This window comes from Tessaracoccus sp. ZS01 (assembly GCF_022342445.1).
In the GTDB taxonomy this organism is placed as follows: Bacteria; Actinomycetota; Actinomycetes; order Propionibacteriales; family Propionibacteriaceae; genus Arachnia.
Window position 1 is genome coordinate 55,045 of sequence record NZ_PQFE01000001.1, and the last position, 230,686, is coordinate 285,730.

General features: G+C 68.5%; 212 protein-coding genes, 1 tRNA gene and 1 pseudogene (1 of these 214 cut by a window edge). 138 read left to right on the plus strand and 76 right to left on the minus strand.

Going from position 1 to position 230,686, the window contains the following annotated elements; all coding sequences use genetic code 11:
• The 5 genes from C3E87_RS00315 to C3E87_RS00335 form a co-directional block, all read right to left on the minus strand.
• Positions 1-866 carry the 5' portion of an MDR family oxidoreductase gene (locus tag C3E87_RS00315; RefSeq protein WP_076058112.1) on the minus strand. 103 nt of this gene lie to the left of the window's left edge, so 866 of the gene's 969 nt are visible here — the first part of the coding sequence; its start codon is at positions 864-866; its stop codon lies off the left edge, out of view.
• Positions 867-909: 43 nt separating this feature from the next.
• Positions 910-1,791 carry a siderophore-interacting protein gene (locus tag C3E87_RS00320; protein WP_076058114.1) on the minus strand — a complete coding sequence of 294 codons (882 nt, stop codon included), beginning with the start codon at positions 1,789-1,791 and terminating at the stop codon, positions 910-912.
• Positions 1,784-3,823: an iron ABC transporter permease gene (locus C3E87_RS00325; protein WP_158069015.1), complete on the minus strand. Its 2,040-nt coding sequence runs from the start codon at positions 3,821-3,823 to the stop codon at positions 1,784-1,786. The genes C3E87_RS00320 and C3E87_RS00325 overlap by 8 nt, the downstream gene beginning before the upstream one ends.
• Positions 3,820-4,851 (minus strand): iron-siderophore ABC transporter substrate-binding protein, encoded by a 1,032-nt coding sequence (locus C3E87_RS00330; RefSeq protein WP_076058116.1) that lies wholly within the window; start codon positions 4,849-4,851, stop codon positions 3,820-3,822. Before C3E87_RS00330 ends, C3E87_RS00325 begins: the two co-directional genes overlap by 4 nt.
• A gap of 62 nt (positions 4,852-4,913) precedes the next feature.
• A complete protein-coding gene (locus tag C3E87_RS00335; RefSeq protein WP_076058118.1) occupies positions 4,914-5,747 on the minus strand; it encodes an ABC transporter ATP-binding protein in 834 nt (277 codons plus the stop codon).
• Positions 5,748-5,952: 205 nt separating this feature from the next.
• Between C3E87_RS00335 and C3E87_RS00340 the strand changes: the two genes are divergently transcribed.
• Entirely contained in the window at positions 5,953-7,356 is a 1,404-nt protein-coding gene (locus C3E87_RS00340) for an MATE family efflux transporter (RefSeq protein WP_076058119.1), read from the plus strand.
• A 1-nt stretch (position 7,357) separates the two neighbouring features.
• On the opposite strand, the gene C3E87_RS00345 is transcribed toward C3E87_RS00340, so the two are convergent.
• The 3 genes from C3E87_RS00345 to C3E87_RS00355 all read right to left on the minus strand — a co-directional run bounded on the left by C3E87_RS00345 (position 7,358) and on the right by C3E87_RS00355 (position 12,574).
• The gene (locus C3E87_RS00345) at positions 7,358-9,481 is read right to left on the minus strand and encodes an MMPL family transporter (RefSeq protein WP_076058121.1); all 2,124 of its coding nucleotides are present in this window, start codon (positions 9,479-9,481) and stop codon (positions 7,358-7,360) included.
• Positions 9,482-9,629: 148 nt separating this feature from the next.
• Positions 9,630-11,051: a type I glutamate--ammonia ligase gene (glnA, locus tag C3E87_RS00350; protein ID WP_076058123.1), complete on the minus strand. Its 1,422-nt coding sequence runs from the start codon at positions 11,049-11,051 to the stop codon at positions 9,630-9,632.
• A 170-nt stretch (positions 11,052-11,221) separates the two neighbouring features.
• Complete coding sequence (locus tag C3E87_RS00355; protein ID WP_076058125.1) at positions 11,222-12,574, minus strand: dicarboxylate/amino acid:cation symporter; 1,353 nt, start codon at positions 12,572-12,574, stop codon at positions 11,222-11,224.
• A gap of 202 nt (positions 12,575-12,776) precedes the next feature.
• Between C3E87_RS00355 and C3E87_RS00360 the strand changes: the two genes are divergently transcribed.
• Together C3E87_RS00360 and C3E87_RS00365 are read left to right on the plus strand one after the other, a co-directional pair.
• Positions 12,777-13,196, plus strand: a complete 420-nt coding sequence (locus tag C3E87_RS00360; protein ID WP_076058127.1) for an RDD family protein — start codon at positions 12,777-12,779, stop codon at positions 13,194-13,196.
• Positions 13,197-13,222: 26 nt separating this feature from the next.
• A complete protein-coding gene (locus C3E87_RS00365) occupies positions 13,223-13,663 on the plus strand; it encodes a hypothetical protein (RefSeq protein ID WP_076058129.1) in 441 nt (146 codons plus the stop codon).
• Here C3E87_RS00365 and C3E87_RS00370 read toward each other — a convergent pair.
• The 3 genes from C3E87_RS00370 to C3E87_RS00380 all read right to left on the minus strand — a co-directional run bounded on the left by C3E87_RS00370 (position 13,641) and on the right by C3E87_RS00380 (position 17,501).
• On the minus strand, positions 13,641-15,764 hold the full coding sequence (locus C3E87_RS00370) for a heavy metal translocating P-type ATPase (protein WP_076058131.1): 2,124 nt from the start codon (positions 15,762-15,764) through the stop codon (positions 13,641-13,643). The genes C3E87_RS00365 and C3E87_RS00370 overlap by 23 nt on opposite strands.
• Positions 15,765-15,818: 54 nt before the next feature.
• Positions 15,819-16,961, minus strand: coding sequence for an AAA family ATPase (locus tag C3E87_RS00375; protein WP_076058132.1), 1,143 nt, complete (start codon positions 16,959-16,961; stop codon positions 15,819-15,821).
• A 66-nt stretch (positions 16,962-17,027) separates the two neighbouring features.
• Complete coding sequence (locus C3E87_RS00380; RefSeq protein WP_076058134.1) at positions 17,028-17,501, minus strand: FABP family protein; 474 nt, start codon at positions 17,499-17,501, stop codon at positions 17,028-17,030.
• 48 nt (positions 17,502-17,549) lie between these two features.
• Here C3E87_RS00380 and C3E87_RS00385 point away from each other — a divergent pair, with 48 nt between their 5' ends.
• Entirely contained in the window at positions 17,550-18,368 is an 819-nt protein-coding gene (locus tag C3E87_RS00385; RefSeq protein WP_076058136.1) for an aldo/keto reductase, read from the plus strand.
• Between the two features lie 20 nt (positions 18,369-18,388).
• Positions 18,389-20,086, plus strand: a complete 1,698-nt coding sequence (gene ilvD / locus C3E87_RS00390) for a dihydroxy-acid dehydratase (protein WP_076058138.1) — start codon at positions 18,389-18,391, stop codon at positions 20,084-20,086.
• A 65-nt stretch (positions 20,087-20,151) separates the two neighbouring features.
• Here ilvD (C3E87_RS00390) and C3E87_RS00395 read toward each other — a convergent pair whose 3' ends face one another.
• From C3E87_RS00395 to lipA, 3 genes are read right to left on the minus strand one after another with little or no spacing between them, the layout of a single operon-like run.
• Entirely contained in the window at positions 20,152-21,915 is a 1,764-nt protein-coding gene (locus C3E87_RS00395) for an ABC-F family ATP-binding cassette domain-containing protein (protein WP_076058141.1), read from the minus strand.
• A 3-nt stretch (positions 21,916-21,918) separates the two neighbouring features.
• Positions 21,919-22,677, minus strand: a complete 759-nt coding sequence (locus C3E87_RS00400; RefSeq protein ID WP_076058144.1) for a DUF4191 domain-containing protein — start codon at positions 22,675-22,677, stop codon at positions 21,919-21,921.
• Between the two features lie 14 nt (positions 22,678-22,691).
• Positions 22,692-23,624, minus strand: a complete 933-nt coding sequence (lipA, locus tag C3E87_RS00405; protein ID WP_076058146.1) for a lipoyl synthase — start codon at positions 23,622-23,624, stop codon at positions 22,692-22,694.
• A 47-nt stretch (positions 23,625-23,671) separates the two neighbouring features.
• Here lipA and C3E87_RS00410 point away from each other — a divergent pair, with 47 nt between their 5' ends.
• The gene (locus C3E87_RS00410; protein WP_076058149.1) at positions 23,672-24,595 is read left to right on the plus strand and encodes a DMT family transporter; all 924 of its coding nucleotides are present in this window, start codon (positions 23,672-23,674) and stop codon (positions 24,593-24,595) included.
• Between the two features lie 265 nt (positions 24,596-24,860).
• On the opposite strand, the pseudogene C3E87_RS14505 reads toward C3E87_RS00410, so the two are convergent.
• The 5 genes and pseudogenes from C3E87_RS14505 to C3E87_RS00435 all read right to left on the minus strand — a co-directional run.
• A pseudogene (locus C3E87_RS14505) lies at positions 24,861-25,916 on the minus strand (glycosyltransferase family 2 protein); the annotation flags it as partial.
• A 60-nt stretch (positions 25,917-25,976) separates the two neighbouring features.
• Entirely contained in the window at positions 25,977-26,621 is a 645-nt protein-coding gene (gene lipB, locus C3E87_RS00420) for a lipoyl(octanoyl) transferase LipB (protein WP_143570827.1), read from the minus strand.
• Between the two features lie 16 nt (positions 26,622-26,637).
• Entirely contained in the window at positions 26,638-27,378 is a 741-nt protein-coding gene (locus tag C3E87_RS00425; protein ID WP_076058154.1) for a DUF554 domain-containing protein, read from the minus strand.
• A 57-nt stretch (positions 27,379-27,435) separates the two neighbouring features.
• Complete coding sequence (sucB, locus tag C3E87_RS00430; RefSeq protein ID WP_076058156.1) at positions 27,436-29,220, minus strand: 2-oxoglutarate dehydrogenase, E2 component, dihydrolipoamide succinyltransferase; 1,785 nt, start codon at positions 29,218-29,220, stop codon at positions 27,436-27,438.
• A 51-nt stretch (positions 29,221-29,271) separates the two neighbouring features.
• Positions 29,272-30,669, minus strand: a complete 1,398-nt coding sequence (locus tag C3E87_RS00435) for a dihydrolipoyl dehydrogenase (protein ID WP_076058159.1) — start codon at positions 30,667-30,669, stop codon at positions 29,272-29,274.
• Positions 30,670-30,739: 70 nt separating this feature from the next.
• Here C3E87_RS00435 and C3E87_RS00440 point away from each other — a divergent pair, with 70 nt between their 5' ends.
• Positions 30,740-31,084: a hypothetical protein gene (locus C3E87_RS00440; RefSeq protein WP_076058160.1), complete on the plus strand. Its 345-nt coding sequence runs from the start codon at positions 30,740-30,742 to the stop codon at positions 31,082-31,084.
• Positions 31,085-31,116: 32 nt separating this feature from the next.
• Here C3E87_RS00440 and C3E87_RS00445 read toward each other — a convergent pair whose 3' ends face one another.
• Positions 31,117-32,631 carry a leucyl aminopeptidase gene (locus tag C3E87_RS00445; RefSeq protein ID WP_076059366.1) on the minus strand — a complete coding sequence of 505 codons (1,515 nt, stop codon included), beginning with the start codon at positions 32,629-32,631 and terminating at the stop codon, positions 31,117-31,119.
• A 47-nt stretch (positions 32,632-32,678) separates the two neighbouring features.
• Between C3E87_RS00445 and C3E87_RS00450 the strand changes: the two genes are divergently transcribed.
• Entirely contained in the window at positions 32,679-32,984 is a 306-nt protein-coding gene (locus tag C3E87_RS00450) for a hypothetical protein (RefSeq protein ID WP_076058162.1), read from the plus strand.
• On the opposite strand, the gene C3E87_RS00455 is transcribed toward C3E87_RS00450, so the two are convergent.
• Positions 32,974-33,180 carry a hypothetical protein gene (locus C3E87_RS00455; RefSeq protein WP_076058164.1) on the minus strand — a complete coding sequence of 69 codons (207 nt, stop codon included), beginning with the start codon at positions 33,178-33,180 and terminating at the stop codon, positions 32,974-32,976. The two genes, C3E87_RS00450 and C3E87_RS00455, sit on opposite strands and share 11 nt — an antisense overlap.
• 12 nt (positions 33,181-33,192) lie before the next feature.
• Positions 33,193-33,852: a DUF3043 domain-containing protein gene (locus C3E87_RS00460; RefSeq protein WP_076058167.1), complete on the minus strand. Its 660-nt coding sequence runs from the start codon at positions 33,850-33,852 to the stop codon at positions 33,193-33,195.
• A 154-nt stretch (positions 33,853-34,006) separates the two neighbouring features.
• Between C3E87_RS00460 and C3E87_RS00465 the strand changes: the two genes are divergently transcribed.
• The 7 genes from C3E87_RS00465 to C3E87_RS00495 all read left to right on the plus strand — a co-directional run bounded on the left by C3E87_RS00465 (position 34,007) and on the right by C3E87_RS00495 (position 39,634).
• The gene (locus tag C3E87_RS00465) at positions 34,007-34,810 is read left to right on the plus strand and encodes a PspA/IM30 family protein (protein WP_076059368.1); all 804 of its coding nucleotides are present in this window, start codon (positions 34,007-34,009) and stop codon (positions 34,808-34,810) included.
• Positions 34,807-35,142, plus strand: coding sequence for a hypothetical protein (locus C3E87_RS00470; protein ID WP_076058169.1), 336 nt, complete (start codon positions 34,807-34,809; stop codon positions 35,140-35,142). Before C3E87_RS00465 ends, C3E87_RS00470 begins: the two co-directional genes overlap by 4 nt.
• Positions 35,139-36,038, plus strand: coding sequence for a glycerate kinase (locus C3E87_RS14770; protein ID WP_158069016.1), 900 nt, complete (start codon positions 35,139-35,141; stop codon positions 36,036-36,038). The genes C3E87_RS00470 and C3E87_RS14770 overlap by 4 nt, the downstream gene beginning before the upstream one ends.
• Before the next feature lie 106 nt (positions 36,039-36,144).
• Entirely contained in the window at positions 36,145-36,489 is a 345-nt protein-coding gene (locus C3E87_RS00480; RefSeq protein WP_076058174.1) for an iron-sulfur cluster assembly accessory protein, read from the plus strand.
• Between the two features lie 279 nt (positions 36,490-36,768).
• The gene (gene coxB / locus C3E87_RS00485; RefSeq protein WP_076059373.1) at positions 36,769-37,506 is read left to right on the plus strand and encodes a cytochrome c oxidase subunit II; all 738 of its coding nucleotides are present in this window, start codon (positions 36,769-36,771) and stop codon (positions 37,504-37,506) included.
• Positions 37,507-37,595: 89 nt separating this feature from the next.
• Positions 37,596-39,239, plus strand: coding sequence for a cytochrome c oxidase subunit I (ctaD, locus tag C3E87_RS00490; protein ID WP_143570871.1), 1,644 nt, complete (start codon positions 37,596-37,598; stop codon positions 39,237-39,239).
• Positions 39,236-39,634: a cytochrome c oxidase subunit 4 gene (locus C3E87_RS00495; RefSeq protein WP_076058177.1), complete on the plus strand. Its 399-nt coding sequence runs from the start codon at positions 39,236-39,238 to the stop codon at positions 39,632-39,634. The genes ctaD and C3E87_RS00495 overlap by 4 nt, the downstream gene beginning before the upstream one ends.
• Before the next feature lie 78 nt (positions 39,635-39,712).
• On the opposite strand, the gene C3E87_RS00500 is transcribed toward C3E87_RS00495, so the two are convergent.
• The 4 genes from C3E87_RS00500 to C3E87_RS00515 all read right to left on the minus strand — a co-directional run bounded on the left by C3E87_RS00500 (position 39,713) and on the right by C3E87_RS00515 (position 43,744).
• Positions 39,713-40,879 (minus strand): ABC transporter permease, encoded by a 1,167-nt coding sequence (locus tag C3E87_RS00500; RefSeq protein ID WP_076058178.1) that lies wholly within the window; start codon positions 40,877-40,879, stop codon positions 39,713-39,715.
• Positions 40,876-41,757: an ABC transporter ATP-binding protein gene (locus C3E87_RS00505; protein WP_076058181.1), complete on the minus strand. Its 882-nt coding sequence runs from the start codon at positions 41,755-41,757 to the stop codon at positions 40,876-40,878. Before C3E87_RS00505 ends, C3E87_RS00500 begins: the two co-directional genes overlap by 4 nt.
• 68 nt (positions 41,758-41,825) lie before the next feature.
• Positions 41,826-42,482: a response regulator transcription factor gene (locus C3E87_RS00510; protein ID WP_198928186.1), complete on the minus strand. Its 657-nt coding sequence runs from the start codon at positions 42,480-42,482 to the stop codon at positions 41,826-41,828.
• A gap of 11 nt (positions 42,483-42,493) precedes the next feature.
• Positions 42,494-43,744, minus strand: a complete 1,251-nt coding sequence (locus C3E87_RS00515) for a sensor histidine kinase (protein ID WP_076058183.1) — start codon at positions 43,742-43,744, stop codon at positions 42,494-42,496.
• A gap of 49 nt (positions 43,745-43,793) precedes the next feature.
• Between C3E87_RS00515 and C3E87_RS00520 the strand changes: the two genes are divergently transcribed.
• Positions 43,794-44,777 carry a pirin family protein gene (locus C3E87_RS00520; protein WP_076058185.1) on the plus strand — a complete coding sequence of 328 codons (984 nt, stop codon included), beginning with the start codon at positions 43,794-43,796 and terminating at the stop codon, positions 44,775-44,777.
• Between the two features lie 13 nt (positions 44,778-44,790).
• Here the strand turns inward: C3E87_RS00520 and C3E87_RS00525 are convergent, their stop codons facing one another.
• The 5 genes from C3E87_RS00525 to C3E87_RS00545 all read right to left on the minus strand — a co-directional run bounded on the left by C3E87_RS00525 (position 44,791) and on the right by C3E87_RS00545 (position 50,567).
• Positions 44,791-46,251, minus strand: a complete 1,461-nt coding sequence (locus tag C3E87_RS00525; RefSeq protein ID WP_076058186.1) for a GuaB1 family IMP dehydrogenase-related protein — start codon at positions 46,249-46,251, stop codon at positions 44,791-44,793.
• A gap of 81 nt (positions 46,252-46,332) precedes the next feature.
• Positions 46,333-48,072, minus strand: a complete 1,740-nt coding sequence (locus C3E87_RS00530) for a ubiquinol-cytochrome c reductase cytochrome b subunit (protein ID WP_083665289.1) — start codon at positions 48,070-48,072, stop codon at positions 46,333-46,335.
• Positions 48,072-49,136 (minus strand): ubiquinol-cytochrome c reductase iron-sulfur subunit, encoded by a 1,065-nt coding sequence (locus C3E87_RS00535; protein WP_076058187.1) that lies wholly within the window; start codon positions 49,134-49,136, stop codon positions 48,072-48,074. Before C3E87_RS00535 ends, C3E87_RS00530 begins: the two co-directional genes overlap by 1 nt.
• Positions 49,133-49,951 (minus strand): c-type cytochrome, encoded by an 819-nt coding sequence (locus C3E87_RS00540; RefSeq protein ID WP_076058189.1) that lies wholly within the window; start codon positions 49,949-49,951, stop codon positions 49,133-49,135. Before C3E87_RS00540 ends, C3E87_RS00535 begins: the two co-directional genes overlap by 4 nt.
• Before the next feature lie 25 nt (positions 49,952-49,976).
• Complete coding sequence (locus C3E87_RS00545) at positions 49,977-50,567, minus strand: cytochrome c oxidase subunit 3 (protein ID WP_076059376.1); 591 nt, start codon at positions 50,565-50,567, stop codon at positions 49,977-49,979.
• A gap of 215 nt (positions 50,568-50,782) precedes the next feature.
• On the opposite strand from C3E87_RS00545, the gene C3E87_RS00550 reads away from it, so the two are divergent.
• Genes C3E87_RS00550 through trpD form a run of 3 tightly spaced genes read left to right on the plus strand, consistent with a single transcriptional unit; the run spans position 50,783 to position 53,228 of the window.
• On the plus strand, positions 50,783-51,781 hold the full coding sequence (locus tag C3E87_RS00550) for a cytochrome c oxidase assembly protein (RefSeq protein ID WP_083665366.1): 999 nt from the start codon (positions 50,783-50,785) through the stop codon (positions 51,779-51,781).
• Entirely contained in the window at positions 51,781-52,188 is a 408-nt protein-coding gene (locus tag C3E87_RS00555) for a response regulator (RefSeq protein ID WP_182763663.1), read from the plus strand. Before C3E87_RS00550 ends, C3E87_RS00555 begins: the two co-directional genes overlap by 1 nt.
• Entirely contained in the window at positions 52,188-53,228 is a 1,041-nt protein-coding gene (gene trpD, locus C3E87_RS00560; RefSeq protein WP_076058197.1) for an anthranilate phosphoribosyltransferase, read from the plus strand. Before C3E87_RS00555 ends, trpD begins: the two co-directional genes overlap by 1 nt.
• Here the strand turns inward: trpD and C3E87_RS00565 are convergent.
• The 3 genes from C3E87_RS00565 to C3E87_RS14775 all read right to left on the minus strand — a co-directional run bounded on the left by C3E87_RS00565 (position 53,215) and on the right by C3E87_RS14775 (position 56,069).
• Positions 53,215-53,862 (minus strand): prepilin peptidase, encoded by a 648-nt coding sequence (locus C3E87_RS00565; RefSeq protein WP_076058200.1) that lies wholly within the window; start codon positions 53,860-53,862, stop codon positions 53,215-53,217. The two genes, trpD and C3E87_RS00565, sit on opposite strands and share 14 nt — an antisense overlap.
• 52 nt (positions 53,863-53,914) lie before the next feature.
• A complete protein-coding gene (locus tag C3E87_RS00570; RefSeq protein ID WP_076058202.1) occupies positions 53,915-55,117 on the minus strand; it encodes a winged helix-turn-helix domain-containing protein in 1,203 nt (400 codons plus the stop codon).
• Between the two features lie 64 nt (positions 55,118-55,181).
• On the minus strand, positions 55,182-56,069 hold the full coding sequence (locus C3E87_RS14775) for a hypothetical protein (protein WP_143570828.1): 888 nt from the start codon (positions 56,067-56,069) through the stop codon (positions 55,182-55,184).
• A gap of 160 nt (positions 56,070-56,229) precedes the next feature.
• On the opposite strand from C3E87_RS14775, the gene C3E87_RS00580 reads away from it, so the two are divergent.
• A complete protein-coding gene (locus C3E87_RS00580; protein ID WP_143570829.1) occupies positions 56,230-56,739 on the plus strand; it encodes a peptidylprolyl isomerase in 510 nt (169 codons plus the stop codon).
• Positions 56,740-56,762: 23 nt separating this feature from the next.
• On the opposite strand, the gene C3E87_RS00585 is transcribed toward C3E87_RS00580, so the two are convergent.
• Positions 56,763-58,496, minus strand: coding sequence for a DEDD exonuclease domain-containing protein (locus tag C3E87_RS00585; RefSeq protein WP_076058210.1), 1,734 nt, complete (start codon positions 58,494-58,496; stop codon positions 56,763-56,765).
• Between the two features lie 132 nt (positions 58,497-58,628).
• Between C3E87_RS00585 and C3E87_RS00590 the strand changes: the two genes are divergently transcribed.
• The 15 genes from C3E87_RS00590 (at position 58,629) to C3E87_RS00660 (ending at position 73,534) form a co-directional block, all read left to right on the plus strand.
• Positions 58,629-59,735 carry a C40 family peptidase gene (locus C3E87_RS00590; RefSeq protein ID WP_076058212.1) on the plus strand — a complete coding sequence of 369 codons (1,107 nt, stop codon included), beginning with the start codon at positions 58,629-58,631 and terminating at the stop codon, positions 59,733-59,735.
• A gap of 165 nt (positions 59,736-59,900) precedes the next feature.
• Positions 59,901-61,112 carry an ethanolamine utilization protein EutH gene (locus C3E87_RS00595; protein WP_076058214.1) on the plus strand — a complete coding sequence of 404 codons (1,212 nt, stop codon included), beginning with the start codon at positions 59,901-59,903 and terminating at the stop codon, positions 61,110-61,112.
• Position 61,113: 1 nt separating this feature from the next.
• On the plus strand, positions 61,114-61,407 hold the full coding sequence (locus C3E87_RS00600; RefSeq protein WP_076058216.1) for a EutN/CcmL family microcompartment protein: 294 nt from the start codon (positions 61,114-61,116) through the stop codon (positions 61,405-61,407).
• Positions 61,408-61,442: 35 nt separating this feature from the next.
• On the plus strand, positions 61,443-62,951 hold the full coding sequence (locus C3E87_RS00605) for an ethanolamine ammonia-lyase reactivating factor EutA (protein WP_076058219.1): 1,509 nt from the start codon (positions 61,443-61,445) through the stop codon (positions 62,949-62,951).
• 31 nt (positions 62,952-62,982) lie between these two features.
• Complete coding sequence (locus C3E87_RS00610; protein WP_076058221.1) at positions 62,983-64,350, plus strand: ethanolamine ammonia-lyase subunit EutB; 1,368 nt, start codon at positions 62,983-62,985, stop codon at positions 64,348-64,350.
• Between the two features lie 4 nt (positions 64,351-64,354).
• Positions 64,355-65,260 (plus strand): ethanolamine ammonia-lyase subunit EutC, encoded by a 906-nt coding sequence (gene eutC / locus C3E87_RS00615; RefSeq protein ID WP_076058223.1) that lies wholly within the window; start codon positions 64,355-64,357, stop codon positions 65,258-65,260.
• A 15-nt stretch (positions 65,261-65,275) separates the two neighbouring features.
• Complete coding sequence (eutL, locus tag C3E87_RS00620; protein ID WP_182765460.1) at positions 65,276-65,932, plus strand: ethanolamine utilization microcompartment protein EutL; 657 nt, start codon at positions 65,276-65,278, stop codon at positions 65,930-65,932.
• A 12-nt stretch (positions 65,933-65,944) separates the two neighbouring features.
• Positions 65,945-67,468 carry an aldehyde dehydrogenase family protein gene (locus C3E87_RS00625; protein WP_076058225.1) on the plus strand — a complete coding sequence of 508 codons (1,524 nt, stop codon included), beginning with the start codon at positions 65,945-65,947 and terminating at the stop codon, positions 67,466-67,468.
• 212 nt (positions 67,469-67,680) lie between these two features.
• Complete coding sequence (eutM, locus tag C3E87_RS00630) at positions 67,681-67,968, plus strand: ethanolamine utilization microcompartment protein EutM (protein WP_076058227.1); 288 nt, start codon at positions 67,681-67,683, stop codon at positions 67,966-67,968.
• Between the two features lie 39 nt (positions 67,969-68,007).
• On the plus strand, positions 68,008-68,613 hold the full coding sequence (locus C3E87_RS00635) for a cupin domain-containing protein (protein ID WP_076058229.1): 606 nt from the start codon (positions 68,008-68,010) through the stop codon (positions 68,611-68,613).
• 2 nt (positions 68,614-68,615) lie between these two features.
• Positions 68,616-69,494, plus strand: coding sequence for an ethanolamine utilization protein EutJ (gene eutJ, locus C3E87_RS00640; protein WP_083665291.1), 879 nt, complete (start codon positions 68,616-68,618; stop codon positions 69,492-69,494).
• 1 nt (position 69,495) lies between these two features.
• Positions 69,496-70,122: a hypothetical protein gene (locus tag C3E87_RS00645; protein WP_076058231.1), complete on the plus strand. Its 627-nt coding sequence runs from the start codon at positions 69,496-69,498 to the stop codon at positions 70,120-70,122.
• A 10-nt stretch (positions 70,123-70,132) separates the two neighbouring features.
• Positions 70,133-70,441, plus strand: coding sequence for a hypothetical protein (locus C3E87_RS00650; RefSeq protein WP_076058234.1), 309 nt, complete (start codon positions 70,133-70,135; stop codon positions 70,439-70,441).
• A gap of 4 nt (positions 70,442-70,445) precedes the next feature.
• A complete protein-coding gene (gene pta / locus C3E87_RS00655; protein WP_233120651.1) occupies positions 70,446-72,515 on the plus strand; it encodes a phosphate acetyltransferase in 2,070 nt (689 codons plus the stop codon).
• Complete coding sequence (locus C3E87_RS00660) at positions 72,512-73,534, plus strand: zinc-dependent alcohol dehydrogenase (protein ID WP_076058236.1); 1,023 nt, start codon at positions 72,512-72,514, stop codon at positions 73,532-73,534. The genes pta and C3E87_RS00660 overlap by 4 nt, the downstream gene beginning before the upstream one ends.
• On the opposite strand, the gene C3E87_RS00665 is transcribed toward C3E87_RS00660, so the two are convergent.
• Complete coding sequence (locus C3E87_RS00665; protein ID WP_076058238.1) at positions 73,531-74,295, minus strand: carboxylesterase; 765 nt, start codon at positions 74,293-74,295, stop codon at positions 73,531-73,533. The genes C3E87_RS00660 and C3E87_RS00665 overlap by 4 nt on opposite strands.
• Positions 74,296-74,328: 33 nt before the next feature.
• On the opposite strand from C3E87_RS00665, the gene C3E87_RS00670 reads away from it, so the two are divergent.
• The 5 genes from C3E87_RS00670 (at position 74,329) to C3E87_RS00690 (ending at position 79,414) form a co-directional block, all read left to right on the plus strand.
• The gene (locus C3E87_RS00670; RefSeq protein ID WP_076058240.1) at positions 74,329-75,090 is read left to right on the plus strand and encodes a 1-acyl-sn-glycerol-3-phosphate acyltransferase; all 762 of its coding nucleotides are present in this window, start codon (positions 74,329-74,331) and stop codon (positions 75,088-75,090) included.
• Positions 75,083-76,282, plus strand: coding sequence for a sensor histidine kinase (locus tag C3E87_RS00675; RefSeq protein ID WP_076058242.1), 1,200 nt, complete (start codon positions 75,083-75,085; stop codon positions 76,280-76,282). Before C3E87_RS00670 ends, C3E87_RS00675 begins: the two co-directional genes overlap by 8 nt.
• 30 nt (positions 76,283-76,312) lie before the next feature.
• A complete protein-coding gene (locus C3E87_RS00680) occupies positions 76,313-76,954 on the plus strand; it encodes a response regulator transcription factor (protein ID WP_076059384.1) in 642 nt (213 codons plus the stop codon).
• A gap of 61 nt (positions 76,955-77,015) precedes the next feature.
• A complete protein-coding gene (locus C3E87_RS00685) occupies positions 77,016-78,401 on the plus strand; it encodes a class II 3-deoxy-7-phosphoheptulonate synthase (RefSeq protein WP_076058244.1) in 1,386 nt (461 codons plus the stop codon).
• Positions 78,398-79,414, plus strand: a complete 1,017-nt coding sequence (locus C3E87_RS00690) for a low specificity L-threonine aldolase (RefSeq protein WP_076058246.1) — start codon at positions 78,398-78,400, stop codon at positions 79,412-79,414. Before C3E87_RS00685 ends, C3E87_RS00690 begins: the two co-directional genes overlap by 4 nt.
• Positions 79,415-80,738: 1,324 nt before the next feature.
• On the opposite strand, the gene C3E87_RS00695 is transcribed toward C3E87_RS00690, so the two are convergent.
• The 3 genes from C3E87_RS00695 to pknB form a co-directional block, all read right to left on the minus strand.
• A complete protein-coding gene (locus C3E87_RS00695) occupies positions 80,739-81,569 on the minus strand; it encodes a hypothetical protein (protein WP_143570830.1) in 831 nt (276 codons plus the stop codon).
• A 239-nt stretch (positions 81,570-81,808) separates the two neighbouring features.
• Entirely contained in the window at positions 81,809-83,014 is a 1,206-nt protein-coding gene (locus tag C3E87_RS00700) for a hypothetical protein (protein WP_076058248.1), read from the minus strand.
• Between the two features lie 40 nt (positions 83,015-83,054).
• Positions 83,055-85,109, minus strand: a complete 2,055-nt coding sequence (gene pknB, locus C3E87_RS00705) for a Stk1 family PASTA domain-containing Ser/Thr kinase (protein ID WP_076058250.1) — start codon at positions 85,107-85,109, stop codon at positions 83,055-83,057.
• Positions 85,110-85,255: 146 nt separating this feature from the next.
• Between pknB and C3E87_RS00710 the strand changes: the two genes are divergently transcribed.
• Positions 85,256-85,933, plus strand: coding sequence for a thiamine phosphate synthase (locus tag C3E87_RS00710; RefSeq protein ID WP_158069017.1), 678 nt, complete (start codon positions 85,256-85,258; stop codon positions 85,931-85,933).
• Here C3E87_RS00710 and C3E87_RS00715 read toward each other — a convergent pair.
• Positions 85,909-88,284, minus strand: coding sequence for an HAD-IC family P-type ATPase (locus C3E87_RS00715; protein WP_076058255.1), 2,376 nt, complete (start codon positions 88,282-88,284; stop codon positions 85,909-85,911). The two genes, C3E87_RS00710 and C3E87_RS00715, sit on opposite strands and share 25 nt — an antisense overlap.
• Entirely contained in the window at positions 88,274-89,365 is a 1,092-nt protein-coding gene (locus tag C3E87_RS00720; RefSeq protein WP_076058257.1) for a polyprenyl synthetase family protein, read from the minus strand. The genes C3E87_RS00715 and C3E87_RS00720 overlap by 11 nt, the downstream gene beginning before the upstream one ends.
• A 46-nt stretch (positions 89,366-89,411) precedes the next feature.
• Here C3E87_RS00720 and C3E87_RS00725 point away from each other — a divergent pair, with 46 nt between their 5' ends.
• A complete protein-coding gene (locus C3E87_RS00725) occupies positions 89,412-90,302 on the plus strand; it encodes a methylenetetrahydrofolate reductase (RefSeq protein WP_076058259.1) in 891 nt (296 codons plus the stop codon).
• Between the two features lie 9 nt (positions 90,303-90,311).
• On the opposite strand, the gene C3E87_RS00730 is transcribed toward C3E87_RS00725, so the two are convergent.
• Positions 90,312-92,513, minus strand: a complete 2,202-nt coding sequence (locus tag C3E87_RS00730) for a UvrD-helicase domain-containing protein (RefSeq protein ID WP_076058261.1) — start codon at positions 92,511-92,513, stop codon at positions 90,312-90,314.
• Positions 92,514-92,716: 203 nt separating this feature from the next.
• Here C3E87_RS00730 and C3E87_RS00735 point away from each other — a divergent pair, with 203 nt between their 5' ends.
• Entirely contained in the window at positions 92,717-93,544 is an 828-nt protein-coding gene (locus tag C3E87_RS00735; RefSeq protein ID WP_158069018.1) for a thioredoxin domain-containing protein, read from the plus strand.
• Positions 93,541-94,347 (plus strand): cytochrome c biogenesis CcdA family protein, encoded by an 807-nt coding sequence (locus C3E87_RS00740; RefSeq protein WP_076058266.1) that lies wholly within the window; start codon positions 93,541-93,543, stop codon positions 94,345-94,347. The genes C3E87_RS00735 and C3E87_RS00740 overlap by 4 nt, the downstream gene beginning before the upstream one ends.
• Here C3E87_RS00740 and C3E87_RS00745 read toward each other — a convergent pair.
• On the minus strand, positions 94,344-95,270 hold the full coding sequence (locus C3E87_RS00745; RefSeq protein ID WP_076058267.1) for a hypothetical protein: 927 nt from the start codon (positions 95,268-95,270) through the stop codon (positions 94,344-94,346). The two genes, C3E87_RS00740 and C3E87_RS00745, sit on opposite strands and share 4 nt — an antisense overlap.
• 288 nt (positions 95,271-95,558) lie before the next feature.
• Between C3E87_RS00745 and C3E87_RS00750 the strand changes: the two genes are divergently transcribed.
• From C3E87_RS00750 to C3E87_RS00765, 4 genes are all read left to right on the plus strand, one after another.
• The gene (locus C3E87_RS00750) at positions 95,559-95,864 is read left to right on the plus strand and encodes a DUF6504 family protein (RefSeq protein ID WP_076058270.1); all 306 of its coding nucleotides are present in this window, start codon (positions 95,559-95,561) and stop codon (positions 95,862-95,864) included.
• Positions 95,864-99,604 carry a DNA polymerase III subunit alpha gene (locus C3E87_RS00755; protein WP_076058272.1) on the plus strand — a complete coding sequence of 1,247 codons (3,741 nt, stop codon included), beginning with the start codon at positions 95,864-95,866 and terminating at the stop codon, positions 99,602-99,604. Before C3E87_RS00750 ends, C3E87_RS00755 begins: the two co-directional genes overlap by 1 nt.
• 5 nt (positions 99,605-99,609) lie before the next feature.
• The gene (dinB, locus tag C3E87_RS00760; RefSeq protein ID WP_076058275.1) at positions 99,610-100,830 is read left to right on the plus strand and encodes a DNA polymerase IV; all 1,221 of its coding nucleotides are present in this window, start codon (positions 99,610-99,612) and stop codon (positions 100,828-100,830) included.
• Positions 100,831-100,924: 94 nt separating this feature from the next.
• Complete coding sequence (locus C3E87_RS00765; protein ID WP_076058277.1) at positions 100,925-101,506, plus strand: CueP family metal-binding protein; 582 nt, start codon at positions 100,925-100,927, stop codon at positions 101,504-101,506.
• 3 nt (positions 101,507-101,509) lie between these two features.
• Here the strand turns inward: C3E87_RS00765 and C3E87_RS00770 are convergent, their stop codons facing one another.
• From C3E87_RS00770 to C3E87_RS00785, 4 genes are all read right to left on the minus strand, one after another.
• Positions 101,510-101,902, minus strand: a complete 393-nt coding sequence (locus C3E87_RS00770) for a DUF3040 domain-containing protein (RefSeq protein ID WP_076058279.1) — start codon at positions 101,900-101,902, stop codon at positions 101,510-101,512.
• Between the two features lie 69 nt (positions 101,903-101,971).
• Positions 101,972-104,125: a transglutaminase family protein gene (locus C3E87_RS00775; protein ID WP_143570831.1), complete on the minus strand. Its 2,154-nt coding sequence runs from the start codon at positions 104,123-104,125 to the stop codon at positions 101,972-101,974.
• Positions 104,122-105,345, minus strand: a complete 1,224-nt coding sequence (locus tag C3E87_RS00780; protein WP_076058285.1) for a DUF58 domain-containing protein — start codon at positions 105,343-105,345, stop codon at positions 104,122-104,124. The genes C3E87_RS00775 and C3E87_RS00780 overlap by 4 nt, the downstream gene beginning before the upstream one ends.
• Before the next feature lie 3 nt (positions 105,346-105,348).
• On the minus strand, positions 105,349-106,314 hold the full coding sequence (locus C3E87_RS00785; protein ID WP_076058286.1) for a MoxR family ATPase: 966 nt from the start codon (positions 106,312-106,314) through the stop codon (positions 105,349-105,351).
• Positions 106,315-106,572: 258 nt separating this feature from the next.
• On the opposite strand from C3E87_RS00785, the gene mraZ reads away from it, so the two are divergent.
• From mraZ to pyk, 20 genes are all read left to right on the plus strand, one after another.
• Positions 106,573-107,010, plus strand: coding sequence for a division/cell wall cluster transcriptional repressor MraZ (gene mraZ, locus C3E87_RS00790; RefSeq protein ID WP_076058288.1), 438 nt, complete (start codon positions 106,573-106,575; stop codon positions 107,008-107,010).
• Between the two features lie 131 nt (positions 107,011-107,141).
• Positions 107,142-108,092, plus strand: a complete 951-nt coding sequence (gene rsmH / locus C3E87_RS00795; protein ID WP_076058291.1) for a 16S rRNA (cytosine(1402)-N(4))-methyltransferase RsmH — start codon at positions 107,142-107,144, stop codon at positions 108,090-108,092.
• Positions 108,089-108,622 (plus strand): hypothetical protein, encoded by a 534-nt coding sequence (locus C3E87_RS00800; RefSeq protein ID WP_076058293.1) that lies wholly within the window; start codon positions 108,089-108,091, stop codon positions 108,620-108,622. Before rsmH ends, C3E87_RS00800 begins: the two co-directional genes overlap by 4 nt.
• 272 nt (positions 108,623-108,894) lie before the next feature.
• Positions 108,895-110,652 (plus strand): penicillin-binding protein 2, encoded by a 1,758-nt coding sequence (locus tag C3E87_RS00805; RefSeq protein ID WP_076059386.1) that lies wholly within the window; start codon positions 108,895-108,897, stop codon positions 110,650-110,652.
• A 52-nt stretch (positions 110,653-110,704) separates the two neighbouring features.
• The gene (locus C3E87_RS00810) at positions 110,705-112,210 is read left to right on the plus strand and encodes a UDP-N-acetylmuramoyl-L-alanyl-D-glutamate--2,6-diaminopimelate ligase (protein ID WP_369819248.1); all 1,506 of its coding nucleotides are present in this window, start codon (positions 110,705-110,707) and stop codon (positions 112,208-112,210) included.
• A complete protein-coding gene (gene murF, locus C3E87_RS00815; protein WP_076058297.1) occupies positions 112,188-113,627 on the plus strand; it encodes a UDP-N-acetylmuramoyl-tripeptide--D-alanyl-D-alanine ligase in 1,440 nt (479 codons plus the stop codon). The genes C3E87_RS00810 and murF overlap by 23 nt, the downstream gene beginning before the upstream one ends.
• A complete protein-coding gene (gene mraY / locus C3E87_RS00820; RefSeq protein ID WP_076058299.1) occupies positions 113,624-114,703 on the plus strand; it encodes a phospho-N-acetylmuramoyl-pentapeptide-transferase in 1,080 nt (359 codons plus the stop codon). The genes murF and mraY overlap by 4 nt, the downstream gene beginning before the upstream one ends.
• Positions 114,685-116,151 carry a UDP-N-acetylmuramoyl-L-alanine--D-glutamate ligase gene (murD, locus tag C3E87_RS00825; protein ID WP_076058301.1) on the plus strand — a complete coding sequence of 489 codons (1,467 nt, stop codon included), beginning with the start codon at positions 114,685-114,687 and terminating at the stop codon, positions 116,149-116,151. Before mraY ends, murD begins: the two co-directional genes overlap by 19 nt.
• Positions 116,152-116,176: 25 nt before the next feature.
• Positions 116,177-117,421, plus strand: coding sequence for a putative lipid II flippase FtsW (ftsW, locus tag C3E87_RS00830; RefSeq protein ID WP_083665295.1), 1,245 nt, complete (start codon positions 116,177-116,179; stop codon positions 117,419-117,421).
• Positions 117,418-118,500, plus strand: a complete 1,083-nt coding sequence (gene murG, locus C3E87_RS00835) for an undecaprenyldiphospho-muramoylpentapeptide beta-N-acetylglucosaminyltransferase (protein WP_076058303.1) — start codon at positions 117,418-117,420, stop codon at positions 118,498-118,500. The genes ftsW and murG overlap by 4 nt, the downstream gene beginning before the upstream one ends.
• A gap of 19 nt (positions 118,501-118,519) precedes the next feature.
• Positions 118,520-119,962, plus strand: a complete 1,443-nt coding sequence (gene murC / locus C3E87_RS00840; protein WP_076058306.1) for a UDP-N-acetylmuramate--L-alanine ligase — start codon at positions 118,520-118,522, stop codon at positions 119,960-119,962.
• Positions 119,959-120,690, plus strand: a complete 732-nt coding sequence (locus C3E87_RS00845; protein ID WP_083665296.1) for a cell division protein FtsQ/DivIB — start codon at positions 119,959-119,961, stop codon at positions 120,688-120,690. The genes murC and C3E87_RS00845 overlap by 4 nt, the downstream gene beginning before the upstream one ends.
• A 109-nt stretch (positions 120,691-120,799) precedes the next feature.
• Positions 120,800-121,981: a cell division protein FtsZ gene (gene ftsZ / locus C3E87_RS00850; protein ID WP_076058308.1), complete on the plus strand. Its 1,182-nt coding sequence runs from the start codon at positions 120,800-120,802 to the stop codon at positions 121,979-121,981.
• 107 nt (positions 121,982-122,088) lie between these two features.
• A complete protein-coding gene (locus C3E87_RS00855; RefSeq protein ID WP_076058311.1) occupies positions 122,089-122,550 on the plus strand; it encodes a cell division protein SepF in 462 nt (153 codons plus the stop codon).
• Between the two features lie 5 nt (positions 122,551-122,555).
• Positions 122,556-122,843 (plus strand): YggT family protein, encoded by a 288-nt coding sequence (locus C3E87_RS00860; RefSeq protein ID WP_198928170.1) that lies wholly within the window; start codon positions 122,556-122,558, stop codon positions 122,841-122,843.
• Positions 122,844-122,951: 108 nt separating this feature from the next.
• Positions 122,952-123,905, plus strand: a complete 954-nt coding sequence (locus tag C3E87_RS00865; protein ID WP_076058316.1) for a DivIVA domain-containing protein — start codon at positions 122,952-122,954, stop codon at positions 123,903-123,905.
• A gap of 111 nt (positions 123,906-124,016) precedes the next feature.
• A complete protein-coding gene (locus C3E87_RS00870; protein ID WP_076059394.1) occupies positions 124,017-124,442 on the plus strand; it encodes a TraR/DksA family transcriptional regulator in 426 nt (141 codons plus the stop codon).
• Positions 124,406-124,942, plus strand: a complete 537-nt coding sequence (gene lspA / locus C3E87_RS00875; protein WP_143570832.1) for a signal peptidase II — start codon at positions 124,406-124,408, stop codon at positions 124,940-124,942. The genes C3E87_RS00870 and lspA overlap by 37 nt, the downstream gene beginning before the upstream one ends.
• Positions 124,939-125,871, plus strand: a complete 933-nt coding sequence (locus C3E87_RS00880) for an RluA family pseudouridine synthase (RefSeq protein WP_076058317.1) — start codon at positions 124,939-124,941, stop codon at positions 125,869-125,871. Before lspA ends, C3E87_RS00880 begins: the two co-directional genes overlap by 4 nt.
• 54 nt (positions 125,872-125,925) lie before the next feature.
• On the plus strand, positions 125,926-127,353 hold the full coding sequence (pyk, locus tag C3E87_RS00885; RefSeq protein WP_076058319.1) for a pyruvate kinase: 1,428 nt from the start codon (positions 125,926-125,928) through the stop codon (positions 127,351-127,353).
• Between the two features lie 70 nt (positions 127,354-127,423).
• Here the strand turns inward: pyk and C3E87_RS00890 are convergent.
• Positions 127,424-127,506, minus strand: a tRNA-Leu gene (locus tag C3E87_RS00890).
• Between the two features lie 141 nt (positions 127,507-127,647).
• On the opposite strand from C3E87_RS00890, the gene C3E87_RS00895 reads away from it, so the two are divergent.
• Positions 127,648-128,229: an ANTAR domain-containing response regulator gene (locus C3E87_RS00895; protein ID WP_076058321.1), complete on the plus strand. Its 582-nt coding sequence runs from the start codon at positions 127,648-127,650 to the stop codon at positions 128,227-128,229.
• Positions 128,230-128,269: 40 nt separating this feature from the next.
• On the opposite strand, the gene C3E87_RS00900 is transcribed toward C3E87_RS00895, so the two are convergent.
• Positions 128,270-128,671, minus strand: coding sequence for a PaaI family thioesterase (locus tag C3E87_RS00900; protein ID WP_083665299.1), 402 nt, complete (start codon positions 128,669-128,671; stop codon positions 128,270-128,272).
• Positions 128,672-128,714: 43 nt separating this feature from the next.
• Here C3E87_RS00900 and polA point away from each other — a divergent pair, with 43 nt between their 5' ends.
• Positions 128,715-131,384: a DNA polymerase I gene (gene polA, locus C3E87_RS00905; protein ID WP_076059398.1), complete on the plus strand. Its 2,670-nt coding sequence runs from the start codon at positions 128,715-128,717 to the stop codon at positions 131,382-131,384.
• 3 nt (positions 131,385-131,387) lie between these two features.
• Here the strand turns inward: polA and C3E87_RS00910 are convergent, their stop codons facing one another.
• Entirely contained in the window at positions 131,388-132,143 is a 756-nt protein-coding gene (locus tag C3E87_RS00910) for a class F sortase (protein WP_143570833.1), read from the minus strand.
• A gap of 210 nt (positions 132,144-132,353) precedes the next feature.
• Here C3E87_RS00910 and rpsA point away from each other — a divergent pair, with 210 nt between their 5' ends.
• Complete coding sequence (gene rpsA, locus C3E87_RS00915; protein WP_076058328.1) at positions 132,354-133,799, plus strand: 30S ribosomal protein S1; 1,446 nt, start codon at positions 132,354-132,356, stop codon at positions 133,797-133,799.
• Between the two features lie 84 nt (positions 133,800-133,883).
• Here the strand turns inward: rpsA and C3E87_RS00920 are convergent, their stop codons facing one another.
• Positions 133,884-134,039: a lmo0937 family membrane protein gene (locus C3E87_RS00920; RefSeq protein ID WP_143570834.1), complete on the minus strand. Its 156-nt coding sequence runs from the start codon at positions 134,037-134,039 to the stop codon at positions 133,884-133,886.
• 63 nt (positions 134,040-134,102) lie between these two features.
• On the opposite strand from C3E87_RS00920, the gene coaE reads away from it, so the two are divergent.
• Positions 134,103-134,699, plus strand: a complete 597-nt coding sequence (gene coaE, locus C3E87_RS00925; RefSeq protein WP_076058331.1) for a dephospho-CoA kinase — start codon at positions 134,103-134,105, stop codon at positions 134,697-134,699.
• A gap of 9 nt (positions 134,700-134,708) precedes the next feature.
• Here coaE and gcvP read toward each other — a convergent pair whose 3' ends face one another.
• From gcvP to C3E87_RS00950, 5 genes are all read right to left on the minus strand, one after another.
• Positions 134,709-137,531, minus strand: coding sequence for an aminomethyl-transferring glycine dehydrogenase (gene gcvP, locus C3E87_RS00930; protein ID WP_076058333.1), 2,823 nt, complete (start codon positions 137,529-137,531; stop codon positions 134,709-134,711).
• 8 nt (positions 137,532-137,539) lie between these two features.
• Positions 137,540-137,896 (minus strand): glycine cleavage system protein GcvH, encoded by a 357-nt coding sequence (gene gcvH / locus C3E87_RS00935; RefSeq protein WP_198928171.1) that lies wholly within the window; start codon positions 137,894-137,896, stop codon positions 137,540-137,542.
• A gap of 9 nt (positions 137,897-137,905) precedes the next feature.
• The gene (gene gcvT / locus C3E87_RS00940) at positions 137,906-139,024 is read right to left on the minus strand and encodes a glycine cleavage system aminomethyltransferase GcvT (protein ID WP_076058336.1); all 1,119 of its coding nucleotides are present in this window, start codon (positions 139,022-139,024) and stop codon (positions 137,906-137,908) included.
• Positions 139,025-139,129: 105 nt separating this feature from the next.
• Positions 139,130-141,193: an excinuclease ABC subunit UvrB gene (gene uvrB / locus C3E87_RS00945; protein WP_076058338.1), complete on the minus strand. Its 2,064-nt coding sequence runs from the start codon at positions 141,191-141,193 to the stop codon at positions 139,130-139,132.
• Positions 141,194-141,282: 89 nt separating this feature from the next.
• Complete coding sequence (locus C3E87_RS00950) at positions 141,283-141,972, minus strand: maleylpyruvate isomerase family mycothiol-dependent enzyme (protein ID WP_076058341.1); 690 nt, start codon at positions 141,970-141,972, stop codon at positions 141,283-141,285.
• A 26-nt stretch (positions 141,973-141,998) separates the two neighbouring features.
• Between C3E87_RS00950 and uvrA the strand changes: the two genes are divergently transcribed.
• Complete coding sequence (gene uvrA, locus C3E87_RS00955; protein ID WP_083665300.1) at positions 141,999-144,842, plus strand: excinuclease ABC subunit UvrA; 2,844 nt, start codon at positions 141,999-142,001, stop codon at positions 144,840-144,842.
• A gap of 37 nt (positions 144,843-144,879) precedes the next feature.
• Here uvrA and C3E87_RS00960 read toward each other — a convergent pair whose 3' ends face one another.
• Positions 144,880-145,470, minus strand: coding sequence for a hypothetical protein (locus tag C3E87_RS00960; RefSeq protein WP_143570835.1), 591 nt, complete (start codon positions 145,468-145,470; stop codon positions 144,880-144,882).
• A gap of 45 nt (positions 145,471-145,515) precedes the next feature.
• Here C3E87_RS00960 and uvrC point away from each other — a divergent pair, with 45 nt between their 5' ends.
• The 12 genes from uvrC to C3E87_RS01020 all read left to right on the plus strand — a co-directional run bounded on the left by uvrC (position 145,516) and on the right by C3E87_RS01020 (position 156,343).
• Positions 145,516-147,435 carry an excinuclease ABC subunit UvrC gene (uvrC, locus tag C3E87_RS00965; RefSeq protein ID WP_076058346.1) on the plus strand — a complete coding sequence of 640 codons (1,920 nt, stop codon included), beginning with the start codon at positions 145,516-145,518 and terminating at the stop codon, positions 147,433-147,435.
• Between the two features lie 73 nt (positions 147,436-147,508).
• The gene (locus C3E87_RS00970) at positions 147,509-148,102 is read left to right on the plus strand and encodes a biotin transporter BioY (RefSeq protein WP_076058348.1); all 594 of its coding nucleotides are present in this window, start codon (positions 147,509-147,511) and stop codon (positions 148,100-148,102) included.
• Positions 148,099-148,809, plus strand: coding sequence for an energy-coupling factor ABC transporter ATP-binding protein (locus C3E87_RS00975; protein WP_076058351.1), 711 nt, complete (start codon positions 148,099-148,101; stop codon positions 148,807-148,809). The genes C3E87_RS00970 and C3E87_RS00975 overlap by 4 nt, the downstream gene beginning before the upstream one ends.
• Complete coding sequence (locus tag C3E87_RS00980; protein WP_076058353.1) at positions 148,806-149,426, plus strand: CbiQ family ECF transporter T component; 621 nt, start codon at positions 148,806-148,808, stop codon at positions 149,424-149,426. The genes C3E87_RS00975 and C3E87_RS00980 overlap by 4 nt, the downstream gene beginning before the upstream one ends.
• A gap of 10 nt (positions 149,427-149,436) precedes the next feature.
• Positions 149,437-150,303 (plus strand): RNase adapter RapZ, encoded by an 867-nt coding sequence (gene rapZ, locus C3E87_RS00985; RefSeq protein ID WP_076058356.1) that lies wholly within the window; start codon positions 149,437-149,439, stop codon positions 150,301-150,303.
• Positions 150,300-151,247, plus strand: coding sequence for a uridine diphosphate-N-acetylglucosamine-binding protein YvcK (gene yvcK / locus C3E87_RS00990; protein WP_076058358.1), 948 nt, complete (start codon positions 150,300-150,302; stop codon positions 151,245-151,247). Before rapZ ends, yvcK begins: the two co-directional genes overlap by 4 nt.
• 49 nt (positions 151,248-151,296) lie before the next feature.
• Entirely contained in the window at positions 151,297-152,277 is a 981-nt protein-coding gene (whiA, locus tag C3E87_RS00995) for a DNA-binding protein WhiA (RefSeq protein WP_076058361.1), read from the plus strand.
• Between the two features lie 113 nt (positions 152,278-152,390).
• Positions 152,391-153,386 carry a type I glyceraldehyde-3-phosphate dehydrogenase gene (gene gap / locus C3E87_RS01000; RefSeq protein WP_076058364.1) on the plus strand — a complete coding sequence of 332 codons (996 nt, stop codon included), beginning with the start codon at positions 152,391-152,393 and terminating at the stop codon, positions 153,384-153,386.
• A gap of 105 nt (positions 153,387-153,491) precedes the next feature.
• On the plus strand, positions 153,492-154,706 hold the full coding sequence (gene pgk / locus C3E87_RS01005; RefSeq protein ID WP_076058366.1) for a phosphoglycerate kinase: 1,215 nt from the start codon (positions 153,492-153,494) through the stop codon (positions 154,704-154,706).
• On the plus strand, positions 154,706-155,485 hold the full coding sequence (tpiA, locus tag C3E87_RS01010) for a triose-phosphate isomerase (RefSeq protein WP_076058369.1): 780 nt from the start codon (positions 154,706-154,708) through the stop codon (positions 155,483-155,485). Before pgk ends, tpiA begins: the two co-directional genes overlap by 1 nt.
• Positions 155,486-155,599: 114 nt before the next feature.
• Positions 155,600-155,929 (plus strand): preprotein translocase subunit SecG, encoded by a 330-nt coding sequence (gene secG, locus C3E87_RS01015; protein WP_369819244.1) that lies wholly within the window; start codon positions 155,600-155,602, stop codon positions 155,927-155,929.
• Positions 155,930-155,986: 57 nt separating this feature from the next.
• Positions 155,987-156,343, plus strand: a complete 357-nt coding sequence (locus C3E87_RS01020; RefSeq protein ID WP_076058374.1) for an RNA polymerase-binding protein RbpA — start codon at positions 155,987-155,989, stop codon at positions 156,341-156,343.
• Positions 156,344-156,367: 24 nt separating this feature from the next.
• Here the strand turns inward: C3E87_RS01020 and pgl are convergent, their stop codons facing one another.
• From pgl to zwf, 3 genes are read right to left on the minus strand one after another with little or no spacing between them, the layout of a single operon-like run.
• Positions 156,368-157,102: a 6-phosphogluconolactonase gene (pgl, locus tag C3E87_RS01025; RefSeq protein ID WP_076058377.1), complete on the minus strand. Its 735-nt coding sequence runs from the start codon at positions 157,100-157,102 to the stop codon at positions 156,368-156,370.
• Positions 157,103-158,008, minus strand: coding sequence for a glucose-6-phosphate dehydrogenase assembly protein OpcA (locus C3E87_RS01030; protein WP_076058379.1), 906 nt, complete (start codon positions 158,006-158,008; stop codon positions 157,103-157,105).
• A 16-nt stretch (positions 158,009-158,024) separates the two neighbouring features.
• Positions 158,025-159,557: a glucose-6-phosphate dehydrogenase gene (zwf, locus tag C3E87_RS01035; protein WP_076059403.1), complete on the minus strand. Its 1,533-nt coding sequence runs from the start codon at positions 159,555-159,557 to the stop codon at positions 158,025-158,027.
• 131 nt (positions 159,558-159,688) lie between these two features.
• Between zwf and C3E87_RS01040 the strand changes: the two genes are divergently transcribed.
• Complete coding sequence (locus C3E87_RS01040; RefSeq protein ID WP_076058381.1) at positions 159,689-160,621, plus strand: heme o synthase; 933 nt, start codon at positions 159,689-159,691, stop codon at positions 160,619-160,621.
• An 18-nt stretch (positions 160,622-160,639) separates the two neighbouring features.
• Here the strand turns inward: C3E87_RS01040 and C3E87_RS01045 are convergent, their stop codons facing one another.
• Positions 160,640-162,688 (minus strand): prolyl oligopeptidase family serine peptidase, encoded by a 2,049-nt coding sequence (locus tag C3E87_RS01045; protein ID WP_076058384.1) that lies wholly within the window; start codon positions 162,686-162,688, stop codon positions 160,640-160,642.
• A 41-nt stretch (positions 162,689-162,729) separates the two neighbouring features.
• On the opposite strand from C3E87_RS01045, the gene C3E87_RS01050 reads away from it, so the two are divergent.
• A complete protein-coding gene (locus C3E87_RS01050) occupies positions 162,730-164,058 on the plus strand; it encodes a DUF4921 family protein (protein ID WP_076058385.1) in 1,329 nt (442 codons plus the stop codon).
• 147 nt (positions 164,059-164,205) lie between these two features.
• On the opposite strand, the gene C3E87_RS01055 is transcribed toward C3E87_RS01050, so the two are convergent.
• From C3E87_RS01055 to C3E87_RS01075, 5 genes are read right to left on the minus strand one after another with little or no spacing between them, the layout of a single operon-like run.
• A complete protein-coding gene (locus C3E87_RS01055; protein WP_076058387.1) occupies positions 164,206-164,781 on the minus strand; it encodes a DinB family protein in 576 nt (191 codons plus the stop codon).
• A gap of 11 nt (positions 164,782-164,792) precedes the next feature.
• Positions 164,793-166,784, minus strand: coding sequence for a M3 family metallopeptidase (locus tag C3E87_RS01060; protein ID WP_076058388.1), 1,992 nt, complete (start codon positions 166,782-166,784; stop codon positions 164,793-164,795).
• Positions 166,785-166,813: 29 nt separating this feature from the next.
• Positions 166,814-167,701 (minus strand): heme A synthase, encoded by an 888-nt coding sequence (locus tag C3E87_RS01065; protein ID WP_076058391.1) that lies wholly within the window; start codon positions 167,699-167,701, stop codon positions 166,814-166,816.
• Complete coding sequence (locus tag C3E87_RS01070; RefSeq protein ID WP_076058393.1) at positions 167,689-168,450, minus strand: ABC transporter permease; 762 nt, start codon at positions 168,448-168,450, stop codon at positions 167,689-167,691. The genes C3E87_RS01065 and C3E87_RS01070 overlap by 13 nt, the downstream gene beginning before the upstream one ends.
• The gene (locus C3E87_RS01075) at positions 168,447-169,157 is read right to left on the minus strand and encodes an ABC transporter ATP-binding protein (RefSeq protein ID WP_369819249.1); all 711 of its coding nucleotides are present in this window, start codon (positions 169,155-169,157) and stop codon (positions 168,447-168,449) included. The genes C3E87_RS01070 and C3E87_RS01075 overlap by 4 nt, the downstream gene beginning before the upstream one ends.
• 165 nt (positions 169,158-169,322) lie before the next feature.
• Here C3E87_RS01075 and C3E87_RS01080 point away from each other — a divergent pair, with 165 nt between their 5' ends.
• The 20 genes from C3E87_RS01080 (at position 169,323) to C3E87_RS01175 (ending at position 187,040) form a co-directional block, all read left to right on the plus strand.
• On the plus strand, positions 169,323-169,994 hold the full coding sequence (locus tag C3E87_RS01080) for a metalloregulator ArsR/SmtB family transcription factor (RefSeq protein ID WP_076059405.1): 672 nt from the start codon (positions 169,323-169,325) through the stop codon (positions 169,992-169,994).
• Positions 169,995-170,008: 14 nt separating this feature from the next.
• Complete coding sequence (gene sufB, locus C3E87_RS01085; RefSeq protein ID WP_076058398.1) at positions 170,009-171,451, plus strand: Fe-S cluster assembly protein SufB; 1,443 nt, start codon at positions 170,009-170,011, stop codon at positions 171,449-171,451.
• 44 nt (positions 171,452-171,495) lie between these two features.
• Positions 171,496-172,677 (plus strand): Fe-S cluster assembly protein SufD, encoded by a 1,182-nt coding sequence (gene sufD / locus C3E87_RS01090; RefSeq protein WP_076058401.1) that lies wholly within the window; start codon positions 171,496-171,498, stop codon positions 172,675-172,677.
• Positions 172,674-173,003 (plus strand): non-heme iron oxygenase ferredoxin subunit, encoded by a 330-nt coding sequence (locus tag C3E87_RS01095; protein WP_076058404.1) that lies wholly within the window; start codon positions 172,674-172,676, stop codon positions 173,001-173,003. Before sufD ends, C3E87_RS01095 begins: the two co-directional genes overlap by 4 nt.
• A gap of 61 nt (positions 173,004-173,064) precedes the next feature.
• Positions 173,065-173,829: a Fe-S cluster assembly ATPase SufC gene (gene sufC / locus C3E87_RS01100; protein WP_076058405.1), complete on the plus strand. Its 765-nt coding sequence runs from the start codon at positions 173,065-173,067 to the stop codon at positions 173,827-173,829.
• Positions 173,826-175,070 carry a cysteine desulfurase gene (locus tag C3E87_RS01105; protein ID WP_369819250.1) on the plus strand — a complete coding sequence of 415 codons (1,245 nt, stop codon included), beginning with the start codon at positions 173,826-173,828 and terminating at the stop codon, positions 175,068-175,070. The genes sufC and C3E87_RS01105 overlap by 4 nt, the downstream gene beginning before the upstream one ends.
• 3 nt (positions 175,071-175,073) lie before the next feature.
• The gene (gene sufU, locus C3E87_RS01110) at positions 175,074-175,508 is read left to right on the plus strand and encodes a Fe-S cluster assembly sulfur transfer protein SufU (protein ID WP_076058407.1); all 435 of its coding nucleotides are present in this window, start codon (positions 175,074-175,076) and stop codon (positions 175,506-175,508) included.
• Between the two features lie 26 nt (positions 175,509-175,534).
• Positions 175,535-175,924, plus strand: coding sequence for a metal-sulfur cluster assembly factor (locus C3E87_RS01115; protein ID WP_076058408.1), 390 nt, complete (start codon positions 175,535-175,537; stop codon positions 175,922-175,924).
• 58 nt (positions 175,925-175,982) lie between these two features.
• A complete protein-coding gene (locus C3E87_RS01120) occupies positions 175,983-176,477 on the plus strand; it encodes a bifunctional nuclease family protein (RefSeq protein ID WP_076058409.1) in 495 nt (164 codons plus the stop codon).
• Between the two features lie 67 nt (positions 176,478-176,544).
• Positions 176,545-177,375, plus strand: coding sequence for an alpha/beta fold hydrolase (locus tag C3E87_RS01125; RefSeq protein ID WP_076058410.1), 831 nt, complete (start codon positions 176,545-176,547; stop codon positions 177,373-177,375).
• Between the two features lie 64 nt (positions 177,376-177,439).
• Positions 177,440-178,327, plus strand: a complete 888-nt coding sequence (gene rarD, locus C3E87_RS01130) for an EamA family transporter RarD (protein WP_076058411.1) — start codon at positions 177,440-177,442, stop codon at positions 178,325-178,327.
• A 28-nt stretch (positions 178,328-178,355) separates the two neighbouring features.
• A complete protein-coding gene (locus tag C3E87_RS01135) occupies positions 178,356-178,667 on the plus strand; it encodes a hypothetical protein (RefSeq protein ID WP_158069019.1) in 312 nt (103 codons plus the stop codon).
• Positions 178,664-179,467 (plus strand): 1-acyl-sn-glycerol-3-phosphate acyltransferase, encoded by an 804-nt coding sequence (locus C3E87_RS01140; protein WP_158069020.1) that lies wholly within the window; start codon positions 178,664-178,666, stop codon positions 179,465-179,467. Before C3E87_RS01135 ends, C3E87_RS01140 begins: the two co-directional genes overlap by 4 nt.
• A gap of 8 nt (positions 179,468-179,475) precedes the next feature.
• Positions 179,476-180,588, plus strand: a complete 1,113-nt coding sequence (locus C3E87_RS01145; RefSeq protein WP_076058413.1) for a D-alanine--D-alanine ligase family protein — start codon at positions 179,476-179,478, stop codon at positions 180,586-180,588.
• Positions 180,585-181,508 (plus strand): thiamine-phosphate kinase, encoded by a 924-nt coding sequence (locus C3E87_RS01150; protein WP_076058414.1) that lies wholly within the window; start codon positions 180,585-180,587, stop codon positions 181,506-181,508. Before C3E87_RS01145 ends, C3E87_RS01150 begins: the two co-directional genes overlap by 4 nt.
• A 340-nt stretch (positions 181,509-181,848) precedes the next feature.
• Positions 181,849-184,140 (plus strand): DNA translocase FtsK, encoded by a 2,292-nt coding sequence (locus C3E87_RS01155; protein ID WP_076059411.1) that lies wholly within the window; start codon positions 181,849-181,851, stop codon positions 184,138-184,140.
• Positions 184,141-184,161: 21 nt separating this feature from the next.
• Entirely contained in the window at positions 184,162-185,547 is a 1,386-nt protein-coding gene (gene rimO, locus C3E87_RS01160) for a 30S ribosomal protein S12 methylthiotransferase RimO (RefSeq protein WP_076058415.1), read from the plus strand.
• Positions 185,544-186,161, plus strand: a complete 618-nt coding sequence (pgsA, locus tag C3E87_RS01165) for a CDP-diacylglycerol--glycerol-3-phosphate 3-phosphatidyltransferase (protein WP_233120656.1) — start codon at positions 185,544-185,546, stop codon at positions 186,159-186,161. The genes rimO and pgsA overlap by 4 nt, the downstream gene beginning before the upstream one ends.
• An 18-nt stretch (positions 186,162-186,179) precedes the next feature.
• Positions 186,180-186,659: a CinA family protein gene (locus C3E87_RS01170; protein WP_076058416.1), complete on the plus strand. Its 480-nt coding sequence runs from the start codon at positions 186,180-186,182 to the stop codon at positions 186,657-186,659.
• Positions 186,660-186,764: 105 nt separating this feature from the next.
• Positions 186,765-187,040: a helix-turn-helix domain-containing protein gene (locus C3E87_RS01175; protein WP_076058417.1), complete on the plus strand. Its 276-nt coding sequence runs from the start codon at positions 186,765-186,767 to the stop codon at positions 187,038-187,040.
• 4 nt (positions 187,041-187,044) lie between these two features.
• Here the strand turns inward: C3E87_RS01175 and C3E87_RS01180 are convergent, their stop codons facing one another.
• Positions 187,045-187,806 (minus strand): DeoR/GlpR family DNA-binding transcription regulator, encoded by a 762-nt coding sequence (locus tag C3E87_RS01180; protein WP_076058418.1) that lies wholly within the window; start codon positions 187,804-187,806, stop codon positions 187,045-187,047.
• Between the two features lie 202 nt (positions 187,807-188,008).
• Here C3E87_RS01180 and C3E87_RS01185 point away from each other — a divergent pair, with 202 nt between their 5' ends.
• The 4 genes from C3E87_RS01185 (at position 188,009) to rny (ending at position 191,719) form a co-directional block, all read left to right on the plus strand.
• Entirely contained in the window at positions 188,009-188,203 is a 195-nt protein-coding gene (locus C3E87_RS01185) for a DUF3046 domain-containing protein (RefSeq protein ID WP_076059415.1), read from the plus strand.
• Between the two features lie 159 nt (positions 188,204-188,362).
• Entirely contained in the window at positions 188,363-189,409 is a 1,047-nt protein-coding gene (gene recA / locus C3E87_RS01190) for a recombinase RecA (protein WP_076059417.1), read from the plus strand.
• On the plus strand, positions 189,399-189,932 hold the full coding sequence (locus tag C3E87_RS01195) for a regulatory protein RecX (protein ID WP_143570836.1): 534 nt from the start codon (positions 189,399-189,401) through the stop codon (positions 189,930-189,932). Before recA ends, C3E87_RS01195 begins: the two co-directional genes overlap by 11 nt.
• 212 nt (positions 189,933-190,144) lie before the next feature.
• On the plus strand, positions 190,145-191,719 hold the full coding sequence (gene rny / locus C3E87_RS01200) for a ribonuclease Y (protein WP_076058420.1): 1,575 nt from the start codon (positions 190,145-190,147) through the stop codon (positions 191,717-191,719).
• Here rny and C3E87_RS01205 read toward each other — a convergent pair whose 3' ends face one another.
• Positions 191,720-192,604, minus strand: coding sequence for an aldose 1-epimerase family protein (locus C3E87_RS01205; RefSeq protein ID WP_158069021.1), 885 nt, complete (start codon positions 192,602-192,604; stop codon positions 191,720-191,722).
• 33 nt (positions 192,605-192,637) lie between these two features.
• On the opposite strand from C3E87_RS01205, the gene miaB reads away from it, so the two are divergent.
• Positions 192,638-194,131, plus strand: a complete 1,494-nt coding sequence (gene miaB / locus C3E87_RS01210; protein WP_076058422.1) for a tRNA (N6-isopentenyl adenosine(37)-C2)-methylthiotransferase MiaB — start codon at positions 192,638-192,640, stop codon at positions 194,129-194,131.
• Here miaB and C3E87_RS01215 read toward each other — a convergent pair whose 3' ends face one another.
• Entirely contained in the window at positions 194,132-194,356 is a 225-nt protein-coding gene (locus C3E87_RS01215; RefSeq protein ID WP_076058423.1) for an antitoxin, read from the minus strand.
• An 84-nt stretch (positions 194,357-194,440) separates the two neighbouring features.
• Between C3E87_RS01215 and miaA the strand changes: the two genes are divergently transcribed.
• The 4 genes from miaA to C3E87_RS01235 all read left to right on the plus strand — a co-directional run bounded on the left by miaA (position 194,441) and on the right by C3E87_RS01235 (position 199,665).
• Positions 194,441-195,358 (plus strand): tRNA (adenosine(37)-N6)-dimethylallyltransferase MiaA, encoded by a 918-nt coding sequence (gene miaA / locus C3E87_RS01220; RefSeq protein ID WP_233120657.1) that lies wholly within the window; start codon positions 194,441-194,443, stop codon positions 195,356-195,358.
• Between the two features lie 16 nt (positions 195,359-195,374).
• Positions 195,375-196,190, plus strand: coding sequence for a diaminopimelate epimerase (gene dapF / locus C3E87_RS01225; RefSeq protein WP_076058424.1), 816 nt, complete (start codon positions 195,375-195,377; stop codon positions 196,188-196,190).
• A gap of 63 nt (positions 196,191-196,253) precedes the next feature.
• Positions 196,254-197,678, plus strand: coding sequence for a GTPase HflX (hflX, locus tag C3E87_RS01230; RefSeq protein WP_076058425.1), 1,425 nt, complete (start codon positions 196,254-196,256; stop codon positions 197,676-197,678).
• A 67-nt stretch (positions 197,679-197,745) separates the two neighbouring features.
• Positions 197,746-199,665, plus strand: coding sequence for an ATP-dependent DNA helicase (locus C3E87_RS01235; RefSeq protein ID WP_304442049.1), 1,920 nt, complete (start codon positions 197,746-197,748; stop codon positions 199,663-199,665).
• Positions 199,666-199,677: 12 nt separating this feature from the next.
• Here the strand turns inward: C3E87_RS01235 and lexA are convergent, their stop codons facing one another.
• A complete protein-coding gene (gene lexA / locus C3E87_RS01240; protein WP_083665371.1) occupies positions 199,678-200,415 on the minus strand; it encodes a transcriptional repressor LexA in 738 nt (245 codons plus the stop codon).
• 210 nt (positions 200,416-200,625) lie between these two features.
• On the opposite strand from lexA, the gene C3E87_RS01245 reads away from it, so the two are divergent.
• The 7 genes from C3E87_RS01245 to ilvD (C3E87_RS01275) all read left to right on the plus strand — a co-directional run bounded on the left by C3E87_RS01245 (position 200,626) and on the right by ilvD (C3E87_RS01275) (position 210,582).
• The gene (locus C3E87_RS01245; protein WP_076058427.1) at positions 200,626-200,964 is read left to right on the plus strand and encodes a hypothetical protein; all 339 of its coding nucleotides are present in this window, start codon (positions 200,626-200,628) and stop codon (positions 200,962-200,964) included.
• A gap of 206 nt (positions 200,965-201,170) precedes the next feature.
• Positions 201,171-201,689, plus strand: a complete 519-nt coding sequence (gene nrdR, locus C3E87_RS01250) for a transcriptional regulator NrdR (protein ID WP_076058428.1) — start codon at positions 201,171-201,173, stop codon at positions 201,687-201,689.
• A gap of 59 nt (positions 201,690-201,748) precedes the next feature.
• Positions 201,749-204,583, plus strand: coding sequence for a vitamin B12-dependent ribonucleotide reductase (locus C3E87_RS01255; RefSeq protein ID WP_076058429.1), 2,835 nt, complete (start codon positions 201,749-201,751; stop codon positions 204,581-204,583).
• A 199-nt stretch (positions 204,584-204,782) separates the two neighbouring features.
• Positions 204,783-205,448, plus strand: coding sequence for a response regulator transcription factor (locus C3E87_RS01260; RefSeq protein ID WP_076058430.1), 666 nt, complete (start codon positions 204,783-204,785; stop codon positions 205,446-205,448).
• The gene (locus C3E87_RS01265; protein ID WP_076058431.1) at positions 205,445-206,242 is read left to right on the plus strand and encodes a sulfurtransferase; all 798 of its coding nucleotides are present in this window, start codon (positions 205,445-205,447) and stop codon (positions 206,240-206,242) included. Before C3E87_RS01260 ends, C3E87_RS01265 begins: the two co-directional genes overlap by 4 nt.
• 115 nt (positions 206,243-206,357) lie before the next feature.
• Positions 206,358-208,565: a 1,3-beta-galactosyl-N-acetylhexosamine phosphorylase gene (gene gnpA / locus C3E87_RS01270; RefSeq protein WP_076058432.1), complete on the plus strand. Its 2,208-nt coding sequence runs from the start codon at positions 206,358-206,360 to the stop codon at positions 208,563-208,565.
• Between the two features lie 163 nt (positions 208,566-208,728).
• Positions 208,729-210,582, plus strand: coding sequence for a dihydroxy-acid dehydratase (gene ilvD / locus C3E87_RS01275; protein ID WP_076058433.1), 1,854 nt, complete (start codon positions 208,729-208,731; stop codon positions 210,580-210,582).
• Here the strand turns inward: ilvD (C3E87_RS01275) and C3E87_RS01280 are convergent.
• From C3E87_RS01280 to C3E87_RS01290, 3 genes are read right to left on the minus strand one after another with little or no spacing between them, the layout of a single operon-like run.
• A complete protein-coding gene (locus C3E87_RS01280; RefSeq protein WP_076058434.1) occupies positions 210,577-211,614 on the minus strand; it encodes a magnesium and cobalt transport protein CorA in 1,038 nt (345 codons plus the stop codon). The two genes, ilvD (C3E87_RS01275) and C3E87_RS01280, sit on opposite strands and share 6 nt — an antisense overlap.
• A gap of 5 nt (positions 211,615-211,619) precedes the next feature.
• Entirely contained in the window at positions 211,620-212,102 is a 483-nt protein-coding gene (locus tag C3E87_RS01285) for a DedA family protein (protein WP_233120658.1), read from the minus strand.
• A gap of 48 nt (positions 212,103-212,150) precedes the next feature.
• Entirely contained in the window at positions 212,151-213,062 is a 912-nt protein-coding gene (locus C3E87_RS01290) for an AEC family transporter (protein ID WP_076058435.1), read from the minus strand.
• Positions 213,063-213,131: 69 nt separating this feature from the next.
• On the opposite strand from C3E87_RS01290, the gene C3E87_RS01295 reads away from it, so the two are divergent.
• A complete protein-coding gene (locus C3E87_RS01295) occupies positions 213,132-214,169 on the plus strand; it encodes an FKBP-type peptidyl-prolyl cis-trans isomerase (protein ID WP_143570837.1) in 1,038 nt (345 codons plus the stop codon).
• Here C3E87_RS01295 and gluQRS read toward each other — a convergent pair.
• Positions 214,166-215,080: a tRNA glutamyl-Q(34) synthetase GluQRS gene (gluQRS, locus tag C3E87_RS01300; RefSeq protein ID WP_083665372.1), complete on the minus strand. Its 915-nt coding sequence runs from the start codon at positions 215,078-215,080 to the stop codon at positions 214,166-214,168. The two genes, C3E87_RS01295 and gluQRS, sit on opposite strands and share 4 nt — an antisense overlap.
• Before the next feature lie 42 nt (positions 215,081-215,122).
• Between gluQRS and C3E87_RS01305 the strand changes: the two genes are divergently transcribed.
• From C3E87_RS01305 to ilvC, 13 genes are all read left to right on the plus strand, one after another.
• Positions 215,123-216,055, plus strand: a complete 933-nt coding sequence (locus tag C3E87_RS01305) for a YafY family protein (RefSeq protein WP_076058438.1) — start codon at positions 215,123-215,125, stop codon at positions 216,053-216,055.
• Positions 216,052-216,984 (plus strand): YafY family protein, encoded by a 933-nt coding sequence (locus C3E87_RS14780; RefSeq protein WP_076058439.1) that lies wholly within the window; start codon positions 216,052-216,054, stop codon positions 216,982-216,984. Before C3E87_RS01305 ends, C3E87_RS14780 begins: the two co-directional genes overlap by 4 nt.
• A gap of 10 nt (positions 216,985-216,994) precedes the next feature.
• Positions 216,995-217,180, plus strand: a complete 186-nt coding sequence (locus tag C3E87_RS01315) for a hypothetical protein (protein WP_076058440.1) — start codon at positions 216,995-216,997, stop codon at positions 217,178-217,180.
• 67 nt (positions 217,181-217,247) lie between these two features.
• Entirely contained in the window at positions 217,248-217,472 is a 225-nt protein-coding gene (locus tag C3E87_RS01320; RefSeq protein ID WP_255362881.1) for a twin-arginine translocase TatA/TatE family subunit, read from the plus strand.
• Positions 217,473-217,474: 2 nt separating this feature from the next.
• Entirely contained in the window at positions 217,475-218,344 is an 870-nt protein-coding gene (gene tatC, locus C3E87_RS01325) for a twin-arginine translocase subunit TatC (protein ID WP_076058442.1), read from the plus strand.
• The gene (locus C3E87_RS01330) at positions 218,341-219,264 is read left to right on the plus strand and encodes a diacylglycerol kinase family protein (protein ID WP_076058443.1); all 924 of its coding nucleotides are present in this window, start codon (positions 218,341-218,343) and stop codon (positions 219,262-219,264) included. Before tatC ends, C3E87_RS01330 begins: the two co-directional genes overlap by 4 nt.
• 59 nt (positions 219,265-219,323) lie before the next feature.
• On the plus strand, positions 219,324-222,080 hold the full coding sequence (locus C3E87_RS01335) for an RNA helicase (protein WP_076058444.1): 2,757 nt from the start codon (positions 219,324-219,326) through the stop codon (positions 222,078-222,080).
• 63 nt (positions 222,081-222,143) lie between these two features.
• Positions 222,144-222,905: an imidazole glycerol phosphate synthase subunit HisF gene (gene hisF, locus C3E87_RS01340; RefSeq protein WP_076058445.1), complete on the plus strand. Its 762-nt coding sequence runs from the start codon at positions 222,144-222,146 to the stop codon at positions 222,903-222,905.
• A gap of 18 nt (positions 222,906-222,923) precedes the next feature.
• The gene (locus C3E87_RS01345; RefSeq protein ID WP_076058446.1) at positions 222,924-223,316 is read left to right on the plus strand and encodes an HIT family protein; all 393 of its coding nucleotides are present in this window, start codon (positions 222,924-222,926) and stop codon (positions 223,314-223,316) included.
• 159 nt (positions 223,317-223,475) lie between these two features.
• A complete protein-coding gene (locus tag C3E87_RS01350) occupies positions 223,476-223,961 on the plus strand; it encodes a hypothetical protein (protein ID WP_076058447.1) in 486 nt (161 codons plus the stop codon).
• A gap of 269 nt (positions 223,962-224,230) precedes the next feature.
• On the plus strand, positions 224,231-225,973 hold the full coding sequence (locus C3E87_RS01355; RefSeq protein ID WP_076058448.1) for an acetolactate synthase large subunit: 1,743 nt from the start codon (positions 224,231-224,233) through the stop codon (positions 225,971-225,973).
• Complete coding sequence (gene ilvN / locus C3E87_RS01360) at positions 225,970-226,476, plus strand: acetolactate synthase small subunit (protein WP_076058449.1); 507 nt, start codon at positions 225,970-225,972, stop codon at positions 226,474-226,476. The genes C3E87_RS01355 and ilvN overlap by 4 nt, the downstream gene beginning before the upstream one ends.
• A 44-nt stretch (positions 226,477-226,520) precedes the next feature.
• Positions 226,521-227,549, plus strand: coding sequence for a ketol-acid reductoisomerase (gene ilvC / locus C3E87_RS01365; RefSeq protein ID WP_076058450.1), 1,029 nt, complete (start codon positions 226,521-226,523; stop codon positions 227,547-227,549).
• Between the two features lie 58 nt (positions 227,550-227,607).
• Here the strand turns inward: ilvC and C3E87_RS01370 are convergent, their stop codons facing one another.
• Complete coding sequence (locus tag C3E87_RS01370) at positions 227,608-228,093, minus strand: hypothetical protein (RefSeq protein WP_198928172.1); 486 nt, start codon at positions 228,091-228,093, stop codon at positions 227,608-227,610.
• A 109-nt stretch (positions 228,094-228,202) separates the two neighbouring features.
• Here C3E87_RS01370 and mgtE point away from each other — a divergent pair, with 109 nt between their 5' ends.
• Positions 228,203-229,564 (plus strand): magnesium transporter, encoded by a 1,362-nt coding sequence (gene mgtE, locus C3E87_RS01375; protein ID WP_076058452.1) that lies wholly within the window; start codon positions 228,203-228,205, stop codon positions 229,562-229,564.
• Positions 229,565-229,625: 61 nt separating this feature from the next.
• Here the strand turns inward: mgtE and C3E87_RS01380 are convergent, their stop codons facing one another.
• Entirely contained in the window at positions 229,626-230,678 is a 1,053-nt protein-coding gene (locus C3E87_RS01380) for a 3-isopropylmalate dehydrogenase (protein WP_076058454.1), read from the minus strand.
• Between the last annotated feature and the right edge of the window lie 8 nt (positions 230,679-230,686).

Consider the following 230,686-nt stretch of genomic DNA (forward strand, 5'->3'; position numbering starts at 1 on the left):
ATGTCCAGGTGGAGCCCGCGGGCGAGGATGCGCCACGCGTCGGCCCGGTCGTCAAGGCTGGCCCACACGGAGTCGATGCCCGCGAGGGTGACGCCCCGCAGGATGAACGGCATCACGGTGGTGGGCAGGTCATGCGAACCCGCCAGGCCGCAGGCCGCCACCACGCCGCCCTTCTTGGTTTGGGCGATGGCGTTGGCCAGCGTCTGCCCGCCCACGGAGTCCACCACGGCGGAGTAGGTGGCCTTCTGGAGCGGGCGGCCCGGCTCGCTGAGGGTGGCGCGGTCGATGACCTCGTCGGCGCCGATGCTGCGCAGGTAGTCGCCCAGCTGCTCCGCCCTGCCGGTGGTCGCGTAGACGACATAGCCGGCGTTGGAGAGCAGTTGGGTGGCGATGGAGCCGACGCCGCCGGTTGCGCCGGTGACCAGCACCGGGCCGTCGTCGGGCATGATGTTCTCGCCCAGGATCCGCAGCACGGCCAGGGCGGCGGTGTAGCCGGCGGTGCCGAGCGCCGCAGCCCGTTCGGGGGAGAGGTCCTCGGGGAGGCCGACGGCGTACTCGCCGCTGATCCTCGCCCGCGTGGCGTAGCCACCGTGCTCGGTCTCGGAGAGGCCGGCGCCGTTGAGCATGATCCAGTCGCCAGGGGAGAACCGCTCGTCGTCTGACTCGGCGACGCGGCCGACCAGGTCGATACCGGCGACGAGCGGGTGCTTGCGCACCACCCCGGGGCGGCCGGTGACCGCGAGCGCATCCTTGTAGTTGAGATCCGAGAACTTCACGTCGACGACGATCCCGCCGCTCCCATCGAGGAACTCCTCGCCCACCTCTTCGATCGCAGAGCCTGATTCACGGACCACCATTGCACGCATGGGTCCCAGCCTACGGCCGGGGGGGTGGGTCCTTCAACGGGGGTCAGGACTCCGAGCGACCGCGGCGCCAGTACCCCATGAAGGCCACGCTGCGCTTGTCGAGGCCCTTTTCGCCCACCACGAACCGGCGCACGTCGCGGGCCACGGATGCCTCCGCCGCCACCCACGCGCAGGACACCTCGGCCTCCTGAACCTCCCAGAAGACGTCCGGGTTGTCGGCCTCGTGGTCGCCGCCGTCGGGGGTGGTCCCATCCCGTCCCCAGTCCTCGAGTTCAGCGATCACGGGGATGGAGCCCCGCGCACCGTGCAGCCAGCGAACCTCGATGCCTTCTGGACGCGGCAGTTCCAGACGGTCGGCTGGGGAGGGGCATTCGATCACCGCCACCCCTGTGGCGTGGGGCGGCAACTCGGCGAGGATCCTCTCCAGCGCGGGGAGGGCACAGTGGTCGGCCACGAGGAGGAGTTGCTCCCGGCCCACATGCGCCGCCTGGAACTCGCGGCCGCCCACTTCGCCGTCAAACGTGCGCACCGGCCCCACGAGCCGCATCGCTTGGCCGGGGCGGGCCTGTGCGGCCCACCGCGTGGCTGGCCCGGCGACGGCTTGGTCGTGCAGAGCGAAGTCCACTGCCACCTTGGCGCCGGTTGCGGTGGCGCGCCAGGCAGCCAACGTGTAGGTGCGCATCGTGAGACCGGCGGGCAGCGCGCGCAGCTGCGCCATCGACCCGGGGCCCGGATCCATGGAGCGGTAGGCCTCGGCCGACCTGTCGGCGTCCGCGGCGACCAGGAGCTTGATCCGCGTGTCAGTCCCGGGATCGGCCATGCCGCCGAGGTCGACCCCCTCGAACACCACCCGACGCAGGTTGGGCGTGCGGTGATGGACCTCCGCGACGGTGCAGTCGAACAACCGCCAGGGTGCGTCAGACATGTCTTCTCCGATGAGCGATGAGGAGGGCGAACACCGGCGTGCCCACGAGGGCCACCACCAGCCCCGCCGGAATCTGTGCCGGCGCGATGAGTGAGCGGCCGATGGTGTCGGCCAGGCCCAGCAGCACCGCGCCGAGGAGGATGGACGCCGGGATCACCCACTTGTGGGCGGCTCCGACGAGCCTGCGTGCCACGTGAGGCGCTACGAGGCCGACGAAGCCGACGGTGCCCGCCGCGGTGATTGCGGCGGCGGCCAACAGAGCGGCGGCCGCGAGGACGAGCCACCGCGCCTGGCCGGTTCGCACCCCCAGTACCGTGGGTTGGTCTTCACCCAGGGCGAGCAGGTCCAGGGTTCGGTGGTTGAGCCACAGCATCGCCACGGTGATGAGCAGGGTCACCGCCACGGGGGCAAGATCCTGGGCCGCCCGCCCGTAGGTGGAGCCGGCCAGCCAGGTCTGCGCCGCGGCCGTGTCCCACGGGTCGAGGGAGAGCACGACCACGGTGGTCACGGCTTGCAGGGCCGCAGCAGCACCGATACCCACCAGCACCACCCGCACCGGCGAAGCGCCGCCGGCGAGCGCCACCACCACGACGAAGGTCAGCAGCGCGCCGAGCGAAGCGGTCAGCTGAACGGCCACAGGCCCGGCGTCGGGGGCGAGCCACAGCATGAGGACGGCCGCCAGGCCACCACCCGCGGTGACGCCGAGCAGCCCGGGGTCCGCCAGGCCGTTGCGCGTGACCACCTGAACACAGGTCCCGGCCAGGCCCAGCGCCGCGCCGGCCAGGAGCGCGGCGGCCACCCGTACTGATCGTGATTCGAAGGCCGCTGCGATGGTTGGCTGCGCCTGCCCCTGCAGCCAGTAGCCGAGGTCGCCCAGCAGCAACGACAGGTCCCCGAACAGGAGGCCAACCGCAGCGGTACCGAAGACTGCTCCCACCGCAGCCGCGGTGACCCACCCGGCCCAGCGCCCGGAGCGGGGACGCCCCGACTCCAACTCGCCGGCCATCCCCACCGCCCGACGCCCCAGCAGCACGAGCAGTAGGCCGCCGACGATCGACGTCACGACGCCTGTGGGGACCTTCACGGTCTCCGCGGCCCCTCCCAGCGCGCGTAGCGCCACGTCGGCCCCGATGACCAGGGCGGCGCCCAACAGCATCGACGCAGCCAGGGAGAAACGTGGCTGACGGAGCACCGGCAACCCACGTGACGCGAGCGAGACTCCAACCGGTGCCACCAGACCGACGAATCCGATGGGCCCCGCAATGGTCACCGTCACAGCGCACATGGTCACAGCGAGCGTCAGCTGGATCAGCCGTTCCCGCGGCAGGTTCGCGCCGAGCGCCTGGGCCTGGTCGTCCTGCAGCGTCAGGATGCGTAACCGCCCGGCCAGCACGAACGCGGCCAGCACCGCAACGACGATGGCGGGGGCCAGCTGGCGCACGGAGTCGACATCGCTGAGCACCAGAGAGCCCGAACCCCATGCGTAGAGGCCCATGGTTTCCTGTTGCCGCACGAGGAGGAGGAAGGTGGCAAACGACGACATCCCCATCGCCAGCGCGGAACCCACGAGCACCACACGGAGGATCTCCCTGGTCCCGGCGATCGTCACGACCACGAGGGCGGCCAACGCCGCTCCCGCCAGGGCGACGGCGCCCGTGACGGGGACGGCCAGGTTGATCCCCAGCGCCGCCACCACAGTGACGGCCAGTTGGGCACCCGACGACACTGCCAACGTGTCGGGGGAAGCGAGCGGGTTCCTGGCCACGGCCTGCATGAGGGTGCCTGCGGCGCCCAGCAGGGCCCCGATGACGAGCCCGCCGACCAACCGGGGGAGCCGAGCTCCGTGAATGATGGCGCTCGTGGCCGGGTCAGCCGAACCGGTCAGCCACGCCCACACCGACGACAGCGGGAGGTTGGACGTGCCCTGGCCCAGATGGACGAGGGCCAGAAGCACCACACCGATACCCAGTGAGCCCAAGGCCGCTATCCCGGCACGGGTCGGCGCCGACGGCAGCCCTGGGGTCGAGGTCACTGCTCGGATTCGACGGCCGTGGCGAACTGCTCCGCGATCGACATGACCGATGCAGGGCCACCGAAGGTCCACGTGCCGGGTGTCAGCTTGTGGATCCGTCCCTTCTGGACGAAGGGGAGCGACTGCCAGATCGGGTTCTGGGCGAGGCCGTCGGCGAAGACGTCGTCCTCGGAGGCGCTGTAGAAGAGTCGCAGGTCCTCCGCGGTGAGACCGGCCATTCCCTCGACGTCGGTGACCCCGAGACCCCATGCCTCGTCCCCGGGTTCGGCCCACGCGTTGACCAGCCCGATGGAGGTGGCGATCTCGTCGACCATCGACCCCTTGGCGAACATGCGGATGCTCACCACTGAGCCCTCCTTCCAGCCGTCGGCCATGAGAAAGGGGGAGCCAGCGGCGCCCGCATCGCCCACCCTCGACTTGGCGGCCGACAGGGCGTCGTCCATCTGCGTGAGCAGTTCCTCACCGGCCGAGGCCCGGCCCAGCACCTGGGCGAACAGTTCCACGTCGCCCCGGAGCCGGTCGAGGTCCTCGCCTGCCTTGCTGCCGGTGGAGAACACGACGGGGACCTTTCCCTCGAGCTGACGATCCACCTGCGAGGTGTCGGCTCCGCTCAGCACGACCACGTCGGGGTCGAGAGCCAGGATCGACTCAATGCTGGGTTCCGACCGCATGCCGATGTCCTGAATGCCCTCGGGTAGTGCCACGGCCTTGTCCCAGGTGGAGAAGCCCGTCGGGTCGGCGATGCCCACCAGGTTCGCGCCCAGTGACAGGAGGGTCTCGGCCTCGCCCCATTCGAGCGCCACCACCGTGTCCGCAGTGGCAGGCAGTTCGACGGTGCGGCCCTTCCCGTCCACGACCGACACGGGGCCGGTTGAGTCCAGATCGCCGGGGACGCCGGACGGTGCAGCGACCGGGGACGAGGGTGGCACCGAGGTGTCCGGCGTGCTCACGGGCGGGGCAGTGGTGCCGCACGCAGCGAGCGCGAGGAGGGCGGTTGCGGCCGCTCCGCGGGTGAGATGGTTGAACATGGGTCCCTTTCGGATATGAGGAGAGCTCCGCCGGTCGGGGCGGAGTGTTCGGGTGCGTGGGATCAGGCGCTGGCGAGGCGGTTGCGGCAGTGCCTGCCGAGGATCCGCGTTGTCAGGGCCCCGGTGGCCTCGTCGCGTTGCACGGTGACCGGCACGCCGTATGCGGCCGAGATGTGCTGGACAGTGATGACGTCGTCGGGATGCCCCGACGCCACGACCCGGCCGTCGGCCATCAGGACGATCCTGTCCGCCACCGCGGCCGCATGGTTGAGGTCGTGCAGCACCGCTCCCACGGCCTGACCGTCGTCGGCGAGGTCGCGTAGGAGGTCGAGCACCTCGCCCTGGTAGCGGAGATCGAGGTGGTTGGTGGGCTCGTCCAGCAGGATGACGCCTGCCTGCTGGGCCAGACAGGTCGCGAGCCATACGCGTTGCACCTCGCCGCCGGAAAGCTCGTTGAGGGGACGGTGTGCGAGTGCAGCGACTCCTGCCCGGAGCAGTGCGTCGTCGATGGCGGACTGGCCGTGGACGTCTGGCCGCGTCAGCCTGCGATGCGGGTGCCGACCGAGCGCCACCACGTCGCGCACGGACATCCCGCTGGCGGCACCGTGGTGCTGCGTCAGGAGGGTGACGCGCCGCGCGAATTCCTTGGGGGACAGGCCGCTGATCGGTTGGGTGCCGTTCAGCAGCACCTCACCGGAGCTGACGGCGTGCAGCCGGGCCAGTGCACGGAGCACTGTCGACTTGCCCGAGCCGTTGGGTCCGACCAGGACGAGTACTTCACCCGGCGCCACGTCGATGCTGACGCCGTGCACCACAGGGGTGCGGTGGAAGGACAATCGGAGGTCTTTGCCGACGAGCCCATCGGTGGGCAGGGCGGCCGTTGCCTGTTCGGTCATGGCAATGAAGGTAAGGCATGCCTAAGTTCCTTGGCAAATAGGGCACTTCTTCGTTGCTTATTTGCTCCAGGCTTGCCGAGTTGAGTTATTTGGGGTATGGCAATACAATTCTCTGGCTGATCGCCGCAGGGTGTCGGACCCGCAGTCCCACGACCCGATGCGCCACGACGCGGTCCATTCATCCCAACTGCCCAGAAGGTCCTGCATGGCCAAAAACCTCACCGTCGGATCCCCCCTCCGCCTCATCGTGCTCTTCACGCTGCCGCTCCTGATCGGCAACCTGTTCCAGCAGGCCTATGCCGTCTCCGACGCCATCGTCGTCGGACGCCTGCTGGGTGTCGATGCCCTGGCTGCGGTCGGGGCGTCCGGCAGCCTCCAGTTCCTGCTGTTCGGTTTCGCGATCGGCTGTTCCGCGGGTCTGGCGATCCCGGTTGCCCGCGCCTTCGGGGCTCAGGACCTGCCGGGGATGCGCCGCGCGGTGGCCCGGGGTGTCCTGATCAGCGCCATGGTGGCGCTGGTGATCACATTGGTCGGCACGCTGGGGGCCCATACGCTGCTGACGTGGCTGGGCACGCCCGAGGAACTGATGCCGCAGTCGACCACGTTCCTCGTCGTGCTGTTCAGCGGCTCGTTCGCCACGGTGGCGTTCAACTACCTCAGCTCCGTCATCCGGGCCCTGGGCGACAGCCGGACCCCGCTGGTGTTCCTCATCATCTCCACCGTCCTCAACGTGGTGCTGGTGATCGTGTTCATCGCGGTGCTGGGCACGGGAGTGGGCGGCGCCGCGCTGGCCACGCTGATCGCCCAGACCGTGTCGGTGGTGCTGTGCCTCATCCTCATCTGGCGCCGGATGCCCGACCTGCACCTGCACCGGGCGGACTGGCGGCTGGAGATGCCCAAGCTGAGGGAGTCGACCAAGCTGGGCGTCACCCTCGGGTTCCAGATGTCGATCATCGCGATCGGCGCAGCGCTGCTGCAGTTCGGCATCAACGGGTTGGGCACCGACGCGGTGGCCGCCTTCACCGCGGCCATGCGCGTCGATCAGGTGGCCGTGATCCCGCTGGCCACCGTCGGAGTTGCGATGACCACTTATGTCGCGCAGAACGCCGGCGGTCGTCAGTGGCGCAGGATCCTCATCGGCGTGCGGCAGGCGCTCCTGCTTGCCATGGGCATGGCGCTGGTGCTCGGGGTGGCGATATTCTTCGGGGGCACGCTGATGGTGCGGATGTTCCTGGGTGAGGGGGAGCCGCAGGTGGTGGACATGGCCCACCGGTACCTGGTCATCAACGCCGCCCTGTACGCGATCCTTGCTGTCCTGTTCGTGATCCGCCACGTGATCCAGGGCCTCGGCTCGACGATGGCCCCGACGATGGCCGGCGTGCTGGAGCTCGTGGCCCGTGGCGTCATCGGCCTCTTCGTGGTCCCTCATGTCGGGTTCATCGCCGTGATCCTGGCGGCACCGGCTGCCTGGGTGGCCGCACTGATCCCGCTGCTCATCGCCTGGCGCTACCAGCACCGGCGCCTCGTCGTGGCAGAGCGGGAAGCTGCCGCCCGCGCCCTCCTGGACGCAGAGCAGGCAGATCCGCACCTGCAGGTGTGCCCCGCCTGAATCAGCCCTTCTTGCGGAGCTTCGACGGCCACCAGATGGCCGGGCCGATGTCGTAGGTGAGCGCCGGCACCAGCAGGGTGCGCACCAGGAACGTGTCGAGCAGAACGCCGAACGCGACGATGAAGGCCAGTTGCACCAGGAACAGGATGGGCAGCACCGCCAGGGCTGCGAAGGTCGCCGCGAGCACGAGGCCGGCAGAGGTGATCACACCACCGGTGACAGCCAGACCGCGCAGGATGCCCCGCCGGGTGCCGTGCTTCGCGGTCTCCTCGCGGACGCGGGTCATCAGGAAGATGTTGTAGTCGATGCCCAGCGCGACGAGGAAGACGAACCCGTAGAGCGGCACCGAGGGGTCCGCGCCCGGGAAGTCGAGGATGTGGTTGAACACGATTGCGGCGGTACCCATGGCCGTGCCGAAGCTGAGCGCTGTGGTGGCGATGAGGAGCACGGGCGCCAGGATGCTGCGTAGCAGGAAGATGAGGATCACCAGGATCACCACCAGGACGATGGGGATGATCAGGGCCAGGTCCTTCGCGGAGGTGTCGCGGGTGTCCATGTCGACAGCGGTCCGACCGCCTACTCCGGCAGTACCCCCGAATTCGCTGCGGAGGGAACGTACGACGTCGATGGCTGCGTCGCTGTCGGGAGCATCCGCCAGCGTGGCGAGCAGCATGACCTCGCCGTCGTTCACCGTGGGCGAGGGTGCCGGGGTGCCGGGAGGCCCGAACGCCTGGATGCCATCCTCCGTCACGAGCGCGGTGCCGGCCGGCGAATCGGCCGCGACCACGGACACCGAGTCGACGCCGTCCGCAGTGAGCAGCACGTCGGCCATGGAGTCGAAATTCGCCTCCTCGGTCAGCACACGCACCGGGGTGCCCGAGCCACCGGGGAAGTGCTCGCCCAGCTTCTCCTGGCCGGTGCGGGCATCGGAGGAGCCCAGTACGAAGTCGCTCGGCGGGACGCCGTCGGCCTTCAGGGTGGGCACGAAGGCCGCGCCTGCGGCCAGCAGGAGCACGCAGACGATCCACACCGTGCGCGGCTTGCGGGAGACGAACCGCGCCGTCTTGGCGTAGACGCCCTGGTTCATCTCGTCCTCGTCAGTGCGATCGGGGAGGAACCGTGGCCGGCGCGGCCAGTACGAGGCGCGGCCCATCAGGTAGAGGAGCGCGGGCAGCAGGGTGAGCGCGGCCAGCATGGCGAACAGGATGCCGATGGACGCGACGGGCCCCAATGAGCGGTTTGAACCCAGGTCGCTCAGCAACAGGCACAACAGGCCAGCGATGACTGTGCCGCCCGAGGCCAGGACAGGTTCCACGACGCCCCTGATGGCTTGCCATGTGGCTGTGGCCCTGGATTGATGGCGCTTGAGTTCCTCGGCGTACCTGGCGGTGTAGAGCAGCGAGTAGTCTGTGGCCGCGCCGATGACGAGGATGAACAGGATGCCCTGCGTCTGACCCGTGAGCACCAGAACGTCCGCCTTGGCCAACCACCAGTTCACGAGCAACGCCACGCACAGCGCGAAGAGGCTGGTGGAGAGCACGGCGAAAGGCAGGATCAGGGATCGGTAGACGATCAGCAGGATGACCAGCACGACCCCCAGCGCCACGAGCAACAGCAGGCCGTCGATGCCCGAGAATGCGTCGGCGATGTCCGCGGTGAAGCCGGCAGGACCCGTGACATGCTGCTCGACGCCCGCGGGCGTCTCTGCACTCAGGGTCTCGCGAAGCTCGGACACCGCCTCGCCCTGCTCAAGGTCCGGATCCACGCCTAGGAAGAGCTGTGCCGCCTGACCATCCTCAGAGGGCAGCAAGGGAGAGGTGCTCAGCACGCTCCGCTCTTCGCCGAGCTTCTGGGCCAGCGCGCCCAGATCGGCCAACTGGGCCTCTGTGAGGGGATCCTCTGCGGTGAAGATCACGATGGCGGGGAGAGTGTCGCTGTCGACGAAGTCGAGGTAGCGCTCGTCGACCCGTGTCGACTCAGCCCCTGCAGGGAGGAACTGTGCGGAATCGTTCTGCGCCACTTCGGAGATCCTGCCGAAGTAGGGTCCACCGATGCCGGCGCCCACCAGCCAGACGAGGGTGATGACAACGGCGATGAAGGCGCGCAGGCCACGGGAGGTTCTCACGGTTGCAGCCTAGATGTAACCATCGCGCTGTCGCGACGACCGAGGCTCTATCGAAGGATGGATCAGACAGTTCGAGGGAGATTCCCGCCACATCGCGCCCTGTGGCGTCGATGTGGCAGCAATCTCCCTCGAAATACCGGCGACCGGCTCAGAGTGCGTAGTACAGCTCGAACTCGTGGGGGTGCGGGCGCATCGCGATGGCCTGGATCTCTGCGCGCTTCAGCTCGACCCACGTCTCGATGAGGTCCGGAGTGAACACGTCACCGGCGTAGAGGAACTCGTGGTCAGCTTCGAGCTCCTCGAGCACCGCACCCAGCGAACCGGGCACCGTGGGCACCTGGTCATGCTCGTCCGGCGGCAGTTCGTAGAGGTCCTTGTCGATGGGGGCCAGCGGTTCGATCCGGTTCTGGATTCCATCGACGCCAGCCAGCAGCATCGCCGCGAACGCCAGGTACGGGTTCGACGACGGGTCCGGGCAGCGGAACTCGATGCGCTTGGCCTTCGGGTTCGAACCGGTGATCGGGATGCGGATGCACGCCGAGCGGTTGCGCTGCGAGTAGACCAGGTTGACCGGGGCCTCGAAGCCGGGCACCAGGCGGTGGAACGAGTTCACCGACGGGTTGGTGAAGGCCAGCAGGGCGGGCGCGTGCTTCAGCAGGCCACCGATGTACCAGCGGGCCATGTCGGACAGGCCGGCGTAACCGTTCTCGTCGTAGAACAGCGGCTTGCCGTTCTCCCAGATGGACTGGTGGACGTGCATGCCGGAGCCGTTGTCGCCGAAGATGGGCTTCGGCATGAACGTGGCGGTCTTACCCGCCTCCCACGCCGTGTTCTTCACGAGGTACTTGAACTTCATGACGTCGTCGGCGGCCTTGAGCAGCGTGTCGAAGCGCCAGTTGATCTCGGCCTGGCCGGCGGTGCCGACCTCGTGGTGCGCACGCTCGACCTCGAGGCCGGCGTTGCCCATGTGACGCACGATGTCGTCGCGCAGGTCCCCGAAGTGGTCCACGGGCGCGACGGGGAAGTAGCCGCCCTTGTAGCTCACCTTGTAGCCGCGGTTGCCGCCGTCCTCGATCCGTCCCGTGTTCCAGGCGCCCGCCTCGGAGTCGATGTGGTAGTACGACGAGTTCGCCGACGTCTCGAACCTGATGTCGTCGAAGACGTAGAACTCCGCTTCAGGGGCGAAGAAGGCGGTGTCGCCGATGCCGGTGGACCCCAGGAACGCCTCCGCCTTGCGCGCGATGTTGCGCGGGTCACGGGAGTAGGGCTCCTTGGTCAGCGGGTCGTGCACGAAGAAGTTGACGTTCATCGTCTTCGACTTGCGGAACGGGTCCAGGTAGGCCGTGGTGGGATCCGGCAGCAGGGCCATGTCGGACTCATGGATCTTCTGGAAGCCGGTGATGGAGGAACCATCGAACCCCAGGCCATCTTCGAAGACCTCGGGCCCGAAGGCGGTCGCTGGGACGGTGAAGTGCTGCATGACCCCGGGCAGGTCGCAGAAGCGCACGTCGATCGTCTCGACATTCTCTTCCTTGATGTAAGCCAGTAGGTCGTCTGCGCCTTGGAACATGTGGATAGCCTTTACGTCTCGGTTGACGAGTCCAAACGATATGAGCCTATCTTTGCCCGGCAGTTGCCGGTGGGTAACGGCCCTGTTACAGCTTTCCCGGTGTCGAAGGCCCCTCAGCGCAACGCCAGAGGGGCCCGGGCGTGGCCCGGACCCCTCTCAGCTTGCGTGTGTCAGGCAGCGAACTGCGGACGCGCGTCGTAGATCTCCTGATCCAGCACGCCTTCGCGTTTGCCCACGACCGCCGCGACCAGCGCCTGGCCGGTGACGTTGAGGGCCGTGCGGCCCATGTCGACGATGGGCTCAACCGCGAGCAGCAGGCCGACGCCCTCGAGCGGGAGGCCCAGCGTGGACAGCGTGAGGGTCAGCATGACGGTCGCGCCGGTGGTGCCGGCGGTGGCCGAGGAGCCGAGGACGGCGACGAACGCGATCAGCAGGTAGTGCGTGATGTTCAGGTCGATGCCGTAGAACTGGGCGATGAAGATCGCGGCGATGGCCGGGAAGACCGCGGCGCAACCGTCCATCTTCGTGGTCGCGCCCAGCGGCACGGCGAAGCTGGCGTACTGGCGCTGCACGCCCAGGTTGCGCTCGACGACCTGCTCGGTGACGGGCATGGTGCCCATCGAGGAGCGGGTCACGAAGCCCAGCGAGATGGCGGGCCACACGTTGCGGTAGAACTGCGCCACGTCGAGGCCGTTGAACTTCAGCACGGCGGGGTACACGACCACCCAGATCACGGCCAGGCCCACGTAGAGGGCCAGGACGAAGGAGCCGAGCGACGCCAGCGAGGTCCAGCCGTAGGTGGCAACGGCGCGGCCGACGAGGGCAGCGGTGCCGATGGGGGCAAGGCGGATGATCCACCACAGGACCTTCTGGATGACGGACAGCGCCGACTCCATGAAGCCGACGAAGGGCGCGGCCTTGTCGCCCACCTTGACCGCGGCGATACCGAAGAGGATCGAGATGAGGAGGACCTGCAGCACCGAGAAGCTCGGGGAAGCGGTCACGACGCCCTCGGCGGTGGTGCTGGCGTTGACGCCGAGGCCGAAGATGTTGCTGGGTACCAGACCGAGCAGGAACGCGGCCCAGTCGCCCTGGCGGCTGGGGAGTTCGGCGGCGTCGCCGGAGACGCCGGCGGTCAGCCACGGCTTGGACAGCAGGCCGACGACGATGCCGACGATGACGCTGGCAAGGGCGGTGATGGCGAACCACACGAGCGTCTGGACGGCGAGCCGGGCGGCGTTCCTGACCTGCTGCAGGCGGGCGATCGAGGAGATCACGGCGGTGACGACGAGCGGCACGACGAGCAGCATGAGGAGCTTGACGTAGGCCGAGCCCACTTCGTAGAGAAGGCCGGTGAGCCAGTTGCGCTCGCCTTCGGCGGGCGCACCGATGCCGAGTGCGATGAATCCCAGGATCAGGCCGACGACGAGGCCGACAGCGATCTGGAAGCCGAGGCCGGTGTAGAAGGGTTTGCGGGGTTCGCGGGTGGGTGCGTCAGAGCGCGCCTCGATGATGGTGGACATGAGGATTCCTTGAAAGCTGGGGTGGGATGAACGTCGGGAGGGGTCCGCGTCAGCGCAGACAGGTGCCCGCGGGAACGCGGCAGAGATCGACCCACAGTCGACCGACGAGCATCAGCATGGACAGATCATGGCACGTCCCTGAAGGCTCCGGGAAACCTGTTCACCGACGGCGTACCGGGGAGCCGCTGGTAGGCTGCGCCGCGTGACTGACATCACCACCTACCCGGGCCAGACCATCGGTCTGCCCGAGCGTGGCCGTGGCTCGCTCGCGTCGTGGCGCGCGCGTATCGCCGCCATGATCGGCGACTGGGCCGCCAGCATGCTGGTGGCGATAGCGGTCTTCGGCATCGAGGTGATGACGGGCACCGGGTGGAGGTCGTTCATGATCCTGGCGGTGTACTTCGTGGAGGCGAGCATCCTCACGGCGCTCACCGGCGGCTCCTTCGGCCAGCTCATCGCCCGGATCGGGATCGTGCGGCTCGACGGCCGGCACATCGGCTGGTGGCGCGCCATCGTGCGCACCGCACTGAAGTGCCTCGTCATCCCGGCGGTGGTGATCGGCGCCGAGCGGCGTGCCTTGACAGATCTGCTGCTCGGAACTGTTGTCATCAATCGTAAATAGCGTCCTCGGCGTGGCAGGATTTCGACATGGCCACCAAGAAACGCACCGACGCTGATGCAGACACCTTCTCCGCCGAGGAGAAGGCCGCCATGAAGGAACGGGCCTCTGAGCTGAAGCGGGCGCGCTCCACCAAGGACCCCGAAGCCGATGTGCTGGCGAAGATCGCTGAGATGGAGGGCGACGACAAGGCGATCGCCGAGTCCCTCCACGCGCTGGTGAAGAAGGTCGCGCCTGATATGGGGTGCAAGACCTGGTACGGGTTCCCCGCCTACATGGTGGGTAAGGAGATCGTCTTCTTCTTCCAACCGGCGAAGAAGTTCGGCACTCGCTACGGCACCCTCGGCTTCAACGACAGCGCGAAACTCGACGACGGCGACATCTGGCCCTCCGCGTTCGCGATCCCGGCGTGGACGGCGCAGGTGGAGACGAAGGTTGCCGACCTGATCAAGCGTGCTGTGGGCGCGTAACCGAGGCGGGGTCCAGTTCCAGGCGGCGCAGCAGTTGGGCGTTCACCGCCACCACCACCGTCGAGAGGGACATCAGGATGGCGCCCACCGACATCGGCAGGGTGACGCCTGCTGAGGCGAGCGCGCCCGCCGCGAGCGGCACCGCCACCAAGTTGTACCCTGCCGCCCACCACAGGTTCTGCTTCATCTTGCGGTAGGCGGCGCGCGACAACTCGATGACGGAGACGACCGCCCGAGGGTCGTCCCCCGCGAGGATCACGCCTGCGGACCCGATCGCGACGTCGGTGCCCGCGCCGATCGCGATGCCGACGTCGGCCTGGGCGAGGGCCGGTGCGTCGTTGACGCCGTCGCCGACCATCGCCACGGTTCGTCCCTCGCGCTGCAGCTCCTGCACCTTCCCCGCCTTGTCCTCTGGGCGGACTCCCGCGAAGACCCGCTCGATGCCGAGGTCTGCCGCGACAGATTCCGCCACCGCCCGAGCGTCGCCGGTGATCATCACGACGGTGACCCCGCGCTCGCGGAGCGCCTCGACGGCCGCCCGGGATTCGGGGCGGACCTCATCGGCGACCTGCAGTGCGCCGACGGGCTCGCCGTCGACCAGCACGTGCAGGATGGTGGCTCCGGAGGACGCCCAGGTCTCGCTGACCGGAAGTGCCGTTGCTGTCTCCTGGGACAGCAGGTGGGGGCCGCCCACCTGGACGCGTCGTCCCTCAACCAGGGCGCTGACGCCGACGGCGGGGGAGGACGAGAAGTCATGTGCCTGCTGCACCTGAACGCCGCGCTCTGCCGCGCGCCGGACGATCGCCTTGGCAAGGGGGTGCTCGGAGTCGGCCTCCGCGGCTGCGGCCAGGGCGAGCACCTCGTCGTCGGAGCGTCCGACGGCGTGGACCGCCGCGACAACCGGGGCGCCGACGGTCAACGTGCCGGTCTTGTCGAACAGGACGGTATCGACGGTGCGCATCGCCTCGAGCGCGAGCCGGTCCTTGACCAGGACGCCGGCCTTGGCGGCGCGCTCGGTGGCGATCGACACCACCAGCGGGATGGCCAGCCCCAAGGCGTGCGGGCAGGCGATCACGAGCACCGTGATGGTGCGGACGATCGCCTGGTCCGGCACGCCGAGCACGGTCCACGCGACGGCGGTGATGACGGCCGCGCCGAGGGCGAACCAGAACAGCCAGGCCGCCGCCCGGTCCGCGATCCGCTGTGCCCTCGACGAGGAGTTCTGGGCGTCGAGGACCATCTTCTGGATGCCGGCGAGGGCGGTGTCGTCACCGACGGCGGTGACCTCCACGCGGATGCCCGAATCCGTGGCGATTGTTCCGGCCACGACCTGGTCGCCCTCGCTACGGGCCACCGGCTTGGATTCGCCGGTGATCATCGACTCGTCCATGCTCGCTGAGCCCTGGGTGATCCTGCCATCGGCCGGCACCTGGCCGCCGGGCCGCACGATCACGATGTCGCCGGTTGCCAGGGCGGTGGGGGAGACCTTCTCCACGCCGCCGTCGACGACGCGTTCGGCCTCGTCCGGCAGCAGTGCGGCGAGCGAATCGAGCGCTGAGGTGGTCTGTGCCAGGGAGCGCATCTCCACCCAGTGGCCCAGCAGCATGATGACGATCAGCAGCGCCAGCTCCCACCAGAACTCCAGTTCGTGGTGGAGGATGCCCAGCGTCGCGCTCCAGGAGGCCAAGAAGGCGACGGTGATGGCGAGCCCGATCAGCAGCATCATGCCGGGCTTGCGCTGCCTGATCTCGTTGACGGCTCCCGTCAGGAACGGCTGGCCGCCCCAGACGTACATGACCGTGCCGAGAAGTGCCGCCACCCAGATGGCCCAGCCCGGGAGGGCGTAGCCGATCAGGTGGGCGAACATCGGCGAGAGTGCGACGACCGGGACACCCAGGGCGAGCATGATCCAGAAGAGGAGGCCGAAGCGGACCGCGTGGCCGGCATGACCGCCGTGGCCTCCATGGGTGGCGGGGCCTTCGTGGCCGGCGCTCTCCGGAGGCGCCCCATGGGTCATTCGGGAATGGTCCGTGTGGTCTTCGTGGCCTCGCGCCTCCGGCGCCGTGGGTGCCGGGTGCCCGTGATGTTGGTGAGCCGTCATGCCGCCGACGCTATCATACCCCTAGGGGGTATGGAATAGCCGCTGGGGCGAAGCTCACCGGCGGCCCCACTCCCAGCTAGGACGCGATAGCAGGCCTTGATCGGCGATCACCGTTTCCCCCGTGTCCTTGACCAGGTCAACCAACTCCAGGTCCTCCTCGGTCACCGCGCTGGTGAGCGCCTCGACGAGGGCTTGTGAATGGGTCACAACGACGATCTGCGTCTCCCTCGCCGAGCGCGCGATCAGGCGCCCGAGTGGTGCGATCAGGGAGGGGTGGAGGCTGTTCTCGGGTTCGTTCAAGGCCATCAGGGGAGGGCGGGCCGGGGCCAGGAGGGCGGCCAGCCACATGAGGTAGCGCAGGGTGCCGTCCGACAGTTCTGCGGCGCGCAGCGGGCGCAACATGCCGGGTTGGTGGAGCGCGAGCTCGAAGATCCCGTCCGTTACCGGAACCTCGAGGCTGCTGCCGGGGAAAGCGTCCTCGATGAACTGGCCGATGGGTTCGCGCCCGCGTTCGTGGATCGTCTGCAGTGCCGCAGCCAGATCCGCGCCGTCGCCGGCCAGCGCCCAGGTGCGGGTGCCCACCCGCGGTTGCCTGGCCGGGGCCCCGGCGTCCGTGCGCAGGGTGTCGTAGAACCGCCAGGCCGCGAGGTCGTCCCGCAGCGCCCGGAGTTCGGGGAGGTCGAGCAGCATGGACTGGTGGGGCGCCAGCTGGAAGGGCAGTTCCTCCCAGGGGCCCTCGTCGCGGACCTCCACCAGGCCGCGTTTCCGGCGGGCGGCGAGGGTGGAGGCGCGCATGAGCGGGCCACCCCAGACCACCTCGCGCTTGATCTCCGGGTCCCGGTCGAAGGCGCTCAGGCCCTGCTGGGGCAGGCCCAGATCGATGAGGTAGCTGAGCGCATCAGCGCCGATGCCCAACCTGAGCGACACCGGTCCGTTCCTCACGGTGCCCTGCACCGTACCGGTGCGCCGGGCGCCCTGGAGCGACTCGGGGCCGGCCCACAGCACCGACGACAACCCGCCCTCGCGCGCCAGCGAGGCCACCGCGTCGCCCAGCGCGCAACCGGCCAGGAGCCGCAGGGCCTTGTAGAGACTCGACTTTCCCGACCCGTTGGCCCCCGTCACGACGGTGACGCGGCCGAGCCGGACGGAGACGTCACGCAGCGACCGGTATCCGGAGACGGCCAGTGTCCTGTACATGTTGGCGAGCGTAAACCGAGGGTGCGACAGCGACGGAGGGGCCGGTCCCGGTTGGCCGGAGCGCCGCTACCTGGTGCGGGTCAGTTCAGAGGTCAGGTGACGCTGCAGGGGGTACTCCCCGGCGGCCATGTCGAAGCTGGTGGCCAGTTCGTCGTCGATGAGGGAGTAGCGGCGGGCGGACGCGTTGACGGTCTTCGCCGTCGAAGAGTTGAGGATCCTGCCCTCCAGGTAGAGCTGCACGACACCGTCCGCCACCGTGAGATGTCCTTCGGCGAGCTCCACCTGGCCGGTGGGCAGCGCCAACACGAACTCCACCCTGTCCGGGGAGGGGAGTCGCAGGTAGCCCGTCTCCACGTGCATCAGCGCGTTGTCCGAATTCCAGGTCCGCTGCCGGTACTCCAGGAACGGCTTGCCGATGTTGGTGAACGTGATCTCTTCGATGTAGCCGTAGGGCCGGATGCTCGGGTACTCCCCGTGCCCAGCGCCCTCCCAGGTGCCGACGAGCGTTGCCAGGGGCTGCAGTGCGGGATGGAGATCCATGCCCCGAGTCTAAGCCGGGTGCCGGCCGGCGGTGGCAGAATCGGGCCCATGACAGACGACCTGCAACTCCTCGACGGTTTCCGCATGCCTGCGCTCGGCTTCGGCCTCTACAAGGTTCCGCCGGAGCAGACGGAGGAGGTGGTGGTCGCCGGTGTCGACGCCGGCTACCGGCTGGTCGACGGCGCCGAGTTCTATGCCAACGAGGTCGAACTGGGCAACGCGCTTCGGCGCGTCGACATCGACCGCTCGCTCCTCACCGTCACCAGCAAGTTCTGGGGCGAGGAGAGCCAGGACGAGGACGCGGTGCTCGCCTCCTTCGAGGCGACCGAGAAGGCGCTGGGCACGGCCGTCGACGTCTACATGATCCACTGGCCCCGCCCCAACCGGAACCAGTACGTCGACGTGTGGCGCACCCTCATCGAGTTGCGCGAGGCGGGCCGCGTCCGCTCCATCGGGGTCTCCAACTTCACGGAGGAGCACATCGGCAGGATCATCGAGGAGACACGGGTCGCCCCCGTCGTGAATCAGGTGGAGCTCCACCCCTACCTCCAACAGGAAGGCCTCCGGAACTACCACCGGGAGCACGGCATCGTCACGCAGGCGTGGAGCCCGCTGGGCCGTGGGCAGGTGCTGGAAGACCCGCTGATCCGCGCCATCGCGGCCAGGCACGGCGTCACCCCGGCGCAGGCCATCATCCGGTGGCACCTGCAGTTGGGCAACGCGGTCATCCCGAAGTCGACGAACCCCGAGCGGTTGCGCAGCAACCTGGAGGTGGAGCACTTCACGCTGACCGACGACGACATGGCCGCCATCGCCACGTTGGACAGGGGCCAACGGTTCGGCACTTCGCCCGACGAACGGCAGTGACGGGGCCGTAGACTCCGGGAATGGAAGAGCATCCGGACATCAAGCCCCGCTCCCGCCAGGTCACCGACGGTTTGGAAGCCACCGCCGCCCGCGGCATGTTGCGTGCAGTCGGCCTCAGCGACGACGATTTCGCCAAGCCCCAGATCGGCGTGGGTTCCAGTTGGAACGAGATCACCCCCTGCAACCTCTCCCTCGACAGACTCGCGAAGAAGGCCAAGGAGGGGGTGTTCGCGGCCGGCGGTTTCCCGCTCGAATTCGGCACCATCTCCGTCTCCGACGGCATTTCGATGGGCCACGACGGCATGCACTACTCGCTCGTCTCCCGCGACACGATTGCGGACTCCGTCGAGATCGTGATGCAGGCGGAACGCCTCGACGGATCCGTGCTGCTGGCCGGTTGCGACAAGTCCGAGCCGGGCATGATGATGGCCGCCGCCCGCCTGGGTCTGGCCTCCGTCTACGTCTACGCCGGATCCATCCTGCCGGGCCTGGCGCGTCTCTCGTCGGGAGAGGAACGCGAGGTCACGATCATCGACGCCTATGAGGCGGTGGGAGCCTGCGCCAGGGGGCTGATGTCGCGCGAGGACGTGACCGCGATCGAGAAGGCGATCTGTCCTGGCGAGGGCGCCTGCGGCGGAATGTACACGGCCAACACGATGGCCTGCGTGGCAGAGGCCATGGGCCTGTCGATCCCCGGCTCCGCCGCGCCGCCGGCCGTCGACCCCAGGCGCGACATCGCGGCGTTCAAGGCCGGCGAGGCCGTCGTCGAGATGCTGCGCCAGGGCATCACCACCAGGGACATCATGACCAAGGAGGCGTTCGAGAACGCCATCGCCGTCGTGATGGCGTTCGGAGGGTCCACCAACGCCGTGCTTCACCTGCTGGCCATCGCCCACGAGGCCGACGTGGACCTCACGCTGGCAGACTTCACCCGCATGCAGGCCAAGGTGCCGCACCTGGGCGACCTCAAGCCCTACGGGCGCTACGTCATGAACGACGTCGACCGGGTGGGCGGCGTGCCCGTCATCATGCGGGTGCTCGACGAGGCGGGGCTCATCAACCGCGACTGCATGACCGTCACGGGCAAGACCATCGCTGAGAACCTTGAGGAGTCGGCGCCCGGCCGCCCCGACGGCAAGGTGCTGCGGTCCTTGGACAACGCCATCGCCCCGCGCGGCGGCATCACCATCCTGCACGGATCGCTCGCCCCGGAGGGCGCCGTGGTCAAGACCGCCGGCTTCCAGACCGATGTGTTCGAAGGCACCGCCAGGGTGTTCGAACGTGAGCGTGCCGCTCTCGATGCGCTGGAGAACGGCACCATCACGGATGGCGACGTGGTGGTCATCCGCTACGAGGGGCCCAAGGGTGGCCCGGGCATGCGCGAGATGCTGGCCATCACCGGGGCGATCAAGGGCGCCAACCTCGGCAAGACCGTCCTCCTGCTCACCGACGGCCGGTTCTCCGGCGGCACCACCGGGTTGTGCGTGGGCCACGTCGCGCCGGAAGCGGCCGACGGCGGGCCCATCGCGTTCGTCCGCGACGGGGACAAGATCCGTCTCGACGTCGGCACCATGACGCTCGACCTCGAGGTTGATGAGGAGGAACTCGCGCGCCGCAGGGAGGGCTGGAGCCCGATCAAGCCCAAGTTCACCACCGGCGTCCTGGGCAAATACCAGAAGCTCGTGGGTTCGGCCAGCAAGGGTGCGGTGCTGGGCTGAGGGCCGAGCCTGGAGCAGTTGCGGCCGTACCCGGGGGACACCCCAGGTCACGGCCCGCCTTGCGGTCACTCAGCGGCGGTAAGCCAGGCCTCTTCGAGGTCGTCCTTGCGGGCCTCGGCAGCCTGCAGGTCAGCCGTGAGCTTCGCCAGCCGCGGGTAGTCGCTGGCCGCCTCCGTCATCGCGGTGTGCAGCTTGACGATCTCCGACTCGACCTTGCCGAGCTGGCTCTCGAGCCGCGCCAGGTCCTTCTTCCGCTGACGCTCCGCAGCGGCGTCGGACTTGGTGGCGGGCCCGGTGGGGCCAGGCGCTGCAGCCGCGTCGGCGGCCTGGGCACGCCGTCGCCTGTCCAGGTACTCCTCGACGCCACCCGGCAGCAGCACGCAGGTGCCGTCGCCCAGCAGCGCGTAGGTCACGTCGGTGACGCGCTCCAGGAAGTACCGGTCGTGGCTGACCACGATCAGCGTGCCCGGCCAGGTGTCGAGGTAGTCCTCGATGACGGTCAGGGTGTCGATGTCCAGGTCGTTGGTGGGCTCGTCGAGCAGCAGCACGTTGGGTTCGGTCAGCAGCAGGCGCAGGAACTGCAGCCGCCTGCGCTCCCCGCCGGACAGGTCGCCGATCCGGGCCACGAGCTTGTCGCCGGTGAACCCGAACTCCTCCAGCAGCGACGATGCGGAGGCGTCGCGACCGGTGGCGAGCTTCGTCTCCTCGCGCAACCGTTTCACCGACGACAACACGCGGTCGTCCTCATCGAGCTCGGCCACGGCCTGCGACAGGTAAGCCAACCGGAGGGTCTTGCCGCGCTTGATCTTGCCGCTGTCCGGGTCACGTTCATCGGCCAGGAGGTCGAGGAGGGTGGTCTTGCCCGCGCCGTTGATGCCCACCAGACCGATCCGGTCTCCCGGACCGATCGACCAGGTCAACCTGTCGAGCAACGTGCGGTCCGGCACCGTGTAGTCGACGTTGATGAGGTCGAACACGTCCTTGCCCAGGCGGGTCACCGCGAACTGTTCGAGCGCCAGCTTGTCGCGTGGCGGCGGCTCGTCGGCGATCAGGACGTTAGCGGCCTCGATGCGGAACTTCGACTTCGACGTGCGGGCAGGGGCGCCGCGGCGCAGCCAGGCGAGTTCCTTGCGCGCGAGGTTCTTGCGACGCGCCTCGTTCGTCGCGGCCACCCGCTGGCGCTCCACACGGGCGAGCACGTACGCGGCGTAACCACCGTCGTAGGCGTCGATCACGCCGTCGTGCACCTCCCAGATGCGGGTGCACACGGCGTCGAGGAACCAGCGGTCGTGGCTGACCACCAGCATGGCCAGCCCGGCCTGCGTGCGGGCGCGGAGATACTCGGCCAGGAAGGCGATGGCCTCCACGTCGAGGTGGTTGGTGGGCTCGTCGAGCACGATGAGGTCGTGGTGGCCGAGCAGGACCGCGACGAGCTCGACCCGTCGTCGCTCACCACCCGACAACTTCTCCAGGGGCCGCTCCAGGCCGATGTCGGTCAGGAGTGCCTCGACGACGCCGCGTTTGCCGGCGTCAGCCGCCCAGACGTGGTCCGCTTCACCGCCGACGATGCGGTCGCGCACCGTTTCACCGGGACGGGGGTCGCTCTGCTGCTGCAGCACGCCGATGGAGGAGTTGGTGGCGCGGATGGCGCGCCCCGCATCTGGCTCCAGTTCCCCGGTCATGATCCGCAGCAGGGTGGTCTTGCCGTCGCCGTTGCGGCCGACGACGCCGATCACCTCGCGCTCCGAGATGCCGCAGGAGACGTTGTCGAGCAGGGTGCGGGTACCGAAGCCATGCGTGATGGCTTCGAGATTGACGATGTTGGCCACAGGTCAGCGGCCGCGCATGGCGGCTCGGGAGCCCTTCATCGAGATGGGGCCCTTCGGGATGGGTGCCTTGGGGCGCATGGCGTCCAGGGCGCGGAGGCGCTGGCGCACCTCGCCGATCTTCGCGGGGGTGAGCACCTTGGGCATCTTCTTGATGTGACTGGCTAGTTGGTCCAGCGGGATCTGGCCCGCGGCCTTGCCCATCTGGATGGTCTTGACCTCGACGCCGTAGGCGACCTGCTCATGCTTGCGCTTCTCACCCTGCAGCAGCGGCTTCAGACGGCCGGCTTCACCCTCACCGATCAGGATGAGGCCGCCGGGGCCGAGTGTGCGGTGCACGACGTCCATGTTCTTGGTCACGGCGATGACGGGATCAGACACCCACTGCTTCGGCAGCATCTGCAGCGCCACCTCACCTGAGCCGGCCTGGCCCTCGTAGCGGCTGTACACGGCGCGGCGGGCCCGCCAGGCGAAGATCGCCATGGCACCGAGGAAGCCGGCCGACACACCGACGAGGCCCCAGATGAGGGGCTGGTTCAGGATGAAGCCCACGACCAGGAGCAGCGCGAACGGCACGACGAACCCGGCGAGCATCAGCCAGGGCAGCGCCTTGTCGTACTTGGCGCTCATCTTGTAGGTCTCTACAAGCTGGCGCCAACGACCCCAGTCTGCGGGGTCTGTGGAACTGCGCTTGCGCTCCTTCTCGGCGCGGGCCTCAGCCTTCTGCTTCGCCTCGAAGGCTTTCGCGCGTTCGCTCTTCGCCATGACAGCCTCTCGTGTCAGTTCTTGTTACGTGCGTCCATCGCTGTGCGGTACAGCCTGCCTGCTCGGTACGAAGAACGAACGAGCGGCCCGGACAACACGCCAGAATATCCGATCTCGCGGGCCTCCTGATCCAGCTCCTCGAACTCCTCCGGCGTGACCCACCTGTCGATGGGGTGCAGCGTCGCGTTGGGGCGCAGGTACTGGGTGATGGTGATCAGCTCGGCGCCGGCGTCGTGCAGGTCCTGCAGCGCCTCCGAGATCTCCTCGCGGGTCTCGCCCATGCCCAGGATGAGGTTGGACTTGGTGACCAGCCCGCGATCGCGCGACATCCTCAGCACCTCGAGCGAGCGCTCGTAGCGGAAGCCCGGACGGATCCGCTTGAAGATGCGCGGCACGGTCTCGACGTTGTGGGCGAACACCTCCGGCTGTGCGTCGAAGAGTTGCGCGAGGAGTTCCTCCTTGCCGGAGAAGTCCGGCGCGAGCATCTCGACGCCGACGCCGGGGTTGACCCCGTGGACCTGCCGGATGGTCTCCGCGTACAACCAGGCGCCCTCGTCGGGCAGGTCATCGCGGCATACGCCGGTGATGGTGGCGTAGCGCAAGCCCATCTTCTTGACGGAAGCGGCGACGCGCAGCGGCTCGGCCGGGTCGTAACCCTCCGGCTTGGCGGATTCGATCTGGCAGAAGTCACAGCGACGGGTGCACTTGTCCCCACCGATGAGGAACGTGGATTCCCGGTCTTCCCAGCACTCGTAGATGTTGGGGCAACCCGCCTCCTGGCACACGGTGTGGAGATCACCCGAACGCACGATCTGCTGGAGATCCTGGTAGTTCGGGCCCATCTTGGCGGTGGTCTTGATCCACGCGGGCTTCCGCTCGATCGGTGTCTCGGCGTTCTTCGCTTCGACTCTGAGGAGTCTGCGTCCGTCTGGCTGCACTGCTGTCACCCCCCCAGAGTAATACCCCCGGGAGAGGGCGTGAGTAGAGTGTCACCGTGCTACGCCTCGTTGCCTCCCGATCCGGGATTGTGCTCCTGGTCCTTGCCGGGGTGGCATGGGGCACCTCCGGGACGCTCGGCACCCTGCTCCACGCGACGGCGGGGGTGGGCTTCCTGGCGATCGCCGGTTACCGCATCTTCATCGGCGGGCTGCTCCTGATGGGCGTGGCGCTGCGCACCGGCACCCTGCGGTGGCCGCGTAGCCGGTCCGGGTGGGGGCGGGTGGCGGCCATGGCGCTGTGTTCGGCGGTCTACCAACTCTGCTTCTTCAGCGCGGTCGGCGTGCTGGGCGTCTCCGTCGCCACGCTGATCGCTGTGGGCTCGGCACCCGTGCTGGTGCTCTCCGTCGACCTGCTCGCCGGCCGCCAGCGCCTCAGCCCACCGCTGGCGATTGCGCTCGCCTGCACCGCGGGCGGCCTGACGCTGTTCATGGGCGTCCCACCGTCCGACGTCTCGGTCGGCGATGCGCTGCTCGGTGCGGGCCTGGCCCTCATGGCGGGCGTGGCCTTCGCCGTGATCAGCGTCCTGGGCGCGCGTCCAGTGGCCGACTACCACGATGTGACGGGCACCGGTCTCGCCTTCCTCCTCGGCGGCGCCGCCGTCCTCGCAATGGCGTTCGTCGGGGGACAGCCCGTGGCCTTCGAGCCCACGGCGTCGGCCGTCGCGCTGGTGCTGCTGCTCGGCCTGATCCCCTCGGCCTTCGCGTACCTGGCCTATCTCAGAGGTCTGCGTTCCCAGACGTCGACGACTGGCGTGATGGTCGCGCTGCTCGAACCGGTCACCGGCTCCGCGCTGGCGTTCCTGGTTCTGGGGGAGCGACTGAGTCCGGCGGGGCTCCTCGGCGCGCTGCTGCTGCTCGCCGCGGTGCTGTTGTCGACTCGACGACCGGCGGTGGAAGGTTCGGAACTGGTGCTCCGCTGAAGACACCGGAGCGTTCCCAGCGCTGCCAGTCGAGCCCCTGTCGTTGCGAGATGCGCAGGAGACTGCGGGTGAGCGCCTGGAACTCGATCGCGTCGATGAAATAGATCAGCAGCCAGGCGATCGGCGCGACCAGGAGCAGGTTGAGGCTCTGCCGACGGCGCACGTCGGTCAGCACCTGGAAGACGATGACCACCGCGAGCAGGGCGGCGTAGACGATGATCGGCAGGAAGTCGTGGCTCACCCACGTGTACGCCACGATGAGCGCCAGCAGCAACGGCTCGAGGAGCAGCAGCAGATCGGCGATCACGGTCACCGGCATCACCAGCCAGGACAGCCACAGGTTGTGCCGAGGCGCGATGCTGAGGAACATCCAGCGGTAGCGCCAGAACGTGATGAGGCGGCCGTACTTCCAGCGCAGGCGCTGCCCGGCCAGGCCCGCCACGTCTGAGGCGCCCTCCGTCCAGATCACGGCCCTCGGGGTGTACTGCACCTTGCCGCCAGCGTCCTGGATCCTGGTGGACATCTCGATGTCCTCGGTGATGATCGTCTCGTCGAAGCCACCCAGCGTGTCGATGATGCTTCGCCGGTAGGAGGCCGCGGCCCCGCCGACGATGTATACGGCGTTGAGCAGGGAGTCGGCCTTCTTGAAGAAGAACGCGTAGAGGTACTCGAACTGCTGGAGGAGGCCGATGGCGGACTTGTGATTGCCGATCTTGACGTTGCCAGCCACCGACATCACCTGGGGGTCGTCGTAGAGCCGGACGATCTCCCTGACGGCATCAGGTTCCACGACGCTGTCGGCGTCGACGGTGATGATCAGGTCGCCGCTGGACAGAGTCAGCGCGGTGTTCATGGCGCGGGATTTGCCGGCGTTGGGGAGCGAACGGAACACGAGCCGACCAGGGCGGCGCGATTCCTCGTGCTCGCGCACCAGGCGCAGCATCACCTCAGCGGTGCGGTCGGTCGAACCGTCGTCGACGACGACGAGTTCGAGATCCGGATAGTCGCTGGCGAGGACGGAGCGCACGGTGGCCTCAATCCCCACCTCTTCGTTCCAGGCGGGCACCAGCACGCTGACCGACGGCCGCCGCACCATGCACCGGGCACCCTGGCGGCGGCGTCGGCGTGCCATGATCACCTCGTAGAGCGGCGCGAGCACGAGTTGCACCGAATATCGGAACGGGGACGGCCCCATCGCCAGCAGCACCACCCAACGCAGCCAGGCGCCGGGAGGTTGTGGGTGTGTCTGCAGGGTGAGGAACGCCCACACGAGCGCTGCCGTGGCGGCGTATCCGAAGATAACTAGCGCGATTCGAGTCATATATGGCGGCCCCTCTCGTTGGGGATGGTCAGGACGTTACTCCGGCTCACCGGTGCGCGGCTAGGTGTGGCGGAGGCGACCACGGAGGAAAGGCTCAAGATCGTGCGCCACGGCGCTGACGGACCAGGCCCCCGGTGCTTCCTCGACGATCGAGGTGACGCCGGCGTCCGCTATGCCGCAGGGGACGATGTTACCGAACCGCTCAGCGGAACTCAGCACGTTCAACGCGAAGCCGTGGAGCGAGGTGCGCTGGGACACCCGCACGCCGATGGCGCAGATCTTGCGCTCCGGCCTGTCCCCTGAGGATGCCAACCACACCCCGGTGCGGCCCTCGACGCGCCCAGACGAAATGCCGTAGGTGTCGAGCAGGTCGATGACGGCGCCCTCGATGGCGCGCACGTGGTCCACGACCCCGACTCCGTCCGGCAGGTGCACGATGGGGTAGCCGACGAGCTGGCCGGGCCCATGGTAGGTGATCTCACCCCCGCGGTCCACGGGGACGACCGGCGTGCCGTCCTTGGGGTAGTCAGTGAGCTTGGTGCGGCGGCCGGCGGTGTAGACCGGCGGATGCTCGACGTAGATGACGTGGCCCGGCCGCGCGGCTGCGGCGACTTCGGCGTGCACGGCACGTTGGTAGTCCCAGGTCTCCTGGTAGTCGCTGAGCCTGGGTTCGTCCCCGAGGCCGCGGTACTCGAACGTCAACACGCAGCGATACTACGCCTCAGAGAAGGCCCGCAGCCCAGGTGAACACGGGCGCGAGCAGCAACGCGGGGAGGAGGTCACCGACGGGGACCTGCTTCAGGCCGAGCAGCCGCAGGCCCAGACCCAGCAGGATCACGCCGCCCGCGGCGGTCAGGGCGTCGACCTGCGCGACGGTGAGGATGTCGCCGGCGAAGTAGCCCAGCGCCGTGAGCGAGCCTTGGAGGACGCCCACCGCGGCCGCGGAGGCGAGGACGCCCCATCCCAGCGTTGAGGCGAACGCCATGGCGGCGAAACCGTCCAGCGTGGCCTTGACCAGCAGTTGATCGGCCCCGCGGCCCAGACCGTCGGAGATCGAGCCCAGAATCGTGAGTGGCCCCACGCAGAAGACGAGGGTGGACACCACCAGCCCGTCGACGAAGCGGTTCTCGTCGCCCGCGCCCCTGAACCTGGAGCGGATCCAGTGCGCGCCCTGCTCCAGCCGGTCCTCCACCCGCAACCAGGAGCCGAGCAGGGTGCCGAGCAGCAGCGCGGCCAGCACCACGATCATCGCTGACCTACCGACGGCGGAGGTGAGCGCGTCGCTGCTCATCGCCACGACGGAGAACCCGCCGAGAACCATGGTGAACAGGCCCAGCACGGAGGTGACGGTGTCCTTCGTGCGCTCAGGGATGCGGTTTCCGAGGGCCAGCCCGATCAGAGAGCCGACCACCACAGTGGCGACGTTGACGACCGTACCGATCCCGATGAACACGAGCGTCATCCAACCAGACGCAGAGACCCCCGGCCAAGGCCGGGGGTCTCTGTCTCAGGGGAACTGTCAGATGCCGAATTCGCCGCCGAAGTCGCCGTCTTCCAGACGCTCCTTCACAGCGGAGAGGAAGCGCGCGGCCACGGCACCGTCGATGAGGCGGTGGTCGTAGCTGAGCGACAGGTACATCATGTGGCGGATGGCGATGGACTCGGCGCCGAAGCGGTCCTCGACCACGACCGGACGCTTCACCAGCGCGCCGGTGCCGAGGATGGCGACCTGGGGCTGGTTCACGATCGGGGTGTCGAAGAGCGTGCCTGCGGAACCGTAGTTCGTGATGGTGAAGGAACCACCGGACAGCTCGTCAGGGCCGACCTGGCCGTTGCGGGTGCGGGCAGCGAGGTCACCGATCTTCTTGGCCAGGCCGGTGAGGTTCAGGTTGCCGGCCTCCTTGATGACGGGAACCAGCAGACCGCGATCGGTGTCGACCGCGATGCCGACGTGTTCGCCGTCAGCGTAGGTCATGGTTCCTGCCTCGACATCGATGGTGGCGTTGACGATCGGGAACTGCTTGAGCGCCTCCACCGCGGCCATCGTGATGAACGGTAGGTAGGACAGCGAAGCGCCTTCACGACGCTTGAAGTCTGCCTTGACCTGGTTGCGCAGGTGACTGATCGCGGTGAGGTCCACCTCGACGGTGGCCGTGAGCTGCGCGGAGGTCTGCAGCGATTCCACCATGCGGGCGGCGATCACCTTGCGCAGGCGCGACAGCTTCTCCGTGGTGCCGCGGACCTGCTCGGTGGAAGCGGGGGCTGCCTTGGCGGCGGGAGCAGCAGCGGCCTTCGGGGCCTCTGCAGCGGGTGCCGGCGCGGCCTTTGCCGCCTGGGCCGCGTCGAGGACGTCCTGCTTGCGGATGCGACCGCCGACGCCGGTGCCCTTCACGGAGTTGAGCTCCACGCCGTGCTCCTTCGCCAGCTTGCGCACGAGCGGGGTCACGTAGGTGCCGTCGCCCGATGCCTCGGCGGCGCGACGCGCGACCGCGGCCTCAACAGCAGCGGAGTGCTCCTGCTTCGGCTCTTCCTTGGCCGGCTTGGCCTGGGGAGCGGGCTGGGCCCGCGGTTCGGGCTCGGGCTCGGGCTCGGGCTCGGGCTGGGCCTGCGGCGCGGGAGCAGCCTCCGGTGCCGGAGCGGCCGCCTGGGCCGACGCGTCGCCAACGATGGCGAGCACGTCGCCCACGTTGGCCGTCTCGTCCTCCTGGAAGCGGATCTCGAGCAGGGTGCCCGCCACAGGGCTGGGGATCTCGGTGTCGACCTTGTCCGTGGAGACCTCGAGGAGCGCTTCATCCGCCTCCACCGCGTCGCCCACGGCCTTGAGCCAGCGGGAGATGGTGCCCTCGGTGACGGACTCGCCCAGGGCGGGGAGGGTCACCTCGGTGCCGGAGGTGGGACCGGCGGCGGCAGGTGCTGCGGACGCGGCGGGGGACTGCTGGTCTTCAGCCGGAACAGCGGCTTCGACGGGCTCCTCTTCGGCGGCCTGGGGTTCGGGTTCGGGTTCGGGCTGCGGCTCGGGGGCGGCCTCGGCAGCGGGAGCCTCGTCGCTCGCTGCGGGCGATTCGCCTGCGTCGCCGATGACGGCCAGCACGGCACCGACCTCAGCCACGTCATCTTCCTCGAAGCGGATCTCGAGCAGGGTGCCCGCAACCGGGCTGGGAATCTCGGTGTCGACCTTGTCGGTGGAGACTTCGAGCAACGGCTCGTCGGCCTCGACGGTGTCTCCGACCGCCTTCAACCAGCGAGAAATGGTGCCTTCCGTGACGGATTCGCCCAGTGCGGGGAGGGTGACTTCGGTTGACATGTGGTTGTGGCTCCTTTGCGTACCGTGAGTGTTTCCACCCTATATGGCAATTCAGGCATGCATGTGCAGTGGCCGACCAGCGAGTGCCCAGTTGGCCTCCGCGATGGACTCGCCCAAGGTGGGGTGCGCATGAACGATTCCGGCGACATCCTCGGGCGTGGCCTGCCAGCCCACGAGCAGTGCGCCCTCGCCGATCAGTTCGCCGACGTCGTCGCCGACGAGGTGCACGCCGACGATGGCGCCGTCGGGCTCGCGCACCAGCCGGACCCTGCCGCTGTCGCGGACACCGGGCGCGTGGAGGATGCGGCTGCGGCCGTTGCCGGACAGGGGGTAGTCCACGACCTGTGCGTCGGGCCCCGCCTGCTCGGCGGTCAGGCCGACCGAGGCGACCTGCGGGGTGGAGTAGGTGATGCGGGGGATGTCACGGTCCCGCGGGGGAGTGGGCCGGCTGGCGTGCCTGCCCTGCAACTGCGCGATCCGCTCCGCGAGGAACAGGCCGTGCGCGTAACCGCGGTGGGCCAACTGGGGGCCCGCCACCAGGTCGCCGGCCGCGAAGATCCCGCGGGCCGAGGTCTGGAAGAACTCATCGACGGCGACGTGCCCGGTGTCCTCGATCCGGACGCCGGCCTCGGAGAGGCCCAGCCCGGCGGTGGCCGGCCTGCGTCCCGCGGCGACCAGCAGGACGTCGGCCCGGACCTGGTCGTCGCCGACCCGGCCACTGACTGTCTCGCCCACCTCGACGTCGGTGAGGGGCGCGCCGAGCCGAACGTCGATCCCGCGGCTCATCAGCTCAGCCTTGAGGATGCTCGAGTGCGCCGGCTCCTCGCCGGGCAGCAGCCGGTCCAGCGCCTCGACGAGCGTGACCTTCACGCCCAGATCCGTCCACAACGACGCGAATTCGACGCCGATGACGCCGCCGCCCAGCACGATGGCTGAGCCGGGCAGCGAACTGAGGCGGAGGGCATGGTCGCTGGTGAGGATGCGCTCGCCGTCGACGGGCAGCCCGAGGGTGATGGGGGCCGCGCCGGTGGCCACGACCACCGCCCGTGCCCGGTAGTGCGCGTCGCCGACGTCGATGCCGGGGCCGTCGTCGTCCATCGTGACGACGCCGCGTTCCTGGATGAGGGTGATGCCGCGCGCCGCGATGAGGCCGGCCAGGCCCTTGTGCAGCGGTTTGATGACGCCGTCGACGTAGCGGCGGAGCGCGGGGACGTCGGTGTCGCCGAGGGTGGCCCCGATGCCGAAGGCGTCAGCCTTGGCCACGGTGCTGCGCACCTTGGCCGCCTGCAGCCAGGCCTTCGCCGGGATGCAGCCGCGGTGGAGGCAGGTGCCGCCGACCGGGGTGTCGTCGAACAGTGCCACTCGCAGGCCCAGTTGGGCGGCCCGCAGGGCGCAGGCGTAGCCGGCGGAGCCGGCACCGAGGATGGCGAGATCGAACGGATGCGTCATGGGTGCCAGTCTTCCACGTCCCTGCCGGGTGTTGCCCTCCCGTTACCGCCCACTGGGCATAATGGCAGGCGTGGGATGGTTCGGACGCAAGAAGAAGCAGGCTGAGGTTGCGCGCGACTCGAAGAAGGTCGCCGACGCGCTCTTCGAGCACCTGAGCGCCTTCGTCATCAGCCGCCGCGGCGTCGAGGCGTGGGTGGAGCAACCCACCTCGTTCAACAAGCCGTCGATCCTGCTGGTGGCCGCCGACGGTGAGTCCACCCGTCGCGGCGTGCCCAGCGCCGAGTACGGCTACGCGTTCGCAGAGCAGCACCACATCCCGTGCTACGACGCCGGGGTGGTGCCGTACCCCAAGCGGATGCGCGAGTACGGCCTGCGGGCCAAGCAGGCCCGGCGGGCCGCCGACGGTCTCCGCTGAGACCAGCCGGCGCCCTCACCGGGTGGGGCTGATCAGCCCGCCATCTGCCTGGCGAGTGCCACCAGCGTGCGCACGCCGACGCCCGTGCCGCCCTTCGGCGTGCAGCCGTAGGCCTCTTCCGGGTTCTCGGCCGGCCCGGCGATGTCGAGGTGGGCCCATCCCATGCCTTCCGGTACGAAGCGCTCCAGGAAGGCGCCGGCCACGAGCGCCCCGCCCCACCGGTTGGAGGCGCCGGAACGCAGGTCCGCGACGTTGCTCTTCAGCAGTCCGCGCACGTACTCGTTCAGAGGCAGCTCCCAGAAGTCCTCTCCGGCGGACTCGGCAGCGTCCAGCACCACGTCGGAGGTCGGCTCACCGTTGGTGATGAGGCCGCCGGTGCGCAGTCCCAGGGCCACCATGCAGGCCCCGGTCAGCGTCGCGACGTCGACGATGAGGTCCGGAGCATCCTGGGCCGCGCGCCCGATCGCGTCGGCCATCACGAGGCGCCCTTCGGCGTCCGTGTTGTAGTTCTCGACCGTCTGGCCGTCGAACATGGTGAGCACGTCGCTGGAGCGGTAGGAGCTGCCCGACGGGAGGTTCTCCGCCAGCGCGGCGTAGGCCGTGACCTTGATCTTCAGCTCCGAGGCGGCGATGGCGTGGAAGGCGGCGATGACGGCAGCGGCGCCGGACATGTCGTACTTCATGCCGGCCATCTGACCGGCCGGCTTGATGTCGAGGCCACCGGAGTCGAACGTGATGCCCTTGCCGACGAGCGCCAGGTGGGCGGTCGCGCCGCGGGGCGCGTAGGACATGCGCACGAGCCGCGGCTTGCGCACCGAACCGCCGCCGACGGCCAGGATGCCGCCGTAGCCGCCCCTTTCCAGGGCCTTCTCGTCGAGGACGTCGACGGCGACCTTCTGGTCCTTCAGATAGCCGCGCGCCGCCTCCGCGAACGTCTCCGGGTACAGCAGGTTCGGGGGAGTGTTGGTCCAGGTGCGCGCCTGGCACACCGCCTCCGACACGATGGCGGCGGTGCCGACGGCGGCCTTGGCCGCGGCGCTCGTCACCGCCGACACCAGCGTCACCGACGCCACCGTCGATGCTGCGGGCTCCGCGGTGATGGCCTTGAAGCGGTAGGCGCCGAGCAGCGCCCCCTCGCCGGCGGCCTGGATGAGTTCCGGATCCGAGAGTTCGAGGGACACGGCGACGGAAAGGTCTGCCACGTCCGGGAGCGCGGCGATGGCGCGCAGCCCGTTGCCGGCGGCGTTGCGCACCCCGTCGGGCGTCACGTCGGCGCTGCCGAGGCCCACCACGAAGACCCGGGTGCCGTTGACGGCGGGCAGTGCGACGACGCAGCCCTCCTTGGCCGAGGCGCCGAGCGCGCCGGCCATGGCCGTGACCGTGCTGCCGTAGGCCTTCTGATAGGCCTTGTTCAGGGCGGGGAGCAGGCCGACGAGGGCCGGTTCGTCCTGGTTGATGGTCGCCATGCCCAGGAGCACCGCGTCGGTGTGCTTGGGCAGGGAGGTGGACAGGGAGAGGTCAGGGCACAGTTCAGTCACGCCCGCCAGCCTAGCCAACGAGCTTGTCGGGTTTGCAGGCTGCTACCTTGTCCCGCATGAAACGTGTCGGGCTGTGGGCCTTCATCGCTGCGGGGGTCATCATCGTGGCGTGGGGCGTCTCGTCCTGGGTGTCGCCGACGATGCTGTGCCGCGGAGTCGAGATGGGGCCGGGGGACGTGTGCCACTACTCCAGCCGGACCGACGAGCGCACGAGCCGGGTGCAGACCTACGAGGACAGGGTGGCCGAGGCGCGCAGCCAGGTGCCGTTCGCGATCGCCACGGGGTTGGGGATGGCCGCCTTCGGTGGCTGGCTGCTGCGCCAGGACCTGAAGGCCGCCGAGCAGGATGCCGTCAGGGATTGAGCGACATGGGGCCGTACACGAGGCGGTCCTCCTCGTAGAGGCTCACCTCTGACACACCCTGGTCCAGCAGGTCGTCGAAGAACAGGGTGAGCCACGCCTCGGCCGCTGCCTGGTCCTCGAAGGTCTTGAGCAGGTCTGCGGCTGCCAGTTCTGATTCGGCGTAGGTGCCGGACGCGGGTTGCCAGCGGTAGCTCATCGGGGCACCGGCTCAGATGGTGTCGCCGCGCTTGACGCGCGGGCCAGGCTGGCGGAAGCGGCGGATCATCAGCGAGCGGTTGAACATGTAGACCAGCAGGCCGCGCTTCGGCTCGCCCGGGTGGCGCTCCGCCAACAGCTTCTTGAAGCCGCGCCACATGATGGCAACGTTGATGATGGTGATGGCGAGGAGCACCCAGAGCCCCATCGCGATGTAGCTGGAGAGCACCGGGTTCTGCATCGTGATCATCACGCCGGCCATCACCAGGATCATGGCGGGCAGCATGAACTCCGCCACGGTCCAGCGGGTGTCGACATAGTCGCGGACGAGCTGGCGCGCAGGCGAGTTCTCCGTCCGTTCCCAGGCGTCCATCCGGCTCTCCTGGCGGGCGCGGGCGTCCGCCTTGCGCTGCTGCTTGGCTGAGAGGGTGGGGTGGAGCCGCTCCATGCGGGCCGCCTCGGCCTGTCGACGGCTGAGGGTGGCACCCTCCTTCTTGCGCGTGACCCTGATCTTCTCGGCCGGGGTGTCGACGACGGGCGTGGCCTGCGTCGTCTCCGGCGCCTTCACGGACTTCTCGGCCTTCGCCGCAGCCTTGGCGCCCTTCGGGGTCAGCGTCGCCATGCGGTCGGTCGACGTCGATTGCTTGCGCTCGTAGGGGCGGAAGAGGGCCACGGTGGGGAGTCCTTCTGGTCGGAGGGGTTCGGCAGCCATCATACCGGGCCGCACGCGGGGTTCAGGGTCAGCTCAGGGGGACGTAGGGCTGTCCTGCGACCGGATGCGCGCTAACCTCAAGGTTGAACACCGCACGTTCCCGGAAGGACACCTCGTGGCCAGCATTTTTGAACGCATCGCTCTGGTCTTCAAATCGAAGGCCAATAAGGCGCTCGACAAGTACGAAGACCCTCGCGAGACGCTCGACTACTCGTACCAGAAGCAACTCGAACTCCTGCAGAACGTGCGCCGTGGCGTCGCTGATGTGGCCACCAGCCGCAAGCGGGTCGAGCTGCAGGCCGCCAAGATGAACTCCGAGGTGGAGCGGCTGCAGTCGGCCGCCCAGCGTGCGCTCGAGTCGAACCGTGAGGACCTGGCCCGCGAGGCGCTGACCCGCAAGGCCGGACTCCAGTCGCAGCTCGAAGACCTCCAGGCGCAACACGCCCAGTTGCAGGGCGAAGAGGAGAAGTTGGTGCGCGCCAGCTCCCGCCTGCAGGCCAAGGTGGACGCATTCCGCACCCGCAAGGAGACCATCAAGGCCACCTACTCGGCCGCCGAGGCGCAGACCCGCATCAACGAGGCCTTCACCGGCATCTCGGAGGAGATGAGCGACATCGGCCTGGCCATCCAGCGGGCCGAGGACAAGACCCTCCAGCTGCAGGCCCGTGCGTCCGCCGTCGACGAGCTGCTGGCCACCGGTGCGCTCGACGACCCCACCGGCACCGTGCGCGACGACATCACCCGCGAGCTCGATGCCCTGACCGCGGATTCGTCGGTCGAGGGTGAGCTGGCCCGGATGAAGGCCGAACTCACCGGCGGTCCCGCCGCGCGGCCGGAGCTGAACTCCGCCCCCCAGGGCGCTACCCCGCAGGCCACGCCGGACGTGTACGAGGCCGGCCAGGGAGGGGACCGGGCATGATCGTGCGCATCATGGGCCAGGGCCAGTGGGTGTTGGAACCTGAGCACCTCATCGAACTCAACGAACTCGACCGTCAGCTCGAGGATGCCGTCGCCGCTGAAGACCAAGCTGCGCTCGAGACGGCGCTCATGGCCCTCAGCGAGGGCGTGCGAAGGCTCGGCGTCGAGGTGCCCGATGACGTGATCGTCGAATCAGATCTCGTGCTGCCGGACACAGATTCCAGCCTCGAAGAGGTGCGGGCGTTGCTCGATTCCACCAGCGAGTACTACGGCATCCTCCCAGACGCCGAAGGCGAGTTGGTGGAGGGCGACGAGGAGTCCTCCGTCCTGTGAGGGTGGTCGTCGCCGCGGACTCGATCGCCGGGCTCACGCCACGCGTCGCGTCGGAAACCATCGCGGGGGGTTTCGCGGCCAAGGGGGCCCAGGTCGCAGTCGTTCCCCTCGGGGTCGACGGCGAGGCCCTCGCCGAGGCGGCCGCTATCGCGGCTCCCGAGGCGCTGTTCATCAGCGCCCCCACCACGGCCGACGTCTCGGAGGCGCTGTCGCGCCCGGGCGCTGGGGCCGACGTGGTCCTGGACCTCACCGGCTGCCAGGTCGACGACCTCGGCGCCGCCATCCTGGCGCGCTTCGCCGACGACCCGGTGGAGGGCCTCGTCGCGGGCCGGGCCGCCTGGGCAGGCAGGCAACTGGTCGCGCTGGTCCCCGCAGACCAGGTGAGTCGGCCGCTGACCGGCCTCGAAGGCCACGCATCCACTGCCCTGCGTTCTGCCGGCGCCACGCTCCAGGAGGTCCTCACCTTCGACGCGCGCGCCGAGAGGTGGCTGGCCGAGCTGGGCCTGGAACAGGGCCCGGGTGCCGGCGCGGCCGGGGGCGTGGGACTCATCGTCACCGCCCTCGGGGGCCGCGTGCTGGACCCGCTCACCTGGTTGGCCGAGCGCTACGGGCTCGCGGGCACGCTGGCGCAGGCAGACCTGGTGGTCACGGGGGCCGAACTGATGGAGTTCCACGCCGTCGGTGGTCCCGTCGTCAAGAAGGTCGTCAGCTGGGCGGAGGAGCAGTTGCGTCCGGCCATCGCCATTGCGGGCCGCAACTACGTGTCGTCGCGTGAACTGCGGATCGCCGGGCTCGAAACCGCCCACGCGCTGCGCGAAGGTGCGGCCGAGGACGAGTCGACGCCGGAGGAACTCGCGGCCGCCGCGAGCAGGCTCGCCGCCTCTTGGGCCTGGTAGTTCGCCGGAGGCGAATCCCGGGGGCGGACGGTGCTCTGGGGTTTCCGGCAAGTCCGGCGTAGAATCGGCGAGGACTCACCTCACCCAACCACTTGGAGAAACAGCCGTGACCGATACTCAGACCACTCAGGGCGTTGTCCTCACCGATGTCGCCGTGCAGAAGGTTCGCGCCCTGCTCGACGCTGAGGGCCGCGATGACCTCTCGCTGCGGATCGCCGTGCAGCCCGGTGGCTGCTCCGGCCTCCGTTACCAGCTCTACTTCGACGACCGCTCGCTCGACGGCGACGTGGCCACTGATTACGACGGCGTCACCGTCGTCACCGACAAGATGAGCGCCCCCTACCTGGGCGGTGCGAGCATCGACTTCATGGACTCGATCGAGAAGCAGGGCTTCACGATCGACAACCCGAACGCCGGCGGCTCGTGCGCCTGCGGCGACTCGTTCCACTGAGCCTCGCATATACCAGTCGCGCGCGAGTCGCGCGATTCTACGCCACCCCGCTGGAGACGCATCACCCGGGGTGGCTTTTATGCGTTAAGGTGGCTGCAGCAGTGCAGGTCCCGGCTCTCCCGACGGGGGACAGGGGCCCGAAAAGGTAGAACGGAAGGGCAACTTGTGAGTGGCAAATCTGCGCCGTCGAGACGATGGGTCCGAGGGGCCCTGGCAGCTGGGCTCCCCGTGGCGCTGGTCGCCCTGACAGCATGCTCTGAAGGCGCCGCGCGCCTGGGCCTGCCGGAGGCCGCAACGGAGCAGGCCCCCAACGTCGGCAACCTGTGGCTCGGAGCGTGGATCGCGTCGTTCGCCGTCGGTGGCATCGTCTGGGGTCTGATCATCTGGGCGATCATCCGGTACCGCCGCCGTGAGGGCGACGCCCCGGCGCCCCGCCAGACCACTTACCACCTGCCGCTGGAACTGCTGTACACGCTGGTGCCGTTCCTGATTGTCGGCGTGCTGTTCTTCTACACGATCAAGGCGCAGGACGCGATGGTCGAGCAGGAGACCGAGCCGGATGTCGTGATCAACGTCATCGGGCAGAAGTGGTCCTGGACCTTCAATTACATGGAGGAGGGCAACCCCGAGGTCGGCGTTGCCCACGAGATCGGCACCCTGGAGAGGATCCCGGACCTGTACCTGCCCGTGAACAAGCGGGTGCGGTTCAACCTCAACTCGGCAGACGTCATCCACTCGTTCTGGGTCCCCTCGTTCTATTTCAAGTTGGACGTCATCCCCGGCCATCTCAACTCCTTCGACGCCACGCCGAACAAGCTCGGCACCTACGACGGGAAGTGCGCCGAACTGTGCGGCGAGTTCCACTCGCTGATGCTGTTCAAGGTGCACGTGGTCTCCGAAGAGGAGTACGAAGCCAAGATTCGCGAGCTGGCAGAGAGCGGTAACGCCGGTGAGCGCAAGCTCGAACCAGCCAAGCAGGCGGTCCTCCAGACCACCGCACCTGAGGAGCAGAAGTGAGTAGCTTCACAGTCACCCAACGCACCACCGTCACCGACGCGGCGCAGGCGCCCGTCGGGGTGGAGTCGCACCGCCTCGGTGCCCGCGTCATGAAGTACCTGACGACGACCGACCACAAGGTCATCGGCAACATGTACTTCGTCACCGCCTTCATCTTCTTCATGATCGGTGGCGTGCTCGCCCTCGGCATCCGTGCCGAGTTGGCCAGCCCCGGCATGGACTACATGAACTACGAGACGTTCAACCAGTTCTTCACCATGCACGGCACGATCATGCTGCTGATGTTCGCCACCCCGATGTTCTCCGGGTTCGCCAACGCCATCCTGCCGCTGCAGCTCGGGGCCCCCGACGTGGCCTTCCCGCGCATGAACGGTTACGCCTTCTGGCTGTACGTGTTCGGCGCGGTGATGGCCTGCACCGGCTTCGTGATGCCCGGTGGTGCTGCCAGCTTCGGTTGGTTCGCCTACGCGCCGTTGTCGAACTCGATCCACTCGCCGGGCATGGGCCACGACCTCTGGATCATGGGCCTCTACCTGCTGGGTCTCTCGTCGATCCTGGGCGCGGTGAACTTCATCACCACCGTCATCACCATGCGGGCGCCCGGTCTCACCATGTTCCGCATGCCGATCTTCTCCTGGAACATCCTGGTCACCTCCATCATGGTGCTCATCGCGTTCCCCGTGCTCGCCGTCGGCCTCCTCGTGCTCGAGTCAGACCGTGTGCTGGGTTCGCACGTGCTGGACCCGTCGTCCGGTGGCCCCATCCTGTGGCAGCACCTGTTCTGGTTCTTCGGCCACCCCGAGGTCTATATCATCGCCCTGCCGTTCTTCGGCGTGATCACGGAGGTGCTCAGCGCCTTCAGCCGCAAGCCGGTCTTCGGCTACTACGGCCTCGTGTTCGCCACGCTGGCGATCGGCGCGCTCTCGGTGTCCGTCTGGGCCCACCATATGTTCGCCACCGGCGCGGTGAACCTCCCGTTCTTCGCCTTCATGACGTTCCTCATCGCGGTGCCCACCGGCGTGAAGTTCTTCAACTGGGTGGGCACGATCTGGCGAGGATCCTTGACGCTGAACACGTCCATGTCCTTCGCCATCGGGTTCCTCGTCACGTTCCTCTTCGGCGGCCTGACGGGCATCATCCTGGCTTCTCCCGCACTGGACTTCCAGGTCACGGACACCTACTTCGTCGTGGCCCACTTCCACTACGTGCTGTTCGGCACCGTCGTCTTCGCGATGTTCGCCGGCTTCTACTACTGGTGGCCGAAGTTCACCGGCCGGATGCTCAACGAGACCTGGGGCAAGATCCACTTCTGGACCCTCTTCATCGGCTTCCACACCACCTTCCTCGTCCAGCACTGGCTGGGCGTCGGGGGCATGCAGAGGCGCATCGCAGACTATGGCGCCTGGGAGGGTTTCACCTTCCTGAACCAGTTGTCGACGTTCGGCGCGTTCCTGCTCGGTGTCTCGATGCTGCCGTTCCTCTGGAACGTGTGGATCACCCGCAAGGCACCGCTGGTCAACGTCAACGACCCGTGGGGCTGGGGCCGCTCGCTCGAGTGGGCCACCTCCTGCCCGCCGCCGCGTCACAACTTCGACTCGCTGCCCCGCGTGCGGTCCAACAGCCCCGCGCTGGATGCGGCCCGTCCGGAGCTGGCAGCCCGCCACCACGATGACCCGGGCGAACTGCTCGACGATGACACGCACGATCCCGAGCTGGAAGGTTCCGCCAAGTGAAGCCCGAGAAGTACTCTTTCTGGTTCATCTTCGTCTTCTTCGCGCTCGTCACGCCCATCTACTGGTTCGTGTCGAACGAGATCGCCGGCACGTTCGTGCTGGGCGCCACCGGCCTCCTCGGCGGCTTCATCGCGGCCTTCCTCACGCTCCAGGCGCGCAACTTCGACGCACGCCCTGAGGATCGTGCGGAGGCCGACGTCATCGAGGGCGCCGGCGACATGGGCTTCTTCGCCCCGAAGTCGATCTGGCCCTTCTGGGCCGCGGTCGTCACCGCCGGCATCTGCCTCGGCCCCGCGCTGCACCAGGCCTGGATCACCATTCTGTTCCTCGGGCTGGGCATCTGGGCCACCTCCGGTTGGGTCCTCGAGTTCTACCGCGGTGACTACAAGCACTGAGCCCACCCGCTCCTGAAACGACGAGAAGCCCGCCCCCTGCCGGGGGCGGGCTTCTTGCTTGTTGTCCGGGGAAGAGCCTCAGGCGGCCTGGCGCCGCAGGGCATCCTTCCAGGACAGGACGGAGCCGGTCTGCATGAGGGCCCGGCGGTAGATCTTCGAGCCGAGCCAGATGCACAGGGCCATGAACGCCACCGCGACGACCATCGCCAGACCGGCGTCGAGCCAGGTGGACTCCCCGCTGAGGAGGCGGCCGGGCATCGACACGGTGGAGGCGATCGGCACGTAGCTGAGGACGTGCGCCACGTCGCCACGTGCGAGGAAACCGGCCATGTAGACCAGCATCACGATCGTCATCAGGGGCGTCGTGGTCTGGTTGAGGTCCTGGTGGCGGGTCGCCATGGCGCCCGCAGCGGCCCACAGGCACGCCAACGACGCGAAGCCGACCAGGAAGAACAACACGAACCAGCCGACGACGGGCGTGACGAGACCCACCATGCCGCTCCATTCGGACAGCGAGAGGCCGACGAGTGCCGTGGTGGCGATCAGGACCACCTGGGCCAGCGCCATGATGGTGCTCCCCACCACCTTGCCGAGGAGCAACTGCCGGGTGGGGATGGCTGCGGCGAGGATCTCGACGATGCGCGACTCCTTCTCCGTGACCACGGAGTTGGCGATCTGCATGCCGAACGTCATCGCCGACATCATGAACAGCAGGGCGAAGGCGATGGTCGAGATGATGACCGCCATGCCCTGGCCCTCCTCGTCCTCCATCGTCACCAGTTCGAGCTCGGTGCCCGCTCGGATCGCGGCCAGATCCAGGTTGTGCTCGGCGGCGTTGACGCCCAGCTGGTAGTCAGCGACGGCGGCGCTGAGGTCCGGTGCCTCGAACAGGTCCTTGACGGTGAGCTTCCAGCCGTCGGCCGCCGAGTGGGTCAGCGCGGCCGAGGCATCGCCCTCGTCGACGGCGGTCATGACGTCGGCCTCCGGCACGCGCAGGGCGGTGTAGTTGCCGCTGCCCTGCTCCTGCGCCATCGCCACGACGGTGGCGGCGGCGTCGGAGGACACGGCCACCTTGGTCTCTGAGGAATCGCCCCCGAGCAGGCCGCCGAAGATGAAGCCGAGCGCGATGAGGACGATGGTGGTGAGCGTGCCGATCCAGAAGGCGCGGTCCGTCAGCTGCACCATGATCTCGCGCTTGGCGACGATGACCCAGGGTGCCGTACGGGTGCGGGGGGTGTCGGTCATCGGGAAACCTCTCGGTAGTACTCGCTGAGGGGCCGCACGATCGGCCCGAAGGAATGGACGCTGCCGCGGCAGATGGCCTCGGCCAGCACGCGCTGGGCCACGCTGTCGTCGGCGAAGGCGACCTCCGCCTGGGGGCCGTCGAGGTCGATGACGGTGACGCCGCCCTCGTGGCGGAGCCAGCCCAGGTCCGCGCCGGCCAGGATCCGGTGGTGCTTGGGGCCGGCCGAGCGCAGCGCTTCGACGCTGCCGGAGGCGATCACCTCTCCCTTGCGCAGGATCACGATCTGGTGGCACAACCGCTCCACCAACTCGAGCTGGTGCGACGAGAACAGCACCGGCACGCCGCGCTTGGTGAACTCCGTCAGCAGCGCGAACATCTCGTCGACCGCCTCAGGGTCGAGACCGCTGAACGGCTCGTCCAGCACGAGGGCCTTGGGTGAGGCGATCACCGCGCCGGCGATCTGGACCCGCTGCTGGTTGCCCAGCGAGAGCTTCTCCAGCTTGTCGCCGGTGCGTTCGCCCAGGTTGAACCGCTCCAGCAGCTGCCGGGCCGCGGCCTTGGCGTCCGCGGCGGTCATGCCGTGGAGCTCCCCGAGGTAGGCGAGCTGCCCGAGGATGGGCTGCTTCGGGTAGAGCCCACGCTCTTCCGGCATGTAGCCGAACTGTGCGCGGTCCTCGGCGGTGATGGGGTGGCCGTTCCACAGCACCTCGCCGGAGGTGGGGGACAGCACCCCCATGATGATGCGCATGGTGGTGGTCTTGCCGGCGCCGTTACCGCCGACGAAGCCGGTGAACCGGCCGTCGGGGACGCTGAACGACACGTCGTTCAGGGCCGTGAGATCACCGAATGTTCGGGTGACAGAGTGGATTTCGAGCATGGCACCAGCCTGCCGGATGTCCGGTTGTCAGGACATCGCCCGCGCGGCCACATCTTCGTCGGCAGCCCTCATCCCTTCGGATGAGATCGGGTCAGGCCATGCTCGAACGCGAAGATGACGGCCTGCACCCGGTCCCGCACGCCGAGCTTGGCGAGGCAGCTGGAGACGTGGCTCTTCACGGTGGCCTCGCTCACATACAGGTCGCGCGCGATCTCCGCGTTGCTCAGCCCCTGCGCCAGGGCGGCCAGCACATCCAGCTCCCGTTGGGTCAACCGCCCGACGGCAGGATGGGGTTCGGTGATGTGGTGCACGACCTGCACGGCCTGCTCGATGACGCGGCGGGTGACCTCCGGCGCGAGCAGCGCCCCGCCGTCGGCGACGGTGCGGATGGCCTCCAGCAGGCGCTCAGGTTCGCAGTTCTTGAGCAGGAACCCGGCGGCCCCCGCGTCGAGGGCCTCGAACAGGTAGTCGTCGCGGTCGAAGGTGGTCAGGATGATCACCTGGGTGTCGCCCGCGGCCCGCACGGCGCGGGTGGCCTCGAGCCCGTTCATCCGCGGCATCTCGATGTCCATCAGCATGACGTGGGGGGAGGTGGCGGTGGCGAGCTCGACGGCCGCCTGCCCATCGGCCGCCTGCCCGACGAGTTCGAGGTCGTCCTCCACGCTCAGCATCAGGGAGAAGGCGCGGCGCACGAGCGCCTGGTCGTCGACGAGTGCGACTCGGATCATGGTGGTGATCAAACCCTTCGTGGGAGGACGGCGTGGACGCGGTAGCCACGGGTGGCCCGGGGGCCGATGTCGATGGTGCCGCCCAGGGCGGCGATCCGCTCGCGCATGCCGACGTGGCCGAGGCCCGAGCCTGCGGTGCAGTGCACGGGCATCCCGTCGTCGGTGATCTCGACTTCCGTGGTGTCGCCGAGCCGGACCACCACGCGGGCGTGGTCCGCCGTCGAGTGGCGACGGACGTTGGTGAGGGCCTCCTGTGCGATGCGCAGGAGGGCGCCGCTCTGGGTGGTGGTGAGCTCGGCGGCCCGCGCGGGGTCGCCGACGAGTTCGTAGCTCACGTCGAGACCCTCGCCCGAGGCCTCCTCGCACAGTGCCTCGAGGGCCTCCAGGGAGCTGCCGGCCCCCGCGGTGGGAGAGACGTCGCGGAGCGAGCCCAGCAGGGTGCGTAGCTCCGAGACGGCGCTGCGGGACATCTCCTCGACCTCGACGAGCGCCTCGGCGGCCAACTCCGGCTTGGCGTCCATCGCCCGGCGGGCAGCGGCGGTCTGGATACCGATCAGCGAGATGTGGTGCGCGACCGAATCGTGCAGGTCACGGGCGATCCGCAGCCGTTCCGCCAGCACCGCCTGGTCGGCAAGTTGATGTGCCTGCTGCGTGACCAGCGCCTTGGACTCATCCAGGTCGTGGGCGTCGCGGGCCTGCCGCCAGGCATTGCGGCCCAACCACATGGCGCCGCCGAAGTACGCAGCGTTGATCAGCAGGGTGGCCGCGTAGTACCACGCCGTCGGATGGAACTCGGCCGGACTGATGGAGCGGTTGTAGCTGTCGTCCACGATCAGCCACACCGTCATGGCCAGGACCACGGCGCCGGCGGCGAGCGCGAGGGTGTCGCGGCGCTTCGCATAGGCCAGCGCGGTGTAGATGCCGAGGAAGTAGACGATCTGCATGCTCGGGGTGCTGGACACGACCGGCCACAGGCTGCCCACGACGATGAAATGCACGCCGGTGAGCAGCAGCATGACCGTGATCGGGAAGACCCGCCGGTACGCGAGCAACACCCCCGCCAGCGCGATGGCGCCCAGCGACGGCCACACGTCGACGTGGTCCTTGATGTCGTCGATCTCTGAGTACACCATCACCGTGGCCATCGAGATGATGCAGAGCAGCGAGGCCACGGCTATGTCGCCGAACGCGGGCCGCGTGGGGGAGGGCCTGACGTAGTCCTCATCCATGCCGAAGAATGCCCGGATCGCGTCAACCATGTCCCGCAGTCTAGGGCTGGCGCCCGTGGGCGACGAGTAACGTTGCTTCATGAGCAACACCGAGACCTCTCCCCAACTGCTGGACTGCGGGCACAAGGACCACGGACCCACCGAGATCCAGCAGCTCCAACCCCGGATGGTGAGCCTGGGCGAGGGCCCCAGCGCCATGACGGTGCGTCGCACCATCCCTCAACTCGAGCGCTCGTTCGTCGGCGCGTGGTGTTTCGCGGACCACTACGGCCCCAACCTGGTGGAGGCCACCTGCGGCATGGACGTGGCCCCCCATCCGCACACGTCGCTGCAGACGGTGAGCTGGCTGTTCGACGGCGAGATCGAGCATCGCGACTCCGGCGGGGTCCATGACCTGGTGCGGCCCGGCGAGGTGAACCTGATGACGTCCGGGTACGGCATCTCGCACTCCGAGGTGTCGACCCCCCAAACGGAGTTCCTGCACGGTGTGCAGTTGTGGGTGGTGCTTCCGGAGCACGCCAAGGACACGCACCGTGGTTTCCAGCACCACCGCCCGGAACTCCTCGACATCCCCGGCGGCACGGCCAAGGTGATGGTGGGTTCGCTGGCGGGCGACGCGTCGCCCATCTCCACGGAGACGCCGCTGCTCGGTGCGGAAATCATCCTGCGTCCGGGCGCCGACTGGGAGTTCGAGGTGGACCGCTCGTTCGAGCACGGTGTTCTGGTGGATTCAGGCGTGGTGGAGATGGACGGCGTGGCGATCAGCAAGGACGTCATGGGCGTCCGCGACGCCGGCCTGAACCACCTCCGGCTGTCGAACCCGAGCGACAAGCCGGCGCGCGTGATGCTGCTGGGTGGCACCCCCTTCGAGGAGGGGATCGTCATGTGGTGGAACTTCATCGGGCGCAGCCACGAGGAGATCGTCGAGCTGCGCGACGCCTGGCAGCGCGACGACGACCGCTTCGGCGGGGTCCGCGGTTACCGCGGCGCCCTAAGGAAGCTGGAGGCGCCGCCCCTGCCGGACATCCGCCTCAAGCCGCGCTTCCGCCGCCGTCAGCGCTGACGCCCCGTCAGGGTCACCAGCTCCGGTCGAGCGGGCGGCCTTCCTCGTAGCCGCTCCCGCTCTGCACGCCGACGACGGCGCGCTCGGCGAACTCGGGCAGGCTGCGGGCACCCGCGTACGTGCACGAGGAGCGCACGCCGCTGGTGATCCAGTCGATGAGGTCCTCGACGCCCGGACGGCGGGGGTCGAGGTACATGCGCGAGGCCGAGATGCCCTCTTCGAACATCGCTGCGCGGGCCCGCTGGTAGGCGGACTGCTCACGGGTACGGTTGCGCACCGCGCGGGCCGAGGCCATACCGAAGGACTCCTTGAACATCTTGCCCTCGGAGTCGATGAGGTGGTCGCCGGTGGACTCGTGCGTGCCGGCGAACCAGGAGCCGATCATCACCGAACCGGCGTCGGCGGCCAGCGCCAGGGCGACGTCGCGCGGGTGGCGGACCCCGCCGTCGGCCCAGATGGACTTCCCGTGCTCGCGCGCGGCGGCCGCGCACTCCAGGACGGCGGAGAACTGCGGGCGGCCCACGCCCGTCTGCATGCGGGTGGTGCACATGGCGCCAGGTCCGACGCCCACCTTGAGGATGTCGGCGCCGGCCTCGATGAGGTCGTGGCAGCCGTCCGTGGTGACCACGTTGCCGGCCACGATCAGGATGCGTCGGCCCGTCTCCGCCTCGAAGCGGTCGCGCTCTCCGCGGGCGGTGCTCAGGGCGCTGATCATCTTCTCCTGATGACCGTGCGCGGTGTCCATGACGAGCACGTCCGCGCGTGCGTCCAGCGCGGCACGGACCTTGGCGGCGATGTCGCCGTTGATGCCGACGGCGACGCCGGCGCGGAGCCTGCCCTCGTGGTCCACGGCGGGGGAGTAGATGCCGGAACGCAGCGCACCCTCGGGGGTCATCACGCCGACGAGGCGCTCCTCCGAGTCGACGGCGATCGCGACCTTCTGATGGTGCTCGGAGAGGGTGGCGAACACGTCCGACGGAGCGGTGTCCGCCGACAGGACAGTCACGTCGGTGGTCATCACGTCGCGGGCCTGCGCGAACCGGTCTGAGCCCTCAGCCGCGCGGGGATGCACCACGCCGAGCACCTTGCGGTTCTCGTCGACGACGACGGCGACACCGTGGGACCGCTTGGGGATGAGTTGGAGGACCATGCCGACGGTGGTGGAGAGCGACACTGTGACCGCGGTGTCGAACACCAGGTGGGCGTTCTTCACCTTGGTGATGGACTCTGCCACCACGTCGGTGGGGATGTCCTGGGGGAAGATCGCGAGGCCGCCGCGGCGGGCCATCGTCTCAGCCATGCGGCGACCGGAGACCGCCGTCATGTTGGCGGCCACCAGCGGGGTGGGGGTGGCGAGGCCGTCTGAAGAGGTGAGGTCCACGTCGAGGCGGGAACTCACGCCGGAGCGGCTGGGGACCATGAAGACGTCGCTGTAGGTCAGGTCATACGAGGGGTCGCCATGGAGAAATCGCACGCCTGGATTCTACCTTCGCGGCAGGGGTGAACAGAATCGGCGCCGCCCTGTGGGGCGGCGCCGATTCTGTGGGTGGTGCGGTCAGTGGCGCGTCGAGCCTTCGAGCACCGGGGTGTCGCGGTCGTCGTCATCGTCGTGCGCCGGGAGCTCCCCGTGGCGCCCGACCTCGAGTTCGCCGTGGTGGCCGTCCGTGAGTTCAACGGCCGTGGGCTTGGCAATCTCATGGCCGAGGTACCAGCGGGACAACCGAGCGCGGAGCCTGCTGATACCGCCCTTGCGGGCGACCCCCGACGCATCGGTGTCGCCGCCGGGCGCGAGCACCGGGTGCTGCAGGTGCTGCGTCAGCGCGAACTGCTCATGCGTGCCGACGGGGACGTGCGACTCCGAGTAGCCGCCGTCCGGGCTCCGGACGATGACGCCGTCCTCAGAGCCGTGGAGGGCCCGTTCGCGGTCTGCGCGCTGGAGGCCCAGGCAGATGCGCTTGGTGATGATGAACGCGATGATCGGCCCGAGGAACACGGCGACGCGCAGGAAGATCGTGATCGCGTTGAGGCTCAGGGAGAACCGGGTGGCGATGATGTCGTTGGCGCCGCCGATCCAGAACAGCCCGTAGGCCGCCATGCCTGCGACACCGAGCGCGGTCCGCGTCGGCGCGTTGCGCGGGCGGTCCAGCAGGTGGTGTTCGCGGTCGTCTCCTGTGAGCCAGCGTTCGACGAACGGCCAGACACCCAGCAGTGTGAACAGGATGCCCATCATGCCCACACCGGGGAGGAACACGCCCCAGGTCCAGGTGGTGCCGCCCCAGTGTGATTCCCAGAAGGGCGGGATGAGGCGCAGCGCGCCCTCGACGAAGCCCATGTACCAGTCAGGCTGCGAACCCGCGGTGACCTTGGCCGGGTCGTACGGGCCGTAGGCCCACACCGGGTTGATCTGGAACAGGCCACCCATGAGCACGAGGAACCCGAACACGATGAAGAAGAAGCCGCCGGCCTTGGCCATGTAGACCGGGAACAGCGGGTAACCGACGACGTTGTTCTCCGTGCGGCCGGGGCCGGGGTACTGGGTGTGCTTGTGGTAGACCACGAGCGCCAGGTGCGCGGAGATGAGGCCGAGCAGCAGGCCGGGGATCAGCAGGATGTGCGCCATGTACAGGCGGGGGATGATGAGGCTGCCGGGGAATTCGCCGCCGAAGACGAAGAACTCCGCCCAGGTGCCGATGACCGGGATCGAGCGGATCAGGCCGTCGACGAAGCGCAGGCCGGTGCCCGAGAGGAGGTCATCGGGCAGCGAGTAACCGGTGAAGCCCGCCATCAGGCCCATGGACAGCAGGCCGACGCCGATGAGCCAGTTGATCTCACGCGGCTTGCGGAACGCGCCCGTGAAGAACACGCGCAGCATGTGCACCGTCGAGGCCGCCACGAACAGCAGGGCGGCCCAGTGGTGGATCTGGCGTACCAGGAGGCCGCCACGCACGTCGAACGAGATGTTCAGCGTTGAGGCGAAGGCCTCCGAGATGGGCATGCCCTTCATCAGCTGGTAGGAGCCGTCGTAGTGGATCTCGGCCATCGAGGGCTTGAACCAGATGGTCAGGAAGACACCGGTCAGCAGTAGCACGATGAACGAGTAGAGGGCGATCTCGCCCAGCAGGAACGACCAGTGGTCCGGGAAGACCTTGCGCAGGCCGGTGCGGCCGAGCTTGCCCAGCCCCAGCCGGTCATCGGCCCAGCCGAGGACGCCAGGGGTGCTGTTGGTCTTCTGAGTGGGGGCCTCGTGGGCCTCGACCGAGGACGACGTATCGACGACGCTCGTTGGCTTGGCCATTACTGGTCTCCGTCCTGGAAGTCATTGCGCGAGTCGCGCTCGAAGTAGCTCGGCCCGACAGGCACCGTGAAGTCGCTCGTCGCGATCAGGTAGCCCTCGTCGTCCACAGAGATGGGCAGCTGGGGCAGCGAGCGGGCCGCAGGGCCGAACACGACGGTGCCGCTGTTGCCCAGGTCGAAGGTCGACTGGTGGCAGGGGCACAGCAGGTGGTGGGTCTGGCGCTCCCACAGCGAGATGGGGCAGCCGACGTGGGTGCAGATCTTCGAGTACGCCAGGATGCCCGACACCTGCCAGTCCTGCCGCGACGGCGGGATGGTGATCGACTGGGGATCCATGCGCACCACGATGATCGCGGCCTTGGCCTTCGCCTGATGTGCCTCCACGCCTTCCAGCTCGCGCAGCGTGGCGGGCTGGGCGTTGACCAGTTGGCCGACCTCGAGGTGCTCAGGGCGCAGCTCCACCCAGTTCTCGTCGTTGACGAGGCGCACCTGGTTGGCCCAGATGGTCTTCTCGATGGTCTGCTCGCGCACCCGGCGGGTGGGGTGCGGGCCCATGTCGGCCAGCAACACCACCGCCGGCACCACGGCGATGCCGAGGGCGCCGCCGAGGGCGCCGAGGATCAGCGGGCGGCGCTTGATGGCCGACTGTTCCACGCCGTCGCGCCAGTTCTGGGCGACGATCGCCCGGTCCTCGGGGGAGGTGGCGGCGCTGTGACGGGGATCCACCGACTCGTGGTCGCCCATCAGCACGCGGGACCACTGGATGATGGCCAGGCCGATGAGCAGCACGGCGAGGCCTGCGGTGACGCCCAGGCCGACGTTCATCGCGCTGGCCTTCAGCCACCCGAAGTCGATGTAGGCCCGGCGCGGGACGGCGAAGTAGATCACGACGAAGGCGATCGCCAGCACGGGGACGAGGCCCAGCATGGCGAGGATGGCCAGGTAGGCACGGTTGCCTGCGCCCTTGTCGGCGTCGGTGAAGCGCTCGATGTGCTCCTCCATGCCGGGATCAGTGACGCTGTGACCCCTGTCAGGATCCTGGACGGGCAGATTCTTCCAGCTCATCGGGCGCGAGCCCCCTTCCGTGCAATCCACAGGGCAACAATCGAGAGTCCGCCGATGCCGATGATGAAGATCCACCAGCCCTCGGAGACAGGGCCGGCGTCGCCCATGGTCAGACCGCCGTAGTTGGGCTGCTCGTCGGCAGCCTCGAGGTAAGCGATGATCTCGCTCACGCTCTCGTCCGTGAGGACGTCCTTGGAGAACGACGGCATCTGCTGCGGGCCGGTGCGGACCGCTTCGTAGATGTGCACGGGTGCGGTCTCCGTCAGGTTGGGCGCGAACTTGCCCTCAGGCATGGCGCCGCCACCGCCGACGACGCCGTGGCAGGCGGAGCAGTTCGCGCGGAACAGCGCGCCGCCGCGCGCCACAGCCAGCGCCTTCTCGTCGTCGCCCTGGTTCAGAGCGTCGAGGGAGTACTGCGACTCCTCGGGGATGGCCGGGCCCGCGCCGAGCGAGGCGACGTAGGCCGCCACCGCTTCGATCTGCTCCTGCGTGTAGTTCACCTTGCGGGCGCGGATCTGAGCCTCCAGGCGCGACGCCGGCATGCGACCGGTGCCCATCTGGAAGTCCACCGAGGCCGCGCCCACGCCGATGAGGCTGGGGCCCTGCGTGGTGCCCTCGCCGCCGAGACCGTGGCAGGAGGAACAGGTGGTCATGTAGATGTCCTTGCCCTGCTCGATCTGCAGGGTGGTCTCCGTCTCTGCCGAGGAGCGTGGCGGGCTCACGACGGAGTAGCTGAGGCCGACGACGAGGAGGGCCAAGATCAGCAGCAGTGGCCGCGCTGCAGCATGCCGCCTGAGATTGGTTGATTTCTTCACTGAAATGAAACTCCCGGTCTCGGTCTTAGCGGAGGAAGTAGAGGACGCCGAACAGGGCGATCCAGATGACGTCGACGAAGTGCCAGTAGTAGGACACGACGTGGGCGTGGACCGTCTGCTCGTGGGTGTGGATGCGGGTCATGTAGGAGCGGGCCAGGACGTACCACATGGCCACGACGCCACCGAACACGTGGATGCCGTGGATACCGGTGGCGATGAAGAACAGCGACCAGTACTGGTTGGTGGAGATGCTGATGCCCTCGTTGAAGAGCGTGAAGTACTCCCAGACCTGGCCGGCGACGAAGATCGAGCCGAGGATGGCCGAGATGATGAAGCCCTGACGCACGCCCCACTTCAGTGGGTTCACCCAGGAGCCGTTGACCCGGCCCGCCTCAGCGGCGTTGGCACCCAACTGGATGGTCACCGAGCTCAGCACCAGGATGGTGGTGTTGATGCTGGCGAAGAGCAGGTCGAGGTGCGCACTCTCTGTGGCCCACATGGACTGGACGCCAGCTTCCGCGGCGGCGTCCGCCGCCATGGAGCGGGTCCAGAAGTAGGCTGCGAAGATGGCGCCGAAGAACATCAGTTCGCTCGCCAGCCACACGATCACGCCGATGGCGGTCACGTCGGGACGTCCGTAGGGCTTGTTCAGCCGGGCAGGCGGCACCTGATGGATGGCACCGGTCGGCAGCTCCGATGGTGCTTGGATGAGTTCATGATTCGTGGCCACGTGGTCATTATTGCCTCAAAAGCCCCATAGGTCACGCCAGGCACGAACATTGGGACCACCCCCACCAAATCGTTGAAAGCGGCTATGCGATAATGCGCCACATGTTTACCGGTTCCTTGGCACTCATCCCGATGCACGCCAAGCCCGACGACGACATCATCCCCCTCGTCGGAGCCCGGTTCTTCACCGCCTGGGAGTTCCCCCTCGGTGCCGTCATCGGACTGCTCGTCGCGGGCGGCCTGTACCTGTGGGGGGTGCAGCGGCTGAGGCGGCGCGGCGACAGATGGCCCTTGATGCGCACCATCAGCTTCGTCGTGTTGGGCCTGGGGTCCATCGCCGTGGGCACCTTCTCGTTTCTGGGCGTGTACGACACCGTCCTGTTCTGGTCACACATGGTCCAGCACATGCTGTTCAGCATGATCGCGCCGGTGTTCATCGTGTTCGGTGCGCCTGTGACGTTGGCGCTGCGCGCCCTGCCCAAGAGGCCGCGGGCCATCCTGTTGAAGGTGCTCCACTCGTGGTTCGGGAAGTTCGTGATGTTCCCGCCGCTCACCACGGGTCTGATGGTCATCTATCCCTTCGGCCTCTACATGAGTGGCCTCTACGAGATCACCCTCACCAACGACCTCGCGCACGACCTGCTCCACCTCTTCCTGGTGACCATGGGCGTGTTGTTCTTCTTCCCGCTCCTCGGGGTGGACCCCGTGCCGATCAAGATGCCGTACCCCATCCGGATCCTGCTGTTCTTCATCACCATGCCGTTCCACGCCTTCCTCGGCGTGACGATCATGGGTTCGAGCCGGCTCATCGCGGAGGAGTGGTACCTCTCCTTCGACCGGACCTGGGGCATGTCGCCCATGCAGGACCAGGAGTGGGCCGGCGCGCTGATGTGGGCCACGGGGGATCTCACGATGTTCGCGGCGATGATCACGATCTTCATCCAGTGGATCAAGGACTCCAACCGGGAGGCCCGGCGGGTGGACCGGGCGCTGGACCGGGAGGAGGCCCGACGCGCCCAGGCGCAAGGACTTGGCTACCATGACCCCCAGAAACAATCTCAACCCACCGTCGACAGCGACAACGCGAAGGAAGACCGATAATGAGCGATGCGACCGTGAAGGTGCTGGTGTTCTCCGATGACCGGCTGGTGCGTGAGCAGATCCGCCTGACGCTGGGACGGCGCGTGGCCATGGACCTGCCGCAGATCGAGGTCTTCGAGGTCGCGACGCAGGGCGCACTGCTGCGCACCCTGGACGCCGGCACCGACTACGCCCTGATGATCTTCGACGGCGACGCGCAGCCGTCGGGCGGCTTCGGCCTGGCCCACCAGGTCAAGGAGGAGTACGCCGACAGCGCCCCCATCATGCTGCTGGTCAAGCGTGAGGCTGACGCCTGGCTGGCCTCCTGGTCCCGCGCCGAGGCGGTGACCCCCTTCCCGATCGATCCGGTCACCATGCCTGAGCAGGCCGCCCACCTCATCCGTGCGCGCCTGGCGCAGGTCGCTTGATGTCGACGAGCTACACCTGGCCGGACATCCTGACCGGTCTCGTCCGGAGGGAGGGTCTTGAGGCGACCGCGGCCACATGGGCCCTCAACGAGATCCTCGCCGGGCGTGCCTCGGAGGTGCAGATCGCGGCGATGCTGACCGCGCTGCGCGCCAAGGGGGAGAGCGAGGACGAGATCTCCGGACTGGCCGACGCCATGCTGGCCAACTCAACGCCGATCTCGCTCGACCCCGACGCGGTGGACGTCGTCGGTACCGGCGGCGACCGTGCCAACACGGTCAACATCTCGACGATGGCCGCGATCGTCGCTGCGGGCGCCGGCGCCAAGGTGATCAAGCACGGGTCCCGCGCGGCATCGTCCCAGGCCGGCACCGCCGACACGCTGGAGGCGCTGGGCGTCAAACTCGACGTCGAGCCCGCCAAACAGGCCGGCATCCTGGCAGAGACCGGCATCGCCTTCCTTTTCGCGCAGCTCTACCACCCCGCCATGAAGAACGTGGCCGGCGTGCGCAAGGCGCTGGGCATCCAGACCACGTTCAACTTCCTCGGCCCGCTGGCCAACCCGGCCCGGCCCCGGGCCATGGCGCTGGGCGTGGCGAACGACGACATCGCGCCGGTGATCGCCCGAGTGCTGGCGGAGCGCGGCACCCGTGGCATGGTCTTCCGCGGCTACGACGGCCTCGACGAGCTCACCACGACGTCGGAATCCGATGTGTGGCTCATCTCCGAGGGCCGGGTCTTCCGCACCGTGCTCGACCCGCGGGACCTCGGCCTTGAGCCGGCCTCCTCCTTCGAGCTGCAGGGCGGGCCGCCGGCGCACAACGCCCAGGTGGTGCGCGATCTGGTGGCCGGTAAGCCGGGCCCGGTACGCGACATCGTCGCCCTGAACGCCGCGGCGGCCCTGCTGGCCTACCGGGGCATCTCGACGGTCACCGAGCTCATCGACCAGCTGCGCCCCACGCTGGCCGCAGCCCAAGAGGCGATCGATTCGGGGAACGCCGCGCAGACGCTGGAGAAGTGGGTCGCCGCTACCCAGCGGTGACCTGCAGCGTGGCCGCCGCCAACGGGCCCAGCCACAGGGCCGGGCCGAAGGGGAAGTGCCTTGGGCGGCCGGCGTCGCGCCGGGCCCACAGCGCATGGCCGATGCCGTGCACGGCGCCCAGGGCCGTGCCCGTCAGCAGCGCCGTCGTCCACGTACCCACACCGGCCAGTCCGCTGACGGCGCCGATCAGCAGCGCGAGCCGCACGTCGCCGAAGCCCAGGCTCGCCGAGAGCCGCCAGGCCAGGTAGAAGAACACGAACGCGGCCGCCGCGCCCAGAGCTGCGGCCGCTGCACCGCGCCAGTCGGTGATCGCCGTGGCGGCCAGCCCCGCCGCCATCAGCGCGGTGGCGAGGGCGTTGAGCCGCTTCGGCAGGAACGTACTCAGCAGGTCGATGGCGACCAGCGGCACACCCACGGCCAGGTAGGGCACCCACAGCCAGTGGTGGTGCGTGGGCACCAGCCACAGCACGCCCGACGCCGCACCGGCCGTGCCGAGCACGCCCAGCATGGTGCGCCAAGACACGAGGGCGGCGAAATCCGGCGCGTCGGGATCGTCGACGCGCAGCCGCGGAACGATCAGCCACCAGACGGCGCCTGCTGAGGCCGCTGTGGCAAGGGCCATGAACCAGGTCATGGCCTGAGACTAGGGAGCGCACAGGGTCAGGCCGGCGGCTCCTGTGGACAACTCAGAAGTGGGGCTTCAGCGCAGCGACCCAGGTGCCGGGGCCCGTGAAGGACACGGAGCCCAGACCCTGCCATTCGGCGGCCTCTGCCAGCAGCGGCGCCACCCGGGCGGCCAGTTCCTCTCGCCGGTGGGCGCTGGCCGGCTCCACATGCGCATGCTGGACCCGCAGGACGCCGGCCTGCCTGTCGGCCTTGAGATCGACGCGGCCGACGAGTTCGTCGTCGACCAGCACGGGCAGCACGTAGTAGCCGTGCTCGCGCTGCTCTGCCGGCGTGTAGATGGAGATGCGGTAGCGGAAACCGAACACCCGCTCGGCGCGCGGGCGGAACCACACCAGGGGATCGAACGGCGACAGCAACGCGGCCGCTGTCACGGAGCGTGGTACCCGTTGACCCGTGGCCAACCACGCCGTGCGGGCCCAGCCGTCGACCTCGACCGGCTCGAGCTCTCCGCGCGCCACCAGCACATCGACCGCCCTCTGTGCAGGAGCCCGCTTGATCCGCGGATAATCCGCCAGGTCCTCGAGGGTGGCCACACCGTGGGCGACGGAGGCCCTGCGGACGAGTTCGATGACGGCCTCGTCCTCCGGCACCGCGACCCGCGCTTCTGGCGGGAGCACGTCGCCGGCGACCCCGTAGACCCGTTCGAACCGGTCACGCCCCACGACGACGATGTCGCCCTTGCGGAAGAGCCTGGACGCTGCCCAGTAGACGTCGTTCTTGTTCCACCAGCCCCCGCTGGTGGGGGCGTTCAGCGGGTGTTGGAGGTCTCGGACCCTCATGGGGCCGGACAGGTGAAACTCGGCCAGCACCTCGTCGATGAGGCGCTCGTTCTCCTGCGCCCAGCGCTCCCAGCCGGGCCGTTCGGGCCGCGCCCGGTGCCACGCCCACAGCGGCCAGTCTGCCACGGGCATGATGGCCGCCTCGTGGGAGAGGTATTCGGTGAAGCTGCCCAGCCGGGTGGCGCGCTGGTCGTGGTGGACGATCCGGTCCAGCGTCGCGCGATCATACGGGCCGAGGCGGGAAAGGATCGGCAGGTAGTGGCTGCGCTCGAACACGTTGACCGTGTCCAGTTGAAGCACCCCGAGCCGCGCGATGACCGCCCGCAGCGCGGCCGACCCCACCGTCGCCTTCCGCGGCCTGCCCAGGCCCTGGGCGTCGACGGCGATGCGCCGTGCGGCGGCGGGACTCAGGCGGCGGTGCATGGGCTACACAATAGAACCGGGCGCCGACAGTGCGTCGGCGCCCGGCGGGGTGAGAGCAGTGCGGTCAGCGCTGGGCCCTCGTGAAGCCGGCTGCCTCAGCCGCCTCCTCCGAGTTGAACCAGACTTCGGCGATGGTGCGGTCATAGCCGCCGCTGCCTTCGACGTGGTACTTCTTCGAGCGCTCGTTGCCCTTGATGGTGAACCCTGCGGGGGGCTCAGTGCCCACGTAGGAGCCGTCGCCGTAGCCGGCGGCGGCCGTGCCGGGCGCCGCAGCGTCGTCAACCACCGACGCCGGAGGCGTGGTCTCGGTGGTCACGTCCTGTGCCTGCACCTCGTCCTCGGCCGGCTCGGCCACCTCATCGGTGGGTTCGACGGTGTCCGAGGCGAACTTGGCCGCGTTGGAGAACGTGTCGTTGTTGTTCACGTACGCCTTGGAAGGCTCGTGGGCCGTCCAGCCATCGTCCTTCGGGGACAGGAAATGCCGCACCGCCGCGGCTGCACCGGCGACGATGGCGCCGATGGCGAGGACCTTGCCGAACGTGCGCCAGCCGCTCTTCTTCGGGGCGGGCTCGAGTTCGCCCTTCAGGGCCTTGAGCGCTGCCTTGCCCCGCTTGCCGCCCTCGATGACGACGGGGAGCTCAGCGGCCTGGTGCAGGAAATCCTGGACCTTCGGCAGCAGGTCGTCCTCGACCCGCTCGCGCGCAATTTCGATGGCCGGGGCGACCTTGCTCATGGCGTCCTTCAGATGCGGCTCGAAATCGTCGAGGCGCTTGGCCGCGTAATCCGCGGTGCGGATCTTGGCATCGTGCAGGACGGGTGCGGCCTGCTTCTGAAGATCCGCCAGCATCAGCTGCGCGCGGTCCAGGCCTTCCTTCAGAGCGGCGGTTGAATACACGGCGGCGGCAGAAGCGGTCTCTGCGGCGGCCTTCTTCAGTTCTTGTGACCTTCTCACAAGTTCCTCCCATGGTTGTGGCTCGTGATCGAGCAGATTCCACGCTACCTGCTTGTAGGGTCCACTCAAGGCGATTGGCCCAACTTCGCCCGGCGCTTCGCCGTCGTTTCGGCTCGTCTGACAGACTGGGCCTCCAGTGAATCCTCAGAAAGGACAGCGCGTGACCACCGCTACCCTCAAGACCAACCACGGTGACATCGTCATCGAACTCTTCGACAATCACGCCCCCAAGACCGTCGAGAACTTCGTCGGCCTCGCCAACGGCACCAAGGAATACGCCGACGCCAAGACCGGTGAGACCACCACGGGCAAGTACTATGACGGGCTGACCTTCCACCGCGTGATCGACGGCTTCATGATCCAGGGAGGCTGCCCCCGCGGTGACGGCCGTGGCGGCCCCGGCTACACGTTCGCCGACGAGTTCCACCCCGAGCTGCAGTTCAACCGCCCCTACCTCCTGGCCATGGCCAACGCGGGTCCGGGCACCAACGGCTCGCAGTTCTTCATCACGGCCGGCCCCACGCCGCACCTGAACAACCGCCACACCATCTTCGGTGAGGTCAAGGACCCGGCCAGCCAGAAGGTGGTCGACTCGATCTCCACCACGCGCACCGGTTCCGGCGACCGTCCGGTCGAGCCGGTCGTGATCGAGACCGTCGAGATCTCCTGACCCCTCGCCGGTTCAACCAGGGATCACGAGGCGAGCAGTTCCGAGAGGGGCTGCTCGCCGAGTAGTTCCCGGGGGAGGGCGCCCTCGGGGAGGCCCGCGTTCAGCGGCCATTCCCAGCTCCCGTCCGTCTCGATGAGGCGGACCCCGGGCAGCTCCAGCCAGGAGGCGACCCGCTCAGCCTCCTCGATGCTGGCGGCGGGCCAGCCCCCCGTAACGGGCAGTACGGTCTCTGCCAGCGCGACGGCATCCTCCGCCGCGGCCCGCGCCCGGGCTGAGGGCGCCGTGGTGGCCGCGGCCAACCGTCCGTAGCGGATGACGTGGATGTCCCAGCCCGCCGCCGAGGGGACGGCGGCCACCAACTGGCGGCACCTGGCCAGCGACCGCACACGGTGGAACCGCAGGGAGGTGCGGTAGTACGCGGTGAGCCGTTCCGCCACCTCGCCGGCCTCCTCGTAGCGTTCCTGCCCGACGAGCTTGCTCAGACGGCCACGCACGCTGCGGAGCACGGGGCGCACGTCGGTCTCCCAACTGCTGCGCACCTCCTCCACCACGGCGCCGTAGCCCTCAGCGCCTGCCCCGAGTTCGCAGGGGGCAAGGCAGCGGCCCATCTCCGCGAGGGCGCACGATGCCGACGCCGTCTTCCTGGAGAGGCGCGGCGTGCAGCGCCGCAACTTGAAGGCGTCGTACAGCGTGAGCGCTGCCTCGTTGGCGGCGTCGCGGCTGCGGAACGGCCCGAAGTGCGACGCCCCGTCGCGCACCGAGGTGACCACGGACAGCCGGGGGAACGCCTCGTCGGTGAGCTTCAGCCAGGTGAGTTTGCGCTGGTTCTTCGACCGACGGTTGTACCGCGGCGCCAGCGACTCGATCATCCGCAGTTCCCGCACCTCCGCCTCCAGGTCCGTGGCGCAGGGGATGAACTCGACGCCGGTGGCCACCCGGACCATCTCGTGGATGCGGCCGCGCTTCTCAGCCGCCGAGAAGTAGGACCGCACCCGTCGCTTGAGGTTGTTGGACTTGCCCACGTAGAGCACTTCGCGCTTCGGGCTGCCGTCCGCCGCCGTCGAATCCGTCACGAAGAAGTAGACGCCGGCCGACTCCGGGGCGTCCTGGGCCCAGACCCGCTTGGCGCGCCTGTCCGGCGAGACCTGGAGGGCGAACTCCGTGAGGTCCTCCAGCGTGTGCACGCCGAGGTTGCCGACGCGGGCCAGCAGCCCGTGCAGCACGTCGACGGTGGCCCGGGCGTCGCTGAGCGCCCGGTGGTTGGGCTCGGTGGTGGCGCGGAAGTAGCGCGCCAACGTGGCGAGCTTGCAGTTGGGCACCTCGTCGCGCATGAGCGCCGTGCGGGCCACCGCGACCGTGTCGATCACGGTGGGGCGTGGCCAGGTCATGCCCAGTTGCTCGTAGCCGCGGCGCAGGAAGCCGGTGTCGAAACGCGCGTTGTGGGCCACCAGCGCCGCGCCGGCGGCGAACTCCGCGAAGGCCGGCAGCACCTGGGACAGGGGAGGGGCGCCCGCCACCATCTGGTTGGTGATGCCGGTGAGCACCTGGATCATGGGCGGGATGGGTGCCGAGGGGCGCACGAGGGTCTGGAACTCCCCGAGCACCTCGCCGCCCCGGACCTTGACCGCGCCGAACTCGGTGATCTCTGAGTCTGCGGCCCCGCCGGTGGTCTCCAGGTCCACCACGACGAACGTGACGTCTGGGAGCGGTACGCCGAGGTCCTCGAAGGACGGCTGGGAGAAGGCGGTGGCAGACATGAAGGAGACGATAATCGCCGGTGCCGACAAATCCTGCACCGGGTTGAGCGAGTCTGTGGACAGGACTTTGAGAAAGCCTGAAAAGAGCTTAGGATTCTCTCAGATTTGCTGTCCGCCACCACTGGAGCTTCCGTGAACCGAGTTCGTGCCGCCGTCGCCGCTGTACTCACCTCAGCTGTCATCCTCACCGGAACCGTCGTGGCCAGCGCGGACCCCCAGGCGGTCGAGCAGGCCCGGGCTGATCTGGAGCGCATCCAGCAGGAGTCCTCGGCCATCGACCAGCAGATCATCGAGTCCCATGACCGTGCAGCGCAGGCGGAGAAGAAGCTGGCGCGGCTGAAGACCGACGTACAGACGCAGGAGGAGAAGGTCGGGAAGCTGTCCTCGGAACTTGGGGACGTCGCCGCCTTCCAACTGCAGCACGATTCGGTGTCCCTCACGGCGCAGCTGCTGCTCAGCAGCTCCTCGGACAACTTCCTCAGCGGCCTGGCCACCCTGCACAGCGAAGTGGACCGCAGCAACGCCGGGATCCAGCAGCTGCAGCTCGTCCAGGCCAAGCTCACCACCCTGCGCGAGGACGCCGCCGCCACGGAGGCCGCCCTGAAGAAGGAGCACGCCGCCAAGGTTGAGCTGGCCGATGACTACGACGCCAAGGAAGCTGAGGCGGAGGCCGTCTACAAGCGCCTCTCGGCCGAGGAGCGCGAGCGCCTCGCCAGGCTGGAGGCCGAACGGGTCCGCCAGGCGGAAGAAGCCCAGCGCCGCGCCGAACTGCGCGCGGCCCGTGCACAGACGGCCGCGGCGGCTCCCGCAGCGCCAGGTGCAGCGCCGGCCGCCCCCGCAGCAGCGGCGCCCGCTGAGCCGGCCGCCCCCGCACCTGTAGCTTCCGGCCGTGCACAGGACGTCGTCAACGCGGCGCTCAGCAAGGTCGGCAAGCGCTATGTGTGGGGCACCTCGGGGGAGAACACGTTCGACTGCTCCGGCCTCACCAGCTGGGCCTACCGCCAGGTCGGCGTGAACCTGTCGCGCTCGTCGCGCACGCAGTGGAGCTCGGCCGGCTTCAAGGTGTCGAAGTCGGAACTCCAGCCCGGAGACCTCGTCTTCTACTACAGCCCCGTCAGCCACGTGGGCATCTACATCGGCAACGGCAAGATCGTCGACGCCGCCAACCCGCGCTCCGGCGTCCGGGTGGCCGGCCTCAACTCCATGCCCTTCACCGGCGCCCGCCGGGTCATCGGCTGAGGCGATCAGCCCCTTTGTCCGCGTCCCGATCAGTGGACGGATCTCGAGTAAGTTGACCTAGGCGTGCATTTCATGCATTCCGAAGCGGAACTGTTCCACCCTCGCTAGAGTCCAAAGGAACCGCACCCTCAACGTCGAGGGGCGGCCTCAATGGTGAGGGGAACAATGGACATCAACGAAATCATTGTGTGGATCCTGATGATCTGCATGGTGCTCGGCGGTCTCGACCGAGCAATCGGCAACAAGTTCGGCCTCGGCGAGCACTTTGAGGAAGGTTTCAACGCCCTCGGCCCCCTGGCCCTGGCAATGGTCGGCGTGACATCGCTCGCCCCTGTTCTGGAAAAGCTGCTCAGCCCCATTATCAGCCCGTTGTACGGCGTGGTCGGGGCTGATCCCGCCATGTTCGCGGGCACGTTGCTCGCCAACGACATGGGCGGCTGGCCGCTGGCTGAACAGATGACCGACAACCTCATGGCCGCACAATTGTCCGGCCTGATCCTGGGCTCCATGATGGGCCCGACCATCGTCTTCACGATCCCGGTCGCGCTGAGCATCATCAGCAAGGAGGACCGCGGTTACCTCGCCAAAGGCATCCTCGCCGGCATCGTGACCATCCCCATCGGCGTCTTCGTCGGTGGCGTGGCCGCAGGTTTTCCCGTCGGGTTCGTGCTGGTGAACCTCATCCCCGTGCTGGTTGCGGCCATCCTCATCGCTGTCGGCCTGTGGCTGATCCCCGACGGCATGACCCGGGGCTTCGAGGCCTTCGGCAAGGGCTTGGTGTTCGTCATCACCATCGGCCTCATCATCGGTGTCTTCGAGTACATGACCGGCGTGCAGATCATGCCGGCGGGATGGGAACTCGCACCGCCCACCGACGGCCTGGCCACAGTCGCCCAGATCGGCATGATGCTCCTCGGCGCGTTCCCGGCCGTCGCGCTCATCGTCAAGTACGCGGCGAAGCCGCTGTCCAAGGTCGGTGGCCTCCTCGGCATGAACGAGGCTGCTGCCGGCGGCATGGTGGCCACCCTCGCCAACAACATCCCGATGTTCCAGCTCATGAAGGACATGGACCCCCGCGGCAAGGTGCTCAACAGCGCGTTCGCCGTCTCGGCAGCCTTCGTCCTGGGTGACCACCTCGGCTTCACGGCCGGCGTCGAGCGCAGCATGATCGCGCCGATGATGGCCGGCAAGCTCACGGCAGGCATCCTCGCCGTCGCGCTCGCGTACTTCCTGTTCCGCAGGTCGCTTCCTGCAGCGGCTCCCCACGAGCCCACCGGCAAGCGCGTGCACGAACCGGTCATCGACCTCGAGCCGGAGCACGAGCCGGATGCCCGCCCACCGCTGCGCGACGACCCGAGGGACCCGGCGGAGGCCTGACATGCGGATCGCCAGGGTCATCGGATCGGCCGTGTCCACCATCAAGGCGGAGACGTTGCGCGGCACCAAACTGCTCGTGGTGCAGACGGCCTCCACCGCTGATGAGCTGATCGGCGACGAGGTGTTCGTCGCGGTCGACGCGATCGGTGCCGGCCAGGGCGAACTCGTCCTGATCAGCGAGGGGAGCGCGGCGCGCCATACCCCGCTGACCGCGGAGGCCCCGGTGGACGCCGTGATCCTCGCCATCCTCGACTCGCTCGAGGTCGGCGGCGACACCACGTTCCGCAAGAGCTGACAGACATCAGGACTACGCATGAGGAAGGAGGTGTGATGGACAGCCGGGACCTGCTCTCCGTCGGGATCGACGTCGGGACCACGACGAGCCAACTGGTCCTCTCCGAGCTGACGGTGAGTAACCAGGCCCGCGCGGGCCTGGTGCCCCGGCTGGACATCGACGCCCGCCGGGTGCTCTACCAGAGCGAACCGCACCTGACCCCGTTGCACACCGCCGACGAGGTCGACGTCGAGCGGCTCGTCGAACTCATCCGTGCCGAGTACCGGCGCGCCGGGGTCGAACCGAGCCAGGTCGAGACCGGCGCCGTCATCATCACGGGCGAGACGGCCCGCGCCCGCAACGCGGAGGAGATCCTGCGCGGGTTGGGCGACCTGGCCGGCGAGTTCGTGGTGACCGTGGCCGGCCCGAACCTCGAGTCGCAGATCGCGGGCCGAGGCTCCGGCGCCGCGCAGTGGTCGGCGGCCAACTATGCCACCGTGATCAACGTCGACATCGGTGGCGGCTCCTCGAACGCCGCCCTGTTCCGCTCAGGTGGGCACGTGGCTTCGGCCGCGTCCATGGTGGGCGGGCGCCAGGCGGTGCTCGACGCGTCCTCGGGTGTGCTCACCCACCTGGCCCCGATCGGCCGGATGCTGACTCGGGAACTCGGGCTCGACCTACGCGAAGGGTCGGTGCCGCGGCTCGAAGAACTGCGCAGGCTCACCGATGCCATGGCGGAGATCATCGTCGAACTCTGCCTGGGGGAGACCTCGCCGCTGGCCGCCGAGGCGGCCCTGAGCCCGCCCCTCGCCGTCGACGGCAGCGTCGGCGCCTACTTCGTCTCCGGCGGGGTCGGTGCCCTCTATTACGACAAGGCGCCCGCGCGCACGCTGTCCGAAGTCATCCGTTGGGGGGACGTCGGACCGCTGCTCGCGGACTCGTTACGGAGGAATGCACGCTGGTCCGCGTTGCGGGTCGAGCAGCCCGAACAGACGCTGCGGGCCACCGTCCTGGGGGCGGCCAGCCAGCAGGTCACCCTGTCCGGGTCCACCATCTGGGCGGAGGACTCGCACCTGCCGTTGCGCAACGCGCCGGTCATCGAGCCGAGGTTGCAGGACTCGGTGCCCGGGCTCGACGACGGCCCCGCCATCGCCGAGGCGCTCGGGGTAGCCGTGGAGCGCTGGGACCGGGGCGATGGCGCAGAGGGAGACTTCGCCGTCTCCCTCGACCTGCCGCAGCGACTCACGTATCCGCAGGTCACAGCGCTGGCCAGGGGCATCTGCAGTTTCGCCGTGCGACACCTTCCCCCCGGCCGTCCGCTGGTGCTGGTCACCGAGGCCGACTATGCCCAGGTGCTGGGCCAGACAATCAAGCAGGACCTGCCCGAAGTGCCGCTCATCGTCGTCGACCAGATTCACCTCGGGGAAGGCGATTTCATCGATATCGGGGAGCCGCTCTTCGACGGAAGAGTCGTCCCGGTGTCAGTGAAGACACTCATCTTTTATCAAGCGGCAGAAACAGAGAAACACAACCATCAGACATCAGCCGGAAAGACAGGGAGCTGACCGTGGAAAAGAAAGCCAGGAGGTGACTTCGATGCTGTTGCGGACAAAGTTGTTCGGCCACACCTACGAGTTCGCCGACATCAAGGATCTGTTGGCCAAGGCCAACGAGGAGAAGTCGGGCGATCAGCAGGCCGGTATTGCTGCCGAATCTGCTGCCCAGCGTGTCGCGGCACGACACGTGCTGGCAGAGGTGCCACTGAGCGCGCTACGTGAGAACCCCGTCGTGCCGTACGACGAGGACGAAGTCACCCGCGCCATCGACGACGGCATCAACGAGACGATCTACAACGAGATCAAGGGGTGGAGCGTCGGCGACTTCCGCGAGTGGATCCTGTCCAACAAGACCACCGGCGACGACATCGCGCGCATCAGCCACTCGCTCACCGGCGAGATGGTGGCGGCCGTCACCAAGCTGATGGGCAACCTCGACCTCATCGTCGCGGCCAAGAAGATCCGGGTGGTGACGCACTGCGCCAACACCATGGGGCTGCCAGGCACGTTCGCCTCACGGCTCCAGCCCAACCACCCGACGGATTCGGTCGACGGCATCCGCGCCTCCATCTACGAGGGCCTGTCGTTCGGCTCGGGCGACTCGGTCATCGGCATCAACCCGGCCGACGACTCCGTCGGCTCGGTGAGCCGACTGTTGGAGATGACCCACGAAGTCATCACCCGCTGGGAAGTGCCCACGCAGAACTGCGTGCTCGCGCACGTCTCGACGCAGATGGATGCCATGAAGCGCGGCGCGCCTGTCGGTCTGGTCTTCCAGTCGATCGCAGGCTCGCAGAAGGCGATGGAGAGCTTCGGTATCTCCGTGGACCTCCTCGACGAGGCCTATGCACTGGCGCAGAAGTACTGCGTCACTGCCGGCCCGAACTACATGTATTTCGAGACCGGGCAGGGTTCAGCGCTCTCTGCCGACGCTCACCACGGTGCGGACCAGCTCGTGCTGGAGGCCCGCAACTACGCCATCGCGCGTCGGTGGAGGCCCTACCAGGTCAACACCGTCGTCGGATTCATCGGCCCCGAGTACCTCTACGACTCAGTGCAGATCATCCGCGCCGGCCTGGAAGACCACTTCATGGGCAAGCTGAGCGGCATCTCGATGGGCTGTGACGTGTGTTACACCAACCACGCCAAGTCTGATCAGAACAGCAACGACAACCTGGCTGTACTCCTGGCCTCGGCCGGCGCCAACTTCATCATGGGTGTTCCCATGGGCGACGACGCGATGCTCAGCTACCAGACGACGAGCTTCCACGAGGCCGCGGCTCTCCGCCAGGCACTCGGAGTGCGCCCGTTGCCCGAGTTCGAGGCCTGGATGGAAGAGGTGGGCCTGTGGAAGGACGGCCAGCTCACCGAAATCGCCGGCGACGCGTCCTTCTTCCTGAAGAGGTGAACTGATGAACCAGAAAATTGAGGAGATCGTCGCCAGGGTACTGGCGGAACTGAAGGCCGAGGGCTTCGAGCCCAAGGACAACGTGAAACAGCGTTCGGAGTCCGTCATCAAGCGTGACGGTGGTGACCTGGTCATCGACCTGGCAGACCCCACGCTGGATGAAGCGCGCCACGCGATGCTGGTGGACAATCCCGCCGACGCGGACGGGCTGCGCAACCTGATGGCCACCACCAGTGCACGGCTGGGTGTCGGTAGGGCCGGGCCGCGCCCGAAGACAGCCACCGCGTTGCTGTTCCAGGCCGATCACGGAGTGACCCAGGACGCCATCTACGGCGTCGTGTCCCAGGAGATCAGGGACCAGTTCAACCTGTTCACCGTGACCACCAGGGTGGAGGACCGGGCCGAGTACCTGCTCCGGCCGGACCTCGGACGCCTGCTCAACGACGACGCCAAGAAGCTCATCGAGGAGAAGTGCGTCAAGGGGCCCGACGTGCAGCTGTGTGTTGTCGACGGCCTCTCGGCCGCCGCCATTGACAACAACCTGCGCGACATCTACCCGGTGATCGAGCAGGGGCTCAAATCCGGTGGGGTCTCCGTCGGCACCCCGTTCTTCATCGAGAACGGCCGGGTGGGTCTCATGAACGACATCAACACGATCGTCAAGGCCAAGGTCGTCGTCCTGCTCATCGGCGAACGCCCGGGCCTCGGCATCGCCGACGCCATGAGCGCCTACATGGGCTTCGACCCGCAGCCCGGCAAATCTGACGCCGACCGTGACCTGATCTGCATGATCACCACCCACGGTGGCACCAACCCGCTCGAGGCCGGCGCCTACATCGTCGAATTCATCAAGCGGATGCTCAAGTACAGCGCCAGCGGAGTCAAGCTCCGCGAGGTCGCGAAAGACTGACGGAAGGTAACTGACATGGCAATCCTGGAACCGGTCAAGCCGACCATCCTGGCCGTGCGCATCATCGCGAACGTCGATCGTGGCTTCGCGGAGAAGTTGGGGCTGGCGGACAACCAACGCTCGCTCGGCCTCATCACGTGCGACATCGACGACTCGCTCTACGTGGCGCTCGACGACGCCACGAAGTACGCGGAGGTCGACGTCGTCTACGCCAAGAGCTTCTATGCAGGCTCGGGCTACCCCTCGGGCCCGCTGTCCGGTGAGATCATCGGCATGCTGGCCGGACCCACCCCGGCCGAAGTGCGCGCCGGTGTGGACGCCGCCATCTCCTACGCCGAGGAGGAGGCGTGGTTCTACACCGCGGACGAGGCTGGTGAGCTCAACTTCTTCGCGCACCTGATCTCCAGCACCGGCAGCTACCTCTCGGAGGGCGCGGGCATCCGCCAGGGCGAGCCCCTGGCGTACCTGATCGCACCGCCGCTGGAAGCCACCTACGCGCTGGACCTCGCGGTCAAAGCAGCGGACGTCTCGGTGCAGGAGTACTTCGCACCGCCGAGCGAGACCAACTTCGCCGGCGGTCTGCTCACCGGCTCACAGAGTGCCTGCCGGGCGGCCTGTGCCGCCTTCCAGGACGGCGTGCTCGAAGTCGCGGCCAACCCGAAGCGCCTCTAGGAGCACTGAGTCATGAGCCCGAACAACATGGACTCGGATCTGAGGTCCATCCAGCAGGCCAGGGACCTGGCCGTGGCGGCGAGGGAGGCGATGCGGTCCTTCCAGTTCGCCTCCCAGGCGCAAGTGGACAAGATCTGTGCGGCCATGGTCGCGGCAGCGATGCGGGAAGCCGGCCGGCTGGGGCAGATGGCCCACGACGAGACCGGCTTCGGATACCCGGCGCACAAACAGGTCAAGAACGAGTTCGCCGCGCAGGGGGTGTGGGATTCCATCAAGGACATCCCCACCTGTGGCGTGCTCCGTCGCGACGAGAGCCGGGGCATCGTGGAGATCGGCTGGCCGGTGGGCGTGCTGTGCGCACTGACCCCCTCGACCAACCCCACCTCCACCGCCATCTTCAAGGTGCTGATCGGCGTCAAGGCCCGCAACGCGGTGGTCGTGGCGCCGCACCCGTCGGCCAGGAACTGCACCGCCGAGGCGGTGCGCGTCATGGCCGAGGCCGGCGAGGCTGCGGGGATGCCCAAGGGCCTGGTCAGTTGCATGACCGAACTCAGCCTCGACGGCACCAACGAGCTGATGAACCACTACGCCACCTCCATGATCCTGGCCACCGGAGGCCCGGGCATGGTCAAGGCGGCGCACAGTTGCGGAAAGCCCGCGCTGGGAGTCGGGCCCGGCAACGTACCGGCCTACGTCGACCGCACGGCGCACATCGTGAAGGCCGCCCAGATGATCGTGGAGTCGAAGTCGTTCGACTGCTCCACGATCTGCGCCACCGAACAGGTGGTCATCGCCGACCGGCCGATCGCAGAGCGACTCAAGACCGAGATGCAGCAGCGGGGCGCCCAGTGGCTCTCCGCGGAGGAGTCGGACAAGCTCGCAGGAGCGATGTTCCGTCCCAACGGGATGATGTTCGCGGAGTACGTGGGGCGCACGCCCCAGGAGCTCGGCCGGATGGCCGGGATCCAGGTCCCCGCGAGCACCCGCATCCTCGTGGCCCCTCTCGACGGGGTGGGGCCGAAGTACCCCCTGTCGCGCGAGAAGCTCACCACCGTGCTCGGATGGATGGTGGAGGACGGCTGGAAAGCCGGCTGCGACCGGGCCATCCAGGTGCTCAGGTTCGGCGGCGACGGCCACTCGATGGTCATCCACTCGCGCGACGAGGAGTCCATCCTCCAGTTCGGTATCGAGAAGCCCGCCTTCCGCGTCCTCGTCAACACCTGGGGCAGCCTGGGTGGCGTCGGTGCGACCACGGGGGTGCGGCCGTCCATGACGCTCGCCCCCGGTGGCATCGGCGGGGCGGTCGTGAGTGACAACATCACCGTCGAGCACGTGCTCAACGTCAAGCGGCTCGCCTACCACCTGCGCCCGGCGCCCGATGTGGCCCGCGCGCACGGAGGACGGCTCGACGGCATGACGCCGGCCGTCGGCGACACCGACGACACTGCGCAGGCCGCAGAGGCGTCCGGTCAGGACGCGGACGCGGCGCTGATCGAGAAGCTGGTGCGCCAGATACTCACAGAAATGCAGAAATGAGGTCCGCGAGGAGGTAGCCAATGACCGATCAACCAACCAATGTGCCGCCGAGGCGCAGACCCGGCAACGGGAAGAAGCCCGAAGCCACGGCAGAGACCGAGGTGCAGGCCACTGAAGAGGCCCCACCACCGTCGACGCCGTCACCACAACCGGAACAACAATCCGAAACCACACCCCACACCCCGGAAACACCCACTCAAAGGAGAACTCCCATGGCAGATGTCCAGATGATCGCTCTCGGCATGGTCGAGACCAAGGGCCTCGTCGGCGCCATCGAGGCCGCTGACGCGATGGTCAAGGCCGCCAACGTCCGGCTCATCGGCAAGGAACAGATCGGTGCCGGCCTGGTCACAGTGTTCGTGCGCGGCGACGTCGGCGCGGTCAAGGCCGCCACCGACGCCGGTGCAGCGGCTGCGGGTCGCGTCGGCGAACTCGTCTCGGTCCACGTGATCCCGCGCCCGCACGGCGACGTGGAACTCATCCTCCCGCACCGCGACTGACCACCGAAGACGATCGTGAACCGGAAGGAGTGAGCCGTCATGGGTAGGAGCGTCATCACAGCAGCCGAGGTCCAAGCGGCCTCGGGTGACCGCCTCGTGGTGCCCGCCGATGCCATCGTCACCCCGCTCGCGCGGGACGTGGCGAAGGACCGGGGCGTCAGCATTGTGCGGGGAGGTGCCGCGGAGGAAGCGCCGCGGGCCGATGACGCTCTCATGACGCAGATCCGCACGATCGTCACCTCCATGCTGGGGTCGGGTGGGGGCGCGCTCGCCGCCTCCACCGCCCGGCCACGCGTCAAACTGGCCCGCCAGGCCGACGCGCGGCTCGAACCGTTCCCGTACCCGGGGCCGCCCCCGTCCATGGCCGTCACCGCAGGCGACGTGGTCACGGCCGACGACGGTGCGCCCATGGCGGCGGGCTATCTCACCCTCACCAAGGGGTCGTTCCCCTGGACCCTCACCTACGACGAGATTCAGATCGTCCTCGAAGGTGAGCTCCACCTGGGTGGCGACGGAGGCGGCCAGATCGGCCGCCCCGGCGACATCCTCTACGTGCCCAAGGGGTCGTCGATCACGTTCGGCACGCCGTCGTGGGCCAAGTTCATCTACGTCACCTTCCCGGCCAACTGGGAGGAAGGGCTCTGAACATGCACGTGTCCGCGGCTGCGTCGGACCCCACGCCGGGTTCCCCGACGCCGGTCAGACGCACCATGAAGGCGGCCAAGGCGGCGCTGCGGCACCCCCCGCGGATCGCGCCCCACACCCCGATCAGGGTGGGGGTCGATCTCGGCACCGCGTTCAGCGTCGTCATGGTCACCGACCGCGACGGCGCCCCGCTCGCCGCCGCCACGAGGTTCGCCGACGTGGTGCGCGACGGTGTGGTGTGGGACTTCGCCGGCGCCCAGGCCGTGATCCGTGAACTCCGCAACGAGGTTGAGGCCGCCACCGGGCGCACGCTCACCCAGGGTGCCGTGACCATCCCGCCGGCGGTCGGCGCAGCTGACCACCGCGCGCACCGCTACGTCCTGGAGGGCGCAGGGATCGAGTGCACCGCCGTCGTCGACGAGACCACCGCCGCCAACGCGGTCCTCGGGATCACCGACGGCGCGGTCGTCGACATCGGGGGCGGCACCACGGGGGTCGCCATCCTGCGCGGCGGCGAGGTCATCGCCAACATCGATGAGCCGACCGGTGGCACCCACCTGTCGCTGGTCATCGCCGGCGCGTTGAAGATCCCCTTGGCCGAAGCGGAGAAACGCAAGGTCAGGAAGCGCGAGCAGGAGGCGTTGTTGCCCCTGGTCCATCCCACCCTCGAGAAGATCTCCACCATCGTCCGCGCAGCAGTGGCGGGCCACGACGTCGACGTCATCCACCTGGTGGGAGGCACCGCAGCCTTCCTCGGCATCGCCGACATCATGGCCGACATCACCGGTATCCGCACCGTCGTGGCCCCCGAACCCATGCTCGTCACCCCGCTCGGGGTCGCGAGCTTCGCCGAGCCCATCGCCCAGAAGGGAGGCCATTGACATGGCCGATCATTCCGATTTCCAACTGCGGGCCTACTGCCATCTCGACCGCATCCAGCCCCAGTTCGCCGCGTTCACGGGGAAGATCGCGGCCGGTTCCCCGCCGGTGGAGGGCATGAGCAGTCTCTACGTCGAGATGGCGCCGGGCAACTGGGTCTTCAGGGTGGTCGACACCGTGCTGAAGGCCGTTGACGTGAAGCCGGGCGCCCAGGTGGTCGAGCGCCAGTTCGGCATGTTCGAGGTGCACTCTGACAACCAGTCCGAGGTGCTCCGCGCCGGCGAGGTGGTCCTGGAGTCGTTGGGCACGCCCTTGGAGGCACGCATCGCCCCCAAGATCGCCTCCGAGCAGATCATCACCAACGTGCATCCCCTCCAGGCCCAGGTCCTGAACCGCATGAACATGGGCACGATGATCGAGGGCGGCCACACCATGCTGGTGCTGGAGGTCGAACCCGCCGCCTACATCACGCTGGCCGCCAACGAGGCCGAAAAGGCCTCACCGATCTTCCTCAACCACATGAGCTCCGTGGGCATCTACGGCCGGATGTGGATCTCCGGCACGGAGGCCGACATCGAAGCGGCCCGCGAGGCCGCCATCACCGCCATCGAAGCCGTCACGGGACAGTAAGGAACACGCCATGGCTCGCCGCGTACTCACCAAGGAATCCATCGACCAACTGCTCGCCTCCGGCACCACGGAGGTCCGGCTCGCGCCCGGCGACATCGTGACCGCGCTCGCCAAGGAGTACGCCCTCGACCACGGGCTGCGGCTCGTGCCCGCCCCTGCGGCGGCGGCGCCGTCCGCCCATTCGCCGGCGGCGCAGCCCCCGCCACAGTCCTCGGGCTCCGCTGGGGTGGGTGCGGAGGTGCGCAAGGCCGTCGTGGCCGCCCTCGGCTATGAGCCCGACGGGTTGGACAGCGCCATCAACAAGGCCCTCAAGAAGTAACGCCGTGAGCCCCGGCACCGACGTGCGCGGCGCATCGATCTACCTTTGTCCGACCGAGCACTGCCCGCACCTCCTGCAGTTCGCTGTGGGCCTCCTCGACGACCTGGGCACGCGGCATGCGTCCGTCGGCGTGTTCCGGCCGATCGTGGCGGAACCAACCGACCGGGTGCTCGGCGCGCTGCTGGAACTCGCGGCCGACGACGGGCCGGAGCCCCGGTGGGGCGCCACAGCCGACGAGGTGCTGCACAACTCGACGGCGGCGATGGCGCAGATCATCGCGCGCTACGCCGATTGCGCACAACGCCACGACGCCGTGCTGGTGCTGGGCAGCGAATACGACTGTTCCTTGGCCCCCATCGAATTCGCCTGGAACACTCGCGTCTCGGCCAACATCGACGTGCCCATGGTGCTCGTCGTGCCGTCCGGCGGGGGAGCGGAACTCACCCGCGACCGCATTGACGTCGCCCTGGACGAGGCGACCCGCAATTTCGCGCAGGTGGTCGGTGTGCTCGCGCCGAGGGGCGAGGGCCAGCAACTGAGTGCCGCGGACCTCGGCGAACTGCCGGTGCCCGCGTTCGTCGTGCCCGAGGTGACTGGGGCCGTGAGCGGCCTCGAGGGTGCGCTGGTGGCAATCGGTGCTGAGCCGGTCGCGGGGGAGGGGGACCTCGCAGCGGTGGCCACCCGGCGCGCGCTGCTGATCGCCGACATGAGCCTGTCCAACCTCCTGCCCCAGGTGCGTCCCGAGTCGCTGGTGATCTTCTCCGCCGACCGGACGGAGATCGGCGTCGGACTGCCGTTGGCGGCCGCGACCGGGCGGTTCCCCGCCGCTGCGGCGGCCATCGCTGCCGGACCGTGGCCGCTCGACCCCGCCGTCGGCACCTTCTGGCAGCGGCTGACGCCGGGCGCGCCGTTGTTGCGCACCCGCAGCACCATCGAGCAGGTCTATCTCGCGTTGGGTGACTACGAGCGGGTACCCGCCCAGCTGAACGCCCGCCAACTGCGGGAGGCCCGCGATGTCTTCGCCCGCGACGCCGACGCTGGACAACTTCTGCGCGGCGCCCGGGTGGTGGGACGCGAGGACGTGGTGACGCCGCTGATGTTCGAGCACCGGCTGTTGGAGGCGGCCCGCGCCGCCGACCGCCACATCGTGCTGCCCGAGGGAGAGGAGGAGCGCATCCTCCGTGCCGCGCACCGCCTCCTCGATCAGGGGATCTGCCGGCTCACCCTGCTCGGCGACCCCGGGGTCGTCAGGGCGAAGGCGCAGGAACTCGACCTCGCCATCGGTGCCGCCCAGCTCATCGACCCCGCCACGAGCCCGTTGCGCGAGGAGTTTGCGCAGAGCTATGCCCGGCTTCGCGCCCAGAAGGGCGTCACCCTGGAGCAGGCACGCGAGGCCATGAAGGACGTCAGCTACTTCGGCACCATGATGGTTCACGAGTCCCTCGCCGACGGGATGGTCTCAGGGGCGGTGCACACCACGGCGCACACCATCCGCCCAGCGCTGCAGATCATCAGGACCAGGCCGGGGATCACCGTGGTGTCGTCGGTGTTCCTCATGTGTCTGGCGGACCGGGTGCTCGTGTTCGGCGACTGCGCGGTCAACCCGAACCCCACGCCGGACCAGGTGGCCGAGATCGCGCTCAGCTCCGCCGAGACCGCCCGGCAGTTCGGGATCGAGCCCCGAGTCGCGATGCTGTCCTATTCGACCGGCGCCTCCGGAACGGGGCCGGACGTGGAACAGACCGTCGAGGCGACCCGACTCGTGCGCGAGCGCGCGCCCGGGCTCCCCGTCGACGGGCCGCTGCAGTACGACGCGGCCGTCGAACCGGCCGTGGCCCGCACCAAGGCACCGGAGTCCCCGGTTGCCGGACGGGCGACCGTGCTGGTCTTCCCGGACCTGCAGACGGGCAACAACACGTACAAGGCAGTCCAGCGCAGCGCCGGTGCCCTGGCGATCGGGCCCGTCCTCCAGGGCCTCAACAAGCCGGTCAACGACCTCTCGCGGGGCGCGCTGGTCTCCGACATCGTCAACACCGTCGCCATTACCGCCATCCAGGCAGGGAAGCAGCCATGACCGACACCATGCGGGCCGCCGTCGTCACGAGGTTCCGCACCCCCCTCGAACTGCGTGAGGTGCCCGTCCCCGAACCGCGGTGGGGAGAGGTCCTCGTCCGCGTCAGGGCCTGTGGCGTGTGCCACACCGACCTGCACGCCATCCACGGCGACTGGCCCGAAAAGCCCGCGTTGCCCCGCATCCCCGGCCACGAGGCCGTGGGCGAGGTGGCGGCGGTCGGCCCCGGCGTTGAACTGCACCAGATAGGCGACCGCGTCGGAGTGCCGTGGCTGCACGAGGCGTGCGGCCGGTGCGAGCAGTGCATGTCGGGGTGGGAGACGCTGTGCGCCAAGCAGCGACGCACCGGCTACGACGTGGACGGTGGGTTCGCGGATTTCGTGGTGGCCAAGGCTGATTTCGCGGTGAAGTTGCCGGCCGGCCTGCCGTATGAGCAGGCGGCGCCGCTCATGTGCGCGGGGCTCACCGTGTACAAGGGCCTCATGATGACCGAATCGGACCCCGGGGACTGGGTCGTGGTCTCGGGCGTGGGCGGGCTGGGCCACCTGGCCGTGCAATACGCCCGTGCCATGGGTCTGCAGGTGGTGGCCACCGACATCGACGACGCGAAGCTGACGCTGGCGGCCCGCCTGGGCGCGAACCTCACCATCAACGTGCGGGAGGCGGACCCGGTGAGCTACGTCCGCCGGATCATCGGAGGCGCGCACGCGGCGCTGGTCACGGCCGTCTCGCCGGCGGCATTCGGCCAGTCCGTGGCGATGATGCGGCCGGGCGGCACCGTGGTGCTCAACGGACTGCCTCCGGGCGATTTCCCGATCAACATCTACGACATGGTGATGCGCGCCATCACGCTGCGCGGCTCCATCGTGGGCACCCGGTACGACTTGGACCGGGCGCTCGCGCTCGCGGCGCAGGCGAAGATCGAGGCGACGGTGCACCCGGCGCGCCTCGACGACGTCAACGACGTGCTGGCCAAGCTCGAGGGCACGGCCCTGCCCGGCCGCACCGTCCTGGAGTTCTAGGCGGCTGCGCGCCCCGTGATGAAGCGGCGGGATTCGGCGACGATCCGGCCGGCGTCGTGGTCGAGGGTGGCGACGTGGTAGCTGCGCCTCAGTTCGACATCCACCACCTCCGCCATGTCCCGGCGGACCAGTTCGCGGCTGAGGCCGTCGACGACGTGGTCCACCGTCGAGGCCATCAGGAGCACGGGGCCGGGGATGCGGTGCAGCTTCGACTGCGTGTCAGCCCACAGCTCGGCCATCGTGGCCAGGCTGGTGACGGAGAAGCGCGAGTAGGCCGGCTCCTCCACCCCGGCCAGCGCGATGTCGGAGGCGATGCCGCGCTGGGGCGGCAGCAGCCGGTGGATCTTCACCGCTGGGGCGACGCGGCGGTCCCTGGTGCCGAGGGAGGGGTTCACCAGCAGGGTGCCCCCCACAGGGTGGGCTGCGGCCAGCTGCAGCGCCAGCGCGCCGCCCATCGAGAGGCCCGCGACGAACACCGTGCTGCAGGTGGCGGCCAGGTCGAAGTACGCGTCCTCGACGGCGTTGTACCAGTCCCACCACCTGGTGCGTGCCAGGTCGCGCCAATGTGTCCCGTGGCCAGGGAGCCTCGGGGCCAGGACCCGGACCCCGGGCCAGTCGCCGTCGGGCTCAGCCAGCCCTTCGGCCCAGGGGCGCAGGCTTCCGACGGTTCCGGTGAATCCGTGGCACATGACGACACCGATGTCGCCGTGTCCACCCCGGAACGGGCGCGCCTCATCTCGGACGCTGTAGGAGGTAGTCATCTTCCTACGATGACAGAGATTAGACTGCCGCCCATGTGGTACCAGTTCTTCAAATACGTCATCTTCACGCCCATGGTGAAGTTCGGCTATGGCACGAAGGTGATCGGGAAGGAGAACTTCCCCAGGCAGGGCGGCGCGATCCTGGCCAGCAACCACATCGCCGCCTTCGACTCCCTGGTGCTGCCTGCCAGCATGCCGCGCCGGATCATCTTCCCCGCCAAGGCCGAACTGTTCTCCGGCGAGGGCGGGGTGGGCAGCAAGATCGTGGCCTGGTTCCTGAAGAACGTGGGTATGGTGCCCATGGACCGCAGCGGCGGCCGCGCCAGCGCGCAGGCGCTCGGCAGCATCACCTCCGTGCTCGCGGAGGGCAGCGTGGTGGGCATCTACCCCGAGGGCACCCGCTCGCCCGACGGCCGGCTGTACAAGGGCAAGACGGGCATGGCCCGCATGGCGCTCAGCAACAATGTGCCCGTGATCCCGGTGGGCGTCACCGGCACCAAGTCCTTCAAGGGCCCGTTCGGTCTGCCGTGGGTGCGCCGCCCCGTCGTGATCATCGGCAAGCCCCTCGACTTCTCCGCCCACGCCACCGCGAAGCCCAGCACGGCGCTGCTGCGCTGGGTGACGGACGAGACCCTGGCCGCGATCCAGCAACTCACCGGTCAGGAGTACGCCGACGTCTATGCCACGCGCGTCAAGCACGGCGACCTCAGGGACATCGGCTCCGACGAGTTCGTGCGGCCCCGCCCCGGCGGGGAGGGGCCCCCTGCGGAGCAGAGCGCGGCTCCTGATGCCTGACAGCCAGTGGAACGAGGCGCAGGCCGTCCGGGGCCTGCGCCCGTTCACCCTCTGGTACCGCGACCGGCACGACGTGCTCAGCCGGGTCTACACCGTCGTGGAGGTGGCCCGCGGGCTGTTGGGCGTCCACGTGGTGCTGGTGAACTTCCTGCTCGTCCTGCCCCGCGCCGACAACCGGCTGGGAGTGATCGCAGCCACCCTGGCGTTGGTGTTCTGGCACATCTTCATCTCGCTGCGGATGCGCAAGCCCTCGAAGCGCACCCCCGCCGCCCACCTGGCGGACCTGGGCGTCACGGTCACGATCGTGCTGGTCACGGCACTGGTCCTGCCGCCGGGCGGTGCGCCGCTGACGCTGGCCGGCTACTGGGCGGGCGGCGCCGCGGCCTACGCAGCGCTGTTCAACAGCGTCCGGTACGGCGTGGTGTTCTCCGTCATCATCGCCGGTTCGACGCTGATGGTGCCGTCGCACTTCAGCCTGGAGCGCCTCGGCAGCAGCTTCGTCATGATCCTGCTCACCGCCTGCCTGGGCGTGTTGATCTCCCAGTTCCGGGCCACGATCGTCGAGCAGGAGCAGGAGCGCGTCCGCTCCGCCGCGCTCGGCGAACGGGAGCGACTCTCCAGGCTCGTGCACGACGGCGCCCTGCAGGTGCTGGCCCTCGTCGAGCGGGAGGGTCCCTCGCTGGGCCCCCGCGGCATCCGGCTCGCGGCATTGGCGCGTGAGTCCGAGATGCAGCTGCGCTCGCACCTGCAAGACCGCGACGTGCTCAACGTCGAGCCCACCACCACCGTCGACCTCGCGGCCGTCCTCGACAAGTACGAATCGTCCAAGGTCACCGTCGCCACCATGGCCAGCCTGGTGGAGATCCCCAGGCCTCTGGCCGACGAGATTGAGGCCGCCCTGGCGGAGATCCTCAAGAACGTGGAGGAACACGCAGGCCCGGACGCCCGGGTCTGGATCCTGCTGGACCAGGAGATGTGCGATGAGGTGATCCTCTGGGTCCGCGACAATGGCGTCGGCATGAGCGCCCAGCAGGTGGAGGCCGCCGCAGCCAACGGCCGGATGGGCATCCGCGACTCGATCGTGGGCCGCATGGCGGCCCTGGGCGGCTCGGCGATCCTCAAATCCTCGCCCGGTGCTGGGGCAGAATGGGAACTCAGGTTCCCGATCGACGTCGACGCGATGGAGAGTTGAGTGGTTGCGAAGTTGGAGCGGAAGCGGGTCATGCTGGTCGACGACCACCCCATGTGGATCGACGCGCTGAGCGAGGACCTCACCGAGGTGGGTTTCGAGATCGTGGCCGTGGCCAAGAACGGCCGGGAGTGCCTGGACAGAGCGCGCGCGGCCCGTCCGGAGGTCATGGTGATGGACCTGCAGATCCCTGAGCCGGACGGCGCCACCTGCATCGAGATCCTGCTGCAGGAGTTCCCGGACATGCACGTCCTCGTGATGTCGGCCTCCGGCGAACGCGACGACGTGCTCCGTGCCATGAAGGCCGGCGCGAAGGGCTACCTCGTGAAGTCGGCGTCCAAGGAGGAACTCATCGACGGGGTGCGCCGCACGGCTGTCGGCGACGCCGTGTTCACGCCGGGTCTTGCCGGGCTGGTGCTGGGCGAGTTCCGCCGGATGGTGAACGTGGCCCGCTCCCACAACGAAGAGGGCCCGGTGCTGACCAGCCGGGAGATCGAGGTGCTCCGCCGCGTCGCGAAGGGCATGGCCTACAAGGAGATCGCCGACGAACTGTTCGTGTCCCACCGCACCGTGCAGAACCATGTGCAGAACGTGCTGCGCAAGCTGCAACTCCACAACCGGGTGGAACTGACGCTCTACGCGATCGACAAGGGCCTGCACGATCCCAACGAGTGAGGCCGTCCACCGGCTCGTCGACCGGTGAGGGCGCTGTGCGGGGTGGGGTAACCTAACGCGCATGTCGAGCATCATTTCCCGGGAAGAACTACGCGCGCTGCCCTACGTCCAGCAGCCGTCGTACCCGGATCCCGCGGCCCTCGATCGGACCATCGACGCGCTGGAGAAGCTGCCCCCGCTGGTTTTCGCTGGGGAGTGTGACGACCTGCGTCTCAAGATGGCCGATGTCGCCGACGGCCGGGCGTTCCTCCTGCAGGGCGGCGACTGCGCGGAGACGTTCTCCGGGGTCACCGCCCAGGCCATCAAGAGCAAGCTGCTCGTGCAGCTCTCGATGGCGGTGGTCATGACCTACGCCGCGCAGGTCCCGGTGGTCAAGGTCGGCCGCATCGCGGGTCAGTACGCCAAGCCGCGCTCGAACGGTGTGGAGACCCGGGGCGACCTGTCGTTGCCCTCCTACCGCGGCGACGCCATCAACGGCTTCGACTTCACGCAGGAGTCGCGGGAACACGATCCCCAGCGCCTCCTCCGCGTCTACAACGCTTCCGCGGCCACGCTGAACCTCGTGCGCGCCTTCGTCAAGGGCGGCTTCGCCGACCTGCGTGGAGTGCACAGCTGGAACGCCGAATTCGTCCGCGACTCGCAGGTCGAGGCGGAGTACGAGGAGCTCGCCTCCGAGATCGACCGCGCGCTGGCCTTCATGGTCGCCTGCGGCGTGAAGGACGACTCGCTCAGCACCGTCGACTTCTACGCCAGCCACGAGGCGCTGCTGCTCGAGTACGAGCGCGCCCTCACCCGCGTCGACTCCCGCTCGCAGGAGCTGTACGGTTGCTCCGGCCACATGCTCTGGATCGGGGAGCGCACCCGCCAGCTCGACGGCGCCCACGTGGAGCTGTTCAGCCGCGTGCAGAACCCGCTCGGGGTCAAGCTCGGCCCCTCCACCAGCGTCGCCGATGCGCTCGCGCTGGCAGACAAGCTTGATCCCCACCACGTCCCGGGGCGCCTGACGTTCATCACCCGGATGGGCGCCAAGAAGGTCCGCGACGTGCTGCCCGCCGTCATCGAGGCTGTCGAGGCCAGCGGCCGCAAGGTCGCCTGGGTCTGTGACCCCATGCACGGCAACACCTTCGAGGCGAAGAACGGCTACAAGACCCGCTCGTTCGCGGATGTCGCCGATGAGGTCAACGGCTTCTTCGACGTCCACGAGCAACTCGGCACCTGGCCCGGCGGCCTGCACGTGGAGATGACGGGCGACGACGTCACAGAATGCGTGGGCGGCGTCTACAACCTCGACGAGAACGATCTCGCCAACCGCTATGAGACGGTCTGCGACCCCCGCCTGAACCGCAACCAGTCGCTCGAACTGGCCTTCCTCGTGGCCCGCCGCCTCCGCTCGGGCCGCCTTAACCGCGAAAACCCGGTCCAGTGGTTCCAGGCCAAGGACCTGTGATCGATCTCCGCAGCGACACGGTGACCCGGCCCTCGGCCGGGATGCTGGCCGCCATGGTGGAGGCCCCCGTCGGGGACGACGTCTACGGCGAGGACCCCACCGTCGCGGAGCTGGAGCGCCGAGTGGCCGGGATATTCGGCAAGGAGGACGCGCTCTTCTGCGCGACCGGGTCCCTGGCCAACCAGCTCGGCATCTGGCTGCACACCCCGCCCGGCACCGAAGTGCTCTGCGACGCGCAGGCGCACATCGCCCGGGCGGAGATGGGCGCCCACGGCGCCGTCGGCGGAGTGACCATGCGCACCTGGGGCTCGGATCGCGGGCGGCTCGTGGCCGACGACGCCCTGGCGATGGTGGCGGTCGACTGCGGCCCGTACCTGGTGGAGACGGCCTGCATCGAGGTGGAGGACAGCCACAACTTCGGTGGCGGGACCGTGCAGGACTTCGACGAACTCGGCATGGTCTCCGAGGGCGCCCGTGCGCTCGGCATCGCCACGCATCTCGACGGCGCCCGGCTCGCCAACGCCGCTGCTGTGACCGGTCGCTCGTTCGCCGAGTACGGCTCGCTGTTCGACACCGTCAGCATCTGCCTCTCCAAGGGGCTCGGCGCACCGGTGGGCAGCGTGCTCGTCGGCAGCGCGGAGCAGATGGCCCGCGCCCGCGTGCAGCGCAAGCGGTTGGGTGCCGGCTGGCGCCAGGCCGGCGTGCTCGCCGCCGCCGGGCTCTACGCGCTGGACCACAACCTCGCCCGCGTCGTGGAGGACCACACCGCGGCGCGCGTCCTGGCCGAGACCATCGACGCGGCCCGGCCCGGCGTCGTCACCGTCGAGTCGGTGGTGACCAACATCGTGCTGATCTCCACCCCGGATGCGCCGGGAGTCGCCGCACGGCTGAAGGACAAGGGTGTGTTGGTCAGCGTCCTGGGCCCGCGGGCGCTGCGCGCCGTGACGCACCTCGATGTCACTGGGGAGCAGTGTGCCGAAGCGGGCCAACGTGTCGCCTGGGCACTGCGCTGACGCGGCTCGATTTCTGCCGTCGAGCGCGGCCATGAACCAAGGGCTCTCGTTCGCGGCGGGTTGGCGAACAGTCACGCGGTGCTCGATTCGGCGAGGATCTCGTGACGATGGCGGTGGGTGCCTTGCCTTCGAGTCGCGCCCGGTGTGCTCGCCCGCCGGGCAAGGCGGCTCCTCACCACAAGGGGTTTCACTCCGCTAAAAGGGACAATTACCCCCGGCCCGTGGGGAGAGTCCCTCCCGTATAGACAGCACCAAAAGGGTGCAGACCTGGCACATCAGGAATCATGATGTCTTCCAGCTGGTGAACGACTTCTCCATCAGTGACCGAGCGATGTTCCAACGACCAGCCCAGACCAGCAGGTCGAACTCCTACCACTCCCGATGGCCCCAGGAACCAGCTGCTTTCCCTTGACAAGCTCACAACTTCGCGAGAAACCCCGGTCTGGGGATCCGCTGTCCACAGACTTCCAGTAGCTAACCAGTAGAGGGACCTGCCGAGCGCTGTGAGCGTGGTCGGTCCGCCCTCGGACTGCCACTGGGCTACGCTGGCGCCGGGGCCAGTGAGAGGGAGGGGGGTGACTGAGCGTGCCTCCGGATCTATCCGCCAAATGTCTATTGTTGACTGGGCATCAGGTGACCTCGCCACGAAGGCGTAACTGAACCGATCCAAAGTAGCCATCCGCTCGCCCCACACCGAAGACACCTCTGCAGCGGGTCCAAAGCTCGAGACTGCGTCGGATGTCAGGTCGGTGAGGTGGACTTCGGGAGACAATCCTGATGCGGAGAAGGCGAACGTGCGTCCCCCGTTCCAACCGCTCCCCGCTCCGAGGAATCCATGATGGTCCCAATAATGATGATCGGTCCCATTGAACAACAGGAGCGCGGAGTCGTATCTACTCAGGTCTTGAGTGCCGTAGTTGATGACCGCGAGCACATGGTCTCCCGCCGGCGAAAGAGTGTCGATTGCTCCGCCGCGTACAGGGAGTTCCCATGTGCGGTGTTGTTGATCCCAATAGTGGGCCCGGTCGTTCGAGAGCCATGCGACGGCACCGTTGCAGCCGATCAAGCGGGCATTATCGATCGGGGTGAACTCCGTCACATCACGACTGCGGCCGTCGTCGCTGAGACGAAGCACCACTCCTTTACGGGTCGAAGGTTCATCACCAGCGCCGTAGTTGGAGAACCCCAGCGCGTAACCGCTGGCAGTGGGATCGAACTCGCCCTCCGACTCTGCAGGGCTTTCAATCCACGGATCTGCGCTGCAACCGCTGGCAGACGCGGCGCAGAGCGCCAAGCCTCCCGCTAGGAATGACCTCCGTCGCACTTAGGCTCGCTCAAGGTATCGACTCAGGACGGTCAGCGGCGACTTCCAGAGGTCCTCCGGATATACACCAGGCCCGCCATTGCGATCCAGGTCGACGTTGTAGGTCGATGCATACATCCAAGCTGCCCAAACCAGACTCGAGCAGTTGTATGTCGACTTCCACACCTGGTCGTCGAGGGAAGCGAAAGGCCAAAGAGGATGTTTGTTGAATGAGAAATCGGACTCGTACTGGACGTTAGCGCTCAACCGATTGATGCCGAACTGCCCTGCGCGGTCGTTCATGTTGATGGACGCACCGTCGACTCGACGAAGATGAGCAGGATAACTTGCATGCGTTCGAAGCCCGGTGTAGGTACTAGTGATGCGCCGGATGCTCGGGATGTCTCTGCCCGGCATGTGCACTGCCTCACACTGGCCTGTGAAGAGAGTGTTGTGCCCATGGGCCACGGTGAGGGTCTTAGAGTAAGAGTACGTGAAGTATCCAGCGGCTGCGCAACCTAGCTTGACAGCGGTGCCTTCACCTGTGCTGTTCGTGGACAGTTCTGTTGCTTTCGGAATGTGCGCTGCTCTAGCCTCGCTCGAATCTTCATACAGCATCGCGACTACATCTTCCTCGCTGATTCCTCGGTTGATCGCGTGATCTGCAATGGACTCGGCGAGTTCTTTCGAACTAACGCCGGGATTCACAGACAGTATCTCGTCGATCCGAGGATCGGAAACACCGGGGCCAACCGATGCGCCGTGCGTAGGATCGTCCGCCACAGCCACTCCCGAAAAGAGGCTTATCCCGATCGCGAGGAGAATGCTTAAGCTCCATTTGTGCGAAATCATAGGTGTCTCCATCGACTGAAGCGCGCGGTGCTAGACGAGCGCTAATGGGGGTGGCGCGATGCCGAGAGTACTACGAACCGTAGTGAACAGAGAGGGGCTCTATACTGGCCGAGCGTGAACTGGGCACGTCAGGTGAGCGACGCCGATCCGCAGCGCGGAGATGCAGTTCGAGCCGTCATATGTCGATCAGATCTTCCCGCTGGACTCAGCATGGCGGCTCTCCGTTTTGCAGCCTGTGGCTAACGGGGTTCCAGCTCCGCGATCGGGCGCGGCCATGCGCCCAGTTCCTGCCAGACGAAGTTGGGCACCCGCGCGAAGAACCCGTGGAGGAACCGCGACGTGCGGTCCAGGTCTGCCGGCAGCCAGTCGTCGCCGTCGCCCACCCGGATGACCCCTGCCGAGATCTCGAACTTCGGCGCATCGGCCAGCATCAGGTACTCCATCTGGCGCTGGTGCATGACGTCAGAGCCGAACCTGGCGTTGCCGGTGCGCACGGTGAAGCGCCGGTTGAAGTCCTCCCACTCGAACTTCTGCGACCGCCCGAACAGGCCCCAGTTCACGGACAGGTCCTCGAACGGGAATGTGGTGCGGAACTCACAGAGGATCTCGTCGTGGTTGCGGATCTCTGTGTGGGTCCTGCCCTCGGAGTCCCTGCGGGTGTGCCTGGTCTTCCAGGTGTGCTTCAGGCGGACGAAGGGCAGCCCGTCGTTGGACGAGGTGATGATGTCGTGGGCCTGGTGGTCGAAGCCGCCGCCGGTGCTGCTCACGGCGCCCAGGTAGGCGTCGTCGCGGGGGAGGTAGGACCAGCCCGGGCGGCCGTGGAAACTCAGGCCCGCAGGGGCGGGGGGCCCGCTGTACTGGGTGATCGCGGTGGTGAGCAGCGCGGCGCGCACGGCTGCCAACTGCTCGATGGCGTCCTCGAGGGGGTCCGCCTCGCGGGGCGCGTCGACCAGGACCAGGTTGTCGTGGTCGATGCTGATCCGGTACGGCCCGCGGAGGTGGGCGCCCACCGCCGTGAGCAACTCCTCGGCATAGCGGCGCGACGGCGCGGCCGCGCGCAGTTCGCCTAGTTCGACGGGCTCGCCCAGCCTGGGCAGCCGGTCGTCGGTGACATGGAGGACCTCAGCCGCCGGGAGCGACTTCGGCAGGGGCATGGTCACCACGTACCCGGCGCTGCGCCAGGCGTCGCACGAGTAACGGAAGGCCGTGAACGGCGTTGAGTCCTTCGCGACGCCGAGCAGTTGGTCGTCGACGCGCCGGTCGAAACCCAGGCCGAACGGCGGCACGTTCAGGCCGTGGGTGATGGACAGCGGGGGAGACGTGATGAACTCCCAGCCCTTGGCCCGCAGCGACTGCACATAGCGGTGCCGCAGCAGCCCCCAGATGCCGAAGCCGACGGCGGCCACCGCCAGCACAATGAGCACGACCACCATGAAATCGGGCACGATCCCCCACCTCCGGCCACCAGTGTGCCAGCGATCGCGATCAGGCGACGTAGAGCGTGACCTTCGTCCCCACGGCGACCTCGGTACCCGCCGCCGGGTCTGTGCTGTTGGCGATGTCCAGCGGGATCGGGAAGTTCGAACTGCGCTCCACCTTGACCACCAGGTCGAGGTCCTCAAGCAGCTTGGTGGCCTCGTCCGTGCTCTTCATCCAGACGTCGGGGACCGTCACCATCACGGGACCGAGGGACTTGACCAGGGTGACGGTGTCGCCGCGGTGGCCGCTCCCGCCGCGCGGGTCCTGCCTGATGACTCGGCCGGCTCCGACCTCCGCGGAGTTCTCCTCCTCGATCGCCACCGTGAAGCCCAGCTTCTCCAGTTCCTTCACGGCCTTGTCTGCGCTCCCGCCCACATGGTCCGGGACGCGGATGGGTTCGCGGCCCTTGGAGACGCTCAGGTCGACGGGGGTGTCCGGCTTCAGCTGGGCACCCTCCTCCTGCGAGGCGGTCAGCACGATGCCCTCGGCGACCGTCTCCGAGAACTGCTCTGTGACGGTGCCGACGGCGAGCCGCCCGGCGGTCAGCGCCTGGGATGCGGCCTCCAGCGGGATCCCGACCACCGCGGGCATGGGGTAGCGCTCCGGCCCCTTCGACAACACCAACGTGACGTCGGAGCCCCGGAAGAGGCGCTCGCCCGCTGTGGGGTCCGTGGTGATCACGACCCCCGCCGGTACGGTCTCCGAGTACTGCTCGGTGCGGTTGACCTTGAGGGCGTTGGCTGCTGCGGCCTCCCGCGCCTTGGTCTCGTTGAGCGTGCTCATCGCGGGCACGGTGGTGAAGCGCCCGTCGAGCCACCACCACGAGCCGACGCCCGCGGCGCCCGCCAGGAGGAGCACCACCAGGACGAGCGCGACGATGCGACGGCGCCGGTGGACCGGGTCGTCGGAGATGTGCAGGTGCGGGAACACGGGCGTGCGCTGACTGCGTGGCTGGGTGGTGGCGGCCACGGGCCGCGGCGACACGGGTTCGGCGACGGGGACCGGGTCCGGGCGTGGTTTCTTCTGCGCCGGGCGCCACTCGTCGCGGCGGAGCACGACGGTGGGGGGCGAGCCCGAAGACAGGGGGCGCGGCCGTTCGGAGGAACGTGTACGCAGGTGTTCGGTCTCGTCCTCCGCAGGACTCTCGGGAAGCAGGGCAGCGGCGAGGGTGGGGTTGTCATGGCCGCCCGTGCGCGCGAGTTCGCGCCGCGCGCGGCGTACCGCGCTGAGCAGTTCCCGGCCGTCAGAGATGCGGGCACGAGGGTCGCGGCGGGTGGCGGCCAGGACGAGGGTGTCGAGGTAGTCCGGGATCTCCCAGTCGGCGCTGTGCCCGATCTCTGCGAGCCGCTCCGAGGGTCGCTCGATGTCGACGTTCACGTGGCGGTAGGCGATCTGGTAGTTGTTCTCGCCGGTGTGCGGCTTCTTCCCGGTGAGCAGCTCGAAGAGCACCACGCCGGCGGAGTACACGTCGCTGCGGCCGTCAGGGCGCGAGTGCGTCACGAGCTCCGGCGGGAGGTAGCTGGCGGTGCCGACGAGGATGCCCGTGGCGGTCATCTGGGGGGAGCCCACCTGACGCGCGAGCCCGAAATCTGCGACCTTGACCTGGCCGCGGCGGGTGATCATGACGTTCTCGGGTTTGATGTCGCGGTGCACCACGCCCGCCTCGTGGGCGGCGGCCAGCGCGGCCGCGACCTGCTCGAACAGCTCGAGCGCCCTGTCCGGCGGCATGGGGGAGTCGCGGCTGATCATCCGGCGCATCGTCTCGCCCTCGATGAACTCCATGACGATGTACGGCTTGCCCTGGGAGGAGCCCTGGTCGAAGATCGACACCACGCTCGGGTGGGAGAGGACGGCCGCGGACCTGGCCTCGCGGTCGAACTTGGCGGCGAACTCGTCGTCCTCGCCGAGGTCGCTGCGCATGACCTTGACCGCGACGACGCGCGACAGACGTCGATCACGCGCGCGATACACCGTGGCCATGCCACCGCGGGCGACTTTCGCCACGATTTCGTAGCGGCCGTCGAGCACTTGGCCGACCAACGGGTCGAAAGTGCTGTTCATGCCACTCCAAGCACGGTCGGGGAAGGAGGCCGTGGGCCCGTTTGCTCTCCTGATTGTAGGCTGCCCGGCCGAAGCCTCCGCCACCGGCGCGCGGGCACGTCGCCGAACTCCTTCCGGTGGCCTCCCCGACGAAGTAGATTGCCCCTGTGACTGCACCCTTGTCTCTTCACACCAGACTGCGCCTGGCCCGTCTCGCCCTGGTGGTCCCACCTGAGCGTTCCGGCCCGGAGGCCGCAGACTTCGCTGCCCACGGTGCAGACCTGCTGGTCCTGACCAGGGGCGAGCGCACGGTCGAGGAAGCGGCGGAGGGGATCCGGGTGGCGCGCAACCGGCTGTTCGGTTTGCAGACGCTCATCGCGGCGGACAATCTCGACGTCGCCGAGGCCAGCGGCGCTGACGTGGTCTTCCTCAAGCGCCCCGGGTGGCGTCCGTTCGGGATCAAGCGGCCCCATGAGTTCGCACTGCTCGGCCGCTCCATCGACGGTGCGGAGGACGCGGACAAGGTCGACGGGGATCCATGGAACTTCGCCTTCGTCGGCCCGGCCGTCGACGGCGAGGGGGCCGGCGCCGCCGTCGCGGACATGGCGGCGCAGTATCCGCCACTGGCGCTGCCCGCCGGCCCGGTGTGGTTCGCGGCCGGCGGCATCTCGTCGGGCAACGTCGACGCAGTGCTCGCCGCAGGCGCGCGCCGAGCCGTCGTCTCGACGGCCGTGTTCACGGCGGCAGACCCGTTCGTGGAGGCGCAGGCCATCGCGGACGCGCTGAAGGCCACCTGGACGGCGGACCCCGGCGCCGCGGGTTACGGGAGCGCCGCCTTCGGCTGAGCCCAGACGTCGGCACGTTCCCGGCGGACGATCTTGGTGACCCACCAGGTGAGCTCCACCAGTGCCATCCCGATCAGCCCGGCGACGACGCCGAAGGTGATCTCGGCCGTGTTCGTGATGTCCAGCCCCAGCGCGCGGCGGGGGGAGGGCAGCGCGAACACCAGGAAGTAGAAGGCGTACGCGAACGCCACAAGGCCCACCCGCCACCAGTAGTAGGGACGCGCCACCACGGCCAGCACCCAGGTGGCCGTCAGGATGAGCGCGATGAGGGTCGCGGTGGAGGCCTGCTCCTGGTGCGGATCCGGAACCACGCCGAAGCCGCGGGCGGTGACGTAGGTGGCGATGGTCACGCCGGCCACGATGAGGCCACAGGGGATGGCCACGGACAGGGTTCGCCAGACGAACCCGGGCCTCGCCCGCTCGCGGTTCGGCGCGAGGCTCAACAGGAAGGCCGGGATGCCGATCGTGAACCACCCCACCACCGTCATCTGGAGCGGCAGGAACGGGTTGGGAAGGCCCATCAGCCCGAGGACCAGGGCGAGGGCGATGGCGTAGACCGTCTTGGTGAGGAACAGCTTGGCCACGCGTTCCACGTTGCCGATCACCCGGCGCCCCTCGGCGACGACGTGGGGGAGGGTGGCGAACTTGTCGTCGAGCAGCACGATCTGGGCGACGGCGCGGGTGGCCGGCGCGCCGGAGCCCATCGCCACGCCGAGATCTGCATCCTTGAGCGCCAGCACGTCGTTGACGCCGTCGCCCGTCATGGCGACGGTGTGGCCGCGGCCCTGCAGCGCACCCACCATCTGGCGCTTCTGCTCGGGCGTCACGCGGCCGAACACATCGACGGCGTCGACGGCGTCGTCGAACTGCTCGCCCGCCCCGGGCAACGTCCGGGCGTCGATGACGTCGCCGATGGCCACGCCCAGCGAGCGGGTGACGGCGGCCACCGACGCGGCGTTGTCGCCGGAGATGACCTTGAGCGCCACGCCCTGCTCCTGGAAGTAGGCGAGAGTCTCCGCCGCGTCCGGCCGGATGAGCTGGTCGAGCACCAGGAGCGCGACGGGGCTCGCCTCCCCGGGCGCCTGGGGCGAATCGACGCGCTGCTTCGCCCGGGCGAGCAGCAGGACCCGGCGGCCGGTGGCACCGATCTGCTCCGCGCGTCGGGCGAGTTCGTCATGGCCTGCCAGTACCTCCGGCGCGCCCAGCACCCAGTGCCCACGCTCGCCGGCGAAGCTGACGCCGGACCACTTCCTGGCGGAGGTGAACGGAGCCCGGGCCTCGACGGGCCAGGGATCGTCGGCGGCCGCGATCGCCGCGGCGATGGCCTGCACGGAGGCGTTCGGGGCGTCGTCGGCCGCCACCAGTTGCGACAGGACCACACGGGTGTGGCCCGGGTCGTCGGTGAGGTCCAGGAGTTCGCCCAGCGTCATGGCGTGCTGGGTGAGCGTGCCGGTCTTGTCGGCGCACACGACGTCGACCCGGGCCAGGCCCTCGATCGCGGGGAGTTCGTTGACCAGGCACTGGCGCCGGCCGAGCCTGATCACGCCCAGCGCGAAGGCCATCGAGGTGAGCAGCACGAGGCCCTCGGGCACCATCGGCACCAGCACGGCCACCATCCGCAGCACCGACTCCTGCCAGGTGGTGTCCGGCTGGTTGAACTGGACGAAGATGGACAGCGCGGCGACGGGGACCAACAGGTAGGTGACCCAGCGGAGGATCCGGTTGATGCCCTGGCGCAGCTCCGAGGAGACAAGGGTGAACTTGGCCGCCTGGGCGGTCAGTTGCGCCGCGTAGGCGTCGGCCCCCACCCTCTCCGCGCGGTACAGCCCGGTGCCGGAGATGACGTAGGCCCCAGAGAGCACCCCGTCGCCCGGCTGCTTGGCCACCGGGTCGGCCTCGCCGGTGAGCAGCGATTCGTCGACCTCCAGGTAGTCGGCCGCCACCACGGACCCGTCGACGACGATCTGTTCGCCGGGGCCCACCGCGATGAGGTCGTCGAGGACCACCTCGTCCCGGGTGACCCGCGTGCGTTCGCCGTCGCGCACGACGATGGGGTGGGCCTCGCCCACCACGGCCAGGTTGTCGAGCATGCGCTTGGCGCGTAGCTCCTGCACGATGCCCACGACGGAGTTGGCGATGATGAGCAGGCCGAACGCCCCCTGGAGAAGGTTGCCCGTGACGAGGACCAGACAGAACAGCACGAAAAGGATGGCGTTGACCCGGGTGAGCACGTTGGCGCGCACGATGCCTGCCGTGCTGCGCCCGGAGCGCGATGGCAGGTGGTTGACCTGGCCGGAGGAGACGCGTTCAGCGACCTGTGTGGAGGTGAGCCCGGAGAGCTCAGTGGGCACGTCTGACGCTCCGCTCGGCGAGCCCCGCCAGAGCGGTGCGGCCGTCCGCGGTCATCTGGGTGTCGTCGAGGACGGCCAGGGCGTGGCGCATGTTCTCCTCGATCACGGCCTCCACGTGGGCCAGGGCACCCGAGGCTTCGATCAGCTCTGCGGCCCGGTCGACGTCCGTGTCCGTGAGGCCCTCGGCGCCCAGCAGCCCGCCCAGTTCGCGGGCCTCGTCGGGTGAGGCGTGGGACAGCGCCGTGAGCACCAGGACCGTGCGCTTGCCCTCGTGGATGTCGCCTCCGTAGGGCTTGCCCGTGACCTCCGGTCGGCCGTAGACGCCGAGCACGTCGTCGCGCAGTTGGAAGGCGCGGCCGATCACGGAACCGAACTCCGCCAGGGCACCCTGGAGCTGGGCGTCGGCGCCACCGAGCGCCGCGCCGATCTGGGAGGGGCGCCGGATGGAGTAGCTGGCCGTCTTGTATTCGAGCACGCGGCGGGCGACGTCGAGTTCATCGGCCACCGACGTGGCGCCGGTGACGCGGTACTGCGCGCTCACGTCGAGGAACTGCCCGGCGGTGACCTCTGCCCGCATGGCGCTGAGGAGCGGCCGGGCGCGATCGATGCCCGGGGCGCCGGAGCCGTCCGCGAGCTCGATGCTCCACATGAGGAGGAGGTCGCCCAGCAGGATGGCCGACGACACCCCGAAGTCGGTGGCCGACCCCCGGCCGCCGCGCGCCGCGTGCAGCGACTCGAACTGCTTGTGGGCCGACGGGAGGCCGCGACGGGTGTCGGCGGCGTCGATGAGGTCGTCGTGCACCAGCGCCGACACGTGGAGCAGGTCCAGCGAGCTCGCGACGTCGAGGAGTGACCGGGCCTCCGTCGGCTGCCCGGCGGCGGCCACGTAGCTCCAGTAGCAGTAGGCGGGACGCAGCCGCTTGCCGCCGGCGGTGGCGGCACGGGCGACGGGGAGCAGATCCGAGGAGCCGATGGTGTCCAGCAACTCCTCCTGCCCGTCGAGGAACCTGTCGATGGTTTCGCCGATGGCGGACAGCAACGGCGCGCTCAGCGGGGAGCTCGGATCAAACGGGGTGCTCACGTGGGCAGCTTAGTCGAGGCGTTGTGGCGTTCCCTATGGTGGGTACATGCCGTCGACGATCTCACGGCCCACGACGGTGGGGGAGTTGCTCTCCGCCGCACAGGGTCCCCTTTTCTCCTTCGAGTTCTATCCTCCCCGCTCCGAGGAGGAGGAGCCCATCCTGTGGCGCGCCGTCGAGGCCCTGACGCCACTGGAGCCTGATTTCGTGTCCGTCACGTACGGGGCCACGGGCTCGCGCCGGGACCGCACCATCCACGCCACCCGCCGCATCGCCACGGAGAACGGCCCGCTGACCGTGGGGCACCTGACGTGCGTGGACCAGTCGAAGGCCGACATCGCCGAGGCGTTGGCAGCCTACCGCGACGTGGGCGTCACCAACATCCTGGCCATCCGCGGCGACATGCCGGGCGGCGGCGAATGGGTGCGGCACGCAGACGGCCTGGCCAACGCCACCGAGCTGGTGCGCTTCATCAAGGAACAGGGCGATTTCTGCGTGGGCGTCGCCGCCTTCGCCAACCCCCACGAGACCACCGAGGACCCCGAACTCGATGACCGCATCCTGCTGGCCAAGGTGGAGGCGGGTGCGGAGTTCGCCATCACCCAGCTGTTCTTCGACGCACAGAGCTACATCGACCTGGTGCGCCGCGTGCGGGCGCTGGGCTGCAGCATCCCCATCATCCCGGGCATCATGCCGCTGACGGTGATCTCGCAGATCGAGCGTTTCGCCGGTCTGTCGGGCCGCGCGCTGCCGGACAAGTTCGTCGCCGAACTCCGCTCGGCCGCCTCCAAGGAGGAGGTGCGCGAGATCGGGATGGCCACGTGCCTCGAGCTGTGCCGCACCCTGCTGGACGCCGGCGCGCCCGGGCTGCAGTTCTTCACGCAGAACCGCAGCAAGGCCACGCGCGAGATCCTGGCCGAGCTCAAGCACCTCTCCTGAGCTGGACACCTAGTCCAGCAGCGCCCGCCACTGGGAAGTGTCGACGTCGAGGGTGATCATCTTCTGCGTCGCCCTGGTCAGCGCCACATAGAGGACGCGGGCGCCGCCCGGCGACTCCGCGATGATCTCGTCCGGCGAGACCACCAGCACACCGTCGTATTCGAGGCCCTTGGCCTGGAGCGCCGTCACCACGATGAGGCGGTCCTCGAACGCCGCGAGGCGGGGATCCTGGAACACGCCCAGCTGCACGGCGCGCAACCGCGACGGGGGGACGATCACGCCGATGGTTCCGTTGACCTTCGCCGCGACCGACAGGAGGTGCTCGCGCAGCGCCCGTGGCAGGGCCTCCGTGGTGGTCGCCTCGACGCTGGGCTCCACGCCGGTGGAGCGCACCGCCTTGGGCAGGTCCGCGTCCGGGAAGACCTTCGTGATGACCTTGGCGGCGAACTCGAACACCTCGCTGGGGGAGCGGTAGTTCGTCGAGAGCGTGAAGGTGCGGCTGGCCGCCCGCCCCACGACCTCGTTGAGGGCCCGGGTGGTCTCCTCCTGGTTGGGGTAGGAGCTCTGGGCGGGGTCGCCGACGATGGTCCACGATGACTGCGGCCCCCGTCTGCGCAGCATCCGCCACTGCATGGGCGTCACGTCCTGGCCTTCGTCGACGAGGATGTGGGCGTAGGTGTTGTGCGGGTCCTCATCCGGATCCACGTGCCTCTCGTGCCGCAGCAGGTCCGCCGTCGTGAGCACCTCGGCGACAGCGCCGCCCTCGAGGAAGACGTCGAGTTCCTTGTCGACGTCCTCGGGCGGCACGCCCAGGATGTGGATCAGCTCGTCCAGCAGTGCGATGTCGGCCACGGACCAGCCGCGCACGATTTCGTCGCCCTCGTCAGCGGCCTCGAGCCAGCGGTAGGAGGAGACGAGGCAGGCGCGCTGGTCCTCGTCGAGCTCGCCGGCGGCGACCTCTGCCACGACGGCGGGGTCGGCCAGTCGGGCCAACACCCGGGTCGCGCTGAGCAGGGGCCACCACCGGGGCATGAAGGCGTGGAGGCTGGGGTGTTCGCGCACCTGTGCCTCCAGTTCCTGCGGCTCGATCTCCACATCGCCCGGGAACTTGCGGATGAGGGCGGCCGCGACCAGGTCGGTCGCCATGCGGCGGCCCTTGTTGAGCTTGACGCTGGAGAGTACCTGTTCACGGATCCGGTGCAGTTCCCGCGCCCCCAACCCGAGCACTTCGCCCTTGACGGTGACCCGGACGGAGTCCACGTCGTGTTCCGGCAGCGGGGCGCGCACGAGGTGCTTGAGGACCTTCTGCATCGCGAGCGACCCCTTGACGGTGGCGGCCGCGGCCTGGTCGACGCGTTCCGTGCTGAAGCCCAGCACGTCGGAAGCCACCGAGCCGATGGCCTTCAGCGTCACGGAGTCCTCGCCCAGGCTGGGCAGTACCCGCTCGATGTAGTTCATGAACACGCTGGAGGGGCCGACGACGAGCACGCCACCCTTCTCGAGCCGTGCCCGGTTGGTGTAGAGGAGGTAGGCGGCGCGGTGCAGCGCGACGACGGTCTTGCCGGTGCCGGGGCCGCCGGCGATGATCGTGACCCCCTGGTACGGCGCGCGGATCGCCTCGTCCTGTTCGGCCTGGATGGTGGCCACGATGTCGCGCATCGTGCGTCCCCGGGCCCGGCTGAGGGCCGCCATCAGGGCGCCTTCACCGAGGATGGGCAGGTCGGTCTCGGCAGCCGAATCCAGCAGGTCGTCCTCCAGACCCACCACCTTGTCGTCGCGGCAGCGCAGCACGCGCCTGCGGATGACCTTCATGGGTTCGGCCGGCGTGGCGCGGTAGAACGGTTCGGCGGCGGGAGCACGCCAGTCGATCACCAGCGGTTCGTAGTCTTCGTCGCGCACGCCGATGCGGCCGATGTAGCGGACCTCGTCGGTGGTGAGGTCGATACGGCCGAAGACGAGGCCCTCGTGTTCGGCGTCGAGGATGGCCAGCCGCTTGGCGGCCTGGTAGGCGAACGCGTCACGCTCGAACAACGCCGTGCCGTCCTCCTCACGGAGGAAGTCGGTGCGGTCGGAGATGAAGATCTCCCTGCCCTGCTGGGCCAGGTTCTTGGCGCTCGCCGTCGCGGTGGTCAGATTGGCGTAGACCCTGTCGACGTGAGCCTGTTCCAGAGCGATTTCGCGCTCCAGGTCAGCGCGCGATGTGGTGGTCAAATCAGACCTTCCTCCGTGAAAGACAGACAGTCAACCCTACTACCCCCGCATGAACGCCAGCTGAACGGTCCGGACAGCGGCGGGCAGGCCGCCCGGCCACCCCTGGATTGGATGCCTTCGGGGGTATGGGGCAGAGTGGGGGAGAACACAGTGCCCAGAGTGATGTGAGTGAGCCAATGAACAGCACCCCGCAAGCCGGACGCATGACCATGACGAAGGACAAATGGATCGTGCTGGGCCTGTTCCTGGTGCTGGTGGTCGCGCTGATCGCGTTCTCGCAGAGCCGGCCGCTCGAGCAGAGTGCGGCTCCCGCGGCGGTCCCCGGCGCTGAGGCGCCGGCGTCCGGCACTCCCACGACGGAGGCTCCGGTGGCGCAGCTGCCGGCCACGGAGGCTCCCGTCCAGGAGGATCCCGCAGCCGCCCCGCCGCCTGAGGAGGGCACCGACGCCGGTGCCGACCAGGCGGGCTACGAGCAGTGGGTGCGCGATGAGTTCCCCCGCCGCCTGGAGGGCGACCCCATGGCGATGGGTGCGCTCGACGCCCCCGTCGTGCTGACCGAGTGGGCCGATTACCGCTGCCCGTTCTGCTCCGTCTTCGCCGAGGAGACGCTGCCCCTCCTGCAGAAGTACGTCGACGACGGCACGCTCCGCATCGAGTTCCGCGACCTGGCGCTGTTCGGCGACGAGTCGGTCAAGGCCGCCACCGCAGCGCGCGCCGCCGGCCTGCAGGGGAAGTACTTCGAGTTCCAGCACGCCATCTTCGCCGCCACCCCGAACGAGGGGCACCCCGACATCCCTGACGAGCTGGTGCTGGGCATCGTCGCCGATCTGGGCCTCGACGCGGCCCAGTTCGAGGCCGACTGGGCGCAGCCCGCACTGCGCCAGGCCGTGCTCACGGATTCGCAGGAGGCGCAGGGCATGGGTGTGTCGGCCACGCCGGCCTTCGTCGTCGGCACCCAGTTCTTCACCGGCGCGCAGCCGATCGCCGAGTTCGAGCGCGTCATCGAGGCCGAGGCCGCCAAGCTCGGATGACGATCGGCTATGCGGGGGCGTTCCTCGGCGGCATCGCGGCGATCCTCAGCCCCTGCGCGGCGTTGGTGCTGCCCGCCTTCTTCGCCTATGCCTTCGGGCAACAGCGCGCCCGGCTCATCGGGCGCACCGCGCTGTTCTACCTGGGCCTGTTGCTGACGCTCGTCCCGCTGGGGCTGGCTGCCGGGGCGCTGGGCGGCCTGCTCACCAGGCACCGCGACACCCTCGCACTCGTCGGTGGCATCGTGCTCATCCTCTTCGGCCTCATCATGGCGCTGGGCATCCGGCTACCGATCCCCGGGCTCGCGCAGCGTGGCGACCCCAAGGGCCCCATCGGGGCGGTGCTGCTCGGTATGACCTATGGCTTGGCCGGCGCCTGCACCGGGCCGCTGCTGGGCGCGGTGCTCACCGTCGCGGCGGTGGGCGGCAATGCAGTGCGGGGCGGCCTGCTGCTCGCGCTGTTCGGCGCGGGGATGGTGGTGCCGCTGGTGATCCTGGCGCTGCTGTGGGACCGGCTGCGGCTGGGGGAGCGGCTCAGGCCCCGCCCGGTCAGGATCGGCCCGTTCACCACCTCTGCGCTGGGTCTCGTCTCCGGTCTGCTGTTCATCGGCGTCGGGGTGCTGTTCATCACCACGGACGCGACCGCGGGCATCGGCGGCATCCTCGACGCGACGCAGCAGTTCCACCTCGAGTCCTGGCTGCGCGAGGTGGGTCTCCGGATCCCCGACCTCGCCGTCGTCGGGGCCGTGGTGGTGGTGGCGGGTCTGCTGCTGTGGGGTTGGCTGCGCCGTCCGACGCGGCCCTAGCCCCGGCGCCCCAGCCGGGGCGGCGTGAACGCCTTGTTGGTTGGGCGCGGGTCCTCGCCGGTGAGCCGCTCATGCAGCGCGTAGACGGCCAGGGCTGCGCTCGCCAACTGCCCCCAGGGAGCCTCACCTGCGGGTGAGGTGACGGAGGCGCGAAGTTGCCGGCCGTCGTCGATCGGGGTGCCGAGAGTTGCTCGGCGCTGCCACCAATGAGGCTTCAGCACGTGGGGCCGACAGTCGATGTCGGCCGGCCCGTCGTGCGAGTCGACGGTGCGCACTCCCCGTTCGGCCACCCGCTGGCGCAGCAGGCCGACGAGGCGCTCGGCGGGCTGCGGGGCCCCGGCGTCGTCGGTGACCTGCCAGCGGCCGAACATCCGTTCTAGCAGCAGCGGGAGCGCGGCCGTGCCCGGATTCTCCGGGCCCAGGGAGAGCACCACCTCTGACAGCGGCGTCCGGAGTCGCTCGGCGACGTCGGCGACGCTGCGGTCGAGCCAGAGCGAGGCCCGTTGTTGCTTCGTGCGCACCGGTTCCGTGCCCTCCAGGGCGTGCTGGCGGAAGGCCTCCCACACCGGCAGCAGGTCGTCGAGCAGGTCGCGCCAGCGCGCCGCCTCCTCCGGGCCGAAAGTGGCGGACAAGGCGTGGTACTGCGCACCCCGCTCCGCGGGGAGGTCGAGCGTGGTGCCGTCGCTGAGGTGGTGGCGGCGCGGTGGCGCCTCGGTGAGGGCCAGCCCCGCGCCGTTGAGCGCGGTGACCAGGTGGGCGCCGGATTTCTTGAACAGGTCACGCCAGGTGGCGGGCAGCACGATGGTCTGCGGCAGCGGGTCGACGGTGTGCCCGGCCGCCTCCAGGGTCACCTCATGCCCGAGCCTGGCCAGCCGCGCGGAGGCAGCCAGGCCGGCCAGCGTGGCGCCTCTGACGATGAGCATAGGACTGATCGTAGGGCCTCGCGCCCGGGCTGTCGGCGCCCCTCCGGCCGGGCGTCGGTGCACCTGCGCACGGATCGCCGGCGCCCCTTTTCTTTTGTCGGACGGGCGATCTATAGTGAAGATCACCGCACGCTTGTTCGATTAGTTCGGGGAAGCTCTGGTCCGTATCAAGCGTGAGGTGAGGGGCCACCCCGGCCCGGCGCGGCTTCGACCCCTGCGCCGGGCCGGGGTTCCCGGGTCGAAAAACATCATGTGTTCTATTCGAACTTTCCCCGGGAGGTGGCCCCCATGCGCAGGTACGACGACCCCATTTTCGTGTTGTTCAGAGAAGAGCCCAGACAGTTCATCTGGCGCGACAGGCTGCTGCTGGTCAAAGAGGTGCAGGCCCGGTGGAGCCGCGCCACGCCGTGGTGGGCGGGGCAGCAGGCCCGCGCCGCCCGCGGCGAGAGCGTCGACCAGCCGGCGGGGTCGGATCTCCTCGGAGAGCTGGAGGTCTGGCGCGTCGAGGCGGGCAACGGCCGCCACCGGGGCGTCTACGAACTGGCCCGTACCGTCGGCGCGGAGAACTGGGTGCTCCAGGCGGTGCTCGACTGATGTTCCCCCACCTCAGGGTGGCCTCCGGCTACTCCTTCCAGTACGGCGCCTCCCACCCCAGCGCGCTGGTGGCGGAGGCCGTCGCCCACGGCATGGACGCGCTCGCCATCACAGACCGCGGTGGCCTCTACGGTGCCGTCCGCTTCGCCAAGGCGTGCCTGTCCGCGGGCATCGCGCCCATCGTCGGCGTTGATCTCGCGGTGCGGCCCGACGGCTGGCTGGCCCGCCGCAGGCCCACTGCGGCGCGGGGTGGCCAGTTGCGCGACGCGCGGCTCCCGCGCGCCGTCGTGCTGGCCACCTCCCGCTCGGGGTGGGGCACGCTGTGCCAGCTCATCACCGCGGCCCAGCAGGCCGGGGAACGGGCAGACCCGGTGGTGACCCGCGAGATCATCGCGCAGCACTGCGCCGGCCACGACGTGGTGGTGCTCCTGGGCGCGGATTCGCAGCCGGGTGAGCTGCTCGTCGCCGGCCGGCCCACCGAGGCCGCCGACGAGGTGCGGAAGTGGCGCACGGAGCTGGGGGAGGGGCTGTTCCTCGCCGCCACCAACCACCAGACCGGTGGGCGCGGAGTCGCCTCGGCGCACCAGGCCGCCGGCCTCATCAGGCTGGGGGACGGCCTGGGCATCCCCGTGGTGCTGACCAACATGGTGCGGATGGCCCGGCGTGAGCAGGCCGCCACCGTCGATGTGCTCGACGCGGCACGCCGCCTCGTCCCCCTGGACGTGCGCAACATCGACCGCCGCAACGCGGAGGGTCACCTCAAGGGCACCGACGCCATGACGCTGGCCGCGGGGGAGGCCGCGCTGCTGGCCGGGCGCCCTGATGCGTCGGCGTTGTTGGCCGCCACCCGCGGCCTGGCGGAGCGGTGCATGCTGGACCCCATCGGCGACATCGGTCTGGGTGAGATCCGGCTGCCGGAGTTCGAGACCCTCGGCACCACCGCGGAGGAGGCGGCCGGCGTGTTGCGCGCCCGCTGCGAGGCCGGCCTCACCGAGCGCTACGGCACGCTGGACAGGCAGGCCCTGGACCGCCTCGACGACGAACTCACCGTCATCGGCAAGCTGGGGTTCGAGTCGTACTTCCTCACCGTGGCAGACGTGGTGGGCCTCATCCGGGACCTGGGTATCCGCTGCGCCGCGCGTGGGTCCGGAGCGGGGAGCCTCGTCAACTACGCGCTGGGGGTCTCCGGGGTGGACCCCATCAAGTACGGGCTCATCATGGAGCGGTTCCTGTCGCCGCTGCGCGTGGCGCTGCCCGACATCGACCTCGACGTCGAATCGGCGCGCCGCACGGAGGTCTACGACAAGATCCTGGCCACCTTCGGCGAGCAGCGAGTGGCGTGCGTGGCGATGATCGAGACCTACCGCGTGCGCCACGCCGTGCGCGATGTCGGCGCGGCGCTCAGCCTCCCGCCGGTGGAGATCGACGCCATGGCGAAGGCCTTCCCGCACATCCGTGCCCGCGACGCCCGCGCGGCGCTGCGTGACCTCCCGGAACTCCGGGCCGCGGGGCTGGGGGAGGAGCGTCTCGACATGCTGTTCTCCCTGGTCGAATCACTCGACGGGCTGCCCCGGCACATCGCGCTGCACCCCTGCGGCGTGATCCTCAGCGACTCCTCGCTCGGCCAGCGCACCCCGCTGGAGCGCAGCTTCGGTGGCTACCCCATGAGCCAGTTCGACAAGGACGACGTCGAAGACCTCGGCCTGCTCAAGCTCGACGTGCTCGGCATCCGCATGCAGTCGGCCATGGCCCACGCGCTCAGGGAGATCAGCCGCACCGCAGGCCCGGCGCCGGACATCGACGCGCTCGCCCCGTTCGATGACAGCGAGGTATACGACATGATCGCCCACCGCGCCACGCTGGGTTGCTTCCAGATCGAGTCGCCCGGCCAGCGGGAACTGGTGGGCAAGTTCGGGCCGGAGACGTTCCACGACATCATCGTCGACATCTCCCTGTTCCGGCCCGGCCCCGTGAAGTCGGACATGGTCACCCCGTTCCTCGAGGCCCGGCAGGGCTGGACGGAACCGGAGTACCTCCACCCCAGCCTCATCCCCGCCCTCGAGCAGACCTTCGGGGTGGTGGTCTTCCACGAGCAGATCATCCAGATCATCTCCATCGTCACCGGCTGCTCGCTGGCCCAGGGCGACGAGGTGCGCCGCGCGCTGGGAGATCGTGAGGGCCAGACGAAGGTCAAGGAGTGGTTCGTGCCGAAGGCGCTGGCCAACGGCTACCCGGAGCCGATGTGTGAGGAGATCTGGGCCATCCTCGAGGCGTTCGCCTCGTTCGGGTTCTGCAAGGCGCACGCGGCTGCCTTCGCGCTGCCCACGTACCAGTCGGCGTGGTTGAAGCGGCATTATCCCGCGCACTTCCTGGCCGGGATCCTCACGCATGATCCGGGGATGTACCCCAAGCGGTTGCTGTTGGAGGAGGCACGCCGGATGAACATCGCCGTGCTGGGCCTCGACGTCAACCGCAGCGTGCAGGACTACCGGGCGGAACCGCTCGACGACGTGGCCGGAACCGATGAGACGGTGCGGCTGCCGGAGAACCTGGCGATGGAGCATCCCTCAGCACCGGCGCTCAGTGCCCACGAACACCCAGGCCCAGATACGGACGGCCTGCCCCGGGTGGAGGGCTGGGGGATCAGGCTGTCGCTGTCTGATGTGAAGGGCATCGCGGAAGAGGAGATGCGCCAGATCGTGGCCGCCCGGCCCTACACGTCGCTGACGGATTTCTGGTCCCGCGCGAACGTCTCGGAGCCCGTCGTGGAGCGGCTCATCCTTGCCGGCGCATTCGACCGCCTCTACGGCATCGGACGGCGCGCCCCCGTCCAGCGGCGCACCCAGGTGACCCGGCGTGACCTCCTGTTGGCGCTGGCAGACCTGCACCGCGAACGCCGCGCCGACAGCCGGGTGGGGGCGCTGCAGGGCGCGTTCAGCTTCGGCGACGAGGAGGCCGAACCCACCACTGACGTGGTGCCCACCGGCCTGGCGGAGATGGACGACGAGCAGCGGCTCAAGGCCGAACTCGAGATCCTCGGGCTGGACGCCAGCCACCACATCATGGAGCGCTACCTTCCGTTGCTGCGCGCCATCGGCGCGGCCAGTTCCCGCACGCTGCTGCAGCGCCGCAACCGCGACGAGGTGCTCGTCGCGGGGGTGAAGGTGGCCACCCAGACCCCTCCGGTGCGCTCCGGCCGGCGGGTGATCTTCCTCACCCTCGACGACTCCACCGGCCCGGTGGACACCACCTTCTTCGAGGACGTCCAGGGCCCGTACGCGGCCACGGTGTTCGCGTCGTGGATCCTCTTGGTGCGGGGGCTCATCAGGCGCACCGGCACCCGCGGCCTCTCCATCCGCGCCACCGGCGCCTGGGATCTGGGCACCCTGGACGCGGCCTGGCGCGCTGCGCTGGACCAGGGGGCGACGGAAGCTGAGGCCATCGCCGCGGTGACGGCCATCCTCGACGAGGTACCCCAGGGCTACTCGCTGGTGGGGGAGTGGAAGCCGGCTGAGAAACCCCAGGTCGCGCCGGAGCCCCCGCTCCCGGCCGACGGCGAGGAACCGCCGCCGGATCCCCAGAACCACACCCGGGCCGGAGGAATGGGCCGTAGGCGGGTGCTGGTGCATGCCAGCGGTTTCAAGCAGTCCCCCTACTCAGACATCAAACCGGCGGGCACCGGGGCCGCGGATGCCCCGCGCAAACTGTGGCACTCCAGCCCCGGAAGCTCAGGAAGGTGATCCCCATGCCTACCACCCGCAGCCGCGTCTCCACGGGCGGCCTCCCGCAGGTCGTCGTGCACGTGGACATGGACGCGTTCTACGCCTCGGTCGAGATGGCGCGCCACCCCGAGCTGCGCGACGTGCCCATGTTCGTCGGTGGCTCCACCCGGGGAGTGGTGCTGTCGGCCAACTACCCGGCACGCCGCTACGGCATCACCGCAGGCATGCCGTCGAGCAGGGCCCGGCGCTTGTGCCCCCAGGTGGCCGTCGTGCACCCTGACCATGACCACTACGGCGCGGTCTCCACGGGCATCGGGGAGATCTTCGACACGTTCACGGACAAGGTGGAGATGGCCTCCATCGACGAGGCGTTCATGGACCTCACCACCGCCATGCGCCGCCTCGGCGAGGACCCGGTCGCCGTCGGGGAACAGTTGCGTGCGCAGGTGATGGACGAGCAGGGGGTGGCGTGCTCCGTCGGCATCGGCCCCAACAAGTTCATCGCCAAACTCGCCTCGAAGCAGGCCAAGCCGGACGGTTTGCGCCTGGTTCAGGCCCAGGACGTGATCGCGTTCCTGCACCCGCTGCCTGTCGATGCCATCTGGGGAGTGGGGGAGGTCACTGCCGGCAAACTGCGCAAGCTGGGGCTGGAGACCGTACGGGACCTGGCGAACACGCCCCGGGCCACACTGCAGCGCGCCATGGGCGACAACCTCGGTGCCATGCTGTTCGACCTCTCCTGGGGCCGCGACGAGCGCTCGGTGCTGGCCCGTCAACCGGCGGAGCACAGCGTCGGCTCGCAGGAGACGTTCGCCCGAGACACCGACGACGCCGCCATCGTCGCCACGGAGATCCTGCGGATGGCGGAGCGTACCGCCGCCCGCATGCGGGCGCAGGAGATGGTGAGCCGCACGGTGACGTTGTCGGTCCGGTTCGCAGACTTCACCACCATCACCCGTACCGGCACGCTCAAGGCGTTCACAGACCGCACCAACGACGTCTACGCGGAGGCCATGCGGCTCTACGGCAAACTCAACCTGCAGCGCGCCCGTATCCGGCGGGTGGGCGTGCGGATGGAGAAACTCGTGCCGAAGGCCACCACCTACGAGCAGCCCGCCCTCGACGAGCCGGCGCACGGCTGGAGCGAGGCGGAACAGGCGGTGGACAGGGCGGTGCTGCGCTTCGGCCCGAAGGCGGTGCAGCGGGCCAGACTCACCCGACGGCCCGCGCTCCACGCCTCGTGATCCCAAGCCACCCGCGGCAATCCCCACCCCCCGGGCAATCCCGGTACCCCACCCCGGTATCGTGGGCACCACCAACCAGATGTGAGGACCCTCAGTGAAGAAGACCCTGATCGCCGTGGCCGCAGCCGCGTTGCTGCCCGTCGTCGCGGCCTGCTCCGGCGCCCCGGCGCCTGTCGGAACCCCAACCACGTCGGCGTCCGCCGAGTCGGACTTCCTTGCGGAGCACAACCTCGACGGCAGGTCGGTACGCGAGATCGTCACCAGCCTCGATGCCACCAACGACGACAGGGAGACCGGCCCCTACGGCTCCGTCCGCCCGGGAGAGCTCGTTCTGAGTGATGACACCGGCGCCGAGGTCACGCTGCCCGTCGACGAGGGCTTCTATCTCTCCGTGGCGCCCTACTTGACGCAGACCCACGAGTGCTACAACCACAACCTCGCCTCATGCCAGGGTGAACTGGCCGGTCAGGAGATCGAGGTGTCCATCGTCACGCCAGAGGGTGAGCAACTCGTCGATGAGACGGTCACCACCTATGACAACGGGTTCGCCGGTTTCTGGCTGCCCGCAGGCATCCGGGCCACCATCACGGTGGCCCATGACGGGAAGTCCGCCACGCAGGAGATCTCCACCGGCGTCGAAGACCCCACCTGCATCACCACGATGCAGCTGGTCTGAGCCTCAAAGGTCGCCCTGCTGACGTCGACGCCAGCGCTCCTCGAGCTTGTCCATGAAGTCCTGGCTGGATCCCGCACCGGGGGAGGTGCGGGGGCCGCCTGAACCGGGCCGGCTGGGCTGCGCGTCGTCAGACACGCGCCGCCAGGAACTGATTCCCACGAGGGCGCCGCCTAGCATCAACAGGAAGCCGCCGATGCTGACGGCGGGATGCACCTGCACGCCCACGATCAGCACCACGACGCCCACGATGAACACCAGCCCTGCGATGGCCGCACGACGACGGTGCAGCTTGATCTGCGTGGTACCGCTGAGTGCGTCGGCCAGCTTCGGGTCCTCGGCCTTCAACGACGCCTCAAGCTGCTCCAGCAGCCTCTGTTCCTGTTCAGACAGCGCCATGGCCTTCTCCCTTACTACCGGTGGCGACCATTCTATGCCGGGGAATCGTCAACCCCAAGAGCAATCTGGCTACCGGCCCAGCCGCCACAGCGACGCGGGCAGCAGCACGGCACGCAGGCGCGCTCCCCGGGTGGCCTGGCCAGCGAGCGCCTCGCGTAGCGTGCCCACCTCCGCGGGGAGTTCGGCGACGGGCGCGCCGTCGCGGGAATACCGGCTGCGCTCCACCGTCGCGGCGATGGCGGCGAGTGCCTCCGCGCCCCGGGGCGACAACTGTTCCGCTGCCTCCCGGCCGACCGGTCCGGGTGAACCCTCGGGCCAGCGCAGGCCGTAGTCGGCGAACATGGCCTGCACCTCCCGCCAAGCCCGGTCGGTCGCCTGGCCGGGGTCGCCGTCGGACCGCAGACGCGAGGCGCGCAGCCCCAGGCGGACCAGGGCGGGCAGAGCGAGCGCCAGCAGCACCAGCAGGGCGATCAGCAGCCCCCGGACCACCGGCCCCGGGCCATCGTCCACCGTGGTAGGCGCCGTCGGTACCGGCTGCATGGTGGGCGGCACCGTGGTGGGCTGCGGGGTGGGCGCCGCGCTGGGCGTGGGCGACGGCGAAGGGCTCGTGGCAGGCTGCATCGCCGAGGGATCCACGTATTCCGGGTCGCCCTGGTACGCGGGGGTGGGCTCGAACGGCACCCAGCCCAGGCCCTCGAAGTACAGCTCGGGCCACGAGTGGGCGTCGTGCGAGGTCACCAGGTAGCTGCCGTCCGCCTGCTGTTCACCGGGGACGAACCCGACGGCCATCCGGGCGTCGATGCCTTCGATCCTCGCCATGGTGATCATCGCGGCGGCGAAGTGGATGCAGTAACCCGAGCGGGCCTCCAACAGGAAACTCGAGATCGTGTCCGTCCCGGCGGTGTTCGGAGCCTCCAGCGTGTAGCGGAACGCGTCGGAGCGCAGGAACCGCTGAATGGCCAGGGCCTTTTCGCCCGCGGTGGTGGCGCCGGCGACCACGTCGCTGGTCAGGGCGGTGACGCCGGGGCTCAGCCCGGCGGGGACCTCGCGCGTGACGGCGCTCGGCAGGCTGCCGGGGTTCGCCTGCGACACCTCCTCGCGCGTGGGGGAGGGCAGCGTGGACTCGACGCGGTAGCCCAGGTTGACCGTCTGCTGCGTGCGGTTCGGGCCCGAGGCGACGATCGCGAGCGTGTCCGGGTCGTGACTCCACGCGCCGTCGGCGTCATAGGAGGCCGCCGCGAACGGGGCGGGGAGGTACTCGGACGGCACCGCGTCCATCTGGACGTCGACCGTCACCTGCTCGCCGGGGAAGTCATGGTCTCCGTCCAGCCCCGAGCGGCTGAGCGACATCGGCACCAGTCCGGCGCCGGAGGAACTGAGGTTGGGAAGCGCCACGGTGCGCATGTACACCGGCCCACCGGTGCTCGTGCGGTACGTCAGCACAGGGCTGTCCGTGGGGCGGCGCAGGTCCTGGTCGAGCCGCACGGTGGGGTCGCTGAGCTGGATGGGGCCGTCCTGGCCGCCCTCCGTCCAGGGACGCTTGTCTCCCAGGGGCACCATGGCCGACACCAGGATCGCCACCACCAGCGCGGCAGCGCCGAACGCCCACCCGACGGAGACCCGCGACAGGTGGTGGGAGCTCGCACGGGAGGCCTTGCCCGCCGCTTCGCCCGCGCCCGTGGAACTCAACAGGATGGCGATGAAGCCGGCGACGACGGGCACGAGCAGCAGCCAGTCGAGGTCGTCGATGCGCACGAGCGCCGCGACGCCGTAGGTCAACGCCAGGGGCGCGATCGTCCAGGCGGGCTGCTCGAGGCCGTTGACCAGCAGTTCGACGATGATCACCAGCAGGGCCGCGAGGATGAGGCAGAGCCACACCAACCCGGGTTCCGGCTCCAGTGGCGGCACGCCGGTGCGGATCACCTCGACACCGTCTGCGGTGAGCGCCCGGAGCGAGGCCAGGGGATCCCCCCGGGGCGCCAGCGCCAACCCGCGCCAGGCGAGCACGCCGAGGATCACGAGCAGCTGGACGAAGAGGACCAGCGCCCGCGGCGCCCGCAGCAGCCCCATGACGAGCCCGACGGTGCCGGCCGCGCCCAGGATGAACCAGGCGTGCGCCCACACCTGCTGGGTGTCGGAGACCAGCGTGGACAGCGGCAGCATCGACAACCACACGGCAGCGGCCACGATCACGTGTGAGAACGGGTGGTGGGTGAACCTCATGTCGTCACCCGCTGCCACACCTGCGGAACGGGCTCGCCCGGGCGGAACGTCTCGACGCGCCAACCCCGGCCGAGCAGGAACCTGATCGCCTCGCGGTGCTCGTCGTGCTCGGCGTCCCAGGCTGAGGCGTCCGGCGCCAGGGCGATCAGGCTGCGCGCCCGTCCGCCAGCGGCGGCGAGGGCGGCCGCGTCCGCGTTCGACAGGAGGCCGGTCACGGCCACGAGCGAGGCCACCGAGGTCAGCAGCTCAGGGTCGTCGACGGCGGAGCCGAGCCACGTCTCCTCCGAGGTGGGAAGGTCCGTCATCGCCTCGATCATCAACTGGCGCGAGGCCTCGCCCACGCTGTGCCCCGTCTCGAAGACGCGGCCGGAGGGGGCGATGATGGCGAGCTTGTGGCGGCCCTCACTCAGGAGGGCGGCCACGGAGGTGACCGCGGAGACGGCCCACTCGAGGGAGCTGTCCGCGCCGTCGCCCAGGTGCGCGCTGCGGCGGGTGTCGACGATGAGGGTGCTCGACGGATCCCACGGGTGCTCCTCGAGCCGCACCATGAGGTCGTCCTTCTTGGCCGTCATCTTCCAGTGCACGCGGCGCATGTCGTCGCCGTGCCGGTGTTCGCGCACGAGGACGTCGTCGGCGCCTGCGGAGCCGATCCGCTGAGGGGTGGCGTCGCCGGCGCTGCCGAGCCCGGCGCCCCCGGCCAGGTCGTCGAGCCGCCAGATGCGCGGCGTGACGCGGAGCACGGAATCGCGTCCCTTGGCGATGAAGCCGCGCAACGCCAGCCCGAGCGGGTCGCTGGCCTGAGCCCAGAGGGGGCCGACGCTGAACCGGCCGCGGCGCAGCGCCTCGACGGTGTAGCCCACCGCCTGGCTCCATTCGCCGAAGCCGCGCGCGATGACGAAGGACGCGCCGCCGCCCAGCGACGCGTCGGCGGCATCGTGGAAGCGCAGCGCCGACGCCTGGGCCGGCGACTGGTTCAGCACGTGGAGCACCACCCTGGTGGACGTGCCGACGGGGATGGTGGGCGGGGTCAGGGAGCGTTCATGCGTCACGAGGGGACGCGCGAGGACGAGGTAGCCCAGCGCCAGCAGCGGCAGGGCAGCCATCACCAGGCCGACCCAGAGCACGTCGACCTCGCCGATGTAGGCGGCGCCGCCGATGACCAACGCGCCGCTCAGCAGGAGCGTGATGCCGCGTCCGGTCAGCCGGGTGCCTCGACGCACGGGTCAGCTCCTGGCGGGGGTGGGCACCGAGGCCAGCACGGACGTGATGATGTCTGCCGGGTCGCGGCGCGCCACCTGGGCCTCGACGGTGGGCAGCACCCGGTGGGAGAGCACCTCGGCGGCGAGCGAGCGCACGTCCTCGGGGATGACGTAGTCGCGCCCACCGAGAGCCGCCTCCACGCGCGCCGCTCGCATGAGGTGCAGGGAGGCGCGGGGGCTGGCGCCGAGCCGCAGGTCGGGGTGCTGGCGCGTGGCCTCGACGATGCTGACGATGTAGTCGTTGATCACCGGTGCCACGAACACGCCCCGGATGGCGTCGATGGCGGCGGCGACGGAGGCGGCGTCCGTGACGGCGCTGACCGTGGCGAGTTGGTCACCGCTGGCGTGGTGGGTGAGCATCGCCACCTCGGCGGTGCGGGCCGGGTACCCCATGGTGATGCGGGCCATGAAGCGGTCCCGCTGGGCCTCGGGGAGGGGATAGGTGCCCTCCATCTCGATGGGGTTCTGGGTGGCGATGACCATGAACGGCTGACGCAGCTGGTAGGTCTTGCCGTCTGCCGAGACCTGGCTCTCCGCCATCGCCTCGAGCAGGGCGGACTGCGTCTTGGGGGAGGCGCGGTTGATCTCGTCCCCCAGCACGATGTGGGCGAAGATCCCGCCGGGCTTGAACTCGAACTCGCGCGTCGACTGGTTGAACACCGACACGCCGGTGACGTCGCTGGGCAGCAGGTCCGGCGTGAACTGGATGCGCTTGACGTCGCCGGAGATGGCGCGTCCGAGCGACTTAGCCAAGACCGTCTTCCCCACGCCCGGGACGTCCTCTATCAGAAGGTGTCCCCCCGCCAGCAGCACGATCACGGCCATGCGGATCTGGTGGGGCTTGCCCTCGATCACGCGCGCCATCTCCGAGGCGATGCGGCTGGCGAGTTGGGACACCTCATGCAGTGACGGTGTGGCGGGCTGGTTCACCGGAGGCTCCTCGATGTTCGTGCGGCAAGCACACCAAGACTAACCGTGCCCGGAAGCCTTCACGAGTGTCGCTCGACAACCCACCCACTTCCCGCCAGATGGAGGACAGGCGTGCCGCTCGACGACTCCCGAGCAGAAAAGGGGCGAACAAGCACAACCCACCGACAAAAAGTGGTGGGCTGGTGGGGGAAAGTGGGGTACCGTGGTGCGCAGTGGAGCGAAGTGGATGACAAGTGGGGGAAGGAGGCCTGGCATCGCATGTTTTTCATGGGGACGTACACACCGAAACTCGACGAGAAGGGCCGGCTGATCCTTCCCGCCAAGTTCCGCGACGCGCTCGAGCACGGCCTGGTCGTCACAAGAGCGCAGGACAGGTCGCTCGCGGTGTATCCCAGGGCCACCTTCGAGGCCAAGATGTCCGCCCTCATGAGCGCCCCCAGCACCGTGAAGCAGGTCCGCGACTACCAGCGCATGCTGATGGCCGGGGCCAGCGACGAAGTTCCGGACAAGCAGGGGCGCATCACCATCCCGCCCCCGCTGCGCGAGTACGCGAATCTGGATCGCGAGGTCGTGGTGATCGGCGCCGGAGAGCGCGCCGAGATCTGGGACGCCCAGGCATGGCACGAGTACTCCCAGGCCAGCGAGGAGGGTTTCTCCGAGATGGATGACGAATTCGTCGCACTCACCGGCTTGTGACCCACCCGGTGGCTCCCGGCCGGTCAGGCCCTGATCTCACTTCCCCGATGTCAGGTCCGGCCCGGAAGGGAACCACTGGAGGGGGCACCCACCAGAACAACACAGCTTTCAAGAAGGGTCGAAACAGCATCATGCAGGGCTTCACAGACGTGCACGATCCGGTCATGCGTGACCGCATCGTCGATCTGCTGCGCCCGGCACTGTCACGGCCGGGCGCCATCTACGTCGACGGCACCCTCGGCCTCGCCGGGCACGCCATCGCGATCCTCGAGGCCTGCCCCGAGGCCCGGTTGATCGGCATCGACCGCGACCTCGACGCGCACGCCGTCGCCGTCGAACGACTCGGTGACCTTGCGGAGCGAGCCACCCTGGTACACGCTGTCTACGACGAACTGCCCGAGGTGCTCGACGACCTCGGGATCCAGAGCGTCGACGCCATCCTCCTGGACCTCGGCCTCAGTTCCCTCCAGATCGACCGCACCGAGCGCGGCTTCGCCTACCGGGTCGACGCACCCCTCGACATGCGGATGAACCCGACGGAGGGCCCAACCGCCGCCGACGTGCTCAACACCTACTCCGCCCGAGACCTCTCACGCATCCTCTCGCGCTACGGCGAGGAACGCTTCGCGGACCGCATCGCCCGTGCCATCGTCGAGCATCGCCCGTTCGAGACCTCCGCCAGGCTGGTGGAGACCATCTCGGGTGCCATCCCCGCTGCGGCCCGCCACACCGGCGGCCACCCGGCCAAGCGCACCTTCCAGGCGTTGCGCATCGAGGTCAACCGCGAACTCGACGCCCTCAACGGCGTGCTGCCGGCGGCGATCGACGCGCTCGCCCTGGGCGGCCGGATGGCAGTGCTGAGCTACCACTCGCTCGAGGACCGCGCCGTCAAGCGGGCCTTCGCCGCCAAGGCCACCGACCGCGGCCCCCGCGACATGCCGCTGGTCCCTGACCACCTCAAGGCAGAACTGGCACTGCTCACCCGAGGTGCCGAGAAACCCACCCCCGAAGAGACCGCCGCCAACCCCAGGGCGGCCTCCGCGCGACTCCGCGTGGCCGAACGAATCAAGGAGGCAGCATGAGCGCCGAGCCCATCACCACCGACGATCCGGTCGCGGCTGCGCCCGCCCGGCCCAGGCTGGGGGTGGTTCCGCAGTCTGTGGGGGCCACCGTCTCGACGGTAGGGTTCGTCAGCATCCTCCTCGGCCTGATCGCCGTCGGTCTGGCCGGCGTGACGATCGTGACCACCAACGTGGGCGCGCAGTCGCGTGAGCTCTCGAGCCTCCGCCGCGATGCGACGGAGCTCAGCTACACGTCGGCCGCTCTCGAGTCGCACATCCAGCGGATGTCCAGCGCCAACGCGCTCGCGCTGCGCGCCAGCGAACTCGGAATGGTCCCCAACCCGTACCCCGCCTTCATCAACCTTGCCGACGGGACCGTGACCGGTGTGCCCACCCCGGCCACCGAGGACGAGATGCCCTTCCTGCGCGGCATCGCCACCAAGCCCGTCCCGGCTCCTGTGCTGCCCACCCCGAGCCGGCCGGCGCAACCCGCGGACCCCGGCTCGGACAGCGAGCTGGTGGCAGTCGGAGCGTCTGGAGCCCAGGAGTGAGCGGGGAGAAGCGGCCCCGTGCGAAGCGGCCGGCCGAGCAGCCCCCCGCCCAGAAGCGGCCATCCCAGAAGCGCCCGTCACAGCAGGGGGACACGCAGAAGCAGTCAGCCAGGAAGCAGCCGGCCAAGAAGCAGGCGTCCAGCCGCACGAGCGCGGCGAAGCCCGCCGCCAAGCCGAAGCTGCGCACCTCCAGGCCCGCCGGAGCACCCCGGACCTACCGCAAGACGGTGCGCCTGCCCGTGGGGCGTTCCTCCGTGCGGATCCGCGTGTTCATGCTGGTGTTCGCCCTTCTGCTCGGCGTGGCGGGAGTGCGGGCCGTCCAGCTCCAGGGCCTCGACTCCCAGGCGTTCGCGGCCGAGGCCGCCGCCAAGATGCAGTCGAAGCGGGAGCTGCCCGCCACGCGGGGAGAGATCCTCGACCGCAACGGTGTGGTGCTGGCCAGCACCGAGCCGGCCATGCTCGTCTCCATCGATCCCGACATGGTGCGCACCAACGGGGCGGACAAGCGCTACGCCATGAGCAAGCGGAAGCTGGAGGAGACCGAGCTGGCGCCCAACGCAGTGGCCGAGATCCTCGCCAAGCACCTGGGCGGCCGCAAGGAAAAGTACCTCACGCTGATCGACACGCCGGACTCCCGCTACGAGATCGTCGCCCGACGGGTCCCCGCGGCCACCTTCAGCGCCATCGAGGCGGACATGAAGGCCGGGCTGGACGGTGAAGGGAAGCGTCGTTGGTACGGCGTCTTCGGCACCCCTGATCCCATCCGCGTCTACCCCAACCGCTCGGTCGCCTCCAACGTGGTGGGCTTCGTCAACGCCGAGGGCGACGGCGCGGCCGGCCTGGAGTACGCGCTCGACGAACACCTCGAGGGCACCCCCGGTGAGCAGGTCTACGACGCCTCCACCTACGGCCGCATCCCGCTGGGCACCAACATCATGACCCCGCCGGTGGACGGCGCCTCGTACGAGTTGACGCTGGATTCGGACCTGCAGTGGATGACGGAACAGGCCCTGGCCGACGGCATGCGGCAGGCGCAGGCCAAGACCGGCACCGCCGTCGTGATGAACATCCACACCGGTGAGATCCTCGCGCTGGCCAACGGCCCCAGCTTCGACTCCGCCAACCCCAGCGCCGCAGACGGCGACAACCTCGGCAACCGCGCGGTGACCGAGGTCTACGAGCCCGGCTCGGTGCAGAAGGTCCTGACGATGGCGGCCCTGGCCGACCAGGGTCTGGTGACCCCCGACACCAAGCGGGTCGTGCCCGGCAGCATCGCCTCCGGCGGCGGCGTGGTCCGCGACTCCTTCTCGCACGGCGACCTCAACCTGACGGCCCGCGGGATCGTCGCGCAGTCGTCGAACGTCGGCATGATCATGCTCACGCGTGACCTCGAGAAGCAGACCATCACCGACTACCTGTCCTCGTTCGGGCTGGGCGCCAAGCCCGGCACCGGCCTGCCCGGCGAGTCCACCGGTCAGATCCCCACCAAGGACATGCCGGACTACACACGCGACCAGATCTCGTTCGGCCAGGGCCTCAGCGTCAACGCCGTGCAGATGGCCGCAGCGGTCGCCGCTGTGACCAACGGCGGCACCTACCACCAGCCGGTGATCATCAAGTCCGCGAAGGCGGCCGACGGCACAGAGATCGAACTGCCGCAGCCCGAGAGCCGCCGCGTCATCTCGGACGAGGCCTCCGCGTCCGTGGTCGAGATGATGGAGTCGGTGATCACGCTCAACGACAACCGCCGGATTCCGGGGTACCGGACCGCCGGCAAGTCCGGCACCGCCCAGCGCTTCGACCCGCAGTGCAAGTGCTACAACGGCTACACCGCCTCGTTCGTGAACGTGGCGCCCGCCGAGGACCCGCAGCTGCTCGTCTATGTCGTCCTCGACCGGCCGCGCAACGGCAACCTCGGTAGCCGGCTGGCCCTGCCCGTGACGAACAACATCCTCTCGCTGGCGCTGCCACGCTATAACGTGGCACCCTCAACCACGGAGGCACCCGATCTGCCCACCACTTTTGACTGACATGACATCGATCCGGCCCACCCAGACCACGGCGGCCCCGCTCACCGAACTGGTGGCGGGGCTCGACCTCGTCGGCGACATCGGCCGCTCGGCGCCCATCACCGGCATCAGCCTCAGTTCGCAGGAGATCCTGCCCGGCTGGTTGTACGTGGCGTTGCCCGGGAGGCAGCGGCACGGCGCGGATTTCGCCCGGGCCGCCGTCGACGCCGGCGCCGCCGCAGTGCTCACCGACGACGAGGGGGCCGCCCGGCTGACCGGGCTCGAGGTGCCTGTACTGGTGGCCGACGACGTGCGTGCGGCCATGGCGGTCGTCTCCGCGCGGGTCTTCGGCGAGCCCGCGCGGCGCCTCACGACGCTGGGCGTGACCGGCACGAACGGCAAGACCACCACCGTCGCGCTGGTCAAGGCCGGCCTGATGGCCGCTGGGCGGGTGGCCGGCACGATCGGCACCATCGGCTTCCGCCTGGGTGGCGAGGAGTTGAACTCGAGCAGGTCGACGGTGACCACCCCGGAGTCGCCTGACCTGCAGGCGCTGCTGGCCGTGATGGAGGAGCGCGGGGCCGATTCGGTCGCCGTGGAGGTGAGCTCACACGCGATGACCCTCAGCCGGGTCGATGCCATCGAGTTCGACGTGGCGGCGTTCCTCAACCTGGGCCGCGACCACCTCGACTTCCACCACACGCTGGAGGAGTACTTCGCGGCCAAGTCCAGGCTCTTCGAGCCGGGCCGCGCCCGCACCAGCGTGGTCTGGACCGACGACAGCGCCGGCGTCGAGATCGCCGGCCGGGTCGCCGGGCACGGGCAGAGCCGGCTCGTCACGGCCGGTACCGGGCCAGAGGTTGACTATCGGATGAGTGACTACCGCCCCGTCCATCCCCTCGGCGGCGTCGCGACGGTGACCCGTCGGGGCGAGGACCTGACCCTGGAACTGAGCCTGCCGGGCGTCTACAACATGATCGACGCCGTGGTGGCGCTCGCCATGCTGGAAGCGGTCGGCGTGCCCGCGGAAGCCGCGCTCCGTGGCCTGGCCACCGCCCAGATCCCGGGCCGGATGCAGCGCGTGCACCTCGGCCCCGACGCGCCGTTGACGGTGGTGGACTTCGCCCACACCCCGCAGGCGGTCGAGGCCGCCCTCCGGTCCCTCCAGGGGATCGGCACCCTCGTGTGTGTGCTGGGCTGCGGCGGCGACCGGGATGCCGAGAAGCGTCCGGAGATGGGCGCGGTGGCGGCCGGCCTGAGCGATGTGACGATCATCACCGACGACAACCCCCGCTCCGAGGACCCGGCCGCGATCCGCGCCGAGGTCATGGCGGGGGCGCGCCGGGCCCAGCGGCCCGGCACCGAGCTCCTCGAGGTGCCTGGGCGGCGCGCCGCCATAGAGACCGCCTTGGGGCGGGCCGGTGGCGATACTGTGGTGGCGATCCTCGGCAAGGGGCACGAACGCGGCCAGATCCTGGCAGACCGCACCGTCGACTTCGACGATGTTGAGGAGGCGGCCCGTGCCTGGGGCCGCGGCGGTGAGGAAGGAGACCCGCATGCGTGTGCGCACGATGTTTGAGTTGGTGGAGCTGATCCAACCGGCCCCCGTCGAGCTGTTCGGCGACGACACCGCCGTGGAGGTGGGCCCTGACGTCGTCATCGACAACCGTGAAGCCACCGAGGGTTCGCTCTTCGTCGCCATCCCCGGCGAGCGCGCAGACGGGCACGACTATGCTGCGGCCGCCGTCGAGGCGGGCGCGCGCGGCATCATCGGGATGTACGGCACGGCCGCAGAGGTGCCGCACATCCTCGCCGAAGATTCCATCACGGCCATGAGCTGGCTCGCCCGCGGCATCGTCCGCGAGGAACGCGCCCGCGGGATGGTCTCCATCGGCATCACCGGCAGCTCCGGCAAGACCAGCACCAAGGACCTGATGGCGCAGGTCTTCGAGGCCGCCGGCCCCACGGTGGCCCCCGTCGGCTCCCAGAACAACGAGGTCGGCGTGCCGCTGACCGCGTGCCGCGTCGACGCCGACACCCGGTACCTCATCTCGGAGATGGGCGCCCGCGGCAAGGGGCACATCGCGTGGCTCACCTCGATCGTCGGGCTCGACGTCGGCGTGTGCCTCAACGTGGGCCGCGCCCACGTCGGCGAGTTCGGGGGAGTGGAGGCCACCGCCATCGCCAAGTCCGAGATCGTGGCGGATCTGGCGGAGGACGGCTGGGCCGTGCTCAACGCCGACGACCCCGCCGTCGCGGGCATGGCCGCCGTCACCAAGGCTCGCATCGCCTGGTTCGGCGAGGGCCAGCTGGACGGCGGCGACCTCCGGGTCAGCGCCCGCAACGTCACCATGAACGCCCTGAGCCAGCCCAGCTTCGAACTCGTCGCGAGGGACTCCGACGGTGAACGCACCGCGCAGGTCGCTCTGGGCGTGATCGGCCGGCACCAGGTGCCCAACGCGCTCGCCGCGGCCGCCGCCGCCCTCGCGGTGGGCCTCGACATCGAGCTGGTGGCACGGGCCCTCTCCGGGGCCGTGCAGCGCTCGAGTTGGCGGATGGAACTCATCCCGCGCCCCGACGGCGTGCTCGTGCTCAACGACTCCTACAACGCGAACCCCGATTCCATGGCCGCCGCGCTCGCGACCGCCGTCGAACTGGTGCACGGCACGCGGGGCGAACACCCCGGCGCGCGGGTGGTGGCGGTGCTCGGCGACATGCTCGAGCTCGGCCCGTTGGCGGACGACCTCCACGAGGAGGCGGGCAGGCTCGCCGCAGACCTCGGTGTCGCCGAGGTGGTCGCTGTCGGGGACCTGGCCGACAGGATCGTGGCCGGCGCCGCCGGTGAGGGCATCACTGCGCGGACGGCGAATCGTGAGGAGGTCGTGGCCTCCCTTACGCTGAACCCCGGCGACGTCGTGCTCATCAAGGGATCCCGCGGCGTGGGTCTCGAAACGGTGGCGGCCGCCCTGGCCGGCAAGGACGGAGCGGCGAAGTGATCAACATCCTCACGGCAGGTTCGCTGTCGTTGCTGTTCTCCCTGATCGGCACTCCGCTGCTGATCAAGTTCCTGACCAGGCGACAGTACGGTCAGTTCATCCGCGAGGACGGCCCCACCACGCACCACGTCAAGCGTGGCACCCCCACCATGGGCGGCCTGGTGATCATCGTCGCGGTCGTCCTCGCCTACACCGTCACGCACTTGGTGCGCTGGCAGGCGCCGACGGTGTCGGGCCTGCTGCTCATCGGGCTGGCGGTCGGCATGGGCTTCCTGGGCTTCCTCGACGACTGGTCGAAGATCTCCAAGGAGCGCAGCCTGGGGCTCACCCCGCGCGGCAAGCTCATCGGCCAGGCGCTCATCGGCGGCGGGTTCGCCGTCGCCGCCCTGACGCTGCCGAATCACCGCGGCATCACACCGGCGTCGCCGGCCATCTCCTTCCTGCGCGACATCCCGTGGCTCACGATGCCCCTGGTGCTGGCGGTGCTGTTCATCGTCTTCCTGATCGCTGCCTGGTCCAATGCCGTCAACATCACCGACGGCCTCGACGGGCTCGCCGCCGGCTCCGCCACCCTGGTCTTCGCCGCGTACACCATCGTCAACATCTGGCAGTTCAACCAGTGGTGCTCGCGGCCCTCGGTGGCCCGATCGATGGCGGCACGCTGCTACGAGGTGCGCGACCCCAACGACCTCGCGGTACTGGCTATCGCCTTCGCCGGAGCCACCTTCGGCTTCCTGTGGTGGAACGCCAAGCCGGCCAAGATCTTCATGGGCGACACCGGTTCCATGGCCATCGGCGCCACCCTCGCCGGCCTGTCGGTCATGACGCGCACCGAACTGCTGCTGCTGATCCTCGGCCTGCTGTTCGTGATCGAGGTGGGCTCGGTCGCGCTCCAGGTCAGCTACTTCAAGGCCACCAAGGGCAAGCGCATCTTCAAGATGTCGCCCATCCACCACCACTTCGAGTTGAAGGGGTGGGACGAGGTCACCGTCGTCATCCGCTTCTGGATCATCTGCGGCCTGTGCGTGGCGGCCGGCATGGGCGTGTTCTACGCGGAGTGGGTGACGGGCTCGTGACACTGGATTGGATCCCCACCGCAACCCGTCTTTCGGACTGGCCCTCCGCTCAGGTCGTCGTCGCCGGCCTCGGCGTGTCCGGTTTCGCAGCGGCCGACGGCCTGATGTCGCTCGGCGCGAAGGTCGTCGTCCTGGACGAGTCCACCGTGCACGCTGAGAAGGCCGAACTCCTCGAGAAGCTCGACGTGACCGTGCGGCTCGGCCCGGGGTCGACGGCGGAATTGCCGCCCGGCACGGACCTCGTCGTCACCTCCCCCGGATGGCGCCCCTCCGCGCCGCTGCTGCGCCAGGCGGCCGCAGCCGGGGTGCCCGTCTGGGGCGAGACGGAACTGGCCTGGCGCATGATGCAGCCGGACAGGGTGATCCCGTGGCTGGGCGTCACCGGCACCAACGGCAAGACCACCACCACCCAGATGGTGGAATCGATGCTGATCGCCGACGGCCGGAAGGCCGCCGCGGTGGGCAACATCGGCCGGCCCATCATCGAGGCCATCCTCGACGACGTCGAGTACGACGTGTTCGCCGTCGAGCTGAGCAGCTTCCAACTCCACTGGATGAACAACATCAACCTGCACGCCGCTGTGGTGCTCAATGTGCACCCCGACCACCTCGAGTGGTACGAGGGCGTGCCCGACGCCATGGAGCGCTACTCCGCAGAGAAGGCCAAGATCTACGAGGGCGTGACACACGCCTGCGTGTACAACGTCGATGAGCCCGTGACGGAGCGGATGGTCGAAGAGGCGGAGGTCGTCGAAGGCGCCCGCGCCATCGGTTTCACGCTCGGCACCCCGGCCATCTCGATGCTCGGCGTCGTCGATGACCTCCTCGTCGACCGGGCCTTCGTCGAGCAGCGTCGCGATTCTGCCCTCGAGCTGGCGAAGATCTCCGACGTGCAGCCGGCCGCCCCGCACAACGTCGCCAATGCCCTGGCGGCCGCGGCGCTGGCGCGCAGCTACGGCGTGCACCACACCTCCGTCGCCAAGGGCCTCCAGCGGCTCCAGTTGGGCGGCCACCGCATCCAGCAGATCGCGGAGACCGACGGCATCCGGTGGATCGACGACTCCAAGGCCACCAACCCCCACGCCGCCAACTCCGCCATGCAGGCCTTCGATTCCTTCGTGTGGATCGCGGGCGGCCAGGCCAAGGGCACCACGTTCGACGAGCTGATCGAACGGCACCGCAGCAAGCTGCGCGCCGCCGTCGTCATCGGCGTGGACCGGCACCTCATCGCCGACACGCTTGCCCGACACGCGCCCGACGTCCCCGTTCGGGTGCTGGACAGCAGCGACACTGGGGTGATGGACGAGGTCGTCGCTCTGGCGGGGCAGTTCGCCCGCCCCGGCGACGCGGTGCTGCTCTCCCCGGGCTGTGCCAGCCTGGACATGTTCGACAGCTACTCGGCACGCGGGGACGCGTTCGCCGAGGCGGCACAGCGGTATCTCGGGTAGGCACAGGACAGGAGGGATCACGACCATGGCGTCCGACGCAGCCACTTCCCCCACGGCGCGGTTCACCATCTGGTCCCAGGTGCGGGCCCTGGCGGCCTCGCCCATGGCCCCGTACTATTTCGTCGCCGCGAGCGTTGCCGTGCTGATCGGGATCGGGCCATTGATGGTGCTCAGTTCCTCCGCCGCGCTGGCCCAGTCCACGCAGGACGGCCCGTACCACTACGCCCTCAGGCAGCTCGCCTTCCTCGCCATCGGTCTGGTGTTCCTGGTGATCCTCAGCCGGCTGCCGTCTTCCCTGCTTCGACGGTTCGGCTGGCTGTTCTGGGTGATCGCCGTCGCCCTCCTGATCGCCGTCCAGATCCCCGGCCTCGGCGTGCTTGTCAACGGCAACCGCAACTGGCTCCTCATCGGCGGCAGCCAGTTCCAGCCCTCGGAGTTCGCCAAACTGGCCCTGGTCGTGTGGTGCGGCACGATCTTCCACGTGAAGCGCGGCAGGCTGCACGAGCCGTGGCAGTTGGCCGTCCCGTTCGTGCCGTTGGGCGGGCTCATCCTGGCCCTCGTGCTGGCCGGCCATGACCTGGGCACCGGCCTCATCATCGGCCTCATCCTGGTGGCGGTGATGTGGTTCATCGGCACCTCGCTGCGGGTTCTGCTGCCCCTGGGGGCGGCCGTGACCGGGCTGGCGCTGCTGCTGGTCTACGGCTCGGGCAACCGCATGAGCCGCATCAGCGTGTTCCTCGACCCGCAATCCAACACGGACCTCTCGTCGCAGCCCATGGCCGCGCTGTACGCGCTGGCCTCGGGCGGCTGGTGGGGGCTCGGCCTCGGCGCCTCCAAGCAGAAGTGGGGCGGGCTGAAGGACGGCGCACACACTGACTTCATCTTCGCCGTCATCGGCGAGGAACTGGGGCTGTTCGGCGTGCTGCTGATCATCGCGATGTTCGCCCTGCTCGGTTGGGCGGGGCTGGAGATCGCCATCCGGTCCGACAAGATGTTCAATCGCGTAGTCGCGGCCGGCATCACCGCCTGGTTCCTCGGCCAGGCCACCATCAACATCTTCGTCGTGATGCACCTCCTGCCGGTCCTCGGCGTGCCGCTGCCGTTCGTGTCCTCCGGCGGCTCGGCGCTCATCGCCAGTCTCATGGGCGTCGGCGTCCTGCTCTGCCTGGGCCGCGACACTCCGGGGGCGCGGGCGTACCTGGCATCGCGCAAGGTCCATGCGAGACCGCGCATGACGAGCGTCATGGCGGCAGGCAGGGAGGACTCGTGACCAGTGTGGTGCTCGCCGGCGGAGGTACCGCCGGCCACACGTCGCCGCTCATCGCCACCGCCAAGGCGCTCCTTGCGACCCGGCCAGACGCCACCATCGTGTGCGTCGGCACGGCCAGGGGGCTGGAGACCCGCGTGATTCCCGAGGCGGGGCTCGATCTCGAACTGATCACCCCGGTGCCGCTTCCCCGCACGCTGAACCTGGATCTGGTGAAGCTGCCCTACACGCTGACCCGGTCGGTGCTGGAGGCCCGCAGGGTCATCCGTCGGGCGCGGGCCGATGTGGTCGTCGGTTTTGGCGGCTACGTCTCGATCCCGGTGTACCTGGCGGCCCGTCTCGCGCGGGTGCCTGTGGTGGTGCACGAGGCCAACAAGCTCCCCGGCATCGCCAACAAGATCGGTGCCCGCTCCGCGAAGTTCGTCGGCACGACGTTCCGCGAGACCCAGCTGCCCGGAGGTGTGCTCGTCGGCATGCCGATGAGCCGCTCGATCACCCACCCGTCGGTGGGCGCCCAAGAGGCGCGGTCCCGGTTCGGGCTCGACCCGGAGCGCCCCACGCTCCTGGTCAGCGGCGGCTCGCAGGGAGCGGTGCGCATCAACGACGCCGTCGCGGAGGCGCGCGACGAGTTGCTCGCCGCCGGGATCCAGATCCTGCATGTGCTGGGGCCGAAGAACTTCGACGACACCGTGCACACCGTCGTCACGGGGGATTCGGGCGCGCAGTACCGCCAGGTGGCGTTCGTCTCGGACATGGCCGTGGCCTACGCCGCCGCAGACCTGATGGTCGGCCGTGCGGGTGCCGGCACCGTGATGGAGACCGCCGTGAGCGGCCTCCCCGTCGTGTTCGTGCCGCTGCCCTGGGGCAACGGGGAGCAGGGGAGGAACGCGGCGGAACTTGTCGCCGCAGGTGGCGGCGTTCTCGTGCCCGACGGTGAGATCAGCGGGGCTAGACTGGTCGACGTCGTGACCGAGATCCTCGGAGATCGGCAGCGCCTCGCGCAGATGTCGGCCACGTGCCGCGACCTGTATCCGGCCGATGCGGCCGAGGTCCTCGCAGCCGCCATCATCGACGCCGTCTGAGAAAGGTCGATCACACCCCATGCTCCTCAATCCCATCGAGGTGGTGCCCGCCGACCAGGTGGGACCGGTCCATTTCATCGCAGCAGGCGGCTCCGGCATGAGCGGCATCGCCCGCCTCTACGCCGAACTCGGCATCAAGACCTCCGGTTCGGACCAGTCGGATTCGACGGCGCTCCGCGGCCTTCAACGGGCCGGAGTGACCACCTACGTGGGGCACGACGCGTCCCAGGTCGGCGACGCGAAGACCGTCGTGATCTCCTCGGCCATCCGGGCAGACAACGTCGAACTGGTGGAGGCCCGCAGGCGCGGCCTGCGCATCTGGCACCGCTCGGCGGCCCTCGCCGCGCTGATGAAGGGCAAGCGCGGCGTCTCCGTCGCGGGCACACACGGCAAGACGACCACGACGGCCATGACCGCCGTCATGCTCAGCGAGGCCGGCAGGGATCCCAGCTACGTCATCGGCGGCCCGCTGTCGACGACGGGGGCGAGCTCCGCCGTCGGCGCCGGTGAGTCGTTCGTCGTCGAGGCCGACGAATCGGATGCCTCGTTCCTGCAGTACCCCACGGAGATCGCCGTCATCACCAACGTGGAGGCGGACCACCTGGTCAACTGGGGCACCGCTGAGGCCTACGCCGACGGCTTCCGCGCCTTCGCCACCAGGCCGCACGTCCAGCACGTGGTCATCAATGTCGACGACGCCGGCTCCCGGATGTTGGCGGACGAGCTGGTGGGGGAGACGCCGCACTTCATCCGCTACGGCGAGTCCGAGGACGCCGACGTGCGCATCACCGAGGTGGAGGCCCACGGCAACGGGGTCGCCGCCACCATCACGTACGGGAGTGATTCCGGCCGGATCGTGCTCCAGGTGCCGGGCAACCACAATCTCGCCAACGCCTCCGCCGCCTATGCGGTGGGCCGGGTGCTGGGGCTGAGCCACGGCGAGGCGGTGGACGCGCTCGGCCGGTTCGAAGGCACGCTGCGGCGCTTCCAGCTCATCACGGACACCGCCGGCATCCGCGTCTTCGACGACTACGCGCACCACCCCACGGAGATCCGCGCGGCGCTGACGGCGGCCCGGCGCGCCACGTCGGCCGGCAACGAGGCCACGGGCCTCACCGGCCGCTTGATCGCCTGCTTCCAGCCGCACCTCTACAGTCGGACGCTGGACTTCGCCGACGAGTTCGGTGAAGTGATGACGCTGGCGGACATTGCGGTCATCAACGACATCTGCGGCGCCCGGGAAGACCCGGTGCCCGGTGTCACCGGTGAACTCGTCGTCGACGCGGCCCGGAAGCACGGCCAGGAGAACCTGGTCTACGTCAAGGAGAAGTACGACCTTCCCGCTGCCCTCAACGACATCGCGGAGCCGGGTGACCTCATCATCACCCTCGGCTGCGGCGACGTCACCATCGTCGGCCCGCTGCTCGCGGATCTCCTGAAGCAGCGGCCCACGGCGAAGTGAGCGAAGCGCTGACCCCGGGCGAGTTCGCCCGGGCCCTCCAGGACAAACGCAACGCGGAGCGCCGCCGGAGGTGGTGGTTCCGCGGCGGTCTCGCAGGCGCCCTGGCGCTGGTGGGCCTGGGTGTCTGGCTGGCCTTCTTCTCGACGGTCTTCGCGGCCCAGCAGGTGTCCGTCACCGGCGTGTCGCTGTTGACGACGGACCAGGTGGTCACCGCCGCCGAGGTCTCGATGGGGGAGCCGCTGCTCACGCAGGACCTGGGCGCCGTGACCCAACGGGTCAACGACCTGCCCGCGGTGCGCTCGGCCGAGGTGTCGCGCCAACTGCCGGACACCGTCGTGATCGAGGTCACTGAACGCACCGCCGCCTTCCTGCGGGAGCGCGACGGCCAGTACGACTGGATCGACGAGGAGGGCGTGGCCTTCCACCGCACCGCCTCGCCCGGCCCGCAGGACCTCCCGGCCACGGTGGCCGTCGTGGAGGACCAGCAACGGTTGCTGGCAGATGTCGCCACCGTCGCCAACCACATCCCGGCAGACGTCAGGCCGGCCGTCGTCTCGATCTCGGCAGAGGCGGTGGACCGGATCTCGCTCGCCCTCGAGGGTGGGCGCACCGTCGTGTGGGGGAGCGCGGACGAATCCGAGTTGAAGGCCGACGTGGTGAGTGCTCTACTGAGCGTTGAGGCCACCGTTTACGACGTGTCGGCACCGGGACACCCCACGACCAAGTAGGTGCCCGGGCCAGGCCTCAACCAAACCCTGAAGTAGCACTTGAGGTGATTATTGAGGGTTTGGGCCGTGCCGTTGGACTGGCCTTGAACGCCCCCATAGTCTCTAGCCCATGGCAAGCGCATCTCAGAACTACCTCGCGGTGATCAAAGTCGTCGGTGTCGGCGGCGGCGGCGTCAACGCCGTCAACCGAATGATCGAAGCGGGGCTCCGCGGCGTGGAGTTCATCGCCGTCAACACAGATGCGCAGGCATTGCTGATGAGCGACGCGGACGTCAAGCTCGACATCGGCCGTGAACTGACCCGCGGTCTCGGCGCCGGGGCCGACCCCGCGAAGGGCCGGCAGGCCGCAGACGACCACTCCGACGAGATCGAGGAGGCCCTCAAGGGTGCCGACATGGTCTTCGTCACCGCGGGTGAGGGAGGCGGCACCGGTACCGGCGCAGCTCCCATCGTCGCGAAGATCGCCCGCTCGCTGGGCGCCCTGACCATCGGGGTGGTGACGCGGCCGTTCTCCTTTGAGGGCAAGCGCCGCGCCTCCCAGGCGGATGTGGGCATCGAGCAGCTGCGCGAGGAGGTCGACACCCTCATCGTCATCCCCAACGACAAGCTGCTCCAGATGACGGACCACCAGGTGGCCATCCTTGATGCGTTCAAGCAGGCGGACCAGGTGCTGATGCAGGGCGTGTCCGGCATCACGGACCTCATCACCACGCCGGGTCTCATCAACCTCGACTTCGCCGACGTCAAGTCCATCATGAGCCAGGCCGGCTCCGCCCTCATGGGTATCGGTTCGGCCCGCGGCGAGGACCGTGCACGCGCCGCAGCGGAGATGGCCATCTCGTCGCCGCTGCTGGAAGCCAGCATCGACGGCGCCCACGGCGTCCTCCTCTCCATCGCCGGTGGTTCAGACCTGGGTCTGTTCGAGGTCTCCGCAGCTGCCCAGCTCATCGAGCAGGCCGCGCACGACGAGGCCAACATCATCTTCGGTACCGTCATCGACGACGCCCTGGGCGACGAGGTGCGCATCACCGTCATCGCCGCAGGGTTCGACGGTGGCATGCCGCAGCGCCGCCCGCAGGCCCGCGTCGCCCCCAAGCCGCAGACGCAGCAGCAGCCCGCCCCCCAGCCACGGCCGCAGCAGCAGCCGCAGTTCGAGGCGGAGCCCACCAACCCGGGCCACCAGCAGTACCGCGCGCAGCAGGTCAGCCCCATGCCGACGCAGCGTCCCGCCGCGCCTCAGCCCGGGCCGGACTACGACGACGACCTGGATGTCCCCGACTTCATGAAGTGATCACGGCGCGTCGGTGCGTCGGATCCGGTAACCCTGGCGCGGCGCGCTAGCCTTCGTGTATTAACCAGAAGGAGACTCTCGTGGGCGTTCGGAAGCTTGCCGCGTGGATGGGACTCGTCGAAGACGGTCGCTATCGGGATGACGACATCGACGACGCAGACGAACTCACGGACGACGTCTACGTTGAGGAAGACGAGCCCAGCGCGGAAGTCAGCCGCGTGCAGGCCCTGCCGCAGCGCCGCCCCAAGCCGGTGACGCCCGTGGCGCAGCCGCAGAAGGAGGTGGCCGACTTGAGCAGAATCGTCAGCGTCCGTCCCCGCTCGTACAACGAGGCGCGGGTCATCGGTGAGAACTTCCGGGACCAGATCCCCGTGATCATGAACCTGTCCGACATGGAGGACGGCGACGAGAAGCGCCTCGTCGACTTCGCCGCAGGCCTCGTGTTCGGGCTCCAGGGCAACATCGAGCGCGTCTCCAGCAAGGTGTTCCTGCTCTGCCCGCAGAACCTGGTTGTGGGCCCCGAAGATAAGGAGCGCATCGTTTCTGGTGGCTTCTTCAACCAGAGTTGAGCACAGTGGTCGCATACATCCTCTGGTGGCTGATCAACCTCTACATCTGGATCCTCCTCGCCCGCGTCATCCTGTCGTGGGTGCCCATGTTCGCTCCCGGCTGGCACCCGAAGGGTTTCGTGCTGGTCATCGTGGAGACGATCTACAGCCTGACTGATCCGCCGGTGCGCTTCCTCCGACGGTGGATCAAGCCTGTGCGGCTGGGCAACGCCTCGCTTGACCTGAGCGTCCTGGTGCTGTTCATCCTGCTGCAGATCATCGGGCAACTGGTGCTGGTCTACCTGCCCTTCTGAACCCTTCACCCCCGCTTGAGGTGTTGGCAGGTGCCCATGGGGCTACGCTAGCCTCAGACAATCCGGTTCCGGCCGGTTGATTGATCATCTTTCGATATGGAGCCAACAATGAGCCTGACACTCGACGAGGTGCGCCAGATCCGATTCCGCATGTCCCGGCGTGGCGAGACGGGTTACCAGGTCGGCGACGTCGACACCTTCATCGACAAGGTCGAGCTGACGTTCGATGAGTTCGACAAGGAGCGCGAACGCCTCCGCCGCGAGCTTGACTCAGTGCAGTCCACCAGCGTGCAGCCCGCCGTGGTCGATGACTCGGAGCTGCGTTCCGCGCTCCAGGACAAGGACCACGAGATCGCCGCCCTCCGCGGCGAGGTCGACCGGCTCAAGTCGGCCCTGAACAGCAGTGGCGACTCCAGCGCCGCTCACCAGGCTGCCGCCGAGGAACGCGTGCGCGAGTTGTCCGCCGAGAACGACCAGCTGCGCAGCCAGTTGGAGAAGGTGCGCGCCGAGTACGACCGCGCCCGCTCCGAGCGTGTGACCCAGGTCGGCGGCACCGAGAACATCGTCGTGACCAGCTCCGAAGAGGCTGCTCCCGCCGTCACGCGGCTCCTGCAGATGGCCACAGACCAGGCCACCACCCTCGTCAACGAGGCGCAGGCGGAAGCTCAGCGCAAGATCGCCGAGGCCGAGCAGCGCGCCACCGAGATCAAGACAGACGCCCGCACCAAGGCCGAGCGTGTCGAGTCTGAGGCCCGGGTCAACGCGGAGCAGGTGACCAAGGAAGCCGAGTCGCGCGCCAGCGACGTCGACCGCCAGGCCACCGAGCGCCGCCACGAACTGTTCTCCTCACTCGAGCGTGAGCAGGCAGACCTCACGGTCAAGGTGGACGCCCTGCGCTCCTTCGAGACCAGCTACCGTGAGAACCTAACGGGCTCCCTGCAGCGCCTCCTGTCGTCCGTCAAGGAGGACCGGCCGGAGCCGCACGACGTTCCTGAACTCGCCCGGCAGCGCCACTCCGAGACCCCCCGTCTCGATGCGTTGGCCGGCGGGGATCAGCAGTAGTCACCAACCTCTTTGCGCACAGGCCGATCCATAAGTGGGTCGGCCTGTTGCGTTGCGCCCATCCTGGTGTAGCCTTCCCCAACCAGAACACCACTGCGAGAAAGAGCAGCCATGCCGACGACGAAAAAGACCCCTGAGACCCAGGTGGTCCTCCCCGTGCTTGAGGGCGAGGAGCAGTGGACTCCCGAAGAGGTGGCGGAGCAACGCGCCGAGCTCGTCGATGAGATCCAGCGCATGGAACGCCGCATCGAGCAGACCGAAGCCGAACTGGACTCGCTGATGCGTGGAGGCATCGACGGCGCCGGACGTGATCCCGTCGACGTGGGGTCCAGCAACTTCGAACGAGACCAGGAGCTGTCGCTCGTGCAGAACGTGCGCGAGATGGCAGAGCAGGCCCGCCTCGCGCTCCACCTGTTCGACAATGGTGAATACGGCTACTGCGAGGTCTGCGGCCAGCCCATCGGCAAGGGCCGCCTCCAGGTGTTCCCCCGCGCCACGATGTGCGTGACCTGCAAGCAGCGCGAGGAACGACGCTGAACAAGCAGCGCTGGGGTGTCGGTCTGCTCGCCGCGGGTCTCGGCCTGACGATGCTCGCGGTGGATCAACTGATCAAGATCGCCTCCGTCACGTACCTGATCCCTGGTGAACGCGTGCCCCTCGTGGGGGAGCTGCTGAGCCTCAACCTCATCCGTAACCCCGGAGCGGCCTTCGGCATGGGTTCCGGGGTCACGATCGTCTTCAGCGTGTTCGCCATCCTCGCCACCCTCGGCTGCCTCGTGGCGCTCACACGCATCACCGCGCTCTGGCACGCCGTCGCGCTCGGCCTGCTCTTCGGCGGCATCACCGGCAACCTGGTGGACCGGATCACCCAACCGCCCGCGGCGCTGCACGGCCACGTGATCGACATGTTCCAGGTGCCGAACTTCGCCATCTTCAACTGGGCCGACATCTGCATCACGGTGGCCGCGGGTCTCATCATCGTGGCCGGCGTTCTGGCCGAGGTGCGGGAGCGGAACCTCCAGAAGGTGGCCGCATGAGCGTCTTCCTGATCCCGGACGCCCTCGCCGGCGAACGCCTGGACGCCGCGGCCGCCCGCATCTCCGGCTACTCCAGGTCCCGCATCGAGACGCTGATCGCCCACGGCAACCTCCGGCTGGGCGGCGCGGTCGTGACGAAGGGCTCCCTGAAGGTCCGTGGCGGCGAACTGCTCGACCTCGACGACTCCGCCCCCGTGGGCGTACAGGTCCGGGCGCAGTTGGCAGACGGCGTGCGCATCGTGTTCGAGGACGCAGACCTCGTCGTCGTCGACAAGCCCGTCGGTGTGGCGGCGCATCCCAGCCTCGGCTGGGTGGGACCCTCCGTCGTGGAGCACCTTGCCGCTGCCGGCGTGCAGGTGGCCACCTCCGGTGCCGCCGAGCGCCAGGGTATCGTGCAGCGCCTCGACGTCGGCACCAGCGGCCTGATGGTGGTGGCCAAGTCGGAGGTCGCTTACAGCGTGCTGAAGCAGGCCTTCCGCGACCGCACCGTCGACAAGATCTACCACGCGCTCGTGCAGGGCCATCCGGACCCGTTCACGGGCACCATCGAGGCGCCCATCGCGCGGCACCCCGGTGCCGACTGGAAGATGGCCATCATCGAAGGTGGCCGTCATTCGGTCACGCACTACGAGACGCTCGAAGCGCACCGTGCCGCAACCCTCCTCGAGGTGCACCTGGAGACCGGCCGCACCCACCAGATCCGGGTCCACATGGCGGCCATCGGCCATCCCTGCGTGGGCGACCCCCTCTACGGCGCAGACCCCACCATGGCGGAGCGCCTCGGCCTCATCAGGCAGTGGCTGCACGCCGTCGAGCTGGGCTTCACGCACCCCACCAAGGGTGACGAGGTGCGCTTCACCTCTCCGTACCCAGCTGATCTGGCACGGGCGCTGGAGCTCGTGCGCGACGGGATCTCCCAGCCGCGATGACTCATCGGGGCACCCCGATGCGCCTGAGGCGGCCCTTGCAGTAGTCTTGGGCCCGTGCGTAGAGCAAAGATCGTATGTACCCTCGGCCCTTCCGCTGAAACCGTTGAGCGCCTGGTGGAGCTCCTTAATGCCGGCATGAACGTCGCCCGTCTCAATATGAGCCACGGCGACTACAACGAGCACGGCAACCGAATCACGAACGTCCGCGAAGCAGCTGAGCTGACCGGCAAGACCGTCGGCGTGTTCGCCGACCTGCAGGGCCCCAAGATTCGTCTTGGGCGCTTTGAGAACGACGAGAAGCATTATCTCGAGGTGGGCGACCGGTTCACCATCACCATCGACGACATCTCCGGCACCAAGGAGCGTTGTTCCACGACCTACAAGGGTCTGACCGGCGACGTCAATGTGGGTGACCCCATCCTCATCGACGACGGCAAGGTCGGCCTGCGGGCCGTCGAGGTCACGGAGAACGACGTCGTGTGCGAGGTCACCGTCCCGGGACCCGTCTCGAACAACAAGGGCATCAACCTGCCCGGTGTCGCCGTATCCGTCCCGGCCCTGTCCCAGAAGGACGAGGACGACCTGCGGTGGGCGCTGCACCAGGACGTCGACATGATCGCGCTGTCCTTCGTGCGCTCGGCCGATGACATCAAGCGTGTCCACGAGATCATGGACGAAGAGGGGCGCCACCTGCCCGTCATCGCCAAGCTCGAGAAGCCCCAGGCGATCGCGAACCTCCAGGACATCATCGACGCGTTCGACGCGTTCATGGTGGCCCGCGGTGATCTCGGCGTCGAACTGCCCCTCGAAGAGGTGCCGCTGGTCCAGAAGAAGATCATCCGCGCGGCCCGCAAGTGGGCCAAGCCGGTGATCGTCGCCACCCAGATGCTGGAATCGATGATCTCGAACCCGCGCCCCACGCGGGCCGAGACCTCCGACGTCGCCAACGCCATCCTCGATGGCGCCGACGCGGTCATGCTCTCGGGCGAGACCTCCGTCGGTGACTTCCCGGTCGAGACCGTGTCCACCATGGCCCGCATCGTCGAGAAGACCGAGCGCGAAGGCCACGCCGAGATCCACATCATCGACTGGGACCCGCACACCACGGGCGGCATCCTGGCGAAGGCCGCCGCCGAGGTCGCCGAGCGTATCGGCGCCCGCTACCTGGTGGCCTTCACCAAGTCCGGTGACACGGGCCGGCGCATCTCGCGTCTGCGTTCCCCCATCCCGATGCTGGTGTTCTCCCCGGAGAAGGCCACCCGCCAGACCATGACCCTGTCGTGGGGCGTTGACACCCAGGTCACCCCTGAGTTCAACACCCAGGAAGAGGTCGTCGAGGCCGTTGACCGTCACCTGCGTGACCGCGGCATGATCGAGGTCGGCGAGCGCATCGTCATCGTCTCGGGTTCGCCCATGGGCATCCCCGGCAAGACGAACAACCTGCGCGTCCACAAGATCAAGGAGCTCGGCGAGTCCCACTGACCCGTCGGCGGTCCTGACCGCAACTGAAACACCCCGCCAGGAGCGATCCTGGCGGGGTGTTTGTTGTGTGTGCCCGGGAGGGGACTCGAACCCCTACGGCCTTTCGACCAGACGGGTTTGAGCCGTCCGCGTATACCATTCCGCCACCCGGGCGGGCCCCACTTATTGTGCCATAGACCGCCCACCTGATGCGTTGCGGGCCTGAGTGGGCACTTTGCCCGCGACGGGAGTAGTATCTGGGCAGGTTGACCGACGAAGCTCGCCTCCCGGGGCGAGGGAAAAGTGCCACTAGATATGACGAAGAAGAAGCCCACTGTGATTGTCGCCGAGGACGAGGCGCTCATCCGCCTCGACCTGGTCGAGCTCCTCACCGAGGAGGGATACGACGTGGTCGGCGAAGCCGGCGACGGTGAAGAAGCCGTCAAGCTCGCCCGCGAGCTCGTACCCGACCTCGTGATCATGGACGTGAAGATGCCCAAGATGGACGGCATCACGGCCGCAGAGATCATCGCGGAGGAGCGGATCGCGCCCATCGTCATGCTCACCGCGTTCAGCCAGCGCGACCTCGTGGAGCGCGCGCGTGACGCCGGCGCCATGGCTTATGTCGTGAAGCCGTTCGGCGCCTCCGACGTGGTTCCGGCCATAGAGATCGCCATGGGTCGTTTCCAGGAGATCGCCGCCATCGAGGATGAGCTCGCCAGCCTCGAGGACCGCCTCGAGTCGCGCAAGATCATCGACCAGGCCAAGGGCATCCTGCAGCAGGACCTGGGCCTCACGGAGCCGGAGGCGTTCCGGTGGATCCAGAAGACCGCCATGGACATGCGTAAGTCCATGCGCGACGTCGCCGAGGGCGTCATCTCCCACAAGAAGAAGTAGCGCCCGCCCTGAGCCTGCCGGCGATCCCTGCCGGGCAGGCTCAGCGGCGGTTGATCATGTGGCAGGTCAACCGCCCGGTAGCGGTGAGCCTGCCCTGTTCGTCGACGATGTCGACGGAGTAGGTCACCATGTTGCGGCCGAGGTGCAGGGCGGTCGCAGTGCCGGTCACCCGGCCCCTGGTCGCTGCCCTCAGGTGGGTGACGTTGAGATCGACGCCCACGCCCACCCGGTCCGGCCAGCCGTGTGCCATGGCCCCCATCGACGCGAGGGTCTCGACCACGACCCCGCTGGCGCCGCCATGGAGGAGCCCGAACGGCTGCTCGTTGCCCTCCACCGGGATCCAGCCCACGACGCGTTCCGGCGTCAGTTCGGTGATGGTCAGGCCCAATTTGTCGTCGAGCGGGGAGAACTGGTCAGCGAGCCAGGCAGGGATGGAGTTCATGGGGCCCCACTCTGCCACGGTAGGCTCTTGAGCTGTGACTGACGTGAAGAAACTGCTGCTGATCGACGGACATTCCGTGGCCTACCGGGCGTTCTTCGCCCTGCCGGTGGAGAGTTTCGCCACCCGCACCGGCCAGCACACCAACGCGGTCTTCGGCTTCACGTCCATGCTGATCAACGTGCTGCGCGACGAGCAGCCCACGCACATCGCCGTCGCGTTCGACGTGGCGCGCGAGTCCTTCCGTACCGAGCAGTACCCGGAGTACAAGGCGAACCGCTCGAAGTCCCCGGACGAGTTCAAGGGCCAGGTGGCCCTCGTCAAGGACGTGCTCGACGCGCTGCGGATCCCGTTCGTCGAGATGGCCGGCTACGAGGCCGACGACCTGATCGCGACGCTCTCCACCCGTGCCGCCAGTGAGGGCTTCGACACCTACATCGTCTCCGGCGACCGCGACGCCATGCAGCTCGTGAACGAGCACGTCACCCTGCTCTACCCCCGCCGAGGTGTCTCGGACCTGGCCCGGATGACGCCGGCCGCGGTGGAGGAGAAGTACCTGGTGCCGCCCGCCCGCTACCCCGAGATCGCCGCGCTGGTGGGGGAGACGAGCGACAACCTCCCGGGCGTGCCCGGGGTAGGCCCCAAGACCGCCGCGAAGTGGATCGCGCAGTTCGACGGGCTGGACAACATCGTCGCCCGCGCCGAGCAGATCCCCGGCAAGGCCGGCGAGTCGCTGCGCGCGCACCTGGACGACGTGGTGCGCAACCGCCGCCTCAACGCGCTGGTCTGCGACCTCGACATCGACCTGGCGCTGCCGGACACGGTCCGCGTGGACTGGGACCGGGAGCGCGTACACGAACTGTTCGACGCCCTGGAGTTCCGCGTGCTGCGCGAGCGGCTGCTGGAGTTGGCCGCCTCCGCTGAGCCGGTGGCGACCGAGAGCTTCGCCGTCGAGGGGGCTCGGCTGGAGCAGGGCGAGGTGGCCGCATGGCTCGCTGCGCACGCCCAGCAGGCAACTGCCGTCCACTTCCTCGGCACCTGGGGTGCGGGTGGAGGGGACCTGACCGCCCTGGCGCTGGCAGCATCGGACAACTCGGGGGCGTACGTCGACACGGCGGATCTCACCCCGGAGGACGACAAGGCCCTCGCGGAGTGGCTGGCCGACGGCTCTCGGCCCAAGCTGATCCACGAGGCCAAGGGCCCCACTCTGGCGTGCTGGAGCAGGGGCTGGGACCTGGACGGCGTGCAGCTCGACACGCTGCTGGCCGCGTACCTGCTGCGTCCTGACCAGCGCACCTACGACCTCTCAGACCTGGTGGTGCGCTACCTGCACCGCGACCTCGCCGTGCAGCAGCAGGCCGACGACGAAGCGCAACTGGCGCTGGACTTCGGCGAGGAGGACGACTCCGCAGTCGAATCCGCCCTGCTGCACGCGCGGGCCGTGCACGACCTGGCAGAGGTGCTGTCCGAGCAGCTCGCCGAACGCAACGCGGCCGCCCTCATGACGGGGGTCGAACTGCCCCTGCAGCGGACGCTGGCCACCATGGAGAAGCTCGGCATCGCGGTCGACGTGGACCGCCTGCACACCCTGCGCGACGAGTTCGACCGCGCCGTGCAGGACGCCCAGCAGGCCGCGTTCGACGTGCTCGGGCACGAGGTCAACCTCGGTTCGCCCACGCAGCTGCAGGGGGTCCTGTTCGACGAACTGGGGATGCCGAAGACCAAGCGCACCAAGTCCGGCTACACGACTAACGCCGAGGCCCTCGAACAGCTCTTCGAGAAGACGGAGCACCCGTTCCTCGGGCACCTGCTGGCCCACCGCGACCGGATCAGGTTGCGCCAGACCGTCGACGGGCTGCTGGCCACGGTGCGGCCGGACGGCCGCATCCACACCAGCTACATGCAGGCGATCGCGGCGACGGGTCGCCTGTCGTCGACAGACCCGAACCTGCAGAACATCCCCATCCGCACGTCGGTGGGCCGCCAGATCCGGGCCGCGTTCGTGCCGGGGGACGGGTACGAATCGCTGATGTCGGCGGACTACTCGCAGATCGAGATGCGCATCATGGCGCACGGCAGCAAGGACCCGGGGCTGATCGAGGCCTTCGAGTCGGGCCGCGACTTCCACGGCGAGATGGCGTCCCTGGTGTTCGGCGTCGAACCCGGAGGTGTCACGCAGGAGATGCGGGCGAAGATCAAGGCGATGAACTACGGCCTGGCCTACGGGCTGAGCGCCTTCGGCCTGTCCAACCAGCTGAAGATCTCTGTCGGTGAGGCGCGCGACCTCATGGACGACTACTTCTCCCGCGTCGGCGGCGTGCGCCAGTACCTTGCCGCCATCGTCGAGGAGGCCCGCCGCGTCGGGTACACCGAGACCATGCTGGGCCGTCGCCGGTACCTGCCAGACCTCACCACCACCAACCGGCAGCGCCGGGAGATGGCGGAGCGGGCCGCGCTCAATTCGCCCATCCAGGGGTCTGCCGCAGACGTGATCAAGGTCGCCATGATCAACGTCGGTCGCGCGCTGGACGACGCGGGGCTCGCCAGCCGGATGCTGCTTCAGGTGCACGACGAACTGGTTCTCGAGATCGCCCCGGGCGAGCGAGAGACCGTCACCGAACTGGTGGCGCGCGAAATGGGCGGTGCCGCGAAGCTGCTGGTGCCGCTCGAGGTGTCGATCGGCGTGGGCGACAGCTGGCAGTCTGCCGCCCATTAGGACTCAGGCGGCAGGGACCACCGGGTCTGCGTAGAACAGGATCCGGGAGTCCCACGCCTTGGTGCTCGCCTCGTAGTCCCAGCAGATCACGATGGCCAGCTGGGGCGCGCCTTCGAAGTCGACCATCACGTCGGAATCAGGGTCGTAGTCCTCGACCCACACCTTCACGGCCTCCGTGTATTCGTAGCACTGCACCTGGCCGTCGCTGCCGTACAGCTTGATCACGTCGCCGGGTTCCAACTGGGACCTGCCGCCCTCGTACATCTCGTTGCCGAGGGCGGGCGGCAGGCTGGGGTTGTAGGTGTGGATGGACAGGACGGCCTTGCCGTGGGCGGCGCCGGGCTTGGGGCCGCCGCTCCACCAGGAGGCGGTGCGGGGCTGGTCGAACGGGGGAGCGGCGATGTTGCCGTCCTTGTCCAGGTTCAGCGCGATGACCCGCTCGTCGGCGCCCAACGACTCGATGGTGAACCGCTGCGGCACGAAGCCGTCCGAGACCGCCGTGCACTCCGCGAGGGCCGGGTTGCCCGACGGCGGGGCCTGGCCGGCAGGTGACGCCGAGGGCGTCGCCGGAGCCGGCGACGGGAGCGCGGTGGTGGAGGCCGGGGCGGGGGACGAACTGGCTGGAGCCGCAGGCCCGGCCGCGGGTGCACCGCCGCGGGTGAGCGCGAAGACCAGCAGCGCGATCACCCCGACGACGGCGGCCAACAGGACGAGGAGGCGCGCGGAGCGCCGGCGCTGGGGTTCGGGGGTCTGCGACACGTGGGCAAGCATAGGCATTGGCCGGATCGGACCATAACCGCTAGTGTTCTCCGGTTGGCCCCGATTTCGACTTCAGGTTGCCGTTGCTCGACGAAGAGCGGTAGGCTGAGCGGGCACTGTGGCCTGCGTTCTCTCGGACGGAGTAGAGAGCGGTGATTCGTCACGGGCGCAGTGCATCCATTTTCATCCACTATTTCGGAGCCCTACTACATGACCTCCTCCACTGAGGCCTCGACTGTCGCAGTCGATGACATTGGCACCCGCGAAGATTTCCTCGCTGCGGTTGACGCCACCATCATTTCTTTCAACGACGGGGACATCGTCTCCGGCACCGTCGTCAAGGTTGACCGGGACGAGGTCCTGCTCGACATCGGTTACAAGACCGAAGGCGTCATCCCCTCGAAGGAGCTGTCCATCAAGCACGACGTCGATCCTTTCGACGTCGTCCAGGTGGGTGATGTGATCGAGGCCCTCGTCCAGACCAAGGAGGACAAGGAAGGCCGCCTCATCCTGTCCAAGAAGCGCGCACAGTACGAGCGCGCCTGGGGCACGATCGAGAAGATCAAGGAAGAGGACGGCGTTGTCACCGGCTCCGTCATCGAGGTTGTCAAGGGCGGCCTGATCGTCGACATCGGCCTGCGTGGCTTCCTGCCCGCGTCGCTGGTCGAGATGCGTCGCGTCCGCGACCTCCAGCCCTACGTGGGCATGGAGCTCGAGGCCAAGATCATCGAACTCGACAAGAACCGCAACAACGTGGTCCTGTCGCGTCGGGCCTACCTCGAGCAGACCCAGTCGGAGGTCCGCCAGACCTTCCTCACGCAGCTCCAGAAGGGCCAGATCCGCAAGGGTGTCGTGTCCTCCATCGTCAACTTCGGCGCGTTCGTCGATCTCGGCGGCGTGGACGGCCTCGTGCACGTCTCGGAGCTCAGCTGGAAGCACATCGACCACCCGAACGAGGTTGTCGAGGTCGGCATGGCCGTCACCGTCGAGGTGCTCGAGGTGGACATGGACCGCGAGCGCGTCTCCCTGTCGCTCAAGGCCACCCAGGAAGACCCGTGGCAGACCTTCGCGCGTCTGCACCAGATCGGTCAGATCGTGCCCGGCAAGGTCACCAAGCTGGTTCCGTTCGGTGCGTTCGTCCGCGTCGGCGAGGGCATCGAGGGCCTGGTCCACGTGTCCGAGCTCGCTGAGCGTCACGTCGAGATCCCGGAGCAGGTTGTCGCCGTCGGTGACGACCGTATGGTCAAGGTCATCGACATCGACCTCGAGCGTCGCCGCGTCTCGCTGTCGCTGAAGCAGGCCAACGAGGGCATCGACGTCGCCGCAATCGACTTCGACCCGGCCCTCTACGGCATGCAGGCGTCCTACGACGAGCAGGGCAACTACATCTACCCCGAGGGCTTCGACCCCGAGACGAACGACTGGAAGGAAGGCTTCGACGAGCAGCGCGCTGCTTGGGAGGCCCAGTACGCCCAGGCGCACGCTCTGTGGGAGGCCCACAAGGCTCAGGTGGAGTCCGCCGAGACTGCCGAACGCGATGCCACCGTCGAGGCTGCCGCCGGTTACACCTCGACCGACGTCGAGACCGACGGGGCCGGCTCGCTGGCTTCCGACGAGTCGCTGCAGGCTCTGCGCGACAAGCTCGCCGGTAACTGATCCCGCGTCACCGACAAGGCCCGCCCCCGAATGGGGGCGGGCCTTGTGGTTCCGGTGCCAGGTGGTTTTCCTGGGTCGGTCTGATCAGACGCCGCGGCGCCCGGTCACGAGGTTGACGATCAGGACGATGAGCGCGATCACCAGCAGAATGTGGATGAAGGCGCCGCCCACCTTCAGGAGGAAGCCGAGCAGCCATAGAATGACCACCACGACGAGAACGATCCACAGGATGCGTGCCATGAGGTTTCCTTTCATGCCGTTGTCAGGTTCGGGTTCGTTTCAGCCTACAGGGAGGTGGGGGCGGTGGTAAGGGTTGGCCTGACAGGGGGTATCGCCTCCGGGAAGTCCTTCGTCGCGGACGAACTCGAGGCCCGCGGCGCGGTGATCATCGATTCGGATCTGCTCGCACGGGAAGTGGTGCAGCCGGGCACCCCGGGCCTGGCCGCCGTCGTCGAGCGGTTCGGCGAGGACATCCTGACGCCTGAGGGGATGCTCGACAGGCCACGGCTCGGCCGGCTGATCTTCGCCGATGACGCTGCGCGCGAGGACCTCAACGCCATCGTCCACCCGCTGGTGCGCGCCAGGAGCGCGGAAATGGAGCAGAAGGCGCCTGCGGACGCCGTCGTCGTCCACGTGATCCCGTTGCTGGTGGAGACCGGCCAGCAGGACCTGTTCGACGAGGTGGTCGTCGTGGACGTGCCGGTCAACACCCAGATACTGCGCCTCATGCACCGCAACAACCTGAGCCGCGACGAGGCCTACCAGCGGATCATGGCACAGGCCTCCCGCGTGGAGCGGCGCGCGGCAGCCACCCAGGTCATCGACAACGACGGTGACCAGGCGTCGACCGTCCGCCAGGTCGAGCAGTTGTGGGAGAAACTCAGCAACTCTGCGACCTGAGCGCCGCTCCTACTCCTCGCCCCAGGGCGGGCAGCTGCACACGAGGTTGCGGTCGCCGTAGGCGTTGTCGATGCGTCCCACCGCGGGCCAGTACTTGTCGACGCGGAACGCGCCCGCCGGGAAGCAGCCCTGCTCCCGCGTGTACGGGCGGTCCCAGTCGGCCACGAGGTCCTCGACGGTGTGCGGGGCGTGCCGGAGCGGCGACTCGGCGGCGCTGACCTCCCCGTCGATCACCTGCCGGGCCTCGCGGGCGATGTCCAGCATGGCGGTGACGAAGCGGTCCAGCTCAGCGAGGGGCTCCGATTCCGTCGGCTCGATCATCAACGTGCCGGCCACCGGGAAGCTCATGGTGGGCGCATGGAAGCCGTGGTCGATGAGCCGCTTGGCGATGTCGTCGACCGTCACGCCGGACTTCGTCCAGCCGCGCGGATCCACGATGCACTCATGGGCCACGCGGCCGCGGGCGCCGGTGTACAGGATGGGGTAGGCCTCGGCGAGCCTGCTCGCGAGATAGTTGGCCGAGAGGATGGCCACCTTGGTGGCCTGGGTGAGGCCTGCGCCGCCCATGAGCAGCACGTAGGCCCATGAGACCAGCAGGATCGACGCGGACCCGTGATTGGCGCCGGAGACGGCACCGGGGGCGCCCGCCTGCGGATCGGAGGGGAGGAACGGTGCCAGGTGGCGCTGCACGCCGATCGGCCCCATGCCGGGCCCCCCACCGCCGTGCGGGATGGCGAAGGTCTTGTGCAGATTGAGGTGGCTGACATCCCCGCCGATCTCGCCCGGCCTGACCAGACCCACCATGGCGTTGAGGTTGGCGCCGTCGATGTAGACCTGGCCGCCGTGCTCGTGGGTGATGTCGCAGACCTGGCGCACCGTCTCCTCGAATACGCCGTGGGTGGACGGGTAGGTGATCATCACCGCCGCGAGTCTGCTGCCGGCTTCGGCGGCCTTGGCGCGGAAGTCGTCGAGGTCGATCTCCCCGTCGGCCGTCGCCTTCACCGCCGTCACCTTCATGCCGGCCATCTGGGCGGAAGCCGGGTTGGTGCCATGGGCCGAGGTGGGGATGAGGCACACGTCCCGGTCGTCGCCGTTGGCCCGGTGGTAGGCCGCGATGGTGAGCAGGCCCGCATACTCGCCCTGCGCGCCGGAGTTGGGCTGCATCGAGAACGCGTCGTAGCCCGTGATCTCGCAGAGCTTGGCCTCGAGGTCGGCGATCAGTTCGGCGTAGCCCTGCGTCTGGTGGGCGGGGGCGTAGGGGTGCAGTTCGGCGAACCCGGGCCAGCTCAGGGGCCGCATCTCGACGGCCGCGTTGAGCTTCATGGTGCAGGAGCCCAGCGGGATCATGGCGCGGTCGAGCGCCAGGTCGCGGTCCGACAGGCGGCGCATGTAGCGCATCATCTCCGACTCGGCCCGGTTGAGGTGGAACACCGGGTGGGTGAGGTAGTCGGTGGTGCGGAGCAGGTCGTCCGGCAGCGCGGGGACGGCGGTCAGCCCGGGGCGCTCGTCGATCCCGAACGCGTCGAGCACGCGGGCGACGATGTCCAGGTCCGTGGTCTCGTCGACGGAGATGCCGACGCGGTGCCGGCCGATGCGGCGCAGGTTGATCCCGCGGTGCTCGGCGGCGGCGATGATCCCCGCCTGGCCCACGCCGACGTCGACGGTGATGGTGTCGAAGAAGACCTCGGGTTCGACGGCGGCGCCGCCGTCGCGGAGGGCGGCGGCAAGCGTGGCGGCAGTGAGGTGGGTTCGCTGGGCGATGGAGCGCAGGCCCGTGGGCCCGTGGAAGACGGCGTAGAACGAGGCCATCACCGCCAACAGGGCCTGGGCGGTACAGACGTTGGACGTGGCCTTCTCGCGGCGGATGTGCTGCTCCCGGGTCTGGAGCGCGAGCCGGTAGGCGCGGTTGCCCCGGGCGTCCTTGGAGACGCCGACCAGACGGCCGGGCAGGGCGCGCTTGAGCTCGTCGCGACACGACATGAACGCCGCGTGCGGCCCGCCGAAGCCCATCGGCACACCGAAGCGCTGCGAGGAGCCGATGGCGATGTCGGCGCCCATCGAGCCGGGGTCCTTGATCAGGCACAGGGCGAGCAGGTCCGTGGCGACGACCGCGATGCCGCCGCTGTCCTTGACGGCGTGACACTGGTCCGTGAGGTCGCGGACGTGCCCGTAGGTGCCGGGGTGCGCGAAGATGGCGCCGAAGAACCCGTCTGCGACGAAGTCGCCCACGGGGCCGACCACGAGGTCGATGCCGAGCGGCTCGGCGCGCGTGGCCAGCACGGCGAGCGTCTGGGGGTGGAGGTCGTCGGCGGCGAAGAACCGGTGCGAGGTGGCTTTGGCGGTGCGTTTCGCCATGGCCATCGCCTCCGCGGCGGCGGTGGGCTCGTCGAGGAGGCTGGCGTTGGCGAGGGGGAGCCCGGTGAGGTCCGCCACCATCGTCTGGAAGTTCAGCAGCGCCTCCAGCCGGCCCTGCGAGATCTCCGGCTGGTACGGCGTGTAGGCCGTGTACCAGGCGGGGTTCTCGAACACGTTGCGCTGGATGACCGGCGGGGTGACCGTGCCGTAGTAGCCCTGGCCGATGAGCGAAGTCAGCACGGTGTTCTTGGCGGCCACGTCGCGGAGCTTCTGCGTGACCTGGTGCTCCGTGAGGGGCTCCCAGCCCAGCGGCTGCGACTGGTGGAGACCACGGGGGACGGTCTGCTCGATGAGTTCGTCGAGAGAGCCGACGCCCACGGCCTCCAGCATTGAGGCCATCTCGATGCGGCTCGGGCCGATGTGGCGCAGCGTCGCGAAGTCGTCCGGCTGCACGTCCGGGCGGTCCCACGTGGTCATCGGTGTCCCTAGCCGATCATCGAGCGGTAGGCGTCCTCGTCCATCAGCGATTCCGCCGCGGCGGGATCCGACGGGCGGATCTTGATGAACCAGGTCTGCATCGCGGAGTGGGGCGTCACCGATTCAGGGGAGTCCGCCAGGGACTCGTTGACCTCGGTGATCTCACCGTCGTAGGGGGCGTTGATGCCGGAGACGGCCTTGGCGGAGTCGATGCCCACGATCTCCTCACCCGCGGTGACCGTGGTGCCGGCATCGGGCAGGTCGATGAAGACGATGTCGCCGAGTTCCGAGGCGGCGTGGTCGGTGATCCCGACTTCGAACGACTCGGTGTCGACCCACTCGTGTTCGTCGGTGAACTTGATCATGGTGCTCCTCTAGCGCTTGTACTGGTGGGGGACGAACGGTAGTTCCGTGACGGTCAGCGGCAGGGCCTTGCCCCGGACCTGGGTGTAGAAGGTTGCTCCGGCCGTGGCGCCGGTGGGCACCAAGCCCATGGCGACGGGGCCGCCGGCGGTCGCGCCGAAGCCGCCCGAGGTGATGACGCCGACCTGTTCGGTGCCCTGCTCGTCGGCGAATAGGGGAGCACCCTCGCGGGCCACGGCCCTGCCCTCGGGGCGCAGGCCCACGCGCTCGCGCGCGGCGCCCTCGTCGAGTTGCCGGAGGATGACCTCCGCGCCGGGGAAGCCGCCGGCCCTGGAGCCACCGGAGCGGCGGACCTTCGGGATGGCCCAGGCGATGCCGGCCTCGACCGGGGTGATGTCTTCCGCGAGCTCGTGGCCGTAGAGGCACATGCCGGCCTCCAAGCGGAGGGAGTCGCGGGCGGCCAGACCGGCCGGGGCCACGTCGTCCAGCGCCAACAGCGCGCGGGCGAAGGCCTCCACCTGCTCGTTGGGGAGGGAGATCTCGAAGCCGTCCTCACCGGTGTACCCGGAGCGCGAGATCCACAGCTCGGCGCGCACGCGTCCCGGGTCAGGCAGCACGAGGGAGTCCATGAAACGCATGGCGGGGACTTCGGGCACCAGGGTGGCGAGCGTCTCCTCGGCCTTCGGCCCCTGCAGCGCCAGCAGCGACCTGTCCGTCAGGTGCTCGACGGTGACGTCCTCCAGCGTCCGCAGCAGCGCCAGGTCCGCGTCGGTGCGCGACGCGTTGAGGACCAGGAAGAACCGGTCTCCGTGGTGCGCGAACATCAGGTCGTCCACCACGCCGCCGGCATCGTTGGTGAGCAGGCCGTAGCGCTGCCGGCCCTCCTCGAGCCCCGCGACGCTCGCCGGGATGAGGGTCTCCAGCGCTGCCGCCGCGTCCGCCATGTCGCCTGAGCGGGGGCGGATGAGCACCTGCCCCATGTGGGACACGTCGAACAACGACGCCGCCCCGCGGGTGTGATGGTGTTCCTTCAGGCCGCCCTCGAACTGGACGGGCATGTCCCAGCCTGCGAAGTCGACGAGCTTGGCGCCCAACTGGGTATGGAGTTCATGCAGCGCCGTGGTCTTCATCGACGTCGGGCCCCTTCCCGGCACGCGTGCCGACGGTTGGACAACGCATCCAGGCTAGCTGCGCACCAGTGCCGCGGTGCGCGGAACGGGGGAATCCGCGCAGGCTCAGCGCGTGGCCTCGATCATGCCGCGCAGATCCCGTTTCAGGTCCACGATCTCGTCGCGGTGGCGGGCGGCCACCTCGAACTGCAACTCCGCCGCCGCCTGGTGCATCTGGGCGGTGAGGTCCTCGATGAGCTTCGCGAGTTCCTCCTGGGCCATGGCGGTGGCATCCAGGCCGCGGCCCTTACGTCGGCCACCGGAAGCCGCCTCCTCGAGCAGTTCGGTGGTGTCCGCGTCCTCGCGAGCGAGCATCTCCGAGACGTCGCCGATGCGCTTGCGCAGCGGTTGCGGGTCTATGCCGTGCTCGGTGTTGTACGCCACCTGGACGGCGCGTCGACGGTTGGTCTCGCCGATGGCGGCCTCCATCGACGGCGTGATCTTGTCTGCGTACATGTGCACCTGGCCGGCGACGTTTCGGGCGGCACGGCCGATGGTCTGGATCAGGGACCGCTCGGAGCGTAGGAAGCCCTCCTTGTCGGCGTCCAGGATGGCCACCAGCGACACCTCCGGGAGGTCGAGACCTTCGCGGAGCAGGTTGATGCCCACCAGCACGTCGTACTCGCCGAGGCGCAGCTCGCGCAGGAGTTCGATGCGGCGGATGGTGTCGATGTCGGAGTGCAGGTAGCGGGTGCGGATGCCGTGGTCCATCAGGTAGTCGGTGAGGTCCTCGGCCATCTTCTTGGTGAGCGTGGTGACGAGCACCCGCTCGTTGCGCTCCACGCGGAGCTTCACCTCGCCCATGAGGTCGTCGATCTGCCCACGCGTGGGCTTGAGGATGACCTCCGGATCCACCAGACCGGTGGGGCGGATGATCTGCTCCACCACGCCGTCGGCCCGTTCCATCTCGTACGGGCCGGGCGTGGCCGAGAGGTAGACGGACTGCCCGATGCGCTCCACGAACTCGTCGAACTTCAGCGGCCGGTTGTCGATGGCGCTGGGCAACCGGAACCCGTGCTCGACGAGGGTGCGCTTGCGGGAGGCGTCGCCCTCGTACATGCCGCCGATCTGGGGGATGGTGACGTGGGACTCGTCGACCACCAGTAGGAAGTCTTCGGGGAAGTAGTCCAGCAGGCAGGACGGGGCGGACCCGGGGGCGCGGCCGTCGATGTGGCGCGAGTAGTTCTCGATGCCGGAGCAGGTGCCGATCTGGCGCATCATCTCGATGTCGTAGTGCGTGCGCATCCGCAGGCGCTGAGCCTCGAGCAACTTGCCCTGCGCCTCGAACTCGGCGAGCCGCAGCTCCAGCTCGCGCTCGATGCCAGCGATGGCGCGCTCCATGCGGTCCGCGCCGGCCGAATAGTGGGTGGCGGGGAAGATGTAGGCCTCGCTCTCCTCGTGGATCACGTTGCCCGTCAACGGGTGCATGGTGACGATGCGCTCCACCTCGTCGCCGAAGAACTCCACGCGCAGCGCGTTCTCCTCGTACATGGGGAACACCTCGAGGGTGTCGCCCTTCACCCGGAAGGTGCCGCGTCCGCCGCCGATGTCGTTGCGGGCGTACTGGATGTCCACCAGATGGCGCAGGAGGGTGTCGCGTTCGTACTCGTCGCCGACGCGCAGCGTGACCCGCTGCTTCAGGTACTCCTCCGGCGTGCCCAGGCCGTAGATGGCCGACACGGTGGCCACGACGATGCAGTCCCTGCGGGTGAGGAGCGACGACGTGGCGGCGTGCCGCATCCGCTCGACCTCCTCGTTGAGCGAGGAGTCCTTCTCGATGTAGGTGTCCGTCTGGGGCAGGTATGCCTCGGGCTGGTAGTAGTCGTAGTAGGAGACGAAGTATTCGATGGCGTTGTTGGGCATCAGGTCGCGCAGCTCGTTGGCGAACTGCGCGGCCAGGGTCTTGTTGGGCTGCATCACGAGGATGGGGCGCTGGAGGCGCTCCGCCAGCCACGCCACCGTCGCCGTTTTGCCGGTACCGGTGGCGCCCAGCAGCACGACGTCCTGCTGGCCGGCGTTGATCCGCTGCTCGAGGTCTGCGATGGCCCTGGGCTGGTCACCGGACGGCGAGAACTCCGAGACGACCTCCAACGGGGCCACCTGGCGCTGCAGTTCTTCGATGGGACGCATGACTCACAGCGTAGTCGCGGCGTCTGACAGACAGCGCGTCAGTTCTGCGAGCCCCCATCAGACACAACTCAGCGCTGCGTGAGCAGCAGCTAGTCGTCGGCGCGGTAGATCCGGCTCGACTCCACGCCACGCATCAGCCAGGCGAGGAGGTCTGCGGCCGGCCCGTGGAAGGTGGCCGGTTCTACCGTGCGGCCCACGGTGCCCTCGTAGCCCTCATCCGCCACGAGGCGCAGCGGAGGGTAATCGTCGCGGTGCCCGATGCGCTCCACCTGGAAGGCCAGCAGCGCGAGCGCGACGTCGGGGGCCAGCACGGCTGGCGTGAAGTGCGCGTCGAGGTCGAGATGGTGGAGCACCACCTCGCTGAGCCGGGCGAGCGGGACGTGGCGGGCGGGGATGTGGTGGCCGTCGCGGAGCCTGATCTCCCGCTGGTCGCCCTCCAGTTCCGGGAGGAGTTCCTGGAGTTCGCTGGCGCTGGTGTCGAGGTCGATCTGCAGAGCGAGGCCGCCGGAGATGGCGCCCAGCTCGATGGCCTGGTGGTCTTCGCCGCGTGAGCCGTACATCTCGCTCTGCACGCCCTCCTGGAGTTCGCCGATCACCCGGACCATCGCACGGGCCCCCTCGGCGAGGTGCGCGGCCACGTGGCTGCGTGACCAGCCGCTCAACTTCGTGGGGCCGGCCCAGTCTTCGTCGGTGAAGCCGATGGTCGTCCCGAGTAGCAGCGACGTGTGCTCGCGCACGGCGCTCACCACGTCGCCGAACGGCAGGCGGTTCATCGGCATGTGCCCCAAACTAGCAAAGACGTACCATTACGGGCGTGAATGATCGGCTCATTGTGCGTGGCGCACGCGTACACAACCTCAAGAATGTCTCCGTCGACCTGCCCCGCGACTCACTCATCGTGTTCACCGGACTCAGCGGATCGGGAAAATCGTCGTTGGCGTTCGACACGATCTTCGCTGAGGGGCAGCGGCGCTACGTCGAGTCGCTGTCGGCCTATGCCCGCATGTTCCTGGGCCAGATGGACAAGCCGGATGTCGACTTCATCGAGGGGCTCTCGCCGGCGGTGTCGATCGACCAGAAGTCGACGTCGCGCAACCCCCGCTCCACGGTGGGCACCATCACGGAGGTCTACGACTACCTGCGCCTGCTCTACGCGCGCATCGGCGTCCCGCACTGCGAGGTGTGTGGCGCCGTCATCGGGAAGCAGACCCCGCAGCAGATCGTGGACCGCATGATGGGCGAGGAGGAGGGCACCCGCTTCCAGATCCTGGCTCCGCTGGTGCGCGGTCGCAAGGGCGAGCATGCGGACCTGTTCCGCCAACTGATCGGCGACGGGTATGCCCGCGTCCGCATCGACGGCGAGACCTATTCGCTCACGGAACTGCCAGCCGTGGCCAAGACCTACAAGCACGACATCGACGTGGTGGTGGACCGCGCGGTGGTGCGGCCCAACGCCAAGCAGCGCATCACCGAATCGATCGAGACGGCCCTCAACCTCGCCGGCGGCGTGGTCACGATCGACTTCGTGGACCGCCCCGAAGGGGACCCTGAGCGCGAGCGTCGCTTCTCGGAGAAGATGGGCTGCCCCAACGAACACGACGTCAACATCGACGAACTCGAGCCGCGGCAGTTCTCGTTCAACGGCCCGTGGGGGGCCTGCCCCGAGTGCTCGGGCCTCGGCACGCTGCTGGACCCGGACCCCGAGCTGATCATCCCCAACGACGACCTCTCGGTGGAGGACGGCGCCATCGCGCCCTGGACCACGCCGACGATCAAGCAGCACTACGCCCGCGTCCTCGAGTCGCTGGGGGAGGAGCACGACTTCTCGTTGACCACTCCTTGGAAGGACCTGTCCGCCGCCACCCGCAAGCTGCTGCTGCACGGCGCCAAGGGCAACGTGGTGGTCAAGTACCGCAACCGGTTCGGCCGGGTGCGGGCGTTCTCTCAGAAGTATGAGGGCGTCATTCCCTTCATCCGGCGGCGGTTCGACGAGGCCGAGACGGACGCGGCGCGGGACCGGTGGGGCGGCTACATGCGCGAGATCGACTGCGCGCGCTGCGAGGGCGCCAGGCTCAAGGCCGCGTCGCTCGCGGTCACCGTGGCGGAGCGCAACATCTCCCAGCTGGCCAACCTGTCGATCGGTGAGGCCGCGGAGTTCCTGGGCGCGCTGCAACTGTCGGAGCGGGAGGCTGCCATCGCGGAGCGGCTCATCAAGGAGATCAACCTGCGGCTGCGCTTCCTGCTCGACGTGGGGCTCGACTACCTCTCGCTCTCGCGCGCCGCCGGCACGTTGTCGGGCGGCGAGGCGCAGCGGATCCGTCTCGCCACCCAGATCGGGTCCGGCCTCGTGGGCGTCCTGTACGTGCTCGACGAGCCGAGCATCGGCCTCCACCAGCGCGACAACCTGCGCCTCATCGAGACGCTGCACCGGCTCCGCGACCTCGGCAACACGCTGATCGTCGTCGAGCACGACGAGGACACCATCCGCGCCGCGGACTGGGCGGTCGACATCGGCCCAGGGGCGGGCGAGGGTGGCGGCGAGGTCGTCATCAGCGGCACCGTGGAGGAACTGCTCAACCACCCCGAGTCCAAGACCGGCGCCTACCTGTCCGGCCGGCTCGAGATCCCGGTACCGGCCGTGCGGCGTCCGGGCAACGGGCTGCAACTCGTCGTCAAGGGGGCGCGCGAGCACAACCTGCGCAACATCGACGTGACCTTCAACCTGGGCCAGTTCATCGCCGTGACCGGGGTCTCCGGTTCGGGCAAGTCGTCGCTGGTCAACTCCATCCTGTACACCGCCGCGGCCAAGGCCATCTACGGCGCGAAGGCCGTGCCCGGGCGGCACAAGTCGCTCGAGGGGCTCGAACACCTCGACAAAGTGATCTCGGTGGACCAGTCGCCGATCGGACGCACCCCCCGGTCGAACCCGGCCACCTACACCGGCGTGTTCGACAAGGTGCGGGCACTGTTCGCCAAGACGCCGGAGGCGAAGGTCCGCGGCTACATGCCCGGCCGCTTCTCCTTCAACGTGAAGGGCGGCCGGTGCGAAAACTGCATGGGCGACGGCACCATCAAGATCGAGATGAACTTCCTGCCGGACGTCTACGTGCCGTGCGAGGTCTGCCACGGGGCCCGGTACAACCGCGAGACGCTCGAGGTGCACTACAAGGGCAAGACCATCGCCGAGGTGCTCGACATGCCCATCAGCGAGGCGGCCGTCTTCTTCGAGTCGATCTCGTCCATCGCCCGGTACCTCAAGACGCTGGAGGAGGTGGGCCTCGGCTACGTCCGCCTGGGCCAGCCGGCCACGACCCTGTCGGGCGGCGAGGCGCAGCGCGTGAAGCTCGCGGCTGAGTTGCAGAAGCGCTCCACCGGCCGCACTCTCTACGTCCTCGACGAGCCGACCACCGGTCTCCACTTCGAGGACATCCGCCGCCTGCTGGCCGTGCTGCAGCGCCTCGTCGACCAGGGCAACACCGTCGTGACCATCGAACACAACCTCGACGTGATCAAGAGCACGGACTGGGTGATCGACATGGGGCCAGACGGAGGGACGCGCGGTGGCACCGTCATCGCGACCGGCACTCCCGAGGAGGTCGCGGCGACGGCGGGCTCAGCCACCGGCGAGTTCCTGAAGAAGCTGCTGTGAGCGGAAGTCCCGCGGCACCCCGGCGGGACCGCCCGGATCAGGCGGGATAGAGCGGGCGCAGCGACTCCGGCGCGATGCGCCCGGCGGACCATCTACCGGCGAAGTAGATGAACAGCGCCGCGCCGAACAGCGGCAGGGCTGGCTTCCGGGGGTCCCACGGACCCCGCAGCGAGTTGATGTACTGGTCGCGGTTCAGGGCCACCACGCCGTCCTGGCCGCCCTCGCAGGCGACCTGGTAGCGGCCCGGCTCGGCGTAGAACGAGGTACCGACGGTGGGCGGGTCCGACGCGTAGCGCCACGGCTCCTGCAGGAGTTCGTAGCCCTCCGCGTCCGTGATCGTGCAGGGGGGCAGTTCGGCCTCGTGGCGGATCAGCACGTAGGAGTCCGCCGAGGTGATCGAGATGGACCCGTCCGTGCCTGGCACGTGTCGTTGGGGCACGTAGTCGTCGCGCATGCCGGTGAACTGGCCGAGCAACAGCGCCGCGGCGGGTGCCGCCAACGCCAGCGCCGCGATGATGGTGACCACCTGCACGACGAAGGCGATGCGGCGGCGCTTGCGCCAGGCGCGCATCTGCAGGACGAGTTCCTCGCGGGCCGACAAGGAAGTCTCTCGGTGACTCGTGGTCATGGCTCAAGGATAAGCCCGCATTCCGCGGCTGAGTAGGCTGCAGACATGGCCGATCCCGCGAGCTACCGCCCCCGTCCGGGCAGCATCCCGACAGATCCCGGGGTTTACCGGTTCTTCGACGCGTTCGGCCATGTTCTGTACGTCGGCAAGGCGAAGAATCTGCGCCAGCGGCTCAACTCGTACTTCGCGGACCCAGCCGCCCTGCACTTCCGCACCCAGACGATGGTGCGCACCGCAGCGAAGGTGGAGTGGACGGTGGTGGCCAACGAGTTGGAGGCACTCCAGCTCGAGTACACCTGGATCCAGCAGTTCGACCCGCGGTTCAACGTCAAGTACCGCGACGACAAGTCCTACCCCTGGCTGGCCGTCACCATGAACGAGGAGTTCCCGCGCGTGTTCGTCGGGCGCGGCGCCAAGAAGCGCGGGGTGCGGTACTTCGGCCCGTTCGGGCAGGCGTGGGCCATCCGCGAAACCGTCGACCTGCTGCTGCGGGTGTTCCCCATGCGGTCCTGCACGCAGGGCGTGTTCAACAGGGCCAGGTCCGCCGGCAGGCCGTGCCTCCTCGGCGACATCGGCAAGTGCAGCGCCCCCTGCGTCGGACAGGTGAGCCCGGAGGAGCACCGTGCGATCGCCGAAGACTTCTGCTCCTTCATGGGCGGCAACACCGGCGGGATCATCGGCCGCATCGAGCGCGCGATGTACGACGCCTCGGCGGAGCTGAACTTCGAGCGCGCGGCCGTCCTCCGGGACTCGCTGACCGCCCTGCGCAAGGTGCAGGAGAAGAACTCTGTGGTGCTCAGCGACGGCCTGCGCGCCGACATCGTGGGCCTCTCGGACAACGGCCACCAGGTGGCCGTCCAGGTGTTCCACATCGTCGACGGGCGCATCCGGGGCGAACGAGGCTGGATCGCCGACCGGGCCGACGACCGTTCGCTGACGGAACTGCTCGAAGCCTTCCTCGAGCAGTTGTACACCGACGACCTGGAGATCCCGCCGTACATCCTCAGCTCCGTGGAGGCGGAGGACACGCTCATCGCGCACCTGTCGAAGCGCCGCGGAGGCAAGGTGGACATCCGGGTGCCACTGAGGGGTGAGAAGCGGGCGCTGCTCGACACCGTCGTCCGCAACGCCGACATGGCGCTCGACCAGGCGAAGCTGCGCCGATCCACGGACCTCACGGCCCGTTCGCAGGCGCTGGACGAGATCTCCGAGGCGCTCGGCCTGGAGGAACCGCCGCTGCGGATCGAGTGCTACGACATCTCGCACACCATGGGCACCGAGACCGTCGGCTCCATGGTGGTGTTCGAGGACGGGATCCCGCGCAAGAGCGAGTACCGCCGTTTCATCATCAAGAGCTTCGAGGGGTCCAACGACATCGCCGCCATGACCGAGGTGCTCAGCCGGCGCCTCCGGAGGCTGTCGGACGAACGCCAGTCCGACGTCAAGGTGGACGCCACGACGGGGGAGGCGGCCCGCTTCTCCTACGCGCCGGCGCTGATCGTCGTCGACGGCGGTCTGCCGCAGGTGAACGCCGCGGCGGCGGTGCTGAAGGAGTTCGGCTTCGACGGCGAGATCGCGCTCTGCGGCCTGGCCAAACGGCTCGAGGAGGTGTGGATCCCCGGCGAGGAGTACCCGCTGATCCTGCCGCGGGCCTCCGAGGGGCTGTACCTGCTGCAGCGGTTGCGGGACGAGGCGCACCGTTTCGCGATCACGCATCATCGGTCCAGGCGGGCGAAGACGGTGGTGGAGTCGGTGCTCGACGGCGTCCCTGGGCTGGGTGAGCTGCGCAGGAAGGCGCTGTTGAAGTACTTCGGTTCCATGCGGAAGCTGCGCCAGGCCAGCGTGGAGGAGATCGCGCAGGTGCCCGGTTTCGGCCCGCGGCTGGCCGCCTCCGTCAAGGCCGCCGTCGCCGACACGGGGGGAGAGGCGATCAACCTCACCACCGGCGAAGTCATCGACACCTGAGACACGCCCCGAGTTGAACAGTGTTCAAACAAGGTGCTTAAATTGTGCTCACTCATCACCCTAGGAGTGACCGATGTCCACCAGCACCGCTGTCGAGGCGCCACGCACCAAGGCCTTCGCGCCCGCCGACCTCGCGTACATCGCCGTGTTCGCCGCCTTGCTCTCGGCGCTGTCCCAGATCACCGTGTCCCTCGGGCCGGTGCCCTTCACGCTGCAGACCCTCGGCGTCGCCCTGACGGCGCTCGTCCTCGGCCCTTGGCGCAGCTCGGCAGCCGTCGTGCTGTACATCGTGGTCGGCGTGGCCGGGCTCCCCGTGTTCGCGGGAGGCAAGGCGGGCCTCTCCGCGTTCCTCGGCGCCACGGGCGGCTACCTCATCTCCTTCGTGGTCGCCGCGGTCCTCATCGGGTTCGTCGCGAAGTGGGCGCTGCACAAGGGTCTGTCGCCCATGACGCCCGTGTGGTTCTTCGTCGGGTGCCTCGCCGCGCGGTACCTCGTGATCCTCCCGATCGGCGTGGGCTGGCTCTCGGCCTACCTCGACAAGCCCTTCTTCGACGCCATGGTCACCATCGACATGCCATTCTGGATCTGGGACGCAGCCAAGAGCCTCTTCGCCGTGCTGATCGCCGTCGCGGTGCACAAGGCCTTCCCGAGGCTGCTCGGCCGATGATCCAGCTCCGCGACGCCCGCGTGGTCGTCCCCGCCTCCCGGCAGGGCGACCCGGACCGGGTATTGCTCGCGGGGGTCACACTGGACCTCGCCGAGCGGCGCGTCGCCGTCATCGGCGCCAACGGCTCCGGAAAGTCGACGCTGCTCCGACTGCTCAACGGCCTGCGCACCGTCACCTCGGGCCAGGTGCTCGTGGACGGCCTCGACGCAGACCGCGACGGCAAGGCGGTGCGGCAGAAGGTGGGCTTCATCTTCACGGACCCCCTGGCGCAACTGCTGATGTCGACGCCCGTGGAGGACGTCGAACTCAGCCTGCGCAGCCTGATCAGCAACCGCGCCGAACGCACCGCCCAGGCCCACGCCCTCCTTGAGGAGCGCGGCATCGGGCACGTCGCGCACCAGTCGATCTACGACCTCAGCGGCGGTGAGCGTCAACTCGTGGCGCTCACCAGCGTGCTGGCCGTCGAGCCCGCCATCCTCGTGGCCGACGAACCCACCACGCTGCTGGACCTGCGCAACAAGCTGATGCTCCGCCGCGTCTTCGCCGAGCTGGACCAGCAGATCGTCTTCTCCACCCACGACCTCGACGTCGCACTGGACGCCGAGCGGGTCATCGTCGTCGACGGTGGCCGCATCGTCGCCGACGGCGAGCCGGGCGAAACGGTCGACTTCTACACGCGCATCATGGCGGACAGGGTGGGGGCGTGAACGCCCACACCAGTGTGCTGGGCATCTTCGAGCCCGGCGACGGGTGGCTCTTCAGGGCACGCGTGGGGACGAAGTACCTCCTCCTGCTGGCGTTGGCGGTGCCGCCCATCTTCATCTTCCAGTGGTGGGCCACCGCCGCCGGCGTCGTACTGGTGCTGGCCGCCCTGCTGACGGCCGGGCTCGGGCTCCGCAAGATATTCGGCTTCGGCTGGTACATCTGGTTCTTCCTCGCGCTGCTCGCTGCGTACCAGCTCGTGGGGTTGCGCTGGGAGCCCGCGTTCGTGACGCCGGGCAACATGCTGCTGGGCGTGCTCGCGGCGCGGATGCTCACCCTGACCACCTCGACGGCGGACCTGCTCGACGCCCTCACCCGCGGCCTCGGGGTCCTGCGGTACGTGCGGATCAACCCCGATGCAGTGGCCCTCATGGTGGCGCTGATGCTGCGCTCCATCCCGTTCCTGGCCGGGTCCATCGAGGACGCCCGCGCCGCAGCCCGCGCCCGTGGGAAGGAACGCAACCTGGCTCTGCTGCTGACCCCTGCCGTCGTCAACGCGGTGTCATTCGCGCAGCGGACAGGCGAGGCGCTCCATGCGCGGGGGCTGCCGGAAGAGCACTAGGGTGGGCGCCATGACCGACGTCGCGCACCAGGAGTTCGCCATCATCACCGGCCTGTCCGGTGCTGGGCGACGCACGGCAGCCCACGCCATGGAGGACCTCGGCTGGTTCACCGTCGACAACCTGCCTCCCGTCATGTTGCCCGGGCTGGCGCAGACGCTGCTCAACGACGGCGTGTACAAGGTGGCGGTCGTGGCGGACGTGCGCAGCCGCGAACAGTTCGAGCAGTTGCCGGCCGCGTTGGCCGCGCTGGAGGCCGCGGGTGGCCGCGTCACGACGGTCTTCCTCGAGGCGGACGACGACATCATCGTGCAGCGCCAGGAATCCAACCGACGCCCGCTGCCGCTCCAGGGCGGCGACCGGCTGATCGAGGGCATCGCCCGTGAGCGCCGCCTGCTCGCAGACATCCGCGCCACCGCCGACATCGTCGTCGACACCACCCGCCTCTCCGCCCGCCAACTGGTGCAGCGCGTGGCCAACCACTTCGGCGACGAGGCAACCGACAAGCTCAAGATCGCGCTGATCTCCTTCGGCTTCAAGAACGGGGTACCCGTCGACGCCGACATGGTCTTCGACGTGCGCTTCCTCCCCAACCCGTACTGGATCCCCGAATTGAGGCCGAAATCCGGGCTCAGCAAGGACGTGGCGCAGTACGTGCTCAAGCAGCAGGCGGCCCAGCGGTTCCAGGAACACATGGTGGAGCTCCTGGCCACGGTCGCCCCTGGCTACCTCAACGAGGGCAAGCGCCAGGTGACCGTCGCGATCGGGTGCACCGGCGGCAAGCACCGCTCCACCAGCATGAGCGAAGAACTGTCCATGAGGTTGCGTGAGCACGGCTTCCCGACCACGGTGCTGCACCGGGATCTGGGGAAGGAATGACCATCACCTCCCTGCCCAAGGTGGTCGCCCTCGGCGGCGGCCACGGCCTCGCCGCGTCCCTGACGGCGCTGCGCCGCGTCACGGACCAGCTCACCGCCGTCGTGACGGTCGCGGACGACGGGGGCTCCTCTGGACGGCTGCGCCGGGAGTTCAACTGTCTCCCGCCCGGAGACCTCCGCATGGCGCTGGCGGCGCTCTGCTCCGACGACCACGCCGGCCGCACCTGGGCGAACGTGCTGCAGTCGCGGTTCACGGGCGACGGTCCGCTGGGTGGGCACGCCATCGGCAACCTCCTGATCGCCGGCCTCTGGCAGCAGTTCGAGGACCCGGTCCAAGGTCTCGACATGGTCGGCGACCTGCTGCGCACCCGGGGACGCGTGCTGCCCATGAGTTCCGTGCCGCTCGAGATCGAGGCCGACGTGTTGGGCCTGGACCCGTTCGCGCCCGACGAGGTGTGCACCCTGAGCGGCCAGGCCACCGTCGCCAAGACCAGGGCGGAAGTGCAGCGGGTCAGGCTCGTGCCGGACCAGCCCCCAGCGCGACCCGAGGCGGTGGCGGCGATCATGGCGGCCGACGCCGTCGTGCTCGGCCCGGGTTCCTGGTTCACGTCAGTGCTTCCGCACCTCCTCGTGCCGGAGCTTGCGGAGGCCATCGTCACGACGAAGGCGCAGCGGATCCTCGTCCTCAACATCACCGCCGCGGCGGAGACCGACGGCTTCTCCGCCGCCCGCCACATCGAGACGCTCGCAGAGCATGCACCGAACCTCCGCCTCGACGTGGTCATCGCGGACAGTCGCTTCACCGCGGACGACGAGCACATCGAGGGCTACGTGCAGTCGATGGGAGGGCGCCTCGTCCGGGCCGACGTCGCGTCCCGCGACGGGTCGTCCACCCACGACCGGCACCGCCTGGCGTCGGTGTTCAGCGAAGTGATCACCGGGTGAGGATCCTGACCCCCGTGCATGCCCGTCCGCATATGGCAGACTTCGCCCCATGGCTCTGACGCAGAAGGTGAAGGCCGAACTGGCCTCCGTCGTCGCGCCCCATCCGTCTGTGCGACGGGCCGAGGTGGCGGCGATGTTGCGCTTCGCCGGCGGCCTCCACCTGGTGGGTGGCCGCATCGTCGTGGAGGCGGAACTCGACACCGGGGGAGCGGCCCGGCGGCTGCGCAGCTTCATCAGCGACCTCTACACCATCGACACAGACCTGCTCGTGATCAACGCCTCCGGCGTGCGCCGCGGCCCCCGGTACTCGGTGCGCGCGGTGCAGGGCGGCGAACAACTGGCCCGCATGACGGGGCTGGTGGACCAGCACCGCCGGCCCGTGCGCGGCCTGCCTCCCATCGTCGTCGGCGGTTCCGCGGCCGACGCCGTGGCCGTGTGGCGCGGCGCGTTCCTGGCGCGTGGCTCGTTGACGGAGCCGGGCCGCTCGATGTCGCTGGAGATCACGTGCCCCGGCTCTGAAGCGGCCCTCGCCCTCGTCGGCGCGGCCCGCCGCCTGGGCATCGCCGTCAAGTCCCGGGAGGTGCGCGGGGTGGAGCGGGTGGTCATCCGCGACGGCGACTCCATCGCGGAACTGCTGACCCGCATGGGGGCACCTGAGACGCGGATCCTCTGGGAGGAACGCCGCCGCCGCCGCGAGGTGCGCGCCTCGGTGAACCGGCTGGCCAACTTCGACGACGCCAACCTGCGCCGCTCGGCCCGGGCCGCCGTCGCCGCCAGCGCCCGCGTGGAGCGCGCCATGGAGATCCTCGGCGACGAGGTGCCCGAACATCTGCGCGAAGCCGGCAACCTGCGGCTCCAGCACCGCCAGGCCAGCCTCGAGGAACTGGGCCAGCTGCACGAACCGCCGCTGACCAAGGACGCCATCGCTGGACGCATCCGACGCCTCCTCGCCACGGCGGACAAGGTGGCGGAAGAACGTGGGATTCCCACGACGGAGGCCAGCCTCCCGGCAGACCTCCAGGACGGCTGAGGTTACGCTCACTAAAACGACCCCACTCTTGCTCGAGATGCTCAAGTCGTTAGGATGAGGATGTCCATCCGCGCATCCGTGCGCTCGGTAGCTCGAAAGGGATCGAATTCCTCATGACCGTAAAGGTTGCAATCAACGGCTTCGGCCGCATCGGCCGTAACTTCTACCGCGCGCTCGTCGCTGCGGGGGCCGACATCGACGTGGTTGCCGTCAACGACCTGACCGACAACAAGACCCTCGCCCATCTGCTCAAGTACGACTCGATCCTGGGCCGTTTCCCCGGCGAGGTCAGCTACGACGATGACGCCCTGACCGTCGACGGCAAGGAGATCAAGGCGTTCGCGGAGAAGGATCCCGCCGCCCTGCCGTGGAAGGACCTCGGCGTCGACATCGTCATCGAGTCCACCGGCTTCTTCACCGACGCCACCAAGGCCCAGGCCCACATCCAGGCCGGCGCCAAGAAGGTCCTCATCTCGGCTCCCGCCAAGAATGAGGACATCACCATCGTCATGGGCGTCAACGACGAGCTGTACGACACCGAGAAGCACAACATCATCTCGAACGCGTCGTGCACCACCAACTGCCTCGCCCCCATGGCCAAGGCGCTCAACGACGGCATCGGCATCGTCAAGGGCCTCATGACCACCATCCACGCCTACACGCAGGACCAGAACCTGCAGGACGGCCCCCACAAGGACCTGCGTCGCTCGCGCGCCGCGGCCCTGAACATGGTGCCCACCACCACCGGTGCCGCCAAGGCCGTTTCGCTCGTGCTGCCCGAGCTCAAGGGCAAGCTCGACGGCTACGCCATGCGCGTGCCCACTCCCACGGGTTCCGCCACCGACCTCACCTTCGAGGCGTCCCGCGAGACCTCCGTCGAGGAGATCAACGAGATCATCAAGAAGGCCGCCGACGGCAAGGTCCTCGTCTACACCGAAGACGAGATCGTCTCCAAGGACATCGAGACCGATCCCGCCTCCTGCGTCTTCGATGCCAAGCTCACCAAGGTCATCGGCAACCAGGTCAAGGTTCTCGGCTGGTACGACAACGAGTGGGGCTACTCCAACCGTCTCGTCGACCTGACCGTCCTGGTCGGCTCGAAGCTCTGATCAACACCACCACCCACGTGGTCTGAGACAACGGCCCTGTGGCCCCGCCCGGGGCCACAGGGCCGTTGTCGCCGAAGAAGACATCTGAGAAGAAAGAGGACCGAAGTGAAGTCCGTTGCTGAGCTGGGCGATCTGTCCGGCAAGCGGGTACTCATCCGCTGCGATTTCAACGTCCCGCTGGACGCCGACAAGAACATCACCGACGACGGCCGCATCCGCGCCGCGCTGCCCACGCTGAGCGCCCTGCGCGACGCCGGCGCCCGCGTCGTCATCATGGCCCACCTCGGCCGTCCGAAGGGCGAGGCCAACCCCAAGTACTCCCTGGCCCCCGTCGCGGCCCGCCTCGCCGAGCTGCTCGGCTCCGAGGTCAAGCTGGCCACCGACGTGGTCGGCGAATCCGCCCAGGCCACCGTCGCCTCGCTGGCAGACGGCGACGTCGCCCTGCTGGAGAACGTCCGCTACGAGCCGGCCGAGGAGTCCAAGGACGAGGCCGCCCGCAAGGCGCTGGCCGAGAAGTACGCCGCGTTCGGCGACCTCTTCGTCTCCGACGGCTTCGGCGTCGTGCACCGTAAGCAGGCCTCGGTCTACGACGTGGCCTCGCTGCTGCCCAACGCCGCCGGTTCGCTGGTCGCCAAGGAGGTCGGCGTCCTCAAGCAGCTGACCGAGAGCCCCGAGCGGCCCTATGTCGTCGTGCTGGGTGGCGCCAAGGTCGCCGACAAGCTCCAGGTCATCGACAACCTGCTGAAGGTCGCAGACACGCTGGTCATCGGTGGCGGCATGCTGTTCACCTTCCTCAAGGCGCAGGGCATGAACATCGGCTCCTCGCTGCTCGACGAGGACAACCTGCAGACCTGCCGCGACTACCTCGCGCAGGCTGAGGCCGCCGGCAAGACGATCCTGCTGCCGGTCGATGTCCGCGTCGCCGACGGCATGGATTTCGACGCCCGCGAAGCCAAGGGCGAGGTGGAGGTCGTCGCTGCCGACGCCATCCCCGCAGGCAAGATGGGCCTCGACATCGGCCCCGAGAGCGAGGTGCTGTTCGCCGAGGCGATCAGGGGCGCCAAGACGGTGTTCTGGAACGGCCCCATGGGCGTGTTCGAGATCCCGGCTTTCGCCCAGGGCACCGCTGCGGTCGCCAAGGCCCTCACCGAAGTCGACGGCCTCTCCGTCGTCGGCGGCGGTGACTCCGCGGCCGCCGTGCGCGTCCTCGGCCACGCTGACGACGAGTTCGGCCACATCTCGACGGGCGGCGGCGCCTCCCTCGAGTTCCTGGAGGGCAAGGAACTGCCCGGTATCGCTGTTCTGGAAGGGGACAACTGATGACACGCAAGCCCATCATGGCCGGCAACTGGAAGATGAACGTCGACCACATCGAGGCCACCGGCCTGGTTGAGAAGCTGCACTACACGCTCGTCGACAAGGAATGGGATCCGGAGAAGTCCGACGCGGTGCTCTGCGTCCCCTTCACGGACCTGCGCACGGTGCGCACCCTCATCGACGGTGACCGCCTGAAGTTCGGCCTCGGTGCCCAGAACGTCTCGCAGCACGACAACGGCGCCTACACCGGTGAGATCTCGACGGCCATGCTGTCGAAGCTCGGCGTGCAGTACGTCATCGTCGGCCACTCCGAGCGCCGCGAGTACTACGGCGAGGACGACGCCCTCATCAACGCCAAGGCCGCTAAGGTCCTGGCCGCGGGCATGACCCCCATCGTCTGCGTGGGCGAGGGCCTCGACATCCGCAAGGCGGGGGAGCACGTCGAGTACACCCTCAACCAGGTGCGTGGCACGCTGGCCGGCCTGACGGCCGAGCAGGTCGCCGGCCTCGTGATCGCCTATGAGCCAGTCTGGGCCATCGGCACCGGCGAGGTCGCCACCCCGGAGAACGCCCAGGAGGTGTGTGGCGCCATCCGCAAGGAGGTCGCCGAGCTGTACGACGGACCCACCGCCGAGTCGGTGCGCATCCAGTACGGCGGCTCCGTCAAGTCCGGCAACGTGGCTCAGATCATGAGCCAGCCGGACATCGACGGCGCCCTGGTCGGCGGCGCGAGCCTCCAGCCCGAGGAGTTCGCGGCCATCGTCCGCTTCTACCAGTTCTGATCGCTGGCCGGGCGCTCACCTGACCCCGTCAGGAGGGCATGCCCACCTGAGACCCCCATCGTCCGGGCATGCTGCCCGGGCTTTGGGGGGTTTCTCCTTTCGGAGCAACCATGCGTGGCGAAAGTGCTCACCACAGGGGTACCGGATGTGGATTATCCGGCGCTGTCGGTTAGGCTGTACCGCGTGATTGTCCCCTTGGTTTCATGGCCCATTACCACGCTGTCAGTGATCGTCGTGATCCTCAGCATCCTCCTTGCGGCCACCGTTCTGCTCCACAAAGGCCGTGGCGGCGGAATGTCAGATCTGTTCGGCGGCGGCATGTCGACCTCCATGGGTGGCGTGTCCACCGCTGAGCGTCGTCTTGACCGGATCACGGTGGTGCTCGCCGTCGTGTGGCTGTTGACGATCGTCGGTCTCCTGGTGCTGTATCGCATCGGCGCCTGATCACTCATCCTCATACCCTTTTCAATCCATCACTTCTCGTAGTAGGAGAACAGCAAAGTGGCAGGTGGCAACGCCATTCGCGGCAGCCGTGTAGGCGCCGGTCCCATGGGCGAGGCAGAACGGGGCGAAGCAGCGCCCCGTATGCACGTTTCGTACTTCTGCGCCAGTGGTCACGTGACCACGCCGGCGTTTGCAGCCGAAGCCCAGATTCCTGAGTCGTGGGACTGCCCGCGCTGCGGCCTCCCGGCCAACATGGATGCGGAGAATCCTCCTCCGCCTCCGAAGATCATTCCCTACAAGACCCACCTCGCGTATGTGAAGGAGCGTCGCACCGACGCCGAAGCAGCGCAGATCCTCGAAGAGGCGATCTCCGCACTGCGGGCCCGCCGCGCCGCGGGTGAGGTCATCTACTGAGCGGACACCGCTGAGGAGGTGGCCTCAGAAGGTGCAGGTGTGCTGGGCCGGGAGACCGGCCGAGGCACCCGCATCGAGGAACCACAGAGTTGCATTCCGGCCGCGCACATGCGCGGCCGGAATGCTTTCATCGCCGTCGAGCGAACGCTGCACCGCGTCCGCCTTGGCCTCGCCAGTGGCCATGATCCACATCTCCGCGCCCCGGTTGAGGGTGGGGATGGTGAGGGAGATGCGTTCCGACGGCGCCATGGGGCTGTCCTCAACCCCGATCACGGCGCGGCTCGTCGTCGGGTCGAAACTGGGGTGGCCGGGGAAGATCGACGCGACGTGGCCGTCGTTGCCGATGCCGAGCAGGGTGATGTCGAAGCGGGTGTCGCCCAACTCCTCCTCGTACTCCGCCGCTGACTCCTGGCTGTCCTTGCGGCCGTCCTTGGCCGCCATCATGTGGGTGTCGGCGGAAGTGATCGAGACGGTGCGGGCCAGTCTGCTGATGGCCTGGAGCGAGTTGCGGGCCGGGTCTGTGGTGGGCACGAAGTGCTCGTTGCCCCACCACAACTGGAGTTTCGAGGCATCCAGGGCTGAACCGTCGGCCAGTTCGGCGAACTGCTCATACATGGCGTTGGCCGCGTTGCCCCCCGTCAGGCAGAGGTGCACCGTGTCCTGCGTGCGTTGCAGCTCGATGATCTTGGCCAGCAACTGTGCCGCGACCACCCGGCTCACGTCCGCCGCCGTCTCCAGCCGGACCACCCGCGTGTACATCTAGCTCGCCTCCGAATCCTTGACCACCCGTTGGACCGCTGCCTCGAAGATGTCGTCGGCGTCCATCCGCTGGAGTTCCTCAGTGATGAGGTCGGTCAGCGGACGACGGCGCAGCGCGACGGTGCGGTCCGGCTCGCCGGGCACGCGGTAGTGGGCGGCACCCTCGCGGACGCGGCTGAGGACGATGTCGCCCTTCTCCGTGTTGAGCACGACCTCGTTGACGCCCGGGTGGTCACCGTCGACGCGGTGGACGTCAACGCCGAGGCGCTCGCTCAGCCAGGCCGCGAGCAGCGTGGCAGGTGCGTTGTCCGGCGCGGAACGCACGCAGGCGCCGGTCACGACGGACCGGGTCTGGTCCAGGGAAGCGGTCAGGAGCGCGCGCCACCGGGTGAGGCGCGTCCAGGTGAGGTCCGTGTCGCCGTCGGCGTGGTTGCGGGCGCGACGCACCAGGGCCTGCTGCGGATCAGGATCTCCGGCGGCGTCGGTGATGCGGCGGTCTGCCAGGGAACCGATGGGATCCTCCGCCAAGTGGTCCGGCGCCGTGTTGGGCCACCACACGATGGTGGGGGAGTCCGGCAAGAGCAGCGGCAGGCAGATGGAGTCGCCGTGTTCGCGGAGCGAGCCGTGCAGGCGCAGGATCAGAAGGTCGCCGGGGTGCCCCTCACCCACCTGGATCTCGGCGTCCAGGAACGGCTCGTCACCGTCGACGTAGGTCACGACGATGACCCGCGAGGGGTGCGCGGTGGCCGAGGCCTGCGCGGCGCGGAGCACCTCGTCGAAGTGGTCGTCGTCTGTGACCACGATCAGGGTCAGCACGAGGCCGGAGGCGCTGCCCACTGTGCGGCGCGCGTTGATCAGGGCGGCCGCGATGTCGCGGGCCGAGGTATCAGTCAGGTCGATGATCATGAGTTCTCTGTCTCCCTTACGGCCGACGCCACTTGAAGCCGTCACGGGCCAGCATCTCGTGCCCCGACTCGGGGCCCCAGGTGCCGGACTCGTACTGTTCGGGCTGCCCGTCCAGGGACGCCCAGTATTCGATGACCGGATCCAGGATCTGCCAGCTCAGCTCCACTTCCTCCTGTTGCGGGAAGAGCGGCGGGTCGCCCAGGAGGACGTCGAGGATGAGGCGCTCGTAGGCCTCCGGGGAGGATTCGGTGAAGGAACCGCCGTAGCCGAAGTCCATCGAGACCTCACGGATCTCCATCTGGGTGCCCGGCACCTTGGCGCCGAAGCGCAGCGTGACGCCCTCGTCCGGCTGGATCCGCATGACCAGCGCGTTGGTGCCCAGTTCCTCGGTGTCCGTGGCGGTGAACGGCAGGTGCGGCGCACGCTTGAAGCTGAGCGCCACCTCGGTCACGCGGCGGGGCATCCGCTTGGCGGTGCGGAGGTAGAACGGCACCCCGGCCCACCGTCGGTTGTCGATGTCGACACGGATGGCCGCGTAGGTCTCCGTGGCGGAGCCCTCCGCCACACCGTCCTCCTGCAGGTAACCGATGACCTGCTTGCCGCCCTGCCAGCCGGCCGCGTACTGGCCGCGGGCGGTGTGGAGGTCGTAGCGCTGCGGCACGCGGGCGGCGGCGAGCACCTTCTTCTTCTCGGTGCGCAACTGCGAGGCCTCGAAGCTGGTGGGTTCCTCCATGGCGGTGAGCGCCAGGAGTTGGAGGAGGTGGTTCTGCATGACGTCGCGGGCGATGCCGATGCCGTCGAAGTAGCCGGCGCGGCCACCGATGCCGATGTCCTCGGCCATCGTGATCTCCACATGGCTGACGTAGTGGTTGTTCCAGATGGGCTCGAACATCTGGTTCGCGAAGCGCAGCGCCAACATGTTCTGGACGGTTTCCTTGCCCAGGTAGTGGTCGATGCGGAAGACCTCGTGCGGCTGGAACAGCGAACTGACCACCGCGTCGAGTTCCTTGGCGGAGGCCAGGTCGTGGCCGAAGGGCTTCTCGATGACCACGCGGTTCCAGTTGTCGTCCGCGACGCGCTCCGTCAGGCCGTGCTTGCGCAGCATCGTCATGACCGGCTCGAAGCCCGACGGGGGGATGGACAGGTAGAACGCGTGGTTGCCACCGGTGCCCCGGGTGGTGTCCAGTTCGCGGATGGTTGCCCCGAGGCGCTCGAACGAGGCGTCGTCGTTGAAGGAACCGGAGACGAACCGGATGCCCTCCAGGAGTTGTTCCCAGACCTCTTCGCGGAACGGGGTGCGGGCATTCTCCTTCACCGCGTCGTGCACCACCTGGGCGAAATCCTGGTTCGCCCAGTCGCGGCGCGCGAAGCCCACCAGCGCGAAACCGGGCGGCAACAGGCCGCGGTTGGCCAGGTCGTAGACGGCGGGCATCAGCTTCTTGCGCGACAGGTCACCCGTCACACCGAAGATGACCAGGACGCAGGGTCCGGCGATGCGAGGCAGGCGGCGGTCCTGGGGATCGCGCAGGGGATTGGTGTAGGCGTTCATCGGGACCAACACTAGACGCACCCGGCGGGGTGGGGAAGCAATCGCTCGTCCGCTGGCCGGGCACCGGGAATCATCGCTTAGGTGCCCGGCGGGCGGGCGGGTAGACTGCTTCGGAAATCGCGAAGACGAGAATCGGGGTGCGTGTGGCGGTCCAGGCTCAGGCCCAGCCTACGGAGGCTCGCTTCGGCGACGTCATACGGGCCTATGTGGCACTGACGAAACCCCGGATCATCGAGTTGCTGCTCGTGACGACCGTGCCCGCCATGTTCCTGGCAGCTGGTGGGCTGCCCCCGTGGGAACTGATCCTCTGGACGATGATCGGCGGCATGTTCGCCGCAGCCTCGGCCAACACCTTCAACTGTGTGATCGACGCCGACATCGACGAGATCATGCGCCGCACCCGCCGTCGTCCCGTGCCGCGCCACCAGATCTCCACGCGCAACGCTCTCGTCTTCGGCATCGTGCTGGGCGTGCTGGCCACGCTGGTGCTGGGCTTCGGCGCCAACTGGCTCTCCGCCATCCTCGCGCTGGTGGCGAACGCCTTCTATGTCTTCGTCTACACCATGTGGCTCAAGCGCCGCACCTCCCAGAACATCGTCTGGGGCGGTATCGCCGGCTGCTTTCCGCCACTCATCGGCTGGACCGCCGTGACCGGTTCCGTTGCGTGGGCACCGTTCATCCTGTTCGGCGTGGTGTTCCTCTGGACCCCGCCCCACACGTGGGCGTTGGCGTTCCGGTACAAGGATGATTACGCCGCGGCCGACGTGCCCATGCTCCCCGTGGTGCGCACCGCACCGCAGGTGGGGGCCCAGATCTTCTGGTACTCCGTGGCCACCGTCGTGATGTCGCTGCTCCTGTGGCCGGTGACGCCCACGGGATGGCTGTACCCGGCCGTCGCGCTGGTCACCGGCCTGATCTTCCTGTGGGAGGCGCTCCAGCTGTGGCGCCGCGCCCGGGCGGGCATGGAGGGGGCGCAGCTCAAGGCGATGAAGCTCTTCCACTACTCCAACACCTATCTCGCGATCCTCTTCCTCGCCGTCGCGATCGACCCGCTGCTCTTCTGACGGCGTGCCCGGGGGGCCTCACAGGTTCTCCACGGCCCCCATCGCGCGCCCCTCGCGTCGTGCGGCCACGAACTCCAGCACCGTGTCGTACCAGACCTTGGCGTGCTGGGGCGTGAGGATCCAGTGGTTCTCGTTCGGGAAGTACAGGAACCGGTGCGGCAGGTCCGCGGGGTCGCCGTCGAAGGCGCTCGCCAGGGCCCACCAGAGCGCGAGTCCTTCGCCGATCGGGACGCGGTAGTCCTTGTCCCCATGGATGACCAGCATGGGCGTCGTGATCTGCGCGGCGAACTGGTGGGGCGAGAACTTCGCCTGCATCTCCGGCGTCATCTCACGCTTCCAGTACCAGGCGGCGTCGGTCGTGGGCCCGAAGTTGCCGAGGTTCCAGAGCGACGCATGACTGACGATCGCCGTGAACCGGTCGGTCTGGGTGGCGATCCAGTTGGCCATGTAGCCACCGAACGAGCCGCCCATCATCACCGAGGCATCGCTGCGGATGTCGTCGCGGGCCTCGGCCGCGTCGGTCAGCGCCATCACGTCTGTGAAGGGTTCGGCGCCCCACCGACCCCAGCCCCGCTGGATGTAGCTCTGGCCGTAGCCGGTCGACAGGGCAGGGTCGGGCAGCAACACCGCCTGCCCCCTCGAGACGAGCAGCCAGGGGCACCAGCGCCAGGACCAGGAGTTCCACGAATTCAGCGGGCCGCCGTGCACCCACAGCGTGAGCGGGGCGGGCTGGCCCGCCGAAGCGCCCTCGGGGAGGATGAGCCAGCCGGGGACGCGAGTGCCGTCGGACGCCTCCGTCTCGACGCGCTCGAGGCGGCCGGGGAGCGGCGGGTACTCGACGGGGGCACGCAGCACTGTGGCGGTGCCAGAGGCGGCCTCGACCGCGACGATCTCGCCCGGGCTCGCGTACGAGGCCCGGAGGGCGTACAGCGTGGTGCCGTCAGGGCTGCGCAGCACTGACGAGTGGGAGCCGTCGCCGGTGAGCCGGCGCACCTCGCCGGAGGCGACGTCGATGGCGAAGATCGGGCAGGTGCCGTCGTCGTCCGCGGTCGCGTACAGGGTGCGGCCGTCAGGCGAGAAGGCGACGGGGGTGGCCCACCGGTCCCAGCCGCTGGCGACCTCGTGTCCCTCGCCGGATGCGACGTCGATCAGCCACAGGGTGGGCCGCGGAGCGCGCTCAGCGGTGGAGCGCGCCGTGCGAACGCAGGCGACGGTGGCGCCGTCGTCGGTGAAGATGGGGCTGCCGTACTCGTGCCCGTCGTCGGCGGCCAGGGTGCGGCGCTGGCCGCTGGCCACGTCGATCAGCTCGAGCTGCGACATGGTCTCGCCCGCGGGCCGTGGCACGCCCCAGACGACGGCGAGCGCGGCGCCGTCGCGGGAGAGCACGGCATCCCGCACCGAGCGGCCGACGTCACCGGTCAGATCGCGCAGGCCTTCCAAGGAGCGGTCTCCGTCGCCGCCGACGGTGGCGGCCTTCAGCCGCGTCGTCTCGGGGCCGAGGTCCTTATCCCAGAAGCGCACGGGGTAGCCGTCGTGCAGGATCGCCGAGATCTTCCTCTTGCCGCGCGCCTCACGCTTGGCCGCGTCGGCCTCCTCGTCCTCAACTCCCGCGTGCATCAGCACTCCGAGCACGACGGTGTCGGACAACGGGCTGGTGAGGACGTCGCCCCAGCCGCCGTCGCGACGGGCGAGCACGTAGGCCTCGCCACCGTCGGCAGGCAGGCACCACAGGGCGGTCGTCGACTTCTTCGGCTCGTCCTCGCCGACGGCCGGTACGTCGCGCTTGGAGGTGAACAGCAGGGACCCGTCGGGCAGGAAACCTGCGGCGGACTCGCCCTGCACAGAGCGCGTGTAGCGGGTGGCGGCCCGCTCGCCGTGCGGGTCCACGCGCCACAGGGCGCTGGCGTATCCCGTCCTGTCTGCGGTGACTCCCTGGACCGAGCACACCAGGGTCTCGCCGTCGGGGCTGAGCCTGAGGGCGCCGAGGCGGGGCAGCGACACGTAGGCGTCGAGATCGAACCAGGGGGAAGCGTGCTCCTCGGTGGCGGGATGCGAGAGGTCTGTCATGACTTCCACCTTGCCACGCCTGCCGCGGCTAATGTCGGAACATGGCACCGCTCGTGCGCGAACCCGAGTACATCACCGAACTGCGCGACGGGACGGTCAAGCAGCTCAACCCGTTCACGGGCACCGAGGTGTGGACCGTACCCGGCCGGGGGGACCGGCCGCTCGGCCTCATCGCTCCCCATCCGCTGCCCATCCGCGACGACGAGCGCGGCCGCCACTGCCCCTTCTGCGAGCAGCGCTACATGGAGACCCCGCCCGAGAAGTCCCGGGTCGTCCGTCGCGACGACGGTTCCTGGGCGACCCTCTACCGCACGCCGGCTGAAGAGCTGTTCACCACCGTCGCGGAGTTCCGGAGGGTGCCGAACCTCTTCGAGATCCTGAGCTACGACTACTGGCACAAGAACTACGGGTTCGAGTTGCCGGCCCCGGTCGCCGAGCGGCGGGAGGCATATCTGGCATCGCCGGCGGGGCTCGACCACGTGATGCGGGTGACGGAGGCGAAGCTTTACGCCCGTGGCCTGACCGACGCGGAGGTGGCCGCACTCAGCCACGAGGAGAAGCTGCAGACCGCGTCAGGCTTCTTCGGCGGGGGCCACGACCTGGTCATCGCCCGGCGACACTTCGTCGATGCGGCCGCCGACGACTCGGAGTTGGCCGCCTCAGGCACGCTCACCCCGGAGGAGCATGCGCAGTTCATCGCCTACACCGTCGAGTGCACGCGGATGGCGTTCGAGGTCAACCGGTACGCCCGCTACGTGGCGGTGTTCCAGAACTGGCTGAGACCTGCCGGCGCCTCGTTCGACCACCTCCACAAGCAGCTTGTCTCCATCGACGACCGCGGCCACCAGCAGGAGGCGGAACTGGTCAGGCTGCGCGAGAACCCCAACATTTTCAACGACGCGGCCGCCAACTACGCCGCGCGGCGCAACCTGATCATCGCGGAGAACGAGCACGCCGTCGCGTTCGCCGGGTTCGGCCACCGGTACCCGACGGTTGAGATCTATTCCCGGTCACAGCACTCGGACCCCTGGGAACAGCACCCGGACGAGATCAGGGGGATGTCCGACCTGATCCACGCCATGCATGCGGCCACCGGGGCCCGGGTGCCCTCGAATGAGGAGTGGCACTACCGGCCCATCGACGTGAACCTGGCCATGCCGTGGCGGGTCATGCTGAAGTGGCGCGTGTCGACGCTTGCCGGGTTCGAGGGCGCCACGAAGATCTACCTGAACACCCTCAGCCCCGCCACGATCCGCGACCGGGTGGTCTCGGAGCTCTACCCGCTACGGGAGAGGGGACTGATCGCGGCCGACCTGAGGATCGCGACGGAGGCCTCCTGCTTCCCGAACCCGCTGCGCTATTCCCGGTGACAGGGGTGTCGCGGCCACGGGCTGGCTGATTGTCCGCGGCCATGCTGCAGGGAGCGCACTGGGCGTTCCTGGGGGTGGGTGCGGTGTGGACGGCTGCGGTGATCGCCGGCTTCTTCCTCCGCACACCGGAGGAAGAAACCCACGAGGTCACTGCTGGCTGAAGCCCTCGGCGATGCCGGTGAGCCGCAGGACGTGGGTGTCCCAGCCGCCGTCCGGCTCCCACATGTTGGTGTTCTGCGCCAGCACGCCGAGCCGGCCGTCGATCCCCTCGCGGAGGATGTCGGCGTGGCCGGCGTGGCGTGCGATGTCGCCGAGCACATGCGCGAGGAGGAACCCCAGCGTGGTGTCGCCGCGCTCGCCCCACCATTCGACCCTCCCGGGCGCGTCGAGGTCCAGCTCGTCGATCGCCTGGTCGACCTCGACCGCCACCGCCCGGTACAGCTCGATGAGGTCGTCGGCGCGCTCATCCCCGGTGGCGTACATGTCGGCGTTCGGATCCTGCTCGAAGTCGATCTCCGGGAGCCTGAGCTCGGACGCTCGCCCCATGCTGGTCACGAAATAGCCGTGCTCGACAGCCAGGCAGTGCTTGATCAGCCCCAACAGGTTGGTGCCGGTGGGGGTGCGGGGCAGGCGCAGGTCGCGCTCGTCCAGTCCCTCCGCCTTCCACAGGAGCGCCTCACGCTGCAGACGAAGCTGCCGGTGCAGTGCGGCCTTGATATCCATGCCGGAGCCTCTCAGATCGTCAGTCCGAGGCGGGCGAGCAGTGGCGCGAGTTCCGGGTCGCGCCCGCGGAAGCTCCGGTAGGTCTCCATCGGATCGACGGAGCCGCCGGGAGCCAGCAACGTGCGGCGGAAGTGTTCGCCGGCCTGGCGCAGCGTCATGGCCGGGGAATCGCCCTCGGTGTTCTCCGTGAACCAGCCCACCGCGTCGGCGTCCATCACCTTCGCCCACGCGTAGCCGTAGTAGCTGGCCGCGTAGCCGCCGCCCCAGATGTGGGCGAAGTACTGCGTGCGGTAGCGCGGGGGAACCAGCTCGTTGACAAGACCGTACTTCTCGAGGGCGCGGCGCTCGAAGCCCTCCACGTCGTCTGCCGACGTGGGCAGTTCCTCCAGCGGGGTGGTGTGCCAGACCAGGTCGAGTAGCGAGGCGAGCTCCGTCTCGGCGGTGGCGTAGCCCTGGCCGAACGCGGAGGCCTCTTCCAGCTTGGTGATCCACTCGGCGGGCAGCACGCGGCCAGGGGTCCAGGCCCAGTGTTCGTTGACCTGGCTGGGGAACTCGACGAAGTCGCGCGGGGTGTTGGCGCCCGAGCGTCCCGCGTAGCGGGAACTGGCCAACAGGCCGTGCAGCGCGTGGCCGAACTCGTGGAACATGGTGATCACGTCGTCCCAGGAGATGGCCGTGGTCGTCGGGGTGTAGTTGCAGTTGTTCGTCACCACCGGCAGATCGCCGGTGCGGTCCGACTGGTCCACAAGGTTGCTCATCCAGGCGCCGCCGTTCTTCGTGGGGCGGGCCCAGAAGTCCATCACGAACAGGCCGATGATGCCCTCGTCGTCGTGCACCTCGTAGGTCTGGGTGCCGGGAACGTGTCCGCCCAGGTCCTCGCGCAGCGTGAAGGTGAGTCCGTAGAGTTCCTCGGCCGCCGCGTAGACGGCCTTGAGCACCTTGTCCACCTGCAGGTATTCGCCCAACTCGGCCTCGTCGAAGGCGAAGCGCTCGCGGCGGACGATCGCCTCCACGAAGGTCCAGTCGGCAGCCGTGAACTCGGCCCCCGGACTCAGCTCGGCGTACCGCTCGCGGAGGTCCCTGCTCTCCTCGACGGCCTTGGCCAGAGCGGCCTGGGCCAGGGGCACGAGCATCTCCAGGATGGCGTCGACCGTCTTGGCGGTACCGGCCTCGGCGACGATCGCCGCGTGGTTCGGGTACCCGAGGAGTGTGGCGCGCTCAGCGCGGAGGCGGGCGATCTCGACGACGAGCTCACGGGTGTCGAACTCGCCGGACAGGGCGCGGGTGGTGGAAGCCTCCAGCAGCCGACGGCGCACGCCGGCGTCGGCGAGCTTGGCGGCCAGCGGCTGTTGGGTCGTGTTCACCAACTCGATCCGGTATCCGTCGTCGGTTTTCAGCGCTGCCTTCTCGTCCTCGGTGAGCCCCGTGATTTCCGCTTCGGTCACGGCGAAACCGCCGGCGACGCGGGCCTCGCGGTTCAGGGTCTCGAAGCGGCTGGACAGCTCCGCGAGCCGCTTGTTCATCGCACGGAGGCGCGTCTGTTCGTCGTCGGTGAGCGCGACACCGGCGCGGCGGAACGAGCGCAGCAGTTCGTCGAGCGCGTAGCGGTCCTGGGCGTCAGCCTCGGTCTCGCCGTTGGCGATCCGGGCCTCGAGGGACTGCAGGCGGGCGTAGAGGTCGCGATCGAGGTAGATGGCGTCGCTGTGCTCGGCGAGGCGCGGCGCGATCTCCTCCTCGATGGCGATCATCTCGTCGGTGGCGTCGGACGCGTAGACCGCGAAGAAGGCGTTCATCGCCCGGAGCAGCACGTCCTGGGCTGCATCCCATTCGGCCAGCAGGTTCTCGACGGTGGCGGGTGAACCGTCACCGCGCAGCTTGGCCAGTGCGCCCAGTTGGGTGCGCATGCCCTCCTCGATGGCCACGTGGTAGTCGCGGGGGGTGGCGTTGGCGAAATCGGGCAGCGAGAAGGGCAGTTCGGTGGTGAGCACGGGGTTGATCGACATGGCCTACAGCCTAGGCGCCTCCCCGCGCGCTAGGCGGCCGGATGCCCTGGGCGGGTGGAGAACAACAGCCAGGAGGCAGCGACGGTCAGCAGGGTGAGGCCCACCATGTGCAGGGCGACGACGCCGATGGGCAGGCCGAAGAAGTACTGGACGTAGCCGATGACACCCTGCAGCGCCACGGTGACCAACAGCAGGCGGGCGCTCTTGCGTGGCTGCTCCAGGCGGGAGCGGGCGAACACCACCAGACACACGATGGCCAGGCCGACGACGAGCCAGGCCGACAGCGCATGGAGGCGCGAGACGAACTCGAGGTCGAACCCCGTGCGCGGGGCCGTGGAGTCGCCGGCGTGCGGGCCGGAGCCGGTGACCACCGTACCGAGCCAGATCGACGCCATGGTGGCGGCGAACGTCAGGACCACCAGCCACCTGGCTCCGGGGGCCAGGGGAGTGGGGTGGACCCGGTAGCCGAGCGCGAGCGCCCACACGCAGAGGACGATCAGGAGAACCGACAGCAGCAGGTGGAGGGCCACGACGAAGGGGTTGAGGCCGCTCCACACCGTGAAGCCTCCGATGACGCCCTGGAAGGGGATGCCGATGCCCACCCCGAGCGTCAACCACCACAGCCGGCTCAGGCGGCCGCGGTTGCGCCAGGCGGCGATGAACGCGCCGAGGGCTGCGGCGGCGAGCACGAACGTGAGCAGCCTGTTGCCGAACTCGATGGTGCCGTGGATGCCGGCCTCAGGCGTGTTCGTCCAGGTGTCCGGCGTGCACCGGGGCCACTCGGAGCAGCCCAGCCCGGAGGCGGTCAGGCGCACCACCGCGCCGGTGACGATGATCCCCATGTTGCAGACCAGTGAGATCCACAACCAGGTGCGCAGCGCACGGTCACCGTCGAACAGTTTCTTCACGAGGTCCACGTGAACACCTTTCGTGCCAGCAGCAGGGTGGCGGCGCACCAGAGAGCTGCCACCAACAGCGGCCACCCCGGAACCACGCCCTGGGAGCCCTGTCGCAGGGCCTCCCCGAGAGCGCCGGTGGGGAGGAACGCGATGGCGGTGGCCGCCCATTCGGGGAAACGGTCCAACGGCAGGAGGATCCCCAGCGGCATCCCCACCAGGTAGAGCAGGTTGGCGACGGCCAGCGTCGCCTCCGGGCGCAGGGCGCCGGAGATGGCCAGCGCCAGCCCCGTGAACGCGCCCATCGACAGGAGGGCGACCAGCGCCGTGAGCAGGAACGACGCGACGGTGAACGACGGACGCCATCCCACCGCCAGCGCGATCACCGCCAGGACGAGGATCTGGCCCACCGTGATCAGTGTGATGCCGAGCCCCTTGCCCAGCAGGATGCCGGGTTTGCCCAGGGGAGTGGCGGCGATGCGCTCAAGCACGTTGTAGCGACGCTCGAAGCCGGTGGCGATGGCGAGCGTGGTGAGACAGGAACTCCAGATCACCAGGCCGATGACCGAGGGGGCCATCTGCTGGAGTTCCAGGCCCAACGCGGCGCCGAAGATCCGGCTGCCGATGAGCACGGCGACCGGGATCACGATGGCGAGGATGGCCTGCTCCCCGTTGCGGAGGATGAGGCTCGCCTCGGTGGTGGCCTGCGCCCACACCCGCCTCCCGAACGGAGCAGCGCCGGCGTCGGGTGCGAAGTTCAGGGCGGTCATGGCAGGTCTCCGGTCGTGTGGGTCAGGAACGCGTCCTCGAGGGAGCCGTTCACAGTCAGCTCCGCCACGGTGCCTTCGGCGGTGACCCGGCCACGGTCGACGATGAACACGTGGTCCGCCAGGGCTTCGGCCTCGTGCATGTCGTGCGTGGTGAGCAGGATGCCCACGCCGTCTGCGCGGATGCGGGCCAGCAGGTCCCAGATCGAACGGCGACTCCGGGGGTCCAGCCCAGCGGACGGTTCGTCCAGGAACACGAGATCCGGCCTGCCGACGAGCGCGCCGGCCAGGTTGACCGCCTGCTGTTGGCCGCCGGAAAGCCGACGGTACGGCGTCGTGGCGTAGTCGTCGATCCCGAGCAGTTCCATGAGCTGGTCAACGGGCTGCGGGTTGGCGTACAGGCGCGCCAGGTAGCCCAGCAGCCGGGAGGCCGTGATGCCGGACCAGGCTCCGGTGGTCTGCGGCATGAGGCCGATGCGGGGCAGCACCTCGGCAGAGCCGGGCGCGCCGTCGAACAGTGACAGCGTGCCCCCGTCGGGGACGGCCAGGCCGGTGCAGCAGCGGATGAACGTGGTTTTTCCTGCGCCGTTGGGGCCGAGCAGGGCAGTGATCCTGCCGGCCTCGGCGTTCAGGGAAAGCCCGGCGAGGGCCTGCTTCTTGCCGAAGGACAGGCGGAGGTCTCGGGCGGTCAGGACGGACACGTCCGACAGCCTATAGGAGAGGAGCCAGGGTGCCCGGACCGGTCTTTGCGACCTGCTGTCTCATCATCTGGATGGTTAGGCAAGCCTTGCTTGAATCCCGAACGAGATTGGGATTGACTTTTGAAACACATCTGTAAGCTAATTCGTGAGCGAAGGGTCAGGGAGGTGGACGTGATGGAAGCAGAAGTCGTCGAAACACCGACCCGCCAGCGAGTGGTGGGCCTGATCCTGGCCGACGGCCCGCAGACCGCCAAACAACTCGCCGACAGGCTCGCGCTCACCCCCGCGGCTGTGCGCCGCCATCTGGCCTCGCTGCTGGACGACGGGATCCTCGAGTCCCGCGAGGAGCGCGTCTACGGCCCGAGGGGCCGCGGGCGTCCGTCGAAGGTGTTCGTTCTGACCGACGCGGGCAGGGCCGAGTTCACCCAGGCCTACGACGACCTGGCCATCGCCGCGCTGCGCCGCCTCCAAGCCGTCGCGGGGCCCAACGCGGTGCGGGAACTGGCCAACGACCGGGTGGCGGAGATCGAGCAGCGCTACCTGCAACTGCACGCGGAGAACCCGGGTGCGAGGCCGCTGGATGCGCTGGTCGAGGTGCTCGGCCTCGACGGTTACGCCGCCTCCTCCCGCCCGCTCCGGACGGGCGACCAACTCCTCCAGCACCACTGCCCGGTCGCCCACGTGGCCGCAGAGTTCCCCATCCTCTGTGAGATTGAGACCCAGCTGTTCTCGCGGCTGCTGGACAGCCATGTCCAACGGCTCGCCACCATCGCCCACGGCGACGGCGTGTGCACCACGCACGTCCCCCACCGACTACCCACCCCGCAGATCCCGAAAAGAAAGTGACGGAGACGATCGATATGACGCAGACCGCACCCAAGGCACCAGGACTGGGAGCCACTCAGGACGAGCACCTCGAGGCGCTCTCGACGTACGAGTACGGCTGGCACGACTCGGACCTCGCCGGCGCCACCGCCGCGCGCGGTCTCAGCGAGGCCGTCGTCCGCAACATCTCCGGCCTGAAGAGCGAGCCCGAGTGGATGCTCGACCTCCGCCTCAAGGGGCTCAAGTTGTTCGACAAGAAGCCCATGCCCACGTGGGGCGCGGACCTCTCCGGCATCGACTTCGACAACATCAAGTACTTCGTGCGCTCCACCGAGCGTCAGGCCCAGACCTGGGAAGACCTGCCCGAAGACATCAAGAACACCTATGACCGCCTCGGTATCCCGGAGGCTGAGAAGGCCCGCCTCGTGGCCGGCGTCGCCGCGCAGTACGAGTCCGAGGTCGTCTACCACAAGATCAACGAGGAACTCGAGCGCCAGGGCGTCATCTTCCTCGACACCGACACCGCGCTGAAGGAGCACCCGGAGCTCTTCAAGGAGTACTTCGGCACGGTCATCCCCGTGGGCGACAACAAGTTCGCCTCGCTGAACACCGCCGTGTGGTCGGGTGGCTCGTTCATCTACGTGCCCAAGGGCGTCGAGGTGACCATCCCGCTGCAGGCCTACTTCCGCATCAACACGGAGAACATGGGCCAGTTCGAGCGCACGCTGATCATCGTCGACGAGGGCGCCTCCGTGCACTACGTCGAGGGTTGCACCGCCCCGATCTACTCGTCGGACTCGCTGCACAGCGCCGTCGTCGAGATCATCGTGAAGAAGAACGCGCGCTGCCGCTACACCACCATCCAGAACTGGTCGACCAACGTCTACAACCTGGTCACCAAGCGCGCCATCTGCGAAGAGGGCGCCCTGATGGAGTGGATCGACGGCAACATCGGTTCCAAAGTCACCATGAAGTACCCCGCCGTCTACCTGATGGGCGAGCACGCCCGCGGTGAGACGCTGTCGATCGCCTTCGCGGGCGAGGGTCAGCACCAGGACGCCGGTTCGAAGATGGTGCACTGCGCGCCCAACACGCAGAGCTCCATCGTGTCGAAGTCGGTGGCCCGCGGCGGCGGCCGTTCGTCGTACCGCGGCCTCGTGCAGGTCGATCCCGGAGCCCGTCACTCCGCGTCGTCGGTCATGTGTGACGCGCTGCTGGTGGACACCATCTCGCGTTCCGACACCTACCCCTACGTCGACGTGCGTGAAGAGGACGTCTCGATGGCCCACGAGGCCACCGTGTCGAAGGTCTCCGAGGATCAGCTGTTCTACCTCATGAGCCGTGGCATGGGTGAGATCGAGGCCATGGCGATGATCGTGCGCGGCTTCGTGGAGCCCATCGCGCGTGAGCTGCCCATGGAATACGCCCTCGAGCTGAACCGCCTCATCGAGCTGCAGATGGAGGGCGCGGTCGGCTGATGCCGTCCCAGCCCGCCCGCCCACACCATTTGAAGGAAGAAGAATTGACCACCATCACTGAGGCCCCCAACGTGGCCGCAGCCATCGAAACCGTCGAGTCGCACCTCCACCCCACCCCGTCGTGGAACGTCGAGGATCACCCGCTGCCCACCGGCCGCGAGGAGATCTGGCGGTTCACCCCGCTCAAGCGGTTCAAGACCCTCCTCAACCCTGTGGCTGAGGGTCTGGGTTCGCTGGAGTGGAGCGGCGAGTTCCCCGAGAGCGTGACCGTCGAGTCGATCACCGCTGAGCAGGCCCAGGCACTCGCCAACGAGGCGCCCACGGACCGGATCTCGGCCCTGGCTGCCTTCCAGTCCATCCACCGCACGCACATCCGGATCGCGGCCAACACGGAGCTCACCGAGCCCATCGTGTTCACCGGCCGGGGCAACGGCGGCGAGGCCCGCGACCACGTCGTGGTCAGCGTCGGTGCCAATTCCCGCGCCACCATCGTGTTCCGGTACGTCGGCTCGGCCAACTACGCCGAGAAGACCGACGTCATCGTCGGCGACGGGGCCAAAGTGAACTTCGTCACCCTGCAGGACTGGGACACCGGTTCGGTGCACGGCGGTCAGCGCACCGTCGCCATCGGCCGCGACGCCCACGTCAAGACGGTCACCGCCTCCCTGGGCGGTAACGTCCGGCTCCAGGAGAACTCGACCTACAAAGGCCCGGGCGGGGAACTGGAGGCCTACGGCCTCTACTTCGCCGACGAGAACCAGCACATCCAGCACCGGCTGTTCGTGGACCACAACGCGCCGCACACCAAGTCCAACGTGGACTACCGCGGTGCGCTGCGCGGCAAGGGTGCGCACTCGGTGTGGATCGGCGACGTGCTGATCCGCAAGATCGCTGAGGGCATCGACACCTATGAGTCGAACAAGAACCTCGTCCTGACGGACGGCTGTCAGGCTGATTCGGTCCCCAACCTGGAGATCGAGACCGGCGAGATCGCCGGCGCCGGCCACTCGTCGTCCACCGGCAGGTTCGACGACGAGCAGCTGTTCTACCTGATGGCCCGCGGTATCCCGGAGGTGGAGGCCCGTCGCCTGGTGGCGCACGGCTTCTTCGCCGACATCATCCGCAGGGTCGGTATCCCGGAGATCGAGGCGCGTCTGCTCACCACGATCGAGCGCGAGCTCGACCTGGTGCACGGCTCGACCACCACGAAGGCCGACGAGCAGTGAGCCCCCAGGCGGTCTGCAAGGTCACGGACCTGACGACGGACGTCCCTCTCGCCGTGGAGGTGGACGATGAGCTCACCGTTGCCATCGTCCGCCACGGCGGGAAGATCTACGCGATCGAGGACGAGTGCAGCCACGGCAAGGTGGCTCTCTCCGAGGGAGACGTCGTCGATGACACGATCGAGTGCTACCTGCACGGATCGGTCTTCGACCTGGCCACCGGCCGCCCGCTCAACCTGCCCGCCACGGAGCCGGTGCGCGTGTTCGCGTGCCACATCGAAGGCGACGACGTCCTGATCGACGTCCACGCCACCGTCACCCAGTACTGACACACGGGGGGTACGCCCCCGCACATCCCCCCAATAGATTCACTCAGGAGAAACAGCAACCATGTCAACCCTCGTCATCTCCGACCTGCACGTCGACATCCAGACCGAGGACGGCCCGAAGCAGATCCTCAAGGGCGTCAACCTCACCATCAAACCCGGTGAGATCCACGCCCTCATGGGCCCCAACGGTTCGGGCAAGTCGACCTTGGCCTACGCCATCGCCGGTCACCCCAAGTACACGATCACCCAGGGCACCGTCACCCTCGACGGTGAGGACCTCACCGCTCTGTCGGTCGACGAGCGCGCCCGCGCCGGTCTCTTCCTCGCCATGCAGTACCCCGTCGAGGTGCCCGGCGTGTCCGTCGCCAACTTCCTGCGCACCGCCAAGACCGCCATCGACGGCGAGGCCCCCAAGGTCCGCACCTGGGTCAAGGAGGTCGAGCAGACGCTCACCGAGCTGCAGCTCGACAAGTCCTTCTCCGGCCGCTCCGTGAACGAGGGCTTCTCCGGCGGTGAGAAGAAGCGTCACGAGATCGCCCAGCTCCAGCTGCTCAACCCCAAGGCGGCCATCCTCGACGAGACCGATTCGGGCCTCGACATCGACGCGCTGCGCATCGTCTCCGAGGGCGTGAACAAGTACTCGGCGCAGGGTGACCGCGCCGTCGTCCTCATCACCCACTACACCCGCATCCTGCGCTACATCGAGCCCACGTTCGTGCACGTCTTCGTCGACGGCCGCATCGTGGCCGAGGGAGGCAAGGAACTGGCCGAGAACCTCGAGGCCGAGGGCTACGAGAAGTACATCAAGGAAGCTGCCAACGCCTGATGCTGGACACCAACCTGATCCGGGCCGACTTCCCCATCCTGCGGCGCAGGGTGGGGGAGTCCCCGTTGGCCTACCTCGACTCGGCGAACACCTCGCAGAAGCCGCGCCAGGTGGTCGACGCCGTGGCCGAGCACTACCTGCAGCACAACGCGAACGTGGCGCGCGCCATGCACCTCCTGGGTGCTGAGGCGACCGAGGCGTTCGAGAATGCGCGGGGGAAGGTGGCCCGGTTCATCGGTGCGTCCCGTGGCGAGGAGATCGTCTTCACCAAGAACGCGTCCGAGGCGCTCAACCTGGTGGCCAACTCGCTGGGCGCCGGGCTCAAGCCCGGCGATGAGGTGGTCATCTCCGTCATGGAGCACCACTCCAACATCGTGCCCTGGCAGATGGCCTGCCAGCGTTCCGGCGCCACGCTGCGCTGGTTCGACATCACGGAGGAGGGCCGCCTCGATCTCGAGGCCGCCGAACGCGACAACCTCATCAACGAGCGCACCAGGATCGTGTCGATCACGGCCGTGAGCAACGTGCTGGGCACCCACAATCCGGTGACGCTCCTCGCTGACAAGGCGCACGCCGTCGGGGCGCTGCTGGTGGTCGACGGTTCGCAGTCGGTCCCGCACGAGGTCACCGACGTGTCGACCATGGGCGCAGACCTGTTGGCCTTCACCGCGCACAAGATGCTCGGCCCGACGGGTGTCGGCGTGCTGTGGGGCCGCTACGAGCTGCTCGCCACCATGCCGCCGTTCCTGGGCGGCGGCGAGATGATCGAGATCGTCGAGATGGAGCGCTCCACCTACGCGGCGCCTCCGCACCGGTTCGAGGCCGGCACCCCGCCGATCGCACAGGCCGTGGGGCTGGGGGCCGCTGTCGACTACCTGACGCGCGTCGGCATGGACGCCATCGCCGAGCATGAGCACGAGATCACCAAGTACGCGCTGGCCAAGCTGACGGCCATCGAGGGTCTGAGGATCCTCGGCCCCACCGTCGCAGAGGATCGCGGCAGCGCCATCTCGTTCAACATCGCCAACGTGCATCCGCATGACGTGATGCAGGTGCTGGACTCGCGCGGGGTCGCCATCCGGGGAGGCCACCACTGCGCCCGCCCGTTGCACAAGCGCCTGGGCCACCAGAGCTCGACGCGCGCGTCGTCGTACCTGTACACCACCCCTGCGGAGATCGACGCGTTGGCGGACGCGCTGGTCTTCACCCGTAACTACTTCGCCCCGAAGCTGAAGGGCTGAGACATGAACATCGACGAGCTGTACCAGACGATCATCCTGGACCACTACCGCGAGAAGCACCACGCGGGGCTGCGCGAGCCGTTCCAGGCGGAGGTCCACCACGTGAACCCGTCCTGCGGCGACGAACTGACGCTCCGCGTGCAGATCGACGACGGCAAGGTGACCGACATCTCGTACGACGCCGAAGGCTGCTCGATCTCGCAGGCGTCCGTGTCGATCATGACGGACCTGCTGATCGGCACCCCCGTCGAGCACGCGCTGGAGATGCACGACCAGTTCCTGGAGGTCATGCACAGCCAGGGCGCCATCGTCCCCGACGAGGACGTCTTCGAAGACGCCATCGCCTTCGCGGGCGTGTCCAAGTTCCCCGCCCGCGTCAAGTGTGCGCTGCTCGGCTGGTCGGCCATGCGCGACGCTGCCCTCCAGGCCTCGGCCTGATCATCGTTTCAACAAAGGATCCCGATATGACTGAACCCCGGCCCAGCGACCTGGTGAAGGACACCCTGCCCGACGTCGACATCGAGAAGCCGGCCACCGGCACCGCGGTGCCCTCGGTCGACGAGGTGCTCGAGGCCATGAAGGACGTCGTCGACCCCGAACTGATGGTCAACGTGGTGGACCTCGGCCTGGTGTACGGCGCACAGGTCGACGACGAAGCCAACGTCACCATCGACATGACGCTGACGTCGCCCACCTGCCCGCTGACCGACAAGATCGAGTACGACACGAAGTACGTGCTCGACGGGTTGGCGAACTCCGTGGCGATCAACTGGGTGTGGCTGCCGCCGTGGACGCTCGAGATGATCACCGAGGACGGCCGCGAGCAGTTGCGGGCCATCGGCTACAACCTCTAACGGTTCCCCCGGCCCCGGATAGACTTGGGAGGGACCCCGATCCCGGAGGTGGTCCGCCATGATCCAAGTCGATCTCACCAGTATGGCTATCGATGCTCGTGGGCTCCCGGTGGTGCTGTTGAAGCCCAGCGTGCCCCGCGAAGACCTCAAGGTGTTCCTGCCCATCTGGATCGGTGGACAGGAGGCCACGGCCATCATGGTCGCGCTCGAGGGAGCGGTCCTGGCCCGGCCCATGTCGTACGACCTGATGTCCCGGCTCCTGGAGGCGATGGAGGCCACGGTGGACAGGGTGGCGGTCACCCGGCTCGAGGCGGGCACCTTCTATGCGGAGATCACCCTCGGCACGGCTGAGGGGCCCAAGGTGATCGACGCCAGGCCGTCGGATTCCATCGCGCTCGCGCTGCGGGTGGGGGCGCCCATCTTCGTGGCGGAGGAAGTGTTGCGCGAGGCCGGCATCCACGAGGGCGAACTGTCTGAGGCCGAGGAAGAGGCCCAGGTCGAGCAGTTCAGCGAGTTCCTGGACACCGTCGACCCGGATGACTTCCGCGGCTGACCGTCCGGGAACCCCCTCGCGGACTAGCCTGGGCGGCAGGACACACCACAGCCCAAGGAGGCGAGACATGCCCACTGTCACCACTGCCGACGGCGTCACCCTCAACTACACCGACACCGGCGGCGCAGGCCGGCCGCTGGTGCTGATCCACGGCTGGCCCCTCTCCGGGGAGGCCTTCGCCCGCAACATCCCGCGCTTCGAAGAGGCGGGCCACCGCGTCATCACCTACGACCGACGCGGCTTCGGCAAGTCCGACAAGCCCGCGGACGGCTACGACTACGACACCCTGGCCGACGACCTCCGGTCGCTGCTCGACGAACTCGACCTCCACGGTGCCGTGCTCCTGGGCTTCTCGATGGGCGGGGGAGAGGTCGCCCGCTACCTGGGCAGGTACGGCTCCGACAGGGTGGCCGGTGCCATCTTCTCCGGCTCCGTCACCCCGGCGCTCTGCATCACTGACGACAACCCGGACGGCGCCATGCCGATGGAGGGCTTCAGGGGCATGGCGGACCAGTGTCGCGAGGACCGCGACGGCTTCCTGGAGAAGTTCATCGGCTGGTTCTACTCGACGGATGAACGTGGCCTGCAGGTCGGCGACGACGTCCGGCTGGCCGCTCTGGAGATCGCCAGGCAGTCTGATCCCCACGCGGCGGTGGAGACCATCCTGATCTGGGCGGAAGACATGCGCGACGACTGCCGCGCCATCGACGTCCCCACCCTCGTCATCCATGGAGATGGCGACCTCAACGTGCCGATCAGCAAGTCGAGCGAGCGGATGCACCAGTACATCCCCCAGTCGCAGCTCGCGGTCATCGAGGGTGGCCCGCACGGGCTCAACGATTCGCATGCCCGCGAATGGAACATGGATGTCCTCGACTTCTTGGAGACGCTCGACTAGCGGTACGGTTCCTTGGCCGGCGGCGTGCGACGATGCGCACGCGGCCGGTTGAAGGACAGGTGAGATGACGGACTCCGACAAGGGGCTGGGCTATGGTCTGGCCGCCTACGGCTTGTGGGGCCTGTTCCCGCTCTACTTCGTGTTGTTCGAGCGCTCAGGGGCGCTGGAGGTGGTGGCCCACCGGGCAGTTTGGTCGCTGGTCTTCTGCGCCGTGTTCCTGACCGTCCTCGGGCAGTGGCGCCACCTGAAGAAGGCGTTGGCGGATCGTCGCACCGTCCTGTCGCTGGCCGTCGCCGGCGTGTTGATCGTCGTCAACTGGTCCACCTACGTCTTCGCGGTACTCACGGGCCACACCCTCGAGACCGCACTGGGGTACTTCATCAACCCGCTGGCCGTGGCGGCCCTCGGCATCCTCGTGCTGGGCGAGCGGCTGAGGCCGCTGCAGTGGACCGCGATGTTCTTCGGCCTGGCGTCGGTCGTGGTGATGGTGGTCGCCTACGGCCAGGTGCCGTGGGCTGCCCTGACCCTCGCCGCCTCCTTCGGCACCTACTCGCTGGTCAAGAAGCTCGCGGGCCGCTCCGTCGGGGCCCTGCCCGGCCTCGCCATCGAGACGGGCGCCGTGGCACCCATCGCCATCGGCTTCCTCATCTATCTCGCCGTCACCGGCCAGTCGACGGCCACCGGTGGCTACAGCGTGCTCTTGACCACCACCGGCATCGTGACGGCGATCCCGCTGCTGCTCTTCGCTGCCGCGGCTCGCCGCGTCTCGATGGTGACCATCGCGATCCTGCAGTACATCGCGCCGATCGGGCAGTTCCTCCTGGGCTGGCTGTACTTCGGCGAGCCGATGCCACCCAGTCGCTGGGCGGGTTTCGCCCTGATCTGGGTCGCTGTCCTGTTGTTCGTCACTGACGCCGTCGTGGTCACCCGTCGGAGGGCTCCCCGCCCCTAGCCGCCGCCGACACGGCTAAAGTTGCGGCATGTCCCACCGCTGGTTGCCTCCTGCATTTCTCGGGCTCGCTGTCCTCGGGGCAATGGGCGTGGCCGTCTGGGCCGTGGGGCAGGGCGCGACGTGGCTCGCTTTCATCCCGGCCTTCGCGCTCGGCGCGGCGCTCGTGGTGTGGAAGCAGCCGTACGGCATGTCGGCGACCTTCACCGCCGCCGCCGTCACAGTGATCGCAGCGCTGCTCCTCCTCGGCGACGTCTGGCTCTACTTCCTCCCCTCGGCGCTCATCGCGTCCATGGCCGCCGCGTTGCGTCTCGCCGTCCCGGTGCGCAGAGTGACGCCGTGAGCACGCTCGAGCGCGGCCGCAAGCCGTGGCGACTCCCGCTGAACCAGGTCAACCAGGAGCACGGTCCGTGGGTCTACCGGCACCTCGTGTTGAGGTTCGTCCGGTTCGTGATCCCGCTGGTGGCCAGGCGACACTGGGCGGGTCAACACCACGTCCCCCAGGACGGCGGCCTGCTCGTGGTGGCGAACCACATCTCCAACTTCGATCCCATCGTGTTGGGCGAATACCTCATCTACAGCGGCCGCTGGCCCCGTTTCCTCGGCAAGTCCGAGATCTGGAAGGTGCCGGTGCTGGGCTGGATCGCCCGCAAGTGTGAGCAGATCCCCGTCTACCGGAACACTGAGCAGGCCCGCGACTCCCTCATCCATGCGCGCCGCGCGCTCGAACGCGGCAAGTGCGTGATCATCTACCCGGAGGGCACCATCACCTCGGATCCCGACGCGTGGCCGATGACCGGCCGCCGCGGAGCGGCCCAACTCGCCCTGGAGACAGGGGTCACCGTGATGCCCGTCGCCCAGGTGGGCGCGGACCAGATCCTCGGTCGCAAGCACCTCGAATGGAAGAAGATGTTCGGTGGCCGCCGGGACGTGCACATCTTGGCGGGTGCGCCCCTCGATCTCAGCGCGTTCGCCGCTCAGAACTCCGACGGCGGGGAGGCCCCGAAGGAACTCCTCGACCAGGTCACGGACCACTTCCTGGACGTCCTGACCGCGATGGTCGCGGACCTGCGTGGCGAGACGCCGCCCGAGGGGCGTTGGGACATGCGAGCGGGAAGACGCGTAGACTCCTCGACGCACTAGGAGGACATGTGAGTGAACGCACCCGGGTCGCACTGATCTTCGGCGGCCAGTCGTCGGAACACGGCATTTCGTGCCTGACTGCCGCATCGGTACTGAAGGCCATCGACAAGGGACGCTACGACGTCCACGGCATCGGCATCTCCCGCACGGGCCGTTGGACCCAGGTGCCGCTCGAGGTCATCGAGGCCTACCGCATCGTCGACGGACAGGCGCCCCAGGTCGCCGAGCCGCAGCACGACGCGGTGTGGATGGTGGGGGAGGACGGCTGTGAGGTCGCCACCCGGTCCGGCGAGAAGCTCGTCGACATCCACCGCATCGATGTCGCCTTCGCGCTCCTGCACGGGCCGTTCGGTGAGGACGGCACGCTCCAGGGCATGTTCGAGATGATGGGGATCCGCTACGTCGGTTCCGGCGTCACGGCCTCGGCGGTGGGCATGGACAAGCACTTCATGAAAATCGCCTTCGAGGCCGCAGGGCTACCCGTCTGGCCCTACGTCGTCGCCTCTGCGCACCGCCTCACCCACGACAGAGCGGCCGTGCTCGAAGAGATCAACCGACTCGAATACCCTCTGTTCATCAAGCCGGCCCGTGGCGGTTCCTCCATCGGCATCGTCCGCATCACGGATCCCGCCGAGCTCGACGACGCCATCGCGGAGGCCCAGAAGTGGGATCCGAAGATCGTCGTGGAGCAGGGCTTCGTCGGCGCACGCGAACTCGAGGTCGCCGTCCTCGGCGACCCCGACGGCACGGACGGCTGCCGCACCTCCGTGGTGGGCGAGATCCGCGTGCAGGCCGAGGACGGCTTCTACGACTACGAAGCCAAGTACTTCGACGAGGACGGCGCCGCTCTCGACGCGCCGGCCCAGCTCGGCGACGACCTCGCCGCCCGGCTCCGCGCCCTCGCCGTGCGGGCCTACCACGCGGTCGACGCCGAGGGCCTGGTCCGCGCAGACTTCTTCGTCACGGACGACGGCGCCTGGATCAACGAGGTCAACACGATGCCCGGCTTCACCGAGATCTCCATGTACCCCACGCTGTGGCAGGAGAGCGGCATGACGTACCCCGAGCTCGTGGACCGCCTCATCAGCCTGGCGATGTCCCGGCCGGTGGGGTTGCGATGATCGGCGAATTCGAACTCATCGCCCGCGTCACCCAGGGCCTCGAGGTCAACTCCGACGTCGAACTCTCCGTCGGAGACGACGCCGCGGTCGTCTCCCTCCAGGGCGACACCGTGGTCTGCACCGACATCCTCATCGAGAACGTCCATTTCAAGCAGCAGTGGAGCCCGGCGCACGCGGTCGGGCGCAAGTCCGTGGCGGTCAACGTCTCGGATCTCGAGGCCATGGGCTGCCGCCCGTCGGCCATCGTGGTGGCCCTCGCGTTCCCGAAGGACCTCGACCCCAAGTGGGTCGACGACTTCGAGGCAGGCGTGCGTGCCGAGTGCCGCACCGCCGGGGTGAGCCTCATCGGTGGCGACATGTCCAGCTCTGAGCACATCGTCGCCTGTGTCACGGCCATCGGCGACACCATGGGCCGTGCTCCCGTCACCCGCAACGGCGCCCAGCCGGGCGACATCGTCGCCGTCCGCGGCAACCTCGGCCTCTCCGCGGCGGGCCTGATCGCGTTGCAGCGCGGTTTCGGGTCCCCGAAGGACGCCGTCCTGGAGCACCAGACACCCCACGTCCCGTACGGTCAGGGCAGGGTCGCCGCTGAGGCGGGAGCCACCGCCATGATCGACATCTCCGACGGGCTGCTCGCAGACCTCGGGCACATCTCGGAGGGCTCCGGCGTCTCGATCGACGTCGTGACCGGTCAGCTGAGCATCCCGGACCCGGTGGCCCGCGTGGCCGCCGCCACCGGCAAGCCCGCCCTCGGCATGATCCTGGCAGGGGGAGAGGACCACGCGCTCGCGGCGACCTTCCCGTCCGGCACCACCCTTCCGGAAGGCTGGGTGCGCGTGGGCGCGGTCAGCGCCGGCACCGGGATCACCGTCGACGGGGCGCCCTACGAGGGCTCCATGGGCTGGGACCACTTCGGCTGAGACCGGTGGGAAACCCGCCGCGCGCGGGAGTGGGATAACGGCGACGTCCGCCCCGTCAGCTAGGGTGACGAACATGGCGACTCGCGGATCTTCCCCTTCGCGAAGCACCACCAAGGCGCGTGCGTCTTCTTCCGGTGGTGCCAAGCAACGTACCTCCAGCTCGGGCTCCACACGGACCCGGGCCACCACATCGACGGCGAAAACCCGCAGGCCGGCAGCCACCAAGGCCGCTCCCGCGAAGCCGCAGAAGCAGGGCCCCGGCATCGGTGTGACCATCGTCGGAGGGATCGGCAAGGGCATCGCCGCGATCTTCCGCGGCATCGCGGGCAGCGTCGGCTGGATGGCACGCAGCGTCGGGGGCAACTCTGACGACATGGCCCCCGAGCTCCGCCGCGACGGCTGGGGGCTGGTGCTCCTCATGCTCGGCGCCGTGGTGGCCGCCCGCTTCTGGTTCTACCTCGACGGCCCCGTCGGCCGGTGGCTCCAGACGGGCGTCAGCACCGTCTTCGGCTCGCTGTCGGTGGTCGTCCCCGCGGTGCTGCTCTATGGCGCGTGGCGCGTCCTGCGGCATCCGCACGACGTCGACGCGGCCCCGCGCACCGGTCTGGGCTGGTTCCTCATCACGCTCGGCTCGCTCGGGCTCGTGCACATCGGGGCCGGCCTGCCGCGCCCCAACACCGACGGTATGGAGGCGGTGCGCGCGGCCGGCGGTGTACTCGGCTATGTCTCCTCCTCCATCCCCTCGGACCTGCTCACAGTCTGGGCCTCCGTGCCGCTGCTCATCATGGTGACGCTGCTGGGAGCGCTGCTGGTCATCGGCCGCCCCGTCCGCGAACTGGGCGCCGGCGTCTCGCGATTCTTCGGCGCGCTCGTCGAACACGACGGCGACCCCACGCCGAAGGACAAGCTCAAGCTCGGCGTGGCCGTGCCCTACGACAGCCCCCTCATCGACGACCCCGTGGAGGATCCCGAGGTCGAGGATTCCTACGATGCCGAGGTCTTCGACTACCTCGGCGACTCCTACGCGGAGCCTGATCCGGTCCCGGCTGCGCCGGCGGAGCCGCGGCAGGTGCCGGGCCGCCCGAAGAACGCCACGGCCCTCGAACCGGAGCCACCGCAGCATTCCACGCCTCCCGGCCCGGCCGAGCAGCTCCAGTTGAGCGGCGACGTGATGTACCAACTCCCGGACGACCAGACGCTCGCGCCGGGCTCCAAGCCCAAGGCGCGCACGGAGGCGTCCGACAAGGTGGTGCGTCAACTGGGTGCCGTGCTGCGCGAGTTCGAGATCGACGCCCGGGTCACCGGCTACACGCGCGGCCCGACTGTCACCCGGTACGAGGTCGAGCTGGGTTCCGCCATCAAGGTGAGCAAGGTCACCGGCCTGGCTGACAACATCGCCTACGCCGTCGGCTCCAACGAGATCCGCATCCTCACGCCCATCCCCGGCAAGTCGGCGATCGGCATCGAGATCCCGAACCTGGACAAGGAGGTCGTCTCGCTGGGCGACGTCCTGCGTTCCAACCGCGCCAAGAACGACCACCACCCGATGACGGTCGGCCTCGGCAAGGACGTCGAGGGCGGGTTCGTGGTCGCCAACATGGCGAAGATGCCCCACCTCCTGGTGGCGGGCGCCACCGGCTCCGGCAAGTCCAGCTTCATCAACTCGCTGATCACGTCCGTGATGATGCGCGCCACACCGGACGAGGTTCGCCTGCTCCTGGTCGACCCCAAGCGCGTGGAACTCAACCAGTACGAGGGCATTCCGCACCTGGTCACCCCCATCATCACCAGCCCGAAGAAGGCCGCCGAGGCGCTCGCCTGGGTGGTGCGCGAGATGGACATGCGCTACGACGACCTGGCCGCCTTCGGGTTCCGCCACGTCGACGACTTCAACAAGGCCGTCCGCGCCGGGCAGGTGAAGGTACCCGACGGTTCGGAGCGCAAGCTCACGCCGTACCCGTACCTCCTCGTCGTGGTCGACGAGCTCGCCGACCTCATGATGGTGGCCCCGCGTGACGTGGAAGACTCCGTCGTGCGTATCACCCAGCTGGCCCGAGCTGCCGGCATCCACCTGGTGCTGGCAACGCAGCGCCCGTCCACCGATGTGGTGACCGGCCTGATCAAGGCCAACGTGCCCTCCAGGCTCGCGTTCGCCACGTCGTCGATGACCGATTCCCGCGTCATCCTCGACCAGCCCGGCGCCGAGAAACTCGTCGGCAAGGGCGACGGGCTTTTCCTGCCGATGGGCTCCTCCAAGCCCATCCGCGTGCAGGGCGCCTGGGTCAACGAGTCCGAGATCCGCGACGTCGTGGCCTTCATCAGCCGGCAGCTCCAGCCCAACTACCGCGAGGATGTCGCGGTCGCGGCAGGGAGCGACAAGAAGGTCGTCGACGACATCGGCGACGACCTGGACCTCGTCCTCGACGCCTGCCGCCTGGTGGTGGAACTGCAGCTGGGCTCCACGTCGATGCTGCAACGCAAGCTCCGCGTCGGCTTCGCGAAGGCCGGCCGACTGATGGACATCCTGGAGAGCAGGGGAGTGGTGGGACCGTCCGAAGGTTCCAAGGCCCGCGAGGTGCTGGTCAAGCCCGACGACCTCGACGAGGTCCTCGCCAACCTCTCCGTCAGCTGATGGTGGGATACTAGGCCCACCATGACTACCCACTCGGTCCACATCGCCTCCCTCGGCTGCGCCCGCAACGACGTCGACTCCGAGGAACTCGCCGCCCGCCTCGAACACGGCGGGTTCACCCTCGTCGACGACCCGGAGACCGCGGAGACGGTGGTGGTCAACACCTGCGGCTTCGTTGCCCAGGCGAAGAAGGACTCGATCGACACGCTGCTCGCCGCCGCAGACCTCAAGGACGGCGGCATGGTCAAGTCTGTCGTCGCGGTCGGCTGCATGGCGGAGCGCTACGGCGTCGAGCTTGCCGCTGAGTTGCCCGAGGCAGACGCCGTCCTGGGTTTCGACGCCTATGCCGACATCGCGGAGCGGCTGCGCGGCATCCTTGACGGCGAGAAGGCCATCTCGCACGTGCCCCGCGACCGGCGCAAGCTGCTCCCGCTCACCCCGTCGGCCCGCCCTGCGGCAGCACCCGAGGTCGCGGTGCCGGGCCACGTCTGGTTGCCCGGGGCCCGCCGTCGCCTGATGGGCGGCCCCAGCGCCTCGCTGAAGATCGCCTCCGGCTGTGACCGACGCTGCGCCTTCTGTGCGATTCCAGCCTTCCGCGGCTCCTACCTCTCCCGCCCCATCGACGAACTCGAGGCGGAGGCCCGCTGGCTGGTGCAGGAGGGCGCCAAGGAACTCTTCCTGGTCTCCGAGAACACCTCCAGTTACGGCAAGGACATGGGCGCCGACGTGCGGCTCGAGCAGTTGCTTGACAGGCTCTCGCAGGTCGACGGCCTCGACTGGATCCGCGTCAGCTACCTCCAGCCCGCCGAGATCCGCCCTGGCTTTGTGGAGTCGATGCTGAGCATCGACAAGGTGGTGCCGTACTTCGACCTGAGCTTCCAACACGCGTCGCGCACCGTGCTGCGCCGCATGCGCCGCTTCGGTGACCCCGACAGCTTCCTGGACCTCATCGGCCGGATCCGCGCGATCGCCCCGGAGGCGGGCATCCGCAGCAACGTCATCGCCGGCTTCCCCGGCGAGACCGACGAGGACGTGCAGACGCTGCGGGACTTCATCATCGCCGCCCAACTCGACGTGCTGGGCGTCTTCGGCTACTCCGACGAGGAGGGGACCGAGGGCGTGTCGCTGCCGGACCACCTTCCTGACGACGTCATCGAGGAACGTCGTGCCATGCTCGCCGATGTGGCGGTGGACGTCGCCGAGGCCCGTGCGGCAGACCGCATCGGCGACACCGTCGTCGTGCTGGTCGAGAGCAACGAGGACGGCGAGACAACCGGCCGGGCCGAACACCAGGCTCCTGAGACGGACGGTGCGGTGACTTTGGACCGTGAGGCGCCCGTCGGTAGCCTCGTGAGCGCCCGGGTCGTGGATTCTGAGGGCATCGATCTGATTGCGGAGGCACTGTGAGTGAGAGTGTGAGCGACCGGCCCCGTCGTGCGGCGTCGGACGGGGCGGCCAGTAACTGGAACATCCCGAACATCCTCACGGTCATCCGGATCCTCCTGGTGCCGGTGTACGTGGCCTTCCTCTTCATCGGTCCGCAGGACTTCACCTGGCGGCTCTGGGCCACCGTCGTGTTCGTCGTGGCGATGCTCACGGACCTGGCCGACGGGCACATCGCCCGCAAGTACAACCTGGTGACAGACTTCGGCAAGCTCTGGGACCCGGTGGCGGACAAGGCGTTGACAGGCGCGGCCTTCGTCTCGCTGAGCATCCTGGGCGAGCTGCCGTGGTACTTCACCATCATCATCCTCGTGCGCGAATGGGGCATCACCTGGGTGCGCGCGGCCATCGCCAAGTACGGGATCATGGCCGCGAACAAGGGCGGGAAGCTGAAGACGCTCACCCAGACCTTCGCGCTGATCATCTTCAGCCTCGGCGTCCACATGCTGCCGGGGCCGGTGGAGTTCATCGGCTGGCTGCTGATGTGGGCGGCGCTCATCCTGACCGTCGTCACCGGCTTTGACTACCTCCGTCACGCGTGGGTCATCCGCCGGAAGGGCCGCGCCCAGCAGGCGTGAGCAGGTAGCCTTGCGGGCATGACGCTGGCCGCCGAACTGATCAAGAAGCTCACCCACCGCTCGGTCACCCTGGCCACGTGCGAATCCGTGACCGGTGGCGGCATCGGGGCCGAACTGACGTCAGTGCCCGGGGCCTCCCAGGCGTACCGCGGCGGCCTGATCACCTATGCGCGGGACCTGAAGCACAGCCTGGCCGGCGTCGACGAGCAGTTGATCGAGCGCGAGGGTGTGGTCAACGAACTGACCGCGCTGCAGATGGCGCTCGGGGCGCAACGCCGCTGCAACTCCGACTGGGCCGTCGCCACCACCGGGGTCGCCGGTCCCACGGAGACGGACGGCGCCAAGGTCGGCACCGTCTGGTTCGCCGTGGTGGGTCCACGGGTCGGGATGTCGTCCCCGCCGCAGTACACCGAACTGCGTACCTTCGACGGCGACCGGGAGGCCGTCCGGCGCGCGGCCACCGAGCATGCGTTCGAGATGCTGTTGCGGGTTCTCTAGAGAAACCTGGACAAACTTTTTCGCTGATCGGGAACAAACCGCCCCCCTTTGCGGTTGGACCTATCGACAGCGGGCACTCGGCCCGTCGTCAGATAGGAAACAGCCGTGAAGACGATTCTGATTCGCAAGGTGATGGGCGAGACTCTCCGGGAACTCCGGATGCGCGCCGGCATGACCCTGCGAGAGGTCTCCATGGCCAGCATGGTTTCGCTCGGCTACCTCTCGGAGATTGAGCGCGGTCACAAGGAAGCCTCCAGCGAAGTGCTCTTCGCCATCGCCTCCGCGCTCGACGTGTCCCTGTCGGATCTGATGATCTCCATCAGTGGCAAGCTCGCCACCCTCGAGGCCCAGCGTGTGCCCCGGGTGGCGGTGGCCGCCTGACCCGTCAGCGGTGACGCGGCCCCTCAACAACGTGCACCTCGACGCCGGCGTCCCGGATCCGCTGAAGTTCAGCCTCCGGGGCCCCGGCGTCCGTCACCAGCACATGAATGTCCTTGATGTCCGCCACCTTGGCCAGCGTGGTGTGACCGATCTTCGTCGAATCGATCGCGACGATGACCCGCTGGGCCCGTTCGATCATGGCCAGGTTCGTGCGGGCCTCGATCTCATCGTGCGTCGTCAGACCCCCGGTGGCGCTGACGCCGTCGGCGCCCACCACCGCCGTGCCGACGTTGACCAGCTTCATGGTTGATTCAGCCAGCGAACCGACCAGTTCCAGCGAGCTCGAGCGCAGCACGCCCCCGGCGATCAGGACGCGGGCCTGGCCCTGCTCCGCCGCCTCGAGGCCGATGCTCAGTGAGTTCGTGATGATCGTCAGGTCGTCGCGGTGCCTGAGGGCGCGGAGCACCTCGGCGGTCGTGGTCCCGCCTGTCAGGCCGATGGCGTGCTTGCCCGCGGGGATGATGCCGGCCACCGTCCGGGCGATCCGGCGCTTGGCGTCCTGATTCCGGCCGTCGCGCAACCGCACCGGAAGTTCCCTGTTGCCCTTCATGGGGCGGGCTCCGCCATGGGTCCGCTCGAGGAGGCCCTGGGCCGCCAGGAGTGCGACATCGCGTCGGATCGTTGCGGCCGACGCCCCCAGTTGGTCCGCCAGATAGGACAGTGGCAACTGGCCCTGCTCCGTCAGGAGTGCCAAAAGCGCGACCATCCGGTCCGATCGCTTATGGGAGGGCGTGCCGGGTGCATTCATCCGTGGGGACTCCTTTGCGCCGAAGTGGCCTGTTGTGCAACATACGCACAAACGTTGAGCGAGATTCTAGCCCTTGCTCACTTCCAGTGCGCAGGGGGCCCAGTTTTGACACAAAGATCTGCGCGAATGCCCATCATCGCGCGGCGTGTACCGTTGGCGCGTGCGCGAAGCTGAACTCTGGGAACGAATGAACGAGGCTCTGCCCGCTGGATATGCCGCGAGTTGGGCGGAATCCGTCGTTCTCGAGGACCTGGGGGGTCGCACGGTCCGCGAAGCGCTCGGTGCAGGGATCCCGTGCAAGGCCATCTGGCGCGCTGTCTGGAGACAACTGGAACTGCCCACGAGACTGCGCTGAATCGGCGGCGTGTCGGTTCGCATTAGAACGTCTGTTCGCCTATGTTGAATTCGGCGGTTGTCCACAGCGGAACCGGCTCATCGAAAATTGTCGGGCCCGCTACCTACAGTGACAGTGACATCGAAACCTCCGGCATCAGCCGGTTCCTGGAAGGAAATCCTGATGGCCTCATCGGACCGTAACAAGGCGCTGGAGGCGGCGCTCGCCCAGATCGAGAAGGCCCACGGCAAGGGCTCCGTCATGAAGCTGGGCGAGGACAATCGCCAGCCCATCGACGTGATCCCCACGGGCTCCGTGGCGCTGGATGTGGCGCTCGGCATCGGCGGGCTGCCCCGTGGTCGCGTCGTCGAGATCTACGGCCCGGAGTCGAGCGGCAAGACCACCGTCGCGCTGCACGCCATCGCCAACGCCCAGCGCGACGGCGGGATCTGCGCCTTCATCGACGCCGAGCACGCGCTGGACCCGGATTACGCCCAGAAGCTCGGGGTCGACACCGACGAGCTGCTGGTCTCGCAGCCGGACAACGGCGAACAGGCCCTGGAGATCGCCGACACGCTGGTGCGCTCGGGCGCCCTCTCCCTCGTCGTCATCGACTCCGTCGCCGCGCTGACACCCCGCGCCGAGATCGAGGGCGAGATGGGCGATTCGCACGTCGGTCTCCAGGCCCGCCTCATGTCGCAGGCGCTGCGCAAGATGACGGGTGCGCTCAAGACCTCCAACACCACGGCCATCTTCATCAACCAGCTCCGCGAGAAGATCGGCGTGATGTTCGGCAGCCCCGAAACCACCACCGGTGGCCGCGCGCTGAAGTTCTACTCCTCGGTCCGCCTGGACGTGCGCCGCATCGAGACGCTGAAGGACGGCACGGAGATGGTGGGCAACCGCACCCGCGTCAAGGTGGTCAAGAACAAGGTGGCCCCGCCCTTCAAGCAGGCCGAGTTCGACATCATCTACGGCCAGGGTATCTCCCGCGAGGGCTCGCTGATCGACATGGGCGTGGACGCCGGCATCGTGCGCAAGGCCGGCGCCTGGTTCACCTACGAGTCGGATCAGCTGGGCCAGGGCAAGGAGAACGCCCGAACCTTCCTGAAGAACAACCCCGAGGTCGCCAACGACATCGAGCGTCGCATCCGCGTCCACCTCGGTATCGACAAGGAGGCCGTGCCGGAGGGCGTGAACCCGGAGACCGGAGAAGTTGACTTCTGATCGCAGCGCGGAGGAGCGGGTCACCCAGGTGGAGGTGGCTCGCAAGATCGCGCTGGATCAGTTGGCCACGCGGGCACGCTCGGAGCAGGAGTTGCGTACCGTCATGAAGCGGCGCAACGTCCCTGCAGACGTCGCAGATGAGATCATCGAGCGGTTCACCGAGGTGGGGCTCATCGACGACGCGGCCTTCGCTCAGTCGCTCACCTCGACGCGCGCAGAGTTCGGGCTGCGGGGGAGGGTCCGCATCCGGCAGGAACTCCAGGCCAAGGGCATTGACCGCGAGATCGCCGACGAGGTACTGGCCCACCTGGATCCGGAGGACGAGCGAGAGGCTGCGCTGACGTTGGCCCGCCGTCGCGTGCGCTCGCTCACAGGCCTTGAACGGCACGTCGCGCGCCGCCGGCTGGCCGGTGTGCTGGCCCGCAGGGGTTTCTCGGGTGGCATCGTCAGCGGCGTGCTCGAAGAGGTGCTGGGCAACGGGTGGGACGATGAACCGGTTGAGTTTTCCACAGGTGAGCAATAGGCTCGTCGGCAAGGCCCTTGGCCCCGCATGAACCGCCCCGGCTTCGGTTGGGGCATTGAAACCTGAAACTTCACTGACAACACCTAGACAGAAGACATTCACCTGTGCCGCTGCGGCCTTCTGGCCGCAGGGGCTTGTCGTCCCTATCGACATTGTTGCCAACCACCTTGTGCGGTGCTTGTGGCCGGACTGTCCGGATATGAGGAGGCGCCGTGCCCGAGCTCGGTTGGATCATTGCAGTGGCCGCGTTGGTCGGACTCATCGTGTTGGGCCTCCTCCTGCGGCGCCGGACGGCCGAAGCCATCGCGGAGCGCCTCACCTGGGAACGCCGGTCCAAGGATGATGTGGCCTCTGTGCGGGCCACCGCCCAGGCGGCGGCCAGCGCCGTCGAGGAACGCGCCCGCGAAGCCTTGGAGGACGCCGAGCGACGTCGAGGCGAGATGGAAGCCGTGCTCGCCGGGCAACGCCAGGAGTTGCGCGAGACGAGGGCGGCACAGGAACGTCGTGAATCCCGCCTCCACGAACGCGAGGACCGCCTCTCCGCTGAGGCCGAGGGACTCGTCGCCCGCGCTGAGAGGCTCGATGCCCAGCGCATCCAGCTGCGTGAGCAGCGGGAGGAACTCCAGGCGCAGGAGGAGCGGCTGGCCCTCGAACTCGAACGCGTCGCCCGGTTGTCGGTCGAGGAGGCCCGCAAGGAGGTCCTTGCAGCAGCAGAGAAGCAGGCCAAACTGACCGCCACCTCCATCGCCCGCGACATCGAGGCGACGGCGAAGCGCGAAGCGGACCAGATCGCCCGCCGCGTCATCACCACCGCCATCCAGCGGGTCGCCTCAGAACAGACGTCGGAGTCCGTGGTGAGCACGGTGGACCTGCCCAGCGACGACATGAAGGGCCGCATCATCGGCCGCGAAGGGCGCAACATCCGTGCCTTCGAACAGATCACGGGGGTCAACGTCCTCATCGACGACACCCCCGAATCCGTCCTGCTCAGCAGCTTCGACCCGGTGCGCCGCGAAACCGCGCGCCTCACGCTCGTCGACCTCATCGCCGATGGGCGGATCCATCCGGCCCGCATCGAAGAGGTGCACGAGCGCAGCCTGCGCCGCATCAACGACCGCGTGCTGCGCGCCGGCGAGGACGCGTTGGCGGAGGTGGGCATCGTGGACCTGCACCCGGACCTGGTGCCCATCGTCGGGGCACTGGCCTTCCGCACCTCCTATGGGCAGAACGTCTTGCGCCACCTCGTCGAGTGCGCGCACCTCGCCGGCGTGATGGCAGCGGAGCTGGGCCTCAACGTGACGGTGTGCAAGCGGGCCGCCTTCCTGCACGACATCGGCAAGGCGCTCACCCATGAGGTGGAGGGTCCGCACGCCATCATCGGGGCGGAGTTGCTGCGCAAGTACGGCGAGCACGAGGACATCGCTCATGCGGTGGAGGCACACCACAACGAGGTCGAGCCGCGCACCGTTGAAGCGGTGCTCACGCAGGCAGCAGACGCCATCTCCGGCTCCCGCCCGGGTGCCCGGCGTGAATCGCTCGAAGCGTACGTGGAGCGGATGGAGAACCTCGAGCACATCGCCACGAAGCACGAAGGTGTGGTGCGCGCCTACGCCATGCAGGCCGGGCGCGAGGTTCGCGTCATGGTCTCACCGGACCATATCGACGACGCGGGGGCGCACGCGCTGGCCCGCGACATCGCCGCAGAGGTCGAGAAGACGCTGAGTTACCCGGGACAGATCCGGATCACCGTGGTGCGGGAGTCCCGCGCCACGGAGACCGCCCACTGATCAGTTCTCGACGGCGTCCACCCGGATGCCCCAGCGCGACGACGTCTCGGCGCCGGGCTGCAACACGATGAGCGATTCGTGGGTGGGGCCTTCGTTGAACGCGTCGGCGGCGCAGGTCATGGGCTCCACGGCGATCGCATTGCGCGTCGGCGGCACGTAGATCTGGCACCACGGAAGCGTCGCGTCGGCCCACATGGCAATCGTGCGGGTGCCGTCGGCCACCGTCAGTTCCCACGGGCCCTCGTCGATCCGGAACGCGCTGTCGAACTCCGTGCTGCCGATCTCCCGGGGCTCCCGGAAGTCGTGCTCAGCGGTCACGTCGGTCAGTTCCACGGGGAGCAGCCGGTCGTCGACGGCCAGTTCATAGGGGAACGGCGAGGTGAGCACGGCGGTGGTGTCGACGGCCAGGTACGGGTGGGTGCCGTAGCCGTAGGGGAGCGCCTTCTGCCCCGCATTGCGCGCCGTCACCGTGACGGTGAGCCCGCCGTCGTCCAGCGCGTGACTGATCTCGACCTCCAGCACGCCGTCCCATCCGGTCTGCGGGTAGATGACGGTGGTCAGCACCACCTCGTCAGGGTCGTGGCTCACGAGCCGCCACGCGTGGTCAGAGCCCAGGCCGTGGATGGCGTTGTTCCGCGGCACCTCGCTGATCGGGAGCTGCTGATCCACACCGTTGAACGTGTAGCGGCCGTCGCGGATGCGGTTCGGCCACGGCACCAGCTGGCGTCCCATGGAGGAACTGGGCGACCCGTCCTCAGGGAACGTGTGCAGCAACTCCACGCCGTCGCGGGTGAGGCTGCGCAGCGTCGAGCCCACCTCGGTCACGACCGCGGTGTACGGCCCGGACTCGATGAGGAATTGTTGGCCGGTAGGCAGGATGTTCATGTCTCGAACCCTAATGGGTAACATGGTCGGGCTATGACTGATCCGCGCACATATCACGTCATCACCTACGGGTGTCAGATGAACGTCCACGACTCCGAACGCATCAGCGGCCTGCTCGAAGAGGCCGGGATGCACCGCGCCGCGCCGGGCAACGACGCGCTGGGCGCCGGTGCCGACGTCGTGGTCTTCAACACGTGCGCCGTGCGCGAGAACGCCGACAACCGCCTCTACGGCAACCTCGGCCACATGGCCAGCATCAAAGCCGTCCACCCCGGGCTGCAGATCGCCGTGGGCGGCTGCATGGCGCAGAAGGACCGCGACACCATCCTGAAGAAGGCGCCGTGGGTGGACGTCGTCTTCGGTACGCACAACGTCGGTTCCCTCCCCAGGCTGCTGGAGCGGGCCCGGGTGGAGCGCGAGGCGCAGATCGAGATCAAGGAAGCCCTCGAGACGTTCCCCAGCAACCTCCCGACGCGCCGCGAATCGCCCTACTCGGCCTGGGTATCGGTCTCCGTGGGCTGTAACAACACCTGCACCTTCTGCATCGTGCCGGCCCTGCGCGGCAAGGAGACCGACCGCCGCCCGGGCGACATCCTCGGCGAGATCGAGATGCTGGTCAGCCAGGGCGTCCAGGAGATCACCCTGCTCGGGCAGAACGTCAATGCCTACGGCGTGGAATTCGGCGACAGGCAGGCCTTCGCGAAATTGCTGCGGGCCTGCGGCACCGTCGAGGGCCTGGAGCGCGTGCGCTTCACCTCACCCCACCCCAAGGACTTCACCGACGACGTGATCGAGGCCATGGCCGAGACCCACAACGTGATGCCCCAGCTCCACATGCCGCTGCAGTCCGGCTCGGACAGGATCCTCAAGTCGATGCGCCGCTCCTACCGGGCGGAGCGCTACCTGGGCATCCTCGACCGGGTGAGGACGGCCATGCCGCACGCCGCCATCACCACCGACATCATCGTGGGATTCCCCGGCGAGACCGAAGAGGACTTCCAGGCGACGATGGACGTCGTGCGTCGCTCGCGGTTCTCCGCCGCGTTCACCTTCCAGTACTCCATCCGCCCCGGCACCCCTGCGGCCACCATGCCTGACCAGGTGCCGAAGGAGATCGTGCAGGAGCGCTACCTGCGCCTCGTCGACCTGGTCAACGACCTGGCCTGGGAGGAGAACAAGACGTTCGCCGGCCAGGAGATCGAGGTCATGTTCGCCACCGGTGAGGGCCGCAAGGATGCCGAGACCCACCGCATGAGCGGCCGGGCGCGGGACAACCGCCTGGTCCACGTGGCGGTCCCGGAGGACCCGGCGCTGCGGCCCCGGCCGGGCGACATCGCCACGGTGTCGATCACGCATGCGGCGCCGCACCACCTGAACTCGGACCTCCTGCCCACCAACCTCAGGCGTACCCGCGGAGGGGACGCGTGGGAGGCGGCGCAGGGAGGGGCCAGGCCGGCGGGCGTCGGGCTGGGCATGCCCACGTTGGAGAAGCCCGCGCCACTGCCCGCCGCCACCGGCTGCAACTGATCAGGGCTGGTCGGCTGGGCGCCTGGGCTGGTCGGCCGGGCGCCTGGGCTGGTCGCCCGTGAGCTTGTCGAGCTGGTCGTTGCCGAAGTCCTGCGCCTTGTCCACGTGACCGGCGTACTTGCCGTCGGTCTTGTCGTCGACGAAGTCGCCGACACGCTCGATGCCCTCCTCGATCTGCGTCTCGTGCTGCTTGGCCAGGTCATCGAGGTTGTCGAAGAGTCCCATGTCATGTCCTTCGGGTGGTGGGGTGAGGTCCCCATCATGCACACCCCGGAGACCCGCGCGTCAGGCTTTTGGCAGACTGGGGGCGTGTCCCTTCCCTTGATCGTTCTCGTCGGCCCGACGGCCACAGGCAAATCAGGCCTCGCCGTCGATCTCGCGCTGGCGTTGGCAGAGCGCGGGCATCCCGCCGAAGTGGTCAACGCAGACTCGATGCTCGTCTACCGGGGGATGGACATCGGCACGGCCAAACCCACCGTCGAGGAGCGGCGGGAGGTGCCCCATCACCTCATCGACATCGCGGAGGTCACCGAACGGGCGTCGGTGGCAGACTTCCAGCGGCTCGCCCGCGCCACGATCGCCGACCTCCGCGCCAGGGGGGTCATCCCGATCCTGGTGGGTGGCTCGGCGCTCTACACCCGTGCGATCACCGACCGCTTCGAGTTCCCGGCTTCCGACGTGGACGTCCGGGCCCGCTGGGAGCAGGAACTCGACCGGGTCGGGCCGTACGCGCTGCACAGTCGGCTCGCCGAACTGGCGCCTGAGTCGGCGGCCGCCATCGAGCCCGCCAACGGCCGCCGCATCGTCCGGGCCCTCGAGGTTCTCGAACTGACGGGGGGCCATGCCCCTGTCATCCCCGAATGGACCTACGAACTGGAGGACGTGCACCAGTTCGGGCTGAACCTGGACCGGGCGGAGCTGGACCGGCGGATCGACCTGCGCGTCGAACAGATGTGGGAACAGGGCCTCGTGAAGGAGGTCTCGGCCCTCCTGGAGCGCGGCCTGCGCGACGGCGTCACAGCGATCCGTGCGATCGGCTACCGACAGGTGGTCGCCTTCCTCGACGGCGAACTCACCGAAGCGGAGGCCCGCGCCGAGGTACAGCGGGCCACCAGACGGTTCTTCCGGCGCCAACTGGGTTGGTACCGGCGCGATCCCCGCATCACGTGGCTGGACGCAACCTCCCCTGCCGCGGTCCAAAGCGTGCTCACAGGGATAGACTTGTGAAACTCAGGAGGGCGTGATGCGTCGGTTCAGTTTCCACAAGGGTCACGGCACCCGCAACGACTTCATCATCCTGGATGACTCCTACGGCATGCACGAGATGCATCCCGACTTCATCCAGATGGTCTGTGACCGGCACAGCGGCATCGGCGCCGACGGCGTGATCCGCGTGGTCCGGGCGTCGAGCATCCGCGGCTGGGAGGGCGACAGCTCGCTCTGGTTCATGGACTACTACAACGCCGACGGATCCATCGCCGAGATGTGCGGCAACGGGTTGCGCGTCTTCGCCCGCCACCTGATCAACGAGCAACTGGTGGACAACGGCGAGTTCGACGTCGCCACCCGGGCGGGTCTCCGTCGGGTGGAAGTGGCCAGGCACGGCCTGATCCGCACCACCATGGGGGACGCCACCGTGTCCGACGAGGACGTCACCGTCCGGCTCGGCGGGCGCGAGTGGCCGGCGATGAAGGTGGATGTCGGCAACCCCCACGCCGTGGTGTTCCTCCGGAACGAGGACCTCGACTCCCTCAACCTGCACGATGCCCCCACGTGGGAACCCGCCGCCGCCTTCCCCGAGGGCGTCAACGTCGAGTTCGTCCGGGTCGACGAGCCGGGCAAGCTGTCCATGCGCGTCTTCGAGCGAGGCGTGGGGGAGACACAGAGCTGCGGCACCGGAGTCGTGGCCACCGCAGCTGCCTATCGCAAGCGCGCCCAGCATGACGGCAGCGTCGACGTGACGGTCCCGGGCGGCGACCTCACGGTCGATTTCGCCGGCGACGCGGCCCGCCTGACCGGGCCTGCGGTGATCATCGGGCGCGGGGAATTCTGGATCTGACTTATCCACAGCCCGTGCCCGTCCCTTGGTTGTCAGGCGCTGGGCTGGAAGAATGAGCAGACGATGACTAATTCTGACGACGACCTGCTCGGCTACGACGACGACGAGCTGGAGCCTGACTACGACGGCGAACAGGAGGACCTGGCCGCCCGCCATTCGCTGCGCCGCGTCGCCGGCCTGCGCACCGAACTCGAGGACATCACCGAGGTCGAGTACCGCGAACTGCGGCTGGAGCGCGTGGTGCTGGTCAGCGTCTGGACCACCGGTTCCCAGGAAGACGCCGACAACGCGATGGACGAGCTCAAGCTGCTGGCGGAGACCGCCGGCTCAGAGGTGCTCGACGCGCTGGTCCAGCGTCGCTCCCACCCGGACCCGGCAACCTACATCGGCCGCGGCAAGGTGCTGGAGGTCGCTGAGGTGGTGCGCGCCACTGGCGCAGACACCGTCATCTGCGACGGCGAGCTCGAACCCGCGCAGCTGCGAAACCTCGAAGACCGGATCAAGGTCAAGGTGGTGGACCGCACAGCACTGATCCTCGACATCTTCGCCCAGCACGCCAAGAGCGCCGAAGGTAAGGCCCAGGTCGAACTGGCCCAGCTGCAGTACCTCAAGCAGCGCCTCCGCGGCTGGGGCGGCAACCTGTCGCGCCAGGCGGGTGGCCGCGTCGCCGGCGGTGCAGGTATCGGTGGCCGAGGCCCCGGTGAGACCCGCATCGAGACAGACCGCCGCCGCATCCACACCCGGATCTCGCAGTTGCGCCGCAAGCTCCGCGAAATGGACGCCACCCGGGAATCCAAGCGGGCGGAGCGGCGTCGTCACCAGGTGCCTTCGGTGGCCATCGTCGGGTACACCAACGCCGGCAAGTCGTCGTTGCTCAACCGGCTCACGGGGGCGGGGGTGCTGGTGGAGAACGCATTGTTCGCCACCCTGGACCCCACCACCCGTCGCTCGGAGACCGACGACGGCCGCGTGTTCACCCTCACTGACACCGTCGGCTTCGTCCGCCACCTCCCGCACGACCTCGTCGAGGCGTTCCGCTCCACCTTGGAGGAGTCGGCCCAGGCGGATCTGTTGCTCCACGTGGTGGACGCGGCAGACCCGGATCCCGAGGGGCAGATCAGGGCCGTCCGCACCGTGTTGTCGGAGATCGGCGCAGCCTCGGTGCCGGAGCTGCTGGTCCTCAACAAGGCGGACGTCGCGGATGCCGCCAGTATCATGGCGTTGCGCGCCAAGCACCCGGAAGCCGTCGTCATCTCGGCGCGGACGGGCCGCGGCCTCGAGGCGCTGCGAGAGGCGCTCGAGGAGCGGCTCCCGCGTCCGGAGGTCGCGCTCACCGCTCTGGTGCCCTACAACCGCGGAGACCTGGTGGACAAGGTCCACAAGACGGCCGTGATCGATTCGCTCGAACACACCGGCGACGGCACGCTGATCAGCGCGCGGGTGCGCCCTGATCTTGCCGATGAGCTGGCCGAGTTCGTCCGTGACTGATCACGTAGCCATTCTGGCGGCTGCGGTCGGCGACATCGGGGGCGAGGCGCGCCCCGGTCAGCAGGCCATGGCAGACGCAGTGGCGGCGGCGTTCGAGGATGACACCCACCTCCTCGTGCAGGCGGGGACAGGTACCGGCAAGTCGCTCGGCTATCTCGCACCCGCGCTCGCCCGGAGCGTGAACACCGGCGAGGTCGTCGTCGTGGCCACGGCAACCCTGGCGCTCCAGGCCCAACTGGCGACCAAGGACATCCCCACGGCGCTCGACGCCGTGGAGGAGGTCACGGGCCAGCGGCCCAAGGCGGCCATCCTGAAGGGCCGCACCAACTACGCCTGCCTCTACCGGGCCCGTCAGGGATCAGACCTGGACCAGGATTCCCTGATCGGCGCCTCAGCCATGGCGGAGGCAGCGGCCAAGTCGAAGGCCGACGATGTGAGCAGGCTCGGCGCCGAGGTGCTGGCGCTGCGCGAGTGGATCGAGGGCCAGGCCGAGAGCGGCGGCCTGGCAGACCGCGACGACGCGCCCACCCACACCGCCCGCGGCTGGTCGCAGGTGTCCATCCCCACGAGGGAGTGTCTGGGGGTGTCGGCCTGCCCGTTCGGGGCGGAGTGCTTCGTCGAGAAGTCCCGTGAAGTCGCCCGCGAGGCGGACCTCATCGTCACGAACCATGCGCTGCTGGCCATCAACGCCATGCACGGCGGCACCGCGCTGCCGGAACACGCAGCCCTCGTGGTGGATGAGGCCCACGAACTGGTCAGCCGGATCACGACGGCGGCGACGGATGAGCTGACCCCCGGCATCGTGGATCGCGCCGCACGGCGGGCACTCACCTGGCTCGACGACGACCTCGGCGTGGATTTCCTCGACCAGGTGGACACGTTGCGCGAGGCCCTGGACGAATCAGAACTCACCCGCATCACGGAGTCCTCCGCGCCACTGCCGTACGCTGCGGCAGCGCTGCGCGACGTGTCCCGTCGCGTGGTGAGCGCGCTCGGCAAGGTGACCGACGACCCGGACCGTCAACAGGCCACGTCCTCGGTCAGGGAGATCTTCGACATCGCGGAGCGCATCGCCGCTCTGAAACCCCAGGACGTCGTCTGGGTGACAGAGTCCGACATCATGGGGCGCGCCGCGTACGTGGCGCCGCTCAACGTGTCGGGCCTCCTCAGGGACCAGGTCTTCCGCCAAGGGCCAACCGTGCTGACCTCTGCCACGCTCACGTTGGGCGGGGCGTTCGAACCCGCTGCGGGCGCCGTCGGGCTGCGCGCGGCAGACCGGCTTGAGGCCGAGGGCGAGGGGGACAACGAGTTCGCGTGGCGCGGCATCGACGTCGGCTCGCCGTTCGACTACCGCACACAGGGCATCCTGTACGTGGCCCGCCGGCTGCCGCCGCCGGGCCGTGACGGGATGCACGAAAAGACCCTCGCGGAGATCGCGCAGCTGGTCTGGGCGGCGGAGGGCAGGGCGCTGGGGCTGTTCGCTTCACGCAGGGCGGCTGACCAGGCCGCCGACTACTGCAGGCGGGAACTACCGGACCTGACCATCCTGGCGCAGGGCGACGCCCAACTGTCGGAGCTCACCAGACGCTTCCTCGACGAGCCCACCACCGCCCTGTTCGGCACCATGTCGCTGTGGCAGGGCGTCGACGTCCCCGGAGAGTCGTGCCAGCTCGTCATCATCGACAAGATCCCGTTCCCGAGGCCGGACGACCCGCTGATGCAGGCCAGGAAGAAGGCGGTCGACGACGCGGGGGGCAACGGTTTCATGAGTGTGGCCGCCACCCATGCCGCACTGCTGCTGGCCCAGGGGGCCGGGAGGCTGATCCGGCGCTCCGAGGACAGGGGAGTGGTGGCCATGCTCGACCCACGGTTGGCCACCGCGCGGTACGGATCCTTCCTCACCGCGTCGTTACCGGATTTCTGGGCCACCACGGATGGCGATGTGGCAGTGTCGGCACTCCGCCGCCTCCGCGGCGACGTTGAGTGACCTACCGCAGAATCACACCTTGCGGAGCAGCGCCACGACCTTGCCCATGATGCTGGCGTGCGTTCCGTCGATGGGGGAGTAGCGCTCGTTGTGCGGCAGCAGCCACACCTTGCCCTGCTGCAGCTTGTAGGTCTTGACGGTGGCCTCGTCGTCGAGCAGCGCGGCGACGATGTCGCCGTTGGTGGCGTCCTTCTGTTGGCGTACCACCACCCAGTCACCGTCGCAGATCGCCGCATCGATCATGGAGTCGCCCTTGACCTCCAGGAGGAAGAGCTGGCCGTCGCCGACGATCTGCTTCGGCAGCGCGAACACGTCCTCGATGTGCTCCTCGGCCAGAATCGGCCCTCCGGCCGCGATCCGGCCCAACACGGGGGCGGCAACCGCCGAGGGACGCGCATCCCATCCCTGCGCCGAATCCAGTTCCTCGGGGAGCTTGGGCACGTCCGGCAGGGTCAGCACGACGGCACGCGGCCGGTTCGGGTCGCGGCGGATGAAGCCCTTCTGCTCCAGCATGCGCAACTGGTAGGTCACCGATGACGTCGACGCCAGCCCGGCCCTGTCCGCCACCTCGCGGATGCTGGGCGGGTAGCCGAGGTCCTCGATGGCGTCCTTGATCACGTGCACCAGCGCCAGTTGCCTGCGGGAGAGCCCGTAATCCGGTCCGTCGGGAATGGGGAAGCCTGCGAGCTGTGCCTCGATCTCTGCGTTGCTCGGGCGGCCACGGCGCGGGCGGTTCGTCTTGTCAGCCATGGCCCCCATGGTAGCCATTAGCTGGAACACCTGTTCGAAATGCGTAGGCGTGTCGATGGTCGACGAATTTTGTCAGAGGGGACGTGTTGAGTGGTTCACGTCACGAAATCCCGTGTCACACAACACGCTTCGAACGAATGTTTGAATCTGATCCGCACATGGGGTAGCGTTTCAATCGAACACTTGTTCTAGGAATGAAAGAGGTCAGTCATGACCACGTCGAGCGCAGTTCGCTTCCAGATCGTCGGCACGCCCGGTCGTCGGGTCGTCACCGTGTCCCCGGCCGGCCGCCCTGATCTCCATCTGCCCCGCCTCAGTCCTGCCCGCCCGGTGGGACCCGGCCGCACGGGCGCCGCTGCCTCGTGCCGCGTCGTGAGCCCGGAGCGCCGTTCCCCGTGGCTCGCGGTCAAGGTCGCGGTGGTGTCGCTGTTGGCACTGGCCGGCGGCGCCGTCTCCGCCGCTCAGTTGGTGGACGGCTTCGTGTCGCCGGATCCGGCGGTGGCGTACGTCGCCGGTGACCCCGCATGGGCCCACGTCACGCAGCCCTGAATCCTCTTGTCGGACACGCCGAATTCCCCTCGGCGTGTCTCTTGCCTTCGTGATGGGCCGCGCCTAGTGTGATCCCTACATCTAGTGGTTGCACTGATGTGATTCCCCTACAAGTTGTGATTCGAACGTGATTCGCCACTTGTGAGGAACCGCTCCCGTGTGGCACTGTTGTCCACTCGCTCCATCGCTTGAGGAAGGCCCGCACAGTGCACTGCCCGTTCTGCCGCCACTGCGACACCAAGGTGTCGGATTCGCGCGCGACCGACGACGGCTCCGCCATCCGGCGCCGTCGCATGTGCCCCATGTGCGAGCGCAAGTTCACCACGATCGAACAGATCATCCTGACGGTGGTGAAGCGGTCCGGCGTCGTCGAATCGTTCAGCCGCGAGAAGGTCATGCGCGGCGTATCGAAGGCCTGTAAGGGCCGTCCCGTCACACCGGCGCAGTTGGCCGCTCTCGCCCAGCGTGTGGAGGAGTCCCTCCGGGCCTCCGGCCAGGCGGAGATCCCTTCGGAACAGATCGGCGTGGCCATCCTCGGCCCACTGGAGGAACTCGACTCCGTCGCTTACCTCCGCTTCGCCAGCGTCTACAAGAACTACGAGTCGGTCGACGATTTCCAGCGCGAGATCGACGCCCTGCGCCTCAGCGCAACCACCAGGAAGCCGGCACCCGAGGGCGGAGCTGCCTTCCAGCAGCTCACCGCCCAAGAGCCGCTCCTCGGCTGAGCAACACATCAGCTTCACATCCAATCAAACGCAGCAAGAGAATCAGAGGGGTTTTGACCATGACAGCGACCGCAGCGCGGGCCTCCCGCCGCAAGTCCTCGGACACAGAGGCCAAGGGTCTCGTCATCGACCGCGTCTTCACCAAGCCGGGCGTGCATCCGTACGACGAAGTTGAGTGGGACCGCCGCGACGTGGTGCAGACGAACTGGCGAACCGGTGAGACCGTCTTCGAGCAGCACGGCGTGGAGTTCCCGTCGTCCTGGAGCGTCAACGCCTCCACCATCGTCACCACGAAGTACTTCCGTGGCGCCGTCGGCACCCCCGAGCGGGAAGACTCGCTGCGCACCCTCATCGACCGGGTGGTGACGAGCTACGTCAAGGCCGGCGCCGACTACGGCTACTTTGCCACGGACGCCGACGCGGAGATCTTCGGCCACGAACTCACGTGGATGCTGCTCAACCAGTACTTCTCCTTCAACTCGCCCGTGTGGTTCAACGTCGGCACCCCCTCGCCGCAGCAGGTCAGCGCCTGCTTCATCCTCTCGGTCGACGACTCCATGGAGTCCATCCTCAACTGGTACCGGGAAGAGGGCTTCATCTTCAAGGGCGGCTCCGGCGCCGGTCTCAATCTCTCCCGCATCCGTTCGTCCAAGGAACTCCTGAGCTCCGGCGGCACCGCCTCCGGCCCGGTGTCCTTCATGCGCGGCGCCGACGCGTCGGCCGGCACCATCAAGTCCGGTGGCGCCACCCGTAGGGCCGCCAAGATGGTCGTGCTCGACGTGGACCACCCGGACATCGTGGAGTTCATCGAGACCAAGGCGCGCGAAGAGGACAAGATCCGCGCCCTGCGTGACGCCGGGTTCGACATGGACCTCGGCGGCAAGGACATCACCTCTGTGCAGTACCAGAACGCCAACAACTCCGTCCGCGTGAGCGACGAGTTCATGACCGCCGTCGAGGACGGTGGCACCTTCGGGCTGCGGTCCCGCAGCGACGGGTCCGTGATCGAGGAGGTCGACGCGAACGACCTGTTCCAGAAGATGGCGAAGGCGGCCTGGGAGTGTGCGGATCCCGGCATCCAGTACAACGACACCATCAATGACTGGCACACCAACCCGGTGACCGGCCCCATCACGGCGTCGAACCCCTGCTCCGAGTACATGAGCCTCGACAACTCGTCGTGCAACCTGGCCTCGCTCAACCTGCTGAAGTTCCTCAAGCCCGACGGCACCTTCGACGCGGAGACGTTCGTCAAGGCGGTCGAGCTGATCATCACCGCGATGGACATCTCGATCTGTTTCGCTGATTTCCCCACCGAGTCCATCGGCGAGACCACCCGCAACTTCCGCCAGCTGGGCATCGGCTATGCCAACCTGGGCGCACTGCTGATGGCCATGGGCAAGGGTTATGACACGGATGGTGGGCGCTCCACCGCCGCCGCGATCACGTCGGTCATGACGGGCACCTCGTACCGCCGCTCGGCTGAGTTGGCCGCCATCGTCGGCCCGTACAACGGCTACGCCGTCAACGCGGAGGCCCACCAGCGCGTGATGCGCAAGCACCAGGCTGCCAACGACGACCTGCGCGTGCTGGCAGACGACCGCCAGCTGCATGCCGTCGCCACCCGCGAGTGGGACCACGTGGTCTCGTTGGGCGCCAAGAACGGCTTCCGCAACGCGCAGGCCTCCGTGCTGGCGCCCACCGGCACCATCGGCTTCATGATGGACTGCGACACCACCGGCGTCGAGCCGGACTTCTCGCTCGTGAAGTTCAAGAAGCTCGTCGGCGGCGGCTCGATGCAGATCGTCAACCAGACGGTCCCGCGCGCGCTCAAGCGCCTCGGCTACAAGTCGGAGGACATCGACGCCATCGTCGAGTTCATCGGCACCCACGGTCACGTGATCGGGGCGCCCGGTCTGGCCGCCGAGCACTACGAGGTCTTCGACACCGCCATGGGGACCCGGGCCATCAGGCCCATGGGTCACGTGCGCATGATGGCTGCCGTGCAGCCCTTCCTCTCCGGCGCCATCTCCAAGACGGTCAACCTCCCGGAGGACGCCACTGTTGAGGAGATCGCGGACGTCTACCTGCAGGGCTGGAAGCTCGGTCTCAAGGCGCTCGCGGTCTACCGCGACAACTGCAAGGTCGGCCAGCCCCTCTCCGACGGCAAGAAGAAGACCGTCGACGAGGCGAAGGAAGCCCCGCAGCCCGAGGTGCGCATCGAGTACCGTCCGAAGCGCCGCCGCCTGCCCAAGTCGCGTGCTTCGCGCACCACGAGTTTCTCTGTGAGCGGTGCCGAGGGCTACATGACGTCGGGTGCCTACGACGACGGCCGCCTGGGCGAGGTGTTCCTCAAGCTCGGCAAGCAGGGCTCCACCCTGTCCGGCGTGATGGACGCGTTCTCCATCGCGGTGTCGATCGGCCTGCAGTACGGCGTGCCGCTGGAGAGCTTCGTGCAGAAGTTCACCAACCTGAAGTTCGAGCCCGCCGGCATGACGGACGACCCCGACATCCGCATCGCGCAGTCCTTCATGGACTACATCTTCCGCCGCCTGGCCCTGGACTACCTCACGTTCGACGACCGCGCCGAGCTCGGCATCTACACCGCCGGTGAGCGCGCCCGCTACGTCGAGACCGGCAGCTACCTGTCGGAGGAGGATGAGGCCCGGATGCCCGAGGCCGAGCAGCTCCGCAACGACGAGTTCGACGACTTCAACGTGGACGGCGCCCGTCAGCCTTCGCTGATCGACGCGCACACGACGGCGGAGTTGATGGAGGCTATGGGTGTCGCGGCGATCGACGCGCCGCTGTGCATGACCTGCGGCACCAAGATGCGCCCGTCGGGCAGCTGCTACGTCTGCGAGGGCTGCGGCTCCACCAGCGGTTGCAGCTGACCAACACGATGCTGACCCCAGGGCCGCCCCGGACACGTCCGGGGCGGCCCTGTCCGCGTGTGGGTCGGGCTTAGGCTGGTCCCTGTGAGGGCAGCCGGACCCCCCGCCTCACCCTTTGGGATGAGGCAAAAATGGTAGTCAGGGCGAGTTTCTCCGCCTTCACCGCCTTTTGCACAGTTTGCTGCGTATATTGACCCTCGTGACTGACAAGCGACTGCGTATCGCAATCCTCAACGACTATGAAGTGGTCGTGCATGGCCTCCGTAGCATGCTCGCGCCCTACGAGGATCGGGTCGAGATCGTCGACATGGGTCCCCGTGCACACGTGGAGGAACCGGTGGATGTCACCCTCTACGACACGTTCAGCCAGAACCACGAAGATGACCCCGACATTCAGGCCCTGATCGGCACGCGGGGGACGGGGGCGTTGGTGATCTACACCTGGACCATGCACCCCGACCTCGCGGCGCAGGCCGTCGCCAGAGGGTGCCGGGGGTACCTCGACAAGTCGATGTCCGCCGCCCAGCTGGTGGAGTCGCTCGAGGCCATCGCTCGAGGTGAAGTGGTGATCTCAGAGCCGGCCGCGGACCACGACGGGCACACCCTCACCTCGCCTGAGGACCTTGCCTGGCCGGGGGCCCACTTCGGCCTCACGGCGCGGGAATCGGAGGTCCTGGCGCTCATCACCCGCGGCCTGACCAACCAGGACATCGCGAGCCGCAGCTACCTGAGCATCAACTCGGTGAAGTCCTACATCCGCTCCGCCTATCGCAAGATCGGCGTCGAACGGCGTTCCCAGGCGGTGCGGTGGGGGCTGGAGAACGGAATGTTGCCAGACTTCAGCCACGTTACGCTGGACGGGTGATTCCTCCAGTAGTCGACCTGGCCTGGCTCCAGGCCCATCCCCACGTGGTGCTCGCGGATGTGCGGCACTACCTCGACGGTCGCTCCGGCGCCCGGGCCTATGAGCACGGGCATCTTCCCGGCGCCGTCCATGTCCCGATGGACGAGGTGCTGGCGGATCCCCCCACGGCTGAGTTTGGTCGCCATCCGCTGCCCACCCCGCAGCGCTTCGCCGACGGGCTCGCCGCCGTCGGGATCGGCGACGACTCCACCGTCGTGGCCTATGACGACGCGGGGGGCTCGATGGCCGGACGCCTTGTGTGGCTCCTGCGCATGCTGGGCCGCGACGCAGCCCTGCTCGACGGCGGAATGACCGCCTATGACGGGGAACTCACCACGGTGGTCCCTGACCCGGCTCCTGCCACCTTCACCGTCACGCCGTGGCCGGACGAGGCGCTGGCCACCATCGAGGAGGCCGCGCGCGGGTGCATCGTCATCGATGCCCGTGGCGCTGAGCGTTTCCGTGGCGAGACCGAGCCGATCGACGCGAAGGCCGGACACATTCCCGGTGCGCGTAGCTTTCCGCTCACGGACAACCTCACGGAGGATGGCCACTTCCTGAGCCCGGTGGAGTTGCGCGAACGCTTCCGCGGGATCGACGATGCGGCGAAGACCATCTCCTATTGCGGGTCCGGCATCACCGCCTGTCACAACCTCATTGCGATGGAGTACGCGGGACTCGGACGGGGCCGCCTCTACCCGGGTTCATGGTCGCAGTACAGCGGCACCGAGAGGCCCGTCGCCGTCGGGGAGTGAGCAATCGCGCAGAGTGGACGGCGCGTCTGCACGCAACGTGCGGAACCGCTCACGTGGGTGCCAGACTCGTCTCTGACCTACACCGCTTTACCAACACACCTGCGAAGGACTCTGCATGAACGCAAAGGGCCGAGTGACCCTCCCGATCGAACAGGGCATGGACGACCAGTTGCCCGGCATCCTGGCACGGCTCGGCGCCGACGCCGTGCGCAACTCGGACGGGACCTGGCTGCCTGAAATCACACCCCAGTTGGGGGTGAAGGTCTACGAGACGTATTTCCCGGCGCGCGGTCAGCAGGCGTTTGCCGAAGCCAACCTCGACGCCCGCCCACGCTTCTATCTGATGAGTGAGCGCGTGGCCGCTCCCGCCGAGGGCCCGCTGTCCATCGAGATCATGAAGGGCTACTACGAGCTCCAGGTCGAGCCGGACCAGGGCGACGTGCAGCGCTGGTGGGAGGTCATCGACCGCACCACCGGCGAGGTCGTGCCGGTGGAGGGCTGGACGGTCGAGGGCTCAGGCGCCGACGTGTCCGTCACCGTCGCTGAGCCTGTGCCCTTCCACGTGTACACGGTGAACTTCCTGGCCTGGCAGGTCTGGGACTCCACGCAGATGTACAACTACATCACCAACAACTGGTGGGACGACGAGTCACGCGTGCGGGAGGTCGGCTACGACGCCCGGCACCCCGTCGCGTGGGAGTTCATGAAGTCGTCCCTGCGCAAGTGGTGTGAAGAGCGCACGGAGGTCGACGTGGTGCGTTTCACCACGTTCTTCTATCACTTCACGCTCGTCTTCAACGACCTCGGCAAGGAGAAGTACGTCGACTGGTTCGGCTACTCCACCTCCGTCAACCCGCTCGCCATGGAGGCCTTCGAGGAGGAGTACGGCTACCGGTTGCGCGCCGAGGACTTCGTGGATCAGGGCTACTACAACTCATCCTTCCGGGTGCCGTCGAAGGTGTTCCGCGATTGGATCGAGTTCACCACCCGCTTCGTCTGCTCCCGCGTCAAGGAACTCGTCGACATCGTGCACGAGTACGGCAAGGAAGCCCTCATGTTCCTCGGCGACAACTGGATGGGCACCGAGCCCTACGGTGAACTGTTCGCCGGCACCGGGATCGACGGTGTCGTGGGCTCCGTCGGATCCTCTGTCACGTGCCGCATGATCTCGGACATCCCCGGCGTGAAGTTCACCGAGGGCCGGTTCCTCCCATACTTCTTCCCCGACGTGTTCCGCCCCGGCGGCGACCCCCTCGGCGAGGCGAACGAGAGTTGGCTCCTGGCCCGCCGCGCCATCGCCCGCACGCCGCTCGACCGCATCGGGTACGGCGGCTACCTGTCGCTGGCTGTGCAGTTCCCCGACTTCATGGCGCGGGTCGAACAGATCTGCGACGAGTTCCGCTCCATCCACGACGAGGGCCAGGGCAAGCGTCCTGAGAACGCGCCCATCCGCATCGGCGTGCTCAACGCCTGGGGGAGCCTGCGCACCTGGCAGACGCACATGGTGGCGCACGCGCTCTGGTACAAGCAGATCTACTCCTACCTCGGCGTCATGGAGGCCCTCGCCGGGCTCCCGTTCGACCTGAAGTTCGTCAGCTTCGATGAGGCCCGCGACGGCAAGCTGGCCGACCTCGACGTGGTGCTGAACGTCGGCGCCGCGGAGACGGCGTTCTCGGGCGGCAGCGAATGGCTCGACGAATCGCTGGCCGTGGCGCTGCGCCGGTTCGTCCACCAGGGCGGCGGCCTCATCGGAGTGGGTGAACCGACCGCGGTGCTGGCCAACGGGGCCTTCTTCCAACTGTCCGACGTTTTCGGCGTCGACAAGGAACTGGGGCTCAGCCAGTCGACGGACCGCTACCCGGTGGAGAAGCCCCAGCACTTCATCACGGCCCACCTCGACGACTCCACCAAGGTCGACGTGGGCGAAGGGGCCGGCGACATCTTTGCCCTGAACGACGACACCCGGATCCTGCGCCTCACCGACAAGTCCGTCGACCTGGCGGCCAAGGAGACCGGCAACGGCCGGGCCGTCTACGCCGCTGGGCTGCCCTACAGCCACGACAACGCCCGGTTGCTGCACCGCGCCATCTACTGGGCCGCCGGCCGCGAGAACGACTTCGACGCCCACTGGATCCCGTCGAACCCCGGGGTCGAGATTGCGGTGTTCCCCGACGCCGGCAGGGCCTTCGTCATGAACAACCTCACCGTCGCGACGTCGACAGCGGTGTCCGGCCGCGTGGGTGGCCTTGTCTCCGACGGCGACATCACTGCGCTGCAGTTGGACCTCGAGCCGATGGAGTCGCGCTGGATCGACCTCGCCTGAGTGGATCATGAGCAAGTGGATGGGGTCACGTGGTTCCGAGCCGTTTTCTCGGCGTGTCGCCCGACGACCCCATCCAAGTGCTCACGGTACGTACCGCAAGCTGAGCCAGCGGAGCGGGCCGCTATTGTGTTGTGAGCACAAATCCCTTGGAGGTATCCACACCATGCCGGCGCTCCGCTCCCGCACCACCACCCACGGCCGCAACATGGCAGGCGCCCGCGCGCTCTGGCGTGCCACCGGCGTCACGGACAACGACTGGGGCAAGCCGATCATCGCGGTGGTCAACTCGTTCACCCAGTTCGTGCCGGGCCACGTGCACCTGCGGGACATGGGCAAGCTCGTCTCCGAGTCCATCGCGGAAGCGGGCGGCGTGGGCCGCGAGTTCAACACCATCGCCGTCGACGACGGCATCGCCATGGGCCACGACGGCATGCTCTACTCGCTGCCGAGCCGCGAGCTGATCGCCGACTCCGTCGAGTACATGGTCAATGCGCACTGCGCCGACGCCATGGTGTGCATCTCCAACTGCGACAAGATCACGCCCGGCATGTTCCTGGCCGCCCTGCGGTTGAACATCCCCACAGTGTTCGTCTCCGGTGGCCCCATGGAAGCCGGCAAGGCCGTCATCAAGGACGGCGGTACCGTCGAGAGCTCGCTGGACCTGGTCAACGCCATGGTCGCTGCGGTGGACCCCAACGTCAGCGACGCCGAACTGGGCCGGATCGAAGAGAACGCCTGCCCCACATGTGGCTCCTGCTCCGGCATGTTCACGGCCAACTCGATGAACTGCCTGCTCGAGGCCATCGGCCTGGCGCTGCCGGGCAACGGCTCCACGCTGGCCACCGCGGCGGCGCGCAAGGGCCTGTTCCAGGAGGCCGGGCGCCTCATCGTCGACCTGTGCCAGCGGTACTACGGGGACGACGACGACTCGGTGCTGCCCAGGTCCATCGCCCAGAAGCCCGCGTTCGAGAACGCCATCAAGCTCGACGTCGCCATGGGCGGCTCCACCAACACCGTGCTGCACCTGCTCGCCGCGGCCCAGGAGGGCGACGTCGACTTCACCATGGCCGACATCGACGCGATCTCGCGGGTCACCCCGTGCCTGGCCAAGGTGGCGCCCAACTCCGAGCGCTACTACATGGAGGACGTGCACCGCGCCGGCGGCGTGCCGGCGATCCTGGGCGAACTGCACCGCGGCGGCAAGCTCAACGAAGCGGTCACCTCCGTGCACAGCCCGACGCTCCAGCAGTGGCTCGACGACTGGGACATCCGCAGCGGCAAGACGAAGCCGGAGGCCATCGAGCTGTTCCACGCGGCTCCCGGCGGGGTCCGCACCACCGAGGCGTTCTCCAGCACCAACCGGTGGGAGAGCCTGGACACCGATTCCGACAACGGGTGCATCCGCTCCACCGCCAACCCCTACACGGTCGACGGCGGACTGGCGGTGCTCACCGGCAACCTCGCGCCCGACGGTGCCATCGTCAAGACCGCCGGCGTGCCGGAATCGCAGTGGCACTTCACCGGCACCGCGGTGGTCACGGAGTCGCAGGACGCGGCTGTGGAGGCCATCCTCGGCAAGGTGGTCAAGCCCGGCGACATCGTCATCGTCCGCTACGAAGGACCCAAGGGCGGTCCCGGCATGCAGGAGATGCTGTACCCCACGTCCTACCTCAAGGCGCTCGGCCTCGGCCAGGAGTGTGCGCTGATCACCGACGGCCGCTTCTCCGGCGGATCCTCGGGCCTCTCCATCGGGCACGTGTCGCCGGAGGCCGCCAGCGGCGGCGCCATCGGGCTGATCGAGGACGGCGACAAGATCACCATCTCCATCCCGGACCGCTCGCTGCACCTCGAGGTCGACGACGAGACCCTCGCCGCCCGGCGCGCCGCGCGTGACGCGAAGGGGTGGCAGCCGGCGGAACAGCGCCGGCGTGCGGTGTCGACGGCCTTGAAGATCTACGGGATGCTCGCGCAGTCGGCCGACAAGGGCGCAGCGCGCAAGCTCAACCAGGCCTTATAGCCACTTCTTGGACTTGAAGACCAGGTACATCGCGACGCCCGTGCCCACCATGAGGAGCAGGGCGAACGGGTAGCCGAACGGCCAGTCCAGTTCGGGCATGGTGTGGAAGTTCATCCCGTAGGTGCCCGTCACCAGGCTGGGCACGAACAGCACACCGGCCCATGCCGCGATGCGTCGTGAGTCCTCTGTCTGCTTCAGGCTGGCCGAGGTCATGTTCCTGGCCTCCTCGTTCTGCCGCTGCGTCTGCAGCGATATGTTGAGGTCCAGGGTGCCCTTCAGCGTCTCGCGGAGCACCTCGACGTGCTCGGTGATATGGATGGCGTGATCCTCGATGTCGCGCAGTTCCTGCCGGCGGTGCTCGCCGGCCATCAGGAACACCCTGTCGCGGCGCACGGAGTCGAGGATGGGTTTCAGGGGGCGTACCGCGCGCTGGAGGTCCATCACCTCGCGTGACAACTGGTAGATGCGCCGCGACACCCGGGCCGACCCGCTGAACACCTGGGTTTCGATCTCATCGATGTCGTTCTCGATGCCGAGCACCACCGGACCGTAATCGTCGACGATGTTGTCGAGGAGCTGCTCCAGCACCACGCTGGGCCCGATCCCCAGGGTCTCCGGCGCCGATTCGAGGTCGCGCCGGACAACTGTGAGGTCAGGTGTCTCCGAGTGGCGCACCGTGATGACGAAGCGGTCGCCGGCGATGGCGTGCACCTCGCCGAAGTCCACCGTCTCGGTGCGGTCCACGTACCTCGCGGCGTGGAGCACGAGGAACAGTGTGTCGCCGTATCGCTCGAACTTGGGCCGCTGATGTGCGGTGATGGTGTCTTCGACCAGCAGGGGGCTCAGCTTGAACTCCTCGGCCAACAGCGCCATCTCAGCGTGGGTGGGCCGGTACAGGCCGATCCACACGAAACCGTGGGCGTGCTCGTCGAGCAGGTTGAAGCTCTGGTCGAACGTGGTGGGCGACGCGATCCGCCGCCCGTCGACGTAGAAGCCGGCATCGACGATCGAGGTGGGGCGCGGCTGGGTCATGGCCCCTAGTGTGTCGCAGCGTCGGGGGCCACGTCGCGTCGACGCACGATCCAGGTGACCAGCGCGGCGGCCACGAGAGCCACGGCCAGCACGAGCCAGGGGGAACGGGTCCAGAGGATCCCGATCGCCTTGAAGCCGATCATGCCGATGGTGCCGTACAGGAAGGCCCACATGATGCAGCCGAGGGTGACGGCGGGCAGGTAGCGACGCAACGGCATCCGCGTGACACCCGCGGCCAGGTTGACCATGGTCTGGATCCCGATGGTGAGGAACGAGATGGACACCGCGGGAGCGCCCCACCGGTTCAGCCAGCGGGCCCCCGTGGCGTAGTGCCGCGACTCCATCAGCTTGACGAGCCGCGTCCGCCGGGCCCCTGCGGCGATGCCGCGCCCCAACCAGTAGGTGGCGTTGGCCCGCAGCATCACGATCCCGAAGAGCGCCACCACCACGACCGCGAACGGGGCGTCCCAGGTGGTGGGATCAAACACGGCTCTCCTGGTGCTGCGAGGGGGATGGGGCTCCGCCAGTGTATCTGTTCAGGTGAGGAAGGCACCGGCGGCCACGATCACCGGCACGCTCAGCAGAGTGGTCCACAGGGTCGTCGCCTGCACCAGCGGGAGGGCGGTGCGGTACCGCATGGCGTGCACGAAGACGACCTGGGCCGTGGGTAGCGCTGCCAGGACGACGGCGGCGCGTAGCGGCGTGCCGGTGAGGCCGAACAGCAGGGACAGGCCGAGTGCCACTCCCGGCACCACGAAAGACTTCGTCGCGATGGCGGCCACGGTCAGCCGGGGCAGCCTGTTCAGGGCGGGCAGGGGAGTGGAGTGGAACGACATGCCGAAGGCCAGCAGCATGGCGGGAATACCCAGCTCAGCCATCAGCACCAGGGGATCCCAGAGGACGATGGGTGGTTGCCACGCACTGAGGTTCAGCGCCAGGCCGATGACTCCCCCCAGTACGAGGGGATGGGTGAGGAAGCTGCGGACCACCGAACGGCCACGGCCCGCCGGCGTCGACTCGAGCACCGCCACCGCAGTGGGTTGCAGGATCAGCACCTGGAGCAGCATCGCGGGTGCGGCCCACGCTGCGTCGCCCAGCACGTAGGCGGCGATGGAGATGCCCAGGTTGCCGGCGTTGACGTAGCTCGTGGCCAGATATGCGACGGCACCCTCCGCACGGGTGGCGCCCCACCGTCGCACCATCGTGATGGAGAAGGCCAGGCCGGTGAGGACACAGGCCAGCCCGAAGGCCAGCACGTGGGGGCCGATCAGCAGGTCGAGATCCGCCCCCGCCACGGCCACCAACACCAGGGCGGGCTGGCCCACGTAGAACGCCACGTCACCCAGCGCCTTCTGCGCCGAGCGGCCGGTGACCCGGGTGCGGGCCAGCAGATATCCGACGGCGACGACGATGCCGATCGTCGTGAATCCCTGCAGCGCCGCCCACATGCGCAGAAGACTACGCCCAGGCTTCACCGTGGTTGCAGCGGTCTTGTCGGGGTCGGCTACGATTCCCCCGTGACTTTCTCCGCCAAAACGCTGCGTCGCATGCTGGCCGCCGTCGGTATCGCCTCGCTGATCACCCTGTCCGCCTGTGGCTCCGACGACCCCACCACCGAGCCGGAGGTGTCGCCCTCGGCGTCGGTCTCCGCTGAGCCGAGTGCGGAGGCGTCGCCGAGCGTCGAGGCCTCACCGAGCGCCGAAGAGAGTCCCCAGCCCACCATCACCCCCTCCGCGGACCTGAGCGCCGTCGAGGTCGTCGACGGCGATGTGCCGGAGGTCAAGATCCCCGCCCCGTGGGGCATCGAGAAGACCCAGGCGGACGTGCTGAAGGAGGGTGAGAGCGCGCAGACGCTCACCGACACCTCAGTGGTCACCATCAACTACATGGGCGTCAACGGCACCACCGGTGAGGTGTTCGACAGCTCCTATGAGCGCGGCGAGCCCGCCACCTTCTCGCTCGAGCAGGTCGTGCCCGGGTTCCAGAAGGGGCTCTCCGGCCAGAAGGTCGGCTCCCGCGTGCTGATCGGCATGGTTCCCGAGGACGGCTACGGCGAGGGCAACCCCGGCGCCGGCATCGAAGCAGGCACGTCGTTGGTCTTCCTCGTCGACATCATCTCGTCGAACTTCTCCGAGGCCGTGGGCGAAGAGGTTCCCCCGGCCGAGGGCATGCCCACCGTCACGATGAAGGACGGCAAGCCCGAGATCGTCGTCCCGGCCGGAGTTGCGGCTCCCACAGAGCTGCGCGCCCAGCCGCTGATCACGGGCCCGGGTGCCGCCATCACCGCAGAGTCGACCGTCCAGGTCCAGTACCGCGCGTTCAACTACGCCGACGGCACCATCTGGCAGGACGCCTGGGCGCCGCAGTCGGGCAAGCTCTCCAGCCTCATCGAGGGCTGGAAGCAGGGCCTGGTCGGCAAGACGGCCGGCTCCCGCGTGCTGCTCGTCGTGCCGCCCGCGCTGGCGTTCCCCGACGGTCTGCCGGAGGCCACCCCGCCGCTCGAGGCCGGCCAGACGCTGGTCTACGTGATCGACATCCTGGACGTGCAGAACTAGTCCGCAAGGACCTCTCCGGGCACCAACGCCCGGTCGGAGGACCGCCACACGGCACCCGAGAAGAAGCGCTGATCGCCCGGCATGGCGGCCAGCGCTTCTTCTGTTGTCCGGCACGGGCCCAGTCCGAGCGAACTGCTGAGCTGCGCCAGGACGTCGGCAGGTGGGAGCGGGGCGAGGTCGGCGAGGGTGACCGCACCGTCGCGTTTGGCGAGCCGTTGCCCCTCCTCGTTGACCACCAACCCGATGTGCGCGTACGTGGCAGGGGTGCCGCCGAGTTGCCGGGTGAGCCACGCCTGTCGCGGCGCCGAGCTGAGGAGGTCGTCGCCCCTGGTGATGTGGGTGACGCCCATCCCGATGTCGTCGACCACCACCGCCAGGTTGTAGGCGAAGGCGCCGTCACCGCGCACCAGCACGAAGTCGTCGACGACGCCCTCCACCCGCCCTGCGTGCACATCCTCGACGGCGAACGTGGCGCCCCCGGAATCCACCCGCAGGGCGGGCCTCCGGGTGGCGCGGCGCTCGGCTCGTTCCGAGGCCGTCAACCGCCGGCAGGTGCCGGGGTAGGCCCGGTACCCGTCGTGTGGTGCGGAGGCGGCCTCCGCGATCTCCAGGCGGCTGCAGAAACACTCGTAGGTGGGGAGGCTGCGCACGGCGTCGCGGTACAGGCCCAGCCGCTCAGACTGGCGCACCACCTCGCCGTCCCACTCCAACCCCAGGGCCAGCAGGTCTGCCAGGTTCCGCGCCTCCGCGGCGTCGGCGGCCCGCACCCGCTCGGCATCCAGGTCCTCGACGCGCATCAGCCACCGGCCGCCCGCAGAACGGGCGAGAAGCCACCCGGCCAGGGCGGTGCGCAGGTTCCCCAGGTGGAGGTCCGAGGTGGGGCTCGGCGCGTATCGGTCGATATGTGGCATGGGGTCCATGATGCCGCCTCCGCACCCGGTACCCTGAGCCGCATGTCAGCGAGGAAATCGGAGCGGCTTGTCAACCTGCTCATAGCGCTGCTCAGCACCCGTCGGTTCCTGACGAAACAGGAACTACGTGAGACGGTCGAGGGCTATCGGCTCTCCGCGAGCGACAGCGCCTTCGAACGCCAGTTCGAGCGTGACAAGGAAGAACTGCGCAACATCGGGGTGCTGATCGAAACCGGCTCCAACGATCCGTTCTTCGACGACGAGGAGGGGTACCGGATCAACCGGTCAGAGTTCGAACTCCCGCCGCTGGATTTCACGCCCGAGGAACTCTCCGCGCTCGGCCTCGCCGGTCAGGTCTGGCAGGACACGGTGGCGGCGGACCACACGGCCCAGGCCTTCGAGGCGCTGCGTGCCGGCGGCGCGGCACCGGACCCCACCCTGGTGCCCCGGATGCGCCCGCTCCTGGCCGTGGCAGAGCCGAGCTTCGACGTGCTCTACGACGCCATCCTGCGTCGCGTCGAGGTGACGTTCGGCTATGCCGGGGAGGAGCGTCGGCTGCAGCCCTGGAAGATGCTGCAGCGCCGCGGCCACTGGTACGTGTTCGGGTTCGATCCGGACCGTCAGGCGGACCGCTTCTTCAAATTGTCGCGCTTCACCGGCGAGGCCGTGGCCCACGGCAAGGCGGGTGCCTACACCGTCCCTGATGACGTGGGGGAGCGCGCCCAACGGCTCGCGCCGCCCGGCGCCAGCACCGCCGTCGTCGCAGTGCGCGAAGGCGCCCCGCACGACTTCCCCCACCCGGAGGCCGTGGCCCACGCGGGAGTCCCCGAGGGCTACACCGCCTACCGGGTCAGCCTCTCCACCGATGACGCGATCGTCGGCGAGGTGGCCGCGGCGGGCCCAGACATGATCCTCCTCGACCCTCCGGAGCTCCGCGCCGCTGTGATCGAGCGACTGCGGGCGGTGGCATCGTGAGGTCCGAGGAACAGCTTGCGCGGCTCCTGCGGTTGGTGCCGTACCTGTCCTCCCACCCCGGTATCGAGGTGGCGAAGGTGGCTGAGGAATTCGGCGTGACGCCACGCCAGGTGATCAGGGACCTCGAGGTGCTGCAGTTCTGCGGCCTCCCGGGCGGGTACTTCGACGACCTCTTCGACGTCGACATCGACGTGGTGCGCGAGGAGGGACACATCGACTTCCGCAACGCCGACGTCCTGGCCCGGCCGCTGCGGTTGCGCCCGGCGGAGGCCGCGGGCCTGCTGGCCGCACTGCGGCTCGTCGTCGACGTCGCGGGCAGGTCCGACGCGGCAGCGAGCGCGCTGAAGAAGCTGGAAGCGGCCGTGGGGGAGGCCGACGCCTACGTCAGCGTGGCGGTGGAGTCGACCGATCCGCAGCGGCGCGCGGCGCTGAGCCGGGCCGTCGAACAGCGACGCGCAGTGCAACTGGAGTACCGCACCACCGGCAGGCAGGGGACCACCACCGCCGTGGTCGAGCCCGCCAGGCTGAACCTGGTGGACGGCTACACCTATCTCGACGCGTGGAGCAGGTCACGCGAGGCCTGGCGCAGCTACCGGCTGGACCGGGTCGTCGCCGTCGAGGTGCTCGACGAGGTGGCCGGCGACCACGGGGCACCCCCGGACGGCTGGTTCGACGACGTGCCGGACCGGCTCACGCTGACGGTGCAGCCCTCGGCGCGCTGGATCGCGGAGTACTTCCCGACCGTGGGCGTCGAGGACCTGGGCGACAGGGTGGCCGTCACGTTCCCCGTCGCCTCGCACGACTGGGCCGTTTCGCTCATCCTGCGCCTCGGCGGCGCGGTGCTGGACGTGTCCGACGACAGGGTCGCCCAGGCGGCCAAGGTGAAGGCAGGCAGGGCCCTTGCTGGATATCCCGAGGTCGTCCGGTAGCATTTCGCCCGTGATCTGGGTTGTTGTTGTCGGCGCGCTCGCCCTTGCAGGTGTGGTGGCGCTGGTCATCCACGCCGTGTCGCTGGGCCACAAGGCCGCAGACGTCAAGGCCGAGATCACCGTGTTGAACGAGCGGCGCGCCGAACTGCGCACGCTGCTCGGTCAGCTTGAGAGAACCCCTGCACAGCGCGACTAGACTGTGAGGGCAGAACAGGCGACGCTCCCGTCGCCTAAGAAAGGGACCAATGCCTACTTTGTTGTTCATGGGCGGCTGGGAATGGGTGATCATTCTCGTTGTCGCGCTGCTGCTTTTCGGCGGCTCGCGTCTTGCCGGTGTCGGTAAGGGCATGGGACGCTCCATCCGCGAATTCAAGGAAGAGGTCAAGGGTGTCGAGGGCGAGGGTGGTGCAACGCGTCACGACGAGGTCGTCGACGCCGAGATCGTCCAGCCTGAGATCGATCACGACCGGAAGCCGCGCGAAAGCTGATCATGTCGGCCGCAACTGCTGAGCCAGCCACCGAGGGCCGGTTCGCCTGGCTGCGGCCACCGAAGGGTGGCCCCGGCGGGACGATGTCGATCTGGGACCACCTGCGGGAACTCCGCTACCGGGTCACCATTGCCGCCATCGCGATCGTCCTCGCCGGTTCCTTCTCGATCATCTTCTACAAGCAGCTGGTACTGCTGATCATGGCGCCCTGGAACCGGGCCCGCACCGCCCTCGAAGAGGCCCGGCCCGGAGCCAGCCTCATGGTGGTCAACAACGGCGTGACCAGTTCCTTCACCTTCGCCGTGGTGCTGTGCGTGGTGGCCGGCATCATCCTGTCCACCCCCATCTGGGTCTACCAGCTGTGGGCCTTCGTAGCCCCCGGCCTGGTGGCCAAGGAGAAGAAGTACGCGATCGGGTTCATCGCCGCTGCCACTCCGCTGTTCCTCGGCGGGTGCGCACTCGGTTACTACATCTGGCCCAAGGGCATTGAGGTGCTGTTGAGCTTCACGCCACAGGACATGGGCATCACCAACATGCAGGACATGGCGGAGTTCCTCAAGATGGAGATCCAGATCATTCTGGTCTTCGGCCTGAGCTTCCTGCTGCCCGTGGTCGTCGTGGCGCTGAACATGGCCAACGTCGTGCGGGGCTACCAGCTCAAGAGAGCCCGCAAGTTCGTGATGTTCGGCAGCGTCGTGCTCGCGGCCGTGGCCACGCCCACCACAGATCCCTTCTCGATGCTGTCGCTGGCGCTGCCGGTGTCCGGCATGTTCCTGATCGCGGAGCTGATCTGCCGGATTTCAGACAAGCGCAAGGGCATCACCGAGGAAACGGTCGCCGAATACGCGATCGACCTGGAAGACGGCAAGTGACCGGTGAGGTTGCCAAACGCCGCCTCGTCAGCGTCGTGTGCAACGAAGCCTCCGGCGGCGGTCGTGCCGGCCGTGCCCTTCCCGGCGTCGCCCGCCAGTTGCGCGACGGCCTCACCGGCGCAGACCTGCACATCGTCACCTCCACGTCCTACGAGCAGGCCCGGGACCTGACGCGTTCGCTCGCCCTGCAGGCCCGTCCCGGCGACGTGGTGGCGGTCATGGGTGGCGACGGCATGGCCCATCTGGGTCTCAACGCCTGCGCCGAAACCGATGCGACGCTCGCGGTCATCCCCGCCGGCACCGGCAACGATTTCGCCCGCGGCGCGGGCATTCCCAAATCCATCCGGCAGTCCGTGGAGGCCGTGGTAGCCGGCGTCGTCCGCGTGATGGACCTCAGCAAGCTCACCAACGACTCCGGCGCGCGTTTCGTCGGCGCGGTCGTCTCCAGCGGCTACGACGCGCGGGTCAACCGTGCCACCAACGACATCCGGCTGCGCTTCGGGGCGCTGAGCTACGGCTGGATCGCGCTGCGGGAGCTGGCCTCCTTCGCGCCCCTGGAGTACCGCCTGGTCATCGACGGCCAGCCCCGCGAACTGCGGGCCATGATGGTGGCGGTCGCGAACACCGCGGTGTTCGGCGGTGGCATGCAGATCGCGCCGGACGCGGACGTCGCCGACGGCCTGCTCGATGTCACGATCATCCATGAGGCCTCACGCGGCAAGCTGTTGCGCCTCCTGCCCTCGGTCTACACGGGTGGTTTCGTCACGGACCCGGTGGTGGAGCGCCTCCGTGCGCAGACCGTCGAGGTGGACGGTGACGGTCTGTTCCTGATGGGCGACGGCGAGGAGATGGGTGACGTGCCCGCCACCGTCACCTGCGTCCCTGGCTGCCTGAAGGTCATCGTCGGGGACGCGGGCTGAGGCTCCGCGCCCCCGAGGTCCCCACCCTGGCCAAACGCGTGCGGTAACGTGATCCGCAAATGACGGACAACGTTCTCGACCAACTCTCCGAGTTCAGTGCGCTCTACCCGTACCAGCTCGACGACTACCAACTCGACGGATGCCGCGAGCTGGCGGAGGGCCGCGGGGTGCTCGTGGCCGCCCCCACCGGCGCCGGCAAGACCGTCGTGGGCGAGTTCGCGGTCTTCCTCGCGGTGGAGACCTCCCGCAAGTGCTTCTACACCACGCCCATCAAGGCGCTCTCGAACCAGAAGTACCACGACCTGGTGGAGCGCTACGGGTCAGACCGGGTGGGTCTCCTGACGGGCGACACCTCCATCAACTCCGAGGCGCAGATCGTGGTGATGACCACCGAGGTGCTGCGCAACATGATCTACGCGGGCTCCCCAACCTTGGCCAACCTCGGCTTCGTCGTGATGGACGAGGTGCACTACCTGGCGGACCGGTTCCGCGGCGCGGTGTGGGAAGAGGTCATCCTCGGCCTGTCGGATTCGGTGCAGATCGTGGCGCTGTCGGCCACGGTGAGCAACGTGGAGGACTTCGGCGAGTGGCTACGCACCGTGCGCGGCGAGTTCTCCATCGTCGTGTCCGAACGGCGGCCGGTCCCGCTGTTCCAGCACGTGTTGGTGGGCCGCAAGCTGATGGACCTGTTCGAAGGGGTGGCTCCCACGGCACAGGAACTGCCGGAGGCGCGCGCGTCGAAGGTCAACCGTGAGCTGCTGAGGGTCTCGAAGGGTGAGGCCACCAAGGTGCGCGACGACGCCCGCAGGCCGCGCGGCAGGTCCGGGCGCGGCAAGCGTGAGGTGACGCAGGGTTCCGGCAGGTACGGTGGCGCCGCACACGAGCGCTTCCGCGAGAACCGCACGAGCCGCGGCGAGGTCGCCGTCGTGCTGGACAGGGCGCAGCTGCTGCCCGCCATCTACTTCATCTTCTCCAGGGTCGGCTGCGACGCGGCGGTCGGCCAGGTGTACGACGCCGGCATCACGCTCACGAACCGGTCCGAGGCGGCGCTGCTCGGCGACATCGCCGACAAGCACGTCAAGGGGCTGTCGTGGGCGGATCTCGACGCGCTGGGCTACGACCGGTTCCGGGAGGCGCTGATGGCGGGGGTGGCCGCGCACCATGCCGGCCAGTTGCCCGCCTACAAGGCGATCGTCGAAGAGGGTTTCGCCACGGGTGCACTCAAGCTGGTCTTCGCCACGGAGACGCTCGCGCTGGGCATCAACATGCCGGCGCGCACCGTCATCATTGAGAAGTTGGTCAAGTACAACGGCGAGTCGCACGTCGACATCACGCCGGGGGAGTACACCCAGCTGACCGGGCGTGCCGGCCGACGCGGCATCGACGTCGAGGGGCACGCCGTCGTGCTGTGGCAGTCAGGTATGGATCCCCGTGCGGTCGCCGGCCTCGCCTCGAGGCGCACGTATCCACTGGTGTCCAGCTTCGCCCCCACCTACAACATGGCCGTCAACCTGATGGCCACGCTGGGCCGCGAGCGGGCCAGCGAACTGCTCAACCAGTCGTTCGCGCAGTTCCAGACTGACAAGTCGGTGGTGAAGGCCACCCGCACCTCCCGCTCGACGCGCGCTGATCTCGCCGTCGCACGCGAGGCGGTGGAGTGCCACTTGGGCGACTTCATGAGCTATGCGCGGCTGCGCGACGAGATCTCCAGGTTGGAGGCGGTGTCCTCTAAGGCCCGCAAGGCTGAGCAGTCGGAGCTCGTCGGGCACTCCCTGACCACGCTGATGCCCGGGGATATCGTGCACGTACCGCGCCAGGGGTGGGCCGTGGTACTGCGTGTGGGCCAGCAGGGGCGGCAGGCCGAGCCCTGGGCGCAGATCATCTCCGGCGACCACACTGTGCTCAAGCTGCAGGCGCACGACCTCCGGGGGCCCATCGAACCGGTCGGCCGGGTGCGGGTGCCTCGTAATTTCTCGGTGCGGGACCGGGCGGACAGGCGTTCGTTGCTGTCGGCCATGAGCAGCAAGATCGCTTCCGCAGACCCCCAGATCCCGGACACCGCGCCGCCGTCCGACGACCAGGTGCAGCGCGAGATCCGGCAGTTGCGCGGCGAACTCAAGGCCCACCCCTGCCACGAGTGCCCTGACCGGGAGATCCACGCGGTCGAGGCCGCGCGCGTCATCCGGCTGGAGCGTGAGGCGGAGCGGGTCGAGTCTCAGATCACCGGCAGAGCCAATTCTCTGGCCGTGCAGTTCGAGCGCGTGCTGGCGGTGCTTGACGAACTGGGTTACCTCGACGACGACACGCTGACGGATGCCGGACGGATGCTGCGCCGCATCTACAACGAACTCGATCTCGTCGCGGCGGAATGCATCCACCGCGACGTCTTCGCCGGGCTCACCCCTCCCCAGTTGGCAGCGGTGCTGTCAACGCTGGTCTACGAGTCGCGCCCCACGCGCGACGCCGTGCTGCCTCGCATGCCGGACGCAGAGTCGGAGCGGGCGCAGTCCGCGCTGCGTGACGTGTGGCGTGAGGTTGGCAGGTTGGAGCGCCAGCACAAGCGTGACCGTGGCAGGGAGCCCGACATCGGGTTCGCCGAGGCCGCGTGGCGTTGGTCGTCCGGCCAGGACCTGTCGAAGGTGCTCGCCACCACCAGCCTCTCGGCCGGCGACTTCGTGCGCTGGGTGCGGCAGGTGGTGGATCTTGCGGGCCAGTTGGCCACCGCCGTCGGTCCCGGTGACCTGCGTCGCACCTGCCACGCCGTTGCGGATTCGATGCGCCGCGGCGTCGTGGCCACGGACCTGACAGAGGACTGATTGCGTCCCCGGCGTCGGTACGGAGTGAGCGTGCGTCCATCGAGAGACCAGTAGGATTCCCCCGTGTCAGTAGCCCTGCGTGTCATTCCCTGCCTCGACGTTCACGACGGACGCGTGGTCAAGGGGGTCAACTTCCAGAACCTCCGCGACGCGGGCGACCCCGTCGAACTGGCTGCGAAGTATTCCGCGCAGGGGGCGGACGAACTCACCTTCCTGGACATCTCCGCCTCTGTCGAGGGCCGGGCGACCACCCGTGAGATGGTCGCCCGCTGCGCCGAGACGGTGTTCATCCCGCTGACGGTGGGCGGGGGAGTGCGCTCGGTCGCCGACGTCGACGCGTTGTTGCGCTCAGGTGCCGACAAGGTGGGCATCAACACCGGTGCGCTGGCCCGCCCCGGGGTGATCGACGAGATCGCCAGAACCTTCGGCAACCAGGTGCTCGTGCTCTCAGTGGACGCCCGCCGCGAAGAGGGGATGCCGTCGGGCTACGGGGTCACCACCCACGGGGGGAAGAAGTCGGCGGGGGTCGACGCGCTGGCGTGGGCCAGGGAGGCCTGCAACCGCGGCGTGGGAGAGATCCTGCTCAACTCGATGGACGCCGACGGCACCACGGACGGTTTCGACCTCGAGATGTTGCGCGCCGTGCGAGAGACCGTCGACGTGCCCCTCATCGCCTCCGGAGGGGCGGGCACGGTGCAGCATTTCGTCGACGCAGCCCGTGCCGGCGCCGACGCGGTGCTCGCGGCGAGCGTGTTCCACTACGGTGCCCTCACCGTCGACCAAGTGAAGGCCGGCCTCCGCGAGGCCGGGCTCGAAGTCCGCTGACAACCGAAGGAGCTCTTCATGGACTGCCTGTTCTGCAAGATCATCAACGGCGACATCCCCTCGAAGAAGATCTATGAGGACGACGTGGCCTTCGCGTTCCTCGACATCTCACCCTGGCAGAAGGGTCACAGCCTCGTGGTGCCCAAGCGGCACACCGTCGACATCCTGGAGGACGACGACGTGCTCGCGGAGATCGGGCACGCCGTGGCTCGGGTCGGTCGGCTCCTCAAGGAGCGCCTGGGGGCGGACGGTTTCAACGTGCTCGCCAACGTCGGGGGCGTGTCGGGCCAGGAGGTGTTCCACACCCATGTGCACGTGATCCCGCGCTATGCCGACAACCCCGGAATCGGTAACATGCGGGGCGTGATCGACGTTGATCTGGACGATGTCCACTCGGCACTGAAGCCTTAAGTGACCCCGATTAGGACAGGCTAACCACAGGGGTGCATACTACCAATTGTCGTAAATACCGAACCCCCGTAAGGTAACGGCCGGAGCCCTCTCTCCAGTGGGTCCCGAGACACAGTCCCAGGGTGCAAGCGCACCCAGACAGATAGAAAGAGGGCTTCCATGAAGGCCACCAAAATTGTCGGCATCCTGTCGATCATCGCCGGCGTTGTCCTCATCGTCGCCGGCGCCGTCACCTGGACGCAGGTGTCGTCGCAGCTCAAGGCTGAGAACATCACCGTGCCGGGCGATTCGACGTTCATGAACGGCGCCTACGCGGGCAAGGAAGTCACCGGCCCGCTGAGCGCGTTCGCCCAGGCAGACACGATCAACATGCACGCCCTGGCCGGCTCCGAGGGCAAGACCTACGCCGAGCTCGGCTCGCTCGCCCGTGAGGCCGAGGCCGCCGGCGACACCGCCGCCGCTGAGGAGTTCAACAAGCAGCGCAACACCGTCATGAACGGTTCCTTCCTCCGTGCCTCGCTGTTCACCTCGGTCGTCGCCTTCGGCGTCGCCGCCCTGGTGATCGGTCTCGGCATCCTGTTCGCCCTCATCGGTTGGGCACTCACCACCATCCGCCCGTCGGTGGTTGGCCGCGTCGAGGCGTGATTACGCACCTCTGAACGCTCGTGAGACGGCGGGCCGGGTTTTCCCGGCCCGCCGTCCCACATTTCGGAACATGTAGCTGTGTCGCTTGACAGTGACGCCGCCAAACGCGAGGGTTGACCCATGCCCAACGCAAGCTGGCTCGTAATTGACTTCTAGCGCTTACCGATCTCAGATCTGAAGCGCTCCCTCGTGTGCCCCAGTGGGCAGCGGGGGTTTTTTCTTGGAAGACGAAGTACTCACGAGCCACTGCACATGAGAAGGGAGAGGCAATGGCGCAGACAGACGGTCAGCTCATGACGGGGGCCCAGGCTCTCGTTGAGTCACTCGAACGAATGGGTGTCGATGTAGCTTTCGGTATTCCCGGCGGCGCCATTCTGCCTGCGTACGACCCGCTCTACGACTCCAAGATCCGCCACATCCTGGTGCGGCACGAGCAGGGCGCCGGCCACGCGGCCGAGGGCTACGCGATGTCGTCCGGCCGCGTCGGCGTCTGCATCGCGACGTCCGGACCTGGCGCCACGAACCTCGTGACCCCCATCGCCAACGCGTACATGGATTCGACGCCGATCGTGGCGATCACCGGACAGGTCAACAGCCACTCCATCGGCACCGACGCCTTCCAGGAAGCTGACATCCGCGGCATCACGATGCCGATCACGAAGCATAGCTACCTCGTCAAGGAGGTCGGCGGGATCCCGCGCGCGATCCAGGAGGCCTTCCACATCGCCGCCACGGGCCGTCCGGGCCCGGTGCTCGTCGACATCGCCAAGGACGCGCTGACCAACTCGGCGCCGTTCATCTGGCCGGAGACGCTCGACCTGCCCGGCTACAAGCCGACGATCCGTCCGCATTCGCGGCAGATCCGGGCGGCGGCGAAGATGATCTCCGAGGCCAAGCGCCCCGTGCTCTACATCGGTGGCGGCGTCACCCTTTCCCGGGCGCACGAGCAACTGGCCGAGTTCGTCGAGAAGACCCGCATCCCCGTGGTGACCACGTTGATGGCGCGTGGTGCGTTGCCGGATTCGCACGAGCTCAACATGGGGATGCCCGGCATGCACGGCACCGTCGCAGCCGTGGGCGCGCTGCAGAAGGCCGATCTCCTCATCGCGCTGGGGACCCGGTTCGACGACCGCGTCACCGGCAAGCTGGACAGCTTCGCCATGGGGGCCAAGATCATCCACGCAGACGTGGACCCGGCAGAGATCGGCAAGAACAAGCCGGTTGACATCCCGATCGTGGGCGACGTCAAGCAGACGCTCGTCCAGCTCAACGAGGCCATCGAGGCCTATGAGATGCCCCAGATCGACGCGTGGCGCCGTCAGCTGGGCACGATGAAGGCGCGTTACCAGCCACGGTGGGATGCCGCTCCTGACGGGCAGCTCTCCCCGCAGGAGGTCATCCAACGCATCGGCCAGCTGAGCCCCGCAGACAGCATCTACGCTGTGGGCGTCGGCCAGCACCAGATGTGGGCAGCGCACTTCCTGCCGCACGAGAAGCCGAACTCGTGGCTCAACTCCGGCGGCGCCGGCACCATGGGTTTCTGTGTCCCTGCGGCGATGGGAGCCAAGGTCGCCAACCCGGACACCACGGTGTGGGGGATCGACGGCGACGGCTGCTTCCAGATGACCAACCAGGAACTCGTCACCTGCGCGCTCAACAACATCCCGATCAAGATCGCGATCATCAACAACCACGCCCTCGGCATGGTGCGCCAGTGGCAGTCCCTGTTCTACGAGGGCCGCTACTCCAACACCGACCTGATGACCGAGTCGCTACCCAATTTCCCGATGCTCGCGGAATCGATGGGCTGCGTCGGGCTGCGCGCCACCAACGAGGTGGAGGCGGAGGCCGCCATCCAGCAGGCGCTGGAGATCAACGACCGCCCCGTGGTCATCGAATTCGTCGTGCACAAGGACGCCATGGTCTGGCCGATGGTGCCCGCCGGTGTCAGCAACGATGAGATCCGCGTCGCCCGCGACATGGCTCCCGAGTGGGAAGAGGAAGTCCTGTGAAGACCCAGACCCTGTCCATCCTGGTCGACAACCGTCCCGGCGTCCTGACGCGCGTCGCCGCGTTGTTCTCGCGCCGTGGCTTCAACATCCAGTCCCTGGCCGTCGGTCCCACCGAGTCCGAGGACCTGTCGCGCATGACCGTCGTGGCGCAGGTCGACGACGAGGCCGCGCTCGAGCAGATCGTCAAGCAGCTCAACAAGCTGATCGAGGTGCGCAAGGTGCTCGAACTCAGTGTCTCGGCGGTGCGTCGCGAGATGATGCTGGTGAAGGTGCGCGCAGACGTGAACACCCGCAGCCAGGTCATCGACGTGGTCAGCCTGTTCCGCGGCAAGGCAGTGGACGTGTCGGCTGAATCGATCACGGTCGAGGCCACCGGCAGCGACGAGAAGCTCGCCGCACTGCTGGAGATGCTGACTCCGCACGGCATCATCGAGCTGGTCCAGTCGGGCCAGGTCGCGCTGGGCCGCGGTGCTAAGACGCTCTCGCAGAGCAAAGCCAAGTAACCAATAGACTCACCCCCACATCGCTACATCAGAGAAGGATTCCCATGGCAGAGATGTTCTACGACAAAGACGCCGACCTGTCGATCATCCAGGGTCGTCACGTCGCCGTCATCGGCTACGGCTCGCAGGGCCACGCGCACGCCCTTTCGCTGCGTGACTCCGGCGTCGACGTGCGGGTCGGCCTGCGCGAAGGCTCGCCGTCGCGTGCGAAGGCGGAGGCCGAGGGCCTGCGCGTCGTGTCCGTGGCCGAGGCTGTCGAAGAGGCTGACCTCATCATGATCCTGGCGCCGGACCAGGCGCAGCGCACCCTCTACAAGGAGGAGATCGAGCCGCACCTCGCCGAGGGCGACGCGCTGTTCTTCGCGCACGGCTTCAACATCCGCTACGGCTACATCACGCCGCCGCAGGGCGTCGACGTGTGCATGGTGGCTCCCAAGGGCCCCGGGCACCTCGTGCGTCGCGAATACGCGGACGGCCGTGGCGTGCCCGCGATCATCGCCGTGGAGAAGGACGAGTCCGGCAAGGCCTGGGAGCTCGCGCTGAGCTACGCCAAGGGGATCGGCTCGCTGCGCGCCGGCGGCATCAAGACCACCTTCACCGAGGAGACCGAGACTGATCTGTTCGGCGAGCAGGCCGTGCTGTGCGGCGGCGCGTCGGCGCTGGTGCAGGCCGGCTTCGAGGTGCTGACCGAGGCCGGCTACCAGCCTGAGGTCGCCTACTTCGAGTGCCTTCACGAGCTGAAGCTCATCGTCGACCTCATGTACGAGGGCGGCATTGCCAAGCAGCGTTGGAGCGTCTCCGACACCGCCGAGTACGGCGACTACGTGTCGGGCCCCCGCGTCATCGACGAGCGCGTCAAGGAGAACATGAAGGGCGTCCTCGCGGACATCCAGAACGGCAACTTCGCCAAGCGCTTCATCGACGACCAGGACGCCGGCGCGCCGGAGTTCAAGGAACTGCGCGCCAAGGGCGAGGCGCACCCCATCGAGGCCACCGGCCGTGAGCTGCGCAAGCTCATGAGCTGGGTCGCCTCGGACGATGCCGACTACACCGAAGGCACCGCCGCCCGCTGATCAGGGCCGGCCTGAGAGGGCCCCCAGTGACCGCACCGGTCACTGGGGGCCTTTCGTCTCACCCGGGCTGGTCGTCGCGTTCGAGCAACTTGGGGGCCTGCTTCAGCCAGAGCTCCTCGAGCTCGCTCTCGTTTTGCCGGGCCCGGGAGAAGAGATCGGTGAGCTGCCGACGGTCGAGGCGGGTGTCGTCGAGCTGCAGCAGGATCTGCCACATCCTGGACTGTGCGTGCACGGCGTCCAGCAACGCCTCGAGCTCGACCAAATCTGAGAGCGGGGAGCGGCGCACCACCTCGCGGTTCAGCTTCAGCCGGCTCGCTTTCTCGGCCATCTTCGCGACGAAGTCCTTCGCGCTGTTCGGCTGCGCTCCGAAGCGCTCCATGATCTGCTGCAGTTCCTCGTGCGCCGCCTCGATGTCGACGGCGATGCGGGCGACGGCGTCGCGCACGCTCTGCTCGCCGTGGCCCTCCGCGACGCGGTGAAAGGCGTCGACGCCGGCGGCGGCTCCGCCGTGGTGGTCCCGAAGATAGGTCTTGATGTAGGTCATGGTCACAACCTTCCTGTGGGTCATCACGCTCGACGCTACCCGTTTGTCGCCACAGCCCGTGACAGATGCCCGGCTAGACTTCGGTCGGTTACCAAGGGTGAGGGGTGAGATGGCGCGCGACGATGGGACGGCGACCCAGGACTACGCCCGGGAACTGACGAAGCTGATCGACGAGATGCGGTTGCCTGAGGCCGCCAGGTTGCTGGGCGAGCAGCCGGACCACGTCATCGCCGGTGAACTGGCCCGGCTCGACGACGTGCCGATGGCCATCGCGTTCCGCCTGCTCCCCAAGGACACGGGCATCGAGGTGTTCGAGGAGCTCGAGCCGTTCGACCAACAGCGGCTGCTCGAGTCGCTGCGTGATGAGGCCTTCCAGGAGGTTGTCGAGGGGATGGACCCGGACGACCGCGCCCGGATGCTGAATGAGGCCCCGGCCAAGGTCGTGCGGCGCGTCCTGGGCGGTCTGAGCCCCACTGAGCGCGCCATGACCGCCACCCTGCTCGGATACCCCAAGGGCTCCGTCGGACGCGTGATGACGCCCGAGGTGCTCACAGTGCCGGCCGGGGCGACGGCGGGGGAGGCGCTCCTGACCGTGCAGCGGAAGGGGCCGCAGGCGGAGAACGTCTACACCCTGGCCGCAGTGGACGCGACGCGTCATCTCGTGGGCGTCCTGGAGCTCGGAACGCTGGTGCTTTCTGCGCCCGGGACCCGCGTGGGGGAACTGCTGGACCCGGACGCCGTCGTCGTGCTGGCCACCGAGAGCGCTGAGGACGCCTCGCGGTTGATGCGCGAGACCAACGCCTACAACATGCTGGTGGTCGACAGCGAGGGTCGCCTGGTAGGCATGCTGTCGCTCGACGACGCCATCGAGGTCATCGAGGAGGCTGACAACGAGGACACGGCCCTCCAGTCCGGCTCGGTGCCGTGGGCCGGCCACTACATGGCTGTCGGAGTGTTCCGGCTGGCCCGCTACCGGGCGCTGTGGCTGTCGCTGTTGCTGGTGGCCGCGACGCTGACGGTCTCGGTGACCCAGGCCTTCGAGGCGACGCTGGAGCAGGTGGCCGCCCTCGCGTTGTTCATCCCCATGCTGATCGGTGCCGGCGGCAACGCCGGGGCCCAGGCCGCGACCGCCTCCGTGCGGGCGTTGGCCATCGGCGAGTTGAGGTTCCGCGACCTGCCCACTGTCGCCTGGCGCGAGTTGCGCGTGGGCCTGTTGCTGGGCCTGATGCTGGCGATCCTCGGGCTCGTGGTCGGCACCTTCTTCGTCGGCCCCGGCATCGCACTGGTGGTGGCCATCTCGCTCGTGCTCATCTGTGCGTGGGCGGCCACGATCGGCGGCGCCATGCCTCTGCTGGCACGGAAGATGGGGATCGACCCGGCCGTGGTGTCGGCGCCGCTGGTCACGACGCTGGTGGATGCCACGGGCCTTATCATCTACTTCCTGATCGCCAAGGCAGTCCTCGGCGTGTGATCCGCGGTGGGCGTGACCCCGGCGGCGGTGCCGGGGTCACGGGTTCCTGCGTTGTGCCTGGTCAGGCGAGCTTTGCCGCGATCCGGTCGCCGATCTCGGTGGTCGAGAACTTCTCCGCGCCGCGGGCCTCGATGTCTGCGGTGACGGCGTCGTCGATCTTCTGCGCCAGTTCCGGCCTGCCCAGGTGGTCGAGCAGCAGCGCCATCGACGAGATGGCCGCCGTCGGGTCCGCGATGCCCTTGCCGGCGATGTCGGGGGCGGAGCCGTGCACGGGCTCGAACATCGACGGGAATTCGCCCGTGGGGTTGATGTTGGCCGAGGCCGCCAGCCCGATGCCGCCGGTGACCGCAGCGGCGAGGTCCGTGACGATGTCGCCGAAGAGGTTGTCGGTGACGATGACGTCGAACTGCGCGGGGTCCACGACCATGGCGATCATCGCCGCGTCGATGTGCAGGTACTTCGTCTCGACGTCCGGGAACTCCCGGCCGACCTCGGTGAAGACGCGGTTCCAGAGGCTGCCGGCGTTGACCAGCACGTTGTGCTTGTGCAGCAGCGTGAGGTGGCCACGACGCGCCTGGGCGCGACGGTAGGCGTCACGCACGACCCGCTCCACGCCGTAGGCGGTGTTGACGGAGACCTCGGTGGCCAGCTCCTGCGGGGTGCCGGTGCGGACGGAGCCGCCGTTGCCGCAGTAGAGGCCCTCGGTGCCTTCGCGCACCACGACGAAGTCGACGGTGCGGCCCTCGACGATGTGCGGGGCCAGGGGAGTGGGGACGCCCGGGTAGAGCTTGGAGGGGCGGAGGTTGACGGCGTGGTCGAAGGCGAAGCGCAGCTTCAGCAGCAGGCCGCGCTCGAGGAGGCCGCTGGGGATGGCCTTCGAACCGGGGGCGGCGCCAACGGCGCCGAGCACGATGGCATCGACGGATTTCAGTTCTTCGAGGACGGAGTCCGGCAGCACCTCGCCGGTGCGCTGCCAGCGCTCGGCGCCCAGGTCGTAGTCGACGAACTCGAAAGTGTCCGGTCCGGCCGCGGCGGTCAGCGCCTTGAGCGCCTCCGTGGTCACCTCGGGGCCGATACCGTCTCCGCCGATTACGGCGATCTTGGCTGAAGTCATGGCGGAAA

Excerpts from the sequence above, each read along its gene's own strand:
- C3E87_RS00365 (WP_076058129.1), top strand. The coding sequence starts at position 13,223 with ATGGCCACCAAGAAACGCACCGACGCTGATGCAGACACCTTCTCCGCC.
- tpiA (WP_076058369.1), top strand. The coding sequence starts at position 154,706 with ATGACACGCAAGCCCATCATGGCCGGCAACTGGAAGATGAACGTCGAC.
- sufC (WP_076058405.1), top strand. The coding sequence starts at position 173,065 with ATGTCAACCCTCGTCATCTCCGACCTGCACGTCGACATCCAGACCGAG.
- C3E87_RS00920 (WP_143570834.1), bottom strand. The coding sequence starts at position 134,039 with ATGGCACGCATCCTGTGGATCGTTCTCGTCGTGGTGGTCATTCTATGG.
- C3E87_RS00670 (WP_076058240.1), top strand. The coding sequence starts at position 74,329 with ATGTGGTACCAGTTCTTCAAATACGTCATCTTCACGCCCATGGTGAAG.
- C3E87_RS00605 (WP_076058219.1), top strand. The coding sequence starts at position 61,443 with ATGGACAGCCGGGACCTGCTCTCCGTCGGGATCGACGTCGGGACCACG.
- C3E87_RS01080 (WP_076059405.1), top strand. The coding sequence starts at position 169,323 with ATGGAAGCAGAAGTCGTCGAAACACCGACCCGCCAGCGAGTGGTGGGC.
- C3E87_RS00500 (WP_076058178.1), bottom strand. The coding sequence starts at position 40,879 with ATGACCGACACCCCCCGCACCCGTACGGCACCCTGGGTCATCGTCGCC.
- C3E87_RS00385 (WP_076058136.1), top strand. The coding sequence starts at position 17,550 with ATGACAGACGACCTGCAACTCCTCGACGGTTTCCGCATGCCTGCGCTC.
- rpsA (WP_076058328.1), top strand. The coding sequence starts at position 132,354 with ATGACCTCCTCCACTGAGGCCTCGACTGTCGCAGTCGATGACATTGGC.
- C3E87_RS01120 (WP_076058409.1), top strand. The coding sequence starts at position 175,983 with ATGATCCAAGTCGATCTCACCAGTATGGCTATCGATGCTCGTGGGCTC.
- C3E87_RS00600 (WP_076058216.1), top strand. The coding sequence starts at position 61,114 with ATGCGGATCGCCAGGGTCATCGGATCGGCCGTGTCCACCATCAAGGCG.
- hflX (WP_076058425.1), top strand. The coding sequence starts at position 196,254 with ATGACTAATTCTGACGACGACCTGCTCGGCTACGACGACGACGAGCTG.
- C3E87_RS01235 (WP_304442049.1), top strand. The coding sequence starts at position 197,746 with ATGGCAGACGCAGTGGCGGCGGCGTTCGAGGATGACACCCACCTCCTC.
- C3E87_RS00800 (WP_076058293.1), top strand. The coding sequence starts at position 108,089 with ATGAGCGCCGAGCCCATCACCACCGACGATCCGGTCGCGGCTGCGCCC.
- C3E87_RS00530 (WP_083665289.1), bottom strand. The coding sequence starts at position 48,072 with ATGGCCAAGCCAACGAGCGTCGTCGATACGTCGTCCTCGGTCGAGGCC.
- C3E87_RS01205 (WP_158069021.1), bottom strand. The coding sequence starts at position 192,604 with ATGAACATCCTGCCTACCGGCCAACAATTCCTCATCGAGTCCGGGCCG.
- trpD (WP_076058197.1), top strand. The coding sequence starts at position 52,188 with ATGTCGACGAGCTACACCTGGCCGGACATCCTGACCGGTCTCGTCCGG.
- C3E87_RS00355 (WP_076058125.1), bottom strand. The coding sequence starts at position 12,574 with ATGTCCACCATCATCGAGGCGCGCTCTGACGCACCCACCCGCGAACCC.
- C3E87_RS00425 (WP_076058154.1), bottom strand. The coding sequence starts at position 27,378 with ATGACGCTCGTGTTCATCGGGATCGGTACGGTCGTCAACGTCGCCACT.
- C3E87_RS00515 (WP_076058183.1), bottom strand. The coding sequence starts at position 43,744 with ATGGTTGACGCGATCCGGGCATTCTTCGGCATGGATGAGGACTACGTC.
- eutJ (WP_083665291.1), top strand. The coding sequence starts at position 68,616 with ATGCACGTGTCCGCGGCTGCGTCGGACCCCACGCCGGGTTCCCCGACG.
- C3E87_RS00865 (WP_076058316.1), top strand. The coding sequence starts at position 122,952 with ATGAGCCTGACACTCGACGAGGTGCGCCAGATCCGATTCCGCATGTCC.
- rimO (WP_076058415.1), top strand. The coding sequence starts at position 184,162 with ATGACTACCCACTCGGTCCACATCGCCTCCCTCGGCTGCGCCCGCAAC.
- C3E87_RS00550 (WP_083665366.1), top strand. The coding sequence starts at position 50,783 with ATGTTTACCGGTTCCTTGGCACTCATCCCGATGCACGCCAAGCCCGAC.
- C3E87_RS01030 (WP_076058379.1), bottom strand. The coding sequence starts at position 158,008 with ATGATCATCGACCTGACTGATACCTCGGCCCGCGACATCGCGGCCGCC.
- murF (WP_076058297.1), top strand. The coding sequence starts at position 112,188 with ATGCGTGTGCGCACGATGTTTGAGTTGGTGGAGCTGATCCAACCGGCC.
- zwf (WP_076059403.1), bottom strand. The coding sequence starts at position 159,557 with ATGAACGCCTACACCAATCCCCTGCGCGATCCCCAGGACCGCCGCCTG.
- mraZ (WP_076058288.1), top strand. The coding sequence starts at position 106,573 with ATGTTTTTCATGGGGACGTACACACCGAAACTCGACGAGAAGGGCCGG.
- C3E87_RS00660 (WP_076058236.1), top strand. The coding sequence starts at position 72,512 with ATGACCGACACCATGCGGGCCGCCGTCGTCACGAGGTTCCGCACCCCC.
- C3E87_RS01355 (WP_076058448.1), top strand. The coding sequence starts at position 224,231 with ATGGCGCAGACAGACGGTCAGCTCATGACGGGGGCCCAGGCTCTCGTT.
- C3E87_RS00335 (WP_076058118.1), bottom strand. The coding sequence starts at position 5,747 with ATGACCGAACAGGCAACGGCCGCCCTGCCCACCGATGGGCTCGTCGGC.
- eutM (WP_076058227.1), top strand. The coding sequence starts at position 67,681 with ATGGCAGATGTCCAGATGATCGCTCTCGGCATGGTCGAGACCAAGGGC.
- ftsW (WP_083665295.1), top strand. The coding sequence starts at position 116,177 with ATGGCGTCCGACGCAGCCACTTCCCCCACGGCGCGGTTCACCATCTGG.
- C3E87_RS00750 (WP_076058270.1), top strand. The coding sequence starts at position 95,559 with ATGCGCAGGTACGACGACCCCATTTTCGTGTTGTTCAGAGAAGAGCCC.
- lexA (WP_083665371.1), bottom strand. The coding sequence starts at position 200,415 with ATGGCTGACAAGACGAACCGCCCGCGCCGTGGCCGCCCGAGCAACGCA.
- C3E87_RS01125 (WP_076058410.1), top strand. The coding sequence starts at position 176,545 with ATGCCCACTGTCACCACTGCCGACGGCGTCACCCTCAACTACACCGAC.
- C3E87_RS00900 (WP_083665299.1), bottom strand. The coding sequence starts at position 128,671 with ATGAACTCCATCCCTGCCTGGCTCGCTGACCAGTTCTCCCCGCTCGAC.
- C3E87_RS01155 (WP_076059411.1), top strand. The coding sequence starts at position 181,849 with ATGGCACGCAGCGTCGGGGGCAACTCTGACGACATGGCCCCCGAGCTC.
- C3E87_RS00855 (WP_076058311.1), top strand. The coding sequence starts at position 122,089 with ATGGGACTCGTCGAAGACGGTCGCTATCGGGATGACGACATCGACGAC.
- pknB (WP_076058250.1), bottom strand. The coding sequence starts at position 85,109 with ATGAACAGCACTTTCGACCCGTTGGTCGGCCAAGTGCTCGACGGCCGC.
- C3E87_RS00740 (WP_076058266.1), top strand. The coding sequence starts at position 93,541 with ATGACGATCGGCTATGCGGGGGCGTTCCTCGGCGGCATCGCGGCGATC.
- rsmH (WP_076058291.1), top strand. The coding sequence starts at position 107,142 with ATGCAGGGCTTCACAGACGTGCACGATCCGGTCATGCGTGACCGCATC.
- C3E87_RS00645 (WP_076058231.1), top strand. The coding sequence starts at position 69,496 with ATGGCCGATCATTCCGATTTCCAACTGCGGGCCTACTGCCATCTCGAC.
- glnA (WP_076058123.1), bottom strand. The coding sequence starts at position 11,051 with ATGTTCCAAGGCGCAGACGACCTACTGGCTTACATCAAGGAAGAGAAT.
- C3E87_RS00595 (WP_076058214.1), top strand. The coding sequence starts at position 59,901 with ATGGACATCAACGAAATCATTGTGTGGATCCTGATGATCTGCATGGTG.
- C3E87_RS00770 (WP_076058279.1), bottom strand. The coding sequence starts at position 101,902 with ATGGCGCTGTCTGAACAGGAACAGAGGCTGCTGGAGCAGCTTGAGGCG.
- gnpA (WP_076058432.1), top strand. The coding sequence starts at position 206,358 with ATGAACGCAAAGGGCCGAGTGACCCTCCCGATCGAACAGGGCATGGAC.
- C3E87_RS00695 (WP_143570830.1), bottom strand. The coding sequence starts at position 81,569 with ATGATTTCGCACAAATGGAGCTTAAGCATTCTCCTCGCGATCGGGATA.
- C3E87_RS00895 (WP_076058321.1), top strand. The coding sequence starts at position 127,648 with ATGACGAAGAAGAAGCCCACTGTGATTGTCGCCGAGGACGAGGCGCTC.
- C3E87_RS01280 (WP_076058434.1), bottom strand. The coding sequence starts at position 211,614 with ATGACCCAGCCGCGCCCCACCTCGATCGTCGATGCCGGCTTCTACGTC.
- C3E87_RS01370 (WP_198928172.1), bottom strand. The coding sequence starts at position 228,093 with ATGACCTACATCAAGACCTATCTTCGGGACCACCACGGCGGAGCCGCC.
- pgl (WP_076058377.1), bottom strand. The coding sequence starts at position 157,102 with ATGTACACGCGGGTGGTCCGGCTGGAGACGGCGGCGGACGTGAGCCGG.
- C3E87_RS01350 (WP_076058447.1), top strand. The coding sequence starts at position 223,476 with ATGAAGGCCACCAAAATTGTCGGCATCCTGTCGATCATCGCCGGCGTT.
- dinB (WP_076058275.1), top strand. The coding sequence starts at position 99,610 with ATGCCTACCACCCGCAGCCGCGTCTCCACGGGCGGCCTCCCGCAGGTC.
- C3E87_RS00450 (WP_076058162.1), top strand. The coding sequence starts at position 32,679 with ATGAAACGTGTCGGGCTGTGGGCCTTCATCGCTGCGGGGGTCATCATC.
- ilvC (WP_076058450.1), top strand. The coding sequence starts at position 226,521 with ATGGCAGAGATGTTCTACGACAAAGACGCCGACCTGTCGATCATCCAG.
- C3E87_RS01380 (WP_076058454.1), bottom strand. The coding sequence starts at position 230,678 with ATGACTTCAGCCAAGATCGCCGTAATCGGCGGAGACGGTATCGGCCCC.
- C3E87_RS00400 (WP_076058144.1), bottom strand. The coding sequence starts at position 22,677 with ATGGCGAAGAGCGAACGCGCGAAAGCCTTCGAGGCGAAGCAGAAGGCT.
- C3E87_RS00635 (WP_076058229.1), top strand. The coding sequence starts at position 68,008 with ATGGGTAGGAGCGTCATCACAGCAGCCGAGGTCCAAGCGGCCTCGGGT.
- C3E87_RS01060 (WP_076058388.1), bottom strand. The coding sequence starts at position 166,784 with ATGTCGATCAACCCCGTGCTCACCACCGAACTGCCCTTCTCGCTGCCC.
- uvrB (WP_076058338.1), bottom strand. The coding sequence starts at position 141,193 with ATGCGTCCCATCGAAGAACTGCAGCGCCAGGTGGCCCCGTTGGAGGTC.
- gluQRS (WP_083665372.1), bottom strand. The coding sequence starts at position 215,080 with ATGCCACATATCGACCGATACGCGCCGAGCCCCACCTCGGACCTCCAC.
- miaB (WP_076058422.1), top strand. The coding sequence starts at position 192,638 with ATGACTGATCCGCGCACATATCACGTCATCACCTACGGGTGTCAGATG.
- dapF (WP_076058424.1), top strand. The coding sequence starts at position 195,375 with ATGCGTCGGTTCAGTTTCCACAAGGGTCACGGCACCCGCAACGACTTC.
- yvcK (WP_076058358.1), top strand. The coding sequence starts at position 150,300 with ATGACCATCACCTCCCTGCCCAAGGTGGTCGCCCTCGGCGGCGGCCAC.
- C3E87_RS01320 (WP_255362881.1), top strand. The coding sequence starts at position 217,248 with ATGGGCGGCTGGGAATGGGTGATCATTCTCGTTGTCGCGCTGCTGCTT.
- C3E87_RS00520 (WP_076058185.1), top strand. The coding sequence starts at position 43,794 with ATGAGCAACACCGAGACCTCTCCCCAACTGCTGGACTGCGGGCACAAG.
- C3E87_RS00725 (WP_076058259.1), top strand. The coding sequence starts at position 89,412 with ATGCCGTCGACGATCTCACGGCCCACGACGGTGGGGGAGTTGCTCTCC.
- C3E87_RS01050 (WP_076058385.1), top strand. The coding sequence starts at position 162,730 with ATGGCACCGCTCGTGCGCGAACCCGAGTACATCACCGAACTGCGCGAC.
- rapZ (WP_076058356.1), top strand. The coding sequence starts at position 149,437 with ATGACCGACGTCGCGCACCAGGAGTTCGCCATCATCACCGGCCTGTCC.
- C3E87_RS00950 (WP_076058341.1), bottom strand. The coding sequence starts at position 141,972 with ATGCCGATGAACCGCCTGCCGTTCGGCGACGTGGTGAGCGCCGTGCGC.
- C3E87_RS01070 (WP_076058393.1), bottom strand. The coding sequence starts at position 168,450 with ATGACCGCCCTGAACTTCGCACCCGACGCCGGCGCTGCTCCGTTCGGG.
- eutC (WP_076058223.1), top strand. The coding sequence starts at position 64,355 with ATGAACCAGAAAATTGAGGAGATCGTCGCCAGGGTACTGGCGGAACTG.
- C3E87_RS00650 (WP_076058234.1), top strand. The coding sequence starts at position 70,133 with ATGGCTCGCCGCGTACTCACCAAGGAATCCATCGACCAACTGCTCGCC.
- eutL (WP_182765460.1), top strand. The coding sequence starts at position 65,276 with ATGGCAATCCTGGAACCGGTCAAGCCGACCATCCTGGCCGTGCGCATC.
- C3E87_RS00570 (WP_076058202.1), bottom strand. The coding sequence starts at position 55,117 with ATGCACCGCCGCCTGAGTCCCGCCGCCGCACGGCGCATCGCCGTCGAC.
- C3E87_RS00380 (WP_076058134.1), bottom strand. The coding sequence starts at position 17,501 with ATGGATCTCCATCCCGCACTGCAGCCCCTGGCAACGCTCGTCGGCACC.
- C3E87_RS01290 (WP_076058435.1), bottom strand. The coding sequence starts at position 213,062 with ATGTGGGCGGCGCTGCAGGGATTCACGACGATCGGCATCGTCGTCGCC.
- C3E87_RS01115 (WP_076058408.1), top strand. The coding sequence starts at position 175,535 with ATGACTGAACCCCGGCCCAGCGACCTGGTGAAGGACACCCTGCCCGAC.
- ctaD (WP_143570871.1), top strand. The coding sequence starts at position 37,596 with ATGAAGTACCTGACGACGACCGACCACAAGGTCATCGGCAACATGTAC.
- C3E87_RS00675 (WP_076058242.1), top strand. The coding sequence starts at position 75,083 with ATGCCTGACAGCCAGTGGAACGAGGCGCAGGCCGTCCGGGGCCTGCGC.
- C3E87_RS00320 (WP_076058114.1), bottom strand. The coding sequence starts at position 1,791 with ATGTCTGACGCACCCTGGCGGTTGTTCGACTGCACCGTCGCGGAGGTC.
- sucB (WP_076058156.1), bottom strand. The coding sequence starts at position 29,220 with ATGTCAACCGAAGTCACCCTCCCCGCACTGGGCGAATCCGTCACGGAA.
- C3E87_RS00330 (WP_076058116.1), bottom strand. The coding sequence starts at position 4,851 with ATGTTCAACCATCTCACCCGCGGAGCGGCCGCAACCGCCCTCCTCGCG.
- C3E87_RS00375 (WP_076058132.1), bottom strand. The coding sequence starts at position 16,961 with ATGTACAGGACACTGGCCGTCTCCGGATACCGGTCGCTGCGTGACGTC.
- C3E87_RS00805 (WP_076059386.1), top strand. The coding sequence starts at position 108,895 with ATGCTGGTGTTCGCCCTTCTGCTCGGCGTGGCGGGAGTGCGGGCCGTC.
- whiA (WP_076058361.1), top strand. The coding sequence starts at position 151,297 with ATGGCTCTGACGCAGAAGGTGAAGGCCGAACTGGCCTCCGTCGTCGCG.
- C3E87_RS00555 (WP_182763663.1), top strand. The coding sequence starts at position 51,781 with ATGAGCGATGCGACCGTGAAGGTGCTGGTGTTCTCCGATGACCGGCTG.
- sufB (WP_076058398.1), top strand. The coding sequence starts at position 170,009 with ATGACGCAGACCGCACCCAAGGCACCAGGACTGGGAGCCACTCAGGAC.
- uvrC (WP_076058346.1), top strand. The coding sequence starts at position 145,516 with ATGGCCGATCCCGCGAGCTACCGCCCCCGTCCGGGCAGCATCCCGACA.
- C3E87_RS00680 (WP_076059384.1), top strand. The coding sequence starts at position 76,313 with ATGCTGGTCGACGACCACCCCATGTGGATCGACGCGCTGAGCGAGGAC.
- C3E87_RS00455 (WP_076058164.1), bottom strand. The coding sequence starts at position 33,180 with ATGAGCTACCGCTGGCAACCCGCGTCCGGCACCTACGCCGAATCAGAA.
- C3E87_RS01180 (WP_076058418.1), bottom strand. The coding sequence starts at position 187,806 with ATGGTCGCGCTTTTGGCACTCCTGACGGAGCAGGGCCAGTTGCCACTG.
- gap (WP_076058364.1), top strand. The coding sequence starts at position 152,391 with ATGACCGTAAAGGTTGCAATCAACGGCTTCGGCCGCATCGGCCGTAAC.
- ftsZ (WP_076058308.1), top strand. The coding sequence starts at position 120,800 with ATGGCAAGCGCATCTCAGAACTACCTCGCGGTGATCAAAGTCGTCGGT.
- C3E87_RS00505 (WP_076058181.1), bottom strand. The coding sequence starts at position 41,757 with ATGCTCGAAATCCACTCTGTCACCCGAACATTCGGTGATCTCACGGCC.
- gcvP (WP_076058333.1), bottom strand. The coding sequence starts at position 137,531 with ATGACCACGTGGGACCGCCCGGACGTGCAGCCGGACGACTTCGCGACG.
- ilvD (WP_076058433.1), top strand. The coding sequence starts at position 208,729 with ATGCCGGCGCTCCGCTCCCGCACCACCACCCACGGCCGCAACATGGCA.
- C3E87_RS01055 (WP_076058387.1), bottom strand. The coding sequence starts at position 164,781 with ATGGATATCAAGGCCGCACTGCACCGGCAGCTTCGTCTGCAGCGTGAG.
- C3E87_RS01215 (WP_076058423.1), bottom strand. The coding sequence starts at position 194,356 with ATGGGACTCTTCGACAACCTCGATGACCTGGCCAAGCAGCACGAGACG.
- C3E87_RS01045 (WP_076058384.1), bottom strand. The coding sequence starts at position 162,688 with ATGACAGACCTCTCGCATCCCGCCACCGAGGAGCACGCTTCCCCCTGG.
- rarD (WP_076058411.1), top strand. The coding sequence starts at position 177,440 with ATGACGGACTCCGACAAGGGGCTGGGCTATGGTCTGGCCGCCTACGGC.
- tatC (WP_076058442.1), top strand. The coding sequence starts at position 217,475 with ATGTCGGCCGCAACTGCTGAGCCAGCCACCGAGGGCCGGTTCGCCTGG.
- mgtE (WP_076058452.1), top strand. The coding sequence starts at position 228,203 with ATGGCGCGCGACGATGGGACGGCGACCCAGGACTACGCCCGGGAACTG.
- C3E87_RS00960 (WP_143570835.1), bottom strand. The coding sequence starts at position 145,470 with ATGACCACGAGTCACCGAGAGACTTCCTTGTCGGCCCGCGAGGAACTC.
- C3E87_RS00755 (WP_076058272.1), top strand. The coding sequence starts at position 95,864 with ATGTTCCCCCACCTCAGGGTGGCCTCCGGCTACTCCTTCCAGTACGGC.
- C3E87_RS00435 (WP_076058159.1), bottom strand. The coding sequence starts at position 30,669 with ATGACGCATCCGTTCGATCTCGCCATCCTCGGTGCCGGCTCCGCCGGC.
- C3E87_RS00370 (WP_076058131.1), bottom strand. The coding sequence starts at position 15,764 with ATGACGGCTCACCAACATCACGGGCACCCGGCACCCACGGCGCCGGAG.
- C3E87_RS00735 (WP_158069018.1), top strand. The coding sequence starts at position 92,717 with ATGACCATGACGAAGGACAAATGGATCGTGCTGGGCCTGTTCCTGGTG.
- C3E87_RS01345 (WP_076058446.1), top strand. The coding sequence starts at position 222,924 with ATGGACTGCCTGTTCTGCAAGATCATCAACGGCGACATCCCCTCGAAG.
- sufU (WP_076058407.1), top strand. The coding sequence starts at position 175,074 with ATGAACATCGACGAGCTGTACCAGACGATCATCCTGGACCACTACCGC.
- C3E87_RS00975 (WP_076058351.1), top strand. The coding sequence starts at position 148,099 with ATGATCCAGCTCCGCGACGCCCGCGTGGTCGTCCCCGCCTCCCGGCAG.
- ilvD (WP_076058138.1), top strand. The coding sequence starts at position 18,389 with ATGGAAGAGCATCCGGACATCAAGCCCCGCTCCCGCCAGGTCACCGAC.
- C3E87_RS00870 (WP_076059394.1), top strand. The coding sequence starts at position 124,017 with ATGCCGACGACGAAAAAGACCCCTGAGACCCAGGTGGTCCTCCCCGTG.
- murC (WP_076058306.1), top strand. The coding sequence starts at position 118,520 with ATGCTCCTCAATCCCATCGAGGTGGTGCCCGCCGACCAGGTGGGACCG.
- C3E87_RS00585 (WP_076058210.1), bottom strand. The coding sequence starts at position 58,496 with ATGTCTGCCACCGCCTTCTCCCAGCCGTCCTTCGAGGACCTCGGCGTA.
- C3E87_RS00340 (WP_076058119.1), top strand. The coding sequence starts at position 5,953 with ATGGCCAAAAACCTCACCGTCGGATCCCCCCTCCGCCTCATCGTGCTC.
- C3E87_RS00665 (WP_076058238.1), bottom strand. The coding sequence starts at position 74,295 with ATGACTACCTCCTACAGCGTCCGAGATGAGGCGCGCCCGTTCCGGGGT.
- C3E87_RS01335 (WP_076058444.1), top strand. The coding sequence starts at position 219,324 with ATGACGGACAACGTTCTCGACCAACTCTCCGAGTTCAGTGCGCTCTAC.
- C3E87_RS01135 (WP_158069019.1), top strand. The coding sequence starts at position 178,356 with ATGTCCCACCGCTGGTTGCCTCCTGCATTTCTCGGGCTCGCTGTCCTC.
- C3E87_RS00970 (WP_076058348.1), top strand. The coding sequence starts at position 147,509 with ATGTCCACCAGCACCGCTGTCGAGGCGCCACGCACCAAGGCCTTCGCG.
- C3E87_RS01245 (WP_076058427.1), top strand. The coding sequence starts at position 200,626 with ATGACCACGTCGAGCGCAGTTCGCTTCCAGATCGTCGGCACGCCCGGT.
- C3E87_RS00685 (WP_076058244.1), top strand. The coding sequence starts at position 77,016 with ATGTCGAGCATCATTTCCCGGGAAGAACTACGCGCGCTGCCCTACGTC.
- C3E87_RS00880 (WP_076058317.1), top strand. The coding sequence starts at position 124,939 with ATGAGCGTCTTCCTGATCCCGGACGCCCTCGCCGGCGAACGCCTGGAC.
- C3E87_RS01305 (WP_076058438.1), top strand. The coding sequence starts at position 215,123 with ATGTCAGCGAGGAAATCGGAGCGGCTTGTCAACCTGCTCATAGCGCTG.
- C3E87_RS01170 (WP_076058416.1), top strand. The coding sequence starts at position 186,180 with ATGACGCTGGCCGCCGAACTGATCAAGAAGCTCACCCACCGCTCGGTC.
- C3E87_RS00610 (WP_076058221.1), top strand. The coding sequence starts at position 62,983 with ATGCTGTTGCGGACAAAGTTGTTCGGCCACACCTACGAGTTCGCCGAC.
- C3E87_RS00470 (WP_076058169.1), top strand. The coding sequence starts at position 34,807 with ATGATCGTGCGCATCATGGGCCAGGGCCAGTGGGTGTTGGAACCTGAG.
- C3E87_RS00775 (WP_143570831.1), bottom strand. The coding sequence starts at position 104,125 with ATGAGGTTCACCCACCACCCGTTCTCACACGTGATCGTGGCCGCTGCC.
- C3E87_RS00625 (WP_076058225.1), top strand. The coding sequence starts at position 65,945 with ATGAGCCCGAACAACATGGACTCGGATCTGAGGTCCATCCAGCAGGCC.
- gcvT (WP_076058336.1), bottom strand. The coding sequence starts at position 139,024 with ATGAAGACCACGGCGCTGCATGAACTCCATACCCAGTTGGGCGCCAAG.
- C3E87_RS00745 (WP_076058267.1), bottom strand. The coding sequence starts at position 95,270 with ATGCTCATCGTCAGAGGCGCCACGCTGGCCGGCCTGGCTGCCTCCGCG.
- C3E87_RS00565 (WP_076058200.1), bottom strand. The coding sequence starts at position 53,862 with ATGACCTGGTTCATGGCCCTTGCCACAGCGGCCTCAGCAGGCGCCGTC.
- C3E87_RS01255 (WP_076058429.1), top strand. The coding sequence starts at position 201,749 with ATGACAGCGACCGCAGCGCGGGCCTCCCGCCGCAAGTCCTCGGACACA.
- C3E87_RS01150 (WP_076058414.1), top strand. The coding sequence starts at position 180,585 with ATGATCGGCGAATTCGAACTCATCGCCCGCGTCACCCAGGGCCTCGAG.
- C3E87_RS00535 (WP_076058187.1), bottom strand. The coding sequence starts at position 49,136 with ATGAGCTGGAAGAATCTGCCCGTCCAGGATCCTGACAGGGGTCACAGC.
- gcvH (WP_198928171.1), bottom strand. The coding sequence starts at position 137,896 with ATGATCAAGTTCACCGACGAACACGAGTGGGTCGACACCGAGTCGTTC.